This is a genomic window from Cupriavidus sp. C3SS-1 (assembly GCF_057073755.1).
In genome coordinates this window covers 1,131,507-1,357,095 of sequence record NZ_CP172699.1, presented here as the reverse complement: position 1 = coordinate 1,357,095, position 225,589 = coordinate 1,131,507, and the positions used below count along the sequence as shown (strand labels likewise).

Annotated in this window: 206 protein-coding genes and 5 tRNA genes (2 of these 211 only partly in view); 76 read left to right on the top strand and 135 right to left on the bottom strand. The window is 65.3% G+C overall.

The features are described 5' to 3' along the window. The 4 genes from lpdA to aceE all read right to left on the bottom strand — a co-directional run. Positions 1-1,532, bottom strand: partial view of a dihydrolipoyl dehydrogenase gene (gene lpdA / locus ACIGJC_RS06310; protein WP_483711156.1) — the 5' portion only. The gene continues 250 nt to the left of window position 1, outside the view; only the first 1,532 of its 1,782 coding nucleotides appear in the window; its start codon is at positions 1,530-1,532; its stop codon lies off the left edge, out of view. A 36-nt stretch (positions 1,533-1,568) separates the two neighbouring features. Continuing rightward, positions 1,569-2,186, bottom strand: coding sequence for an MFS transporter (locus ACIGJC_RS06305; protein WP_483711155.1), 618 nt, complete (start codon positions 2,184-2,186; stop codon positions 1,569-1,571). A 63-nt stretch (positions 2,187-2,249) separates the two neighbouring features. Continuing rightward, the gene (gene aceF / locus ACIGJC_RS06300) at positions 2,250-3,908 is read right to left on the bottom strand and encodes a dihydrolipoyllysine-residue acetyltransferase (RefSeq protein ID WP_483711154.1); all 1,659 of its coding nucleotides are present in this window, start codon (positions 3,906-3,908) and stop codon (positions 2,250-2,252) included. Positions 3,909-4,073: 165 nt separating this feature from the next. Next, on the bottom strand, positions 4,074-6,761 hold the full coding sequence (aceE, locus tag ACIGJC_RS06295) for a pyruvate dehydrogenase (acetyl-transferring), homodimeric type (protein WP_483711153.1): 2,688 nt from the start codon (positions 6,759-6,761) through the stop codon (positions 4,074-4,076). Between the two features lie 422 nt (positions 6,762-7,183). On the opposite strand from aceE, the gene ACIGJC_RS06290 reads away from it, so the two are divergent. Together ACIGJC_RS06290 and ACIGJC_RS06285 are read left to right on the top strand one after the other, a co-directional pair. Continuing rightward, positions 7,184-9,775 (top strand): PAS domain S-box protein, encoded by a 2,592-nt coding sequence (locus ACIGJC_RS06290; protein ID WP_483711152.1) that lies wholly within the window; start codon positions 7,184-7,186, stop codon positions 9,773-9,775. Between the two features lie 141 nt (positions 9,776-9,916). Then, on the top strand, positions 9,917-10,549 hold the full coding sequence (locus ACIGJC_RS06285) for a response regulator transcription factor (protein ID WP_483711151.1): 633 nt from the start codon (positions 9,917-9,919) through the stop codon (positions 10,547-10,549). Positions 10,550-10,631: 82 nt separating this feature from the next. Here ACIGJC_RS06285 and ACIGJC_RS06280 read toward each other — a convergent pair whose 3' ends face one another. Continuing rightward, on the bottom strand, positions 10,632-11,312 hold the full coding sequence (locus ACIGJC_RS06280) for an energy-coupling factor ABC transporter permease (protein WP_483711150.1): 681 nt from the start codon (positions 11,310-11,312) through the stop codon (positions 10,632-10,634). 178 nt (positions 11,313-11,490) lie between these two features. On the opposite strand from ACIGJC_RS06280, the gene folD reads away from it, so the two are divergent. The 4 genes from folD (at position 11,491) to ACIGJC_RS06260 (ending at position 17,353) form a co-directional block, all read left to right on the top strand. Further along, on the top strand, positions 11,491-12,342 hold the full coding sequence (gene folD, locus ACIGJC_RS06275; protein WP_483711149.1) for a bifunctional methylenetetrahydrofolate dehydrogenase/methenyltetrahydrofolate cyclohydrolase FolD: 852 nt from the start codon (positions 11,491-11,493) through the stop codon (positions 12,340-12,342). 106 nt (positions 12,343-12,448) lie between these two features. Next, positions 12,449-14,527 (top strand): M3 family metallopeptidase, encoded by a 2,079-nt coding sequence (locus ACIGJC_RS06270; RefSeq protein ID WP_483711148.1) that lies wholly within the window; start codon positions 12,449-12,451, stop codon positions 14,525-14,527. Between the two features lie 26 nt (positions 14,528-14,553). Next, positions 14,554-15,351 (top strand): exodeoxyribonuclease III, encoded by a 798-nt coding sequence (xth, locus tag ACIGJC_RS06265; RefSeq protein ID WP_483711475.1) that lies wholly within the window; start codon positions 14,554-14,556, stop codon positions 15,349-15,351. A gap of 202 nt (positions 15,352-15,553) precedes the next feature. Continuing rightward, complete coding sequence (locus ACIGJC_RS06260) at positions 15,554-17,353, top strand: SulP family inorganic anion transporter (RefSeq protein ID WP_483711147.1); 1,800 nt, start codon at positions 15,554-15,556, stop codon at positions 17,351-17,353. Positions 17,354-17,510: 157 nt separating this feature from the next. Here the strand turns inward: ACIGJC_RS06260 and ACIGJC_RS06255 are convergent, their stop codons facing one another. Next, positions 17,511-17,774, bottom strand: coding sequence for a DUF1488 family protein (locus ACIGJC_RS06255; RefSeq protein ID WP_211947938.1), 264 nt, complete (start codon positions 17,772-17,774; stop codon positions 17,511-17,513). A 238-nt stretch (positions 17,775-18,012) separates the two neighbouring features. Between ACIGJC_RS06255 and ACIGJC_RS06250 the strand changes: the two genes are divergently transcribed. Continuing rightward, positions 18,013-18,088: transfer RNA gene (locus tag ACIGJC_RS06250), tRNA-Lys, on the top strand. Positions 18,089-18,197: 109 nt separating this feature from the next. Here the strand turns inward: ACIGJC_RS06250 and ACIGJC_RS06245 are convergent. Further along, the gene (locus ACIGJC_RS06245; protein ID WP_483711146.1) at positions 18,198-19,589 is read right to left on the bottom strand and encodes an 8-oxoguanine deaminase; all 1,392 of its coding nucleotides are present in this window, start codon (positions 19,587-19,589) and stop codon (positions 18,198-18,200) included. Between the two features lie 126 nt (positions 19,590-19,715). Next, positions 19,716-20,624, bottom strand: a complete 909-nt coding sequence (locus tag ACIGJC_RS06240; protein WP_483711474.1) for a LysR family transcriptional regulator — start codon at positions 20,622-20,624, stop codon at positions 19,716-19,718. Positions 20,625-20,765: 141 nt separating this feature from the next. Between ACIGJC_RS06240 and ACIGJC_RS06235 the strand changes: the two genes are divergently transcribed. The 3 genes from ACIGJC_RS06235 to ACIGJC_RS06225 all read left to right on the top strand — a co-directional run bounded on the left by ACIGJC_RS06235 (position 20,766) and on the right by ACIGJC_RS06225 (position 22,812). Continuing rightward, positions 20,766-20,841 (top strand) — tRNA-Lys (locus tag ACIGJC_RS06235). Between the two features lie 364 nt (positions 20,842-21,205). Then, positions 21,206-22,183, top strand: coding sequence for a tripartite tricarboxylate transporter substrate binding protein BugE (locus ACIGJC_RS06230; protein ID WP_483711145.1), 978 nt, complete (start codon positions 21,206-21,208; stop codon positions 22,181-22,183). Positions 22,184-22,461: 278 nt separating this feature from the next. Beyond that, on the top strand, positions 22,462-22,812 hold the full coding sequence (locus tag ACIGJC_RS06225; RefSeq protein WP_483711144.1) for a hypothetical protein: 351 nt from the start codon (positions 22,462-22,464) through the stop codon (positions 22,810-22,812). An 84-nt stretch (positions 22,813-22,896) separates the two neighbouring features. On the opposite strand, the gene scpC is transcribed toward ACIGJC_RS06225, so the two are convergent. After that, a complete protein-coding gene (scpC, locus tag ACIGJC_RS06220) occupies positions 22,897-24,414 on the bottom strand; it encodes a succinyl-CoA:acetate CoA-transferase ScpC (RefSeq protein ID WP_483711143.1) in 1,518 nt (505 codons plus the stop codon). 365 nt (positions 24,415-24,779) lie between these two features. Here scpC and ACIGJC_RS06215 point away from each other — a divergent pair, with 365 nt between their 5' ends. Together ACIGJC_RS06215 and ACIGJC_RS06210 are read left to right on the top strand one after the other, a co-directional pair. Beyond that, positions 24,780-25,340 carry a MarR family transcriptional regulator gene (locus ACIGJC_RS06215; protein ID WP_483711142.1) on the top strand — a complete coding sequence of 187 codons (561 nt, stop codon included), beginning with the start codon at positions 24,780-24,782 and terminating at the stop codon, positions 25,338-25,340. A 207-nt stretch (positions 25,341-25,547) separates the two neighbouring features. Further along, on the top strand, positions 25,548-30,383 hold the full coding sequence (locus ACIGJC_RS06210; protein ID WP_483711141.1) for an NAD-glutamate dehydrogenase: 4,836 nt from the start codon (positions 25,548-25,550) through the stop codon (positions 30,381-30,383). Between the two features lie 35 nt (positions 30,384-30,418). Here ACIGJC_RS06210 and ACIGJC_RS06205 read toward each other — a convergent pair whose 3' ends face one another. Continuing rightward, complete coding sequence (locus tag ACIGJC_RS06205; protein ID WP_483711140.1) at positions 30,419-30,748, bottom strand: hypothetical protein; 330 nt, start codon at positions 30,746-30,748, stop codon at positions 30,419-30,421. Between the two features lie 129 nt (positions 30,749-30,877). Next, positions 30,878-31,138 (bottom strand): hypothetical protein, encoded by a 261-nt coding sequence (locus ACIGJC_RS06200; protein WP_483711139.1) that lies wholly within the window; start codon positions 31,136-31,138, stop codon positions 30,878-30,880. 325 nt (positions 31,139-31,463) lie between these two features. On the opposite strand from ACIGJC_RS06200, the gene ACIGJC_RS06195 reads away from it, so the two are divergent. Further along, positions 31,464-31,724 carry a hypothetical protein gene (locus tag ACIGJC_RS06195; RefSeq protein WP_483711138.1) on the top strand — a complete coding sequence of 87 codons (261 nt, stop codon included), beginning with the start codon at positions 31,464-31,466 and terminating at the stop codon, positions 31,722-31,724. Between the two features lie 81 nt (positions 31,725-31,805). Continuing rightward, complete coding sequence (locus ACIGJC_RS06190) at positions 31,806-32,066, top strand: hypothetical protein (RefSeq protein ID WP_483711137.1); 261 nt, start codon at positions 31,806-31,808, stop codon at positions 32,064-32,066. Between the two features lie 89 nt (positions 32,067-32,155). Here ACIGJC_RS06190 and ACIGJC_RS06185 read toward each other — a convergent pair whose 3' ends face one another. The 24 genes from ACIGJC_RS06185 to ACIGJC_RS06070 all read right to left on the bottom strand — a co-directional run bounded on the left by ACIGJC_RS06185 (position 32,156) and on the right by ACIGJC_RS06070 (position 58,889). Further along, positions 32,156-33,505, bottom strand: a complete 1,350-nt coding sequence (locus ACIGJC_RS06185; protein ID WP_483711136.1) for a capsule biosynthesis protein — start codon at positions 33,503-33,505, stop codon at positions 32,156-32,158. Between the two features lie 4 nt (positions 33,506-33,509). Further along, the gene (locus tag ACIGJC_RS06180) at positions 33,510-35,516 is read right to left on the bottom strand and encodes a capsular polysaccharide biosynthesis protein (RefSeq protein ID WP_483711135.1); all 2,007 of its coding nucleotides are present in this window, start codon (positions 35,514-35,516) and stop codon (positions 33,510-33,512) included. Further along, a complete protein-coding gene (locus ACIGJC_RS06175) occupies positions 35,500-36,462 on the bottom strand; it encodes a KpsF/GutQ family sugar-phosphate isomerase (protein WP_483711134.1) in 963 nt (320 codons plus the stop codon). Before ACIGJC_RS06175 ends, ACIGJC_RS06180 begins: the two co-directional genes overlap by 17 nt. A 25-nt stretch (positions 36,463-36,487) precedes the next feature. Beyond that, positions 36,488-38,722: a capsular polysaccharide export protein, LipB/KpsS family gene (locus tag ACIGJC_RS06170; RefSeq protein WP_483711133.1), complete on the bottom strand. Its 2,235-nt coding sequence runs from the start codon at positions 38,720-38,722 to the stop codon at positions 36,488-36,490. Between the two features lie 48 nt (positions 38,723-38,770). After that, positions 38,771-40,444: a polysaccharide biosynthesis/export family protein gene (locus ACIGJC_RS06165; RefSeq protein WP_483711132.1), complete on the bottom strand. Its 1,674-nt coding sequence runs from the start codon at positions 40,442-40,444 to the stop codon at positions 38,771-38,773. 77 nt (positions 40,445-40,521) lie between these two features. After that, positions 40,522-41,646 carry a KpsE/RkpR family capsule polysaccharide export protein gene (locus tag ACIGJC_RS06160; RefSeq protein ID WP_483711131.1) on the bottom strand — a complete coding sequence of 375 codons (1,125 nt, stop codon included), beginning with the start codon at positions 41,644-41,646 and terminating at the stop codon, positions 40,522-40,524. Continuing rightward, a complete protein-coding gene (locus tag ACIGJC_RS06155; protein WP_483711130.1) occupies positions 41,643-42,305 on the bottom strand; it encodes an ABC transporter ATP-binding protein in 663 nt (220 codons plus the stop codon). The genes ACIGJC_RS06160 and ACIGJC_RS06155 overlap by 4 nt, the downstream gene beginning before the upstream one ends. Beyond that, positions 42,302-43,093, bottom strand: a complete 792-nt coding sequence (locus ACIGJC_RS06150) for an ABC transporter permease (RefSeq protein ID WP_483711129.1) — start codon at positions 43,091-43,093, stop codon at positions 42,302-42,304. Before ACIGJC_RS06150 ends, ACIGJC_RS06155 begins: the two co-directional genes overlap by 4 nt. A gap of 881 nt (positions 43,094-43,974) precedes the next feature. After that, on the bottom strand, positions 43,975-44,262 hold the full coding sequence (locus ACIGJC_RS06145) for a hypothetical protein (protein ID WP_483711128.1): 288 nt from the start codon (positions 44,260-44,262) through the stop codon (positions 43,975-43,977). Positions 44,263-44,786: 524 nt separating this feature from the next. After that, positions 44,787-45,428 carry a LysE family translocator gene (locus ACIGJC_RS06140; protein ID WP_483711127.1) on the bottom strand — a complete coding sequence of 214 codons (642 nt, stop codon included), beginning with the start codon at positions 45,426-45,428 and terminating at the stop codon, positions 44,787-44,789. An 88-nt stretch (positions 45,429-45,516) separates the two neighbouring features. Next, positions 45,517-46,362 (bottom strand): helix-turn-helix transcriptional regulator, encoded by an 846-nt coding sequence (locus tag ACIGJC_RS06135; RefSeq protein ID WP_483711126.1) that lies wholly within the window; start codon positions 46,360-46,362, stop codon positions 45,517-45,519. Positions 46,363-46,687: 325 nt separating this feature from the next. Further along, positions 46,688-46,764 (bottom strand) — tRNA-Pro (locus tag ACIGJC_RS06130). Positions 46,765-46,819: 55 nt separating this feature from the next. After that, on the bottom strand, positions 46,820-47,251 hold the full coding sequence (locus ACIGJC_RS06125) for a MerR family transcriptional regulator (protein WP_483711125.1): 432 nt from the start codon (positions 47,249-47,251) through the stop codon (positions 46,820-46,822). Between the two features lie 123 nt (positions 47,252-47,374). Continuing rightward, on the bottom strand, positions 47,375-47,794 hold the full coding sequence (locus ACIGJC_RS06120; protein ID WP_483711124.1) for an integration host factor subunit alpha: 420 nt from the start codon (positions 47,792-47,794) through the stop codon (positions 47,375-47,377). An 88-nt stretch (positions 47,795-47,882) separates the two neighbouring features. Then, positions 47,883-50,330, bottom strand: coding sequence for a phenylalanine--tRNA ligase subunit beta (pheT, locus tag ACIGJC_RS06115; protein ID WP_483711123.1), 2,448 nt, complete (start codon positions 50,328-50,330; stop codon positions 47,883-47,885). Between the two features lie 63 nt (positions 50,331-50,393). Next, a complete protein-coding gene (gene pheS / locus ACIGJC_RS06110) occupies positions 50,394-51,425 on the bottom strand; it encodes a phenylalanine--tRNA ligase subunit alpha (RefSeq protein WP_211950268.1) in 1,032 nt (343 codons plus the stop codon). Positions 51,426-51,652: 227 nt separating this feature from the next. Then, the gene (rplT, locus tag ACIGJC_RS06105) at positions 51,653-52,009 is read right to left on the bottom strand and encodes a 50S ribosomal protein L20 (RefSeq protein WP_008650487.1); all 357 of its coding nucleotides are present in this window, start codon (positions 52,007-52,009) and stop codon (positions 51,653-51,655) included. Positions 52,010-52,037: 28 nt separating this feature from the next. Continuing rightward, complete coding sequence (gene rpmI, locus ACIGJC_RS06100) at positions 52,038-52,235, bottom strand: 50S ribosomal protein L35 (RefSeq protein WP_483711122.1); 198 nt, start codon at positions 52,233-52,235, stop codon at positions 52,038-52,040. A gap of 167 nt (positions 52,236-52,402) precedes the next feature. Beyond that, entirely contained in the window at positions 52,403-52,924 is a 522-nt protein-coding gene (infC, locus tag ACIGJC_RS06095) for a translation initiation factor IF-3 (protein WP_483711473.1), read from the bottom strand. 48 nt (positions 52,925-52,972) lie between these two features. Next, a complete protein-coding gene (gene thrS / locus ACIGJC_RS06090; protein ID WP_483711121.1) occupies positions 52,973-54,880 on the bottom strand; it encodes a threonine--tRNA ligase in 1,908 nt (635 codons plus the stop codon). Positions 54,881-55,247: 367 nt separating this feature from the next. Beyond that, positions 55,248-55,324: transfer RNA gene (locus ACIGJC_RS06085), tRNA-Val, on the bottom strand. A gap of 21 nt (positions 55,325-55,345) precedes the next feature. Beyond that, positions 55,346-57,565 (bottom strand): RelA/SpoT family protein, encoded by a 2,220-nt coding sequence (locus ACIGJC_RS06080; RefSeq protein WP_483711120.1) that lies wholly within the window; start codon positions 57,563-57,565, stop codon positions 55,346-55,348. 26 nt (positions 57,566-57,591) lie between these two features. Further along, entirely contained in the window at positions 57,592-57,954 is a 363-nt protein-coding gene (locus ACIGJC_RS06075) for a RidA family protein (RefSeq protein ID WP_483711119.1), read from the bottom strand. A 50-nt stretch (positions 57,955-58,004) separates the two neighbouring features. Beyond that, positions 58,005-58,889, bottom strand: a complete 885-nt coding sequence (locus ACIGJC_RS06070) for an alpha/beta fold hydrolase (RefSeq protein ID WP_483711118.1) — start codon at positions 58,887-58,889, stop codon at positions 58,005-58,007. A gap of 227 nt (positions 58,890-59,116) precedes the next feature. On the opposite strand from ACIGJC_RS06070, the gene ACIGJC_RS06065 reads away from it, so the two are divergent. Continuing rightward, a complete protein-coding gene (locus tag ACIGJC_RS06065; RefSeq protein WP_483711117.1) occupies positions 59,117-59,893 on the top strand; it encodes a 3-hydroxybutyrate dehydrogenase in 777 nt (258 codons plus the stop codon). Between the two features lie 66 nt (positions 59,894-59,959). Here ACIGJC_RS06065 and ACIGJC_RS06060 read toward each other — a convergent pair whose 3' ends face one another. Together ACIGJC_RS06060 and ACIGJC_RS06055 are read right to left on the bottom strand one after the other, a co-directional pair. Then, positions 59,960-60,598 (bottom strand): CoA transferase subunit B, encoded by a 639-nt coding sequence (locus tag ACIGJC_RS06060; protein WP_483711116.1) that lies wholly within the window; start codon positions 60,596-60,598, stop codon positions 59,960-59,962. A gap of 14 nt (positions 60,599-60,612) precedes the next feature. Beyond that, positions 60,613-61,314, bottom strand: coding sequence for a CoA transferase subunit A (locus ACIGJC_RS06055; protein WP_483711115.1), 702 nt, complete (start codon positions 61,312-61,314; stop codon positions 60,613-60,615). A gap of 172 nt (positions 61,315-61,486) precedes the next feature. On the opposite strand from ACIGJC_RS06055, the gene ACIGJC_RS06050 reads away from it, so the two are divergent. Then, the gene (locus tag ACIGJC_RS06050; RefSeq protein WP_483711114.1) at positions 61,487-62,032 is read left to right on the top strand and encodes a PAS domain-containing protein; all 546 of its coding nucleotides are present in this window, start codon (positions 61,487-61,489) and stop codon (positions 62,030-62,032) included. Positions 62,033-62,104: 72 nt separating this feature from the next. Here the strand turns inward: ACIGJC_RS06050 and ACIGJC_RS06045 are convergent, their stop codons facing one another. The 5 genes from ACIGJC_RS06045 to ACIGJC_RS06025 all read right to left on the bottom strand — a co-directional run bounded on the left by ACIGJC_RS06045 (position 62,105) and on the right by ACIGJC_RS06025 (position 66,607). Further along, a complete protein-coding gene (locus ACIGJC_RS06045) occupies positions 62,105-62,506 on the bottom strand; it encodes an acyl-CoA thioesterase (protein WP_483711113.1) in 402 nt (133 codons plus the stop codon). A gap of 52 nt (positions 62,507-62,558) precedes the next feature. Further along, positions 62,559-63,587: a DctP family TRAP transporter solute-binding subunit gene (locus tag ACIGJC_RS06040; RefSeq protein ID WP_483711112.1), complete on the bottom strand. Its 1,029-nt coding sequence runs from the start codon at positions 63,585-63,587 to the stop codon at positions 62,559-62,561. Positions 63,588-63,653: 66 nt separating this feature from the next. Then, positions 63,654-64,958: a TRAP transporter large permease gene (locus tag ACIGJC_RS06035; protein ID WP_483711111.1), complete on the bottom strand. Its 1,305-nt coding sequence runs from the start codon at positions 64,956-64,958 to the stop codon at positions 63,654-63,656. Continuing rightward, positions 64,955-65,554 (bottom strand): TRAP transporter small permease, encoded by a 600-nt coding sequence (locus ACIGJC_RS06030; protein ID WP_483711110.1) that lies wholly within the window; start codon positions 65,552-65,554, stop codon positions 64,955-64,957. The genes ACIGJC_RS06035 and ACIGJC_RS06030 overlap by 4 nt, the downstream gene beginning before the upstream one ends. A gap of 267 nt (positions 65,555-65,821) precedes the next feature. Beyond that, complete coding sequence (locus ACIGJC_RS06025) at positions 65,822-66,607, bottom strand: SDR family oxidoreductase (protein WP_483711109.1); 786 nt, start codon at positions 66,605-66,607, stop codon at positions 65,822-65,824. 285 nt (positions 66,608-66,892) lie between these two features. Between ACIGJC_RS06025 and ACIGJC_RS06020 the strand changes: the two genes are divergently transcribed. Beyond that, entirely contained in the window at positions 66,893-68,581 is a 1,689-nt protein-coding gene (locus tag ACIGJC_RS06020; RefSeq protein ID WP_483711108.1) for an electron transfer flavoprotein-ubiquinone oxidoreductase, read from the top strand. Positions 68,582-68,675: 94 nt separating this feature from the next. Here the strand turns inward: ACIGJC_RS06020 and ACIGJC_RS06015 are convergent, their stop codons facing one another. After that, on the bottom strand, positions 68,676-69,545 hold the full coding sequence (locus ACIGJC_RS06015) for a flagellar brake protein (RefSeq protein ID WP_483711107.1): 870 nt from the start codon (positions 69,543-69,545) through the stop codon (positions 68,676-68,678). Between the two features lie 196 nt (positions 69,546-69,741). On the opposite strand from ACIGJC_RS06015, the gene ACIGJC_RS06010 reads away from it, so the two are divergent. Continuing rightward, positions 69,742-70,449 carry a FadR/GntR family transcriptional regulator gene (locus ACIGJC_RS06010; protein WP_483711472.1) on the top strand — a complete coding sequence of 236 codons (708 nt, stop codon included), beginning with the start codon at positions 69,742-69,744 and terminating at the stop codon, positions 70,447-70,449. Between the two features lie 52 nt (positions 70,450-70,501). Continuing rightward, positions 70,502-71,608, top strand: a complete 1,107-nt coding sequence (locus ACIGJC_RS06005) for an NAD(P)/FAD-dependent oxidoreductase (protein WP_483711106.1) — start codon at positions 70,502-70,504, stop codon at positions 71,606-71,608. Here the strand turns inward: ACIGJC_RS06005 and ACIGJC_RS06000 are convergent. The 5 genes from ACIGJC_RS06000 to ACIGJC_RS05980 all read right to left on the bottom strand — a co-directional run bounded on the left by ACIGJC_RS06000 (position 71,530) and on the right by ACIGJC_RS05980 (position 77,230). Continuing rightward, positions 71,530-72,804 (bottom strand): MFS transporter, encoded by a 1,275-nt coding sequence (locus tag ACIGJC_RS06000; RefSeq protein WP_483711471.1) that lies wholly within the window; start codon positions 72,802-72,804, stop codon positions 71,530-71,532. The two genes, ACIGJC_RS06005 and ACIGJC_RS06000, sit on opposite strands and share 79 nt — an antisense overlap. Before the next feature lies 1 nt (position 72,805). Continuing rightward, on the bottom strand, positions 72,806-73,918 hold the full coding sequence (gene aroC, locus ACIGJC_RS05995; RefSeq protein WP_483711105.1) for a chorismate synthase: 1,113 nt from the start codon (positions 73,916-73,918) through the stop codon (positions 72,806-72,808). 76 nt (positions 73,919-73,994) lie between these two features. Then, a complete protein-coding gene (locus tag ACIGJC_RS05990; protein WP_483711104.1) occupies positions 73,995-74,735 on the bottom strand; it encodes a glutathione S-transferase C-terminal domain-containing protein in 741 nt (246 codons plus the stop codon). Between the two features lie 19 nt (positions 74,736-74,754). After that, on the bottom strand, positions 74,755-76,653 hold the full coding sequence (locus tag ACIGJC_RS05985) for an MFS transporter (RefSeq protein WP_483711103.1): 1,899 nt from the start codon (positions 76,651-76,653) through the stop codon (positions 74,755-74,757). Positions 76,654-76,777: 124 nt separating this feature from the next. Next, a complete protein-coding gene (locus tag ACIGJC_RS05980; RefSeq protein WP_483711102.1) occupies positions 76,778-77,230 on the bottom strand; it encodes a CBS domain-containing protein in 453 nt (150 codons plus the stop codon). Between the two features lie 228 nt (positions 77,231-77,458). Here ACIGJC_RS05980 and ACIGJC_RS05975 point away from each other — a divergent pair, with 228 nt between their 5' ends. The 4 genes from ACIGJC_RS05975 to ACIGJC_RS05960 all read left to right on the top strand — a co-directional run bounded on the left by ACIGJC_RS05975 (position 77,459) and on the right by ACIGJC_RS05960 (position 80,744). Then, complete coding sequence (locus ACIGJC_RS05975; RefSeq protein WP_483711101.1) at positions 77,459-78,769, top strand: O-acetylhomoserine aminocarboxypropyltransferase; 1,311 nt, start codon at positions 77,459-77,461, stop codon at positions 78,767-78,769. Further along, the gene (locus ACIGJC_RS05970; protein ID WP_483711100.1) at positions 78,769-79,593 is read left to right on the top strand and encodes an alpha/beta fold hydrolase; all 825 of its coding nucleotides are present in this window, start codon (positions 78,769-78,771) and stop codon (positions 79,591-79,593) included. The genes ACIGJC_RS05975 and ACIGJC_RS05970 overlap by 1 nt, the downstream gene beginning before the upstream one ends. A 260-nt stretch (positions 79,594-79,853) precedes the next feature. Further along, positions 79,854-80,282, top strand: a complete 429-nt coding sequence (locus tag ACIGJC_RS05965; RefSeq protein WP_483711099.1) for a hypothetical protein — start codon at positions 79,854-79,856, stop codon at positions 80,280-80,282. A gap of 144 nt (positions 80,283-80,426) precedes the next feature. After that, positions 80,427-80,744, top strand: coding sequence for an Mpo1-like protein (locus tag ACIGJC_RS05960; RefSeq protein ID WP_483711098.1), 318 nt, complete (start codon positions 80,427-80,429; stop codon positions 80,742-80,744). Between the two features lie 13 nt (positions 80,745-80,757). Here ACIGJC_RS05960 and ACIGJC_RS05955 read toward each other — a convergent pair whose 3' ends face one another. Then, positions 80,758-82,092, bottom strand: coding sequence for a YihY family inner membrane protein (locus ACIGJC_RS05955; RefSeq protein WP_483711097.1), 1,335 nt, complete (start codon positions 82,090-82,092; stop codon positions 80,758-80,760). Positions 82,093-82,252: 160 nt separating this feature from the next. Here ACIGJC_RS05955 and wrbA point away from each other — a divergent pair, with 160 nt between their 5' ends. From wrbA to ACIGJC_RS05940, 3 genes are read left to right on the top strand one after another with little or no spacing between them, the layout of a single operon-like run. Continuing rightward, positions 82,253-82,855: an NAD(P)H:quinone oxidoreductase gene (gene wrbA / locus ACIGJC_RS05950; RefSeq protein WP_483711096.1), complete on the top strand. Its 603-nt coding sequence runs from the start codon at positions 82,253-82,255 to the stop codon at positions 82,853-82,855. Next, positions 82,852-83,268, top strand: a complete 417-nt coding sequence (locus ACIGJC_RS05945) for a DUF2069 domain-containing protein (protein ID WP_483711095.1) — start codon at positions 82,852-82,854, stop codon at positions 83,266-83,268. The genes wrbA and ACIGJC_RS05945 overlap by 4 nt, the downstream gene beginning before the upstream one ends. Positions 83,269-83,287: 19 nt before the next feature. Further along, positions 83,288-84,706, top strand: coding sequence for an FAD-binding oxidoreductase (locus ACIGJC_RS05940; RefSeq protein WP_483711094.1), 1,419 nt, complete (start codon positions 83,288-83,290; stop codon positions 84,704-84,706). Here ACIGJC_RS05940 and ACIGJC_RS05935 read toward each other — a convergent pair. The 8 genes from ACIGJC_RS05935 to ACIGJC_RS05900 form a co-directional block, all read right to left on the bottom strand. Beyond that, on the bottom strand, positions 84,699-85,553 hold the full coding sequence (locus tag ACIGJC_RS05935; RefSeq protein ID WP_483711093.1) for an N-formylglutamate amidohydrolase: 855 nt from the start codon (positions 85,551-85,553) through the stop codon (positions 84,699-84,701). The genes ACIGJC_RS05940 and ACIGJC_RS05935 overlap by 8 nt on opposite strands. A gap of 46 nt (positions 85,554-85,599) precedes the next feature. After that, positions 85,600-86,628: a porin gene (locus ACIGJC_RS05930; RefSeq protein ID WP_483711092.1), complete on the bottom strand. Its 1,029-nt coding sequence runs from the start codon at positions 86,626-86,628 to the stop codon at positions 85,600-85,602. Positions 86,629-86,770: 142 nt separating this feature from the next. Continuing rightward, positions 86,771-87,760, bottom strand: coding sequence for an ABC transporter ATP-binding protein (locus ACIGJC_RS05925; RefSeq protein ID WP_483711091.1), 990 nt, complete (start codon positions 87,758-87,760; stop codon positions 86,771-86,773). Continuing rightward, positions 87,757-88,719, bottom strand: a complete 963-nt coding sequence (locus ACIGJC_RS05920; protein WP_483711090.1) for an ABC transporter ATP-binding protein — start codon at positions 88,717-88,719, stop codon at positions 87,757-87,759. The genes ACIGJC_RS05925 and ACIGJC_RS05920 overlap by 4 nt, the downstream gene beginning before the upstream one ends. 10 nt (positions 88,720-88,729) lie before the next feature. Further along, positions 88,730-89,683: an ABC transporter permease gene (locus ACIGJC_RS05915; protein WP_483711089.1), complete on the bottom strand. Its 954-nt coding sequence runs from the start codon at positions 89,681-89,683 to the stop codon at positions 88,730-88,732. A gap of 46 nt (positions 89,684-89,729) precedes the next feature. Next, positions 89,730-90,701 (bottom strand): ABC transporter permease, encoded by a 972-nt coding sequence (locus ACIGJC_RS05910; protein WP_483711088.1) that lies wholly within the window; start codon positions 90,699-90,701, stop codon positions 89,730-89,732. Positions 90,702-90,734: 33 nt separating this feature from the next. Then, positions 90,735-92,369, bottom strand: a complete 1,635-nt coding sequence (locus tag ACIGJC_RS05905) for an ABC transporter substrate-binding protein (RefSeq protein ID WP_483711087.1) — start codon at positions 92,367-92,369, stop codon at positions 90,735-90,737. A gap of 256 nt (positions 92,370-92,625) precedes the next feature. Further along, a complete protein-coding gene (locus ACIGJC_RS05900; protein WP_483711086.1) occupies positions 92,626-93,423 on the bottom strand; it encodes an IclR family transcriptional regulator in 798 nt (265 codons plus the stop codon). Between the two features lie 218 nt (positions 93,424-93,641). On the opposite strand from ACIGJC_RS05900, the gene ACIGJC_RS05895 reads away from it, so the two are divergent. Then, positions 93,642-95,438 (top strand): glycoside hydrolase family 15 protein, encoded by a 1,797-nt coding sequence (locus ACIGJC_RS05895; protein WP_483711085.1) that lies wholly within the window; start codon positions 93,642-93,644, stop codon positions 95,436-95,438. A 23-nt stretch (positions 95,439-95,461) separates the two neighbouring features. Here the strand turns inward: ACIGJC_RS05895 and ACIGJC_RS05890 are convergent, their stop codons facing one another. From ACIGJC_RS05890 to ACIGJC_RS05880, 3 genes are all read right to left on the bottom strand, one after another. Then, complete coding sequence (locus ACIGJC_RS05890) at positions 95,462-96,016, bottom strand: host attachment protein (protein WP_483711084.1); 555 nt, start codon at positions 96,014-96,016, stop codon at positions 95,462-95,464. Positions 96,017-96,180: 164 nt separating this feature from the next. Next, positions 96,181-96,693, bottom strand: coding sequence for a BON domain-containing protein (locus tag ACIGJC_RS05885; RefSeq protein WP_483711083.1), 513 nt, complete (start codon positions 96,691-96,693; stop codon positions 96,181-96,183). Between the two features lie 36 nt (positions 96,694-96,729). Continuing rightward, positions 96,730-96,933, bottom strand: a complete 204-nt coding sequence (locus ACIGJC_RS05880; RefSeq protein WP_483711082.1) for a hypothetical protein — start codon at positions 96,931-96,933, stop codon at positions 96,730-96,732. A 666-nt stretch (positions 96,934-97,599) separates the two neighbouring features. Between ACIGJC_RS05880 and ACIGJC_RS05875 the strand changes: the two genes are divergently transcribed. After that, entirely contained in the window at positions 97,600-98,664 is a 1,065-nt protein-coding gene (locus ACIGJC_RS05875; protein WP_483711081.1) for a tyrosine-type recombinase/integrase, read from the top strand. Positions 98,665-98,673: 9 nt separating this feature from the next. On the opposite strand, the gene ACIGJC_RS05870 is transcribed toward ACIGJC_RS05875, so the two are convergent. The 6 genes from ACIGJC_RS05870 to ACIGJC_RS05845 form a co-directional block, all read right to left on the bottom strand. Next, complete coding sequence (locus ACIGJC_RS05870) at positions 98,674-99,642, bottom strand: restriction endonuclease (RefSeq protein WP_483711080.1); 969 nt, start codon at positions 99,640-99,642, stop codon at positions 98,674-98,676. 226 nt (positions 99,643-99,868) lie between these two features. Further along, a complete protein-coding gene (locus ACIGJC_RS05865; RefSeq protein ID WP_483711079.1) occupies positions 99,869-100,453 on the bottom strand; it encodes a DUF429 domain-containing protein in 585 nt (194 codons plus the stop codon). A gap of 283 nt (positions 100,454-100,736) precedes the next feature. Then, positions 100,737-101,240 carry a hypothetical protein gene (locus ACIGJC_RS05860; protein ID WP_483711078.1) on the bottom strand — a complete coding sequence of 168 codons (504 nt, stop codon included), beginning with the start codon at positions 101,238-101,240 and terminating at the stop codon, positions 100,737-100,739. 135 nt (positions 101,241-101,375) lie between these two features. Further along, complete coding sequence (locus tag ACIGJC_RS05855; RefSeq protein WP_483711077.1) at positions 101,376-102,209, bottom strand: winged helix-turn-helix transcriptional regulator; 834 nt, start codon at positions 102,207-102,209, stop codon at positions 101,376-101,378. Between the two features lie 352 nt (positions 102,210-102,561). Continuing rightward, positions 102,562-103,059: a hypothetical protein gene (locus tag ACIGJC_RS05850; protein WP_483711076.1), complete on the bottom strand. Its 498-nt coding sequence runs from the start codon at positions 103,057-103,059 to the stop codon at positions 102,562-102,564. Positions 103,060-103,640: 581 nt separating this feature from the next. Next, complete coding sequence (locus ACIGJC_RS05845; protein ID WP_483711075.1) at positions 103,641-104,315, bottom strand: recombinase family protein; 675 nt, start codon at positions 104,313-104,315, stop codon at positions 103,641-103,643. Between the two features lie 1,387 nt (positions 104,316-105,702). Here ACIGJC_RS05845 and ACIGJC_RS05840 point away from each other — a divergent pair. Then, the gene (locus ACIGJC_RS05840; RefSeq protein WP_483711074.1) at positions 105,703-106,917 is read left to right on the top strand and encodes a YaaC family protein; all 1,215 of its coding nucleotides are present in this window, start codon (positions 105,703-105,705) and stop codon (positions 106,915-106,917) included. Between the two features lie 88 nt (positions 106,918-107,005). Here the strand turns inward: ACIGJC_RS05840 and ACIGJC_RS05835 are convergent, their stop codons facing one another. The 8 genes from ACIGJC_RS05835 to cysS form a co-directional block, all read right to left on the bottom strand. Continuing rightward, a complete protein-coding gene (locus ACIGJC_RS05835; protein ID WP_483711073.1) occupies positions 107,006-107,752 on the bottom strand; it encodes a hypothetical protein in 747 nt (248 codons plus the stop codon). A 162-nt stretch (positions 107,753-107,914) separates the two neighbouring features. Beyond that, on the bottom strand, positions 107,915-109,096 hold the full coding sequence (locus ACIGJC_RS05830; RefSeq protein WP_483711072.1) for a DUF6538 domain-containing protein: 1,182 nt from the start codon (positions 109,094-109,096) through the stop codon (positions 107,915-107,917). Positions 109,097-109,215: 119 nt separating this feature from the next. Further along, positions 109,216-109,309: transfer RNA gene (locus ACIGJC_RS05825), tRNA-Ser, on the bottom strand. 130 nt (positions 109,310-109,439) lie between these two features. Then, positions 109,440-110,690: an aspartate kinase gene (locus ACIGJC_RS05820; RefSeq protein WP_483711071.1), complete on the bottom strand. Its 1,251-nt coding sequence runs from the start codon at positions 110,688-110,690 to the stop codon at positions 109,440-109,442. A gap of 82 nt (positions 110,691-110,772) precedes the next feature. Further along, positions 110,773-112,263, bottom strand: coding sequence for a tRNA lysidine(34) synthetase TilS (gene tilS / locus ACIGJC_RS05815; protein ID WP_483711070.1), 1,491 nt, complete (start codon positions 112,261-112,263; stop codon positions 110,773-110,775). Beyond that, entirely contained in the window at positions 112,229-113,200 is a 972-nt protein-coding gene (locus ACIGJC_RS05810) for an acetyl-CoA carboxylase carboxyltransferase subunit alpha (RefSeq protein ID WP_483711069.1), read from the bottom strand. Before ACIGJC_RS05810 ends, tilS begins: the two co-directional genes overlap by 35 nt. A 115-nt stretch (positions 113,201-113,315) precedes the next feature. After that, positions 113,316-114,074: a DNA-3-methyladenine glycosylase family protein gene (locus ACIGJC_RS05805; protein ID WP_483711068.1), complete on the bottom strand. Its 759-nt coding sequence runs from the start codon at positions 114,072-114,074 to the stop codon at positions 113,316-113,318. Further along, on the bottom strand, positions 114,071-115,459 hold the full coding sequence (gene cysS / locus ACIGJC_RS05800) for a cysteine--tRNA ligase (protein ID WP_483711067.1): 1,389 nt from the start codon (positions 115,457-115,459) through the stop codon (positions 114,071-114,073). The genes ACIGJC_RS05805 and cysS overlap by 4 nt, the downstream gene beginning before the upstream one ends. Positions 115,460-115,704: 245 nt before the next feature. On the opposite strand from cysS, the gene ACIGJC_RS05795 reads away from it, so the two are divergent. From ACIGJC_RS05795 to ACIGJC_RS05780, 4 genes are all read left to right on the top strand, one after another. Continuing rightward, a complete protein-coding gene (locus ACIGJC_RS05795; protein WP_483711066.1) occupies positions 115,705-116,358 on the top strand; it encodes a tetratricopeptide repeat protein in 654 nt (217 codons plus the stop codon). Positions 116,359-116,438: 80 nt separating this feature from the next. Beyond that, positions 116,439-117,026: a peptidylprolyl isomerase gene (locus ACIGJC_RS05790; RefSeq protein ID WP_483711065.1), complete on the top strand. Its 588-nt coding sequence runs from the start codon at positions 116,439-116,441 to the stop codon at positions 117,024-117,026. Positions 117,027-117,050: 24 nt separating this feature from the next. Next, the gene (locus ACIGJC_RS05785; protein WP_483711064.1) at positions 117,051-117,551 is read left to right on the top strand and encodes a peptidylprolyl isomerase; all 501 of its coding nucleotides are present in this window, start codon (positions 117,051-117,053) and stop codon (positions 117,549-117,551) included. 76 nt (positions 117,552-117,627) lie between these two features. Then, positions 117,628-118,425, top strand: coding sequence for a UDP-2,3-diacylglucosamine diphosphatase (locus ACIGJC_RS05780; RefSeq protein ID WP_483711063.1), 798 nt, complete (start codon positions 117,628-117,630; stop codon positions 118,423-118,425). 67 nt (positions 118,426-118,492) lie between these two features. On the opposite strand, the gene cysE is transcribed toward ACIGJC_RS05780, so the two are convergent. Together cysE and ACIGJC_RS05770 are read right to left on the bottom strand one after the other, a co-directional pair. Then, positions 118,493-119,236 (bottom strand): serine O-acetyltransferase, encoded by a 744-nt coding sequence (gene cysE / locus ACIGJC_RS05775; RefSeq protein WP_483711062.1) that lies wholly within the window; start codon positions 119,234-119,236, stop codon positions 118,493-118,495. 261 nt (positions 119,237-119,497) lie between these two features. Continuing rightward, a complete protein-coding gene (locus ACIGJC_RS05770) occupies positions 119,498-120,376 on the bottom strand; it encodes an RNA methyltransferase (protein ID WP_483711061.1) in 879 nt (292 codons plus the stop codon). Between the two features lie 176 nt (positions 120,377-120,552). Between ACIGJC_RS05770 and ACIGJC_RS05765 the strand changes: the two genes are divergently transcribed. The 6 genes from ACIGJC_RS05765 to ACIGJC_RS05740 all read left to right on the top strand — a co-directional run bounded on the left by ACIGJC_RS05765 (position 120,553) and on the right by ACIGJC_RS05740 (position 127,315). Then, the gene (locus ACIGJC_RS05765; RefSeq protein WP_483711060.1) at positions 120,553-121,374 is read left to right on the top strand and encodes an inositol monophosphatase family protein; all 822 of its coding nucleotides are present in this window, start codon (positions 120,553-120,555) and stop codon (positions 121,372-121,374) included. A gap of 159 nt (positions 121,375-121,533) precedes the next feature. Then, positions 121,534-121,749 carry an HP1242/YdcH family protein gene (locus tag ACIGJC_RS05760; RefSeq protein ID WP_483711059.1) on the top strand — a complete coding sequence of 72 codons (216 nt, stop codon included), beginning with the start codon at positions 121,534-121,536 and terminating at the stop codon, positions 121,747-121,749. A 1-nt stretch (position 121,750) separates the two neighbouring features. Continuing rightward, entirely contained in the window at positions 121,751-122,845 is a 1,095-nt protein-coding gene (gene ppk2, locus ACIGJC_RS05755; RefSeq protein ID WP_483711058.1) for a polyphosphate kinase 2, read from the top strand. A 40-nt stretch (positions 122,846-122,885) separates the two neighbouring features. After that, a complete protein-coding gene (locus ACIGJC_RS05750) occupies positions 122,886-123,320 on the top strand; it encodes a universal stress protein (RefSeq protein ID WP_483711057.1) in 435 nt (144 codons plus the stop codon). A gap of 330 nt (positions 123,321-123,650) precedes the next feature. Beyond that, positions 123,651-126,275, top strand: coding sequence for a DNA mismatch repair protein MutS (mutS, locus tag ACIGJC_RS05745; protein WP_483711056.1), 2,625 nt, complete (start codon positions 123,651-123,653; stop codon positions 126,273-126,275). Further along, on the top strand, positions 126,272-127,315 hold the full coding sequence (locus ACIGJC_RS05740; RefSeq protein ID WP_483711055.1) for a hypothetical protein: 1,044 nt from the start codon (positions 126,272-126,274) through the stop codon (positions 127,313-127,315). Before mutS ends, ACIGJC_RS05740 begins: the two co-directional genes overlap by 4 nt. 68 nt (positions 127,316-127,383) lie before the next feature. Here ACIGJC_RS05740 and ACIGJC_RS05735 read toward each other — a convergent pair whose 3' ends face one another. Then, positions 127,384-127,908 (bottom strand): FKBP-type peptidyl-prolyl cis-trans isomerase, encoded by a 525-nt coding sequence (locus tag ACIGJC_RS05735; protein ID WP_483711054.1) that lies wholly within the window; start codon positions 127,906-127,908, stop codon positions 127,384-127,386. Between the two features lie 11 nt (positions 127,909-127,919). Here ACIGJC_RS05735 and ACIGJC_RS05730 point away from each other — a divergent pair, with 11 nt between their 5' ends. Continuing rightward, positions 127,920-129,128 carry a ribosomal protein uL16 3-hydroxylase gene (locus ACIGJC_RS05730; RefSeq protein ID WP_483711053.1) on the top strand — a complete coding sequence of 403 codons (1,209 nt, stop codon included), beginning with the start codon at positions 127,920-127,922 and terminating at the stop codon, positions 129,126-129,128. Between the two features lie 200 nt (positions 129,129-129,328). Next, complete coding sequence (locus tag ACIGJC_RS05725) at positions 129,329-129,571, top strand: hypothetical protein (RefSeq protein WP_011297289.1); 243 nt, start codon at positions 129,329-129,331, stop codon at positions 129,569-129,571. A 91-nt stretch (positions 129,572-129,662) separates the two neighbouring features. Here ACIGJC_RS05725 and ACIGJC_RS05720 read toward each other — a convergent pair whose 3' ends face one another. The 7 genes from ACIGJC_RS05720 to ACIGJC_RS05690 form a co-directional block, all read right to left on the bottom strand. Beyond that, positions 129,663-130,451, bottom strand: coding sequence for an MBL fold metallo-hydrolase (locus ACIGJC_RS05720; RefSeq protein WP_483711052.1), 789 nt, complete (start codon positions 130,449-130,451; stop codon positions 129,663-129,665). A 73-nt stretch (positions 130,452-130,524) separates the two neighbouring features. Further along, positions 130,525-131,757, bottom strand: a complete 1,233-nt coding sequence (gene bamC / locus ACIGJC_RS05715) for an outer membrane protein assembly factor BamC (protein WP_483711051.1) — start codon at positions 131,755-131,757, stop codon at positions 130,525-130,527. 45 nt (positions 131,758-131,802) lie between these two features. Continuing rightward, positions 131,803-132,687 (bottom strand): 4-hydroxy-tetrahydrodipicolinate synthase, encoded by an 885-nt coding sequence (gene dapA, locus ACIGJC_RS05710; RefSeq protein ID WP_483711050.1) that lies wholly within the window; start codon positions 132,685-132,687, stop codon positions 131,803-131,805. Positions 132,688-132,824: 137 nt separating this feature from the next. Continuing rightward, the gene (locus tag ACIGJC_RS05705; RefSeq protein WP_483711049.1) at positions 132,825-133,400 is read right to left on the bottom strand and encodes a class I SAM-dependent methyltransferase; all 576 of its coding nucleotides are present in this window, start codon (positions 133,398-133,400) and stop codon (positions 132,825-132,827) included. Positions 133,401-133,411: 11 nt separating this feature from the next. Continuing rightward, positions 133,412-134,077 (bottom strand): site-2 protease family protein, encoded by a 666-nt coding sequence (locus ACIGJC_RS05700; RefSeq protein ID WP_483711048.1) that lies wholly within the window; start codon positions 134,075-134,077, stop codon positions 133,412-133,414. 52 nt (positions 134,078-134,129) lie between these two features. Next, on the bottom strand, positions 134,130-134,753 hold the full coding sequence (locus ACIGJC_RS05695) for an L-threonylcarbamoyladenylate synthase (protein ID WP_483711047.1): 624 nt from the start codon (positions 134,751-134,753) through the stop codon (positions 134,130-134,132). A gap of 85 nt (positions 134,754-134,838) precedes the next feature. Further along, complete coding sequence (locus ACIGJC_RS05690; protein WP_483711046.1) at positions 134,839-135,684, bottom strand: 3',5'-nucleoside bisphosphate phosphatase; 846 nt, start codon at positions 135,682-135,684, stop codon at positions 134,839-134,841. A gap of 141 nt (positions 135,685-135,825) precedes the next feature. Between ACIGJC_RS05690 and ACIGJC_RS05685 the strand changes: the two genes are divergently transcribed. Continuing rightward, positions 135,826-136,917: an NAD(P)/FAD-dependent oxidoreductase gene (locus ACIGJC_RS05685; protein ID WP_483711045.1), complete on the top strand. Its 1,092-nt coding sequence runs from the start codon at positions 135,826-135,828 to the stop codon at positions 136,915-136,917. An 11-nt stretch (positions 136,918-136,928) separates the two neighbouring features. On the opposite strand, the gene ACIGJC_RS05680 is transcribed toward ACIGJC_RS05685, so the two are convergent. Beyond that, a complete protein-coding gene (locus ACIGJC_RS05680) occupies positions 136,929-137,822 on the bottom strand; it encodes an alpha/beta fold hydrolase (RefSeq protein WP_483711044.1) in 894 nt (297 codons plus the stop codon). 121 nt (positions 137,823-137,943) lie between these two features. On the opposite strand from ACIGJC_RS05680, the gene ACIGJC_RS05675 reads away from it, so the two are divergent. After that, a complete protein-coding gene (locus ACIGJC_RS05675; RefSeq protein ID WP_483711043.1) occupies positions 137,944-139,674 on the top strand; it encodes an acetate--CoA ligase in 1,731 nt (576 codons plus the stop codon). Here the strand turns inward: ACIGJC_RS05675 and ACIGJC_RS05670 are convergent. Further along, the gene (locus ACIGJC_RS05670; protein WP_483711042.1) at positions 139,671-140,525 is read right to left on the bottom strand and encodes a ferritin-like domain-containing protein; all 855 of its coding nucleotides are present in this window, start codon (positions 140,523-140,525) and stop codon (positions 139,671-139,673) included. The two genes, ACIGJC_RS05675 and ACIGJC_RS05670, sit on opposite strands and share 4 nt — an antisense overlap. 155 nt (positions 140,526-140,680) lie before the next feature. Here ACIGJC_RS05670 and ACIGJC_RS05665 point away from each other — a divergent pair, with 155 nt between their 5' ends. From ACIGJC_RS05665 to ACIGJC_RS05655, 3 genes are all read left to right on the top strand, one after another. Continuing rightward, positions 140,681-141,205, top strand: a complete 525-nt coding sequence (locus ACIGJC_RS05665; protein WP_483711041.1) for a gamma carbonic anhydrase family protein — start codon at positions 140,681-140,683, stop codon at positions 141,203-141,205. 50 nt (positions 141,206-141,255) lie between these two features. Next, positions 141,256-142,257, top strand: coding sequence for an Hsp33 family molecular chaperone HslO (gene hslO / locus ACIGJC_RS05660; protein ID WP_483711040.1), 1,002 nt, complete (start codon positions 141,256-141,258; stop codon positions 142,255-142,257). 148 nt (positions 142,258-142,405) lie between these two features. Next, positions 142,406-142,789 carry a hypothetical protein gene (locus ACIGJC_RS05655; protein WP_483711039.1) on the top strand — a complete coding sequence of 128 codons (384 nt, stop codon included), beginning with the start codon at positions 142,406-142,408 and terminating at the stop codon, positions 142,787-142,789. Positions 142,790-142,853: 64 nt separating this feature from the next. Here the strand turns inward: ACIGJC_RS05655 and ftsB are convergent, their stop codons facing one another. The 12 genes from ftsB to edd form a co-directional block, all read right to left on the bottom strand. After that, entirely contained in the window at positions 142,854-143,195 is a 342-nt protein-coding gene (ftsB, locus tag ACIGJC_RS05650; RefSeq protein WP_483711038.1) for a cell division protein FtsB, read from the bottom strand. 158 nt (positions 143,196-143,353) lie between these two features. Continuing rightward, the gene (gene eno, locus ACIGJC_RS05645) at positions 143,354-144,643 is read right to left on the bottom strand and encodes a phosphopyruvate hydratase (protein WP_483711037.1); all 1,290 of its coding nucleotides are present in this window, start codon (positions 144,641-144,643) and stop codon (positions 143,354-143,356) included. Between the two features lie 113 nt (positions 144,644-144,756). Further along, the gene (locus ACIGJC_RS05640) at positions 144,757-145,050 is read right to left on the bottom strand and encodes a DUF1330 domain-containing protein (RefSeq protein WP_483711036.1); all 294 of its coding nucleotides are present in this window, start codon (positions 145,048-145,050) and stop codon (positions 144,757-144,759) included. An 82-nt stretch (positions 145,051-145,132) separates the two neighbouring features. Beyond that, on the bottom strand, positions 145,133-146,002 hold the full coding sequence (kdsA, locus tag ACIGJC_RS05635; RefSeq protein WP_483711035.1) for a 3-deoxy-8-phosphooctulonate synthase: 870 nt from the start codon (positions 146,000-146,002) through the stop codon (positions 145,133-145,135). A gap of 26 nt (positions 146,003-146,028) precedes the next feature. Next, positions 146,029-147,681, bottom strand: a complete 1,653-nt coding sequence (locus ACIGJC_RS05630) for a CTP synthase (protein ID WP_483711034.1) — start codon at positions 147,679-147,681, stop codon at positions 146,029-146,031. A 116-nt stretch (positions 147,682-147,797) separates the two neighbouring features. After that, positions 147,798-148,604 (bottom strand): alpha/beta fold hydrolase, encoded by an 807-nt coding sequence (locus tag ACIGJC_RS05625; protein WP_483711033.1) that lies wholly within the window; start codon positions 148,602-148,604, stop codon positions 147,798-147,800. Between the two features lie 12 nt (positions 148,605-148,616). Continuing rightward, complete coding sequence (locus ACIGJC_RS05620) at positions 148,617-149,438, bottom strand: proteasome-type protease (RefSeq protein ID WP_483711032.1); 822 nt, start codon at positions 149,436-149,438, stop codon at positions 148,617-148,619. Positions 149,439-149,609: 171 nt separating this feature from the next. Next, entirely contained in the window at positions 149,610-150,449 is an 840-nt protein-coding gene (locus ACIGJC_RS05615; protein ID WP_483711470.1) for a transglutaminase family protein, read from the bottom strand. 78 nt (positions 150,450-150,527) lie between these two features. Beyond that, complete coding sequence (locus ACIGJC_RS05610) at positions 150,528-151,478, bottom strand: alpha-E domain-containing protein (protein ID WP_483711031.1); 951 nt, start codon at positions 151,476-151,478, stop codon at positions 150,528-150,530. Positions 151,479-151,532: 54 nt separating this feature from the next. Further along, the gene (locus ACIGJC_RS05605) at positions 151,533-153,008 is read right to left on the bottom strand and encodes a circularly permuted type 2 ATP-grasp protein (RefSeq protein WP_483711030.1); all 1,476 of its coding nucleotides are present in this window, start codon (positions 153,006-153,008) and stop codon (positions 151,533-151,535) included. Between the two features lie 227 nt (positions 153,009-153,235). Then, complete coding sequence (locus tag ACIGJC_RS05600) at positions 153,236-153,742, bottom strand: gluconokinase (RefSeq protein WP_483711029.1); 507 nt, start codon at positions 153,740-153,742, stop codon at positions 153,236-153,238. Positions 153,743-153,888: 146 nt separating this feature from the next. After that, a complete protein-coding gene (gene edd / locus ACIGJC_RS05595) occupies positions 153,889-155,784 on the bottom strand; it encodes a phosphogluconate dehydratase (RefSeq protein ID WP_483711028.1) in 1,896 nt (631 codons plus the stop codon). 209 nt (positions 155,785-155,993) lie between these two features. Between edd and ACIGJC_RS05590 the strand changes: the two genes are divergently transcribed. Next, complete coding sequence (locus ACIGJC_RS05590; protein WP_483711027.1) at positions 155,994-156,923, top strand: MurR/RpiR family transcriptional regulator; 930 nt, start codon at positions 155,994-155,996, stop codon at positions 156,921-156,923. A gap of 10 nt (positions 156,924-156,933) precedes the next feature. Here the strand turns inward: ACIGJC_RS05590 and ACIGJC_RS05585 are convergent, their stop codons facing one another. The 4 genes from ACIGJC_RS05585 to ACIGJC_RS05570 form a co-directional block, all read right to left on the bottom strand. After that, on the bottom strand, positions 156,934-159,345 hold the full coding sequence (locus ACIGJC_RS05585) for a DNA internalization-related competence protein ComEC/Rec2 (RefSeq protein WP_483711026.1): 2,412 nt from the start codon (positions 159,343-159,345) through the stop codon (positions 156,934-156,936). Positions 159,346-159,414: 69 nt separating this feature from the next. Continuing rightward, a complete protein-coding gene (locus ACIGJC_RS05580) occupies positions 159,415-160,281 on the bottom strand; it encodes a TatD family hydrolase (protein WP_483711025.1) in 867 nt (288 codons plus the stop codon). A gap of 14 nt (positions 160,282-160,295) precedes the next feature. After that, positions 160,296-161,033, bottom strand: coding sequence for an ABC transporter ATP-binding protein (locus ACIGJC_RS05575; protein WP_483711024.1), 738 nt, complete (start codon positions 161,031-161,033; stop codon positions 160,296-160,298). Then, positions 161,026-162,276 (bottom strand): lipoprotein-releasing ABC transporter permease subunit, encoded by a 1,251-nt coding sequence (locus tag ACIGJC_RS05570; protein WP_483711023.1) that lies wholly within the window; start codon positions 162,274-162,276, stop codon positions 161,026-161,028. Before ACIGJC_RS05570 ends, ACIGJC_RS05575 begins: the two co-directional genes overlap by 8 nt. A gap of 115 nt (positions 162,277-162,391) precedes the next feature. Here ACIGJC_RS05570 and ACIGJC_RS05565 point away from each other — a divergent pair, with 115 nt between their 5' ends. Together ACIGJC_RS05565 and recJ are read left to right on the top strand one after the other, a co-directional pair. Next, a complete protein-coding gene (locus ACIGJC_RS05565; protein ID WP_483711022.1) occupies positions 162,392-163,492 on the top strand; it encodes a hypothetical protein in 1,101 nt (366 codons plus the stop codon). A 29-nt stretch (positions 163,493-163,521) separates the two neighbouring features. Next, positions 163,522-165,219 carry a single-stranded-DNA-specific exonuclease RecJ gene (gene recJ, locus ACIGJC_RS05560; RefSeq protein ID WP_483711021.1) on the top strand — a complete coding sequence of 566 codons (1,698 nt, stop codon included), beginning with the start codon at positions 163,522-163,524 and terminating at the stop codon, positions 165,217-165,219. Positions 165,220-165,231: 12 nt separating this feature from the next. On the opposite strand, the gene ACIGJC_RS05555 is transcribed toward recJ, so the two are convergent. Next, a complete protein-coding gene (locus ACIGJC_RS05555; protein ID WP_483711020.1) occupies positions 165,232-165,954 on the bottom strand; it encodes a peptidoglycan DD-metalloendopeptidase family protein in 723 nt (240 codons plus the stop codon). Positions 165,955-166,157: 203 nt separating this feature from the next. On the opposite strand from ACIGJC_RS05555, the gene prfB reads away from it, so the two are divergent. From prfB to ACIGJC_RS05535, 4 genes are all read left to right on the top strand, one after another. Beyond that, positions 166,158-167,262 (top strand): peptide chain release factor 2 gene (gene prfB, locus ACIGJC_RS05550; protein WP_483711019.1). Its coding sequence is split into 2 segments (ribosomal slippage): positions 166,158-166,238 and positions 166,240-167,262, totalling 1,104 coding nucleotides; the frame shifts between segments, so codons are not numbered across the junction. Between the two features lie 93 nt (positions 167,263-167,355). After that, entirely contained in the window at positions 167,356-168,111 is a 756-nt protein-coding gene (locus ACIGJC_RS05545; RefSeq protein ID WP_483711018.1) for an SDR family oxidoreductase, read from the top strand. Positions 168,112-168,162: 51 nt separating this feature from the next. Then, positions 168,163-169,704, top strand: a complete 1,542-nt coding sequence (gene lysS / locus ACIGJC_RS05540) for a lysine--tRNA ligase (RefSeq protein ID WP_483711017.1) — start codon at positions 168,163-168,165, stop codon at positions 169,702-169,704. A gap of 281 nt (positions 169,705-169,985) precedes the next feature. Continuing rightward, the gene (locus ACIGJC_RS05535; RefSeq protein ID WP_483711016.1) at positions 169,986-171,011 is read left to right on the top strand and encodes a hypothetical protein; all 1,026 of its coding nucleotides are present in this window, start codon (positions 169,986-169,988) and stop codon (positions 171,009-171,011) included. Between the two features lie 32 nt (positions 171,012-171,043). On the opposite strand, the gene iscX is transcribed toward ACIGJC_RS05535, so the two are convergent. The 15 genes from iscX to uvrB form a co-directional block, all read right to left on the bottom strand. Further along, positions 171,044-171,238, bottom strand: a complete 195-nt coding sequence (iscX, locus tag ACIGJC_RS05530; RefSeq protein WP_483711015.1) for a Fe-S cluster assembly protein IscX — start codon at positions 171,236-171,238, stop codon at positions 171,044-171,046. Positions 171,239-171,253: 15 nt separating this feature from the next. Next, entirely contained in the window at positions 171,254-171,592 is a 339-nt protein-coding gene (gene fdx, locus ACIGJC_RS05525) for an ISC system 2Fe-2S type ferredoxin (RefSeq protein WP_483711014.1), read from the bottom strand. A gap of 43 nt (positions 171,593-171,635) precedes the next feature. Beyond that, positions 171,636-173,501 (bottom strand): Fe-S protein assembly chaperone HscA, encoded by a 1,866-nt coding sequence (gene hscA / locus ACIGJC_RS05520; RefSeq protein WP_483711013.1) that lies wholly within the window; start codon positions 173,499-173,501, stop codon positions 171,636-171,638. 97 nt (positions 173,502-173,598) lie between these two features. Beyond that, positions 173,599-174,117 carry a Fe-S protein assembly co-chaperone HscB gene (hscB, locus tag ACIGJC_RS05515; RefSeq protein ID WP_483711012.1) on the bottom strand — a complete coding sequence of 173 codons (519 nt, stop codon included), beginning with the start codon at positions 174,115-174,117 and terminating at the stop codon, positions 173,599-173,601. Positions 174,118-174,168: 51 nt separating this feature from the next. Then, complete coding sequence (locus ACIGJC_RS05510; RefSeq protein WP_483711011.1) at positions 174,169-174,411, bottom strand: DUF3565 domain-containing protein; 243 nt, start codon at positions 174,409-174,411, stop codon at positions 174,169-174,171. 21 nt (positions 174,412-174,432) lie between these two features. Further along, positions 174,433-174,753 carry an iron-sulfur cluster assembly protein IscA gene (iscA, locus tag ACIGJC_RS05505; protein ID WP_483711010.1) on the bottom strand — a complete coding sequence of 107 codons (321 nt, stop codon included), beginning with the start codon at positions 174,751-174,753 and terminating at the stop codon, positions 174,433-174,435. 37 nt (positions 174,754-174,790) lie between these two features. Continuing rightward, entirely contained in the window at positions 174,791-175,192 is a 402-nt protein-coding gene (iscU, locus tag ACIGJC_RS05500; protein ID WP_483711009.1) for a Fe-S cluster assembly scaffold IscU, read from the bottom strand. Positions 175,193-175,243: 51 nt separating this feature from the next. Then, positions 175,244-176,467, bottom strand: coding sequence for an IscS subfamily cysteine desulfurase (locus ACIGJC_RS05495; RefSeq protein ID WP_483711469.1), 1,224 nt, complete (start codon positions 176,465-176,467; stop codon positions 175,244-175,246). Positions 176,468-176,528: 61 nt separating this feature from the next. Beyond that, positions 176,529-177,089: a Fe-S cluster assembly transcriptional regulator IscR gene (gene iscR / locus ACIGJC_RS05490; RefSeq protein WP_483711008.1), complete on the bottom strand. Its 561-nt coding sequence runs from the start codon at positions 177,087-177,089 to the stop codon at positions 176,529-176,531. A gap of 93 nt (positions 177,090-177,182) precedes the next feature. Continuing rightward, positions 177,183-179,300 carry a site-specific recombinase gene (locus tag ACIGJC_RS05485; RefSeq protein ID WP_483711007.1) on the bottom strand — a complete coding sequence of 706 codons (2,118 nt, stop codon included), beginning with the start codon at positions 179,298-179,300 and terminating at the stop codon, positions 177,183-177,185. 28 nt (positions 179,301-179,328) lie between these two features. Further along, a complete protein-coding gene (locus tag ACIGJC_RS05480; protein WP_483711006.1) occupies positions 179,329-179,820 on the bottom strand; it encodes a low molecular weight protein-tyrosine-phosphatase in 492 nt (163 codons plus the stop codon). Positions 179,821-179,953: 133 nt separating this feature from the next. Beyond that, positions 179,954-180,193: a hypothetical protein gene (locus ACIGJC_RS05475; protein WP_483711005.1), complete on the bottom strand. Its 240-nt coding sequence runs from the start codon at positions 180,191-180,193 to the stop codon at positions 179,954-179,956. A 49-nt stretch (positions 180,194-180,242) separates the two neighbouring features. After that, the gene (locus ACIGJC_RS05470) at positions 180,243-180,464 is read right to left on the bottom strand and encodes a hypothetical protein (protein ID WP_483711004.1); all 222 of its coding nucleotides are present in this window, start codon (positions 180,462-180,464) and stop codon (positions 180,243-180,245) included. A 17-nt stretch (positions 180,465-180,481) separates the two neighbouring features. After that, the gene (locus ACIGJC_RS05465) at positions 180,482-180,781 is read right to left on the bottom strand and encodes a putative quinol monooxygenase (protein ID WP_483711003.1); all 300 of its coding nucleotides are present in this window, start codon (positions 180,779-180,781) and stop codon (positions 180,482-180,484) included. Positions 180,782-180,853: 72 nt separating this feature from the next. Then, complete coding sequence (gene uvrB, locus ACIGJC_RS05460) at positions 180,854-182,941, bottom strand: excinuclease ABC subunit UvrB (protein WP_483711002.1); 2,088 nt, start codon at positions 182,939-182,941, stop codon at positions 180,854-180,856. A gap of 174 nt (positions 182,942-183,115) precedes the next feature. Between uvrB and ACIGJC_RS05455 the strand changes: the two genes are divergently transcribed. Both ACIGJC_RS05455 and ACIGJC_RS05450 read left to right on the top strand, forming a co-directional pair. After that, positions 183,116-184,312 (top strand): amino acid aminotransferase, encoded by a 1,197-nt coding sequence (locus tag ACIGJC_RS05455; RefSeq protein ID WP_483711001.1) that lies wholly within the window; start codon positions 183,116-183,118, stop codon positions 184,310-184,312. A gap of 265 nt (positions 184,313-184,577) precedes the next feature. Further along, positions 184,578-185,819, top strand: coding sequence for a polyhydroxyalkanoate depolymerase (locus ACIGJC_RS05450; protein WP_483711000.1), 1,242 nt, complete (start codon positions 184,578-184,580; stop codon positions 185,817-185,819). A 67-nt stretch (positions 185,820-185,886) separates the two neighbouring features. Here ACIGJC_RS05450 and ACIGJC_RS05445 read toward each other — a convergent pair whose 3' ends face one another. Continuing rightward, positions 185,887-186,519 (bottom strand): TetR/AcrR family transcriptional regulator, encoded by a 633-nt coding sequence (locus tag ACIGJC_RS05445; protein WP_483710999.1) that lies wholly within the window; start codon positions 186,517-186,519, stop codon positions 185,887-185,889. A gap of 207 nt (positions 186,520-186,726) precedes the next feature. Between ACIGJC_RS05445 and rsxB the strand changes: the two genes are divergently transcribed. Continuing rightward, positions 186,727-187,458 carry an electron transport complex subunit RsxB gene (rsxB, locus tag ACIGJC_RS05440; RefSeq protein ID WP_483710998.1) on the top strand — a complete coding sequence of 244 codons (732 nt, stop codon included), beginning with the start codon at positions 186,727-186,729 and terminating at the stop codon, positions 187,456-187,458. Beyond that, on the top strand, positions 187,455-188,099 hold the full coding sequence (gene nth, locus ACIGJC_RS05435) for an endonuclease III (RefSeq protein ID WP_483710997.1): 645 nt from the start codon (positions 187,455-187,457) through the stop codon (positions 188,097-188,099). The genes rsxB and nth overlap by 4 nt, the downstream gene beginning before the upstream one ends. Positions 188,100-188,166: 67 nt before the next feature. On the opposite strand, the gene ACIGJC_RS05430 is transcribed toward nth, so the two are convergent. Next, on the bottom strand, positions 188,167-188,754 hold the full coding sequence (locus tag ACIGJC_RS05430) for a malonic semialdehyde reductase (protein ID WP_483710996.1): 588 nt from the start codon (positions 188,752-188,754) through the stop codon (positions 188,167-188,169). 89 nt (positions 188,755-188,843) lie between these two features. Beyond that, positions 188,844-189,770 carry a DMT family transporter gene (locus ACIGJC_RS05425; protein ID WP_483710995.1) on the bottom strand — a complete coding sequence of 309 codons (927 nt, stop codon included), beginning with the start codon at positions 189,768-189,770 and terminating at the stop codon, positions 188,844-188,846. Between the two features lie 101 nt (positions 189,771-189,871). Here ACIGJC_RS05425 and ACIGJC_RS05420 point away from each other — a divergent pair, with 101 nt between their 5' ends. Together ACIGJC_RS05420 and ACIGJC_RS05415 are read left to right on the top strand one after the other, a co-directional pair. After that, complete coding sequence (locus ACIGJC_RS05420; protein WP_483710994.1) at positions 189,872-190,303, top strand: DUF1841 family protein; 432 nt, start codon at positions 189,872-189,874, stop codon at positions 190,301-190,303. 138 nt (positions 190,304-190,441) lie between these two features. Continuing rightward, the gene (locus ACIGJC_RS05415) at positions 190,442-191,734 is read left to right on the top strand and encodes a phospholipase A (RefSeq protein ID WP_483710993.1); all 1,293 of its coding nucleotides are present in this window, start codon (positions 190,442-190,444) and stop codon (positions 191,732-191,734) included. On the opposite strand, the gene ACIGJC_RS05410 is transcribed toward ACIGJC_RS05415, so the two are convergent. Both ACIGJC_RS05410 and grpE read right to left on the bottom strand, forming a co-directional pair. After that, entirely contained in the window at positions 191,731-192,156 is a 426-nt protein-coding gene (locus ACIGJC_RS05410) for a thioredoxin family protein (protein ID WP_483710992.1), read from the bottom strand. The genes ACIGJC_RS05415 and ACIGJC_RS05410 overlap by 4 nt on opposite strands. Positions 192,157-192,261: 105 nt before the next feature. Continuing rightward, positions 192,262-192,816, bottom strand: a complete 555-nt coding sequence (gene grpE / locus ACIGJC_RS05405; RefSeq protein WP_483710991.1) for a nucleotide exchange factor GrpE — start codon at positions 192,814-192,816, stop codon at positions 192,262-192,264. 272 nt (positions 192,817-193,088) lie between these two features. Between grpE and ACIGJC_RS05400 the strand changes: the two genes are divergently transcribed. Beyond that, a complete protein-coding gene (locus ACIGJC_RS05400; RefSeq protein ID WP_483710990.1) occupies positions 193,089-193,253 on the top strand; it encodes a hypothetical protein in 165 nt (54 codons plus the stop codon). A gap of 72 nt (positions 193,254-193,325) precedes the next feature. On the opposite strand, the gene ACIGJC_RS05395 is transcribed toward ACIGJC_RS05400, so the two are convergent. The 3 genes from ACIGJC_RS05395 to hrcA form a co-directional block, all read right to left on the bottom strand. Further along, positions 193,326-193,721, bottom strand: a complete 396-nt coding sequence (locus ACIGJC_RS05395) for an RNA-binding S4 domain-containing protein (protein ID WP_483710989.1) — start codon at positions 193,719-193,721, stop codon at positions 193,326-193,328. Next, positions 193,718-194,833 carry a ferrochelatase gene (gene hemH / locus ACIGJC_RS05390; protein ID WP_483710988.1) on the bottom strand — a complete coding sequence of 372 codons (1,116 nt, stop codon included), beginning with the start codon at positions 194,831-194,833 and terminating at the stop codon, positions 193,718-193,720. The genes ACIGJC_RS05395 and hemH overlap by 4 nt, the downstream gene beginning before the upstream one ends. An 83-nt stretch (positions 194,834-194,916) precedes the next feature. Further along, positions 194,917-195,957 carry a heat-inducible transcriptional repressor HrcA gene (hrcA, locus tag ACIGJC_RS05385; protein ID WP_483710987.1) on the bottom strand — a complete coding sequence of 347 codons (1,041 nt, stop codon included), beginning with the start codon at positions 195,955-195,957 and terminating at the stop codon, positions 194,917-194,919. A gap of 112 nt (positions 195,958-196,069) precedes the next feature. On the opposite strand from hrcA, the gene ACIGJC_RS05380 reads away from it, so the two are divergent. The 4 genes from ACIGJC_RS05380 to mprA all read left to right on the top strand — a co-directional run bounded on the left by ACIGJC_RS05380 (position 196,070) and on the right by mprA (position 201,084). Continuing rightward, positions 196,070-196,987, top strand: coding sequence for an NAD kinase (locus ACIGJC_RS05380; protein ID WP_483710986.1), 918 nt, complete (start codon positions 196,070-196,072; stop codon positions 196,985-196,987). A gap of 94 nt (positions 196,988-197,081) precedes the next feature. After that, a complete protein-coding gene (gene recN / locus ACIGJC_RS05375) occupies positions 197,082-198,809 on the top strand; it encodes a DNA repair protein RecN (protein ID WP_483710985.1) in 1,728 nt (575 codons plus the stop codon). A gap of 68 nt (positions 198,810-198,877) precedes the next feature. After that, entirely contained in the window at positions 198,878-199,318 is a 441-nt protein-coding gene (locus tag ACIGJC_RS05370) for a hypothetical protein (RefSeq protein WP_483710984.1), read from the top strand. Between the two features lie 131 nt (positions 199,319-199,449). Next, positions 199,450-201,084, top strand: coding sequence for an MprA protease, GlyGly-CTERM protein-sorting domain-containing form (mprA, locus tag ACIGJC_RS05365; protein ID WP_483710983.1), 1,635 nt, complete (start codon positions 199,450-199,452; stop codon positions 201,082-201,084). A gap of 6 nt (positions 201,085-201,090) precedes the next feature. Here the strand turns inward: mprA and rrtA are convergent, their stop codons facing one another. Together rrtA and glnE are read right to left on the bottom strand one after the other, a co-directional pair. Next, complete coding sequence (rrtA, locus tag ACIGJC_RS05360; RefSeq protein ID WP_483710982.1) at positions 201,091-201,672, bottom strand: rhombosortase; 582 nt, start codon at positions 201,670-201,672, stop codon at positions 201,091-201,093. 31 nt (positions 201,673-201,703) lie between these two features. Then, on the bottom strand, positions 201,704-204,556 hold the full coding sequence (gene glnE, locus ACIGJC_RS05355; RefSeq protein WP_483711468.1) for a bifunctional [glutamate--ammonia ligase]-adenylyl-L-tyrosine phosphorylase/[glutamate--ammonia-ligase] adenylyltransferase: 2,853 nt from the start codon (positions 204,554-204,556) through the stop codon (positions 201,704-201,706). A 229-nt stretch (positions 204,557-204,785) separates the two neighbouring features. Between glnE and ACIGJC_RS05350 the strand changes: the two genes are divergently transcribed. The 4 genes from ACIGJC_RS05350 (at position 204,786) to aroG (ending at position 212,942) form a co-directional block, all read left to right on the top strand. After that, entirely contained in the window at positions 204,786-209,036 is a 4,251-nt protein-coding gene (locus tag ACIGJC_RS05350; RefSeq protein ID WP_483710981.1) for a YhdP family protein, read from the top strand. 50 nt (positions 209,037-209,086) lie between these two features. Beyond that, positions 209,087-209,908: a carbon-nitrogen hydrolase family protein gene (locus tag ACIGJC_RS05345; RefSeq protein WP_483710980.1), complete on the top strand. Its 822-nt coding sequence runs from the start codon at positions 209,087-209,089 to the stop codon at positions 209,906-209,908. Positions 209,909-209,990: 82 nt separating this feature from the next. After that, positions 209,991-211,451, top strand: coding sequence for a metalloprotease TldD (gene tldD / locus ACIGJC_RS05340; protein WP_483710979.1), 1,461 nt, complete (start codon positions 209,991-209,993; stop codon positions 211,449-211,451). A 411-nt stretch (positions 211,452-211,862) separates the two neighbouring features. Further along, a complete protein-coding gene (gene aroG / locus ACIGJC_RS05335; RefSeq protein WP_483710978.1) occupies positions 211,863-212,942 on the top strand; it encodes a 3-deoxy-7-phosphoheptulonate synthase AroG in 1,080 nt (359 codons plus the stop codon). 44 nt (positions 212,943-212,986) lie between these two features. Here aroG and ACIGJC_RS05330 read toward each other — a convergent pair whose 3' ends face one another. From ACIGJC_RS05330 to ACIGJC_RS05320, 3 genes are all read right to left on the bottom strand, one after another. After that, positions 212,987-213,421 carry a nitrous oxide reductase accessory protein NosL gene (locus tag ACIGJC_RS05330; protein WP_483710977.1) on the bottom strand — a complete coding sequence of 145 codons (435 nt, stop codon included), beginning with the start codon at positions 213,419-213,421 and terminating at the stop codon, positions 212,987-212,989. A gap of 125 nt (positions 213,422-213,546) precedes the next feature. Beyond that, entirely contained in the window at positions 213,547-213,945 is a 399-nt protein-coding gene (locus tag ACIGJC_RS05325; RefSeq protein ID WP_483710976.1) for a c-type cytochrome, read from the bottom strand. A gap of 14 nt (positions 213,946-213,959) precedes the next feature. Continuing rightward, positions 213,960-214,307: a c-type cytochrome gene (locus ACIGJC_RS05320; RefSeq protein ID WP_483710975.1), complete on the bottom strand. Its 348-nt coding sequence runs from the start codon at positions 214,305-214,307 to the stop codon at positions 213,960-213,962. A 543-nt stretch (positions 214,308-214,850) separates the two neighbouring features. On the opposite strand from ACIGJC_RS05320, the gene ACIGJC_RS05315 reads away from it, so the two are divergent. From ACIGJC_RS05315 to ACIGJC_RS05305, 3 genes are read left to right on the top strand one after another with little or no spacing between them, the layout of a single operon-like run. After that, complete coding sequence (locus ACIGJC_RS05315) at positions 214,851-215,741, top strand: AAA family ATPase (protein ID WP_483710974.1); 891 nt, start codon at positions 214,851-214,853, stop codon at positions 215,739-215,741. Then, on the top strand, positions 215,741-216,334 hold the full coding sequence (locus tag ACIGJC_RS05310) for a GNAT family N-acetyltransferase (protein ID WP_483710973.1): 594 nt from the start codon (positions 215,741-215,743) through the stop codon (positions 216,332-216,334). Before ACIGJC_RS05315 ends, ACIGJC_RS05310 begins: the two co-directional genes overlap by 1 nt. A gap of 35 nt (positions 216,335-216,369) precedes the next feature. Beyond that, positions 216,370-217,545 carry a vWA domain-containing protein gene (locus tag ACIGJC_RS05305; RefSeq protein ID WP_483710972.1) on the top strand — a complete coding sequence of 392 codons (1,176 nt, stop codon included), beginning with the start codon at positions 216,370-216,372 and terminating at the stop codon, positions 217,543-217,545. Positions 217,546-217,598: 53 nt separating this feature from the next. Here ACIGJC_RS05305 and ACIGJC_RS05300 read toward each other — a convergent pair whose 3' ends face one another. Then, positions 217,599-218,489 carry a LysR family transcriptional regulator gene (locus tag ACIGJC_RS05300; protein WP_483710971.1) on the bottom strand — a complete coding sequence of 297 codons (891 nt, stop codon included), beginning with the start codon at positions 218,487-218,489 and terminating at the stop codon, positions 217,599-217,601. 133 nt (positions 218,490-218,622) lie between these two features. On the opposite strand from ACIGJC_RS05300, the gene ACIGJC_RS05295 reads away from it, so the two are divergent. The 3 genes from ACIGJC_RS05295 to ACIGJC_RS05285 all read left to right on the top strand — a co-directional run bounded on the left by ACIGJC_RS05295 (position 218,623) and on the right by ACIGJC_RS05285 (position 221,518). Beyond that, a complete protein-coding gene (locus ACIGJC_RS05295) occupies positions 218,623-219,609 on the top strand; it encodes a tripartite tricarboxylate transporter substrate binding protein BugE (protein WP_483710970.1) in 987 nt (328 codons plus the stop codon). A gap of 13 nt (positions 219,610-219,622) precedes the next feature. Then, entirely contained in the window at positions 219,623-220,513 is an 891-nt protein-coding gene (locus tag ACIGJC_RS05290) for an N-formylglutamate amidohydrolase (RefSeq protein ID WP_483710969.1), read from the top strand. A 204-nt stretch (positions 220,514-220,717) separates the two neighbouring features. Continuing rightward, positions 220,718-221,518, top strand: a complete 801-nt coding sequence (locus ACIGJC_RS05285; RefSeq protein ID WP_483710968.1) for a BspC domain-containing protein — start codon at positions 220,718-220,720, stop codon at positions 221,516-221,518. A gap of 67 nt (positions 221,519-221,585) precedes the next feature. Here the strand turns inward: ACIGJC_RS05285 and ACIGJC_RS05280 are convergent, their stop codons facing one another. Continuing rightward, positions 221,586-222,728, bottom strand: a complete 1,143-nt coding sequence (locus tag ACIGJC_RS05280; RefSeq protein WP_483710967.1) for a M14 family metallopeptidase — start codon at positions 222,726-222,728, stop codon at positions 221,586-221,588. Between the two features lie 23 nt (positions 222,729-222,751). After that, on the bottom strand, positions 222,752-223,537 hold the full coding sequence (gene yaaA / locus ACIGJC_RS05275; protein WP_483710966.1) for a peroxide stress protein YaaA: 786 nt from the start codon (positions 223,535-223,537) through the stop codon (positions 222,752-222,754). 39 nt (positions 223,538-223,576) lie between these two features. Between yaaA and ACIGJC_RS05270 the strand changes: the two genes are divergently transcribed. Both ACIGJC_RS05270 and ACIGJC_RS05265 read left to right on the top strand, forming a co-directional pair. Then, complete coding sequence (locus ACIGJC_RS05270; protein ID WP_483710965.1) at positions 223,577-224,113, top strand: putative toxin-antitoxin system toxin component, PIN family; 537 nt, start codon at positions 223,577-223,579, stop codon at positions 224,111-224,113. 91 nt (positions 224,114-224,204) lie between these two features. Then, positions 224,205-225,377, top strand: a complete 1,173-nt coding sequence (locus tag ACIGJC_RS05265; RefSeq protein ID WP_483710964.1) for a pyridoxal phosphate-dependent aminotransferase — start codon at positions 224,205-224,207, stop codon at positions 225,375-225,377. Positions 225,378-225,446: 69 nt separating this feature from the next. On the opposite strand, the gene ACIGJC_RS05260 is transcribed toward ACIGJC_RS05265, so the two are convergent. Next, on the bottom strand, positions 225,447-225,589 hold the end of the coding sequence (locus ACIGJC_RS05260) for a glutathione S-transferase (protein WP_483710963.1). It continues 499 nt past the right edge of the window; the window shows 143 of its 642 coding nt (coding positions 500-642); its start codon lies off the right edge, out of view; it ends in the stop codon at positions 225,447-225,449.

Genomic DNA, 225,589 nt, shown 5'->3' with positions numbered 1-225,589 from the left:
TTCGCAATGGCACGGCCGGAAGCAGCCCACGGGAACACGCCCTTGCTGTACTTGATGCCCTGCTCCTTGCACTGGTCCTCGGTCAGGCCGGCCCAGGCCACTTCCGGATCGGTGAAGGCAACCGACGGAATCTGCTTGGCATCGAAGTAGGCCTTTTCGCCGTGCGCCGCTTCCGCGGCCACGTGGGCTTCATGCACCGCCTTGTGCGCCAACATCGGCTGGCCGACCACGTCGCCGATCGCGAAGATGTTCGGCACATTGGTGCGCATCTGCGAATCGACGTTGATGAAGCCGCGGTCGGTCACGGCCACGCCGGCCTTCTCGGCGCCGATGCGCTTGCCGTTGGGCGAACGGCCCACCGACACCAGCACCAGGTCGTAGCGCTGCGCCTCGGTCGGGGCCTGATCGCCTTCGAACTTCACGTAGATGCCGTCCGGCCTGGCTTCCACCGCGACGGTCTTCGTGTTCAGCATGACCTTGCCGAAACGGTCCTTGTTCTTCTTCTCCCAGACCTTGACCAGGTCGCGGTCGGCGCCGTTCATCAGGCCCGGCAGCATTTCGACGACGTCGATATCCGCACCCAGCGTGCTGTACACCGTCGCCATCTCCAGGCCAATGATGCCGCCGCCGATGACCAGCATCTTGTTGGGCACCTCGGGCAGTTCCAGCGCGCCGGTCGAATCGACGATGCGCGGGTCTTCCGGGATGAACGGCAGCTTCACCGCCTGGCTGCCGGCGGCGATGATCGCCTTCTCGAAGCGGATCACAGTTTTCTTGCCCGTGGCCTGCTTGCCGTCGCCTTCGGTGGCATCCACTTCCAGATGGTGCGGATCGAGGAAGGTGCCGATGCCACGCACCACCTGCACCTTGCGCGCCTTGGCCATGCCGGCCAGGCCGCCGGTCAGCTTGCCGACCACCTGGTTCTTGTAGTGGCGCAGGCCGTCCAGGTCGATCTTGGCTTCGCCGAACAGGATGCCGTGCGCAGCCAGCGCCTTGGCCTCGTCGATCACGGCTGCGTTGTGCAGCAATGCCTTCGACGGGATGCAGCCGACGTTCAGGCAAACGCCGCCGAGCGTGGCGTAGCGTTCCACCAGCACGGTATTCATACCCAGGTCAGCCGAACGGAAGGCAGCCGAGTAGCCGCCGGGACCGGCGCCCAGCACTAGCACGTCGCACTGGATATCGGCGCTACCCGCGTGGCTGGCGGCCACGGGAGCCGGAGCCGGGGCAGCCGATGGCGCCGGGGCCGCAGCGGCGGGCGCGGGCGCAGGAGCCGGCGCGGCCGCGGCTGCAGCTTGCGCTTCCACCGTGCAGATCACCGCGCCCTGGCCAATCTTGTCGCCCACCTTCACGCGCACGTCGACCACCTTGCCGGCTGCCGACGACGGCACTTCCATGCTGGCCTTGTCCGATTCCAGCACGATCAGCGACTGTTCCTGCTCGACCGTATCGCCCGGCTTGACCAGGACCTCGATCACTTCCACCGCGTCGAAATCGCCGATATCCGGCACCTTGACTTCGATCACACTCATGTTTGCTCCTCTTTGCGCGTCCGGGCCTGGGTGGCCTCAGGGCGCGCCGTCGTTGTTGGTTGCCGCTGCGCCGGGGGCGCCGGCCTCGTGCAGCCTTACGGTATGGACTTCAATCGGGCCTGCGGAACTCTTGTCGAACTCGATGCCGGCATCGACGCCGATGCGCGCGATGGCTGCTGCATCCAGTTCAGGCTTGTCGTAGACCGCATGCATGGCCCCGAGCGCGTAGTTGCGGCCTGAGCCAATGCCCCAGAAGCGGTCGAAGGAAAAGACCTCGCGATACGAATAGACGCCGAAAATCCCGGCCGGATTCGCGATCAGGCAGACGATCTGCGACGACTCGTACGGATCATCTTCGTCTTCCTTGGTGTTGATGAAATACTCCGACTTCAGCTTCTCATGCACCTTCAGGAAGGTCCGGAACACGTCATCGCGCGAGCCGAGCCGGCATTCCTCGCCCATTCCCGCCAGCAAGGCGCGCATGACCGGAAAATGCGCCGTGGTGCCGGCCAGCGCGACAAAGCTGTCGGCGATCGGAAACACCTTCTGGTTGCGCTCGTAGGCGCGCGACAGGCGCGTGTCACCGAACGTGACCAGGGCATCGGCCGCAATCGCCACATCGGCACCCTTCCTGACGACGACACAGGTAGTCATGGCTCGCCTCGCTCGGCTGCAAGCGCCAGGGCCATGCCCGTCACGGACATGGCCGCGGCCGCTTTAGAGAAGGATGCGGCGGAAGTCCGCCAGCAACTGCCCGAAGTACGTATTGAAGCGGGCGGCCTCGGCGCCGTCGATGACACGGTGGTCCCACGACAGCGACAGCGGCAGCGTCAGGCGCGGCGCGAACTGCTTGCCGTCCCAAACCGGCTTCATGTACGACTTGCACACGCCCATGATGGCCACTTCCGGCGCATTGATGATCGGCGTGAAGTACGTGCCGCCAATGCCCCCCAGTGACGAGATCGAGAAGCAGCCGCCCTGCATCTGGTCCGGCTTGAGCTTGCCGTCGCGCGCCAGCTTGGCCAGCTCGCTCATTTCCTGGCTGATCTCCAGCACGCCCTTCTTGTCGGCGTCCTTGATCACCGGCACGACCAGGCCGTTCGGCGTATCGGCCGCGAAACCGATGTTGAAATACTTCTTCAGCACCAGATTGTCGCCGTCCAGCGAGGCATTGAAGTTCGGGAACTTCTTCAGCGCCGCCACGGTGGCCTTGATCATGAACGCCAGCATCGTTACCTTGACGCCGGACTTCTCGTTTTCCTTGTTCAGCTGGACGCGGAAGGCCTCCAGGTCGGTGATGTCCGCTTCGTCATGGTTGGTGACGTGCGGGATCATGACCCAGTTGCGGTGCAGGTTGGCGCCCGAGATCTTCTTGATGCGCGAGAGGGCCTTGCTTTCGACCTCGCCGAAGCGCGTGAAATCGACCTTCGGCCACGGCAGCAGGCCGAGTTCGCCACCACCGGCGCCAGCCGCGGCGGCCTGTGCCGGCGTGGCGGCCTGGCCAGTCATCACGCCCTTGACGTAGCGCTGCACGTCTTCCTGCGTGATGCGATTCTTCGGGCCGGTGCCTGGCACGCGGGAAACATCCACACCCAGTTCGCGCGCGAACTTGCGCACCGACGGCGACGCGTGCGCGGCCTTGCCGGTCACGCCGACCGGGGCAGCCGCAGGCGCAGCCGGGGCCGGGGCCGCGGCAGCAGGCGCCGGGGCCTGGGCAGGCGCTGCGGCGGGAGCCGGCGCGGGTGCCGCAGCGGCCGGTGCCGGAACCGCTGCGCCAGCGGCGCCTTCCAGCAGGATCAGCAGCGTGCCCTGGGCCACGTTGTCGCCGACCTTGACCTTGACTTCCTTGACCACGCCGCCTTGCGGGGACGGCACGTCCATGGTGGCCTTGTCCGATTCCAGCGTGACGACGGCGTCTTCGGCGTTGATGGTGTCGCCCGGCTTGACATGGACTTCGATCACGGGGACCGCGTCGTAGTCGCCGATATCGGGCACCTTGACTTCGATGGTGCCGCCCGCGGCGGGCGCGGCCGCAGCTGCCGGAGCGGCGGCCGGGGCCGACGCGGGTGCCGCGGCCGGGGCCGGCGCGGGAGCCGGTGCAGCGGCAGCCTGGGCAGGGGCCGGCGCGGAGGCACCGGCGGCTTCCAGCATCACCAGCACGGAGCCTTCGGACACGTTGTCGCCGACCTTGATGCGGACTTCCTTGACCACGCCGGCTTGCGGCGAGGGCACGTCCATGGTGGCCTTGTCCGATTCCAGCGTGACCAGTGCATCTTCCGCATTGATGCTGTCGCCGGGTTTCACATGCACTTCAATGACGGGAACGGCGTCATAGTCGCCGATGTCCGGCACCTTGATTTCAATCGCTTGACTCATTCAGTGTCTCCTGGGCAGGCCGGCACGCGCGCGCTTCCGCAAGCGGCGAGATTACCCTCGCCGCCCGCTTCTGTCACGCCGCTGTGCCGCAAGGCGCCTACGAAGGTCTTCGGGGCGCCCGCGGCACGGCGTTGCCGTACTGCGGGGGTTGGTGCAGGAAGCCGGTCAGACCGACATCGGGTTCGGCTTGTTGGGGTCGAGGTTGTACTTCTTGATCGCTTCAGCCACCTTGTCGCGGCTGATGGCGCCTTCGTCGGCCAGCGCCTTCAGCGCGGCCAGCGTGACCCAGTGGCGATCCACCTCGAAGAAGTGGCGCAGCTTTTCGCGGGTGTCCGAGCGGCCGAAGCCGTCGGTGCCCAGCACCACGTAGCGGCGCGGCACGAACGGACGGATCTGTTCGGCAAACGCGCGCACATAGTCGGTCGAGGCAATGACCGGGCCGCGGGCCGACTTGAGCTTCTGCGCGACGAACGACTCGCGTTGGGGCTCTGCCGGGTGCAGCAGGTTGTAGCGCTCGGCGGCGGCGCCTTCGCGGGCCAGCTCGGTGAAGCTCGGGCAGCTCCACAGGTCCGATTCGACGCCCCAGTCCTTCTTCAGCAGCTCGGCGGCGGCGATCACCTCGCGGAAGATCGTGCCCGAGCCCAGCAGCTGCACGCGCGGCGCGTTGCTGTTCTCGACGCCCTTGCGGAACTGGTACATGCCCTTGACGATGTCCTGCTCTACGCCAGCCGGCATTTCCGGATGCTCGTAGTTCTCGTTCATCACCGTCAGGTAGTAGTAGACGTCTTCCTGCTCGGCATACATGCGGCGCAGGCCGTCGTGCATGATGACCGCCAGTTCGTACTGGAAGGTCGGGTCATACGAGATGCAGTTCGGGATCACCGCGTGGAACACGTGCGAGTGGCCGTCCTCGTGCTGCAGGCCTTCGCCGTTCAGCGTGGTGCGGCCGGCGGTGCCGCCCAGCAGGAAGCCGCGCGAACGCATGTCGGCAGCCGCCCAGCACAGGTCGCCGATACGCTGGATGCCGAACATCGAGTAGTAGATGTAGAACGGGATCATCTGCACGCCGTGCGTCGAGTACGACGTGGCGGCCGCGATCCAGTCGCACATGGCGCCGGCTTCGTTGATGCCTTCCTGCAGTACCTGGCCAGTCTGCGATTCCTTGTAGAACATCAGCTGGTCATGGTCTTCCGGCACGTACTTCTGGCCTTGCTGGTTCCAGATGCCGATCTGGCGGAACAGGCCTTCCATGCCGAAGGTGCGCGATTCGTCCGGGACGATAGGCACCACGTGCTTGCCGATCTGCTTGTCTTTCAGCAGCGTGTTCAGGATCCGCACGAAGGCCATGGTGGTGGACACTTCGCGGCCTTCGCCGGTAGCCTTGAGCAGCGCGTCGAACGCGGACAGCTGCGGCACCTGCAGCGCTTCGGCCTTCTGGCGGCGTGCCGGCAGGTAGCCACCCAGGTTCATGCGCGCCTGGCGCATGTATTCCAGTTCCTTCGAGCCTTCCTCGAAGGTCAGGTACGGCACTTCGGCGAGCTTGTCGTCGGGCACCGGGATGTTGAACTGGTCGCGGAACGTGCGGATCGCGTCCACCGGCATCTTCTTCTGCTGGTGGGCCACGTTCATGGCCTGGCCGGCATCGCCCATGCCATAGCCCTTGATGGTCTTGGCCAGGATCAGCGTCGGCTGGCCCTTGTGCTCGCTGGCGGCCTTGTAGGCGGCGTAGATCTTGTGCGGATCGTGGCCGCCGCGGTTCAGGCGCCAGATGTCGTCGTCGGACCAGTCGGCGACCATCGCCTTCAGTTCAGGCGTGTTGAAGAAGTGCTCGCGCACGTAGGCGCCGCCCTTGGACTTCATGGTCTGGTACTCGCCGTCCACGCAATCCATCATGCGCTTCATCAGCAGGCCCTTGGTGTCGCGCGCCAGCAGGGAATCCCACTTGCTGCCCCACACCACCTTGATCACGTTCCAGCCGGCACCGCGGAATTCGGACTCCAGTTCCTGGATGATCTTGCCGTTGCCGCGCACCGGGCCGTCCAGGCGCTGCAGGTTGCAGTTGATGACAAAGACCAGGTTGTCCAGCTTCTCGCGGCCGGCCATGCCGATCGCGCCCAGCGATTCCGGCTCGTCGGTCTCGCCGTCGCCCAGGAAGGCCCAGACCTTGCGGTCGCCGGCCTTGGCCAGGCCGCGGCTGTCCAGGTACTTCATGAAGCGGGCCTGGTAGATGGCCATGATCGGGCCCAGGCCCATCGACACCGTCGGGAACTGCCAGAAATCCGGCATCAGCCACGGGTGCGGGTAGGACGAGATGCCCTTGCCGTCCACTTCCTGGCGGAAGTTGTCGAGCTGCTCAGGCGTCAGGCGGCCCAGCAGGAACGCGCGCGAGTAGACGCCCGGCGCCGAGTGGCCCTGCACGAAGACCAAGTCGCCGCCGCTCTGCTCCGACGGGGCACGCCAGAAGTGGTTGTAGCCGACGTCATACAGCGTCGCGGCCGAGGCGAACGACGAGATGTGGCCGCCAACGTTGGTGTGCTTGTTGGCGCGCAGCACCATGGCCATGGCGTTCCAGCGCGTGTACGAGCGGATGCGATGCTCGATGTCCTGGTCGCCCGGGATGCGGGCCTGCTGCTCGACCGGAATCGTGTTGATGTACTGGGTTTCGGCGTGGAACGGCTGGGTAACGCCATTCACGCGTGCGTACTCGATCTGCTTGTCGATCAGGAACGCGGCGCGCTCCGGGCCTTCGGCACCCAGAACGCCCTGCAGGGCGTCCAGCCATTCATGGGTTTCCTGGGGATCGGCGTCGTTGGCGCTGGATGCGCCGAGAATCTGCTCGGGTACGGCGGACATGACTGTCTCCTGTGAATTCCTGCTCCGGAGCCCTCGCTTTTGGCATTTCGGGCCCCGGGGTGACGGGGTATCGGGGTATGACTTGCGGATGCGTCGCCGCAGCGCCTTGCATCGGAGCCGCCGCCGGGAGCCCTGTTCCGGACTCTCTCGCGCGGCAGGCGCATGGTTACCGCCCGCTTTTTGGTCGAACCGATTCTATGGAAGCAGAATGACCAGCACAAGTGAAATTTTCAAATTGCGATATCGTTTTTTATAATGTGGAATAATGACGCGGCGCACCAAACTCCACACGCACTGCGATCACCCGCACGGGTCATGCGCGGCCGCGTCGTCAACCTGGTCAGTGATTTCATTGGCGCTTTCCCCAAGCGACGCACTGCAATAATCCCGCTACACTGGCCGGTCAGCCGTCAATCCCCGTCATGCCGTTTTTCGATCGTTTCCTGTCCAGCCTGCGCGCAGCCATCCTCCCTCCCTCCGCCTCCGATACGGGCAGGGCAGCCGGGGGCGACGGCGCGCACGCCGCGCCCCCGGCCAGCACGCTGGGCGCCATCGACACAATGGCACAGGTCGATGACGGCGGCATCGTGGCCGCCCCGCCGCGCGGCCTGTGGTGGCTGCGCTGGCGCAACCTGGTCGCCACGAGCTGGTTCATGTTCATCCCGCTGGTGGCCATCGTGCTGTTCAGCGCGGCGATGGGCGTCATCCTCTGGTCACTGCACGAGACCGAGCGCCAGCAGCAGCGCGATGCCCTGTACCGCGACGCCGCCTGGGCGCAACAACGCGTGCGCCTGTCCCTGCTGAGCAACCAGGACCAGCTCGCCTCGCTGGCGCGCGACATTGCCGCGGCACAGCTCGAACAAGGTGCATACCGGACCGCCGCGCAGGAAATCCTGCGCGAGAACCCCGAGATCGTCTTTATCAACTGGCTCGACGCCACGCGCCGCGGGCGCTGGTCGCTGCCGTCGACTTCCGAGTTCGCGGGCAGGCTGCGCGAGAACCAGGACCAGCCGCTCGAGCCCGAGGTGCTCGACACCTTCGACGCCGCGCGCGAGACCCAGCGCGTGGTCTACTCGCGCCCGCTCACCAACGACCGCGGCGACAGCTTCATGCTGATGGAAGTGCCAATCGTGCGGGACAACGAGTTCCTCGGCACGATCGGCGCGCTCTACTCCATCAACGGCATCCTCACGCACCTGCTGCCGCCGGAACTGACCGAGCGCTACCGCTTCTCGCTGATCGACAAGAATAACCAGACGCGCGCCAGCACGTCGCTGCGGCCGGTGCCTGGCAATGCGCTGTCGTACGAGGTGCTGCTTGACCCGCCCGGCCACTCGCTGTCGCTGCGCGCCGACGCCTACCCGCCGCCGTCCAACCTGCCCAACAACATGCTGCTGTGGCTGGTGGTCGGGCTGTCCTGCTTCCTGTTGTGGAGCCTGTGGAGCATGTGGCGGCACACCAGCCGCCGCTCCGAAGCGCAGCGCGCGCTGCTGGCCGAGACCTCGTTCCGCCGCGCCATGGAAAACTCCATGCTCATCGGCCTGCGCGCGCTGGACCTGAACGGGCGCATCACCTACGTCAACCCGGCGTTCTGCCGCATGACCGGGTGGCAGGAGAACGACCTGGTCGGCCGCCTGCCGCCCTTCCCGTACTGGCCGCCAAACGACCAGCCGGAGATGCAGAAGCAAATCGACCTGACGCTGCAGGGCAAGTCGCCGGCGGGCGGCTATGAGATGCGCGTGATGCGCCGCGACGGCAGCAGCTTCTTCTCGCGCATGTACGTGTCGCCGCTGGTGGACAGCCGCGGCCGCCACACGGGCTGGATGAGCTCGATGACGGACATCACCGAGCCCAAGCGCGCCCGCGAGGAACTGGCGGCCGCGCATGACCGTTTCACGACCGTGCTGGAAAGCCTGGATGCCGCGGTGTCGGTGCTCGCCACCGACAAGGCCGAACTGCTGTTCGCCAACCGCTACTACCGCCAGCTGTTCGGCTGGGAAGCCGATGGCCACCTGAAGCTGGCCGGCGATGACGTCGACAAGGACCAGGTTTCGAGCGACAACACCGACTACGTCGATGCGTACGCCGGCCTGCCCGCCTCGGAACTGATGCCGTACGCCTCGGACGCGCGCGAAGTGTTCGTGCCCGACATGCAGAAGTGGTTCGAGGTGCGTCGCCGCTATATCCAGTGGGTGGACGGCCACCTGGCGCAGATGCAGATCGCCACCGACATCACCATGCGCAAGGCGGCCGAGGAAATGACGCGCCAGCACGAAGAGCGCCTGCAGTTCACCAGCCGCCTGACCACCATGGGCGAGATGGCGTCTTCGCTCGCGCATGAACTCAACCAGCCGCTGGCCGCCATCAACAACTACTGCATGGGCGCGGTGGCGCGGCTGCATTCGGGCCGCAGCACGCCCGAGGACCTGATCCCGGTACTGGAAAAGACCTCGGCGCAGGCGGTGCGGGCCGGCACCATCATCAGCCGTATACGCGGCTTCGTGAAGCGCAGCCAGCCGCAGCGGCGCGAAGCCTCGCTGCACGACATCGTCGCCGACGCCGTGGGCCTGGCCGACCTGGAGGCAACGCGCCGGCGCGTGACCATCCTGACGCGCCTGCCCGCGCCGCCCATGATGATCTACGTGGATCCGGTGCTGATCGAACAGGTGCTGGTGAACCTGCTCAAGAACGCCGTGGAAGCCATGTCCGGCATGCCGGCACCGCGCGCCGGCGGCGTCGTGCGCCTGCATGCGCGCGTGGAGCCGGGCGAATTCGGCAACAACGTGCATATCGACGTGATCGACCAGGGCCCCGGCGTCGACGAAGCCACCAAGGAACGGCTGTTCGAGCCGTTCTTCAGCACCAAGTCCGATGGCATGGGCATGGGGCTGAACATCTGCCGCTCGATCATCGAATCCCATCAGGGCAGGCTGTGGGTCGAGAACAATGTCGACGGCATTGGCTGTACGTTTAAAATCATGCTGCCGCTGCAGCCGGCCATGGCCGACCAATAACGACGCAAGGCGACGCGATATCGACGCGCACCCGATCACGGGACGACCGGCACCCCTCGCCGGTGGGGTGCCGGATCTGTTACATAGCGCCGCGGACGGTTACACTGCTGCCGCAAATGAATGGTTGTCCCAGGAGACTTCATGACCGCAACGCCAAACCCTGCCCCTCACCGCGGCGAGACCGTCTTTATCGTCGACGACGATGAAGCGATGCGCGACTCGCTGACCTGGCTGCTGGAGGGCAATGGTTACCAGGTGCGCAGCTACAACAGCGCCGAGCAGTTCCTGGCGGCCTATGACGCCAGCCAGGTTTCCTGCCTGATCCTCGACGTGCGCATGCCCGGCATGAGCGGCCCGGAACTGCAGGAACGCATGATTGCCGAGAACATCGACATTCCCATCGTCTTCATCACCGGCCATGGCGACGTGCCGATGGCGGTGTCGACGATGAAGCGCGGCGCCATCGACTTCATCGAAAAGCCGTTCGACGAATCGGAACTGCGCGCGCTGGTCGAGCGCATGCTGCAAAAGGCCCGCACGGACCACTCGGCCGCCCGCGAACAGCGTGCCGCCAAGGACCTGCTGGGCAAGCTGACCACGCGCGAGCAGCAGGTGCTGGAGCGCATCGTGGCCGGCCGCCTGAACAAGCAGATCGCCGACGACCTGGGCATTTCCATCAAGACCGTGGAGGCGCACCGCGCCAACATCATGGAAAAGCTCAACGTCAATACCGTGGCCGACCTGCTGCGCCTGGCGCTGTCGCGCAACAGCTGATCCGGCAAGATGCCCCGGCGCCTGCCGGGGCATGGCAGGTGCCCGTTCCCGCCCCCTCGCTCCCGGCCAGGCCCGCGCGGTTTTAGTCGCGCAGGTATTCTTCATCCCGGAACGTCACCACCCATTGCGGCCGGTAGACCACAAAGACGGCGACCAGCATGCCGGTCAGGAACGCCTCGCCAAATGCCAGGATGACGATGGCCGCCAACGTATCGGCGGCGCTGAAGGGAAGCCCCGGGGCCATCCAGTGGCGCCAGGCAGTCTCCGCCGCCCCCGCGCCCATGGCCGCCAGGCCCGCGCAGAAGTAGCCGTGACCGAGGATGAACACGAACGGATGGCGCGGCAGCATGCGGCGCATGAGCCCCTGTAACGCAGCCGAGATCAGCGCCGGCAACAGGGCCAGCCAGACATAGCGCATCCATAGGGACGGCCAGTCGAACAAGGCCCAGCTGTGACCTGCCAGGTATTCGAGGCCGAGCATCGAGACGACGTCGACCACGAACAGCGATACCAGCGCCAGCGGCAGCCCGAACAGTGTCACCATCAGCGTCGCGCCGAGGAGCTGGACCACCAGGCCGCCTACCAGCGTGGCGCGGACCGTCCACAACAGGGCCACGAACACCATGGCGCCCAGCCAGGCATGCTGCAGGGAACTGCGCCGCAACAGGTGCCAGGGACGACGGCTCAATGCCCACGCCAATCCGGCGACGGCCACGAAGATGAGCAGCGGATCGGACAGCAGGGATGGGAGCGCGGTATGCATGCATCGATGCTACCAGCGCCGCGGCGTGCCCCGGCTTGCCAGCCGTCAAATATCCAGGGGGCCATCGGGGGCGCGGAAGGGCTGCCCGCGACCCCGTATAATTCACCTTTGAGCTCTGCCGGCCGGGCGCCGCCCCGCGACGGCGCCTTCACTCCGGCCACAAACCCGCCCTCTCCCCATGTCTGCACAACTGATCGACGGCAACGCGCTTGCCAAACAAATCCGTTCCGAAGCCGCCGTCCGCGCCGCCCGCCTGACCGAACGCGGCCACCAGCCCGGCCTGGCCGTGGTCCTGGTCGGCGAGGACCCGGCCAGCCAGGTCTATGTGCGCAACAAGGTCAAGGCCTGCGAGGACAACGGCTTCCATTCGTCGCTGGACCGCTATCCGGCCGATCTGTCCGAAGCCGACCTGCTGGCCCGTATCGACGCGCTGAACCAGGATCCGAAGATCCACGGCATCCTGGTCCAGCTGCCGCTGCCCAAGCACATCGACAGCCACAAGGTGCTCGAGGCGATCGCTCCGGAAAAGGACGTCGACGGCTTCCACGTGGCCAATGCCGGCGCGCTGATGACCGGCGCCCCGCTGTTCCGCCCATGCACGCCGTATGGCTGCATGAAGATGCTGGAATCGATCGATTACCCGCTGCGCGGCGCGCGGGCGGTGGTGGTCGGCGCCTCGAACATCGTCGGCAAGCCGATGGCCATGCTGCTGCTGCAGGCCGGCGCCACGGTCACGATCTGCAACAGCAAGACGCGCGATATCGGCGCCCATACGCGCGAGGCCGATGTTGTCGTCGCCGCCGTGGGCAGGCGCAACCTGATCACCGCCGACATGGTCAAGCCGGGCGCCGTCGTGATCGACGTGGGCATGAACCGCGACGACAACGGCAAGCTGTGCGGCGACGTGGACTTCGCCGGCGTGCGCGAAGTGGCCGGCTATATCACGCCGGTACCGGGCGGCGTCGGCCCGATGACCATCACCATGCTGCTGATCAACACGCTCGAAGCCGCCGAGCGCGTCGCCGGCTAAGCTGGCGCTGTTGTTGCGGCAGACGCCGCAACAACACTGGAAATGCCGCGGGGCTGCCCCCATTTGCAAGCCATTGCCTCTTCAGGCCAGACAAACGAGAACCGCCATGGACCAAGCCATCAACAATCCACTGCTGGACTTCACCGACCTGCCGCGCTTCTCCGAGATCCGCCCCGAGCACATCAGCCCGGCGCTCGATGTGCTGCTCGAGCGCGCCCAGGCAGCCGTGGTGCGCGCCGAGGACCCGGCCACGCCGTCCGATTGGGCCAACGCCGTGGAAGCCCTGGAAGCCGTCACAGAGCCGCTTGGCCGCGCATGGGGCGTGGTCGGGCACCTGAGCGCGGTGGCCGATACGCCGGAACTGCGCAAGGCGCACGCCGACAACCTGCCGCGCATGACGGAGTTCTGGTCGTCGCTGGGACAGAGCCTGGCCCTCTATGAAAAGTACAAGGCGCTCGCGGCCAGCCCGGAATTTGGCGGCATGAGCGCCGCCCGCCATCAGCTCATCGAGAACGAACTGCGCGGCTTCCGTCTGGGCGGTGCCGAACTGCCCGAGGACCAGAAGCCCCGCTTTGCCGAAATCCAGGAACAGCAGGCGCAGCTGTCCAAAGCATTCTCCGACCACGTGCTGGACGCCACCAACGCTTACGCACTGTTCATCGAAGACCCGGCACGGCTGGCTGGCCTGCCCGAGGACGCGCAGGAAGCCGCCCGCCACGCGGCGGAGAAGGATGGCAAGCCCGGCTGGAAATTCACGCTGCACTTCCCGTCCTATTTCCCCGTGCTGCAGTACGCGGACGACCGCGCACTGCGCCAGACCCTGTACGAAGCCAACGTGACGCGTGCTTCGGAGCACGGCGCCCAATATGGCAGCGGCCAGGCCGACTGGGACAACACGGCCAATATGCGCGAACAGCTTGCGCTGCGCCGCGAAGAAGCGCGGATGCTCGGCTACCAATGCTACGGCGAAGTGTCGCTGGTGCCGAAGATGGCCGAATCGCCGGCCGAGGTGCTGAAGTTCCTGGACGAACTCGCGGTCAAGGCGCGCCCGTATGCCGAGCAGGACTGGACCGAACTCAAGGCCTTCGCCGCCGCCGAACTCGGACTGGCCGAACTGGCGCCGTGGGACGTGGCCTACGCCTCGGAAAAACTGCGCCAGCAGCGCTATGCGTTCTCGGAACACGAAGTGAAGCAGTACTTCCCCGAGCCCAAGGTGCTGCAAGGCCTGTTCGGCGCTGTCGAGCGGCTGTTCTCGGTGAAGATCCAGCCCGATACGTCACAGACCTGGCATAAGGACGTGCGCTTCTTCCGCGTCAGCGCGGCCGACGGCACGCTGCTGGCCCAGTTCTACATCGACCTCTACGCGCGCGAAGGCAAGCGCGGCGGCGCCTGGATGGACGATGCGCGCGGCCGCAAGGTGCTGGCCGGCGGCAAGGTGCAGACGCCGGTGGCCTACCTCACGTGCAATTTCTCGGCACCGGTTGGCGACAAGCCGGCACAGTTCACGCACGACGAAGTCATCACGCTGTTCCATGAGTTCGGCCACGGCCTGCACCACATGCTGACGCAGGTGGGCGAGCTGGGCGTATCCGGCATCAATGGCGTGGAATGGGACGCTGTCGAACTGCCGTCCCAGTTCATGGAAAACTTCTGCTGGGAGTATGAGGTGCTGACCGGCATGACGCAGCACGTCGACACCGGCGAGCCGCTGCCGCGCGCGCTGTTCGAGCGCATGCTGGCGGCCAAGAATTTCCAGAACGGCATGATGACGCTGCGCCAGATCGTGTTCTCGTCGTTCGACATGCACCTGCACACCGACTTCGATCCGCAGGGCGCGAAAACCGTGCTGGACCTGTCGCGCGAGATCAACGACCGCGTGCACGTGGTGCCGCAGTACCCGCTGTCGCGCTGGCCCAATACCTTCAGCCACATCTTCGCCGGCGGCTATGCGGCGGGCTACTACAGCTACAAGTGGGCCGAAGTGCTGTCGGCCGACGTGTACGCCGCGTTCGAAGAAGCCGCGCAGCTTTCGGGCACGGTGCTCGACAGCGAAACCGGCGCGCGCTACCAGCGCGAGATCCTGTCGGTCGGCGGCAGCCGCCCCGCCATGGATTCCTTCGTCGCGTTCCGCGGCCGCGCGCCGCAGATCGACGCGCTGCTGCGCCACGGAGGCATGGCAGCATGAGCGCGGCGCTGCCCACCGCCGGCCCGATGCGTATCGCAAGCTGGAACGTCAACTCGCTGAAGGTCCGGCTGCCTCAGGTACTGCAATGGCTGGCCGAGCAGGAGCAGGCCGGCGAGCCGATCGACGCGCTGTGCCTGCAGGAACTGAAGCTGCCGGACGACAAGTACCCGCTCGCGGAACTCGAGAATGCCGGTTTCCACAGCGTCTACACGGGCCAGAAGACTTACAACGGCGTTGCCATCCTCGCGCGCGATGCCAGCATGCCGGGCCCGACCGATGTGGTGCGCAATATCCCGGGTTTTGAAGATGCGCAGCAGCGCGTCGTGGCCGCCACGTACGGCGACGTGCGGCTGGTCTGCGCCTATTTCCCCAACGGGCAGGCACCGGACTCGGACAAGTTCGTCTACAAGCTGAAGTGGCTCGACGCCATGACGGCGTGGCTGCGCGAAGAGCTGGTCAAGTATCCGCGGCTCGCGCTGCTCGGCGACTTCAATATCGCCCCCGAAGACCGCGACGTGCACGACCCCGCAAAGTGGGAGGGCCAGAACCTGGTCTCGCCGCCGGAGCGCGCGGCCTTTGCCGCGCTGGTAGAACTGGGCCTGGCCGACGCCTTCCGCAAGTTCGAACAACCTGAGAAGGCCTTCTCCTGGTGGGATTACCGCATGTTCGCGTTCCGGCGCAACGCCGGCTTGCGCATCGACCATATCCTGCTGTCACCGGCGCTGGTCGACCATTGCTCCGCCTGCGTAATCGATCGCGTCCCGCGCACCTGGGAGCAGCCGTCCGACCACACGCCGGTCGTCGCCACGCTCCACTGCCGCTGACGCGCGCACCACGCGCACGCAAGTCCGGGCAAGCCCGGCTCGCGGCGCGTAGCGGGGGCGGCTACACTGCCGCCATGCCCTTGGCCCGCCCTCGCCATCCTCTCCATTCTTCGTTGCCGCGGCCGGCCCGCAACTTCGCACCGGCCGGCCTGCTCACGGCTCGGCACGCCGCCGTCGCGACCCAGTACTCCCGCCCCGACCGATGACTGCCTCCGCAACCCGCCCAGTCCACCGGCTGCAGCGCCTGCTTCCCTGGACGCAACGCGTGTCCCGCGCCACCTTGCGCGCGGACGTGGTCGCGGGACTGCTCGGCGCCGTGCTGGTGTTGCCGCAGGGCGTGGCCTTTGCCACGCTGGCGGGGCTGCCGCCCGAGTACGGCATCTATACCGCGGTCGTGCCGTGCATCATCGCCGCGCTGTTCGGATCGAGCTGGCACGTGATGTCCGGTCCGACCAACGCCAACTCGCTGGCACTGTTCGCCATGCTGAGTCCCGTGGCGTTCGCCGGCAGTCCGGCTTATATCGGCCTGGCGCTGTCGGTGACGATCCTGGTCGGACTGATGCAGCTCGCAGTCGGCACGCTGCGGCTGGGCACGCTGGCCAATTTCATCTCGCCGTCCGTGCTGCTCGGCTTCACGTGCGGCGCGGCCACGCTGATCGGCCTCTATGCGCTCAAGGACCTGTTTGGCCTGGCCGTGCCCACCGGCACCAACGCATTTGGCGTACTGTGCTTCCTGTTCGACAACGTGGACGCCATCAACTGGGGCGCGGCCACCGTGGGCGCCATCACGCTTGGCGCGACGCTGCTGTGCAAGCGGCTCGGCAAGCGGCTGCCCTTCATGCTAGTGGGTCTCATGGCCGGCTATGGCGTGGCCTGGCTGCTGAACCGGACCGGCTGGGGCGGTGGACACCATGTCAATGTGGTGGGATCGATTCCGTCGGCGATCCCAAGTTTTCATGTGCCGGACATCTCCTGGCGCGGCGTGCCGGACCTGCTCGGCATTGCTTCGGCGCTGACGATCGTCGCGCTGGGCCAGTCCATCTCGATTGCCAAGGCGGTGGCACTACGTTCCGGCCAGCATATCGACGCCAACCGCGAATTCATCGGGCAGGGACTCTCGAATATCGCGGGCGGCCTGTTCTCCGGCTACATCTCGTGCGGTTCGCTCAACCGTTCGGTGCCCAATTTCGAAGCCGGTGCGAAGACGCCGCTGGCGAGCGTGTTCTCCGCCTTGTGGCTGGTGGCACTGGTGGCCGTCAGCGCGCCGTTGCTGGCGCAGATTCCGCTGGCCGCGATCGCGGCCATGCTGCTGCTCGTGGCGTGGGGGCTGTTCGACTTTGCACGCCTGCGCCGCATCGCCGCGCTGAGCCGCACCGAGTTCGCCATCGCGGTGGGCACCTTCGCCGCCACGCTGGTGATCCGCCTGGAGATGGCGGTGCTGCTCGGCACCATTCTTTCGCTGGTCGCCTACCTGTACCGCACCTCACGGCCGGCAGTGCGCAGCCTCGTGCCCGACGCCGACGATCCGGGCCGCCGTTTCACACCGCTGGACGAGCTGCAGCGGCCGCAGCCGGAATGCCCGCAGCTCAAGCTGCTGCGCATGGAAGGCGCCATCTATTTCGGTGCCGTGCAGTACGTGACCGATCGGCTGCACTGGCTGCGCACGGTCAACGCCAGCCAGAAGCATCTGCTGGCCATGACCAAGAGCATGAACTTCATCGATCTCGCTGGCGCAGAGATGTGGGAAGCGGAACTGGCGGAGCGGCGGGCCACCGGCGGCGACCTGTACTTCCACCGTCCGCGCACGCAGGTGCTGCAGACCTGGGAACAAACGGGGTTCACCACCAAGCTGGGAACGGACCACGTCTTCCTGACCAAGCGACAGGCGCTGCACACCATCATCGCGCAACTGTCCCCCGACGTCTGCGCGCAGTGCCAGGTGCGGATCTTCGAGGAATGCGCGCAGCGCCCCGGCGCGCCAACGCACGCGGAAGCGCTGTGACGGCAGCGTCAAAATGACAAGTCGATGAATCGAGGCGGGAAGTTAAGGCTTGGGGTCAGGCGGATTGGCAGCGGCGGAGGATCGCGCTACCGGAATGAGGCTGATGCGGGATGGGCGCCCGCGGCTTGCCTGTGGCTGGCCGGGGCATCCATCCGGATCAGACCGGCGCCACGTGCGCGCGCTTGACAACGACCGGCTGCGGGACGCCCTGCTCGATCAGGACCACCGCTGCACGCTCGATCGTGTCGCGGCCAGCGCGGAAGGCTTCCTCCAGCGACAGGACCTGGTCCGCGCTGAATCCTTCCCACAGTGCTTCGCGTGTCACGACGCACGTTACCTTTTCGCCATTGACGATCGCGTGGAACAACAAGCCTTCGTTATTGATGTCGTAGCGCTCTTGCTCTTGGAACTTGATTTCCATCGGTGCAGCCCTCCATATGCAAGTGGAGAAACATCCTAACATGGCCGGAGCGATATCGTACGCGCCGACCTCCGCTGATCCACTCAATCCAGTGACCTCCGAACCGGTGCACCGGTTCCCTCCGCCTATGGAGCGATGCCGACGCCGCAAGCGGGTTCGCTTGCTCGCACCTGAACTTCCCTGATGCACGCAGGTGTTTGACAATTCCGGAAATCATGTTAGAATCTCGTTCTTCGTTGGGGCGTTAGCTCAGTTGGTAGAGCAGCGGACTCTTAATCCGTAGGTCGAGTGTTCGAGTCACTCACGCCCCACCAGCGAATACAAGGCAAAAGGCCGGAAGCATCTGCTTCCGGCCTTTTGTTTTTGCGGCGCGGCTTTTATGACCGCGCTTTGGTGCCTGCCGATAACAGGCGCCTCGCCCACTCAGGTGCCGCTGTCGCGTGCGCGCTCGAACAGTGTCCGCGCGAGCACGCGATGCTGCGACAGCACGACCGGCAGGTCGGTCGTCAGCAACTCGCCATCCCGAACCACCTCGCGCCCGTTGATGACGCTGCTAGCCACATTGGTCGGCGTGCAGAACACCAGCGCGGCAACCGGGTCATGCCCAGCCCCGGCAAAGCCGACAGTCGACATGTCAAAGGCCACGAAGTCGGCCGACATGCCCGGCGCCAACGCACCGATATCATCGCGATTGAGCACGCGCGCACCGCCAAGCGTGGCAATCTCCAAGGCCTCGCGCGCACTCATGGCCGCGGGACCAAACCCGACGCGCTGCAGCAGCATGGCCTGGCGCGTCTCGCCGAGCATATGGGCACCATCGTTCGAGGCACTGCCGTCCACGCCCAGGCCGACCTTGACGCCGGCATCGCGCATCGCGCGCACCGGCGCGATGCCTGATGCCAGCCGCATGTTGGAGCACGGGCAATGCGCGACACCCGTACCGGTGCGCGCGAACAGCGCAATCCCCTCGTCGTCGAGCTTCACGCAGTGAGCATGCCAGACATCGTGGCCGACCCAGCCGAGATCCTCGGCGTACTGCGCGGGCGTCAACCCGAACTTCTCGCGCGAATAGGCAATGTCATTGTCGTTTTCGGCCAGGTGCGTGTGCAGCGACACGCCGTAGTGGCGGGCCATGACCGCGGATTCGCGCATGAGGTCGCGCGACACCGAAAACGGCGAGCACGGTGCCAGCACCATGCGCAGCATCGCGTGACGCGAACCGTCGTGGTACTGCTCGACCAGGCGCTGGCTGTCGCGCAGGATGGCAGCCTCGTCTTCCACCACGACATCCGGCGGCAGGCCGCCCTTGCTGCGGCCGACGCTCATCGAGCCGCGCGCCGCATGGAAGCGCATGCCCATCTCCTGCGCGGCGGCAATGGAATCATCGAGGCGCGATCCGTTCGGATAGAGGTAGAGGTGATCGCTCGTGGTCGTGCAGCCCGACAGCATCAACTCGGCCATCGCGGTCTTGGTCGAGACGCGGATCATCTCCGGCGTCAGGTGCGACCACAGCATGTAGAGATTGGTCAGCCAGGAAAACAGTTCGGCATCCTGCGCCGCGGGCACGGCACGGGTCAGGCTCTGGTACATGTGATGGTGCGTATTGACCAGGCCGGGAACCACCACGCGGCCGCGCATATCGATGACCTGCGCGGTGCCGTCGTCGACCATGCGGCGATACTGCGGCGGCAAGTCCGCCGTGGCACCGACCCACTGCACGGCGGGGCCGTCGGCCACCAGCGCGCCATCGGGAATTTCTCGCCGTTGCGCGTCCATGGTGACGAGCACATCGGCATTCAGGGCAATCAGGGTCATGGCGGCAGGCGTCTGGCAGGTGGATATGGCGCGAGTCTAAGACTCGTGCCGCCGAACCGAAAGCGCAGAATTCCGCCAACCCTGTCCACAAAATGTGGACACCCCAGACCGCAACGTACGGACGCGTTAGCGCACCTGGGCGAACAGCGCCGCCAGCGTCGTGCCGATGCTCCCCGCCATCAGCTCGGCCGCCGGGCTCGGTACGCCGTGCGCGCGACCGACCAGCGCCAGTGTCTGGCGCCGCAGGTAGCGGTCTCGCAGCGGCACCAGCACCAGCGCACCGCGGGCTCGCTCCTCCATGATGTCCAGCGGGTTGAGCAAGGCAATGCCGCTGCCCAGCATGACCAGGCGCTGGATCAGCGCCATCGAGGTCGACTCGGCCGCCGGCGTCACGTCGATGGCATTGCGCGCGAACGCATCGTCGAGAATGGCGCGGATGGAGAGTGATGGCGCCGGCAGCACCAGGGGATAGCCGACGCATTCGCTGAGCAGCACGGACGGCTGTTCAGCCAGCGCATGGCCTGGCGGCACCACGGCACCGATCTGCCAGTCGCTCGTCGCCAGTACGCGCAAGGTTGGCGCGGCGGGCAGGTCGTAGCCGAGGCCAAGGTCGGCGTCGCCCCGCTCCACCGCCATGACGATCTCGGCGACAGGCAAGTCCACGACGCGCACGACGATGCCTGGGTACCGCTGGCGGAATTCATGCACCAGCGACGGCAGCAGTGCCCCGGCCAGCCCCGCGGTGGCCGCCACCGTTACCTCGCCGCGCCGCGCGCCCTTGAAGTCCTCGATCCGCTCGCGCAGCGCTTCGTGCTCGCGCAATGTCTGCCGCACGTGGGCGAGAATCATCTCTCCAAGCGGCGTGAGGCGCAGACGACGGTTGATGCGCTCGAAGACTGGCGCCCCCAACTCGGCTTCCAGGTCGAGGATCTGCCGGTTGATCGCCGTGGGCGCCACGTGCAGGTGCTCCGCCGCCTTGCGGATCGAGCCGCGACGTACGACCTCGTCTAGATATCGCAGAATCCGGGCATGCATGGCGGTGGTATGGGTCATCGCGCAAGGGCATGGCCCATGCGCATCAGGAAGCTCGGCATTGTAGCGGCGAGTGCGGGAAAAGAAAGTTCAACATCCCTATTGCGTCTTACTAGATACCTTGCTACAATCTTTTTCTTCGTTGGGGCGTTAGCTCAGTTGGTAGAGCAGCGGACTCTTAATCCGTAGGTCGAGTGTTCGAGTCACTCACGCCCCACCAGCGAATTCCCAAAAAGGTCAACCGCAAGGTTGGCCTTTTTGCTTTGGCATGTGTCCCTCCATATCCGGCCCCCTTCACGGCGACACGGCAGCCTGCGTCATTTCTTGATACGCGGGTTCTTCCCGATATCCCTTTCCGCCCTTTCCCTGTTGAATTGCGCACGGCGCACAACACGGAACGTAGTTCCGTATCGCGGAACCAAAAATCTTTCGCGACGTTTGGCTGGCTTCGCACAACGAGGACCCGCCCGCCAAGTCAGGGCCGGGAAATTCACCGACAAGCGCAGGCGATACATAATCGCCCCGAAGAACGCCCCAGATGCCCGGCCCGGCACCAATCAGTGAATGAAGAACGGAGGCACTCCTTGAAAGCAGTTCTCAAAGCAGGCGCAGCAGCCTGCATCGCGGCCATCGGCCTGATCCATTGCGGCGCGCAGGCGCAAAGCTACCCCACCAAGCCGATCCGCCTGATCGTGCCGTTCGCGGCAGGCGGCACCACCGACATCGTGGCCCGCGCCGTATCGGACGCGCTCGGCCGCGAATTGGGCCAGCCCGTCGTGGTGGAAAACCGCGGCGGCGGCGGCGGCGCCATTGGTGCCGATGCGCTGGCCAAGTCCACGCCGGACGGCTATACGCTGGGCATCGCCACCGTCAGCACGATGGCCACCAACCCGGCCACCAATGCCCGCAACCCGTATGACCCGATCAAGGATTTCGCGCCGATCACCAACCTCGTGAACGTGCCGAACGTGCTGACGGTCAACCCGAAGGTCCCGGCCAAGTCGCTGAAGGAGTTCATCGCGCTGCTGAAGTCCAACCCGGGCAAGTACAGCTACGCGTCGGCCGGCAAGGGCAGCATTTCGCACCTGGATGGCGAGCTGTTCAAGGACATCACCAAGACCGACATGGTCCATATCCCGTACCGTGGATCGGGTCCGGCGCTGAACGACACGCTGGCCGGCCAGGTCAATGCCCAGTTCGACAACCTGCCGTCCTCGATGCCGTTCATCCAGGCTGGCAAGCTGCGCGCGCTGGCCGTGGCCGCGCCCAAGCGCGTGGAGGGCCTGCCCGACGTGCCGACCTTCGCCGAAGCCGGCATGAAGGACATGAACAACATGGCATGGTATGGACTGGTCGCTCCGGCCAACACGCCGGCCGCCATCGTCACGCGCGTGCACGACGCCGCCGTCAAGGCGCTGCAGGACCCGGCCGTCAAGCGCCGCCTGGCGGACAGCGGCGCGTACACCGACGGCAATACGTCGGCACAGTACGCTGCCCAGATCAAGCGCGAACTGGACCTGCGCAAGAAGATCGCCCACGACCAGAACATCACGCTCGAATAAGGGTATCCCGACCCAGCAAAAAGCCGGCTGCGAACCAGCCGGCTTTTTTGCGCCTTGTTATTCACAATTGCCCGGTATCAAGGACATGCAATGGTTATTCTGAGTCAAGCTTGACCCTGCACAGGACGGGGCCGATCAAGAAGGCGTTCAATACCTTTAGAAGAAAGTTTCACTTTGCGGACCAGCGCCGACTCGGTACATTTGCCGGGATGATCCGCTAAACTCGGCCCCAACCGGATCGCGCAGGCGCTGCGCGACCGCCACTCGCGAGGATGAAGATGCTCAAGAAAACCGTTCCGACCCTGATCGTTGCCGCGCTTGCCACCCTGGGTGCAACCCAGTTCGCGTATGCGCAGAAAAACTACACGGAGGGCGGCGACATACACAGTGGCAGCCACACCAAGAAGAAGGCGAACCCGAACCAGAGCGCGGCCAAGTCGGGCAAGTTCGACCCGTACACGGACGGCGCCAAGCAATCGACTCAATCCGACCTGGCTGGCAAGAAATTCGACCCGAATACCGATGGCGCCAAGTCGGGCAAGTTCGATCCGTACACCGATGGCGCGAAAGCCGGCAAGTACGACCCATACACCGATGGTGCCAAGGCGCCCGCGGCGAAGTCGCAATAAGTTCGCTTCGCCGGCTCCGGAGCCGGCCCCAAACAAAAACAGCCCGCGTATGCGGGCTGTTTTTGTTTGGGGATACTCTGGCCTTCAAGCGGCCATCTCCTCCTGCTGCGCGGATTCGCGCATGGTGCGCTGGTCGCGGTAGCGCACATGCCAGGACAACGCCTCCTCCAGCAAATGCGGCGTTTGGCCGCCAAGTCGGCTGGCGCGCCGGAAGTAGTCGTTCAGCAAGTCGCGATAGAGCGGATCCGCGCAATTGTCGATCACCTGCCGCGCACGTTCGCGCGGCGCCAGGCCACGCAGGTCGGCCAGGCCATGCTCGGTCACGATGATGTCGACATCGTGCTCGGTATGGTCGACGTGCGACACCATCGGGACGATGCTGGAAATATCGCCCCCCTTTGCCACCGACTTGGTGACGAACACCGACAAATGCGCATTGCGCGCGAAATCGCCGGAGCCGCCGATGCCATTCATCATGTGCGTGCCACCGACGTGCGTCGAATTGACGTTGCCGTAGATATCGCACTCGAGCGCCGTGTTGATGGTGATGAGCCCAAGCCGGCGCAGGATTTCCGGATGATTGCTGATCTCCTGGGGCCGCAGCACCAGGCGCGACCGGTACCGCTCCAGGTTCGCAAGGAAATGCTGGTAGACCGGCTTCGACAGCGTCACCGACGATGCCGAAGCAAAGGTGAGCCGGCCCGAGTCGAGCAACTCGATGGTGCTGTCCTGCAGCACCTCTGAGTACATCTTGAGATCGTGGAACGGCGAATCGATCAGCCCATGCAGAACAGCGTTCGAAATCGTGCCGATGCCGGCCTGCAGCGGCTGCAGCGACGGCGACAGACGCCCCATGCGCACCTCGCGCCCGAGGAATTCGCTCAGGTGGCCGGCGATCTGGCGCGTGCCTTCGTCGGGTGGCAGCGCGCTGGACGGGCTGTCGTCCTTGCCGGTGATGACGATCGCCGCAATCTTCTCGGGATCGATCGGGATATACGGCACGCCGATGCGCTGCTCGGCAGAAATCAGTGGGATCGGCTGCCGGTACGGGCGCTGCACCGGGAAATAGATGTCGTGGAGGCCTTCGAGCTCCAGCGGCATGTTCAGGTTGATCTCGACGATCACCTTGCGCGCGAGCATCGCGAAGCTCGCCGAGTTGCCGACCGAGGTACTCGGCACGATACCGCCCTGCTCCGTAATCGCGACGGCTTCCACCACGGCCACGTCGACGGGAGCGATCTGGCCCGAGCGCAGTTGCTCGACCGTCTCGGACAGATGCTGGTCGATGAACATGACTTCGCCGGCGTTGATCTTGCGACGCAGCGTCTCATCGGACTGGAACGGCAAGCGACGTGCGATCACGTCGGCCTGTGCCAGCACCTTGTCGATGTCGTTGCCGAGCGACGCGCCGGTCATCAGCGTGATGCGCAGCGGCTCGGTGGCGGCGCGGCGCGCCAGCGCGAATGGCACTTCCTTGCAGTCGCCCGCACGGGTGAAACCGCTCATGCCCACCGTCATGCCATCGCGGATGAGTTCGGCTGCCGTATCGGCCGAGACCACCTTGTCCAGCAGCCTTGGCAGGCGAATGCGTTCCTTGTACATCTTCATCTCCAGTTGCCGGGCGGATCCGGTCCGTCCGTGCACCGCCGGTGCTCGTGGCACAGGGGTTGGAAAAGCAGTGTAGCCATGCCAATACATTCCCACCTCGATTTAAATTCATTAAAACCATTCGTTTTTTTCATAATCACGCCAAAGGTGGGCGTGGCACCTCATGCCCCTTCGCGAACCTGCCCGGAAAAGTGGTGCAACACCCGGCATAACAGGACAAACCCTATAGGACATACAAAAGACATTCGGTTCTGTTAGTGTCTGCGGCATCAGGAAAGACCGCCCCGAAACGACCCTGATTTCGAGGCGCGGCGCCTGTGCCGCCCGGGCCGGCCAAGCTCCGGCCCAAGAGCGTTGTAATGTCGGCGACAGACATCGGGAGACGCCAACTCATGCATACCAAGCCACTCGAACCCAACGAACCGGTGGTCCTTGCCCTGATAGAGGCGGTCATGGCCTGGCAAGGTGCTTTGGAACAGACCCTTTCGGCCTCGGGCCTTAACTACGGCAAATGGGTCCTGCTGCGGGCGATCTGGCAGAACGCGTTCGTGCGTCATGAACCGCTTGCCGGCGCCTTGCTGATCGATGTCGCGTCCAGCGAACGCATGCTGGGCGAATTGCATGACGACGGCTGGGTGGAATACTCGAGCACCGGCGCGCCGCGCATCCCCGCAGCGGCGGAGGCGCGAGTCGAACGCGTGTGGGGAGCGGTAAAAGCTCTGCACTCGGTGTCGGTATCGCCCTTCAATTCGCATGAACGCGTGGCGCTGGGCACGCTATTGCAGCGCATGAAGCTGACACTGAGCGATCATTCCGCCCGCCGCAGCCGCGGCACGGCTGCCGAGCCGATCGCGGTGCCCTCTGCGGCCGTTCGCGCGGCAGCGGTCAAAGCCCCCGCCATGCAGTCTGCTTCCGCATGATCCACTGCCACTGAAGGCAGCGGAGGCCATCTGGAGGCGCGGACCAGCGCCAGTCGGTGCCATGATCGCGGGCGAACACCCGTCCGCAGACTTTTCCCTCGCACCGTGCAGTTTTTTCCTAAAGTATGAGCATGCACCGGCACATGCACCGCTTGCGTCCAGACGCGCGGCATCGGCCGCCCGCGCCTGATACCGCAAGGAGGCACCATGCCGCAGGAGAACGAAGAAAAAGTCGCACACCTGCAGGAAGAAATGCTTGCGTTCGCGCGGGAACGGCTGCCCGCGGCGGGGTTCGAGCTGCTCGAACCGATTCTGCGGCACTACTACGACCAGACCGATTCCGATGACCTGATCCATCGGGAAGTTGCCGACATGTATGGCGCCGTGATGGCGCATTGGCAAACCGCGCAAAAGTTCGTCCCGGGTACTGCGCGTATCCGCGTGTACAACCCCAACCTCGAAGAGCATGGCTGGCACTCGGACCACACCGTGGTCGAGATCGTCAACGACGACATGCCGTTCCTGGTCGACTCCGTGACCATGGAGATCAACCGGTTGGGGCTGGTGCTGCACTCGGCGATTCACCCGGTGTTCCGCGTATGGCGCGGCGCCAAAGGCGGCATCGAGAAAGTCGAGCTCGGCGGCGCCAACAGCGATGGCGATTCACGCCTGGAATCCTTTATCCATTTCGAGGTGGACCGTACCGGCGAGCAAGCGCGGCTTGAAGCGCTGCGCACCGGCATTGCCCGCGTACTCGGCGACGTGCGCGCCGCAGTGGAAGACTGGCAGCGCATGCGCGACATCACCGAGGCCACCATCGGCACCATGGCGCAGACCTCGGACGCCAGCAGTGCCGATAGCACCGAAGGGCGGGCCTTCCTGCAATGGATGCTCGACAACCACTTCACGTTCCTGGGCCAGCGCGACTACCAGCTGATCTCGCAAGACCAGCGCTATTTCCTGCGCGGCGTGCCGGATACCGGATGCGGGATCCTGCGCGAAAGCCTGCGTCCGCCCGAAGCGGAAGACCTGACGCCGCTGCCGGCCGCGGCCAGCTCCATCATCCAGGGCAGCTCGCCGATTTTCCTGACCAAGGCCAATTCGCGCTCCACCGTGCACCGGCCGGGCTACCTCGACTACATCGGCGTGAAGCTGCTCGACGCCAACGGCAAGCTGTTCGGCGAACGCCGCTTCGTCGGCCTGTACACGTCCACCGCCTACACTTCGCCGATTGCCGAGATTCCGCAGGTGTGGCGCAAGTGCGCGAACATCCTGGCCCGCGCCGGGTTCCTGACCAAGGGCCACCTGTACAAGTCGCTGGTGACGATCCTCGAACAGTATCCGCGCGACGAGTTGTTCCAGATCGACGAAGACGATCTGTTCGATATCGCGATCGGCATCCTGCGCCTGCAGGAACATCAGCGCACGCGCCTGTTCGTGCGGCGCGACCGCTTCGACCGCTTTGTCTCGTGCCTGGTGTTCGTCCCGCGCGACAAGTACAACACCGACCTGCGCCAGAAGATCCAGAAGATCCTGATGAGCGCCTTCCATGGCAATGCCTGCGAATTCACGCCGCTGCTGTCGGAATCGCCGCTGGCGCGCATCCAGCTGACCGTGCGCGGCGATCCCGGCAGCATGCCGCAGGTCGACACGCAGGAACTGGAAGCGCGCATCGTCCAGGCGAGCCGCCGCTGGCAGGACGACCTGGCCGAAGCGCTGCACGAAAGCCGTGGCGAGGAACAGGGCAACACCCTGCTGCGCCAGTACGGCAGCTCCTTCCCGGCCGGCTATCGCGAAGACTACCCGGCCCGCACCGCGGTGCGCGACATCGAACTGATGGAGCAGGCCCTGCATGGCCAGGGCATCGCCATGAACCTGTACCGCCCGATCGAGGCCGTACCCGGCGCATTCCGCTTCAAGGTCTATCGTGCCGGCGAGCCGATCGCGCTGTCGCACAGCTTGCCAATGCTCGAACACCTTGGCGTGCGCGTGGACGAGGAACGGCCCTACCTGATCGAGCCCGACAGCGGCGCGCCGGTCTGGATCCATGACTTCGGACTGGAGATCGCAGACAGCGCCAGCGGCGCCGATTTCGATATCGAACGTATCAAGGCACTGTTCGAAAACGCATTCGCCCGCGCGTGGAACGGCGAGATCGAGAACGACGACCTCAATCGCCTGGTCTTGCGTGCCGAGCTGGCCGCACGCGATGTGACCGTCCTGCGTGCCTATGCAAAGTACCTGCGCCAGGTCGGCTCGACCTTCAGCGACGCCTACATCGTGGGCGCACTGACCGGCAATCCCGGCATCGCGGCCACGCTGGTGGCACTGTTCGTCGCACGCTTCGACCCGGCCGCGACCGCCACGCGCGAAGCGCGTTGCCAGCAGTTGCTGGCCGACATCGAGACCGCGCTGGACCAGGTCCCAAACCTCGACGAGGACCGCATCCTGCGCCTGTTCCTCGGGGTAGTCAACGCGACCGTGCGCACCAACTACTTTCACCGCGATACCAGCGGGCAGCCGCGTCCCTACGTTTCGTTCAAGTTCAATCCCTCGCTGGTCCCCGGCCTGCCCGAGCCGCGGCCGATGTGGGAAATCTGGGTCTATTCGCCGCGCGTCGAAGGCGTGCACCTGCGCGGCGGCCGTGTAGCCCGCGGCGGCTTGCGCTGGTCCGACCGGCGCGAGGATTTCCGTACCGAAGTGCTGGGCCTGATGAAGGCGCAGATGGTGAAGAACACCGTTATCGTGCCGGTCGGTTCCAAAGGCGGCTTCATCGTGAAGCGGCCGCCGCCACCAACGGATCGCGACGCGTTCCTGCAGGAAGGCATCGCGTGTTACCAGACCTTCCTGCGCGGCCTGCTCGACCTGACCGACAACCTGGTGGCCGGCGCGCTGGTGCCGCCGCCAGACGTGGTCCGTCTCGATGACAACGACCCCTACCTTGTCGTCGCCGCCGACAAGGGCACCGCCACCTTCTCCGATTTCGCCAACGCGATCTCGGCCCAGTACGGCTTCTGGCTTGGCGATGCGTTCGCATCCGGCGGCTCGGTCGGTTACGACCACAAGAAGATGGGCATCACCGCGCGCGGCGCGTGGGAATCGGTCAAGCGGCATTTCCGCGAGATGGGGATCGACACGCAGGCGACGGACTTCACCGTGGCCGGCGTCGGCGATATGTCGGGCGATGTGTTCGGCAACGGCATGCTGCTGTCACCGCATATCCGGCTAGTGGCGGCATTCGACCATCGCCATATCTTCCTCGACCCCGATCCCGATCCCGTATCCAGCCTGCAGGAACGCACGCGCATGTTCGATCTGCCGCGTTCGAGCTGGGCCGACTACGACACCAGGCTTATCTCCGCAGGCGGCGGCGTGTTCCCGCGCACGGCGAAGACCATCGCGCTGTCGCCGCAGGTGCAGGCCGTGCTCGGCATATCCGCGAGCACGCTGTCGCCAGCCGAACTGATCCACGCGATCCTGATGGCGCCCGTGGACCTGCTCTACAACGGCGGCATCGGCACCTATGTGAAATCCAGCCAGGAGACCCATCAGCAGGCTGGTGACCGCACCAACGACGCCGTGCGCGTCAATGGCGCCGAACTGCGCTGCAAGGTCGTCGGCGAAGGCGGCAATCTCGGCTTTACGCAACTCGGCCGCATCGAGTTCGCGCGCCGGGGTGGCCGCATCAATACCGATGCCATCGATAACTCGGCCGGCGTGGATTGCTCGGACCACGAGGTCAATATCAAGATTCTGCTCGGCCAGGTCGTAGCCGAAGGCGAGATGACCGAGAAGCAGCGCAACAAGCTGCTGGCCGAGATGACCGATGAAGTCGGCCTGCTGGTGCTGCAGGACAACTACTACCAGACCCAGGCCTTGTCGGTGGCCGGCCGCAGCAGCGGCGCACTGCTCGATGGCGAAGCCCGCCTGATCCGCTCGCTCGAACGCGCCGGCCGCCTCAATCGCGCGCTGGAATTCCTGCCAGGCGACGAAGAGATTGCCGAACGCAAGGCCGCAGGCGAAGGGCTGACTTCGCCCGAGCGCGCCGTTCTGCTCGCCTATAGCAAGATGTGGCTCTACGACGAACTGCTCGCCTCGGATGTCCCCGAAGACACGCTGGTCGCGGACCTGCTGGTTGACTACTTCCCGGTGCCGCTGCGCCAGCGCTATGGCGATGCCATGCAACGGCATCCGCTGCGCCGCGAGATCCTGGCCACGCACCTGACCAACCTGCTCGTCAACCGGATCGGCGCGACGTTCGTGCATCGGATGCGGGAGGAAACCGATGCCCTCCCCGCCGATATCGTGCGCGCCTGCCTGATCGCGCGCGACGTGTTCGGATTGACGGCCCTTTGGCAGGAGATCGATGCGCTGGATAACCGCGTCGCCGATGCCGAGCAGGCGCGGATGTTCAGCGCCGTCGGCCAGTTGCTCGAGCGGGCCTGCCTCTGGTTCATCCGCTACCTGCGTACCGGCGGCACCGCCCAGGCGGGCATGGCTCGTTTCACGCAAGCGGCCCAATGGCTCACGCCGCTATTGCCGACCGTGCTGCCGCAAGCGGATGCCGCGGCATTGGCCGAGCGTACGCAGGCCCTGACCGGTGCCGGCGTAGAGCCGGCGCTGGCCCAGCGGGTCGCCGGCCGTGATATCTCGGCGGCCGCGCTCGATATTGCGGAAGTGGCGGCTTCCTCCAACCGCTCGCTGGAACTGGTAGCGGGGGTCTATTTCGCGCTCGATACGCAACTGAGCTTCAACTGGCTGCGGGAGCGCGCGCAGGCCCTGCCCGCCGATACGCATTGGGACCTGCTGGCGCGCACCACCACGCTCGACGACTTGGGACGGCTCAAGCGCGCGCTGATGACCAGCGTGCTGGCGCAGTCGGGGGACTATGACACCGCTGAAGCGCTGATCGATGCCTGGCGCGCCAGCCGGCAAGGCGCGCTCGAACGCTTCACCCGCATGCTGACCGAGCAGCGTGCATCCGGCGCCACGGGATTGTCGATGCTGTCAGTCGCCATTCGCGAGATCGGCATGCTCGAATGAAGCGGAAGCGCAAGCGGCGCGGCGAGGCGCGCCGCTCAGTCTTCGTCCATACCCTGCATATCCGGCTCGCGCGGGCGGAACTCGATGCCGAGCAGCACGAGCAGTTCGAAGGCATCCGCGAGCAGGTGCTTCTGCCTGGGCAGGAGGCTGGCGTACGGCATGTCATAGATCGACTGGTGCGCCGCACGCTGGCCCTTCAGCCCCCGGTCCCGGGCGATGTCCGAAAGCAGCGCCGCAAAGCCCGACAAGTCCTGGGCTGAGAGCGCGGAATTCAGCACCCTGGCAATCACCTGGGGCGACGCGCCAGCCCAGCCGATCAGGTCGGCGTTCGAGGCTGAATTGGGAGGGTCATCGGAGATTTTCATGGGCTGTCTAACGGTCCGTGGCGCGGCTCCTTGAGCGCGAAGTGACGTAGCAATTACCCTACATGCGAGGGGTTCAACCAATTCACCGGCCATCAAGCGGCCTTACCGCCGGCATGACGGCGGCCCCGCTCAGCCATTGTGTTGCACCCATTGGCGCGCCCAGGCAATCATTGCCAGCCGCGCCTCCTCCGCCGTGGGATATGCGGCAGGCGGCCCACCACCTTCCAGCACAACGGCTCCCGCTTCCCAAATATCGCACACAGCCTTGAACCGGCCGGCACCCAGCGCGTGGCAAAACACGTGGACCATGAAGCCACGGTATTCGATGATATCGCTGGCCGCTTCAGGCAATGGCTCCGGGTCCAGCGCCGGCTCCTGCGCAGCGAGCACGGCTTCGGCCGCCCTTGCTCCCGCCTGCCGGCAGGCGCTTCTTGCCGCCCACGTAACGAGGCAAGCCAGCGCGGCGCCGGACAGCAAGCCCAGCCCAAACCAGCAAGCCCTGCTTTGACAATGCGCCATGGCAGCCCCCAGGGTAGGTAGAGCAACGCGCAGCGGCATTCCCGCCAGCATCTGGTTCAGGTTATACCAATGGCGGCAATACGGACGGCGCGATGGCATGTCAGCCACACCGGCACATTCTCGTCCGGACCGGATGACGCAGACACGCCGGACCTTTATACTGTACATCCATACAGTATCGCTAAGGGGCCCTGCCATGCCGCTCTATGAGTCCGACTCCGTCTTGCTGGAAGCGCACTATTTCGGTGACGATGCGGAGTTCATGCGCCTGAGTTGCGCGCAGATCAGCGTCGGCAACGGCGCCATCGTCGTGCAGGGCGTCGAGTTGCGGCACCTGCAAGGCTTGCGCTGGACGCCCGACTTCCTGTCGTTCGACGCCAGCGGCGATCACCACCGATACCCGGTCGGCCGCCCGGCCCTCATTGGTCCCGACCGCGCGCAGTTCGCGCTGCTCTGAAGGATCCGGCCGCTCAACGCTGGGCCGGTGGAAGCTGCGCGCTTGCATGCTACGATGCCTCGCAGACTCCGGGAGAGATCCATGGTCCAGAAGCGCTACCACGAACTGCCCGTCGTGGAACGGGACGCCTTTGAAGCCGCGTGTGGCCGGCACGGTTTTGTCGCTGAAGACTTTGAGGTGAGCGTGAAAGAAGATGCCGCCACTGCGCGCAGGATCATCAACGTAGGGCGTATTGTCGGCAGCCAGTTCGGGCAATACGCGACTGCGGATGGCATCGCATGGGTGGCCCTGTTCGAACGTGATCTAGCTGGCGATGCGTTTGGGTTTCCGTTGGCGGATTGAGCCGGGGCAGCGACTTCAACCGACACGCATCTGCCCCACGCAACTGACCTGAGCAACGTGGCGACGGTTGCGACAGATAAGCCGCCCAATCAAACCAGCATAGAGAAAAGCATATTCACCGCGGCGATCAGGTCCCACGAACGGCCGCTGTATGCGTCCGCGGCCAACAGGCCCACCACGCACACTGAGCGAGCCAGCGTCGTGTGATGCCCCAGCCAGCCCTGGCGCTCCGGGACGGGTACCAGCATATCGTCGGCATAAAACGACGAATTGACCTGCGACACCCGCACGAGATAGTTCCGGAACCGTTTAAAGGCGCCCATGTCGACCGCACCCGGGTCATTCCAGAAATCATCCAGAGGACCCTGGAAGGTCAAACCCGGTTTGGCATAGAAACAGCGCCCCAGCGCTATCACGGGGACGCGGTGAAACAGCGCCTGCAATCCGGTGGTAGAGTTGGCAGTCACCAGACCCATGCAGCGATGCAGAAGCGACGGCAGGTGCGCGTCATGGATGTAGAGCACCCGACCGGCGACGCCGAATCTTGCCGCGCAGGCGTCAATGGCAGCCGCGTAGTCCGTGTGCCCGCGATCCATCGGATGATGCTTGATCACCAGCAAGCTGTCCGCCGGCGCGCGCGCCGCAAAAGAGTGGATCGTCCACTCGATAAAGTCCCGCATGTGCCGCCACGGACTATGTACGCGGATCTGGCTATCGTTGTACACCTGCAGCGCGGCCAGAAAGAAATGCGGGTGATCGCTGCTCAGCAGGCGCTTGCGCAGGCCCTTCTCCTGCCAGTGATAACGCGTCTTCCGCCAAGCGGCCTTCACCCACTGGGACAGTTCGTGCCATCCGAAAGGTTTGTGATGCCGGTAGCACGGGTAGTGGCGAGCCCCTGCCATCCCTGCGGCAAAGTAGCCGAACGAGTACAAGGCCATGTTGCGGAAAGAGTGCGGAAACCTGCATGGCTTCGGCGGGCCGGGCACCCTGGGGATATCCGGGATCGCAAGCCGTCCCAGCGGCGAGTCTGCGTTGACGCCATCGCGCTCCAGCGTAATGTAGTCCGGACGGACATAGCCTTCCTCGAACGCCCAGAAAGCAATGCCCATCGACGCGGCCACCTGCGCGGCGCCGCGATGGTGGCGCCGGCACATGCCGAAGACCACCACTGCGTCGATGCGGCGATCGCCAAGCAGTTTGCGCAGGAAACTGCGCCAGGCCACCATTGGCTCGGCAAACCGGACGATGTCACCCTTGCGGTAGAACAAGTCGTCCCCGCCATTGAAGTTCACCTTGACGACCTGCCGCCCAGCTGCCAGCAGGTAATCACGCAGGCGCGCGAAAAACGGGCCGTTCGGACCCTGGAGAAGCAGGACGCGGCGATATTGCGCAATCTGCGCGAACGACGCCTCTGCAGGCAATGCTTCACTGCGCAACATATGGCTATCGGGCCCAATATCGCAACAATGGCTGCATGATTCGTCGCCACCAATTATTGCCGGCTGGTGGCCCTTCTGCCTTCCATGCCATGAGGTCGGCCACAGCCTGCTCCGCGCAAGCAAGGCCGGCTCCTTCATGGCGCGATATATAGCGGGGATACAAGATCAGTGTCCCCGCCACCAGCATGTCCAGCGATAGTGTTCGCTGCCGGCGTGGCGCGTGGCAGAGGTCTTCGGTCAGGCCCCAACCGGCATAGAAAGGCAAGCCATGCGTCGTCACGGGCTTGCCACGCAGCAAGGCCTCGAAACCAGCCAGCGAAGTCAGAACATGGACGCGGTCCACGGCTTCGATCAACTGGTGCATTGGGTAGCCGGGAACGATCTCATCGCACAAGGCGCGCAGCTCGGACTCCGTTGCCAGATTTCCCCGCAGGCCAGCCATCACATCCGGATGCGGCTTATAGAGAATGTAGGCATTGGGCTGGCGCTGGCGCACCGCCTCCAGCAACGCGCGATTGGTGGAAATGCGGACTGCACCGTAACGCAGCGAAGCGTCTGACTCGACCTGGCCCACGACCAGCACGACGTGGCTCGCCCCGGTTGGCCGTGCCCATGCGCCGCGCCCGACGTTGTACTTGGTGATTTCGGCGCGCACGATGGATTCACGCAACGCCGCAGCGCGCGCCAGCGTGTCGTGATCGAAACCGGCCTCGTTCAGCAGGGATTCGAGATCCGATGGCCGCGTCGCGTCGTAGTAAATGCCGCTTTGGTCAAACACCCATGACACGGGGCGAATCAATTGCGCCCCCAGACCCACGGAGCGCAGGAACCCGTCCTCGACTGTGATGACCGACAGGTCGGGCCTGTCAGCCGTGTCGATCGCCCTGCCCCAGCGCAAGATCGTTGCATGCCGCGGGACCTTTGCAAGCCTCCGATGGAAACGAATCTCGTGTCCTGCCAGGAACTGCCTCAGGAACGGGCGTTTCCAGCGCGAGAATCCGACCGCATGCAGCCGAGCGGCAAACTGCAGGCGCAAGCGCCGCTGCAACGCCAGGTGCGAGATGGCATCTTCCACCTCGCAGCGCTGGCCGGTATCCGGCAGCACGTAGCGGGTGTACCGGATCAAGGCCGCATAAACCAGCTGCTCGAGCGGCACGGCCGTTCGCCGCGATGGCGCCGGCATCTGGTCGCGGGTCAGGCCCCAGCCGGCATAGAACGGCATGCCGAAGGCGTAAACTGCCTTGCCATGCATCAGCGCCTCGAAGCCGACCTGCGAGGTCACGACGAACACCGCGCTGGCATCTCGAAGCAGCGGGACCACATGCACATCGTCGCGCAGCCGCAAGACTTGCGGATAGCCTCCGGCATCGAGAATCTGGCCGAGATATCCGCGCTTGCGCCCGAGGGCGACCTCGGGATGCTCCTTGACCACGACCTGGCACGCCGGATGGGCCTTCACCGCAGCGTCCAGCATGCGCCGGAAACTCGCGGCGCCCGCTTGCCCAAAGTGCACGGACGCATCGTCGACCGTCTGGTCGATGACAAGCAAATAGCCTTTCGCAGGCAATGCCTTTGGATCGGGAGCGTAGTTGTACTTGGACACGCCGGCGGCACGCCACTGCCCGATCAGGCGCTGCGCTCGTTCATGCTCGGCCGCGCCAAGCGGCATCGCAATCATTTCTTCGAGTCGTGACGGCCCTGAAGCATCGTAGTAGATGCCCAGGTCGTCCACCACCAGCGAGCAGCTTCGCGACTTTGCGCCGGGATGCACGGATCGCAGGAAGCCGTCTTCGAGGCACAAGTAGCGATCGATGCCGCGTGACTTCGCGTAGGCCTGCGCCCGGAGGGCGCTCGGCCGCCGTCCCCAGCCGGCAACGCCGTTCAGGCGGTGCGTCGCGCGCCTCAATGGATGCACCGCCACCACCTCTTCGCCGAGGAAGGTGGCAAGGTGTTCAATGCGGCGTATGCCTGCGGAAAGAATGCCTATGGCATTCTCAGACGGCTGGTTCATCGCTTCCCAGGTCGTGGATCTGCAGAATGCCGACCACGCGGCCTGCGTCATTGCGGACGACGAGCGCGCTGATGCGCTCGGCATGGATACGCGCTTCGGCGTCGGCGAAGCGTTCGTCGGGCGATGCCAGTTTCGGCTCCTTAGACATGATGTCGCGGGCCTGGATCGACTTGTAGTCGCAATCCGAATCGAAGGCGCGCCGGACGTCACCGTCCGTAATGACCCCGTGCAGCGATTCCCCATCCATCACCAGTGCCATGCCCAAACGCCCGCGGTTAATCACCTGCACAACATCGCGGAAGGAAGTGTCGAAGCCGCAAATCGGCAGGTTTTCCTTGTGCATCACGTCCGCGACGCGCGTCAGCAGGCGTCGGCCAAGGCTGCCACCGGGATGGAAGCGCGCGAAGTCTTCCGGCTGGAAGCCGCGATTTACCGACAGCACCACGGCGAGCGCATCACCCATGACCAAGGTTGCGGTGGTCGAGCTGGTCGGCGCAAGATTGTTGTTGCAGGCCTCACGGTCGACCGAAATATCGAGGACGACATCCGCGTGCCTTGCCAGGGTTGAACTGACCTTGCCCGTCATTGCGATGACGGGGTTCTTCTGGTGCTCCAGGAACGGCAGGATGCGAATCAGTTCCTCGGTTTCCCCGCTGTTGGAGATCATCAGCACCACGTCGATGGGCTTGATCATGCCGAGGTCGCCATGGAACGCCTCGCCCGGATGCACGGAAAATGCCGGCGTTCCGGTCGATGCCATGGTTGCGGCGATTTTCTTGCCCACCAGCCCGGACTTGCCCATGCCGACCAGCACGACGCGGCCACGCGCGTTCAGGATGATGTCGACCGCCTTGCCGAATCCGGCATCGATCCGGCCCGACATGCGGTCAAGCGCCTGGATTTCCTGCGCAACCACGTTACGAGCAAGTCTGATTGCATCTGTCATTTCTGCTCCCGTGTTCCGCACTGCCTTATCGTCCGAATCGGTTAGCTATGGCATCCACAAAAAACAAGCGCGGATGTCTAACAAGCTTTTTCAACTTTCTTGATACAACACCGCCCGTCTGTTTCGATTTCGATGAGGCATTCACCGAATTGCCGGCATTCGTGAGCCCACCAGATGTAGACTTCGGAGCAGCGGTATTTTCCGTCTTGGGAGCCACGATTCGCTTGACCGCACCAGCGCGTGCCTCCTTTCGATGAAGATAGTCCTCGAGCCTGTAGCGATCAAAGAGCAAACTGTTTTGAAGATCTACCGGCGATTTTCCGGCCACCGACGTCCACTCGAAGCCATCGACGCGAACAATGTCATACTTTATGTTCTCGGATATCGAAAGCTTGGCTTTATCGGTATGTGCGCGCTCCTTTCGTTCCCATTTGGCAAACGAATAGAAATCATTAATCAAATAAGAATATAATCTTATTACCTTATCCACATCTACAGGAAACAGCCCTTCCAGCTCCAACGCCAGATCCCCGCCCGATTTAACCAATCTGTTCAGGCCGTCGATTGCATAGAATGCCTTACCGAAATAGAAGACAGGCTTTCTGTAGGCCGCGGCCAACACCCCTACCCCACTATTTATCAATGTGACAGCGTCTGCCATCTCAAGAATGTCCCCGATATGATGTGCATCCACACACAGCGCCCCCTCGATCAGCGCCTTCTTGATTGTCAATGGATGGTTCTTGTAGATTACGCGCCAATCAGGTCCGAGAAGATACGGCAGCAACCTTATTTCGCTGACAAAATTCTCATATGACCCAATTTCTCCGCAAAAGAAATTTGTCGTAGTGTCACTGGGAGATTGAAAAGCCACAAAAAGAATCTTGATCTCTACCGACTCGCCGAACAATGTCCGCTTGAGATTCGCGCCGCCAATCAGTCCAGCCTGCGGTTCCAACGCAGCACCCGTCGTCTTGAGATTTTCAATGTATTCCACCGCAACCTGCCGATCTGATTCTTCCATCTCGACCGGCCACCTATCTTCTTGATATGACGCACTGTCCGCACAAAAACCACCATCGTCAATATAGATGGACCATGGCAATGCACCACGCTCAACCACAAATGTCCGAACTCCCAACTGCCTGCATCTTGCATAGATCGCGCGACGCATATCATTTGCATACGGATTATTAAATATCACACATTCGATAGTATATTTATCAATCAGCCTATCGAGATTTCTGACTTCTACATTCCTCTCCTCAATCAGCATTGGATTATCGAAATATTCGAATATTGATGCATTAAAAGAATGAGGATTCTTACTCAAAAACAGATGCGTCGGCCTTTTTGAACTCCACAACGGCGACGGCATAAATCGCCGATCCGAATACAGTTTTGAATTATGCTGAAATATCTTGTTGTTTCTCTCGCGAATGGTTGTCGACCTGTGCTCCGCAACGGGATGCCAGACATGAAATGCATAGATTCCCTTGTTAGCCAAAAGATCACCGAAGATTCGATACAGCGCACGCCACCCGCTCCATTGAACCTGATCGCGATAATTCCGCGTATCTAGTTTGTAAAAATCGCGCGGCTTGAACAACTCTGTTTTCCTAAGAAGCTTCAAAGCAAAATCAGAATCCTCAAAACCCCAACCCTCGAATGCCGGATCATGGCCTCCAACAAAAATTGCGTCACGACGACGGCATACAACATATGACGATGTGGGCGCGTGAAATTCGATATGCTCCGATTCCGGGTTATAGATCTCGGAAGTTAGATCCGCATAATCATCGTCCTCTAACGCAGCAACGCTTTTACGCTGCCGGACGCTTTCTTGCGTCAGATAGGAAACAGGGACGACAATGAATGGCCAGCCAGCCTTTTGAATCAACGACCTGATCTCGGTGTTTATCCAGACATAGAAATCAACATGGCTGACCAAGTCGACATCCTGGAAAACAAGATAGTCAGCCGAAGATTCAAGAGTCGCCACATTCCTGGCCTTCGAAGCGTTCCAGATCTCGCCGCGCGCATCCACAAAGATATACTTGAAGCCGTTCTCCCGGCATACACATTCAATCTCGATGCTTTCTGATTCCTTCGAACCGTAGTCAACGACGATGAACCCAAAATTCTTCGGAATATGGTATTCAGCACGCCAGCGCAGGCGTTCGATCACATCGTATTCTTCCCGCGATCGAACCGCGATGATGACGTCGACCGAGAAATCCCCTGCCGCTTCAACAACCATCTTGCTTCCCTTTTTTGTTTTTCACCCGATGGCCTTCAATGACTGTCGTCACAGACCAAGAACAACCTTCGCACTAATCGCAATCTGATAAAGAATCTGGAACACATCCTTCGCAAACTGCCGCGTCTTGAAGTCGATCTTCGGCAGAACCATGATCTCGTCGCCCGGGCGCACCGCATCATCCTTCTTGCCGTCCGAAAAGCTGCCGTCCCGATGAGCGATGATGACGCGGGAGGTATCGGCGTTTTGCGAGAACCCGCCGGCCTGCCTGATAAAGTCATCCAGGTCCATGCCCTTTTCATAGGCCACGGCGTTCGGAAAGAGCACTTCCCCGCTGATCAGCACCAGTCCGTCCTTAACCGGCACGCGCAGCACATCCCCATTCTCGAGAAGCAAGTCGTTGCGGACCGCGGATTTGGCGACGAGGGTCTGCCCGCTAGGCTCGATCTTCCTGGCGCGCTCCACCCACTGCAGTACCTGCGCCGCTTCTTCCTTGCGCAACTGGGCTTCCTCGACAGTGCCGGAACGCGCCGTCAGCACACTGGACTCCAGGCTTCTGAGCGTGGTCGCCAGCAACGTCTTCTGCCGCGCCTTGACGCTCTGACGGAACAACTGAATGCTCTCGGCGTCGGATTCCCGCGTGAACTCCACCTGGCTCAGCAGCTGGCCCATGCGGCTACCGTAGGGCAGCACATACTCCTGCGGCCCCGTATGCTCGCCTTCCACACGCACCGTGATCGTCCCTGGCCGCTTGTCAGCCGTGAATTCGATCTCGTCGCCGTCGCGCAGGTTGATCTGGTTGCCCTGCGAGATCGGGAAATACTCGATATTCCTGACCGTCCCGGTATTGCGCGTGACGCGCAAATTGGTCGCAGCGGGAAGCGGCTTCGCCAGACGCATGATCTGGTCAAGCCTGGCTTCTTCACCCGGGAACTCGAAGCGCCTGGCATTCTCCGCAAGCCCGCTGACCTTGATGGTTTTCTTGCGTGACTGAACGAAGATGACATCCCCGTTGTTCAATTGCCGTGACGTCAGGTCGCCCTTCAGCAGAAAATCGTAGAGATTCACGATATCCAGCGTCTGGTTGCCTCGCTTGATCGCAACATCAAGGAAGGAGCCGCGATCGGGATCAATGCCGCCGGCTTGATCCAGGTAACGCAGCACGCTATCGCCGGAATTTCCGGCGTACATGCCTGGCCGGCGCACCGCACCCGTCACGTAGACGCGCACGGGTTGCGCCGCCAGCAAGCTGGCATAGATCGACACCTTGCTGGCAAATACCCGGCGCAGTGCATCACCGATCGCCTTCTGCAAGTTTCCGTTGGTAGTGCCTTGCACGCGGAAGGGTCCTACCTCGGGCAGCAGGATGTTCCCGCCCGCATCGACGGTCAGTACCGTATCAACGTTGTATCCATTCCAGATGCGCAATTGAACGCGATCCCCAACGGAAATCACATGGCCAGGATTGAAGACCGACGCACTGTCGCGGCTGAACGCTCCCGTGAACAGTTGGGCGCCAAAGGCGTCGCTGTCCATGTTCGCCGAGTAATCATTATTCTGCGGCGCAGTGACCGGAAGCGGCTGATCCGTGTGCGCCGGCACGGCCGCCGCATTCGTATTGGCGGGAACCGACGAAATGTTGGTAGCTGGAAGGAAGTTCCCCTGGGCCGCCTGGACGGCAAAGTCCGGCTGGCTCATGGCCGCAAGCTGCGCGGTACGCATGCTGGACTGAGCCACGGCGCCATGATTGCACGAAAGGCCCATAAGAATGAATAGGGCAAGAAATCGGCGACACATGTTCAGTCTCGGTGATCGCGAATAATGGCGCTCAGCAGTTGCACGAGACCGGCCAGCATTGCGGTCACCAGCACGAACACCACGATGTTGTAGACGCGCCGCGGCTGGAGGGGATACTCCGGCAGAGTCGGGCTCTGCACCACCGCAACATTCTTGAGCTTGCGCGTCGCATCGATACGCGCCTTCTCCAGCGCGCCAAGCGCCGTTTTGTAGATGTCGAAGGCGAACTCGGCCGCCGCCTGCAGGCGGTCATGCTCTTCAACCACCTTGTTCAGCCCCTTACCCTTGCTGGAAACCATGCGCCCGCGCTGCGCTGCGATCTGCCGTTCCACGGCGGCGATCTGTGCGTCCAGTTGCTGGATCGCCGGAGATTGCGGCGTAAAGACGTCCATCAAGGCATTGCGCTTGACGTTCAGCTCGGTCAGCGTGCCCTCGGCATTAGCCACCACCGAAGAAAGGCTTTCCACCTCTGCACGCGGCGATACCAGTCCATTGGCATTCTCGAAGCCCAGTAGCGCCTGGCGTGCAGCCTTGAGACGCTCACCCTGCGCGCGCGCCTGCTTTTCAATGTAGACGACCTGCTCGCTTGCGATGCGATGCGTCACCTCGTTCATGAATCGCTCGCCCTCGCTGACCAGTTCGCATGCGATCGCGTGCGCCATCTCCGCCGTGTAGGCTTCGGCACGAATCTGCAGAACGTGCGAGAAGTCGTCGTACTCGACGCTGACGCGCCGCAGGTAATAGTCATGGAAGCGCTCCATCGAGGCATCCTTGAACCACAGCCTGGACAGCGGGTCCCTGTGAGAGTCGGCGTAATGCGACCGCAGAGGGAGCCTGGCCTCGAGCTTCCTGAGCATGTCGACGGACTGCAGGTAGTCCCTTAACAGCAACAGGTCCTGCGGCGCAGTATTGCCCAGCAGCAGTGACGAGAAATCACTGGCGTTGCTGCCCACACCATCACTGCGCTCCACTACCACGCGAGCTTCGGACACATAAAGATCAGAGGCAATCAAGCCCCAGTAGACAACGGCGGCCATGCATAGCCCCGCCGCGACCTGCCATACAAGGTTCAGCGCACGAAAGCGGCGGAGTCTTGCCGCGCTACCCAACTTCAACGTCTCGATCATGCTGCAATGCTTTCCCTGTATGCACGCAGGGCATCGTCAACCGAATCAAAGAAAGTTGCGTGTCCGCGGTGCAGCCATAGCGCCGACTGACAAAAATTTCGCAGCGTGGATTCACTGTGAGACACCATCACCAGCCCTGCCCTGCCGGCCAGATCTTCAAATGCCTTTTGGGACTTTCGCTTGAAGGCCGCATCACCGACTGCAGTCAGTTCGTCGACGAGATAGGTATCGAAATCGAATGCCATCGACATGGCGAAAGCGAGCCTGGAACGCATGCCGGATGAATAGGTTTTCACCGGTTCGTCGAAGGCGTCGTGCAAATCGGAGAACGCTTGCACAAACTCCACCTTTTCGGCCAGATCGCGATCGACGCCATGGATCCTGCAGACAAACTTGGTGTTCTGCCTGCCACTGAGCGAGCCCTGCAAACCACCGGACAGGCCGAGGGGCCACGACACACGGCAATTTCGGATAATGCGGCCGCTGCTGGGTTGATCGATGCCGCCCACCAGCCTCAGTAGCGTGGATTTTCCTGCGCCATTTGCACCAATCAAGGCGAGCCGGCTGCGCGCGGGAATATTGATCGTCACGCCATGCAGCACCCACTTCGAACCATGGCTGGTGCGATAGCGCTTATGGATATCGCGTATCTCGATCATTGCGAAGCCAATCTGGCCGAGAAGCGCAGATGCAGCGCCAGGCCCAGGAACGTTGCCGTCAGGGCACAAAAGCCCAGGTAGCCCAGGCTGACATGCTCATCGCCCCGATACGCGGCAAAGTAACCGGCCCTCATGGACTCCAGCCCATGCACGATCGGATTGGCTAGCACGGCATTACGCATGCCAACAGGCAAGCCGGAAACCGGGTACATGACGGCTGAAAGAAAATACAGGGGCGTAAAGGTAAGACGGATGAGCTTGCCCGCTTCCGGAAGCAGTGTTCCCACTACGGAGGAGCTGAGCCCGAGGCCCAACCCCAGCGCCCACAACAGGAAAACTGCGCAAGCGACGAGAAGGGGGTTGCTCGGCAGCACATCGATGTGGAACAGCGCCAGGGCCCCGAGCAGCACTGCACCGACAATCAAGCCGAGAAAAGCCTCCAGCGCGGAACGTACCAGCACAGTGTCCACGGGCCTGACCTGGCGATAGGCAAACAGCGCCTGATTCGCATTGATGGATTCCATGCAACGGCCCGCCACATTGCGCACCAGAAAGAACCCCCACACGCCAACCAGAATGAACACCTCCATGTTTGCATCCGGCCTGGACTGATGCCGGATGACACCCAGCACAACCATCAGGAAAACGATGTGTGTGGCAGGCTCGAGCAAGATCCATAACCAGGCAGCACGCCTTTCCGCAAGCCGGGCGCCCGCCTCCCGCAGGAACAGCGCTTCCCATACCGACACCGCGACGAAGAGGTCGGACCGGACGGTCGTCCGGGTCATTGCGTGTAGCCCGGGCCGTCGAATCCGAAGACGAACGCCCACCGGCTTGCGCCACAAACATTGCGCAGGAGAACTGCTCCGGGACTGCAACGGGCACACACAACGGAATTGCGAAATAGGGTCATGAAGGAAAGCAAACACGCAGTATTGAACAGAAAAGACTAGCGTCGGATCGGCTACGGATCCATGACACGAAGCAAAGATGCAGTGACTGGCAAAGATTAGCGGCGGATCGGTTGCTGCCAGATAGGAGGAATCCGAAACTCTGTGACGACGTGCTTACCGTATCAAATAGGTGCACGCCAACCGGTGTCAGCGCCGTGGATTCCCGGCGCGGAGCCGGGTGGACGACATTTCGTCAACCTTGGGCCGTCCCACTTGCCACGGCACGTGCGTGCGCTGGGCGCTGAATTCACCGAACAGATCGGGCCTAAAGGTTCGGCCATGGCAGCAGAGGAAAAGCGCAAGCTCGGCACCTTCATGGAAGACCTGGCTGCTGCATCCCGAACTCGGTTCAGACGGGCTCGAAGGGATCAGGTAGGCGCTGCGCCGCGCGAATGTAGTGGTGTGCAGCCACCCGTATTGCCCCGGACGCGCACCCGCGCTACAAGACGATCCAGAAAGTATTGCGGGCGCGTCGCGCACGCATGAAGTTTTCCGCTGCGCACTGAGCACGGGGGGGAGAATCAAAACCCGGCCGCTGGTTTTCTAATTGGAATGGCGTCGCACCACCCTGCGCCACAAACGAAAAACGAATTCAGATCGGGACCAAAAAGAGGCAAGCTCCCCGTTTTGCGTGCCCCTAGCGAGACGCGAACAAGCTCATGAAAGCTCCTTGAGCGAACCATTCCGATCGTCATAGCAAGCGGACAAACACTCACTCACGAGTGCTTGCATTCGACCTTCTCTTTGTAGTCACCGTTGCTTTTCCACCCGCGTTCGATCATGCAGGGGCCTTCGCGGTACTTCTGCTTCTGCTCATAGCCAGGAGGACCGCCCTTGCATTTGCGCTCCTCCTTGTACCCGCCATCTCGCTTTTGCTCGCGCTCGACCTTGCAGGGGCCGCTACGGAATTTTTCTTTGTAGTCGGCGCCGTCGGCGCGTGCAACTGGCGAGGCCAGTACGCAAGAGAGAACTAGCGACAGAGCGGCGATTGGGATTCGGGACATGAGGCAGTTGTGTTGCATTGAGAGGGCCAGAATAGCGACACCGACCTTGAACTTCTGTATCAAAGCGTTACGGCAACGCCCCTTCCTGGAACTCTCCCTGCGGCCCCTACCAAGCCACAACGCTGACCTCCACCTGGTCAAATCGTCGGGTACTCGCGGACTCCGACACCGGCCGCCCTCCGGGCGGGTTCGTGTAAGCTTTCGCCTGCATGACGCCCTCCCCGAATAGAGCGCGAGGCCAACGCGCCACCGAGCTGATGAAAACCACAACCCGCCCGAACGGCGGGCTGCCCCTCCCAACCATGAATAGCAGACAACGCCGCACGGCATGCCGCGCGAGCCTGTACAAGCCCGGCACCAGTTGGATATTTCGCGGCAAGCGCCTGACCGTTACCCGCGTCGTGAGTCCAACCGAGGTGCGCGTGGAATGGCCAGATGGGGCCCGCACCTACGTGTCCACCAGAGTGCTTGACGTAAGCGGCCGGCGCGCGTGACGGATTCAGGCAACCATCACAAGGGGCTCTTCAACGCAGCAAGAAAACCGTGATGACGCCGAGTGCGAGCAGGATTAAAGCGACCCCGGAGATGCGTTCGAGCCAGGGCAGAGTCCGTGCGAAGCGACGCGGCACTTCCTGGTGGCCGATCAAGACGGCAATCACCACGTCCCATAGCAGCACGACACTGAACATCCACGTGCCGTAGAGCGTCTTCCATCCTGCACTGGCGTGAGGGCCTGTCAGCATCGCCGCCAGGCTGGCATAGAACAAGGCATTTTTCGGGTTGAGGATACCAGAGAGAAAACCCATGCCGGCGGCCCGCCGCCAAGCGTCGAGTGGATGCGTGGGCAGATTGTCCCGGCCTCCGGATGCTGCCATATTGATGTCATTGCAGCCGGCATAGCGTACAAATAGCACGCCGAGATAGAGTAAATAGGCGCAACCAGCCAGTTGCACGACGACGAACAATGTCGTGTCCGGCCGCAACGCGGCGGTGCCAGCAAAGGCAGCGGCGATGAACAACCCATTGGCAATGGCGATGCCCAGGCAGGCGCCGCTGGCGACGCGCCAGCCGGCGGACAAGGACGTTCGGGCGATCAGAAAGAAATCCGGGCCGGGAGAAAGCAGCGCCAGGAAATGCGCTGCGGCGATCATCAGGAACTGCTGCATTTAAGGTACACACACGAGTTTTTTTCGCAGTGTGCCCGGCGCCGCGCGTTCTGTATTGAAGGAAATTGCAGTCGTACCGTTTCCGACGCTAAGCGCCGAAGCATCCCGGTGTGACGCCTGCATACGCCTTGAACACGCGCTGGAAATGCGCTTGATCGGCAAAGCCGAGGTGCTGGGCCACGTCCGAGATGCGGTCTCCACCCCGGATCCGCTCCCTGGCGAGGTTGATGCGCTGGTTCAGTTGCCAGGCATGCGGTGTCATGCCGGTGACAGCACGGAAAGCGCGGATCAACTGGTAGCGACTCATGCCAGCCAGCTGCGCCAGTTCGTCCAGAGCAATGCCGGAGGCAGGCGCGATGTGAAGGCAATCCAGAGCCGGCCGGATTTGCCCGGCCAGGTTCGACGGAACGCCAGGCGCCTCGATGCGCACGCCCTGCCTTGTGTCGCAGTCGCCGATGAACTCGATCAACGCTGCCTCCTTGTCGCACGGGCGGACCTCGGAGAACAGCAACGCGTTGAGCTGGCAGAAGCGCGCGTAGGCCGATGCGTCGGTCACAACCCGTATCGGCTCGGCATCCAACGGACTGGCCTGCGCATACTCCCTCCGGACGTCCAGGAACCAGGCCGCGTCCAGATGCAGCATCTGGTAGCTCCAGGCGGTGTCGGGAGACGGGTTGCAGGCATGCACGCGCGCCGCAGGCACGAATACGAGCATGCCGGGATGCAGCGCGACCGGACCGTCGGGGGTGCCGGTGAAAACGCTACTGCCTTCATCGACGGCGCCGATGGAAAAGGTCGGATGGTGGTGCGGCTTGTAGCAGGCTCGGCTATGACAGGCGCGGCGGCTCTCGACAAAGGGCAGGGCCGGGTCGCGCCAGAACGCTTGGGTTGGATCCCTGCGCAGCGCCGCACGAAAAGGCGAATGGGCTGACATTCAGTGCGCTTCGGCGTTGATTGAATCGCATTCCAGAAGATGCTCAATGTGCAGATGCTACTCTGCGCAGAAGCTTCACGGCAAGAATTGCGCCGGGTGCCAACGGCGCTTGATAGCGCCAAGGCCGGCAAGATAAAGGCAATGGCGCCGGTGATCTGCACGCATACCAGGAATCGGTACGTACAGCGGCGCAGAGACCGCTTGTAAGAGAGCCAGCGAGCGCGGCAGCGGTATGAGAAACATTGCGCGGAAGGCGACAAGAGACACTCGCCCTCAAATGAGACAAAAGGCCTGACAGGTAAAACCTGTCAGGCCTTTTATTTACTGGTCGGGGCGAGAGGATTTGAACCTCCGACCACCTGCACCCCATGCAGGTACGCTACCAGGCTGCGCTACGCCCCGAAGAAAAAGATTATAGCAGACGCATTTCGCGGATGACCAGCGGTTCCACTGAAATTTATGACCGCCGCGCGATCTGCTGAAGTTGCGCAAGCAGGTGCTGCACCTCGACGAGTTCACTACGCAAATTGGCAATATCCACCGATGGCACTGCGGTCTCGGCCGCAGCTTGCGCAGGCAATTCCTCCTGCTCCAGACTCGCCTGGTGATGAACGTGCCGGCCCTCGTCGAGACGATTGCGCGCACCGTTGATCGTGAAGCCCTGCTCGTACAGCAACTCGCGAATGCGCCGGATCAGCAGGACTTCGTGGTGCTGGTAGTAGCGTCGGTTGCCACGGCGCTTGACTGGCTTGAGCTGGGTGAATTCCTGCTCCCAGTAGCGCAGCACGTGCGGTTTGACCGCGCACAGTTCGCTGACCTCGCCAATGGTGAAGTAGCGCTTGGCTGGGATGGGCGGCAGCGCTACGCGCTCGCTGGATTTGTCCGACATGAGTGGTGGTGACAGGCGTCAGGCCATGCCGGCTAGTTTGAGGTTGGCACGCCGATCAGCGCGCCATGAAGCATACAGACGCCCGCTGCGGCAAGCAATCCGCCGTTCGGGTGGTGTCTCCGATTAACCGGGAACGCTCAAACCGGCGCGCTCTTCTACCTGGCTCTTGAGCTTCTGGCTGGCGTGGAACGTCACCACGCGACGTGCGGTGATGGGAATCACCTCGCCGGTCTTGGGATTGCGACCTGGTCGCTGCGGCTTGTCGCGCAACTGGAAGTTACCGAAACCGGACAGCTTGACGCTGTCGCCCTGCTCCAGCGCTTCACGAATAACGTCGAAGAAAGCTTCGACCATGTCCTTCGATTCGCGCTTGTTCAGGCCCACCTGGTCGAACAGCATCTCGGCAAGTTCGGCCTTGGTCAGTGTCGGCACTTCCGTGCCACGGATGTCCGGCATGGAATCGTCGTCGCGGGAGGAACCCTGCCGGTCGCTCATCTCGCCCAAAGCTGCTGCGGTCATGGAGTTCGCGTCTCGATCTGTCATGTCGATCGCTCAAGGAATGCTGTCTGGCGATCCGCCCGGGTGCATTGCCCGGGCGCCCTGTCTTGTATGCGTGGTGGCAGGCCGGTGGTCAGCCGCGCAGGCGAGCCTGGAAGGCTTCGCCCAGTGCGTCGACCATGCAGCGCACCGCGCTGTCGACGGTCTCGTCCTGCAGGGTCGACCCAGTATCTTGCAAGGTCACCCGGAACGCAAGGCTTTTCTCGTCGTCGCCAATCGAGGCCGACGCAGCCTTCGGACGGAACTCGTCGAACAGCACAAGGCTCTGGCAGAAGCGGCCATAGCCCTGCTTGTCGAGCGCTGCACGCATGGTGTCCAGCAGGTCCTGCACGCGCACCGACTGCTTCACCACCACGGCCAGGTCACGCACGACGGCCGGGAACTTCGAGATCTCGGTGTAGGCCGGCAGACCGGTTTCACGCAGCGCATCGAGCTGAAGCTCGAACACCACCGGAGCCTGCGTCAGCTCATACTCCTGCAGCCAACGCGGATGCAGTTCGCCGACCACGCCGACCGGCTTGCCATCGACCAGCACGCGCGCTGCACGGCCCGGATGCAAGGCCGGATGCGCGACCGGCTCGAAGCGCGCCACACGCGGGTGGAACAATGCTTCCACGTCGCCCTTGATATCGAAGAAATCGACATTGCGCGTGGCGATGCCCCACTGCTCTTCGAACGCCGGTCCATAGGCAATGCCGGCAGCTACCATCGGCTGATGATAACCGGCAACCGTCAGGCCACCATCCTTCACATCCGCGTCGCGATGGAACACGCGACCGACTTCAAACAGACGCACGCGCGCAGCCTTGCGGTTCAGGTTGTAGCGCACCTTGTCGAGCAGCCCGCCGATCAGCGAGGAACGCATCACCGCAAGCTGGCTGGCGATGGGGTTCAGCAGTCGGATCGGATTGTCGTTGGCCGCGAAGTCGCGCTCCCACTTCTCTTCGACGAAAGCGAAGTTGATGACTTCCTGGTAATCGCGCGCCGCGACCGCGTGACGAACAACATGCGTGGAGCGGCGGCCTTCGTTGGTCGGACGCATTTCGCTCTCCGCGACGGGCGGACGCGCAGGAATGCGCTCGAAGCCGTAGATACGCGCGACTTCCTCGATCAGGTCTTCCTCGATCTCGATGTCGAAGCGGTAGCTCGGCGGCGTCACCTCGAACACCTCGCCTTCTGCACCCTGCTTACGCGTGAACGGCAATTGCAGGCGCTGGAACACGTCGGCCACCACAGCCGACGACAGTTCGATGCCCAGCACGCGCTCCGCCCGCGCGAGACGCAGGCTCACGGGCTTGCGCTGCGGCAGGTTGACGACATGGTCATCGACCGGCCCGGCCTGGCCGCCGCAGATCTCGAGGATCAGCGCGGTGATGCGTTCGATATGCTCGACCGTCGTGGCATAGTCCACGCCGCGCTCGAAGCGATGCGCCGCATCGGTCGAGAAGTTGTAGCGGCGCGCGCGACCCTGAATGGCCGACGGCCACCAGAATGCAGCTTCCAGGTAGATGTTGGTCGTGTCCAGCGTCACGGCGGTGCTGTCGCCACCCATGATGCCAGCCAGGCTCTCGATCTCCTTGTCGTCAGCGATGACGCCGACCTGCTCGTCGACCTCGATGGTGTTGCCGTTCAGCAGCTTGATCTGCTCGCCCTTGCGGCCCCAGCGCACATCGAGTCCGCCGTGGATCTTGTCCAGGTCGAACACGTGCGACGGGCGGCCCAACTCCAGCATGACGAAGTTGGAGATATCCACCAGCGCCGAGATGCTGCGCTGGCCCGAGCGCTCCAGGCGTTGCACCATCCATGCCGGCGTGGCGGCGTGGGCGTTCACGCCGCGGATCACGCGGCCCGAGAAACGGCCGCACAGGTCAGGCGCCGACACCTTCACCGGCAACTTGTCGTCGATGGTCACCGCGACCGGCTTCATCTCCGGCAGCGTCAACGCCGCGCCGGTCAGCGCCGCGACTTCACGCGCCACGCCATGGATCGACAGGCAATCGGCCTTGTTCGGCGTCAGCTTGATCACGAAGACCTGGTCGTCCAGGTCGAGGTAGTCGCGGATGTTCTGGCCGACCGGCGCGTCTTCCGGCAGCACCAGCAGGCCGCCGTGTTCTTCCGACAGCTTGAGCTCGCGCGCCGAACAAAGCATGCCGTAGCTTTCCACGCCACGCAGCTTGCCCACCTTGATTTCGAACGGCTTGCCATCGGGCTCCGCCGGCGGCAGCACGGCGCCGACCATCGCGCACGGCACCTTGATGCCGGGCTTGACGTTGGGGGCGCCGCAAACGATCTGCAGCGTCTCGCCGGCACCGACATCGACCACGCATACGTTAAGGCGGTCTGCGTTGGGATGGCGCTCGGTCGACAGCACGTGCGCGACCACCACCTTGTTGAACGGCGGCGCGACCGGGCCGACCTCTTCCACTTCGAGCCCGGCCATGGTCAGGCTGTGCGACAGCGCGTCGGTGGAAATCTTTTCAGGGTTGGCGAAGGTGCGAAGCCAGGATTCCGAGAATTGCATGGCGCTTCTGATCCGGTAAGTATTCTGTGATGTCTTTGACGAAGGGCTGGGCGGCGCTGCGTGTCAGGCGAACTGGCGCAGGAAGCGCACGTCGCCTTCGAAGAACAGGCGCAGGTCGTTGATGCCATAGCGCAGCATCGTCAGGCGCTCCAGGCCCGAGCCAAAGGCGAAGCCGATATAGCGCTCCGGATCCAGGCCCATATTGCGCAGCACGTTCGGATGCACCTGGCCGGAGCCGGAGATCTCCAGCCATTTGCCGTTGCCGAATGCCATGTCGATCTCGGCCGACGGTTCGGTGAACGGGAAATAAGACGGGCGGAAACGCACCTGGATATCGTCGCGCTCGAAGAACTTGCGCAGGAAATCGGTGTACACGCCCTTCAGGTCCGCGAAGCTCACGTCCTCGCCAATCCACAGGCCTTCGACCTGGTTGAACATCGGCGAGTGCGTGGCATCGCTGTCGACGCGGTAGGTGCGGCCGGGGCAGATCACCTTGATCGGCGGCATCGGCTTGCCGGCGTACTTCTCCACGTGCATCTTCGCGTAGCGCACCTGCATCGGGCTGGTGTGCGTACGCAGCAGCAGGAGCTTGTCGTCGCTGTCGCGGCCGTCGATATAGAACGTGTCCTGCATCGAACGCGCCGGATGGTTGTCCGGGTTGTTCAGCGCGGTGAAGTTCATCCAGTCGGTTTCGATCTCCGGGCCGTCGGCCACGTCGAAGCCGATCGAGCCGAAGATCTGTTCCACGCGCTCCCACGTGCGCATGACCGGGTGCAGGCTGCCACGGCTGACGGCACGGCCTGGCAGCGTCACGTCAATGGCTTCGGCGGACAGTCGCGCGTTCATCAGCGCGTCGGCCAGGGCCTGGCGGCGCGCCGTCAGTGCGGCTTCGACTTGCTGCTTCACCTGGTTGATACGCGCGCCTTCGCTCTTGCGCGTTTCCGGGTCGAGCTTGCCCAGGCCCTTGAGCAGTTCGGTCAGCGCGCCGGTCTTGCCGAGGAACCTGGCTTTCTCGTTTTCGAGCGTGGCGTTGTCGTTGGCGGCGGCGAAAGCGGCCTGGGCGTCGGCGACGATTTGATCCAGATCCTGGGACATGGCGGTCGTGGAAATAGCTTGGCGCCGTGACACGACGTCTGTCGCGGCGCAGGTTGGAGATCGTTTCGAATGGCGTTTCGGCACTGCCCGTGCGGGGCGTTGGCACAATCGGGACAATCGCCGAAGCGGCATTCGAAAATGAAAACGGGGCCCCGTGAGAGCCCCGTTTCAGCAGACCTTGCGGTCGGTGCTTGCCCGGCAACCCTTACGGGTTGCCGCAGCCGGCATCAGGCAACGGTGGCTTTCACCTGGTTGACGATGGCAGCAAAGGCAGGCTTGTCATGAATAGCCATGTCCGACAGCACCTTGCGGTCCAGTTCAATCGAGGCCTTCTTCAGACCGTTCATGAACACGCTGTAGGTCATGCCATGCTCACGCGTCGCGGCATTGATACGCGCAATCCAGAGCGCGCGGAACACGCGCTTCTTGTTGCGGCGATCGCGGTACGCGTACTGGCCAGCACGCATGACCGCCTGCTTGGCGATACGGTAGACATTATTGCGACGGCCGCGGTAACCCTTGGCAGCGTCGATGACTTTCTTGTGGCGGGCCCGTGCAGTAACCCCACGCTTAACTCGAGGCATTGAATACTCCTTTCGCTGTCGTTAGAGGTTATGCGTACGGCATCATTGCGCGCACCGACTTGACGTCCGACTCGTGGACGTCCAGGGTGCCACGCAGGTGACGCTTGTTCTTGGTGGTCTTCTTGGTCAGGATGTGACGCTTGAAGGCCTGGCCGCGCTTGAACGAACCGTTCGGACGGGCAGTAAAGCGCTTGGACGCGCTTTTCTTCGTCTTCATCTTCGGCATGAAAAACTCCAGCTCTATGACATGCATGCAGGTGGACGGCTGTCGCCGACGCTTGCAAGACCCGCATCCACTTGTTTTTGCACGGTTCCCGGAAAGGGTTCCGCGCTACTTCCACGCGACACAACGCCGGAATGCCTTGGCATCCCGGCCGCCGCATCGCGCAAAAATTACTTCTTCTTCTTGGGGGCGAGCACCATCACCATCTGGCGCCCTTCCATCTTCGGCATCTGCTCGACCTGGCCGATTTCCTCCAGGTCCGCCTTCAGGCGTTCGAGCACGCGCGCGCCGATTTCCTGGTGCGCCATCTCACGGCCGCGGAAGCGCAGCGTGATCTTGGTCTTGTCGCCGTCTTCCAGGAAACGCTTCAGGTTGCGCAGCTTGACGTTGTAGTCGCCGTCATCCGTGCCAGGGCGGAACTTCACTTCCTTGACCTGGATGATCTTCTGCTTCAGCTTCGCCTCGTGCGCGCGCTTGGCTTCCTCGTACTTGAACTTCCCGTAATCCATGATCCGGGCGACGGGCGGAGTCGCGTTCGGGGCGATCTCCACCAAATCCAAGTCCTTATCCTCAGCCAGGCGAAGCGCGTCCATGAACTTGACGATGCCAAGCTGCTCGTTATCAACCCCTACCAGGCGCAGTTCGGGCGCGAGGATCTCACGGTTGATGCGGTGACCTTTGTCCGTAGCGATGTTCCGTTACCTCAAGAAGACAAAAAAACAAGCCGTGCTTCCGACCCATCAGGCTTTGCTGGCAACGTCCTGTTGCAGACGCTCCACAAACGCGGAGACGGGCATCACACCCAGATCCACGTTGCCACGGGCACGCACGGCCACTTGATTTCCATCTCGCTCCTTGTCGCCCACCACCAGCAGGTAGGGAATCTTTTGAAGCGAATGCTCGCGGATTTTATACGTAATTTTCTCGTTACGCAAATCGGCCTTCGCCCTAAACCCTTGTTTTAGCAGCGATTGCACGACGTTTTCAGCATATTCGGCCTGCGAATCCGCGATATTCATGACCACCACCTGCTCCGGCGCCAGCCAGGCGGGCAGCGCACCCGCATGGTTTTCGAGCAGGATGCCCAGGAAGCGCTCGAACGAACCCAGGATCGCCCGGTGCAGCATCACGGGACGCTTGCGCGAGTTATCCTCGGAAACGTACTCGGCATCCAGGCGCTCCGGGAGGACCAGGTCCAGCTGCAGCGTGCCGCACTGCCACGAACGGCCAATGGCGTCCTTGATGTGGTACTCGACCTTCGGGCCGTAAAAAGCGCCTTCGCCTGGCAGTTCTTCCCACTCCACGCCACAGGCGCGCAGCGCCAGGCGCAGGCCTTCTTCGGCGTGGTCCCAGACCTCGTCCGAGCCGGCGCGCTGATCCGGGCGCAAGGACAGCTTGACCGCCACATCCTTGAAGCCGAAATCGTCGTACACCGAGAACGCCAGTTCGTTGAAGGCCTTTGCCTCGGCCACGATTTGCTCTTCCGTGCAGAAGATATGCGCATCATCCTGCACAAAGCCCCGCACACGCATCAGGCCATGCAACGCGCCGGACGGCTCGTTGCGATGGCAGGCGCCGAATTCGGCCAGGCGCAGGGGCAGATCGCGATAGGAACGCAGGCCGTGGTTGAAGATCTGCACATGCCCCGGGCAGTTCATCGGCTTGATCGCGTAGTCGCGCTTCTCAGATTCCGTGACGAACATGTTCTCTTTGTAGTTCTGCCAGTGGCCGGATTTCTCCCAGAGCGAACGGTCCATCACTTGCGGCGTACGCACTTCGTCGTAGCCCGCTTCCGTCAGGCGGCCGCGCATGTATTGCTCGACTGCCTGCCAAACCTGCCAGCCTTTCGGATGCCAGAACACCATGCCCGGCGCCTCTTCTTGCAGATGGAACAGGTCGAGCGATTTGCCAAGCTTGCGGTGATCGCGCTTCTCGGCCTCTTCAAGCATGTGCAGGTAGGCTTCCTGGTCTTCCTTCTTCGCCCAGGCCGTGCCGTAGATGCGCTGGAGCATCTCGTTGTTGGCATCGCCGCGCCAGTAGGCGCCAGCCACCTTCATTAGCTTGAACACCTTCAGCTTGCCCGTCGACGGCACGTGCGGGCCGCGGCACAGGTCGACGAACTTGCCTTCGCGGTACAGCCCGATCTCCTGGTCCGCCGGAATCGAGGCGATGATCTCGGCCTTGTACTTTTCGCCCATCGACTCGAACAGCGCCACCGCTTCGTCGCGGTTCCACACCTCGCGCGTGACCTTCTCGTCCTTGCGCGACAACTCCGTCATCTTCTTTTCGATGGCGGCGAGATCTTCCGGCGTGAAGGGTCGCTTGTAGGCGAAGTCGTAGTAAAAGCCGTTTTCGATCACCGGCCCGATCGTCACCTGCGCTTCCGGGTAGAGTTCCTTGACCGCATAAGCCAGCAAGTGGGCCGTCGAGTGGCGGATGACATCGACGCCGTCGGCATCCTTGTCCGTGATGATGGCCAGCGTCACATCGCGATCGATCGAGTAGCTCGTATCGACCAGGTTGCCATCCACCTTGCCAGCCAGCGCGGCCTTGGCCAGGCCCGTACCGATGCTCTGCGCCACTTCGGCAACCGTTACCGGGCCGGGAAACTCGCGACGGGACCCATCCGGCAGCGTGATTGCGATCATTTCGACTCTCCAGGATTCCACCCCGGCGCCTGACGGTCGCGGGCGGATCAAACTGCATCTTTTGTAGCACCGACCCACCCCGAAACAGGCGGCGCGCCGGCAACGTTCTTGGTGCCGCCCACAGCAGGCGGCAAGCTTATCAGGCAGCTGGCAGGCGACAGACGAAAAAAAACGCGGCCAAGGCCGCGTTTCTCTTTGTCAAATCCGGATTCAACCGGGACGGAGGCGCACCTCGACTACTGTCGCTTGCCAGCGGTAGTAGTTCGCGGTGTCATGAACATGATGCCTTTCCGTTCCTTGCGAGGTTGAATCGGACTTGCCGCACTGTGTTGTTGTACTGCTGTGGTACTGCCGTACTGCAATTCGTTGGTAGGCTCGATTGGACTCGAACCAACGACCCCCACCATGTCAAGGTGGTGCTCTAACCAGCTGAGCTACGAGCCTAGCGAAGCAGCAATTATAGCCTTACTTTCTTCGCGCTTGCAATACCCCCTGCACATCTTCGATCAGGGACAGTGCGCGCTGCAGTTGCGTGGCCTCCGATACCTCAGCCGTGAACTGCATCCGCGCCACGCCCTTGCTCGACAGCGTCTTCACGCCCGTTACGTTTATCTTCTCGCGCGACAGGACTTCGGAGATATCGCGCAGCAGTCCCTGGCGGTCGACGGCCTCGACATGGATATCGACCGGATACACCGCATCGCTCTTCTTGCCCCATTCCGTCTGGATGACGCGCTCCGGCGCGCGCGCCGAAAGCTGCTGGAACGTGTGGCAGTTGCGCCGATGAATCGATACCCCTCGCCCGCGCGTGACAAATCCCACGATGTCGTCGGGCGGCGCCGGCTTGCAGCAGCGGGACATCTGCGTCATCAGCGAATCCACGCCGACCACGAGCACGCCGGTCTTGGCGCCGCGCGCCACGCTGGTGGCACGGCTCTTCTTGGTGACGGCGTCCTCTTCGCTGATCGGCGCCTGCACCTCGCCTTCCGGATGCCGCAGCGCGTGCTCCACATGTCGCAGGCTGAATTCTTCCTTCGCCACCGCGGCGAACAGATCGTCCGGCGACTTGAAGCCGAGCCGCGTCGCGAGGTCTTCGAGCTTGACCGCGGTCTTGCCTTCGCGCTGCAACGTCTTGTCGATCAGCACGCGCCCCTGCGCGATGGTCTCCTGCGAGTCCAGTGCGTTGAACCACGCGCGCACCTTGGCGCGCGCGCGGCTGCTCGCCAGGTAGCCAAGCTCCGGGTTGAGCCAGTCACGCGATGGCCCGCCCTGCTTCACTGCAATGATTTCGACGGTCTGGCCGTTCCTCAGCGGCGTATTGAGCGGCACCATGGTGCCGTCGACACGCGCGCCGCGGCAGCGATGGCCGAGGTCGCTGTGCAGGTAGTAGGCGAAGTCCAGCGGCGTGGCGCCCTGCGGCAGCGCAATCACGCGCGCCTGCGGCGTCAGCACGTAGATGTGGTCGTCGATGGCCGCGTGCTTGAGTTGCTCCCACGGCGATTCATCGTGGGTCACGCTATGGTCGGCATCGTCCTTCCACGCCAGCAGCTGCCGCAGCCACGCGATTTTCTCGTCGTAGCTGTCGCTTGCGGCGAACTGCCCGCTGTAGCCCTTGCTGCCCGCCTCCTTGTAGCGCCAGTGCGCGGCCACGCCGTACTCGGCGAAGTGGTGCATTTCCTGCGTGCGGATCTGCACCTCGAACGCGCGCCCGTCGTCGCCGATCACCACCGTGTGCAGCGACTTGTAGCCATTGGACTTGGGCCGCGAAATGTAATCGTCGAACTCGCGCGGAATCGGCTGCCAGATATGGTGGACAATACCGAGCACCGTATAGCAGTCCTTGATATCGTCCACGATCACGCGGAACGCGCGCACGTCATACAGGTCGGCAAAGTCGAGCTCCTTGCCGCGCATCTTCTTCCAGATGCTGTAGATATGCTTGGGCCGCCCGCTCACCTCGGCGCGGATGCCGGCCTCGGCCAGCTCCGCCTGCAGGCGCGCGATGGCGCTGGCGATATACCCTTCGCGCTCGATGCGCTTTTCGTCGAGCAGCTTGGCGATGCGCTTGTAGGTATCGGGCTGCTCGAAGCGGAAAGCCAGATCCTCCAGCTCCCACTTCATCTGCCAGATACCCAGCCGATTGGCGAGCGGCGCGTAGATGTCGAGCGTCTCGCGCGCCAGGCCCGGCAGCGGCTCGCGCTTGTGCTGCGCCAGCCAGCGCAGCGACTGCAGCCGCGACGCCAGGCGCACGAGTACCACGCGGATGTCCTGCGCGAATGCCAGCAGCATCTTGCGCAGCGCTTCCACCTGTTCGTGCCGTGCCTGCGCCACGTTGCGCGAAGCCTCCTGCACGTCATGGCCGCCGGCGATGGCGCCGATGCGCAGCAGCTGTCGCACGCCCTTCACCATTCTGCTCACGTCTTCGCCGAATCGCGCTTCGATGTCCGCTTCCGCCGCGGGCGCGAACTCGGCCAGCGGGAACAGGCAGCAGGCGGCGCGCGCCGCGTCGTCCACGCGCAGGCCGTCGAGGATGCGCAGCATCCCTTCCGCATGCGAAAGCACCGGCTCGCCGGTCGGCAGCAAGGCATCACCCGCCTGCTCGCGCACGTACGCCAGCGCACGCCCGACCATGTCGGCGTCCGGGACGCCGGCAACCTGGCCGGCCAGGTCGGTAGACGTCACCATAGGGTCACCATGTCACGACGCCGTCTTCAGTTGAGCGCAGCGGTCACCACCACTTCGATCAGGTAGTCGGGATTGGCCAGCTTCGCTTCGACGGTGGCGCGCGGCGGCGTGTTGCCCTGCGGCACCCACGCGTCCCACACCTCGTTCATCTTGCCGATCAGTTCGATGTCGGTCAGAAAGATCTGGCACGACAGGATGCGCGCCTTGTCGCTGCCGGCCTCTGCCAGCAGGCGATCGATGTGACCCAGCACTTCGCGGGTCTGGCCGTGGATGTCGGCCTTCGGGTCGACTTCGGGGACCTGACCGGCCAGATAGACCACGCCGTTGTACACCGCGTATTCGGACAGGCGCTTGCCCACGTGGGCGCGCTTCAGTTCATTGCTGCTCATGACAAATCAAACGCATTCAGGTTGATACGACCGATCCGGCTCGGCACCGCTCAGGCACTGCCCAGGAAAAACTGGCGGGCCACGGCGATCTGCGCCGGATCGACAAAAGTCGGTGCATGCCCCACATCGGGGATTTCCACCGAACTGACATGCTTGCCGCGCGCCACCATGTCCGCCACGGTGTCGCGCAGCAGCAGGTCCGATTGCGCGCCACGCACGACCAGCACCGGCGCCGTGATGGCTTCGAACATGTGCCACATGGTGGCCTCGCCCGCCGCCAGCTGCTCCGGCGTGGCACCGCGGAACGGCACGGCCAGCGCCGGATCGTAATGCAAGCCCCATTCCAGGCCTTGCGCGCCCTGGACGGGCTTGAGTATCGCGCCGTTCAGCTCGCGCCATTGTTCCGGCGTATGGCGTCCGAACGATGCGCTGATGGTTTGCAGGTAGGCCAGACCTTCCTCGAAGGTCTTGAAGCGCACCGGCAGCCCCAGGTAGGAACCGATCCGCTCCACGGCAGAGGCCGTGATGCGCGGCCCCACATCGTTGAGCAGCAGCTTGCGCACGGGCGAATTGGGCAACCCCGCCAGGCCCATGCCGATCAGGCCGCCCATCGAGGTGCCGAACCAGTCGACCTTCTCCACGTTCAGCCTGGCGATCAGCGTGACCATGTCCGCCATGTACTTCGGCACCACGTAGTTGCTCGGGTCGGGCAACCAGTCTGAGCGCCCGCGGCCGGCCACGTCGGGACACACCACGCGGTACTCGCCGCACAGCGACTGGGCCAGCATGTCGAAGTCGCGGCCCGTGCGCGTCAGGCCATGCACGCACATCAGCACGCGCGGATTGGCCGGGTCGCCCCATTCGTGATAGGCCATGCGGTGCAGGCCCGCCGGACTGATGCACTGGACGAAGCCAAGGCGCGGACTGGCAGACATCTGAACTCCCTGACGAACCGGCCGCCGCTGAGGCTTTGCCGGAGGTTGAGCAAAGCAGGATTGTACGCCGCAGCGGTTACAATGCCACAGCACTACGCGCGCTACGACGCACACGCCGCCCCGCCTGGCGCAGCCACCCGCGCAGCGTTGCAGGCACGGGCGAAGCGGTTCGGCCGGCCGTGTCCGGCCATCCATTCTCTCGACCCTCGATCTCGACGGAGGCTTACATGCTCAAAGGCAAGACGGCACTGGTGACTGGCTCGACCAGCGGCATCGGACTCGGCATCGCGCAGGCACTCGCGGCGCAAGGCGCCAACATCATCGCCAACGGCTTTGGTGACGTGGAGGACGCAAAGCGCGAAATCGCGCAGGCCGGCACCGGCATCAAGGTCGGCTACCACGGCGCGGACATGAGCAAGTCGGCCGAAATCGAGGACATGATGCGCTATGCCGAGTCCGAATTCGGCGGCGCCGACATCCTCGTCAACAATGCGGGCATCCAGTTCGTGGCGAACATCGAGGACTTCCCGACCGATCGCTGGGACGCGATCATCGCCATCAACCTGACCTCCGCCTTCCACACCACGCGCCTGGCATTGCCCGGCATGAAGCGGAAGAACTGGGGCCGCATCATCAATATCGCCTCGACCCACGGGCTGGTGGCATCGGCGCAGAAGTCCGCCTACGTGGCCGCCAAGCACGGCATCGTCGGCCTGACCAAGGTTACGGCGCTCGAAACCGCGCAGACCGGCGTGACCGCGAACGCGATCTGCCCGGGCTGGGTGCTGACGCCGCTGGTGCAGAAGCAGGTCGACGCGCGCGCGCAGAAGGAAGGCATCCCGGTCGAGCAGGCCAAGCGCGAGCTGGTGATCGAGAAGCAGCCGTCGGGCCAGTTCGTCACGCCCGAGGAACTCGGCGCGCTGGCGGTGTTCCTGGCTTCCGAGGCGGCGCGCCAGGTACGCGGCGCGATCTGGAACATGGACGGCGGCTGGGTCGCGCAGTAAACCTGCCCGCCGGAACGCAAAAAGCCCCGCTTCGCAGCGGGGCTTTTTGCATCCAGCCGGAGACGCTTACAGCAGCGGTGCGCCGGTTTTGCTCTGGATTTCCTCGCGGCTCACGCCGGGCGCGGTTTCCACGAGCTTCAGACCGTCCGCCGTCACGTCGATGACGCCGAGGTCGGTAATGATGCGGTTGACCACGCCCAGGCCGGTCAGCGGCAGGTTGCATTCCTTCAGGATCTTGATGTCCTCGGTGCCGTCCTTCTTCTTGGCGGTGTGTTCCATCAGCACCACCACGCGGCCCACGCCGGCGACCAGGTCCATCGCGCCGCCCATGCCCTTGACCATCTTGCCCGGAATCATCCAGTTGGCCAGGTCGCCCTTCTCGCTGACCTGCATCGCGCCCAGGATGGCCAGGTTGATATGGCCGCCGCGGATCATCGCGAAGGAATCGGCCGACGAGAAAATCGACGAGCCCGGCAGCGTCGTCACGGTCTGCTTGCCGGCGTTGATCATGTCGGCGTCCACTTCGTCCTCGGTCGGGAACGGGCCGATGCCAAGCAGGCCGTTTTCCGACTGCAGCCACACTTCCATGCCTTCCGGCACCCAGTTGGCCACCAGGGTCGGCAGTCCGATCCCCAGGTTCACGTAGAAGCCATCCTGCAATTCGGTCGCGGCGCGCGCGGCCATTTCGTCACGTGTCCATGCCATGATGTGTCTCCCTCTTACTTGGCGGCACGCACGGTGCGCTGCTCGATGCGTTTCTCTGGGTTGGTGTTCAGCACCAGGCGCTTGACGAAGATGCCAGCCAGGTGGATCTCATCCGGGTCCAGCTCGCCGGTTTCGACGATTTGCTCGACCTCGGCCACGGTGAATTTGCCGGCCATGGCGCACATCGGGTTGAAATTGCGCGCGGTACGGCGGAACACCAGGTTGCCGGCCTTGTCGGCCTTCCAGGCCTTGACCAGCGACACATCGGCGGTCAGCGAGCGCTCCATGACGTACTGTTCGCCATTGAATTCGCGGATTTCCTTGCCTTCGGCGACGATCGTGCCGACGCCGGTCTTGGTAAAGAAGGCCGGAATGCCCGAACCGCCGGCGCGCAGCTTCTCGGCCAGCGTGCCCTGCGGCGTGAATTCCAGCTCGAGTTCGCCGGCCAGGTACTGGCGCTCGAATTCCTTGTTCTCGCCCACGTAGGACGAGATCATCTTCTTGATCTGGCGCGTGGCCAGCAGCTGGCCCAGGCCGAAGCCGTCCACGCCGGCGTTGTTCGAGATGCAGGTCAGCTGCTTGACACCGGTGTCGCGCAGCGCGGCGATCAGTGCCTCGGGAATGCCGCACAGGCCGAAACCGCCCACGGCGATCGTCTGGCCGTCGCGGACGACGCCTGCAAGCGCCTCCGCGGCGCTGGCGTAGACCTTGTTCATGCTTCGCTCCTTCCTCGGTAGTCCCCTGTCGCCTGGCCCGCCGCCGGGTTGTGCGGCGGACGACGCAAGGAAATTGTAACGGTACAATCGGCGGCAGGCGCCGCGCTCTCGTCCGACCGAAAGGATACGCAACCCGCGCCACCTACGCCATTACGTAAAAATACATAAGTAGATGCCCGCCATCGATTACCAGACCGCTTTCCAGCTCGCCCCCGTGGGCCTGGTGCTGTCCCGCGAACGCATGATCGAGGACTGCAATGACGAAGTCTGCCGCATCTTCGGCACCACGCGGCAGGCATTGATCGGCGAATCGTTCCAGGTGCTATACCCCACCCCCGACGAATTCGAGCGCACCGGCGCACGCATCGTACCGATCATGAACAAGCGCGGTATGTACTCTGACGAACGGATCATGAAACGGGCCACTGGGGAACTGTTCTGGTGCCACGTCACGGGCCGGTCGCTGGACCGCTCGCAGCCGCTTGGCGCGGGAATCTGGACGTTCGAGGACTTGTCGCAGAAGCGGCAGGTAACCGCCGAGTTGACGGCGCGCGAACGTGATATTGCGGCGCAGCTCGTGGAAGGCAAGACCAGCAAGCAGATCGGCAAGCTGCTGGCGATCAGTCCGCGCACGGTCGATATCTATCGGGCGCGGCTGATGAAAAAATACGGAGCGAGTACGTCGGTGGATCTGGTGCAGCGGCTGGTAAACCATTGAGGCCCGATTCCAGACCTTTTCTCCCCTCGCCCGCTTGCGGCAGAGCAGAGCAAAGCAATCCAGCGACACGCGTTACGCTTCGACGATCGCCCGGATCTCCGCCGGCACCGGCACCGACTTCTCCGCCGCGTAGTCGCACCACACCACCTTCGCCCCGCCTTCGGCCCACACCACATCGGGCATATCGGTACGCACGATCTCCATGCGCGTCTCGAAGCTGGTGCGCCCGAGCTGCCCCGCATAAACGCGGCATTCGATCGTCCCCGGATAGCGCAGCTGCTTCAGGAACGTCATGTGCGCATTGATGATGACCGGCCCCTGTCCCTTCGGATCCTTGCCGCCGCGCCCGAGCGAGGCGAACCACTCGATGCGCGCCTGCTCCAGGTACTGGAAGTAGACGGTATTGTTGACATGGCCCATCGCGTCCATGTCGCCCCAGCGGATCGGCATGACCGCCGTATAGACGTGCTTCATCACGGCCTCCAAAGCAACAGGCCCACCATTGCTGGCGGGCCGGTCCGATGATTTAGCGCTTGGCGATCGAGGCTTCGGCCTTGGTCACGAGGTCGGCGCCGATCTGCTTCTTCCACTTGTCGTAGACCTTGGCGGTCGCCTTGCGGAAGGCATCGTGCTCGGCCGGCGTCAGGTGCGTGACCTTGACGCCGTGGCCTTCCATGTCCTTCCAGGCGGGCGCGCCCGGCTCGGACAGGCCCTTGCGGGCCAGCGCGATTTCCTGCTTGCCGGCGTCGATGGCGGCCTGCCTGACGATTTCGCGGTCGGCCGGCGTCCAGCTTTCCCAGATCTGCTTGTTGACAACGAAGATCAGCGGATCAGCCACATAGCCCCAGGTGGTCACGAACTTCTGGCCCACCGTGTACAGCTTGGCAGCGGCGAACACCGACTGCGGGTTCTCCTGGCCATCCACGGCGCCCGAGGCCATGGCCGGCTGCGCGTCGGCCCAGCTCATCTGGGTCGGGTTGGCGCCCAGCGCGTTGAAGGTCTCGATGTACAGCGGCGAACCCACCACGCGCAGCTTCATGCCCTTGAGGTCATCCGGCTTGCGGATTTCCTTCTTGGAGTTGGAAACTTCGCGGAAGCCATTCTCGCCCCAGGCCAGCGGCACCACGCCCGCCTTTTCCAGCGTCGTGAAGATCTGCTTGCCGACTTCGCCCTGCGTCAGTGAATCCAGCGCCTTGTAGTCGGGCATCAGGAACGGCAGCGAGAACAGGTTCAGTTCCTTGACTTGCGGCGACCAGTTGATGGTCGAGCCCACGGCCATGTCGATGACGCCCTGGCGGATCGCCGAGAACTCGCGCGTCTGGTCGCCGGCCACCAGCGAGGTGCCCGGGTACAGCTTGATGTTGATGCGGCCGTTGGTGCGCTGCTTGACCAGGTCGGCCCAGATCTCGCCGCCCTTGCCCCACGGGAAGGCCGGGCCGAGCACCAGCGACATCTTGTACTCGGGCTTGTAGGTCTGCGCCATGGAGGCGGCGGGCGCGAAGGCGGAAGCGGCGATCGTGGCAGCGATCGACAGCATCAGGGCACGGCGTTTCATCGGGTCTCTCCTCTTGGATCGTTGTTGCTTGCGTGTTGCTCGTTGTTTGTATTGGCTACGCTTGAATCAATAGCCCAGGTAGTTCGGCAGCCAGGTGGCCAGCGGCGGATAGGCCAGAACCATCAGCATGGCGACGAACATCGCCAGCAGCATCCAGATCACCCAGGGCACGGTCTCTTCCATGCGCACGCGGGCAATCCGGCACGACACCATCAGGTTCACGGCCAGCGGCGGCGTGAACTGGCCCAGTGCCACCTTCAGTGTCAGCACCACGCCAAACCACACCGGGTTCCAGTGGAAGGCGTTGGCGATCGGCAGCAGCAGCGGCACGAAGATCAGGAAGATCGAGATGCCGTCGAGGAACATGCCCACCGTCATCAGCAGCAGCACGATCAGCGCCAGCACGCCGTATTCGCCGAGCCCGGAGTTGGCGATGGCGTGCGCCAGCGGATCGATCACGCCCAGCGTGGACAGCGCATACGCGAAGATGCCCGCCAGCGCCACCACGAGCAGGATCACGGCCGAGGTTTCAGCCGCTTCCTGGAAGATCACGAACAGGTCCCTCATGCCGATGCTGCGGTAGATCACCATGCCCACGAACAGGCCATAGACCACCGCCACCACCGCGGCTTCGGTCGGCGTGAACCAGCCGGCGCGCATGCCGCCCAGGATCAGGAACGGCGCCACCAGCCCCCAGGCCGCCTCGCGCAGGCTCTTCCAGAACGGCGGTCGCGGCAGCGAGGCTTCGATCGCGCCCATGTTGTGCTTGCGCGCGAGCCACACCGCCGGCACGATCAGCGCCACGCCGGCCAGCACGCCCGGAACCATGCCCGCCGCAAACAGCGCCGGCACTGACGCGCCCGGGACCAGCACGCTGTAGATGATGAAGGCCACCGAGGGCGGGATCAGGATGTCGGTCGCCGCCGCGGCGCCGACCACCGCCGCGCTGTACGAACCCGGATAGCCGGCCCGCGACATCGCCGCGATCATCACGCCGCCGACCGCCGCCGCATTGGCGGGGCCGGAGCCCGAGATGCCGCCCAGGAACATGGCCACCAGGATGGCCACCAGCGGCAGCATGCCCGGCCCCCGCCCGACGATGGCGATGGCAAACGTCACCAGCCGCTGCGCGACGCCGGAACGGTCGAAGATCGAGCCGACCAGCACGAACATCGGAATGGCCAGCAGCGGATACTTGGCCAGGCCCGCGTAGAAATTCTGCGGCACGGCCAGCAGGCCGAACATCTGGGTATCGAGGTTGGACAGGCCGATGGCGATCAGGCCGCCCATCCCCAGCGATACGCCAATCGGCACGCCCAGCAGCATCAGGCCAATGAAGACCACGAACAGGATAATGGCGATCAGCGTCATGGCTTCCGCCCCTGTCCGTTGCGGCCAGCGTGCAGTGCCTTGAGCGCGCGCAGGTTGCGCGTCATCAGGCCGAATGCGCGCAGCGCAATGCCGGCCGACAGCACCGGCAGCCAGACCGAATACCACCAGCTTGGCACGCCAATGCCCGGCGAGGTCTCGCCGTAGGTGTATTCATCCCACGTAATGCGGGCGCCCAATATGGCCAGCGCGATAAACATCACGGCGACGACCAGCGCCGACAGGATCGCCAGCCGCTTCTGCCGCGCCTGGCTGCCGCGCTCGAAGAAGAACTCGATGCGGATATTGCGGTCGCGCGCCACCGCGGCGCTGCCGGCGACCAGCGCCAGCACGATCATCAGGAAAACCGAAAACTCCTCGGTCCAGGCAAATGACTCGTCGGTGAAATAGCGGACCACCACATTGGCGAAGGTGATGCAGACCAGCAGCACCATCACGACCACCCCGATCCAGTCCTCGATGCGGGGCGAAACCCGGAATTCGGCGTCTTGCGCCTCGTCTGCCGCCTGCGGGATCACCGCGGAATCGACGACGTGTTGCGGCACGGCGTCGCGCCGTGCCTGCTCTTGTTGCTCCATCTCCCCGGCCTCCGGTCCGGGCTGCTCGGGCCGGACGGCCACCACAGCTTATTTGTATGTAAAGACTTAATCTGAAAACATGGCGGATTATGCCAAGACTGGCGCGCCCTGTATCGGGTTTTATTGCCACCTGCGTGGAAGCCGCGCTCGAATATCGCCCGAGGGGACCGGATAAGCCCTGGGCGATGCAAAAACAAAGCGCTGCCCTTCGGCTTTTGGCCTTGGGCAGCGTATGCCGGCGCGGCGCCGGACAGCAGTCGATCCGGCTCAGACCATGCCGTCGTCGGCGGTAATGACTGCGCCGTTGATGAACTGCGACTGGTCCGAAGCCAGCAGCAACAGCAGGCCGTCGAGGTCTTCAGGCTTGCCCAGGCGCTTGCGCGGCAGCATCTGGATCAGCTTCTGGCCGGCATCGGTGTCCCAGTGATGGTGGTTGATGTCGGTGTCGATGTAACCGGGGCAGACCGCGTTGACGTTGATGCCATGGCGCGCCCATTCGAGCGCCATGGCCTTGGTCATATGCACCACGGCCGCCTTGCTCATGCAGTAGATGCCGATTTGCGACAGTACCTTCAGGCCCGCGACCGACGCGACATTGATAATGCGCGCCTGCGGCAGCGGGTTGCCGTTTTTCTCGGCCCCCTTGGCGCGCGCCATCATGCGCTTGGCGACTTCCTGTGCAACGAAGAAGGCGCCACGGGTATTGGTATCGAAGACGAAATCGAAATCTTCGGCAGTGACATCCGTCAGCTTCTGCGTCGTCGAGACGCCCGAATTGTTGACAAGAATATCGATGGCGCCCGCCTCGGTTTCCGCGTGCGCAACTGCCGCGCGAATGCTGACCGGGTCGGTCACGTCCAGGCGCACCACATGGGCGCTGCCGCCTTCAGCCTCGATCGACGCGCGCAGTTCCTTAAGGCGCTCCGTGCGGCGCGAAGCCAGCACAACCTTGGCGCCGGCGGCCGCGAGAACCGTTGCAAAACGCGAGCCGAGCCCGCTTGAAGCCCCGGTCACGAGCGCGACCTTGCCTTCCAGATTGATCGACAAACCCATATCTACCCCGCGTGCTGGCGTGACCGTGTGGCGCACCCTGCCCAATGAGAATCGGAAGGCAGAATACCAAAAAAAAGAACGACCGTTCCAAAAAAATCCTTGCCTGAGGGTGACGAGTCCCGGACAATGCCGGAGATTCTAAGAACTTGGCCCGTAAAGGGAAAGAGGGAAAACGCGCGGAACGGCGCGTCCTGGCGACCTTTCGATGCAAGCCGGTTCATTCGAACAAACAAGGCATTTCCCACAATTGCAGGCAAGGCGCCAAGAAACAGAGGGTTAGAGACAATGGATCAGCAGCAACTCCTGGAGCAGTTCGGGCCACGCGAGGCCATGGAATACGATGTGGTCATCGTCGGCGGCGGCCCTGGCGGCCTGGCTACGGCCATCCGCCTGAAGCAACTGGCACAGGAGAAAGGCAACGACGTCAATGTGTGCGTGCTTGAAAAAGGCTCGGAGCCCGGCGCGCATATCCTGTCGGGCGCCATCATGGACCCGCGCGCGCTCACCGAACTGTTCCCGAACTGGAAGGAACTGGGCGCGCCGCTGAACCAGCCGGTCACCGAGGACAAGTTCCTGTTCCTCAACGAAGGCGGTTCCAAGGGCACCCCGAACGCGCTGTTGCCGGAATGCTTCCACAACCACGGCAACTACATCGTCAGCCTGTCCAACGTCACGCGCTGGCTCGGCCAGCAGGCCGAAGCGCTGGGCGTGGAAATCTTCCCCGGCTTCCCGGCCGCCGAAGTGCTCTACAACGAAGACGGCTCGGTCAAGGGCGTGGCCACGGGCAATATGGGCATCGGCAAGGACGGCGAGCCCACTGACAATTTCCAGCTCGGCATGGAATTGCATGCCAAGTACACCATCTTCGCCGAGGGCGCTCGTGGCCACCTGGGCAAGCAGCTGATCGCGAAGTACAAGCTCGACGCCGGCAAGGATCCGCAGAGCTACGGCATCGGTATCAAGGAACTGTGGGAAATCGATCCGGCCAAGCACCAGCCCGGCCTGGTGGTCCACACGGCCGGCTGGCCGCTCGATCCGGCTACCTACGGCGGCTCCTTCCTGTACCACATGGAAGACAACAAGGTCGCGGTCGGCTTCGTCGTCGGCCTGGACTACACCAATCCGTGGCTGTCGCCGTTCGAGGAATTCCAGCGCTTCAAGACCCATCCGGAGATCCGCAAGTACTTCGAAGGCGGCAAGCGCCTCAGCTACGGCGCGCGCGCCATCACCGCCGGCGGCCTGCTGTCGCTGCCCAAGACGGTGTTCCCGGGCGGCGCGCTGGTCGGCTGCGACGCCGGCTACCTGAACGCCTCGCGCATCAAGGGCAGCCATGCCGCCATCAAGACCGGCATGATGGCCGCCGAAGCCGCCTATGACGCGCTGCAGGCCGGCCGCCAGGGCGACGAGCTGACCGCTTACCCGGCTGCGTTCGAGCAGAGCTGGCTGTACAAGGAACTGCTGCAGGCCAAGAACTTCAAGCAGTGGTTCAAGAAGGGCCGCACCACCGCCACGCTGATGACCGGCATCGAGCAGTGGCTGCTGCCGAAGCTGGGCATCCGCAACCCGCCCTGGACCATCCACCGCACCAAGCCCGACCACGTCTACCTGAAGCCGGCGGCGGAGTGCGAGAAGATCGTGTACCCGAAACCGGACGGCAAGCTGACCTTCGACCGCCTGAGCTCGGTGTTCATCAGCAACACCAACCACGAAGAAAACCAGCCGGCCCACCTGACGCTGAAAGACGCCAGCGTGCCGGTCAACGTCAACTGGGAAAAGTTCGCCGGCCCCGAAAGCCGCTACTGCCCGGCCGGCGTGTACGAGTTCGTGCAGGACGAGACCTCGGGCAAGGAACGCCTGCAGATCAATGCGCAGAACTGCGTGCACTGCAAGACCTGTGACATCAAGGACCCGACGCAGAATATCGTGTGGGTCACGCCGGAAGGCGGCGGCGGTCCGAACTACGTGAACATGTAAGACACCCGCCCGGGCCATGCGCCGGGCACCATGCAAAAGAGGCACCTTCGGGTGCCTCTTTTGTTTCGGCTTGTACGGGTAGAGCAGCGCCGCGCTAGACCGACAGGCCGCTGCCAAGCAGCAATTGCTCGTAGATATAGCACTGCAGCAGCGTCATCTCGCGTTCGGCGAGCACATCGAATGCAATGCCGAACGCCGGATAGTCGGTGTCCCCGTGACTCTCCGCCACGACCAGGGCATCGGCAAGGATCTCGCTGTCGATCGACGTGGTGCGCAAGCGAAAGCGCAACTGGACCCGGCTGCCGACCGCCGGCGCCGGCCCGGCTGCGTGGACCAGCGCGCCGCCGGTACTGAGATCCGACACGATCACCAGGCGCGCGGCGCCGTTCGCCAGATCGCCGGCGGCATCGTGGCCACCATCCTGCGACTGCGTCATGTAGGCCGCCAGCCGGGTCGGCACGCGGGCGGCCTTGCGCACCGGCATCTGGTCGAGCTGCGCCGGCGCTGACAGCACCAGGTAGCGAAACGGACTGCGGCACACCGCCGTGATGGTCGACGTAAAGCTATGGATGACACGCCCCGAGAAGCCGCGCAGCAGCAGCGTGTCGCCGGCCTGCACCATCAGGTCCCGCCCGCCCAGCTGTGGCCACGTCACGAACAAGCCTTGCTCGACGAAGCCGATCAGCCGGCTGGCCGCCGCGCGGCTGTTGTCCTCCGGCAGCTTGACGTGCAGCAGCGTCCCGACCTGCAGGCCCAGCGGCCCTGGCGGCGGCAGGTCGGCTGGCGGATGCTCGCCCGAGTCGGCATCCTGGCGGCATAGCTGGCCGTGGCGGAACACCAGTGCCAGGTCGCGCGAATCGGGGATCACATTGCCGATGCCCAGCACCAGATTGCCTTCGCCGTCCAGCAGCGACCAGGGCAACGGCGCCCCCACGGGGAGATCGTTGGGAGAGAGATGGATCATGATGGTTCCGGCATGGTATGCGGGCAAGGACTGGTCAATATGGTGTGCAGTTCACTGCTGGGCAGCATTCGCCATCTGATTCATATCGACGGATATCGGCAAACTTTGAGCGGCTTTTTTCAAGCCTTGACGCGCGTGCGGCCGAACGGCAAAATTCGCCAAAATCTGTCTGACAGCCTGACATCTCAATACCATGGTGGACGTCCTTCCACGCCCGGCCTCGCTGGCCAACCGGATCGCCCAGTCACTGCGCGAAGACATTGCCGCCGGCCGCTTCCTGGCCGGTGCACGGCTGCCGGCAGAATCCGCTCTCGCGGGCACGTTCGGCGTCAGCCGGCCGATCGTGCGCGAGGCCATCGCCCTGCTCAAGGCGGACGGCATTCTGGTGACGCGCAAGGGCGCCGGCGCCTACGTGTCCGAGACGCCGGGCGGGCAGGCGTGGCGTGTCGCGAGCGCGCCGGACGGCGGCCCCAGCCTGCCGCAGCTGTTCGAACTGCGCATGGTAGTGGAAACCGCCTGCGCCGAAATGGCGGCGGCGCGCCGCACCGACGCCGACCTGCGGCAGATCCGCGAGGCGCTCGCCGCCATGCAGGATCACGCGGAGGATTTCGCTGCCGCGGCCGCCGCCGATATCGCCTTCCACCACGCCATCGCCCAGGCCGCGCACAACCCCTGCTTTACCGGGCTGACCGACTTCGTCAGCCAGCAGATGCTGGCCGCGCGCCAGCGCGCCTGGGAAAACACGGCCCGGCTGCGGGCCGACAGCGGCACGGCGCGCGCCGCCGATGCCGAACATGCCGCCCTGGTGGAAGCGGTCGCCAGCGGCAGCCCGCCCGCGGCGCGGGAAGCCGCGCTTCATCACCTGAGTGCCGCCGCGCAGCGGCTGGGCCTGCCGCTGGCCTGATCGAGGCCGGGCGGCAACCGGATACAGCATCAACCAGAATCGAGGAGAGAACATGGAGAACGTGGATTGCGTGGTGATCGGCGCGGGTGTCGTCGGACTGGCCGTGGCCAGGGCACTGGCGGTGAGCGGACGCGAAGTCATCATCCTTGAGGCCGAGAACGCCTTTGGCACCATCACGAGCGCGCGCAACAGCGAGGTCATCCATGCCGGCATCTATTACCCGGCGGGCTCGCTCAAGGCCGGGCTATGCGTGCGCGGCAAGGAAATGCTGTACGAATACTGTGCCTCCCACCATGTCGAGCACCAGCGCTGCGGCAAGCTGATCGTGGCGACCAGCGAGGCACAGGTGGCCACGCTCGAAGGCATCCGCGCCAAGGCCGCGGCCAATGGCGTGCATGATCTGCGCTTCCTGACGCGCGCCGAAGCGCAGGCGCTGGAGCCGCAGCTGCAATGCCACGCCGCGCTGCTCTCGCCATCCACCGGCATCATCGACAGCCACGGGCTGATGACGGCGATGCTCGGCGACGCCGAAAACGCCGGCGCGATGCTGGCGGTGCAGTCACCCGTATTGCGCGGCGCGATCACGCCCGCGGGCATCGAACTGGAAGTCGGGAACGAGGACGGCGGCAGCACCACGCTGCTGGCCCGGACAGTCGTCAACGCCGCCGGCCTGACCGCGCCCGAACTGGCCCGCCGTATCGATGGCATGCCCGAGGCCCATATCCCGCCGCAGTACTACGCCAAGGGCTGCTATTTCACGCTGGCGGGACGCGCGCCGTTCTCGCGGCTGATCTATCCGGTGCCCGAAGCGGCCGGGCTCGGCGTGCACCTGACGCTCGACATGGGCGGCCAGGCGCGCTTCGGCCCCAATGTGCGCTGGATCGACGATATCGAATACAGCGTCGACCCCGCCGATGCCGAGAGCTTCTACGACGAAGTCCGCCGCTACTGGCCCGGACTGGCCGACGATGCGCTGCAGCCGGGTTATGCCGGCATCCGCCCCAAGATCAGCGGCCCGCATGAAACTGCCGCGGATTTCCGCATCGACGGCCCCGCCACGCACGGCGTGCCGGGACTGGTTCACCTGTTCGGCATCGAGTCGCCGGGGCTGACCTCGTCGCTGGCCATCGCCGAGCGCGTGGCCGCCGGACTGGCCTGAGCCGAGCCCGGCACGGCCGGGTTGCGGAAGCTCATCAGCGCGCAGACCGCGCCCGCTGCCGCGGCGGCCGCCGCCAGGCCGAAGGTGTGCGCGGGTGCCAACACCTTCCACGTCCAGCCCATCACCAGGCCGCCGAGCGTGCCACCGACGCCGTAGGAAATCCCCGTGTACAGCGCCTGCCCCCGCCCCTGCAGCGGCCCCGCGAACCAATGCTGCAGGCGCTTGAGGCTGGCGCTATGGTGCGCGGCGAAGGTGGCTGCGTGCAGCACCTGCACTGCGGCCATCAACCACAGGACTTCAGGGAAGTAGCCGGTCAGGCCGAATCGCACCGCGGCCAGCACGAACGTACCGGCCAGGATCGTCGCCAGCGGCACACGCGCGAACAGCCGGCCCTGGAAGTAGAAGAACACGATCTCCGCGACCACGCCGATGGTCCACATCACGCCGATCGCGAACTTGCTGTAGCCCAGCCGCTCCAGGTAGAGCGAATAGAACACGTACAGCGCCGCGTGCGCGAACATCATCAGGAAAGCGGAAGCGAAGAACCAGGCTACGTCCGGCCGGCGCAACAGCGGCAACGCGGGCGGCGGACGCACGCGCGGGCCTTCGTCGGGCGCATCGCGCATGCCGAACACCATCGCCATCAGGATCGCCAGCATGGCGCTGGCCACCCATGGAAAGGCCTGCATGCCGAGCTGCTGGAACAGCGCGCCGCCCGCCAGCACGGCGGCAATGAAGCCGACCGAACCGAACATGCGGATGCGGCCGTAGCGGTGGTCGAAGGCGCCGTAGCGGCGCAGCGTGGAAATGGTCAGGGCATCGCCAAGCGGCGACATCGCGCTGGTGATGAGGCTGATGGCGACCATCATCGCCATCATGCCGCCGTAGCTCTCCACGGCCGGCAGCATCAGGAATGCCGCGAGCGCGCCGACCGCCGTCACCCGCAGGATGCGCACGCGCGTGTGCATCGTGTCCGAGAGCCAGCCCCACAGGTAGGGGCCGAGGATGCGGCTGAACTGGAACGACGCCATCAGCACGCCGATCTGCACGGCCGTGAAGCCGCGCGCCGCGAAGAACAGGCTCACGAACGGCGAGATCACGCCGACGTAGCCGTAGTACCCGAGGTAGAAGAGACCGAAGCGGCCGTAGTCAGGCCGCGCCGGAACGGCGGTGACGGTCTCGGTCGTAGCGCCCAACTCAGTCAGGCTGACCGGGGGCCTGCGCGGCAATGCGCGGCGTATCCACCTTGACGTCGCCGCACTGGGCACGGTGGCGCAGCGCGTGGTCGACCAGCACCAGCGCCAGCAGCGCCTCGGCGATCGGCGTGGCGCGGATGCCCACGCACGGATCGTGGCGGCCGAAGGTCTCGACGGTCGCCGCATTGCCCGACTTGTCGATGGACTCGCGCGGCGTGCGGATGCTGGAAGTCGGCTTGATCGCCAGCGACACGGTGATGTCCTGGCCCGTGGAAATACCGCCCAGGATGCCGCCAGCGTTATTGCTGCGGAAGCCTTGCGCGGTAAGTTCGTCGCCATGCTCGCTACCGCGCTGCGACACGCTGTTGAAACCGGCGCCGATTTCCACGCCCTTGACCGCGTTGAGACCCATCATGGCATGCGCGATATCGGCGTCGAGCCGGTCGAACAGCGGCTCGCCCAGGCCAACAGGCACATTGCTGGCGACCACTTCGATGCGCGCGCCGACCGAATCGCCGTCGCGGCGCAGCGCGTCCATGTAGGTTTCCAGTTCCGGCACGATATCGGCATTCGCGGCGAAGAACGGGTTCTCCGGCACCTGCGACCAGTCGCTGAACGGCACCTCGATCTCGCCGAGTTGCGACATATAGCCCCGGATCTCCGTGCCGAAATGCTCGCGCAGCCATTTCTTTGCCACGGCGCCCGCGGCCACCACCGGCGCGGTGAGGCGCGCCGACGAACGGCCGCCGCCGCGATAGTCGCGGATGCCGTACTTCTGCCAGTAGGTGTAGTCGGCATGCCCGGGACGGAAGGTCTCGACGATATTGCCGTAGTCCTTGCTGCGCTGGTCGGTGTTGCGGATCAGCAGGCAGATCGGCGTGCCGGTGGTCTTGCCTTCGAACACGCCCGAAAGGATTTCGACCTGGTCCGGTTCCTTGCGCTGGGTGACATGGCGCGACGTGCCAGGCTTGCGGCGATCGAGATCGGCCTGGATATCGGCTTCAGTCAGCGCCATGCCCGGCGGGCAGCCGTCCACCACCGCGCCGATGGCCGGCCCGTGCGATTCGCCGAAGGTAGTAACTGTGAAGAGCAGGCCAAGGGTATTGCCGGACATGATGGAAACCGCACAGGAATTGGGGACGGCCTACATTGTAAGGCCAATGCCCGCCCTTCTGCGCCCGGCCTGGCGCTCAGCGGCGCGGCAGTTCGCCCTGCCGCGCGGCTTCCGGATCGAAATCCGGATAGAACTCCTCGCGCATGCGCGCCACGTAGGCCACCAGGTTGGCATGTCCTTCGGCGGCGGTGCGGATCGGCGTGTCGAACAGCGGGCACAGCAGGCTGCCGGCGAAGGCGAACAGGGTGGCATCGGCGCCGCACGGCCGATCGCCCATCAGGTACGGACGGTCGCCAAGAATGTCGGCAATCGACGTCACGCCCTTGCCGGCCAGGGCGACCAGCTCGGCTTCGCTATGCCGCCCCACGCCCTGGTTCCAAAGCGTGCGGCGCACCTTGTGGCGCACCAGGCGCTCGGCCAGGCCACGTACCGGTGCCGGCACGGCGCGGAAGAACTGCGCCGGGCCACGCTCGAAGTTGGCTTCGTCAAGCCAGCGTACGCGCGCCACGGCCCAGTACAGGTTGTCTTCCATAAGCTTTTCCGCCGCCCAGGCGATGCCGCAATCCGCAGGCGTCAGGCCGGCATCGAAGTCGATGTGGTAGGTCTTCTCGATATGCCAGCGGATCAGCGTGGAGTCCGCGACAATGCGGCCCATGTCGTCCAGGTACGGCAGCTTGCCCTTGGGCGCGCGCCGCAGGCTGCCGCGCCGGGTCTGGTAAGGCAGGCCGGCCAGCTTGAGCAGCATTTCGGCCTTGGTGACGAAGGGGCTGGCGTCGGGCAGGCCGAAAGCGGGACCAAAGGTGTAGAGCGTGAGCATGGCAGTACGCGAGCGCGGGCTAGCGCCATTCGCCGCGCAGGGCAGTGACCATCTGCTGCAGGCCTTCCGGCGTGGCCTGGTCCGGCGGCACCGGTTCGCCCACGACCAACTCCAGCCGGCTCAGGACGCCGCGCCGGAACGGTCGCGTCATGGCCGACCCGCCCTTGCGCGAGAAAAAGCTGCCCCACAGCCCGCGCAACGCCATCGGCACCACTGTCACCGGCGTGCGCTGGATGATCTGCTGCACGCCCTGCTTGAACGCGTTGATCTCGCCAGTAGCCGTGATCTTGCCCTCCGGGAAGATGCAGACCAGATCGCCGTCCCGCAACGCAATGGCCACGTCGTCATAAGCCTTCGCCAGCAGCGCGGGGTCTTCATGCGCGGGCGCGATCGGAATGGCGCGGGCCTGGCGGAAGAACCACGACATCAGCGGCACCTTGAAGATGCGATGGTCCATGACGAAGCGCACCGGGCGCGGGCTGGCGGCCATCAGGACCACGGCGTCGGCAAAGCTGACGTGGTTGCAGACCAGCACGGCCGGGCCATCGGCGGGAATCCGCTCGGCGTTCACGCGCCGCAGCCGGTAGACCGTGTGCACCAGGATCCAGGCAACGAAGCGCAGCAGGAATTCCGGCACCAGCGAGTAGATGTAGATCGCCACCAGCGCATTGAGCAGCCCCACCACCAGGAACAGCTCGGGAATGCTGAAGCCCGCCTGCGCCATTGCCACGCCCAGCAGCGAAGCGCCGATCATGAAGAAGCTGTTCAGGATGTTGTTGGCGGCAATGATGCGCGCGCGATGCGTGGGCGCACTGCGGCTCTGGATCAGCGCGTACAGCGGCACGCTGTAGAAGCCGCCGAACATCGCCAGCAGCAGCAGGTCAACCAGCACACGCCAGTGGCCCGGCCCGGCGAGGAAGCCGCCAACTCCGGTCAGCGTGCCGCTCGCCTGCCCGTGGCTGGCGAAGTACAGGTCCACCGCGAACACCGTCATGCCGATCGAGCCGAACGGCACCAGGCCGATCTCGACATGCCGGCCCGACAAGCGTTCGCACAGCAGCGAGCCGATGCCGATACCCACTGAGAACACCGCCAGCAATAGCGTCACCACGTTCTGGTCGCCGCCCAGCACGTCCTTGGCAAAGCTGAAGAACGAGGTCAGGAAGGTTGCGCCCAGGAACCACAACCACGAGATGCCCAGCAGGCTCAGGAAAACCGTGCGGTTCTCGCGCGCGAGCATCAGGTTGCGCCAGGTCTCCGTGAACGGGTTCCAGTTGATGCGCAGGTCGGGCTGCGGCGCAGGTGACACCGGCACGCCGCGCGACACCACGCGGCCAGCCACGGCAAGGCCGACGCAGGCCGCGCCGACATAGAGCGGCCCGATCAGCTTGCCGCCCTGCTCCAGCCCGGCCAGTTCGCCTCCGAGCAGCGTGCCAAGCAGGATCGCGACAAAGGTCCCCATCTCGACCAGCCCGTTGCCGCCGACCAGTTCGGATTCTTCGAGGTGCTGCGGCAGGTAGGCGAACTTGACCGGCCCGAACAGCGTGGAATGCAGGCCCATCAGGAACGTGCCCGTGTAGAGCAGCGTGGCGTTGTGCCAGGCGAATCCGGCGCAGCCGAGCGCCATGATGGCGATCTCGAGCGACTTCACTAGCCGGATCAGGCGCGATTTTTCGATCTTGTCGGCGATCTGCCCGCTGGTCGCGGAAAACAGCACGAACGGCGCGATGAAGATCGCCGAGATCAGGAATGCGGCGCTGCGGGCGTCCACGCCCTCGAACAGCGCCGTGTGATAGGTCACCAGCGAGGTGAAGGCGACCTTGAAGACGTTGTCATTCATCGCCCCCAGGAACTGGGTCCAGAAGAACGGGGCGAAACGGCGCGCGCCGAGCAGTCGAAACTGGCTGTTTTGGCTCATGTTGGCAGGCTTGGGGCCCGGATGGGTTGGCCCCGGGATTCTGCCGGGGCGGCGTTCCGGCCGCCATCATGCCATCACGATGGCCGGACTGCACCTGGCCGGGACACTCCCGGCCCGGCGTTGCTCAGTCTGCGCGTTCCTGCTCTTCGGGCCAGTCGCGGATATAGGCCTTGAGCATCTTGTTTTCGAAGCTCTGGTCTTCCACCACCGCCTTGGCCACGTCGTAGAACGAAATCACGCCCATCAGCGTGCGGTTGTCGAGGATCGGCAGGTAGCGGGTGTGACGCTCCAGCATCATGCGGCGCACCTCGTTGACGTCGGTCTCCATGGTGCAGGTGAGCGGCGCATCGTCCATTACCTTGCGGATGCTGGTGTTGCCCACGCTGCCGCCATTCCTGGCCAGCGTCTCGATGATCTCGCGGAAGGTCAGCATGCCGACCAGGTCGCCATACTCCATGACCACGAGCGAGCCGATGTCGTGCTCGGCCATGGTGTGGACGGCTACCAGCAAGGCGGTGTCAGGCGTCACGGTGTAGAGCGTATTGCCCTTGATCTGGAGGATGTCGCTGACTTTCATGGTTGTCTCCGCTACCGGGTGCCTGCGGCATGGCGCCCTGCCGGAACCGGGGGGGCCGAATGCCTTTTTATCTGTTCATGGGATGTCCGGGCAGGGGTTGCCCGTGCGCCGATGCTAGCCCAGATCGCCCGGATAAGTAAAGCACAGGCCGGTTTCCGGGCGGATGACCCCATCGCCGCACGGGCGATGCTACGATGCAGCCCGGAGACAACTCTCGCCCGAATCCTCATGTCCGGTACCCGCTTCGACACGCTGGCGCTGCACGCCGGCGCCGCGCCCGACCCCGCCACCGGGGCCCGCGCCACGCCCATCCACCTGACCACCTCGTTCGTGTTCAAGGACAGCGAGCATGCGGCTTCGCTGTTCAATATGGAACGCGCCGGCCACGTGTACTCGCGCATTTCCAACCCTACCGTGGCGGTGCTGGAAGAGCGCATCGCCGCGCTGGAGAACGGCGCGGGCGCCGTCGCCACCGCCTCGGGCCAGGCCGCGCTGCACCTGGCCGTGGCCACGCTGATGGGTGCCGGATCGCATATCGTTGCTTCCACCGCGCTGTACGGCGGCTCGCACAACCTGCTGCACTACACGCTGCGCCGCTTCGGCATCGAGACCACGTTCGTCAAGGCGCGCGATATCGACGCGTGGCGCGCCGCCATCCGCCCGAATACGCGCCTGCTGTTCGGCGAGTCGCTGGGCAACCCCGGCCTCGACGTGCTCGACATCCCGACCCTGGCGCAGCTCGGCCAGGACAACGGCATTCCGCTGCTGGTCGATTCCACCTTCACCACGCCCTACCTGCTGCGCCCGTTCGATCTTGGCGCAGGCCTGCTCTACCATTCGGCCACCAAGTTCCTGGGCGGTCACGGCACCACCATCGGCGGCGTGCTGGTGGAAGGCGGCACCTTCGATTTCGAGGCCTCCGGACGTTTCCCCGAGCTGTCGGAGCCGTATGAAGGCTTCCACAACATGGTCTTCACCGAGGAAAGCACGGTCGCCCCGTTCCTGCTGCGCGCGCGCCGCGAAGGCCTGCGCGACTTCGGCGCCTGCATGAATCCGATGGCCGCATGGCAATTGCTGCAGGGCGTGGAAACGCTGCCGCTGCGCATGGCGCGCCATGTCGAGAACACGCGGCGCGTGGTGCAGTTCCTGGCCTCGAACCCGATGGTCGAGTCCGTTGCCTACCCGGAGCTGGAGTCGCACCCCGACTACGAACTGGCCAAGCGCCTGCTGCCGCGCGGCTGCGGCGCCGTGTTCAGCTTCAACCTGAAGGGCAATCGCGAAGCCGGCAAGCGCTTTATCGAAAGCCTGTCGCTGTTCTCGCACCTGGCCAACGTCGGCGATGCGCGCTCGCTGGTGATCCACCCTGCCTCGACCACGCACTTCCGCATGGACGCGACGGCGCTGCAGTCGGCCGGCATCACCGAAGGCACGATCCGCCTGTCGATCGGCCTGGAAGACGCCGACGACCTGATCGAAGACCTCAAGCGCGGCCTGAAGTCGGCCGAAAAGGCCATGAGCGGCAAGGGAGGGCAAGCCTGATGGAACTGAAGATCGCAGGCCAGCCGGCCTACGCCTATACCGGCGGCAAGCCATTCGACCCCGCCCTGCCCTGCGCCGTGTTCGTGCATGGCGCGCAGAACGACCACAGCGTCTGGGGACTGCAGACGCGCTGGTTCGCCAACCACGGTTTTTCCGTGCTGGCGGTGGACCTGCCCGGCCACAACCGCAGCAAGGGCGCACCGCTGGCCACGGTCGAAGAGATGGCCGATTGGGTCATGTCGCTGGTGGCCGCTGCCGGCGTGACGGCGCCCGTACTGGTGTTCGGCCACAGCATGGGTTCGCTGATCGCGCTCGAATGCGCGGCGCGCCACGCGCAATCCGTGCGCGGCATTGCCATGCTGGCAACGGCTTATCCGATGAAGGTATCGGACGCGCTGCTCGACGCCGCGCTCAACCGCGAAGGCCAGGCCATCGCCATGGTCAATGCGTGGTCGCACTCGAGCCTGGCCAACAAGCCGTCATCCCCCGGGCCTGGCGCGTGGATGCAGGGCGGCAGCCAGCGGCTGATGGAACGCGTCGCGCGCAACAACCCGTCGGTCCATGTCTTCCATAACGACTTCACCGCCTGCAACACCTACGCGCATGGCAACGAAGCCGCGGCGGCACTGTCCTGCCCGGCGCTCTTCATCACGGGCAGCAAGGACATGATGACCTCGCCCAAGGCCGCACAGGCACTGGCCGCGAAAATGGCCCATGCCAGCATGGTTTCGGTACCGTGCGGCCACGCCATGATGGGCGAACGGCCGGACGAAGTCCTCGATGCACTGTCGGGCTTTGCGCGCAAGGTGGCCGCGGCTCGCTGAAGCACAGGCGGACGGCCTCCGTGGCGCCGTCCGCCCCTTTCCTGAAGCGTGACTTGTCTGAGAAAACGCTGGCACTGCGCCTCCCGATAGAAGTGATGCGATCGGGCGTGTCACACGGTGCCGGCCGTTGTGCAAGGCTTGCCGATCCGCCCGCTAATACTGTATATTTATACAGTATTAGCCGCATCCCGCAAGGCTGGCTACTGAAGTCAAGCCCATGGCGGCGCCTGCGCTTTCTCTCTCCACCTCGAAAGGTAATCATGTTCGTGGACCGCACCGAAATCATCAACGCCGCCAAGGCACTGCGCGCCAGCCAGGAAGAATCCAGGTACGGCAAGCTCGTCGCACTCGCGAACAAGCAACTCAAGGCAATGCAAACGGCTATCCAGAAGGGGAAGGAAGAATTCGAGACCAGCCTGGTCCTTGACATCAACGAGGACAATCCGCAAGCAGCGCTGGAAGCCCGCGCGCAACGGCTGGCCGACGACCTCAGGGCGCAGGGCTACACCGCAACGGTGACCACGTTTGCCGAGGCCAGCACCGACCGCAAGAACTGGACGCCGAATATCACGGTCGCCATCGGTCTGGGCGACATCGCTTCCGAAATCGACGGCGAGACTACCGAAAGCACGGTAACCGACGGGACGCAGGCCGCGCTGGCTGGCGAAGCTGTCAGCGAAATGGCCTGACGGCAGGCGGGCAATCCGAGATATGGCACGGCATCCACGGGGCTTCGCGGCTTCAGTGAGTGTTCGACGTTTGAGTTGAGATTCTCAAGTATTCTGGGAGCTCACAGCGACACAGGCTTGCCAGAACAACATTCGGAGACAGCCATGGCCCGGGCCCACGCGCGCGAATTCGAAAGTTTCGCGGCTTTCTATCCCTACTACCTGGGCGAACACCGCGACCGCACCTGCCGGCGGCTGCATTTCGCCGGCTCGACCGTAGCACTGCTTTGCCTGCTGATGATCGTCATCACCGGCAATGCATGGTGGCTGCTGGGTGCGGTGGTGTCAGGCTATGCGTTTGCCTGGGTCGGGCACTTCGGCTTCGAGAAGAACCGGCCCGCCACCTTTCGCCATCCGCTCTACAGCCTGATGGGTGACTGGGTCATGTACGCGGATATCGTGCGCGGGCGGATTCCGTTCTGAACAGCGGGCTGGCCTATCCATGCCGCCCGGGCGGCACCATCTCCAGCGCCGGCCTCGACGGTTCAGCTGTCTCTGCCGCCGTCGGATCGGCAGCACCCTGCTCCCTGAACACAACCTCCAGCGGCTGATCGAGCTGAGGATTAATCAGGATCGATTTCAGCGATTCCGCTCCTTGCAGTTGCTGCGCCAGCGCCGTGCGCGGCAAGCGCGGCAGGTTGAGCACCAGCCGGTCATACAGCGTGCGCAGCGTCACCTGCGACGGGTCGCACAGCAGCGCCCAGTGCGCCTGCCCGCGATCCTGCTGCAGCTTGCCGATCAGGTGCATGGCCTTGAGCTTGCCTAGCAGCACGGCAAGGTAGTCGGCTTCGACACGAAGCTTGCGCCCCAGGTCCAGCTCCCCGACGCTGCGCGGCACCTCGTCGCGCGCCTTGTACAGCAGCAGCAGCACGCCCAATGCATCGAAGAACTCGCTGCCTGCAAATGTGCGCCGGCGCCAGTGCCCTTGCCGCACGACCGGCAGGTTGGCCGCGATGGTGGCGCCCAGCAGCGTCACGAGCCAGCTCAGGTAGATCCACAGCAGGAAGATCGGCAGCGCCGCGAAGGTCCCATAGACCGCCGTGTAGGTCGGGATATGCGTGATGAAATACCCGAAGCCGCGCTTGGCGAATTCGAATGCGATGGCCGCCACAAGACCCGCGGCAATCGCGTCGCGCCATTCGACATACGCGTTCGGCACTGCGGTATAGAGAAACGCGAACGCCAGGGCCGACAGCGCGACCGGCGTCGCGCTCACGAGCAGCCCGAGCCCAATCGGCATATTGCCGACATAGCCCGCCGAGACCGAGATCAGGTAGGAACTGATCGACAGGCTGGCACCGATCAGCACCGGACCGAAGGTCAGCACGGCCCAGAACACCAGCACGCGTTGCGCCAGCGGCCGGCGCTGCTTGACGCGCCAGATCCCGTTGAGGGCGTCCTCCACGGTCAGCATGGTCAGCACCGACGTCAGCATCAGCCCGCCCAGGCCCATTGCCGTCAGGCCGCGCGCGCTCTTGGAAAACTGGCCGAGGTAGCGCGAGATCGATTCGCTGACGTTGCCCGGAATCAGGTTCTGGAACAGGAAGGCCTCGATGTCCGCGCGGAACTCCCGGAACACCGGGAACGCTGCCAGCAGCGCGAATGCCACCGTCAGCACCGGCACGACCGACAGGAAGGTGGTGAAGGTCAGGCTGGCGGCAACCTGGGGCAGGCGGCCCTCTCCCGCGCGGCGCAACGCATAGCGCGAGAGCGCGCGCAGTTTCTGCAGATTCCATTCCCTGCGCAGGCGGGCAAGGCGGGTTCCATACATGCTGCGGGGGACTCCTGTGATGGGATGTGGCGATCGGTCGGGGGCCGCTGAGGTGGCGGGGGCACAACTATAATACGCGGATTGTTCCGGCCCCATTGCCGGGCCCGACTGTTCCGGACCTCATGCCGCCCATCGCCGGCACGGGCCGCCATCTCGCCTCATGACCGACATCCTCGTCCTGTATTACAGCCGCCACGGCGGCACCCGCAAGCTGGCCGAACTGATTGCCACCGGCATCGACCGCGTCCCCGGCGCCCAGGCGCGCCTGCGCACGGTGCCGCCGGTCTCCACGGTATGCGAGGCCACCGCGCCCGATATCCCGGCCGACGGCCCGCCCTATGCCGAACTGCGCGACCTGGAGGAATGCGCCGGCCTGGCGCTGGGCAGCCCCACGCGCTTCGGCAATATGGCCGCGCCGATGAAGTACTTCCTCGACGGCACGGTAGCGCAGTGGCTGTCGGGCGCGCTTACCGGCAAGCCGGCGTGCGTGTTCACCGCCACCGGCAGCCTGCATGGCGGACAGGAAACGACGCTGCTGTCGATGATGCTGCCGCTGCTCCACCACGGCATGCTGATCATGGGCCTGCCCTATTCCGAGAAGGCGCTGATGACGACCACGGCCGGCGGCACGCCCTACGGCCCGAGCCACCACGCGCACGGCGACAACCGCGGCCCGGTCACCGACGAAGAAGCCGTCCTGGCCATCGCCATGGGCAAGCGGCTGGCAGAAGCCGCGTTGCGCCTGGCGGGAGACCGCGCATGAGCGCCGCGCCGGCCGACAGCAACAACAGCGACAGCGCCTTGCACAACACCACGCTATACCGCCTGAGCGTGGGCAGCCTGATCGCCCTGATGGTGCTTTGCATCGCGTGGGAATGGTTCCTGGCACCGCTGCGTCCCGGCGGGTCATGGCTCATCATCAAGTTCCTGCCGCTGCTGCTGCCGCTGCGCGGCGTGCTGACGCGCAACCGCTACACCCTTCAGTGGTCGTCGATGCTGATCCTGCTGTTCTTCACCGAAGGCATCGTGCGGGCCACCAGCGACCGCGCGCCGTCTTCGACGCTGGCCTGGGTCGAGGTGGCCCTGAGCCTGCTGTATTTCGTCAGCACCATCCTTTATCTGCGCCCGTACAAGCGCCGCGCCAGGGCGGCGAAGACCGCCTCACCCGGCAAGTAGCCGCACTCCAGGACCCGACATGCCCGCTTCGCACCACGACTCCTTCCTTGATCTCTGCCGCGCGGCACTCGGTCCCCAGCATGTGCTGACCGACGCTGCCGACAAGGCGCCCTACCTGACGGACTGGCGCAAGCGCTACACCGGCGAGGCCATCGCCGTGCTGCGCCCGGGCAATACCGAGGAAGTGGCGGCCGCCGTCCATGCCTGCCATGCGCACCAGATCGCCGTGGTGCCGCAGGGCGGCAATACCGGCCTGTGCGGCGGCGCAACACCGGCCACTTCGGATTGCGTGGTGATTTCGCTGCAGCGGCTGAACCGCGTGCGGCAAGTCGACCCGCTCAACAACACCATCACCGTCGACGCCGGCGTGGTGCTGCAACACCTGCAGGACGTGGCGCACGAACACGGCCGGCTGTTTCCGCTAAGCCTGGCGGCCGAAGGCAGCTGCACCATCGGCGGAAACCTGTCGACGAATGCGGGCGGCACTGCGGTGCTGCGCTATGGCAATACGCGCGAGCTATGCCTGGGGCTCGAAGTGGTGACGCCCAAGGGGGAGATCTGGCACGGCCTGCGCGGACTGCGCAAGGACAACACCGGCTACGACCTGCGCGACCTGTTCATCGGCGCGGAAGGCACGCTCGGCATCATCACGGCCGCGGTCATGAAGCTGTTCCCGCTGCCGCGCGCCAGCGTCACCGCGCTGGCGGCGGTGGCGAGCCCGCGCGCGGCGCTCGCACTGCTGGCCATCGCGCAGTCGCATGCAGGGGCCATGTTGACCGGCTTCGAACTGATGTCGGCATTGAGCATGCAGCTCGTCGCCACGCATTTCCCGCAGCTGCGCTATCCGTTTGCGGAGGTGCATCCGCAACTCGTGCTGATGGAACTGTCGGACAGTGAAGGTGAAGACCATGCGCGCGCCATCTTCGAAAAGCTGATGCAGGTTGCCTTCGACGCCGGCGTCGTCATCGACGCCGCAGTGGCGGAATCCGTGCAGCAGTCGAGCGATTTCTGGAACCTGCGCGAGCACATTCCGCTGGCACAGGTCGAGGAAGGCAAGAACATCAAGCACGACATTGCGGTGCCCGTGTCGCGCGTGGCGGATTTCATCGAGACCACCGACGCGCTGCTGCAGGTGTCGTTCCCCGGTGCGCGCATGGTGACGTTCGGCCATCTCGGCGACGGCAACCTGCACTACAACGTGTCGCCGCCGGCCGGCGTGGACCATGACGCGTTCCTGGTCAACCAGGACGCCGTCAACCGCGTCGTCCATGACAGCGTGCATTCGCATGGCGGCTCGATCTCCGCCGAGCATGGCCTGGGCCAGCTCAAGCGCGACGAGAACCGACTCTACAAGAGCGAGGTGGAACTGGCCATGATGCGCGCGATCAAGCAGGCCCTGGACCCGCAGGGCCTGATGAACCCCGCCAAGGTCATCTGAGCGCGTCCACCTCCGCGCGCACATACGCCGCCACGGCTTCCAGCATCTGGTCGAGGTGTCCGCGCAGCGCCGCAAACCCCGCGTTGCGCGCAAAGCGGTCCTCGTCCAGATAGAGCGCGCGGTTCACCTCGACCTGCAGGCTGTGCCGCCCGCGCGCCGGGTCGGAGTAGGCACGGATGAGTTCAGCACCCTTGTAAGGCCAGTTGACCGACACCGTGTAGCCCAGTTGGCGCAGGCTGCCCGCCACGACCTCGATGAACGCCGCCGAGCAGGTCTCGCCATCGCGGTTGCTGACCACAAAGTCGGGCCGCATGTTGCCGTTGTCGATATTCATCGCATTGCCGCGCGACTTCATCGAATGGCAGTCGATATGCCAGACCGCGCCGAAGCGCGCGTACTGCGCGTCGATCAGGCGCGCCATGGCAGCGTGGTAAGGATCGTAGTACCGCTGCAGCAGTTGTTCGGCGAAACTCGCCGGCAGCTTGCACGCATAGACCGGCACGCCCGGCAAAGCCAGCCGCCGCAGCACGCCCATGCCGCGCCGCGCCTTGTCGCTCGGCCGCAGCGGATACGGCAACAGCCCTTCCAGCAGATCCGGATCCAAATCGTCCCGTGCACGGTTGGCATCGACCAGCCAGCGCGGAAAACGCGCGTGCAGCAGCGTGCCGCCCACCCGGGGCGCATGGCCGAACAGTTCGTCGACATAGGCGTCCCAGCCGCTCAGCAACTCTTCTGGCGTGGCCGATATCGGCAGGATTTCGTCGTGATGGAGGCCACTGTGGGGAGAATCCACCACCAAAGGCAAGGCAACGGCGTCAGGTTCGATGAGGGTGTAAGGATCGGACATGGAACAGGCGGGCGGAAACGAAATTGGGGGCGCGGTGCGCGTCGGGTCAGAACTTGTGCTGGATGCCGATGCCGTAGGTGATCACGGTATCGCCCGATTTGCGGCTGTTGCCGTCCTCGTAGTCGAAAAAGACATAGGGCAGCGTGCGCTTGCTGAGCCGGTAGCCATAACCGGCCTGTGCCTTGCGCAGCTTGCCGCTGGTGCTGTTCTGGACGTCGCGCTCCATGTAGTTGACGGTCAGGCTGTGCGGTCCGTAGGGGACGGTCAGCCCCGTCAGCCAGTAGCGCACGTCGGTGCGGGTACTGGCCGTGCCGACGTAGCGGTCACGCCCGTACACGCCGTAGACGTTGACGACCTTGAAGTCATAGGCGGCGGTGGCCTGTACCTTGTCGCGGAAGTCGTTCGCGACCAGTCCGCCCGACTTGGCATCGCGCGAATAGCCGAGGCCTGCCGAGAAATTGCCCGAGGCATAGTTCAGTCCGGTGTCGTACTGCCGGAAGTCATCCTCCGCCTTCACCGGCGAATTGACATTGGGCGTGGCAGGGTCCGGCCCGGCCAGGTTGACCCGGGCGCGCAGCGAGAAGCCGCCGAAGTCCGGCGTCACGTAGCCCAGCGCGTTCGACACGCGGTTGCGCGCGTTCAGCACCTTGGTGCCGATGGCCGTGGCGCCGGCATCGTGGATGACGAAATCCACGTTCTGCGTGATCTGCGAGTAGATCGGCGAGCCGACCGGGGTGGCCGAGTCCAGCCGGCCCAGCGCAAAGGCACCGAAGACGCCGCTCAGACCCACAAAGGCATTGCGGAACTGCGGATTGGTGGCAACGCCGTTGTCGGCCTGGAAGCCCTGCTCCAGGCCGAAATCCGCACGCAGCGAACCCCCGAGATCCTCGTTGCCGCGCATGCCCCAGCGCGAGGCGTTGTCCACCATTTGCCCGGCGTTGCCGCGCGGACCACGCTGGTACTCGATGTCCGTGTCGAGGCGGCCATAGAGCGTCAAGGTGGCCTGCGCGCCGGCCGACGCCGCCAGCAGCGCGCCGCCGATACACGCTCGCCCGATAAGACTGAATGACTTCATGCTGTTCTCCTTCTCCTCTGCGAAACAACCCGCCGCCATGCGCCCGCGCGAAAAAAGTGCGAGCGCCGCCCTCCGCGCCGTGGACCGGAGCGGATGCCATGCGGCTATCCCGTGGTAAAGCGCCGCCCCTGGCGGCGCGCGATCAGGCCGCCGTCATCTGGCCTGTTTCATTGAGGTGGCACGCCGACAGGCGGCCGCCACCGATATCGCGCAACAGCGGCACCTCGGCCGCGCAACGCGCGCTCGCATGCGGGCAGCGCGGATGGAACGCGCAGCCGGATGGCGGCGCCAGCGGACTCGGCAGTTCGCCCTGGATCGGCTGGTGGCTCGCGGAACTGCCGTCGAGCCGCGGCGCATCGGCCAGCAACGCACGCGTGTAGGGATGGCCGGGCTCGGCGAAGATCGCGCGCGCATCGCCCATCTCGACCACGCGGCCCAGGTACATGATGACCACGCGGTCCGACATATGCTCCACCACCGCAAGGTTGTGGCTGATGAAGACGTAGGTCAGGTCCTGTTGCCGGCGCAGGTCCATGAACAGGTTGATGACCTGCGCCTGCACCGAGACGTCCAGCGCGGACACCGCCTCGTCGCAGACCACCAGGCGCGGCTGCAGCGCCAGGGCCCGTGCGATGGCCACGCGCTGGCGCTGGCCGCCGGAGAATTCATGCGGATAGCGTTCGGCATAGGAGGCATCAAGACCGACCATCGCGAGCATCTCGCGCGCGAACTCCGCAACCTGCGCGCGCCCGATCAGACCGTGATGCTGCGCGCCTTCCGTAATCGCCTGCCCGATGCGCAGGCGCGGATTGAGCGACGCATACGGGTTCTGGAACACCATCTGCACCGCAAGGTGATACGACGCGGCGGCTGTATCGGCACGTTCGCCTTCCCACAGCACGTCGCCGCTACTGGGGGCAAGCAGGCCAGCCAGCATGCGGCCCAGCGTGGATTTGCCGCAGCCGGATTCGCCCACCACGCCCAGCACTTCGCCTTTGCGGACTTGCAGCGAAACATCATTGACGGCATGCACCGCCTGACGCGTGCGCGGTTTGCGGGCCATGCGATCAAGCAGGCCCGGCTTCGGGGCGAATTGCTTCTGCAGATGGCGTGCTTCGAGCAGGACAGTCATGCCGCCTCCAGTGGGTGAATGCAACGCAGCAACCGGCCGCGCACGGAAACTTCAAGTGGCGCCTGCGCGCAACGGTCGCTGGCTCGCGCGCAGCGCGGCGCGAACGCGCAGCCCGGCGGCAAGGCCGACAACGCCGGCGCCGCACCGGGGATCGCCCGCAAGGTGCGCCCGCGCGTGTCATGCGCGGGCAGCGAATCGAGCAGCCCGCGCGTATAGGGATGCATCGGCTGGCGGATGACGTCCGCCACCGGCCCCTGCTCGACCACGCGGCCGGCGTACATCACGCAGACGCGGTCGACCAGGTCCTTGACCACAGCCAGGTCATGGCTGATCCAGATCACGGCCGCGCCGGTCTCGCGCACGAGCTGCTTCATCTCGAACAGGATCTGCGCCTGGATGGTCACGTCGAGCGCGGTGGTGGGCTCGTCGGCGATGATCAGGTCGGGCTGGTTGACCAGCGCATTGGCAATGGCCACGCGCTGGCGCATGCCGCCCGACAGTTCATGCGGATAGGCCTGCATGCGCTCCCGCGGCGCGGGAATGCCAACCTTCTTCAGCGCATCGACAGCGCGGTCATGCGCTTCCGTGTGCGAGCAGCGATGATGCACGCGCACCGTCTCGATCAGCTGCGCGCCAATCCGCATGACGGGGTTGAGCGACATCATCGGGTCCTGGAACACCATCGCGATGCGGTCGCCACGCAGTGCCTGCCACTGGCGCGGCGTACACGTGCGCAGGTCCTGTCCCTTGAAGCGGACTTCCCCATCGGTCACGCGGCCCGGCGGGTCGAGCAGGTTCATCAGCGAGAACGCCGTCACCGACTTGCCCGATCCGGACTCGCCCACGATGCCGAGGATCTCGCCCGCATCGAGCGAGAAGGAAACATTGTCGACGGCGGTGACCGCGCCGTGCTCCAGTGCGAAGCGCGTCGTCAGGCCATTTACTTCCAGCATTGCCATGGTTCTCTCCTCAGCCCTCGTTGCGCGGGTTGAGCACGCGGCGCAGCCGGTCGCCCACCAGGTTGATGGCGCCGATCAGCAGCACCAGGGCCACGCCCGGGAAGACGCTGATCCAGTATTTGTTCGACAGCATGTACTCGAAGCCATTGGCAATCAGCATGCCCAGCGACGGTTGCGTGCGCGGCAGGCCGATGCCGAGGAAGCTCATGGTGGCCTCCAGCGTGATGGCGTGCGCGATCTGCAGCGTGGCGGTGACCACCAGCGGCGCCATGCAGTTGGGCAGGATGTGCCGGAACATCACGCGCCACGCGGGCAGGCCCTGGCCCAGCGCGGCCTCGACATAGTCCTTGCGCCGCTCCACCTGCGCCGACCCGCGCACCGTGCGCGCGAAGTAGGCCCACTGCACGATCACCAGCGCCATCAGCGTCTTGTCCACGCCCTGCCCCAGCACCGCGAGCAGGATCAGCGCGACAAGGATCGCCGGCAAGCTCAGCTGCAGGTCGACGATGCGCATGATCACCGCGTCGACCGCGCCGCCGCAGTAGGCGGCGACCAGCCCGATGGCGGCGCCGACCAGCAACGCCACCACGGCGCTGATCACGCCGACGGCGACGCTGATGCGGATGCCGTAGAAGATGGCGCTGACGAGGTCGCGTCCGGCGCCATCGGTGCCGAGCCAGTAGTGCATCTGGCCCTCATAGCCAACCGCGCCGGGCGGCAGTTCGGAATCGATCACGGACACCGAGGCCAGGTCGTAGGGATCCTGCGGGCTGATCACGCCCGCGAATACGGCGACCAGCATGAGCACGAGCAAGAGCGCCAGCGCTGCCGCCGCCACGCGATTGCGCGCGAAACGTGCGAGGAAGGACGGACGTCGCGGCCGGCTCGGCGGCGCCGTGCCCTCCGGGGGCGCTGATGCCAGCGGTGCAGCCGTCGCGCGCGGTTCAGTAACGGGAAGGGACATCGGGAAACTTGGCGAAAGTCAGGTTCAGGATGAAAGACGGAAAAGTTCAGGCCGCCTTGTGTCGCAGGCGCGGATCGAGCACCACGTACAGCAGGTCGACGATCAGGTTGAGCACCACGAACAGCACCAGCGTGACCAGCAGGTAGGCCACCACGACTGGGCGGTCCAGCGCGAGCACCGAGTCGATGATGAGCTTGCCCATGCCGGGCCACGAGAACACGGATTCCGTCACCACCGAAAACGCGATGAGGTGGCCGAATTCAAGACCCACCACGGTCACGATCGGAATCAGCACATTGGGCACCACGTGGCGCAGCACCAGCCGCGCGCCGCCCACGCCCTTGGCGCGCGCGAACTTGATGTACTCCTGCCCGGCCACCTCGCGCGTGCCGGCCTCGGTCAGGCGCGCCACCAGCGAGATCTTGAACAGCGACAGCGTCAGCGCCGGCAGCAGCAGGAAGCGTATGCCCTCCCAGCTCGTCACGGACAGCGGCATGCCCAGCACCGTGCTGACCGGCCCGCGGCCGCCCGAGGGCAGCCAGCCCAGGTTCACAGAGAACACCAGGATGCCGATCATGCCGATCCAGAACGTCGGCATGATCACGCCGCCGAGCGAACACGCCATCAGCAGCCGCGACAGGCGGCTATTGGGCTTGAGCCCCGCGAAGATCCCCATCGGGATGCCGATCGCCAGCGACAAGAGCAACGCGGTCATCGCCAGTTCCAGCGTCGCCGGCACGCGGCTCACGATCAGCTCGATCGCGGGCCGGTTGTAGATGAAGGAGTCGCCGAGATCGCCGCGCAGCGCGCCCTGGATGAAATGCAGGTATTGCTGCTGGACCGGCTGGTCCAGTCCGAGCGAATGGCGCGCTTCGGCAATCTCCTGCTCGGTCGCGGTCGGGCTCACCAGCAGGTGCACCGGATCGCCGATCAGGTTGACGGCGCAGAAAGTCAGGACCGACATGATCCACAGCACCACAATGCTCTGCAGCAGCCGTTTGAGTAGGGTTTCCAGCATGGAGGCTTCCGGAATGGGAATAGCCGACGCGCGTCAGGGGCGTGCGGCCGGTCGAATATTGGTGGCGTAGGTAAAACCGTCGCTGCGCGGCTTCACCCGCAGCCCGTTGCGGTAGGCCCACGTGGCGCGCAGGTGGTGCAGCGGCACCACGCCGACGTCTTCGGCCAGGGCTATGGCAGCCTGGCGCTGCACTTGTTCGCGCGCCGGCGGATCCATGGTGCGCATGGCCTCGTCGACCAGGGCATCGATCTTGCGATTGGCATAGCCGCTGCGATTGTTGGCGCCCAGTCCAGCCTTCTTGTCCTGCGAATGCGCGGCGGCCACAAGCGGTTCGAGCGAATCGCCGCTGACCGCGCCGATGCCGAGCATGAACGCGCTGAACTCCGGCTTGCCGCCCTCCCCGCCCGAGGTGGCGCGCGTGATGTACACCGAATAGGGCAGCGTGCGCACCTCGGTCCGGATGCCCGCGCGGGTCAGCATCTGGCCGATGGCCTCGCAGGTCTTGGCATCGTTCAGGTAGCGGTCATTGGGGCAATGCAAGGTCAGGCGGAAGCCCGACGGATAGCCGGCTTGCGCCAGCAGCCGGCGCGCCTGCGCCGCGTCCCCCTGCGGCGGGGCCACGGCACGCGCAAAGCCGAAGAAGCCTGGCGGCACAAGCTGGCCGGCGGGCACGGAATCGCCCTTGGTGACGCGCCCGGCAATCAGGTCGCGGTCGATCGCCACGCTGATGGCCTCGCGCACTTTCACGTCGCGCAACGGATTGATGGCCAGCGGGCGGCCTTCGTTGTCGCTCACGTACGGCGACACCTGCCGCGCCTGGTCGAGCTGCAGGTAGTTCAGCATGTACGACGTGGCCGATACCGTGCGGATGCGCCCTTCGGTGCGGGCGAAGGCATCGGCGATGTTCGCCGATGAGGCGTCGATCACGTCCACCAGCCCCGACAGCAGCGCCGACGCGCGCGCGGGTTCCTTGGCGATGAACTGGAACACCACGTGGTCCCACGGCTCCGGTGCGCCCCAGTATGTCGTGTTGCGTGCAAAGGTCAGTTGCTGGCCGTGCTCCCACGAGATGAAGCGGTACGGCCCGGTACCGATGGCCGCGCGGCCCGCGGCAAAGTCCGCCTCCTTGACCTTGTCGCCGAGCGAGCGCGGCAGCATGGCCACCAGTCCCACGTTCTGCGGCAGCACCGGGTTCGGCGTGCGCGTCACCACGCGCAAAGTCAGCGGCCCGGTCACCTGCACCTCGGCAATCGATTTCAGGTAGGTACGGAAGGTCCGTGCGCCGGCAAGGTGGCGCGCGCGCTCGATCGAGTACCGGGCGTCTTCTGCCGTGAACGGCTCGCCATCGCTGAAGCGCACGCCGGCGCGCAACTGGAATTCCCACGTGCGGGGGTCGACCTGGCGCCAGCCGGTAGCGAGTTGCGCCACGGGGCGCAGGTCACTGTCGAGGCCGACCAGCGTCTCGTAGACGTGTCCCCAGAGATTGCGCCCCGCGGCGTCGAGCACATGCGGGTCGGCCGCGCTGATTTCAGCCTTGTAGCCGACGCGCAGGTCCGCCGCGCGCGCAGCGCCGGTGCCGGCCAGTGCCAGCACGGTGCCAAGAATGAGCGCGGCCGCCGGATGGCGGCGGCGTCTTGCAAAGGTCGTCGTTTTCGTTGGCTGAAACATTGTTTCGTTCAGTGATACTGTGTATCGAAGAATAAGACAAAGCCGCGTTACGGGTAAGCAGGGTTTACCCGCCATCCCGCATTGCGAAGGAACAAGAAGCGACGTCCGCGTTGTCACGGCGGAGGTCGGCCACAAGGCGTGACGGCACGCCTGCGGCGATCCGTTGCCGGCTCGGAAGGGAAATTTCGGGGGGACGCGGGGAAAGAAGTTGCCGCGGACGCGGCAACCAGGTGGCCTGGCGGCCGGAGTATCAGGCTCAGGCGCCCGTGTGGCCGAGCGCGCGCGACAACGCGGCCGCCTGTTCGACGACCATGGCCACGTGGCGGTCCAGCACTTCCTGCGTGGTACGGCTGGCCGGGCTGGCAATGCTCAGCGAGGCCACCGTGGCGCCGGTATGGTCGCGCAACGGCGCGGCCGCCGACACGGCATCGGCCTCGCGCTCGCCCAGCGAGATCGCATAGCCCGCGGCACGGATGCTGGCCAGTTCGTCGCGCAGCGCTTGTGGATCGACGATGGTCTTGTCGGTGAAACGCTGCGGCGACGTGGCCAGCACCGCGTTGACCAGCGTCTCGCCGCCGAAAGCGAGCAGCAGCTTGCCCGATGCGCCCACATGCAGCGGACGCCGGTTGCCGACCTCGGTATGCACGCGCACCGATTGCGAGGACTCGTGGCGCGCCACGCAGACCGATTCCAGCCCGTCGCGCACGCGCACGATCACGTTTTCGCCGCAGGCAGCGCCCAGCGCGGCCAGGCTCGGTGCCACCAGCTTGATCAGGTCGAGCTGCTCGCGCGCGGCATTGCCGACCAGCAAGGCGTTGTAGCTCAGCTTGTAGACCGCCGCCGGCGCCTCGCGCGCGATCATGCCGCGGTGTTCCAGCGTGCTCAGCAGCCGGAACGCGCGCGCCTTGGTCAGATCGGCGCGGCGCGCCAGCTCGGTGACGCCCAGCGACGGGTGCTCGGCGACCAGCATCAGCAGGCCTAGAGCCTCGTCTACGGCATCGACGATGTAGGTCGTCGGCTTGGTGTCTTGCACAGTTTCGGAAACGGAGTTCATAGCGAATTGTAGCGGCGTTGCTCGCGAAGGCGGGGACGCCGCACTCTGGGGCGCGCAATGTAACGCAATGCGCATGATCTCGCCAGTTTGCGGGCGTGGTTCGGGCCACCATCGCAAGGTGCCGGAACCATGACATCGCCCGAACCTCCAACAAGGTATGCGGCCCGGCCAGCGCATTGGCCAGGCCATGCTTCGCACCGACAAGATTCAGGACTGCCGTGGCTGCCTTGATCGAGGACTACGCACTGATCGGCGACTGCGAAACGGCTGCGCTCGTCTGCCGTGATGGCAGCATCGACTGGCTGTGTCTGCCGCGCTTCGACTCCGCCGCCTGCCTGGCCGCCCTGCTGGGCACGCGCGATCACGGACGCTGGCGCATCGCGCCGGCCGGTCACGGCGGCAGGAGCCGGCGCCACTACCGGCCCGGCAGCCTGGTGCTCGAAACCGTCTTTGTCCATCCGGACGGCGTCGCGTCCGTGATCGACTTCATGCCGATCCGCCAGGGCACACCGAACACCGGCGAACGTTCGGATCTTGTCCGGATCGTCTGCGGGCGTAGCGGCAAGGTCGACATGAAGATGGACCTGACGCTGCGCTTCGACTACGGCGCGACGGTGCCATGGGTCACCCGGCTCGAAGAAGGCAACGGCATCCGCGCCGTGGCGGGCCCCGACATGGCTGTGGTGCGCTCGCCTGAGCCGCTGCGCGGAAAGGATCTCGCCACGACTTGCGAGTTCACGGTGGAGGCCGGCGAGATGAAGCCATTCGTGCTGACCTACAGCCCTTCGCACCTTGCCGCGCCGGCCCCGGTCGATGCCCTGCAGGAACTCGAACGCACGGAGCACTGGTGGCGCGAATGGTCCGACCGCTGCCAGGCCGGCGGCGACTGGCGCGGGCCGGTCAGGCGTTCGCTGGTGACCCTCAAGGCCCTGACCTACTGGCCCACCGGCGGGCTGGTCGCCGCGCCGACCACATCCCTGCCCGAAGCACCGGGCGGCGTACGCAACTGGGACTACCGCTACTGCTGGCTGCGCGACGCGACCCGCACCCTGCTGGCGCTCATGGCCGCCGGCTACTACGAGGAAGCCCAGGCCTGGCGCGCCTGGCTCACGCGCGCGGTCGCCGGCAGTCCCGAGCAGGCCCAGATCATGTATGGCGTCGGCGGAGAGCGGCGCCTGTGGGAATGGGAGCTGGACTGGCTGCCCGGATACAAGGGCGCCAGGCCGGTACGCGTGGGCAACCTTGCCGCGACCCAGCTCCAGCTCGACGTCTACGGCGAAGTCATGGATGCGCTGTACCAGGCGCGCCTTGGCGGCCTGCCGCGCGACCCGGACTCATGGGCATTGCAGCGGTCGCTGGTCAACCACCTGGCCGCCATCTGGCAGCATCCGGACGAGGGCATCTGGGAAGTACGCGGCGGACGGCAGCCGTTCACCTTTTCGAAGGTCATGGCCTGGGTGGCGCTGGATCGGGCCGTCAAGACCGTGGAGATGCATGAATTGCCGTCCTGCGCATCGCGCTGGCGCAAGGTGCGCGACGCTATCCGTGACGACGTGCTGGCCAACGGCTTCAACAGCAAGCGCCACTGCTTCGCGCAGGTCTACGGCGGCAGCACGACCGACGCCAGCCTGCTCCTGCTGCCGATCGTCGGCTTCATCGACGGCAAGGACCCGCGCATGCTGGGCACCATCAAGGCCGTCGAAGAAGAATTGCTCGTCCACGGGCTGGTGCGCCGATACCTGCCATCCCGCACGGAGGATGGCCTGCCCGGCGACGAACCGACCTTCCTCGCCTGCAGCTTCTGGCTCGCGGACGCCTATGCCGCGGCAGGGCGCCGCGATGAGGCTTGCGAACTGTTCGAGCGGCTTCTGCTGCTGCGCAATGACGTCGGCCTGCTGTCCGAGGAATATGATCCGGCCACGCGCCGCATGGCCGGAAATTTTCCGCAGGCGCTGTCGCATATCGCCCTGGTCAATACGGCCTTGCTGCTCGACAAGGGCATCAAGCGGGCATGAGGCCAGCCAGCTCCGGTCACGGCCTAGCGTGTCGGCAAGCTGCCAATCTCGTTGCCCGGCCCCTTGCCCATCTCGATGCGCGGATCGCGCCGTGCCGGCACGATGCCGTCATCGGCAAGCCGTTGCTGCAGGTCGTTGTTGCCCAGCTGCCGATAGTCCTTGTCGAGTTCGTGCGTCACCACGTTGCAGACCGATTGCGGCAGCGCCTTGCGCAGCAAGCCAAGGAAGCGCGGCGGCGCGATGACAACCAGTTCGTCGAAGCGCTGCTTGTTGCGGGCGTCTTCGAGCATCTTCGCCACCCGGCGCGCAAACAGCTGCGCTTCCAGGTGGATTTCGTCCTCGCCCGCGGATGACGTGACGGTTGCGACGCGGCCCGCGTGTGCGCCCGGATGGCCAGCGTCGCCTTGCATGCTGGCCTGTGTCCGGCGTCCATAGGCATCGTGCCGCAGGTCGGCATTGTGCGCGTGCGCTGCGGCGTCCGTGATTTTCTCGACGTCTTCCAATGGCGTGGTGCCGCCTTGCGAGGCAAGCACCCTTGCAATCCCCTCATCCGCAACAAGGATCCAGATTGTCTTCATGAGCTCTCTCCGTTCGATGGCCCGGATACCGGATACCGGACCGCGTGGAGAAGACCTGCAAGCCGCACGCCATCGCGCCGGTTGATGTGCCGGCGCAGCGCCATGTGGCGCAGGGCATGCGTGATTGCAGCTTTGACGCGAAGCGCTGCAAGTATTGCAAGGCGTCAGCGCGGCGTACTGGCGTCCGGAGCGCCCCTGCCGGGCGACGTCGTGCCGCCATATGAATCGGCCCCACCGCCCGCGTTGCCCTGTCCGGTTTCCAGGCCGCCGGCATAGCTGCTAGCCGAAGATCCTGTGGCGCTACCGCTGCTGCCGAGGCCGCCCACGTGCCCGGCGCCGGCTACGTTCTGGCTCGCCGTTTGGCCGGCTTTGCCCAACTGTCCGGCCAGGCCCTGTGCTGTCGCCCGGGCATAGGGATCGTCCGGGCGGGACACGCGGATGCGATTTTCGACATTCGCCACACCGAGTACGTTGTCGGCGATCTCTTCGATGCAGTACTTCTGCCAGCGATCCTGCACGGTCCCGCTGAGCGCCACGACGCCCGCCGTCACGGTCACCTCGACGTCACGTACGTCGAGCCGATCGGAATAGGCCAGGCGGCCACAGATATCATCGCGAATGCGCTCGTCCGGGCGTACATAGCCCTTCGGACCGGCACGCCGCTGTTCGTATTCCATCGTGTTTCTCCGGTGCAAGTGGAAGTCCCGCTGCAATCAGCGCTGGCGCTTGCGCGGCGATTCCGCGTTGGCCTGGTGCTGTTTGCGCGGGTCCTCGTTGCGGAACCCGCCATAGCTGCTCTGGCCCGGATCAGCGCTGCGGCTGCGGATCTCGTCCGCTTTCCGGTCGGTGCGTGCGCCCGGGTTGTCTTGCACGGCCGTGCCGCGCTTTTCGTGCTTGCGGTTTTCCTTCGAAGTCATGGGTTTCTCCGCTGTTGGAACATTGACAGCAGAGGCAGCAAGGAGTGTGCCGGTGTATTGTGCGGGAGAGGTGCCGCTGATCGGCGGTGCAGGCTGGATGCTGCCTGGCGAGGCGAGGGAACCGGCCGGATGCGCGCGCTCCGGCGCCCGCACGGCTTCCAAGGATAAGCCGTTGTGAGCCCAGTGAATTGCCGCATCCACGGCGGTGTGATGCGCATCGCTGGCCGTCTCGGTCTGTGCAAGTTGCACACGGAACAGGCCACGATGTAAGGGGGGCCACAAAAAACAAAACCCCGGAAGACCGCGATCTTCCGGGGTTCGCCGCCAATACAGATGTAGTGGCGGAGACGGAGGGATTCGAACCCTCGATCCAGGTTTTGGCCCAGATGCTCCCTTAGCAGGGGAGTGCCTTCGACCTGTATGCCTTGCTGCGCAAGGCTTTGCGGCTCGTTGCACTCGCCACTCCCTCGGCCACGTCTCTTGCGAACCCTTACACCACGCAGTCCGCGTGGAAGGCTTTAGTGTAGCAGTTTCCCTGATTCCCGAGGCCGTATAGCACGGGCACAATCCGCCCACCCGCCACCCGCTGCGCGGGTTCACGATCTGCACCGAGGAACGGGGCTCAAAGCACCAAGTACCGTGCATCCACTCACAAGGATGACGTACATGGGCACCATTATCGAGCGCCGCTCGAAGCGCGGAAGAGTTGCGTTCCAAGCAAAGATTCGTTTTGCCGGCCTTCCCATCGTCTCGCGTACCTTCCCTAGCCGCGAAGAAGCGGAGGCTTGGTTCCGCGCCACCGAGCCAGAACTGAAAGCTCGCTCGCTGGAGGCAGCGAGGGAGCAGGCGCATGCGAGGCTGGTGGAGGAGTTCAAGGAGAGGCCAGGCATCGTGGCTGATCTGCTGCACCGAAACCTACGTGAGGAAACCGTCCGCAAGAAGGGAGCAGAAGCCGAGGCCCATCACACTCGCAGCATCCTCAAGTACCCTCTTGCCCGCATCCATCTTGAGAGTTTGAACCGGCGGGACATCAAGGAATGGGTGGAACAGCGGCTTCAGGACGTTGCGCCCAGCACAGTCAATCGAGAACTGAACATTCTGAACGCGGCGTTCAAGCTGGCTGCTAATGAGTGGGATGTCGCTTTCTGCAAGAGCGTTCTCATCACCGTGCGTCGTCCACAGAATCCTCCAGGGCGGGTGCGTAGACTCTCATCCGAGGAGGAAAGCGCCCTGCGCCGTGCGGGCGAGGAGACGCGGAACCCCTACATTCTCTCCATCTTGGACTTGGCTCTGGAAACGGCGATGCGGCGAGGCGAGATTCTCGGGCTGGAGTGGGAACGCATCAGCTTCGAGCATCGGTCGATTCAGCTTGTCGAGACGAAAAATGGCACGCCGCGTGGGGTCCCCTTGTCTAGGCGGGCAATGGAAGTATTGATGTCCCTGAGACAAGTCGCTGCCCGCGAACTCGGCTGCACCGGAGAACTCGACTCCGGCCCTGTCTTCCCCGGCCTCACTATCAACGCCTTCAAGCTGGCCTTCACGCGCATGGTGAAGCGAGCCGGGGTGGACAACTTCCGGTTCCATGACCTGCGGCACGAGGCAACCTCTCGCCTATTCGAGAAGGGCTTGTCCCAGATGGAAGTGACGACGATCACGGGCCACAAAGACCCGCGCATGCTGGCCCGGTACACGCACCTGCAAGTCAAGGACTTGGCAGCGAAGCTGGATTAGCGCGGCAGTTTAGGCGGCGCGGGCAAGTTTCACCTTGCAGGCTGGATAGTTCTTGCACCCCCAAAAGGGCCCGCCGCCCTTGCTTTCCCGCTCAACCATCTTGACCCCGCAAGCGGCACAGGTAGGCGTACGGTAGTCGCCCTTGAATGCCTGCGCCAACAGCGTCGCCTGCTTGTACTGGTCCAATGCGAGAATGCGTTCGACAATGGCTGGCCCGTCAAGTAATTGAATGCCAGCCCGCTCAGCCGACTCCTGCACCGGTCGCCCGACATAGCCCGACAGTGACCAGAAGACGCCACGACGCACCTTGTGTTCATGCATGACGCCGCCAAGTGCCCGTACCTGCTCCACCCTCACCGGCTTGTTCCATGCTTTGCACTGAACCACGGCCACGGGAGAATCAAGACCTGCCTTGTACAAGGTGGCATCGATTCCGCCATCCGGGCCGTGCGGGACAGTCTTGACTGTGAAGCCCATCGCCTCGTAGTAGTCGACGCATAGCAGCTCGAATCGCTTCCACTCCAGCAGCTTGAGTGCTTCAAGGGACCAATTATTGATTTCCGGGCGGATTGGCTTCACTACCGAATGTGCCGAATCATCGCTTCGCTGCCTCAACATGTCCCCCACGGTGTCGGCTGGCGAAGCATTTGACGCGGGCCTGGAAGCCGCTGGAGAGCTTCGTGCAGCCTGAGCACGCTGTGCCTTGGTCGATGGCTTTCGCTGCGTGCTCGTTCCTTGGCTCCCCCGTCGCTCGCGGATGTAAGACAGTAGACCAAGAAAGCCGAACATCGCTGCGGGAATCCAAGCGAGCGACCGGCTCATCATTGCGATGCCGGTCAGGAACGGATTCGACGCGAACGCAGAGGGCAAGACACCACGGAACACAATGTAGGCACCCGCTGCAAGTACAGCCGACACCCACCATGGCGCCTCCAGCAATACCTCGCTAAGCGACGGCTCTTTTCTCCTGCGACCCATTGAATCACCTCGTACTTGTTCTTTTCTATAAGGCACGTCGGGGCTAGGGATACCCGCCCCAAAGCGAATCTACCCTAGAACATTGGCCTGCTGCACGATGTGCTGCCGGGCACCCCACTTTTGCGGGGGAGGACCGAGGGGAATCCGGCGAGGACCAGACGCAGTTCTCCGGGGGCCCTCTTGCCTCTCACATGAACAACGCCCCCTCGCCCCACAATCGCAAGCTTTACTTCACTGGAAACCAGTAGCGCACCGGTGCACCGCCAGGAAAGAACGGGGCGCGCTCCAGCGCAGCGAGGTCATGCCAACCCGTAGCCCCCGTGGCAAGAGCGTGGGCAGCGAATGCAGCAAGCGCGGCGTCCCGCAAATGATCGCCGGTGCCAGCCAATTCCGGTCTCGCCCCGAAGTCGTGAGCAGCTTGGTTGACGAGGCGCAACGCTTTCGGATGGGCTTCAGTGATAGCCGCAGCAGGCCAGTTCTCGGCAGCCATTTTCGCAGTAAGGATGCCTTGGACTAGGCAAGCGCCCTTCAGAGAATTGACGTGGCCCACGGTCCCACTGTGGCCGCCTGCTGTGCGCACAAGCGCCCGCACGGCTCTATCCGCAGCGCGGTCTTCCCCGGCAGTCCAGAACAACGGCGCATCAATGCCAACGGCTGCTGGCGTCGTCTTCAGCGCGCTGCTCGCGGCTGCAAAGGCCTCGGCGGCACTACTCGCCACGCCACCGACACATACCGGCACCTTGCCCTCGAATGAGACGACACACCAGCCAAAGGCGTTCTTGCCGCCCGGGTCAAAACCTACGCATTCCATGGGATACACCTGGGCAATCGAAATGGGTACGCATTGTGACACGCGCCTTGGAGGCGCACAGATGGCATCAAAGCTGTCATGCCCGCGCCTTACTCTGCCGAGGGGCTCTATGCCTATTATCTGGCGGACTTGGACATCGAATACAGATGGCGCACGGATGCGCAGGCGCTCTGCCCGCTTGCCTTGACGTTCGCAGCGGCCCCTCGCATGCAGCATTGGCAGGGACGAGGGCCACGGGCAACGGCGATACCACAGCCGTCCCCGCACCACATGCCATACTCGCTTACGCAGCCTCTGCAAAGCGGCTCGCGTTCGCTGCGCACTGCGCGTCGTGGCTGAAGGCGTTACCCTTCATGCCGTTCTGTTCGGGCGTCATGTATTGGAGGTTCCATGAGACATGCAGGCCGGACACAAATTCACCGTTCAGTGGCACTACGTGGTCAACCTGCATCCCCTCGGGACATGCGGCGTAGAACGCCTCACAGGCTTCCCTGTCGTAGGCAGCGGGCAGCGGGCGGCCCATGCGAACAGTGATTCGATGGACGGTGGTGCGGTCGCGTTCGGCGCCGCGATTAACTTCACGATACTGCGCTGCCTTGTCCCTGTACTTGTCTGTGGCGTCGCGCATCCGCTTGCAGTCTACGCACGCCGCGCTGCTGGCAATGCGCTTGGAGACATGCCCCCGCTTGCATGGCCTCCCCGTGAAAAAATGCTTCAAGCCCCGCGCTTTCGCTTCGGCGCGGCTGATGAGGTCAGTCTGGTCTTTCTCAGCGATGGGCTGATTCATGTGACTACTCCTGTTTCATAGTGGGTGGTGCGGGACGTCGCTCATAGGCTTTCTCCTCAATCGCTTGACCAATCAGCGCGACGCAGCACATAGACAGACGAGGAGCCGCTGCGCTTGTCTTCTCCTCGGGTCATGTCAGGCGGCCAATTCGGCGGCGTACTTGCGGATAGAGCCTTCGCTCACGCCGCAGCGGCGGGCCAATTCGCGCTTGGAAATACCCGGCTCCGCCGCGAGGATGGCGCGTGCTTTCTCCTTCCAGTCCATACCGGCGTCCTTGATGTCAAGACGCGCCTCGGCCAGTGCAAGACGGGCTTCCAGTGCAGCAATTCGGGCATCCTGTACCGAGGCATGCGCCTCCAGTGCCTTCTGCTTACGAACGATCTGCGACCCCGCAAAAAGCGTGGCGGCCAGCGTGCTGTACGTGCCGTTCTTCAGGCATGCGCGGTGGGTTCTGGTCAGCATCCGTTCTCCATGTAGTTCCTGAATGACGGGGTGGCTGTGCGCTGCCTCCAGGGACCGCTGCATCCTCTTGGGCTGGGTTCTTGTGACGGCCTTATCCGCCCATGCCGGGTCATAGCCCTGCTTCTGGGCGTAGTCCCGCAGGAGCGGCTTTACGGCAGGCTTCTGGCCTGCGTCCACAGTGCCGAGAATGGTCCCGAAGACATAGTCATGGTCCGCCTGAGAGATGCGGTGGCCGTGGAAGCCCTCGGCACTGCGCTTCTGCCAGTACGCTCTGCGCTCCGCGTTCTGTCTCGCATGGAATCTCTGCGGGGTCATACCCGAGGGTGCGCCAGCGAGGATTGCCCTGACTGCGTCCCGGTCCCTGCCCTGCACGCCGTCAAGAGTCATGTGCCCAGCGCGGACCAGTGCGGCGAGACCGGCGAGGCGGGATTCCCGCTGTGCGGCCTGATCCGCCTCTCTTACAGTGCTGGGTACTGCTTGCATGGTGCTCTGGATGCTGTTCTGCATAACTTCTGTCATCATCTTGCCCGGTAGGGGCGGTTGTATGAGGGAAGTCAGAGGACGAAAACGAACTACCCTTAACTTCGGCTAACGTGCTCAGGGCGGTCATCCGGCAAAGCTGGGCCTCTCAGGCGCGCTGTATGATCCTTGGCGTGGGGCGAAGTGGAATTACGGAATGAGGGCGTGGCACGCAGTGCGTACCGGGTACGCAGTGAAAACAGGGGTGAAGTCCATAGGTACTTCGTACCTTATTGAATTGCTTCCAGTAGCCGCACAAGCAAAAAGGGCCAGCCCGAAGGCCAGCCCTTGAAGGTGCGGCGGCGCGCTGCGCCGCCATGATTCCTACGCAGTGGGAGGCTTAGACCGCGATGAAGTGCGAGGTGTGGTGCCAGCCTTCGGTGTCGCCGCTATCGTCTGTAATGACCAGAATCACGCACGCTCCGCGTTCTGTGTCCAGCGCACTATCCTCAACGGCATGCACCCGGTAGGCCTTGCCAAGCGTCAACCACTCCTCGGCATCCTCCACGTCGATGCACAGCACCGTGTCCCCTGCTGCGATGACACGGCGCGATTCGGCGGCCCTCTCGCTCAGTCCATAGCGGTCATCCGCCTCATCGTAGAACCCGGCCAGCAAGGACGGCAGCAAGCCATGACTCTCGGGGCTCATACTAGTGATGAAGTCCCGTGCGCATTGGTCGCGCCAGTCCCACAGCGTGCTGCCCTCAGGCATTGCCTTACGAGCGGCGGGCCAATACTTGACACCGAACTGGCCGAGGCCATAGGCGGCGTCGTGCTCGCCCTGGCTGTAGACGTTGGCATGGGATTGCTGGGCGGTGTGAGCTACTGCGTGGCACATGGTGCGGCCTCCTTTGGGATGGTTGGAGGTCCGCCGTGCATCGGCCAAGATACGGGCGGCGGACCGAAGGCGGGGTTGGCCGACCGGCCCCAAAGGATGCCGGCACACCCGAAGGTGTCCCCGCCCCGGCTCGCCATTGAAAGGGGCGTGCGGAGGCAGCGCACAGATGATAGCGCCACGCATGGTGGCCGTGCGTCTTTTGGTTCCAGGCGGCCAAGCCCGTTCGCGTTTGTCTACGCGAGGCCCGCATCCTAGGCGTCCCCCATCATCCCCATCAACAGCAATCGATGTACCCACGGCGGGCACACTTCAAGGCAGGTGACGCAGGTAAACCTGTTGGTTTTGGCGTTGTGTGTATTCAGGGAAAACAGAGAAAACGGCTCTACTACAAGGGTTTCCGGGCAGCGGAAGTGAGGGAAAATCTCAGGCATGACGACTGCCGGCATCCGCCCCTAGTGTCCCCTGCCGGTCTTTTTTGTAACAGCGCAGGGCTTTGGCGGGCTTGCAACAGTCTGTACGGGTGGGGCGCGGCTGTGCGCGCACCCGCTCGGGACCGCATGCGCTGCCAGCCTCAAGGCGAGCTATCCGCGCTCCGCCAGTCGGCCCAGCGTCCGCTGCAACTGCGTGAGGTGCCATGTCCCGCCTGTGCTGGTGCGAATGCCAAGCGTGTTCAACTCCTCGACCATCTGCCGTCGAGTCAGACCCCGGGCTTGCATCCCCTCCAGCGCGCCGCGCAGCTTCTCGGCAAAGGCGTCCGCCTGTTGCTGCCGTTCCTCCAGCTTGGGCTTCAGGTTGGCCGCGCCTGCCGTGCCCAGCTTCACACCGCGATCCTTGGCCGCTGCCAGGGCCGCCTTCGTCCGTGCGCTGATCTGGTCCCGCTCCCACTCGCTCATAACGGCGTGCATCTGGATCATGACTTTGTTCGCCTGCGGCATGTCCGCCGCCACGAAATCCACGCCCGTCTCCAGCAGACCTGAGATGAAGTGGACGTTGCGGGCCAGCCGGTCCAGCTTGGCGATTACCAGCGTAGCGCCCTGCTTCTTGCACTGGGCCAGCGCCTCCGCCAGCTTGGGCCGCTTCGCCAGCGCGTCCGCCCCTTTGCCCGTCTCCACCTCGGTGTACTCGCCCAACACCTCCCACGCGCCGCCGTTGAGATACGCCTGGACAAGATTGCGCTGTGCCTCGATGCCCAGCCCTGACTGCCCCTGCTTCTGCGTGCTCACCCGGTAGTACGTGACGAACTTGCCGTTTGTCATACCCGTTCACCTCACAAGTCGTTCGTTTAATGTGTGTACAAATGGAATTTGGCAGGCGCTCGGAGGCTTGTCAAGGAAGCAACCCCGCACTGTCCACCCCGTCGCGCCACCCCACTACGGCTAGGCGCGTTACGCGTTTCATGCATGCGTGGGTGCTACGCGTTTCATGCGCGTGCCCGCGTCGTTTCGCGGGCGGTTCGCCTGGGGTGGCTAACGGGGGGAATCGGCCTCGCGTGCGCGGTGCGAGTCCCCGCAAATAGCTAAATCAAAATTCGGCCCGAAGGGCTCAAATGCGCCCATGCACGCGGCCTTACAATCAACGGGCCAGCAACTCCACACTAAGAAGAAATGGAATCACAGTCCCTCGGCGGTTACGCAATGACCGCAGTTGGTAGCCTTATCGTCGGCTACGCGCTGAAGCTACTTGAGCCCGCATCAAAGCTAGTAATGTGGACGCCCCACAATTACCTGTTCACGATACCTCCCAGCGCTCAGGGGGCGCAGCCCTTCAGGCTTCAAACGAACACCCTGCTTGTCCAGAACCTTGGGCGCAAGCCTGCGGAGGACATCGAAATCGTCCATCGCGCCAAGCTGGACCACTTTCAGTTCGCCACGCCGACGCCATACACGGAAACGACGCTGGCAGACGGGTCGCATGTAATCACTGTGGCGTCCCTCGGGAAGAACGAAGTGTTGGCATTGCAGTTGCTTTCGCACACAGCACCTCCCTTCCTGCTGGGGGTGCGCTCCAAGGATGGACCGGCAAAGACGATCACCCCCAGCTTCCAGCGGCCCTATCCACGGTGGGCTCGATACGCAGCAGCCGGGATGATGTGGGTGGGTTGTGTATTTACCGCCTACGCAGTTGTAAAGGTCGGTGTCTTGGCCTGGACCGCCGTGCCCCCGGCGTTGGCCGGGACAGTCTTGGGCGATTCAAAGCTAGGCACGACCCAAGGCCAATCTAGTCCGCGCCCGTAGTCGCAGAGTCGCAATTAGCTAACGAATCGCTTCTGGTAAGCTTTGTCTCGCCGGGAAAGCGAAGCCCGGTTGCGGCCTCGCAAGCTGCTAAAGGTGAAGCGCCTGTATGAGTCAACTGGTGGATGCCCGTTGACGACCTTAAGGGCGCAAGCTGACCTGCGGATGCGCCCCCACTGCACGACTGCCGTGGGGCAAGCGTGGAAGCGGGAGCGGGACGCCATTCTAGACAGGCGGCCCGCAGCCGCCAGCTAGGGCGGGGTACAAATTCAACCAGGCTAACTGCCTGTGGCCACAGGCTTTCACCTGACTGCAAAGACATGGCGAAAGTAACTGTGAAGGTGGATGTGAAGGTGGATGTGGCCGCTTGCCTCCGGGCGGTGGCCCTGATCCTTATGACCATCGTGACCTGATGAGGCGGGCCGGCGAAAGCCGGCCTGCACCGTCGAAGCCCCGCCCACGCCGAAGCCCATCGATGATAATTACATCCTGCACCAAATTCAGGTCAACAGACACCGCCAAGTACGCTTGGGGTCGGCTCAAACACTTCCAGAACATTGACGCAGTGTCGCAGGAGATTATGCGACTGCACGGGCTGCCCGAGCGGCACCGAGCAAATGCAAAGCGTCAAGCGATACAGATCCGTCAATGTCTGATGCAGGCAAGCGAGTATTTCGAGGCGGCGAAAGTAGTCAGCCTCGCAACGCGTCCCGTGCTTCTCTACTACTCCATGATGTCTCTCGCGCTCTGCGAGGTTTTGTTTAAACAGAGCGGGGATAGTCGCCTCGAAAAACTGCGCGAACATCATAATTGCCACGGATTACAACTGACGCTTACGTCGCCTTTGGAGACCACCACTCCGCTCGATGAGGCAGCCAGCGCATTGCGAGCAAAACCCCAGACAGCATCGGACGGGTCAGCGCGAGGCACTTTCGAGGTGTGGAGGCGATCCAGTAGAGAAAGTCCTCTCTGCGGCGGTCATTCGCAGCCAACGCTGGATGGTAATGGCGCCGTGAGTTCATTCAGAGTTGTACTAGTAGGCGCAGACCATGAACCCGATGCCCTGCCGACGGCAGGGCATAGTCTTTGGGACGTACTGGTGGGCCTACCACAAATGGCAGAGTTCCTCTCCCACTCTGGCCGTCCTACGCATCTTGTTCGGGCCTCCTGCTCCGTGGAGGTGGACACGTCCCAGCAGAGCGCCACAGTCCAGTTACTCGTTCACCCAGCCCTCCCGAATCTACTTGACGACTTCTCGCACCTTATTACGTTCGCACCAAAAGGCGTGCATCGGGTAGCGGTACGAGAGTTCCCGTCAGGCTTTCTGCTCCAGTTTCCCTGGGGGCCGGACGCACCAGGATCGCTACCATGGTCCATCAGTACCAGCACCAACGAAGTGTGGTTCTCAACCAGACGTGAGCACCTGAATGAGTTCGGCTTACTCTATGTTGGCCTGCACATCGCGGGAACCTTCGCTCGCTACTACCCGGACAAGTGGCTTGCCCACATTGAATCGAGTTCACCGCTCGCTCTTGCGATCGATAAGCTGACGGAAATCGCGATTGACAGGGCACCGCTGCTGACACTCAGTGAACTTACTAGAAGCTACTTGGTGGCAGAAGCATAGATTGTGGTGTCAGCGCGTGCCGCCCGGCCGGCTGATGTATGCAGAACGACAAGTAGACAGCCCGTCGCAGTCAAACTGTGCCCCTGGCCTACCGAGCACGCGAGGGGGCCGTCAAGCCATCTGTAATCAACGTGAGAACCTCGATGATTCTCCTGTGCTCCAAGAACTCCAGCGTGCCAGCCGTTGCTGTTCCGAGAACCGCCATGCCCGCGAATGCAACATTGCTGTAACGGCTGCCATCGTGATTGATTTGGAACAAGGGAGACCCGCTGAGGCCATCAAAATCACCGATGCCCGAAGGCAGATTTACGCGTAGCCGGTGCAAACTCTTTCGAGAGGTTGGCCCCTCATAGCTTCCATCTCCGACCACAGATTGCGTCTCAATGTGCCGAAGCTCGTAGTCGGGTGTGCGTAGGTGCGTTGGGAATCCACGAAAGGCGTAGTTGGAACTGGGGCTGTAGATCGTGAGGGCGTCAAACGCCTGCAAGTCGTACGGCTCGTAGCCATTGAACATGGTGCGATCTAGAACTGCCTCATCAACTGCAAAGACAATCAGGTCATACTGGTTGGTGTCATCTTGATCAAAGCCGCGCAGCCTGTGCACGGCTTTCCAGACAACGAAGTCTGACGCGCTGGGGTGGTATTGAAAGCGGGCTTGGTGCGCTTCGAATCCGCTCAGAAGATGGGCCGCGCTAACTATGAAATGGCGGCCGCGAAACCGCACAATGAATGCGGTACCGTTGACGCAGTAAGGGTACTCATCGATGCCGGTCTCGAACAGAAAAGGCCGAGCGCATTTGAAGATACTTATCAGCGGCGTTCCGGCATTACTCATGGGTGCCTACTCAAGTTATTGGGCCGGAAGCTAGGCTGCCGAAGCGTCTGCTGGCTCGGATGATTGGCGACGTTCGGAGGGAGGCGCCTCCCCTGACCCTACCTGCAGCGCTGCTGCTAAGTATGCCTCAAGGCCATGCCCACATCGAGCGCAACCCATACTTCATCCTGCCGTAGTCAGCCTCTTGACAGCCTCGGCCAGCAAATGCGCGGGCAAGTCGCCGCTCCCGTAGGCCCCCGAAGTGCCCTGCTCCGCGTGCCCGAGGATGGCATGTCGCACCGCGTCGGCCACGCCTGCAACACGGAGCATGTCGGCCATCCCATGCCGAAACGAGTGAAAGGTCAGCCGGGAGTCCTTGATCTTCAGCGATCCTCGCAGCAGCTTCCCAAACCACTTGCTTGAGCTGTCCGAAACCACGCCGTACTTGTTCGGCTTCAGCCCGAAGACGGGGCCTGGCGGCAGGGTAGCAACCCACTCAGCAAACGGGGCTAGTGACGCGTGCAGAGGTACCCAGCGGCGCGAGGCAGCGTTTTTAAGCGTCATGGGCACAGCGGGCAGGTACTCGCCGTGATCAGTCAACTGGAGGCCGTAGAAGCCCTCCTTGGTCACGATGTCACATGTGCGAAGCTGGCATAGCTCGTTGAGCCGCGCCCCGGTCAGATAGCCCAATCGGGGAATCCAGAACTTCGCGGGGTCGGTGCCCCGGTAGTGCGCAGTAGCCGCAAGAATAGCTTCGACCTGCCCCACCGAAAACGGCTGCCGCAGTTCCACGGCACGAGCATCCGCCGGCAACGCCATCCCCTCGGCAGGATTGCTCTCGATGAGGCCTCGATTGCGGGCCACTGTCAGAAGCAGCCGGATGAAGCCGACCTTCTTGGTGACGGTGGCAGCGGTGTTACCTCGCTCCAGCCAGATGTCCCGCATGGCAGCTACGGTCACCCGTGTGATTGTTCGGATGTCGGGGTTGCCCACTTCGGATGCTGCGCGAGCCACCGCGTCCGCCGTCTTGTCAGTAGGGTTGTTCTCCCGCCGCCAGATGGGGATGAGGCAGTCCAGTGTGACCTTATTTGCCTTCGGCACAGGCTTCTCTGCCCCACCCCGCGTGCTCACAGATTCAGCCGGGTCCGGCGTTACAGCAACCTGCTGTGGAGCGACTGGTTCACCCCGCTTAAGGCTGAACTCGTCCTCAAGCTGGACGGCAGCACGAAGCGCGAGACGGGCCGCTACGGCGCGATCTTTAGTGCGCAGGCTGTAGATGATCTCCCGCTTGCCGTAGATGGCGATGAGGTCAGCAGGGACTCTCTTGCGGAAGTAGTAAGCGCCTTGGCGGCGTGTGATGTGCATCGCCGGCAGTCTCCGTCTGTGTAAGTTACACACGGAACAGACAGCGGCGTAAGGAGGCCAAAAAAACAAAACCCCGGAAGACCGCGATCTTCCGGGGTTCGCCGCCAATACAGATGTAGTGGCGGAGACGGAGGGATTCGAACCCTCGATCCAGGTTTTGGCCCAGATGCTCCCTTAGCAGGGGAGTGCCTTCGACCTCTCGGCCACGTCTCCCAAACTTGCGTTGTCCGAGGGAGCCGAACAACGAAGCGCAGATTCTAGCGGTGCATTCCTGATTGGTCAACGAAAAATCGATAACTCAACACAAAAAAATCAGTACCGCCAGAAAATCTTTACGAACGGATCAGGCCTGTTCCAGTTCGAATGCCTTGTGCAGCGCGCGCACGGCGAGTTCCATGTACTTCTCGTCGATCAGCACCGAGATCTTGATTTCCGAGGTGGAGATCATCTGGATGTTGATGCCCTCTTCCGACAGCGTGCGGAACATCTTGCTGGCGACGCCGACGTGCGAGCGCATGCCCACGCCGACCACCGAGACCTTCGACACCTTCGGGTCGCCCGAAACGCTGGCCGCGCCCACATGCGGCTTGACGCTGTCCGTCAGCAGCGTCAGCGTGCGCTGGTAATCGCCGCGCGGCACGGTGAAGGTGAAGTCGGTCTTGCCGTCCACCGACTGGTTCTGGATGATCATGTCGACGTCGATATTGGCGTCGGCGACCGGGCCCAGGATCTGGTACGCAATGCCCGGCTTGTCCGGCACGCCCAGAACGGTGATCTTGGCTTCATCGCGGGCAAACGCGATGCCGGAGATGACTGCGGCTTCCATGTTGGAATCTTCCTCAAAAGTGATCAGCGTGCCCGAGTTGATTTCGTTCTCGAGCGGCATGAGCGGGTCGGTCAGCGACGACAGCACGCGGGTCTTCACGCGGTACTTGCCTGCAAACTCCACCGAGCGGATCTGCAGCACCTTGGAGCCCAGGCTGGCCATTTCCAGCATTTCCTCGAAGGTGATCTTGTCCAGGCGGCGGGCGTCTTCGACCACGCGCGGATCGGTCGTGTACACGCCATCCACGTCGGTGTAGATCAGGCATTCGTCCGCCTCGATGGCGGCGGCAATGGCCACGGCCGAGGTGTCCGAGCCGCCACGGCCCAGCGTCGTGATGTTGCCGTTGTCGTCGATCCCCTGGAAACCGGTGATCACCACCACGCGGCCGGCATCCAGGTCGCCGAGGATGCGCTCGTCGTCGATGGATTCGATGCGCGCCTTGGTGTGCGACGAATCGGTCTTCACCGGCACCTGCCAGCCCGTGTAGCTGACCGCGTCGATGTTCTCGCCGTGCAGCGCAATGGCCAGCAGCGCGACGCTGGCCTGTTCGCCAGTCGAGGCGAGCATGTCCAGCTCGCGCGGATTCGGCTCGGCCGAAATCTCCTTGGCGAGTCCAAGCAGGCGATTGGTTTCGCCCGACATGGCCGAAGGCACCACGACTACGCGGTGACCGGCGCGGTGCCACTTGGCAACGCGCTTGGCGACATTCTTGATGCGTTCCGTGGAACCCATCGAAGTGCCGCCGTATTTGTGAACGATGAGAGCCATCTTCTTGTCGACGCCAGCGATTGTGCAAAGCTTTCGAAAATACACGAACCGAGCGCATCCGGCAAGGCGAAACGGCGTACGCTCAGGAAGGAAAGTGATGTGGGCGGCCAGCGTCGGGCTGCTCCCTGCCTCCGCCGACGGCCGACTGCACCCACTCGACCCGCCAGCGCGGCGCGTGCGGCGCTTCTCCCCAGCGGCGATGCATGCCAAGGCCCCCTGCCATGATCAGCACGTCGCCGGCCCACAGCAGCGGCAGCCAGCTCCGCCGCCAGCTTGGCACGCCAGCCTCCTGGTAGGCCTGCTTGAGCGCACGCGCGGGACCGCCGGGTCGAAGCACGATGCGCTCCCCGCCGTGGCGCGCGGCGAGCCGCAGGGGCTGCCACAGCACGCGTTCGGGCACGCCGAAGGTATCGTCGCGCGTAAAATGCAGTTCCCCGCGCCAGGCCGGCACCACGATCCGCGCCTCGCCAGACCATGAGAACGCCTGAGGCTGGGGCGGCGTCCCGGGCTCGGGCCTGCAGGCCAGGACCCTGCCCTGGAACCTGCGCAGCACCAGGCCATCATGCGCAATGGCCGGCTCGCCGCCACCGTGGTCGAGCAATTGCCCACGCATGGCGGCCAGCCTGGCGGTCGACGGCGCACGGGTGCCGAGATCGCGCAGCCAGAGACGCAGCACGGCATCGGCATGGGAAGCGGGCAAGGCGCGCAAGCCTTGCAGGTCCAGCTCGGCCAGCGTGTCGGCATCGCGCCCTGGCACCACCAGGCGCGCCAGCGCGGCGCCCGCCAGGTCGTCGAGCATGCTGGCGGCCTGCGCAAAATGCACGGCGGCCTGCGCGACGTTCGCGCGCAGCCCGGGGAATGCCTGCTCCAGCTGCGGCAATTGCGCCCGCAGCGCGTTGCGCGCATAGCGCGTGCTGCCGTTGGATGGATCGTCGATCCACGCCAGTTCGTGCGCGGCACAATAGCCATCGATGTCGGCGCGCGGCACGTCCAGCCATGGCCGCAGCAATACGATGTCAGCGTCTTCGTCCAGTCGCCGCATGGCGGGCATGCCGGCCATACCCGCCACGCCCGCACCGCGAAACAGCCGCAGCAGTACGGTCTCGACCTGGTCGTCGAGATGATGGGCAAACAGCAGCAGCCCCGCACCGCTGGCGCGGCACATCTCGCCGAGCGCCTGGTAGCGCGCGCGGCGCGCGGCGGCCTCGATGCCCTCGCCCGTGCCCGCCTGTACCGAGACACGCCGAACGAAATAGCCCAGTTGCCAGTTCGCGCACAGCTGCGCGCAGAAGTTATCCCAGTCGTCCGCCTGCGACTGCAGGCCGTGATGCACGTGCAAGGCCACCACACGGGCCGGGAGGCTCCATGCGGACACTGCGGCCCGCGCCGCATGGAGCAGCGCCACCGAATCGCGGCCGCCCGACAACGCCACGGCCACCACCATTTCGGCAGGACCGGACGCCGCGCCACCAGAAACAACAAAGGCCGCACTGGCCTGAAGGGCCTGTGCGACCTTGTCGGTCAGGCGGTCGGACAGGTCAGTCCTGGACGCCGGTTTCCTTGAACTTGCCATAGGCGAGCAGGCGTTCGTAGCGGCGCGCTTGCAGCTCCTTCACGCTCACGCCCTGGAACTGGCGCAGCGATTCGGCCAGCGAACGCTTGAGCATGGCGGCCATGCCCTTGACATCGCGGTGCGCGCCGCCCAGCGGCTCGCTGACGATCTTGTCGATCAGGCCCAGCGCCTTCAGGCGGTGGGCGGTCAGGCCCAGGGCTTCCGCGGCTTCCGGCGCCTTCTCTGCCGTCTTCCACAGGATCGAGGCGCAGCCTTCCGGCGAGATCACCGCGTAGGTCGCGAACTGCAGCATCTGCACGACATCGCCGACGGCAATGGCCAGCGCACCGCCCGAACCGCCTTCGCCGATGATCGTGGCGATCAGGGGCACCTTCAGGCCGGCCATGACGTAGAGATTATGGCCGATCGCTTCGGACTGACCGCGCTCTTCCGCGTCAATGCCCGGGAACGCGCCAGGCGTGTCCACGAACGTGAAAATCGGCAGGCCGAACTTGTCGGCCAGCTCCATCAGGCGCTTGGCCTTGCGATAACCCTCCGGCTTGGGCATGCCGAAATTGCGCAGCGCGCGCTCTTTCGTGTCACGCCCCTTCTGGTGGCCGATGACCATGCACGCCTGGCCATTGAAGCGGGCCAGGCCGCCAACGATGGAAAGATCGTCGGCAAAGGTGCGGTCGCCATGCAGCTCGTGGAAATCGGTGAAGATCTCACGCACGTAGTCGAGCGTGTACGGGCGCTGCGGATGGCGGGCGATCTGCGCAACCTGCCATGGAGTCAGGTTGGCGTAGATGTCCTTGGTGAGCTGCTGGCTCTTGCCGGCCAGCCGCGAAATCTCTTCGGAAATATCGACAGCCGAATCGTCCTGCACAAAGCGCAGTTCTTCGATCTTTGCCTCGAGTTCGGCAATGGGCTGCTCAAAATCCAGGAAGGTGGTTTTCATAAAATCACACGTACCTGTCTGTGAAGGGGCGCATTCTACCGGAATTTAGCCGCTATCTTTGCACCGGGCAGATAGCCTTTACTGCACCTGCAGCTACTTTTTCTTACAGCTATGCCTAATACGTCACCGGCAGCGGGTCGAGGCTACGCCACATGTACCAGGTAGCCACCGTCCGCCAGGGTTCCCAGTTTGCCGCGACTTCACGCGCCTCGCTACGGGTCACCGGCTCGCCGCTGAAGTAATTGGCCGAGATGGCGTTGATCAGCCCGACGTCATCGAGGGGCAGCACGTTGGGCCGCATCAGATTGAACATCAGGAACATCTCGGACGTCCAGCGGCCGATGCCGCGAATCTGGGTCAGCTCTGCAATGACGGCTTCGTCGTCCATCACCGCCCATTCGCTCACGTGGACGCGGCCAGCCTTGAAGTGGTCCGCCAGGTCGGTAATGTATTCGGCCTTGCGGCGCGACAGCCCGCATGCGGCCAGCTTTTCCGGCCCGGCACGCAGGAACTGCGCGGGCGTCAGCTTCGGACAGGCGGCGACCAGCCGCTCCCAGACCGATTGCGCCGCCTTGACGGAAATCTGCTGACCTACCACCGAGCGCGCCAGCGTGATGAACGGATCGCCGCGCGACACCAGGTGCGCCGGGCCGTACGTCGGGATCATCTTGCGCAGGATGCGGTCGCGCTTCATCAGGTCGGCACAGGCCTCATCCCAGTACGCCGGGCGCACGGCATCGACGACGGTCTCGACCGGCAACGGCAACGCCTCCGCCTCCGGCAGCACGACCTTGCCCTCCTTCGTGCTGCCCTTGGCGGCACGGGAAGTGGCGGTCCTGGCCGGCGTGGCGGGCTTGCGCGCGGCAGCGTTCAAGCACGCCTCCATTCGGTCGCACCGCCCGGCTTGTCTTCCAGCACGATGCCCGCGGCGAGCAGTTCCGCGCGGATGCGGTCGGCTTCGGCGAAGTCGCGTCCGACCTTTGCGGCCTTGCGCGCAGCGATCAGTGCCTCGATCTCGTCGGGCGCGGGGCCGTCGGCCTGATTGCCGCGCTGCAGGAAGGTGTGCGGGTCACGCTCGAGCAGGCCAAGCGTGCCGGCCAGTCCCTTGAGCTGGCGGGCCGCCACGGAGGAGCCGGTCCGGTTGATCTCGCTGGCCAGGTCGAACAGCACCGACACGGCGATCGGCGTGTTGAAGTCATCGCCCATGGCCTCGGCAAAGCGCTTCGCGTGCGGCTCGTCCCAGTCCACGGCATAGCCGCCGGGCTGGGTGTCCTTGAGCGCCGTGTAAAGGCGGGTCAGCGCGTGGCGGGCGTCGTCCAGATGGGCATCGCTGTAGTTTAGCGGGCTGCGGTAGTGGGCACGCAGGATGAAGAAACGCACGACTTCCGGGTCGTACTCTTTCAGCACCTCGCGGATGGTGAAGAAGTTGCCGAGCGATTTCGACATCTTCTCGTCATTCACGCGCACGAAGCCGTTGTGCATCCACACGTTGACGAACGGCTTGCCGCTCGCGCCTTCGGACTGGGCGATCTCGTTCTCGTGGTGCGGGAACTGCAGGTCGGCGCCGCCGCCGTGGATATCGAAATGCTCGCCCAGCAGCGTGCAGGCCATGGCCGAGCATTCGATATGCCAGCCCGGGCGGCCCATGCCCCACCGCGAGTCCCACTTGCTCTCGGGTGGCTCGCTGGCCTTGGCCGATTTCCACAGCACGAAGTCCAGCGGATCCTGCTTGGCATCGTTGGCCGTCACGCGTTCGCCGGCGCGCAGGTCTTCCAGCGACTTGCCGGACAGCTTGCCGTAGCCATCGAACTTGCGCACCGAATAGTTCACGTCGCCATCGGCCGCCTGATAGGCAAGGCCTTTCGCTTCGAGCTTGCCGATCAGGTCGAGCATTTGCGGCACATAGTCCGTCGCACGCGGCTCATGGTCCGGGCGGACAATGCCCAGTGCGTCGGCATCCTCGTGCATGTACTGGATAAAACGCGTCGTCAGCTGGCCGATCGTCTCGCCGTTCTCGGCCGCCCGGCGGATGATCTTGTCGTCGATATCCGTGATGTTCTGGACGAAAGTCACCTCGTAGCCCGCCGCGCGCAGCCAGCGGTGCACCATGTCGAACACCACCATCACGCGCGCGTGGCCGACGTGACAGTAGTCGTACACGGTCATGCCGCAGACATACATGCGGACCTTGCCGGGTTCGATGGGCACGAATGGCTGTTTTTCACGCGCGAGCGTGTTGTAGATGTTCAGAAGCTGCATGAAGCAATGAGTGTGATGTGGGGTGCCTGCCGGCACGCTTTCGTCCGGCCCTTGGACTGCGTCATCGGGGCCGGCGCGATGGTGCACGCGCAAACACCGGAGCCCCGTATCTTACCGGAAGCGCCATGCCGCCACGCACCGCGGACGCAGCCGCCGGCGCCGCCCCGGTGCGCCCGCATGCACGTGCTTCGTGCCAGCGGTGCCGCTTTGCTAGAATGCCGCGGAGTATAACGGACCCTCCTTCAATGAGCCTGACCCTGCCCACCGAGCGCCTCGCCCCAGCGCGCCGCGCCATGACTGCACTGGCCGTCCTTGCCGCGCTGGCGGGGGCCGCCCATGCGCAGAACGGCCCGCTGTCGCTGGCCGCCCCTACCGCGCCGCCATCGGGCCCGCGCTCGGCCGATCCCGGCATGGACAAGGCCGAACGCGCCGCCGCCAGCAAGCGCTACGACGAAGCCATTTCCGGCTACGACCGCGTGCTGGCCGCCAACCCGCGCAATGCGCAGGCCCGGTTCGAGCGTGCCTGGTCCATGGCGCAGGCAGGCCGCGAGGACGAGGCGATCCAGGCCTTCGCCGAAATGGCGCAGGACTTTCCCGAACTGCCCGAGCCGCACAACAACCTGGCGTTGCTCTACGCGAAGCGCGGCGACCTGAAGCGCGCGGAAGCGGAGTTGCTGCTCGCCACCGAAGTCAAACCGGCTTTTGCGATCGGCTATACGAACCTGGGCGACGTCTACCGCCGCCTGGCCGAACAGGCCTATGCCGAGGCCCTGCGCCGCAACCCCGGCGACGCGCGCGCCGGCACGGCGCTGCGTCAGTTGCGGCCGGCCGCAAACGCGGCAAGCCCGGCGTCTCCGGCCGTGATCCACGCGCCCGCGAGCGCTCCGGCCGCTCGCTGATCGCGCCACCATTCACTTTCTGTTCCGTCGCCGGGACGCCAATGCCCGGCGCAATCCTCAAGACTACCGGAGCCGCAGTCATGATCCGTTCCCGCCGCATCCTCCTGGCCGGCCTGAGCGCCGCCGCACTGGCCCTGTCCGCCCTGCCGTCAATGGCGCAGCAGACACAGAAGGCCGAACGTGTGCAGTTCGTCACCAGCCAGGGCAAGTTCACCGTCGAGGTCTATCCCGACGCGGCGCCCAAGACCGTCGCCAACTTCATGGAGTACGTAAAGAGCGGCTTCTACACCGGCACCATCTTCCACCGCGTGATCAACGGTTTCATGGTGCAGGGCGGCGGCTTCGACCGCGAGATGAAGCAGAAGCCGACGCGCGCGCCAATCCCGCTGGAAGCCCAGAACGGGCTGAAGAACAAGGCCGGCACGGTGGCCATGGCACGCACCGGCGACCCGAACTCGGCCACGGCCCAGTTCTTCGTCAATGTGGTAGATAATCCGAATCTCGACTACCCGCAGCCGGACGGCAACGGCTACGCAGTATTCGGCAAGGTGGTGGACGGCATGGATACGATCGAGAAGATCAAGAACGCGCCGACCACCGCCTACGGCCCCATGCGCAATGTACCGGCCACGCCCATCGTGATCGAATCGGCCAGCGTCATCCAATAAACACTACCGTACAGAGGAAAGCCCATGTCCAAGGTCCAGCTTCACACCAACCAAGGTGTCATCACTATCGAACTCGACGCCGAGAAGGCTCCGAAGTCGGTCGAGAACTTCCTGTCGTATGTCCGCAAGGGCCACTATGACAACACCGTCTTCCACCGCGTGATCAAGAACTTCATGATCCAGGGCGGCGGCTTCGAACCCGGCATGAAGCAAAAGGGCACCGACGCGCCGATCGAGAACGAAGCCGGCAACGGCCTGAAGAACGACAAGTACACCGTGGCCATGGCACGCACCAATGCGCCGCACTCGGCCACCGCCCAGTTCTTCATCAACGTGGTCGACAACGACTTCCTGAACTTCAGCTCGCCGACGCCGCAGGGCTTCGGCTATGCCGTGTTCGGCAAGGTCGTTGACGGCACCGACGTGGTCGAGAAGATCAAGGGCGTGCGCACCGGCAGCTCGGGCTTCCACCAGGACGTGCCGCTGGAAGACGTCGTGATCGAAAAAGCCGTGGTCGTCGAGTAAGCACGCGCACCATGCCTCACGATTGCGGCTTCATGCAACCTCTCCTGCCGGCAACCATACCCTTCAGGCCGCGCGCATGACCGCAATCCTCACCACGCCGGTGGCCGGTTCCCTCGAGGTACAGGCGCCGGCGTGGTTCATTTCCGACCTGCACCTGACGCCGGGCATGCCCCGCACGCTGGCCGCGTTCGAGCGCGTGCTGGAGCGCGCCGCCCAGGAGGCTCGCACCCTTTTTATCCTGGGCGACTTCTTCGAGTTCTGGGTCGGTGACGAAGAGACCAGCACGCCGTTTGCCACACACGTGGCGATGGCGCTGCGCACGCTGGCCAGGCGCGGCGTGCCGGTCTACCTGATGCACGGCAACCGCGACTTCCTGCTGGGCAAGCGCTTTGCCGACGCAGCGGGCGTCACCTTGCTGCCCGACCCCTCCGTCATTCTCTGCGCCGGCCAGCGCGTCGTGCTGAGCCACGGCGACATGCTGTGCACCGATGACGAGCGCTACAACCGCTTTCGACGCTGGACCCGCAAGCCCTGGGTGCAGCGCCTGTTCCTGGCCCTGCCGCAGTCGGCACGGCTGGCCGTGGCGCGGCGCCTGCGCGCCGACAGCGAGGCTGGACGCCTGCGCCAGCGCCAGCAGGGCCTGCCGACCCAGGTCGTGTACGGCGATGCGACGCCGGCCGCGGTCACGGCACTGCTGGAAGCCTGCAACGCACGGCTGCTCGTGCATGGCCACACGCACCGCCCCGCGCGGCACCAGGACGTCTCGGGCGTGCGCTGGGTGCTGACCGACTGGGATCTCGATGGCAGCCACCCACGCGCCGCGGTGCTGCAACTGGACGACGGCGGCTTTCATCTGCTCCCGCAGACGGCATAAGGGGCAGCCCCGGCTGCCCCTCTTCGTCTTCCCGTCTTCCCGTCTTCCCGTCTTCCCGATTCTTCGCTTACTTCATCAACCTGCGAAGTTCGCTCGCATCGAAGCGATCGTTCGGTGTGTTCTCCAGATGCTCTCCCAGGCGATCAAGCGCGGCCAGCACGGCCTCGATGCGATCGTTCTGCTTGGCCGCATTGTCGATCAGGCCCTTGAGCGCGAGCGAGACCGGATCATCCGCATTGGGCGTGATGCCATACGCGGAGAACTCCTGCTTCGCGCCTTGCTGCGATGACGGCGCATCGGCCAGGATGATGCGGGCCGGCACGCCCACGGCGGTCGCGCCGGGCGGCACTGGCTTGAGCACGACGGCATTGGAACCGACACGCGCGCCATCGCCCACCTCGAACCCGCCGAGCACCTTGGCACCGGCGCTGACCACGACATTGGCGCCCAGCGTCGGATGGCGCTTCTGTCCCTTGTACAACGATGTGCCGCCCAGGGTCACGCCCTGGTAGATCGTGCAGTCGTCGCCGATCTCCGCGGTTTCGCCGATCACTACGCCCATGCCGTGGTCGATGAAGACGCGCCGGCCGAGCTTGACCGCGGGGTGAATCTCGATGCCGGTGAGAAAGCGCGACCAGTGCGAAATCCAGCGTCCCAGCCAATGGAACCCGGCATGCCAGCAGGCGTGAGCGAAGCGGTGGAACACCACGGCGTGCAAGCCGGGATAGCAAGTCAGGACTTCCAGGCGGCTGCGCGCGGCGGGATCGCGCAGCATGATGGTGTCGATATCTTCCTTCAGGCGAGAGAACATCTTGGTCGTGTCGTGTTGCCGCGCCGTGCGCCAGCCACAACGGCATCTGCCGCGGGCTCGGTCGCCGGCATGGTCATTGGCCGGTGAAAACGGGATCAGGGAGTGTAAGAGATTTACTGCCCCGATGCCGTCAGGGTCATTGGCTTCGACGCGTGTTCAACATCGCCCGGGCAGGTGTGCGCGGCCGTCGCCCAGACAGTGCGCGCCATGGCGCATCGCTGCGGCGAAATGCGGGACTTGGGCCGGATTGTGCGCCACCGTTCAGTGCTCCTCGTGCCGGGACGGTGCGTCCGCCCGGGGTTTCTCTGGCTTGCTGGTACCACTTCGCACCGCTACGAGCATGTGCTTGGCGATGCCGCGCAGGATATTCACTTCCTCGCGCTCCAGCCCCGCACGGGCCAGCAGACGACGCAGGCGCGACATCAGCTTGCGCGGATTGCCGGGATCGAGGAAGCCGATCGCTTCCAGCCCCTGCTGCAGGTGTCCGAACATCGATTCGACCTGCTCCGCCGTGGCGGGCTCACCAGCATAGCCGATATTGCCACTGTCGTCCGGCGAGCCCGATGCGCGATCCAGCAACGCGAGGCGCATCTCGTATGCGATCAGCTGCACGGCCTGGGCCAGGTTAAGCGAGGTATAAGCCGGATTGGCCGGGATATGCGTCACCGCCGCGCAGCGCTCGACGACTTCATTGGGCAGGCCATAGCGCTCGTTGCCAAACACGAACGCGATCTCGTCTTCGGCACGCATGGACAGTGCGGCGGCGCCGCGCGCAGCGGCATCACGGGGCAGCACGCGCGGCGGGCCGAATTCGCGCTGTCGCGCGGTCATGGCCACGGTCTGCGTGGCACCGGCCAGCGCGGCCTCGATGCTGTGGACGATCAAGGCGCCGGCCAGCACGTCGTCGGCGCCGCTGGCCATGGCCACCGCGTCGGGATGTTCACGCACGGCCGGCTCGCGTGGTGAAACCAGCACCAGGCTGCCAAAGCCCATGGTCTTGATGGCGCGCGCCACCGAGCCCACATTGCCCGGGTGGCTGGTCTCCACCAGTACAAAGCGCACGCGGGCGAACATGGCGTCCGCGGTCGTGGTCGGTGCGGCCGTTCCGTCGGCCTGGCTCGTCCGGTTTGCCGGGTTCATATACAATTCAGCTTCTTCTTCGGCGCGGCGCCGATATTTTGCTTGCTCGCGAGACGCTTGCAGCACATATGGCGACGCCCCACGTTCTTCTACAATTCGTTGTGTTGTCAGCTGCCGGGCTCGGCGCGCGCATCCGTTCGCGCTGCCGCAAGGTTCCGGCCGGCCTGGAGAGATTCATGCATCCGATGCTCAATATCGCCATCAAGGCGGCCCGCAAGGCGGGTTCCATCATCAACCGCGCGTCGATCGACGTCGATCTGGTGCGCGTCTCGCGCAAGCAACACAACGATTTCGTGACCGAGGTCGACAAGGCTGCCGAAGCGGCCATCATCGAGATCATCCGCACGGCCTACCCCGAACACGCCATTCTAGCGGAAGAGTCCGGCCAGTCCTGGGCCGAGGGCGAAGACAGCCACGAATACACCTGGGTCATCGATCCGCTCGACGGCACCACCAACTTCATCCATGGTTTTCCGCAGTACGCGGTGTCGATTGCCCAGCTGCATCGCGGCGTGCCGTCGCAGGCAGTGGTTTATGACCCGACTCGCGACGAGCTGTTCACGGCCTCCAAGGGCGCCGGCGCATTCCTGAACAACCGCCGCATCCGCGTGACGCGCCGCGACAAGCTGGCCGACTGCCTGATCGGCACCGGCTTCCCGTTCCGCGACATGGAAGGCGTGGAACAATACCTGGAAATCTTCTCGCTCATGACGCGCAGCTGCGCCGGCCTGCGCCGCCCGGGTGCCGCGGCGCTGGACCTGGCCTACGTGGCCTGCGGCCGCCTGGATGGCTTCTTCGAAAGCGGCCTGAAGCCGTGGGACATGGCCGCCGGCATGCTGCTGATCTCGGAATCGGGCGGCCTGGTCGGCAACTATGCCGGCGAAGCGCGCCAGATGGAACAAGGCGAAGTGCTGGCCGGCAACCCGAAGGCGTTTGCCCAGATGGTCCGCCTGCTGTCCCCGTACTCGCTGGACAACGCCAAGCCCGCGACGATCTGACCCGTTTCGTTTGCGCGACAGACGCCCGCCAACCCGGCGGGCGTTGTCGTTTTTGCGCCCAGCCGGCAACGTCAGGGCCACGATGATCCAGATCAAGACCACCGCACCCGGGCTTACTCAGAATAGGTGATTCGATGCACCTGTTTGAGGAGGCCCCATATGTTTCCCGAGTACCGCGACCAGATTTCCTTGCTGAAGGCGCAGGACGCCCATTTCGCACGGCTGTTCAACCTGCACAATCAGCTGGACCACGAAATCAGCAACATGGAAGCCGGCATCGTGCACGGCACGCCGCTGGAGATCGAACGCCTCAAGAAAGAAAAACTCCAGCTCAAGGACCAGCTCTACGCCATCCTGCGCAAGGCGCAAGTCTGACATGGCAGGAACCCTCCGCGACGACACCTCGCCCGGCACGGTTCGCGCCGCCGCTCGCGGCGACGTGCTGCCCACCAATACAGCCCGCTCCGCCGAACGCAATGAAGTGAACGATGCCGTCGATGCGGCCGTCCAGCTCGCGGCCAGCAGCCTGCAAGACATCATGTCCCAGCAGGACAACGACGGCGTGCTCGACGCCATCCGCACGCTGATGGATGGCCTGTCGCCGGACGAGGCCGGACAGTTGCGCAGCCTGATCCTCGAAGGCGACCCGGGCGCCTGGCAAGCCGGCAGAAAGCGGCACCCCGACGAAGAACTGTCGGCCGGCTGGCGCGAAGGCGCCTATCCGTACCAGAACCTGATGTCGCGCCGCAATTACGAGAAGCAGAAGTACCGCCTGCAGGTGGAACTCCTGAAGCTGCAGGCCTGGGTGCGCGAGACCGGCCAGCGTGTGGTGATCCTGTTTGAAGGCCGCGACGCGGCCGGCAAGGGCGGCACCATCAAACGCTTCATGGAACACATGAATCCGCGCGGCGCGCGCGTGGTGGCCTTGGAGAAGCCCACCGAGTCGGAGCGCGGCCAGTGGTACTTCCAGCGCTATGTGCAGCACCTGCCCTCGGCCGGCGAAATCGTGCTGTTCGACCGCTCCTGGTACAACCGCGCCGGCGTCGAGCACGTGATGGGCTTCTGCACACCGCAGCAGTACCAGAACTTCCTGCAGCAGGCGCCCGAATTCGAGCGCCACCTGGTCCGCAGCGGCATCCACCTGTTCAAGTTCTGGTTCTCCGTCAGCCGGCAAGAGCAGCGGCGACGCTTCAAGGAGCGCGAAATCCATCCGCTCAAGCAATGGAAGCTCAGTCCGGTCGACATCGCCTCGCTCGACAAGTGGGAGGCCTACACCCGCGCCAAGGAGGCGATGTTCGCCCACACGGACACGGCCGACGCACCGTGGACCGTGATCCGCTCCGATTGCAAGAAGCGCGCGCGGCTGAACGCGTTGCGATTCATCCTGTCGCGCTTTCCCTATGCCAACCGCGACACCACCGCGATCGGACAGGCCGACCCGCTGATAGTCGGACGGGCGATCGCAAACTGATCTCCATCCTCTCACTCTTCCGTCATAAAAAAGGCAATCCATGTTCAAGCACGTCCTGCTCCCGGTTGATGGCTCTGATCTTTCGCACAAGGCTGTTTCCGCCGCCATCGAATTCGCACGCGCGACCGGCGCCCGGCTGACGCCCTATATGTGCGTGGAAGAATATCCCTACGTCCTGTCGACCGATTCCAGCCACGAAAAGCGGGACGTATTCAAGCAACGCGTGGAAGCGGCTGCCAGGCAGGAACTGTCGCGCATCGAGGCCGCGGCAGCACTGGCCGGCGTGCCGTGCACCGGCCACGTCTCCACGGCGGCCGCACCGTTCCGCGGGATCATCAACAGTGCGGAGGATCTCGGCTGCGACGTCATCTTCATGGCCTCGCATGGCCGCAGCGGCATCGCCGGACTGCTGCTCGGCAGCGAGACACAGAAGGTACTGACGCACAGTGCGGTCCCGGTGCTGGTGTTCCGCTGACAAGGTCGCTGCGCCCTTGACGCCACCAGCTTCCATGGGCGCGCCCGGCATAGCGGTTGCCATGCCGGGCCTCACCGCGATTTCCCGACCTCCTCCAATGCGGCCACAAGCCCGCCTGCGGTAAACTCCCTGCTTTGGCCGCCCGAACACAATTCGGGCCGCATCCGCACGCCGCGGAACCCCATGCCGACGAAGAGACGGCAACGACCCGCAACGCCGTACGCCACGCGTTGCCCGCGTTGCCGCGCGGCCATGCCAGACAAGGGAATGCAGGAGAAAATCGAATTGAATCAGGAAGTTGCAAAACCCCTTGCGGAGAAGCACACCCCCATGATGCAGCAGTACCTGCGCATCAAGGCGGACCATCCGGATACCCTCCTCTTCTACCGGATGGGCGATTTCTATGAGTTGTTCCACGACGACGCCGAAAAGGCCGCGCGGCTGCTCGACATCACGCTGACCGCGCGAGGCAGTTCCAACGGGGTGCCGATCCGCATGGCCGGCATTCCATTCCACTCCGCGGACCAGTACCTCGCCAAGCTGGTCAAGCTCGGCGAATCCGTGGCGATCTGCGAACAGATCGGCGACCCGGCCGCCAGCAAGGGGCCGGTGGAGCGCAAGGTAGTGCGCATCGTCACGCCTGGCACGCTGACCGATGCCGCGCTGCTGCCCGACAAGATCGATACCTTCCTGATGGCCGTGCACCAGCAGACCACGCGCCGCGGCGTCAGCAAGACGGGCCTGGCCTGGCTCAACCTGGCGAGCGGCGAATTGCGGCTGATGGAATGCGAAGCGGCGCAGCTGGCGCGCGAACTCGAACGCATCCGCCCCGCCGAACTGCTCTATGCGGACGGCATCGACCTGCCGGTCGTTGCGTGTGCGCGCACGCGCCTGCCGGAGTGGCACTTCGACCAGGATGCCGCCACACGCCGCCTGCTGGAGCAGCTTGGCGTGGCCAGCCTGGAACCGTTCGGCTGCGCCGGCCTTGGCGCCGCGATCGGCGCGGCTGGCGCGCTGCTGAACTATGCGGCCACCACGCAAGGCCAGTCACTGCGCCATGTACGCGAAATCAAGGTCGAGCGCGAATCGGAATTCGTCGGACTGGACTCCGCCACGCGCCGCAACCTGGAGTTGACCGAGACCCTGCGCGGCGGTGAATCGCCCACGCTGTTCTCGCTGCTCGATACCTGCGCCACCACCATGGGCAGCCGTGCGCTGCGCCACTGGCTGCATCATCCGCTGCGCGACCCCGCTCTGCCGCGGGCGCGCCAGCAAGCCATCGGCGCACTGATCGACCACGGTATCGAGGACCTGCGCAGCGGGCTGCGCAAGCTGGCCGACGTGGAGCGCATCACTTCGCGCCTGGCGCTGCTGAACGCGCGCCCGCGCGACCTGTCGTCGCTGCGCGATACGCTGCGCGCGCTGCCGCACGTGAGTGCCTGCCTCCCCGTCGAGCCCGACAGCTCGCTGCTGTCGCTAACGCTGGCCGAACTTGGCGTGCCCCGGGCCTGCCTGGACCTGCTCGTCGCCGGGGTCGCCGACGAGCCCGCCACGGTCATCCGCGACGGCGGCGTGATCGCGCGCGGCTACGACGCCGAACTGGACGAGTTGCGCGATATCTCGGAAAACTGCGGCCAGTTCCTGGTCGACCTGGAAGCCCGCGAGCGTTCGCGCACGGGCATCGCCAACCTGCGCGTGGAATACAACCGCGTGCATGGCTTCTACATCGAAGTCACCAACGGCCAGGCCGACAAGGTGCCGGACGACTACCGCCGCCGGCAGACGCTGAAGAATGCCGAGCGCTACATCACGCCCGAGCTGAAGGCCTTCGAGGACAAGGCGCTGTCGGCACAGGACCGTGCGCTGGCACGCGAAAAGCTGCTCTATGACGGCCTGCTCCAGGCGCTGCTGCCGCATATCGGCGAACTGCAGCGCGTGGCCGGCGCGCTGGCCCGGCTCGATGTCCTTGCGGCCCTGGCCGAGCGCGCCCAGACGCTGGACTGGTCCTGCCCCGAGCGCGTTTCCGAAAACGTGATAGATATCGTGCAGGGTCGCCACCCGGTCGTGGAAGGCCAGCTCGCCGCCGAATCGGTACCCTTTATCGCCAACGACTGCCAGCTCAACGAGGCGCGCAAGCTCCTGCTGATCACCGGTCCGAACATGGGCGGCAAGTCAACCTTCATGCGCCAGACCGCGCTGATCGTACTGCTCGCCTGCGTGGGTGCCTACGTGCCGGCGCGGCGTGCCGTGATCGGCCCGGTGGACCGGATCTTCACGCGCATCGGCGCGGCGGACGACCTGGCGGGCGGACGCTCCACGTTCATGGTCGAAATGACCGAGGCGGCGGGCATCCTGCACCACGCCACGCCTGCCAGCCTGGTGCTGATGGACGAGATCGGCCGCGGCACCTCGACCTTCGACGGACTCGCGCTGGCATGGGCCATCGCCCGCCACCTGCTGTCGCACAACCGCAGCCACACGCTGTTTGCCACCCACTATTTCGAGCTCACGCAGCTGCCGCAGGAATTTCCGCAGGCGGCCAACGTGCATCTCTCGGCCGTGGAACATGGCGACGGCATCGTCTTCCTGCATGCGGTGCAGGACGGCCCGGCCAGCCAGAGCTACGGCCTGCAGGTCGCGCAACTCGCCGGCGTGCCGCAGCCCGTGATCCGCGCGGCGCGCAAGCACCTGGCGTGGCTCGAGCAGCAATCTGCCGAAGCTACGCCCACGCCGCAACTGGACCTGTTTGCGCCGCCGCCGACCCCGGATCTCGACGATGAGGACGACTACGCCGAGGCTGCAAGCGCAGTGCGCGCTGGCACGCTGGCACCGGAGCGAGCCGCCGTGCTGGACGCACTCGCAGACCTCGATCCGGACAGCCTAACGCCACGGGCTGCCCTGGACGCGCTCTACCGGCTCAAGCTGCTGGCGGAAGAGGCTGTCGACGCCGCATGAACGCTTCGGGCAGCCGGCCTCGCGGCCGGTCTTTCCTGCTTGCCGCCTTGCTGCCTTTGCTGGCGGCGATGTCGGTGTCCGCCGCGCAACCGGCGCGCCGCGCGGCCAGGCCCGCGCCCCCGCCCGCGACCATCCGCATCGCATTGCTGTCGGACCTGCCGCAATGGCCGGCCGCCGAAGAGCGCGTCACCGCCCTGCTGGACCTGCTGGCCGAGCGCAAGCTCGACCTGGTGGTCCACGCGGGCGGCATCAAGGGTGATACGGAATCTTGCGGCGATTCGGTGCTGCAGGCCAGGCAACACCTGCTCGACCAGTCGCCGCTGCCGCTGGTGTATGTACCCGGCGAAACCGACTGGGCGGAATGCCACCAGCCGGTCAATGGCAACTTCGATGCCGTGGAACGGCTCAACCGCCTGCGCGAACTGTTCTTCCCCGAAGATGCCACGCTCGGCAAGCATCCACGCGCCGTGGTGCGGCAGTCGGACCAGGCCATGTTCCGCAGTTTCCGCGAAAACGTGCGGCTCAGCATTGACAACGTCCTGCTGGTCGGGCTGAACCTTCCCGGCGACAATAACCACTACCGCAACGAAGGCGGGCGCAACGGCGAATTCGAAGACAGGAGGGAAGCCAACCACCAGTGGCTCGCACGCGCGTTCTCGCTCGCACAGCAACGCGGCATGGCCGGCATCGTCATCATCGCGCATGCCGACCCGCAGTTCGGCAACGGCTGGGAAAAACGCGGCAAGCCGACGCTGCTGGACGGCTTCATGCGCCGCCGTCCACGCGACGGCTACCTGGAGTTCAAACGGCAATTGCGCGAACTCGCCGCGCGCTATCGCGGACCGGTGCTGCTCGTTCATGCCGGCAGCAATGGCTTCCACATCGACAAGCCGCTGCGCGATGCGGCAGGCAAGCCAATGCCGAACTTCACGCGTGTCGCATTGCCGCCCGGCTCGGCTGCGCAATGGACCGAGCTGATCGTGACGCCCCAGGCATCGTCGCCATTCACGGTGGTGCTGAAGGACGGGGTCAGCAACTAGCGGTAGCCGCTGAAACGCAAAAGAGCCGGAAGATCCGGCTCTTTTGCTGAGATCAAGACGGCTAAGCGTCAGTGCAGCGTGTGCGGCGTGTCGTCGTCATCTTCGTCGACCACCTCGACACCCGAGGCCCCGTGCGCGTGGCCGTGCTCGACTTCCTCGGCCGTGGCTTCACGCACTTCCGACACCTTCAGCCAGAAACGCAGCGCCATGCCGGCCAGCGGATGGTTGCCGTCGAGCACTACCTTGTCTTCGGCCACGTCAGTCACGGTGTAGATGACGGAGTCTTCTTCATCGCCATCTTCGGGCATGCCTTCGAACTGCATGCCGACTTCGAGCGGCTCGGGGAAACGGTCGCGCGGCTCGACCTTGACGAGGTCGGCGTCATAGTCGCCGAACGCGTCTTCGGGTTCCAGCTGCAACTGGGTTTCGAAGCCACTGTCGTGGCCGTCGAGTGCTTCCTCGATCTTGGGGAACGTGCCATCATAGCCGCCGTGCAAGTAGACCATGGCCTCATCCGATTCCTCGATCAGATTGCCTTGCGCATCCGACAGCTTGTACATCACGGACACCACCGTGTTCTTAGCGATTTTCAATTCTTGACTCCATGAACGATTCCGCATTATACGCGCACGCCCTGCCACCTGGCCCCGTCGATCCTGATGCACCGCTCGGCCTTCTCGGTGGCATGACGCCCGCTGCATTCATGCGTGATATCTGGCAACGCAAGCCACTTTTGATTCGACAGGCGTTCCCTGGAATCGTGCCACCTGTGTCGCGCGAAGCGCTTTTGTCACTGGCGGACAGGACCGAAGTCGAATCGCGCCTGGTGACGCACTTTCGCAACAGATGGAAGCTCGAACAAGGTCCCTTTGCCGCAGAAAACCTGCCATCCCTCAAGGCGAAACAGTGGACCCTGCTGGTGCAGGGTGTCAACCTCCACGACACGGCCGCGGCGGACCTGATGGGCCAGTTCCGGTTCGTGCCTGACGCCCGGCTGGACGACCTGATGATCAGCTACGCCACCGACGGCGGCGGCGTGGGTCCCCACTTTGACTCGTATGACGTGTTCCTCTTGCAGGTTTCGGGCCGGCGCCGCTGGCGCATCTCGTCGCAGACCAAGCTTGACCTGCTGCCCAACCTCCCGCTGAAAATCCTGGCGGACTTCAGCGCCGAAGAGGAATGGGTGCTGGAACCCGGCGACATGCTGTACCTGCCGCCGCAGTACGCCCACGATGGCATTGCCGAGGGCGAATGCATGACCTGCTCGATCGGCTTCCGCGCCCCCGCCTATCGCGAACTCGCAGGCCATTTCCTGGCGTGGCTTTCCGAAACGGTGGAAGACAACGAAGACCTGGGCGGCCGCTATGCGGACGCCGGCGAACGCGCGGCAAAGCATCCCGCCCAATTGCCCGCGGGCATGGCTAAGGCTGTCGCGCAGCGTCTGAAGGCCCTGCAATGGAACAGCGCGATGGTGTCGGAATTCATCGGCACCTACCTGTCCGAACCCAAGCCGACGGTCGAGTTCGCGGAAGTGCCCGATATCCCGATGCGCCAGTACGCAAAGCTCGCACGCACGCACGGGGTCGTATTGGCCCCCGGTTCGATTGCGCTCTATGACGGTACGCATTTCTTCCTGAACGGGGAAGCTTATGAGCCTCCGCCCGATCTGGCACGTTGGTTGCACAAGCTGGCCGATTATCGGCAGCTCACCGCTGCGGAAATCAAGGCATGCGCCGAGCTGCCGGACCTGCTCGACACATTCCACCACTGGACGCTGGAGGGCTGGTTGCAGTTGTCACCCCCCGCACTGTAATAATGCGTAACATTGCAATCCCGTAAATTTCGACGCTACACAAGCCGGGAAAACGCGGATATAATCGTCGGCTGGCTAGTACTGTGTACCACTGCATTTGTCGGCACCGGGAGAGCCTCTATTTTGCAGTTCAAGAGCGATAATTACCGGTAATTATTCATCGCCTGTTTTTTTGGTTATTACAAGTTAAAGGACGAACAATGAAGAAGTCTCTCCTGATCGCATCGCTGCTGGCCGCTGTTGCTCTCGCCGCTTGCGGCAAGAAGGAAGAAGCCGCCGCTCCGGCCGCTGACACCGCTGCTCCGGCTGCTGCTGCTCCCGCCGCTGAAGCTTCGGCTCCGGCTGCTGAAGCCCCGGCCGCTCCGGCTGCTGAAGCTTCGGCTCCGGCTGCTGACGCCTCGGCTCCGGCCGCTGATGCTTCGGCCCCGGCTGCCAAGCAGTAATTGGTTCGCACCAACGAAAAAACCGACCTTCGGGTCGGTTTTTTCGTTTCTGCGCCGCTCGCAGCGGCACCCTTAACTCATCACCCTCACCTCATCCGCGGACTGATTGCCAGTCCAGCCCGGAATCCTGGTCCGCCACCAGCACATCCGCCGGCAAGGCACCAAGTGCCGATGCCAATGCGGCCCTGGCCAGCTCCACCGTATTGTTCTGCTTGCTGAGATGCGCCGCGACTACGCGGTTCAGTCCGCCATGGACAACCTGCGCAAGAATGCTGGCCGCCACCTCGTTCGCCAGGTGACCGAAGTCGCCGCCAATGCGCCGCTTCAGTGAAGCCGGGTAGACCGAGTTGCGCAGCAGCTCGCGGTCGTGGTTGCATTCGAGCACCAGCGAATCGACGCCCGACAGGCGCGCCGTCACATAAGGCGTCTCCATGCCGATATCGGTCAGCACACCCAGACGCGCGTCCCCGTTGGAGAGCACGAACTGCAAGGGCTCGCGCGCATCGTGTGGCACGGTGTACGGCAACACCTGCAGGCTTCCGATGCTGAAGACATGATCGGCAGCGCAGACGCGCACGTCGGCCGCGTTGGCGCCCCGCAAATGGCAGGTCGCCAGCCATGTGCCGTGGCTGGTGTGTACCGTCAGGCCATGACGCGCCGCGAAGGCATAGGCCGAGCCGACATGATCGCCGTGCTCGTGCGTGACCAGCACGGCGTCGAGCTGATCCGGCGTGACGCCCAGGCGCTCCAGGCGCCTGGCGGTCTCGCGGATGCCGAAGCCGCAGTCCAGCAGGATGCGGGTGGTGGTGGTTCCTTCGCGGGATTCGACCAGCAGCGAGTTGCCCTCGCTGCCGCTGCCAAGAAAGGCAAAGCGCATCATGCTTGCGCCTGTCTCATTGCATGCCGTGCAAACCGGGCCGGGCGGCCCGTTCGATTTCTCTGCACGCCGACGATCAGTGGAGTTGCTCGTCGAGCAGCGAGAGGATGCGCTTTCCGACTTCGCCGTTTTCCGGCTGGCCAGCTTCGTTGAGCACCGTCACGAGCGTGCCCGACCCCGTGCCCTTGAGCGCCACGCGGTACTTCTTGGCGGTCTTCGGATCATCAGGCTTGGTGAACAGTTTGGAGAAGAAGCCGCGGCTGTCGACGCTGGTCCGCGGATCGACATAGCGCACGTAGTACAGGCCTTGCGCGCGGTCGCGGTCTTCCACGGTGAAGTTCACACGATCAAGCGACAGGCCGACCGAGCGCCAGGCGCGGTCGAACGGCTCGGGCAACTGCAGCGCCGGAGCGCCGTTGACTTGCGCCAGGTAGGACTTGCCTGCGGCCGAGGACGTATCGCCCGCGGTTGCCGCGGCACCGGTAGCCGCCGCTGCGGCACCGGCCGCCGCGCTGTTGCCAGCCGGCGTCGGGTTCTTGGCCATCTGGTCGGCCTGCTCCTTCTGCACGCCCAGGCGTTGTGCCAGGCGCGAGAGGAATTCGGCTTCCAGCTCCGGATCAGCCGGACGCGGCGTCCAGACCGTGGTCGACTTGTCGACACCGGTCAGCTGCTCCTGCGCGCCGCGATGGCTGATGAAGACTTCGAGCGTGCCATTCTGCGCGCGCTCGACGCGCGTGCGGAACTTGTCGCGCTCCGACGTCGAGTACAGGCCGTCGAACACCTTGCCGATGGTATTGCGGATAATGTCCTGCGGAATCTTGGCGCGGTTTTCCGCCCAGTCGGTTTCCATGATGCCGGTTTCAGGCGAATCCTGGACCAGCAGGAAACCGCTTTCCTGCCAGAAGCCACGCAGCGACTGCCACAGCTGATCGGCACGCATGCCGTTGCTGATCACCAGCCAGCGCTGGTTGCCATCACGCTCCATGCGCACGCCCTGCGCCGAAGGCAGGACATTTTCGGTCGGCGAGGCTTCGCGGGTCTTGGTCGACTGGCTGTAGTTCGACAGCGTCGACGTGCCGTTCTGGTCGGGCACCGAGTAGCGGCGATCGCCGTCCAGCTTGGTCAGGTCCGGCGGGATATCGAGCGACGGGGTCCGCTTGGAGGCCGACGACTTGTAGTCGATCTTGTCCGGCTGCATGGCATCGTTGATGCTGCTGCAGCCCGTAATGACGCCTGCGGCAAGCACGGGCACAACCAGTGCGGCGCGGCGGACTTGCATCGCGCCACGGCGGTTAAGCTTGAGTTTCATTGACACGCAATCCTAGTTGATAGAGCGGCACGGGTGCGCCGGAAATCAGCCCAGCAGGCCGGTGGCGGCCAGTGCCTTGCGCACGGTCTCGTGGTTGGACTCGGACAGCGGCGTGAGCGGGAGGCGAATGCCGCCTTCCATCTTGCCCATCTGCTGCAGGGCCCACTTGACCGGGATCGGGTTGGCCTCGATGAACATGGCCTTGTTCAGCTCGATCAGCTCCATGTGCAGGCGGCGCGCGGTGACGGCGTCGCCCTTGAGCGCGGCCGCGCACATCTCATGCATCTTGCGCGGCGCCACATTGGCCGTGACCGAGATATTGCCCTGGCCGCCCAGCAGGATCAGCGCCACGGCGGTCGGATCGTCGCCGCTGTAGATCGCAAAGCCTTCGGGCGCGTCCTTGATCAGCTGCGCGGCGCGATCGATGTTGCCGGTCGCTTCCTTCACCCCGACGATGCCAGGCACCTGCGCCAGGCGCAGGATGGTGTCGTTGTTCATGTCCGCAACGGTGCGGCCCGGCACGTTGTACAGCATCACGGGCAGGTCGACCGCCTCGGCGATGGTGCGGAAATGCCGGTACATGCCTTCCTGGGTCGGCTTGTTGTAGTACGGCACGACCTGCAGCGAGGCATCGGCACCGACCTTCTTGGCAAAGGCCGTCAGTTCGATGGCTTCATTGGTCGAGTTGCCGCCGGTACCGGCGATGATGGGAATCCGCTTGCCAGCCTGCTCCACCGCCACGCGAATCAGCTCGCAGTGCTCGTCCACCGTGACGGTGGGCGATTCGCCGGTGGTGCCAACGATCACGATGGCATCGGTGCCCTCGGCCACGTGCCAGTCGACGAGGGCCCGCAGTGCCGGATAGTCCAGGCTGCCGTCCTCATGCATCGGGGTGACGATGGCAACAATGCTGCCGGTAATCTGTGTCATAACGTTAGGGAATTCGGGATGCGAATAACAGGATTGTACCGGAACCGCCGGCCGCTCCGACCGATGTTCCGACAAGCGGTTACATCAAGCGTATCAACGTGTGAAGCCGCATTCTCGCGGACCGGCGAGGCGTCACTTCATGCCGGCAGCCGGTAGCGTGCCGGGGCGCTGCCAGCTGCCGTTACCGGCACCTCGCGCACGGCACACAGGCGTTGCACAAACGCTGTTTTGGGCACTTCAAGAAAGCCATCCTCATAGCCGATCACACGCAGCCCGCGCGTGCGGGCCACTTCAAGCAATTCGCCGGGTTGAAGCAGGAAATCCGGACGTGAAGGCTTGCCGACGGTCTCATTGCCGCTGGCAAAGGTTTCGTACAGCAGCACGCCGCCGGGCGCCAGCGCATCGACAAGAGCGGGCCATAACGGGCGGTGCAGGTAATTGGTGACGATGACCGCATCGAACGGTGCCTCGTCGGCGAGCGGCCAGGCGCCCTGTTCGAGGTCTTCCACGCGGCCGGCAACAGACGCAGGAAGCGCCGCAACCGCTTCGACATCGCGATCGACACCGACCACGGCATGGCCGCGTCCGGCAAACCAGCGCGCATGCCGGCCACTGCCACAGGCAAGGTCGAGCACCCGGCCGGCCGGGTGCACGAGATGGGCCCAGCGCGTGACCCATTCAGACGGAGCGCCGGTCGGCGCGTGAGCGAACATGGACCGCGATCCTATTGCAGCAGCATGATGATCGGCCGCAGCATCAGCTCCACTACCGAGCTGAGCAGGTTGATCACCGGCCGCATCCAGACCGAGGTGATCACGCCGGCCGCGACCAGGGCCATGACGACGAAAATGCCGTACGGCTCGATGCGCGACACCGAGTAGGCCACGCGCGGCGGCAGCAGCGCGGTCACCACGCGGCCGCCATCCAGCGGCGGAATCGGGAACAGGTTGAATGCGGCCACCACCAGGTTGACCAGCACGCCGGCGCGCGCCATTTCGCTGACGAACGGCTCGGACACGTGCGCCCACGCCAGCCCGATCGCGATCAGCGCCCACAGGAAGGCCTGCACCACATTGCTGGCCGGCCCGGCCAGCGCCACCCACATGCCGTGCCAGCGCGGATTGCGCAGCCGGCCGAAGTCGACCGGTACCGGCTTGGCATAGCCGAACACGAACTGTCCGTTGGTCAGCAGGTACAGCAGCAACGGCACGGCAATGGTGCCGATCGGATCGATGTGCCGCGCCGGGTTCAGGCTGACGCGGCCCAGCGCATAGGCCGTGGTATCGCCGAAGTGCTTGGCCACGTAGCCGTGCGACGCCTCGTGCAGCGTGATCGCGAACAGCACTGGCAGGGCGTAGACCGCAAAGGTCTGAATGAGGGAAGAATCCATGGGGCTTATTGTACCGGGCGGGCTGACCGGCAGATCACTCGGCGGCGGGAATTCAGAGTCCGAACCGTGCGATATCGCCCCTGCCTGCGCGCACCAGCTCCGGCTCCCCGCTGGTCAGGTCGATCACCGTCGTGGGCTGGGCCGGCGCCGGTCCACCGTCGACGACGAGGTCCACCATTTTTTCGAGCCGGGTCCGGATCTCCGACGGATCGTTCAGCGGCTCGTCGTCGCCAGGCAACTGCAGCGTCGCCGTCAGCAGCGGTTCGCCGGCTTCGGCCAGCAACGCGAGCGGAATGGCGTGATCGGGCACGCGCACGCCGATGGTCTTGCGGGCCGGGTGCGACAGCCGGCGCGGCACCTCCTTGGTCGCCTCGAGGATGAAGACGTACGGCCCTGGCGTGGCGCCCTTGATCCAGCGGTACTGCCGGTTGTCGACGCGTGCAAAGCTGCCCAGCTCGGACAGGTCGCTGCACATCAGCGTGAGGTGGTGCTTGTCGTCGATGCCGCGCAGCCGGCGCAGTCGCTCCACGGCTGCCTTGTCGTCAAGCTGGCAGCCCAGCGCATAGCTGGAATCGGTCGGCAACGCGATCAGGCCGCCCTGGCGGACGATCTGCACGGCCTGCTTGATGAGTCGCGGCTGCGGGTTAAGCGGGTGGATCTCGAAGTACTGTGACATGGCCGGGCTCAGGTGCGTGTTCGGACAGGATTCGCGGCCGGCGGCCAGGCATCTTCGCCCGCGCCAGCCCGGCGGACAGGGCCGGCTACCAGTCGTGCCATACCGGCGTGACCGTGGACGGCAAGGGCGGCAGCGTGCCTAGTTCCACGCGCCCTTCACCGGGGCCGTGGAAATCAGAGCCGCGCGATGCCAGCAAGCCGTAGTGCCGGGCCACCGTGGCGTAGCGCTGGTACTGGTCCGGCGTATGGCTGCCGGTCACCACTTCCACCGCGCCGCCGCCCAGCGCCGTGAACTCGTCGAACAGCGCGTCGTGCTGGGTGTCGGTGTAGTTGTAGCGGCCCGGGTGGGCCATCACGGCGATACCGCCAGCCGCGCGGATCCAGCCAACGGCCTCGGACAGGTTTGCCCAGCGGTGCCCCACGTAGCCAGGCCGCCCTTCGGACAGGTACTGGCTGAAGACGTCGCTGATCGTGGCACAGTAGCCCTGGTCCACGAGCCAGCGGGCGAAATGCGTGCGCGAGATCAGGTCCGGATTGCCGACATGCTTCAGCGCGCCCTGATAGGCACCTTCGATGCCGATCTTCGCCAGTGCGTCGCCGATATCGCGGGCCCGCCGCCCACGGCCGGAGCGCGTGTCGGCAAGGCCGTCGATCAGTTCCGGACAGAATGGGTCGATCTGCAGGCCTACGATATGCACGGTCTGCCCGGCCCATGTCACGGAAATCTCGACGCCCGGGACGTAGCACATGCCCAGGGACTCGGCCGCGGCACGCGCCTCGGCCTGGCCGCCGACTTCATCATGGTCCGTGAGCGACCACAACCGCACACCGCCGGCATGCGCGCGTTCGGCAACGGCGCGTGGCGGCAATGTGCCATCGGACACGGTGGAATGGCAGTGCAGGTCTGCGTTGAGTGTATGGGGGTCGGGCATGGACTTATTCTACTCCCGTATGTGCGTTCGGGCTGGCTCGATGCCCGCCGCGCAAAGCCCTTGCCAGCAACGCTGGCGTCGACGGCGTGGCGCCGGTGGCGCGGTATAGTCGGGTTTTGGATTCACCGCCGCACCAAGCCAATGTCCACCGACAACACCACTGCGCAGCCCGGCACCGCCGACACCACCATCACCACCGACGTGCTGATCGTCGGCGCAGGCCCGGTCGGCCTGTTCGCCGCATTCCAGGCCGGTGTGCTCGGCCTGAAATGCGAACTGATCGACGTCCTGGATCGCGCGGGCGGCCAATGCACCGAGCTGTACCCCGAAAAGCCGATCTACGACATCCCGGCCGTGCCGGGCTGCCTGGCCCAGGACCTGGTGGATCGCCTGCTGGAGCAGTGTGCGCCCTTTGCCTTCCCGATGCACTTCAACCAGCGTGCCGAAAGCGTGACCGAGGTGCTGCCCGTTCAGGGCGACGGCCATGCCCGCCTGCTGGTGACAACCGACGCCGGAAAACGCTTCGACGTTGCCGCCGTGCTGGTCTGCGCCGGCGCCGGCGCCTTTGCGCCGCAGCGCGTGTCGCTGCCGGAGGCGCCGGCGCTGGAAGACCGCCATGTGCACTACGCGGTGCGCGATGTATCGCGCTTCGCAGGCAAGCGCGTGGTTGTCGCAGGCGGCGGCGATTCCGCGCTGGATTGGGCGCTCGCGCTGCGCAAGGTGGCGGCTCGCGTCACCCTGCTGCACCGGCGCGAAGGCTTCCGCGCCGCCGACGGCACGGTGGCCGAGATGCGCGCCGCCGTGGCGGACGGCGAGATGGATTTCGTCGTCGGCATGCTTGGCGCCCTCAAGACGACTGGCGAAGGCAACGATGCCGCGCTCACGGAGATCGAGGTGCGCAGCCGCGACGGCGTCCAGACGCTGCCCGCGGACGAACTGGTGGCGCTCTATGGACTAGTCTCCGAGCCCGGCCCGATCGCGCAGTGGGACATGGACATGCGCGCCGGCCGCATCCTGGTGGATACCACCACCTATGAAAGCTCGCGGCGCGGCATCTTCGCCGCCGGCGACATCGCCTACTACGCCAACAAGCAGAAGCTGATCCTGTCCGGATTCCATGAGGCCGCGCTGGCCTTGCGCAAGGCCTATCACTACGCGTTCCCCGAGAAGTCGCTGGTGCACGTGCACACCAGCAACAACGCCGCGCTCAAGGAAAAGCTCACGCACGCCTGAGGGTTACGCGTTCAGGTGCAGAACGACTCGATCAGCGCCGCCACTGCGGCGGGCTGGTCATGGTGCAGCATGTGGCCCGCATCATCGATCACCGCCTCGCGGAAATCGCGGAACGCGCGGAAACGCTCGCGGAATTCCTCAAGCGACTGCTTGTGCGCGATATGGCGCAGCGTTTCCGAATCGCGGGCTTCCACGTGCAGCACCGGGGCGCTCACCTGCGCCCAGATCGCCATGATTTCCTCGAGCCGGTACAGCACCGGATTCACCAGCTTGTGCGCGGGATCGCCGAGGATTTCCCATTGCCCGGCTTCGTTGCGGCGCGACCAGTGCTCGGCCAGGAACGCGGCGCGATCGTCCGGGAGGCGCGGATTGGTCTTCTGCAGCCGCGCCGCCACGCCGGCGACATCTTCGTAGGCGCGCAACTCCGGCCGTTCGCGCAGTTCATCGAGCCAGCGCGCATAGCGTTTCGGCGCCTGCTCGGGGCGCGTCTGCGTCATGCCAAACCCTTCGAGATCGACCACCCGGCGCACGCGCTCGGGCCGAATGCCGGCGTACAGGCAAGCCACGTTGGCGCCCATGCTATGCCCCACCAGGTCCACCCGTCCTTCGGGCTGGTAGTGGTCGAGCAGCGCCTCCAGGTCGGCAAGGTAGTCGGCAAACCAGTAGGAATGCGTACCCGGATAGCGCGTCGGCCAGTCGCTTTCGCCAAAGCCCCGCCAGTCGGGCGCGATCACGTGCCAGTCGCGCTCCAGGCAGTCCACCAGAAACTGGAACGATGCCGCCACGTCCATCCAGCCATGCAGCATGAACAGCTTGGGCGCGCCAGGCGTTCCCCACTCGCGCACGTGGCAGCGCAGTCCACGCAACGTGATAAATTCAGAACGCGAGGTTTCCTTGATTGTCATTTGTCTCCCCTGGTTGCGGACTTTCCGAGCCTTGCCCGGAACCGGGAGCCGGAGCGGAAGCCCGCCTAAAATCGAACGATCGTTCGCAGAATTATAACGAGACTGACAAGGAGACAGCAGCATGGCAGCAGCGGCCCTGCCGGCAAGCCGGCGCGATGACTACCAGGCGCTCTACGACACCTTCCGGTGGGCGGTGCCCGCGCACTTCAACCTGGCCGAAGCGTGCTGTGGCCGCTGGGCACGGGACCCGGCCACCGCCGACCGCATCGCGGTCTATACCGAGCATGAAGACGGGCGTCGCGACGCGTTCAGCTTTGCGCATCTCCAGGCGGAAGCCAACCGGCTCTGCGCGGCATTGCGCGACCTTGGCGTGCAGCGCGGCGACCGCGTCGCAGTCGTGATGCCGCAGCGCATCGAGACGGCCATCGCCTATATGGCGATCTTTCAGCTCGGCGCCATCGCTACGCCGCTGTCGATGCTGTTCGGGCCGGAGGCACTGGCTTACCGCATCGGCCATAGCGAATCCGTGGTGGCGATCGCCGACGAGACCTCGATCGACAACGTGCTCGCGGCACGGCCGGAATGCCTGACACTCGCCACCGTGATCGCCGCTGGCGATGCGCGGGGGCGAGGCGACCACGACTGGGACGTCCTGCTGGCCGCGCAATCGCCGACGTTCACCGCTGAGCAAACCAAGGCGGACGAAGCTGCCGTGCTGATCTACACCAGCGGCACCACGGGTCCTCCCAAAGGCGCGCTGATCCCGCACCGGGCGCTGATCGGCAACCTCCCCGGCTTTGTCTGCTCGCAGAACTGGTATCCACAGGACGACGACGTGTTCTGGAGCCCTGCGGACTGGGCCTGGACCGGCGGACTCTGGGATGCGCTGATGCCGGCGCTGTACTTTGGCAAGCCGATCGTGGGCTACCAGGGCCGGTTCTCGGCCGAGCGCGCGTTCGAGCTGCTGGAACGCTACGGCGTCACCAACACCTTCCTGTTTCCCACTGCGTTGAAGCAGATGATGAAGGCCTGTCCCGAGCCGCGGCAGCGCTACACGCTGAAGTTGCGCGCGTTGATGAGCGCCGGCGAGGCCGTCGGCGAAACCGTGTTTAGCTGGTGCCGCGACGCCATGGGCGTGGTCGTCAACGAGATGTTCGGCCAGACCGAGATCAACTACATCGTCGGCAACTGCACGTCCCAGCATGACGACGCGTGCCTGGGCTGGCCGGCGCGGCCAGGTTCGATGGGCCGGCCCTACCCCGGCCATCGCGTACAGGTCATCGATGACGAAGGCCGGCCGTGCGCGCCCGGCGAGGACGGCGAGGTGGCGGTCTGCACTACGGACCTCCACGGCCATGCCGATCCGGTCTTTTTCCTCGGCTACTGGAAGAATGAAGCGGCCACGGCCGCGCGATATGTCGAGCGCGACGGCTTGCGCTGGTGCCGCACCGGCGACCTGGCCCGCATCGATGCCGACGGCTACCTCTGGTACCAGGGCCGGGCCGACGATGTGTTCAAGTCGTCCGGCTACCGCATCGGCCCGAGCGAGATCGAGAACTGCCTGCTCAAGCATCCCGCCGTGTCGAACTGCGCGGTGGTGCCTTCGCCGGACACCGAGCGAGGCGCCGTGGTCAAGGCCTTTATCGTGCTGACGCCTTCGGTGGCGCGCTCGTCCGACAGCGACGCTGCGCTGGTGACCGCGCTGCAGGAACACGTGCGCGGCCAGCTCGCGCCTTACGAGTATCCCAAGAAGATCGAGTTCATCGACCAGTTGCCGATGACGACTACCGGGAAGGTCCAGCGCCGGGTGCTCAGGCTGCTGGAGCAGGAGCGTGCGGCCGGCAAGGGCTAACCCGCCGAGGCCTCCAGCCACGCCAGCTCATCCTCGTCGAAACCCGCGGCGCGGCGCGCATCGAGGTTGAACGGACCGCGCAGTTTCGGCGCCCGGTGCTGCTGCGCCAGCGCGGCATAGGTCGATACGGGATCCAGCCCGCGCTGCGCGCACAGCCATCGGTACCAGTGGTTGCCGATGGCCACATGCCCGACTTCATCGCGCAGGATGATGTCGATGATGGCGGCGGCCGCGTGGTCGCCCACCCCGGCCAGCTTGGCGCGCACCGGCGGCGAGGCATCGAGCCCGCGCGCCTCGAGCGTGCGTGGCACCAGCGCCATACGTGCCAGCACGTCGCCGGCGGTGCGGTCGCACATCTCCCAGAGGCTGTTGTGGGCGGGGAAATCGCCGTAGCCAAATCCCAGCGTGCCGAGGTGGTCCGCCAGCAAGGTGAAATGCAGCGCCTCTTCGTCCGCCACGCGCAACCAGTCGCGGTAGTAGTCGGCCGGCATGCCGGGAAAGCGCCAGACCGCATCGAGCGCCAGGTTGATGGCGTTGAATTCGATGTGGCACAGCGCGTGGATCATGGCGGCGCGCCCTTCGTCGGTATGCAGCGAGCGGCGGCGCTGGACCTGTTGCGGGGGCACCAGTTCCGGTCGCGGCGGGCGGCCCGGAATGCCGAGCGTCGCGTCGGCGGTGATGTGATCTTCCGCCCCAAGCCGAGCGGCATCGGCCTGAGTGAAGTCCCGGAACAGCGCGCGGGCGGCATTGGCCTTGTCGTGCGCATCGGTCCGGCAGAGCACGCCGAGTGCCCGCCGGCGCAGCGTTTGTGCGGGGTCAGGCAGTCGGGCGGCGGGTGAAATCTCTGGCATAGGCGTAAAATCCGGTCTGCCGCCATTGTAGAGCCACGCCGGTCACCCCCGGCCGTTCATGCGGCGTGCCGGCACAAGGCCGGACGCGGCCATTCCCCTGGCTCTTTAAAGGCCGGCGGCAACCCCCAGATAACTACCTTCGTGCAGGAGACTCCATGGCGCTGTACCAGCTCGGCGAACTCGTTCCCAATATCGACCCGGACGCCTATGTGGCCCCCGAAGCCACCATCATCGGCAACGTGACCATGAAGTCGCGCGCCAGTGCCTGGCCGGGCGTCGTGATCCGGGGCGATAACGAACCGATCGTGGTCGGCGTGGACACCAACATCCAGGAAGGCTCGGTGCTGCACGTCGACCCGGGCTGCCCGCTGACGCTGGGCGACAAGGTCTCCATCGGCCACCAGGCCATGCTGCACGGCTGCACGGTCGGCGAAGGCTCGCTGATCGGCATCCAGGCCGTGGTGCTGAACCGCGCGGTGATTGGCAAGGAATGCCTGGTCGGCGCGGGTGCCGTGGTGACCGAAGGCAAGGTATTCCCGGACCGTTCGCTGATACTCGGCGCGCCCGCCAAGGTGGTGCGCGAACTGACCGATCAGGACGTGGCGAACCTGTACCGCAATGCCGAGACCTACGCCACGCGCCAGGCCATGTACAAGCAACAGCTCAAGCGGATCGACTGATCGACTGACAAGCGCCGCGACAGCTACAACCGATTGACAGACAGATTATTGTGACCGATACGACCACCCCCGACACCCTGCAGAAGTTCCTGTTCGACGCGGCCCCCGTGCGCGGCGAACTGGTCCGCATGGAAGCCACCTGGCGCGAAGTGCTGAGCCGCCACGCCTATCCCGCGCCCGTGCGGCGCGTGCTGGGCGAGATGATGGCTGCCGCCGCGCTGCTGTCGGCCAACCTCAAGTTCAACGGCGCGCTCGTCATGCAGCTGCATGGCGATGGCCCGGTGCGCATGCTGGTGGTGGAGTGCCTGTCCGACCTGTCGATGCGCGCCACGGCCAAGCTGGCCGAAGGCGCGCAGATCGCCGACGACGCCACGCTGACCGAGCTCGTCAATGCCCACGGCCACGGCCGCTTTGCCATCACGCTCGACCCGAAGGACAAGCTGCCGGGCCAGCAGCCGTATCAGGGCATCGTGCCGCTGGCGGACGCCCATGGCCCGCTGGCCAGCATGAGCGCCGTGCTCGAGCACTACATGCAGGCCTCCGAGCAGCTCGACACGCGCCTGTGGCTGGCCGCCGATGACCATGCCGCGGCCGGCATGCTGCTGCAGAAGCTGCCGTCGTACGGAGGCACGCAGGAAGTTGGCGAGACCGGCTCCGCGCTTGGCGAGCACGGCCGCGCACAAGATCTGGACACCTGGGACCGTGCCTGCCAGCTCGGCAACACTCTGAAGGCGGACGAGCTGCTGGCCGAAACGCCGGACACGCTGCTGCGCCGCCTGTTCTGGGAAGACCTGCAAGCGGCCGGGCTGCGCGTCTTCGAGCCGCTCACCCCGCACTTCCAGTGCTCGTGCTCGCGCGCCAAGGTGGCGGGCATGCTGCACTCGCTGGGCCAGGAAGAGATCGAAGGCATCGTCGCAGAGCGCGGCAATGTGGAAATCCACTGCGATTTCTGCGGCCAGCGCTACGAATTCGATGCGGTGGACTGCGCCCAACTGTTCACGCCATCGCACGTCGCCACCGGCGCCGGTGAGGGCGCGCATCACCATCATTGATTCGGAACCGGCCCGCCGGGCCGGACCTGCAGCGGGCATGTCGGCTGCGAACCACCCTGCAAGGCGCAAGTCCAACAGCTAAGCTGTTATCGATGGCGCCGTCTCCACCGAGCCGGCGCAACGTTCCGACCCGCCAGTCCTCGCCGCCATGCCCGCCACCCGCATTTCCTGCTCCCTGCCTGTCCTGCCAGCGTTGCTGGCTGCCGCGCTGCTGGCGGGCGGCTGTGCCGCGCCGGTGCCGCGCGATATCAACGGCACGCCCGCGACTGCCCGCCTGGCCCCGGATGCGGCTTCCGGCGCCCCGCTCAGCGTCGAACAGATGCAGCAGCTAGACGCCCTGAACCAGCAGATCCTGCACGACCAGGAGGCGGCTATCGGCCGCCAGCAGGCCGCCGAGGCGGCCTACCGCGCGTACGCCTATCCGACGACAAGCTGGAATCTTTTCTATGGAGGCTGGGGCGGCGGCCACTGGGGCGGTGGCGTGGGCATCAGCTCGCCCGGCTACTGGGGCGGCTACCCGTACGGGTGGTAATACTCGCGGGACACAGACACATGGCAAAACCGCCCGACGAGGCGGGCGGTCAACAGGCTCGCACTCAGTGGCGGCCTGTGGCGGCCGTCGAATTCGGCGGCGGCGGCAGTGGCGGCGTGGCGCTGACCTTTGGCGCCGGCGCAACGAACTGCACGAACACCTCGCCGTCCTTCACCATGCCCAGTTCATAGCGGGCACGCTCCTCGATGGCGCCGGTGCCGTCCTGCAGGTCCTTCACTTCCCCTTCCAGCTTGGCATTGCGCAGCTTCAGCGTCTGGTTCCGGGTGGCCTGCTCCTGCACCTGCCGGTTGAGTTCCCAGACCCGCAGCCAGCCACCCTTGCCGAGCCAGAGCGGATACTGGATGGCCAGCAGGAGTACGAACAACAGCAAAGAAATCAGGCGCATGAGGCGTGGCGGACGGAAATTTCCGCACAATGATGTGCGAACTCGGGCCGGAAGGCAATGCCGGCCAGATTTCGATACAAATCCGGATACAACAACGGCGGCGGCACGGGTGAATCCGTGCCGCCGCCGTCAGGGGCGCTTCAGGCGCCCGCCGGGGTTCAGCGCAGGTTGTAGAACGCGCTCTTGCCCGGGTAGCTGGCGATATCGCCGAGATCTTCCTCGATGCGCAGCAGCTGGTTGTACTTCGAGATACGGTCCGAACGCGACAGCGAACCGGTCTTGATCTGGCCGGCGTTGGTGCCCACGGCGATGTCGGCGATGGTGCTGTCTTCGGTTTCGCCCGAACGGTGCGAGATCACGGCGGTGTAACCGGCGCGCTTGGCCATCTCGATGGCGGCGAAGGTCTCGGTCAGGGTGCCGATCTGGTTGATCTTGATGAGGATCGAGTTGCCGATGCCCTTCTCGATGCCTTCCTTCAGGATCTTGGTGTTGGTCACGAACAGGTCGTCACCGACCAGCTGGACGCTCTTGCCCAGCTTGTCGGTCAGCGTCTTCCAGCCGTCCCAGTCGCCTTCGGCCATGCCGTCCTCGATCGACACGATCGGGAACTTGTCGCACAGGTTGGCCAGGTAGTCGGCGAACTGCGTCGACGACAGCTTCAGGCCTTCGCCTTCCAGCACGTAGACGTCTTCGGCTTCGTGGTAGAACTCGCTGGCGGCGCAGTCCAGCGCCAGCAGCACGTCTTCGCCCATGCGGTAGCCGGCCTTCTCGACGGCCTGGACGATGGTGTTCAGGCACTCCTCGTTCGACGAGAAGTTCGGGGCGAAGCCGCCCTCGTCGCCCACGGCAGTGGACATGCCCTTGTCGGACAGGATCTTCTTCAGCGCGTGGAAAACCTCGGCGCCGCAGCGCAGGGCTTCACGGAAGCTGGTCGCCGACACCGGCATGATCATGAATTCCTGGATGTCCAGGCTGTTGTTGGCGTGCGCGCCGCCGTTGACGATGTTCATCATCGGCACCGGCATCTGCATGGCGCCCGAGCCGCCGAAATAGCGGTACAGCGGCAGGCCGGCTTCTTCCGCGGCGGCCTTGGCAACAGCCATCGACACGGCCAGCATGGCGTTGGCGCCCAGGCGACCCTTGTTCTCGGTGCCGTCCAGGTCGATCAGGGTGCGGTCCAGGAAGGCCTGCTCGGAAGCATCCAGTCCCATGATGGCTTCGGAGATCTCGGTGTTGATGTGCTCGACGGCCTTCAGCACGCCCTTGCCCAGGTAGCGGCCCTTGTCGCCGTCACGCAGTTCGATGGCTTCGCGCGAACCGGTCGATGCGCCCGACGGCACGGCCGCACGGCCCATCACGCCGGATTCCAGCAGCACGTCGCACTCGACGGTGGGGTTGCCACGCGAGTCGAGAACCTCGCGACCGATGATATCTACGATTGCACTCATGAATTCCTCTCTGACTGTTGATTCTTGCTCTGCGGATTACTGCAACCTGCTTGTGTCCTGCTCGTGCCAGGGCGATGCAACCCGCCCGGAAAAGGCAAAAAGGGCTTGCCGGCTCAGGCCACGCCCTCGACCACGATCATATTCATGCGCGCCGCGTGCTCGCGTGCCTTGCGGGCCGCGAGGTAGGCCTCTCCGTCATGGAAGGCCTTGGCGGCTTCGACGCTCGGGAATTTCAGCACGACGACGCGGGTCGGCGCCCATTCCCCTTCAAGGTTTTCAGCCTTGCCGCCGCGCACCACCACTTCCGCACCATGGATCTGCATGGCCTTGCTGGAGAGCACCTTGTATTCCTCGTACTGCTGGGGATCGGTTACGTCGACGTACGCGATGATATAGCCCGCGGCCATGCTGTATCTCCGGATGTTTTGTATTGTCTTTCGATACGGCTTGTCACGGCCGGCCCAGCGGCGGTGACAAGCCGGGCCCTGCTCAGGCGCAGGCGGGCCAGCCGAAGTTGTCTTCCAGGAAGCCGGCGCGCTTGGTCAGCGCGTCGAGGTCCCTGAGCACGGCCAGCAGTTCCTTCATGCGCGACAGCGGCACCGCGTTCGGGCCATCGGACATGGCCTTGCTCGGGTCCGGGTGCGTCTCCATGAACAGCCCGGCGATACCCGTGGCCACGGCGGCACGCGACAGCACAGGCACGAACTCGCGCTGGCCGCCGGAACTCGTGCCCTGCCCGCCCGGCAACTGCACCGAATGGGTTGCGTCGAACACCACCGGGGCACCGGTCTCGCGCATGATCGCCAGCGAGCGCATGTCCGAGACCAGGTTGTTGTAGCCGAAGGACACGCCACGTTCGCAAGCCATGAAGACGTCGTCCGGCAAGCCGGCTTCGCGTGCGGCGTCGCGGGCCTTGTCGATCACGTTCTTCATGTCGTGCGGCGCCAGGAACTGGCCCTTCTTGATGTTCACCGGCTTGCCGCTCTGGGCGCAGGCGCGGATGAAATCAGTCTGCCGGCACAGGAAGGCCGGCGTCTGCAGCACGTCGACCACGGCCGCCACCGGCTTGATCTCGTCGATCTCGTGGATGTCGGTCAGCACCGGCACGCCGATCTCGCGCTTCACGGTCGCCAGGATCTCCAGGCCCTTCTCCATCCCCAGGCCGCGGAACGACTTGCCCGATGAACGGTTGGCCTTGTCGAACGACGACTTGTAGATGAACGGGATGCCCAGCTCGCCGGTGATCGCCTTGAGCGCGCCGGCGGTATCCAGCGCCATCTGCTCGGACTCGATCACGCACGGGCCGGCGATCAGGAAGAATGGTTTGTCGAGGCCAACCTCGAATCCACAGAGTTTCATGACAGTCTCCTGCTCGGCGCCCGGCTTCAGGCGTCCTTGCGCTGCTGGCCTGCCAGCGCGGCTTCGACGTAGGCCTTGAACAGCGGATGGCCGTCACGCGGCGTGGAGGTGAATTCCGGGTGGAACTGCACGCCGACGAACCACGGGTGCATCGACTCCGGCAGTTCCATCATCTCGGGCAGGTTCTCGGTCGGGGTGCGCGCGGAGATCACCATGCCGGCGTTTTCGAGCGTCGGCACGTAGTGGTTGTTGACCTCGTAGCGGTGGCGGTGACGCTCGTTGACCTCGGCACCGTAGATCGACGCCGCCTTGGTTCCTTCGTTGACCGGCACGCGCTGCGCGCCCAGGCGCATGGTGCCGCCCAGGTCGGAATCCGCCGAACGCTGTTCGACCTTGCCTTCGCGGTCGACCCATTCGGTGATCAGTGCGACCACCGGGTGTTCGGTTTCCAGGTTGAACTCGGTCGAGTTGGCGTCGGCCATATTCGCCACGTGGCGCGCAAACTCGATCACGGCCAGCTGCATGCCCAGGCAGATGCCCAGGTACGGCACCTTGTTCTCGCGGGCGTACTGGATCGCGCGGATCTTGCCTTCCGTGCCGCGCTTGCCGAAACCGCCCGGCACCAGGATGGCGTCCAGCGGGGCCAGCACTTCCAGGTGGCCCGATTCCAGTTCCTCGGAATCGATGTATTCGATGTTCACGCGCGTGGCGGTGTGCATGCCGGCGTGGCGCAGTGCTTCGATCAGCGACTTGTACGACTCGGTCAGGTCGACGTACTTGCCGACCATGCCGATGGTGATCTCGTGCTGCGGGTTTTCCTGCGCGTTCACCAGCTTCTGCCACATCGACAGGTCGGCCGGCTTCGGATCCAGGCGCAGCTCTTCGCAGATCAGGCGGTCGAGGCCCTGCTCGTTGAGCATCTGCGGGATCTTGTAGATGCTGTCGGCATCCCACACCGAAATCACGGCGTCCTGCGGGATGTTGGCGAACAGCGAAATCTTGGCGCGCTCGTCGTCCGGGATCGGGCGGTCGGCACGGCACAGCAGCGCCGTCGGCGAGATGCCGATTTCGCGCAGCTTCTGCACCGAGTGCTGGGTCGGCTTGGTCTTGAGCTCGCCGGCGCTGGCGATAAACGGCACCAGCGTCAGGTGCACGAACGCGCAGCGGTTGCGGCCCATGCGCAGGCTCATCTGGCGCGCGGCTTCCAGGAACGGCAGCGATTCGATGTCACCCACGGTACCGCCGATCTCCACCAGCGCCACGTCGGCCTTGCCGTCGTGCGAGGCCGCGGCGCCGCGCTCGATGAAGGCCTGGATCTCGTTGGTGATATGCGGGATCACCTGCACGGTCTTGCCCAGGTATTCGCCGCGGCGCTCCTTGCGGATCACCGATTCGTAGATCTGGCCCGTGGTGAAGTTGTTCGACTTGCGCATCTTGGCCGAGACGAAGCGCTCGTAGTGGCCGAGATCGAGGTCGGTTTCCGCACCGTCTTCCGTGACAAACACCTCGCCATGCTGGAAGGGGCTCATCGTGCCGGGATCGACGTTGATGTAGGGATCTAGCTTGAGGAGGGTGACTTTGAGGCCGCGCGACTCGAGAATGGCCGCGAGCGAAGCAGCAGCGATGCCCTTGCCGAGAGAAGAGACGACGCCACCGGTGACGAAGACGAATTTGGTCATAAACCGAGCTTGCCGGGGAAATTGGGATTATACATGAGACCCCGTTCCCCGCAGGCCCGGAAATTGTGACACCAGCGGGCCGGCAGCGCCTCTGCGGCGCATGCGCCGCTTCCGGTTCAGCGGCCTTCGCGCCGCATCCCGGCGATCAGTTCGCGGATCAGTTGCGCCGTTTCCCGGGGGCGCTCCATCGGGTAAAGATGGCCGCCCTCGATGAAGCGCAGATTCTCGCCAACCAGTTTTCGGGTAGCGGAAAGCCCGCATTGCCGCACCTCGCGCGAACGCGTGCCGGCCACGAATCCGACCGGCACCGGCGCGCCGCCCGCCACCCTGCGGCCCAGGCTGGTCGGCAGCGTGCGGTAGATCCAGTATTCCACCTCGCGGTTGAAGCGCAGTTGCCGCTCGTCGTCCTTGCCGGTGGGCTCGGTCCCATGCACCGCATAGTCACGCAGCATGTCCTGGTCCCAGATCGCGAAATTGGGCTTGGCGCGGAAATGCTCCCACACCGCCTCCGTATCCGGCCAGTGCGTGCGCCGGTTCCTGGTCACCGCGGCCGGGCCCGGCTTCTCGTCCATGCCCAGCAATTGCGCCGTCCTCAACAGCGATGCGCGCCAGCCCGCGATGATCGGCGAATCGAGCATCACCACGCCACGCACCCATTCGGGGCGGCGCAGCGCGGCCATCAGCGACAGGAAGCCGCCCAGCGAATGCCCGACCAGCCACACCGGCTCGCGGTACTGGCGCTGCAGCGAATCGAGCAGCTCGTCGACCAGGTGCGGCCAGCCGCGCGTCACCGGGAACTCCGGACGGTGGCCGTAGCGCTCCACGGCGCGGAATTCGAAATCCCCTTCCAGCTCGGCGAACAGCTTCCGGTACGTCGGCACCGGAAAGCCGTTGGCATGGGAAAAATGAATGATCTCGCGCATCGTCTGCCCCGCTCAGTCCTGCGTGCGCGAACGTTCTCGCGTGGCGCGCACGGGTTGCCCCCAAAGGTCCGCCTCGCCCGTGCGCGCAAGCGGGAATTCGGCCTTGCGCTCGGCATCCCATTCGGGGTCGCTGATCTCGCCGAACACCTGGCGCAGGCGCTGTCCCCAGGTGTCGCGGATCATACGGAAATACGCGTTGCGCTCGTCGATGTTGACGAAGTGCGTAACCCGCAGCGTATCGGCTTCGTACACCAGCAAATCAAGCGGCAGGCCAACCGAGATATTCGATTTCAGCGTCGAATCCATCGAAATCAGCGCGCACTTGGCGGCCTCGCCAAGCGGCAGCGACGGGTGCACCACGCGGTCGATAATCGGCTTGCCGTACTTGGCTTCACCGATCTGGAAATAGCAGTTCTCGGGCATCGCCTCGACGAAATTGCCGGCCGCGTAGACATTGAACAGCCGCACGCGCTCGCCGCCGATCTGGCCGCCAAAGATCAGGCTGACGTTGAAATCGATGCCGGCATCGCGCAACGCATGGGCATCGCGCTTATGCACCTGGCGCACGGCATCGCCGACGATGGACGCGGCCTCGAACATATCCCGCGCTGTCCACAGCGAGCGCTTCTCGTCGCGCGCCTCGGCCAGGCACTGGCGCACCGACTGGCTGATGGCCAGGTTGCCGGCAGTCAGCAGCACCATCACGCGGTCGCCGGGCTCTTCGAACACCGTCATCTTGCGGGCGGTGGATATCGCATCGACACCGGCATTAGTGCGCGAATCGGAAAGAAACACCAGGCCGGCGTCGAGCTGCATGGCAACACAATAAGTCATGGTCTTGTCGGGTTCTCACAGAACCGTGCGGGGTTGCAGCGGGAATTCTAGCGTCCGGCGCACACCCTGCGGGCCGGTCCCGGCGGATTGGAGACAGTGCTCGAATTTGGGGCGCACCGGCCGGCACGGCCTCGAGGCGGCCTCGAATCGGTGCGGCGGGCTGCGGGCCCTTCAGTCCGTCAGCGGCGTGATGGCAATATTCACCTGCAGGGTCTCGCCGCCGCCGCCCTCGAGAATGCCACGGACCGGTGCCGCAGACTGGTAGTCACGTCCGACCGCAAGCCGCACGTGCCGGTGATCCGTCACACAACGGTGCGTCACATCGATGCTGCACCACAGGTCCTGCCCCGCATCCAGGCAGACATCCGCCCAGGCGTGGCTGGCCAGTTCCGTGGCCGCCGGATCGTAGAAGTATCCGCTCACATAGCGCGCGGGAATGTTGAACGCGCGGCACGCGGCCACCATCACCTGCGCCTGGTCCTGGCAAACCCCGCTGCCAAGATGGAACGCCTCGGCCGCCGAGGTGCCAACGTGCGTGGTATTTGCCGCATAACGCACGTGATCGGCGATGCCGCCGGCGAGCGCCAGCAGCGCCGGCACCTCGTGTCCGGATGCAAGGAACGGCGCGGCGAATGCCTGCATCTCGGGCGGGGCGGCGGTCAGCGGCGTGCCGCCGACGAAGTACAGCGGCGAGACCCGCGCCTCGCCCGCGGCGGGCCCGTCGCGGAAGGCATGATGCCCGTCACGCCCTCCTTCATCGTGCGCAGTTTTGACCTCTACTTCACCGATCGCCGTGATGGCGATGGTATCGGCCGGGCCCTTGACGGTGAAGTGATGGACGATATTGCCGAAGCCATCGCGCGCTTGGGAAAGGTTGCCAGGTGCCTGCAGTTCCCAGCCCTGCACGGCCTGCAGCGGCCCCGAACGCGGCGCGAGCCGCAATTCGTGCACGCTGCGCCGCACCGGTTCCGCGTAGTGATAGACGGTCTGGTGATGAATCTTGTATTTCACGGTGTTCGGAAGGCCGCCGCGACGACTGCTGCACATGGGTGCTCTCCGCGGCATCCATCCGTTACTTGGCACTAGGCACTAAGCCGCCAGCGGCACCAGGAAATCACGGCTGATGCCGTTGCCGAGGTCGCCGATGCGCTCCAGGAAGCTGGTCAGGAAAGCGTGCAGCCCGACAGCAAAAATGTCGTCGATGCGGGCATATTTCAGGTCGGCATGGAGTTTACCAGCCTGGCGCTCGGTCTCTCCCGATTGCTGGTTGCAGACCACCGCAAGGATGGCCACCACCTCATCCATGCTCGACACCAGCGAACGCGGCATGTCCGGGCGCAGGATCAGCAGCTCGGCCACGCGCTGCGGCGTGATCACCGCGCGGTAGACCTTGCGGTAGACCTCGAAGCCCGACACCGAGCGCAGCACCGCGGCCCAGTGGTAGAAATCGTTCTGCTCGCGGTTGGGATCGGTGTCGTCGGAGCCCGACGCCTGGAACTTCACGTCGAGGATCCGCGCGGTGTTGTCGGCGCGCTCCAGGAACGTGCCGAGCCGCATGAAGTGGAAGGCGTCATCCTTCAGCATGGTGCCGAACTGCACCCCGCGCGCCAGGTGCGAGCGGAACTTGACCCACTCGAAGAAGCGCGACGGGTCTTCCTGCAACTCGCCGTCCGCGATGATGCGCTGCACATCGAGCCAGGTGGTGTTGACCGTTTCCCAGACCTCGGTCGTGAGCGAGCCGCGTACCGCGCGCGCGTTCTCGCGCGCCGCGCGCAGGCAGCTCATGATCGACGACGGATTGGTCATGTCGCGCACCATGAAGTCGATCACGTCGTCGCGCGTCAGCAGTCCGTACTTGTGGTCGAAAGCACGGGTCAGCTCCGAGATGTCGAGCATGGCCCACCAGCCCTGCTCCGCCACTTCCGCGGATTGCGGCAGCAGCGAGGTCTGGTAGTTGACGTCCAGCATGCGCGCGGTGTTCTCCGCGCGTTCGGTATAGCGGGCCATCCAGAAGAGATGGTCGGCGGTGCGGCTCAGCATGGGATTCTCCTCGCAATGCGGTCGTGGCGGCCTGGCGTCGTTGTGGCGGAGGGCTCAGCGCTCCAGCACCCAGGTGTCCTTGGTGCCCCCGCCCTGCGAGGAATTCACCACCAGCGATCCTTCGCGCAGCGCGACGCGCGTGAGCCCGCCCGGCACCATGCGCACCTCGCGCCCCGACAGCACGAACGGACGCAGGTCGATATGGCGCGGCGCGATACCCGCCTCGACATAGGTCGGGCACGTCGACAACGCCAGGGTCGGCTGGGCGATGTACTGCTCGGGCCGCGACTTCACCACCTCGCGGAAGGTATCGATCTCCGCGCGCGTGGCCGCAGGTCCCACCAGCATGCCGTAGCCGCCGGCGCCATGGGTTTCCTTGACCACCAGCTCCGCCATGTTGTCGAGCACGTACTGCAGATCGTCCGGGCGCCGGCACATATAGGTCGGCACATTGTTGAGGATGGCCTCCTCGCCAAGGTAGAAGCGGATCATGTCGGGCACGTACGGGTAGATTGATTTGTCGTCCGCCACACCGGTGCCGATGGCATTGCAGATGGTCACGTTGCCCGCGCGGTAGACCGACAGCAGCCCCGCCGCGCCGAGCGAGGAATCGTGCCGGAACACCAGCGGATCGAGGAAATCGTCATCCACGCGGCGGTAGATCACGTCGATGCGCTGCGGCCCCTGCGTGGTGCGCATGTAGAGATGGTCGTCCTCGACGAAGAGGTCGCTGCCTTCCACCAGTTCGACGCCCATCTGCTGCGCCAGGAAAGCGTGTTCGAAGTAAGCCGAGTTGTACATGCCCGGTGTCAGCACCACCACGGTGGGGTCAGCGATGGCCTGCGGCGAAACCCCGCGCAGCATGTCGAGCAGCAGGTCGGGATAGTGGGCCACCGGCGCGACGCGGTTGCGGGCGAACAGGTCCGGGAACAAGCGCATCATCATCTTGCGGTTTTCGAGCATGTACGACACGCCCGACGGTACGCGCAGGTTGTCCTCCAGCACGTAGAACTCGCCCTCGCCGGCCCGCACGACGTCGATGCCGGCCACATGCGCGTAGACGTCGTGCGGCACGTCCAGGCCCAGCATCTCGGGGCGGTACTGCGCGTTGTTGTAGATCTGGTCCGGCGGGATCACGCCGGCGCGAATGATGTCCTGCCCGTGATAAATGTCGTGGATGAAGCGGTTCAGCGCCGCCACACGCTGGCGCAGGCCCTTGTCCAGGATGGCCCATTCGCTGGCCGGGAAGATGCGCGGGATCACGTCGAACGGAATGGTCCGCTCGGTGCCGCTGTTGGATTCATCCTTGTCGCCGTAGACCGCGAAGGTAATGCCCACGCGCCGGAAGATCAGGTCCGCCTCGGCGCGCTTGTTGGCCATGGTGTTCTCGGACTGTCGCGCCAGCCAGTCCGAGAATTGCCTGTAGTGCGGCCGTACCAGGCCACCCGGCAGGGCCTGCCCCGCCTGGATGACGGTATTCCGCTCGTCATCCCGCCAATCCAGCATCTCGTCAAAAAAGCGCGCCGCCATGATGGCCCTTCCCTCCGTGAAATCGGGGGGCGTCCTGGTCGCCTGGCCTGCCGGTCTCCCACCGGAATCGCCGCCCCTTGTTTTTTGGCTCTACAGACTGTCGAGTGACTGGCCCTTTCAGCATACTTGTGCCAGCGAAAGCCGCAAGTCCCCGCGATGGCGCGGCACGGAAACGGGTGAAGCAAGATGCCTGCCAGGGGTACTGCAGACGCGCGCGCAGAAGTGGGTCAGCGCGCGGCGGTGGCGCGGTGGCGTTCGCCGTCGTCGAGGATGGCCTGCACCAGCGCCTGCGGCGTTTGCCGGATATCGAGCACAAGCGCGCCCTGGGGTTCTTCCAGCGTATCGAGTTGGCTCTGCAGCAGTGCCGGGTTGAAGAAGTGGTCCGTGCGCGCGGACAGGCGCGAGCCGATCACCGACGCGTCGCCTTTCATGTAGACGAAGGTCACGCCGCCGTCCGGCGGCGTCAGCCGGTCGCGATACACCTGGCGCAGCGCGGAGCAGGTGAACACGTGGGTCCGGCCCTCGGCCCGCGCGGCATCGATGGCCGCGCGCATGGCCGCCAGCCATGGCCAGCGGTCCTCGTCGGTAAGCGGAATGCCCGCGTGCATCTTGGCCTTGTTGGCGGCGCTGTGGAATTCGTCCGCGTCATGGAACGCGCAGCCCAGGCGTTGCGCCAGCATTTCGCCAACCGTGGATTTGCCGCTGCCGGAAACGCCCATCAGGATATAGATCATGTCTGCTCCATCGATCATGGTGTCGGATGGTTTGCCCCACCCTTGTCGGTAGCCTGGCGCCGGCAGGCGGCGCACAGGTGCCCGGCTGGCGGCTGGCACCGGCCGGGAGGAATCGAGTCAATCGGATGAAACGGGCCTTGGCCCGGCTATTGTGCGACGGAATGCGCTGCCGTGGCAGTTCCGGGCGCCGCGGCCGCCGGCATGGCGTCGGCCTCGGAGAGGTCGAGTGCGCTGCCGCCCTCTTCCGCCATGCGCGCGTGACGCCGGAACAGGCCGAACAGGCCGCGGCCCATGCTGAACCGGGCGAAATCATCGGCCGGCGCCGGCACGACGGGGCGCGCCGCGAACTCGGCCGGATCACCGAGCCAGGCAAGCGTGCCGGCAACGGCGTCCATGCGCACCAGGTCGCCATCGCGCACGCGCGCCAGCGGTCCGCCGGCCAGCGCCTCGGGGCCCATGTGGATCACCGCGGGGACCTTGCCGGAGGCGCCGGACATGCGGCCATCCGTCACCAGCGCCACGCGGTGCCCCGCATCCTGCAGCGCACCAAGCACGGGCGTCAGGCGATGCAGTTCCGGCATGCCGTTGGCATTGGGTCCCTGGAAACGCACCACCGCCACCAAGTCGCGGTTCAACTCGCCCGCTTCGAAGGCCGCTTGCAGGGCCTCCTGCGAATCGAACACGCGCGCCGGCGCCTCGACCACGCGGTGTTCGGGCGCCACGGCGGATACCTTGATCACGCCGCGGCCCAGGTTGCCCTGCATCAGGCGCAGGCCACCCTCGTCGGAGAACGGCTCGGCCGCCGTGGCGAGCACCTGTGCGTCGCCGCTGGTACTGGCGCCATCGCGCCACTGCAGGACGCCGTCGACCAGCACGGGCTCCTGCGTGTAGCGTGCCAGGCCAGGGCCGGCCACAGTCTGCACGTCCTCGTGCACCAGTCCGGCCTCCAGCAACTGGCGAATCACGTAGCCCACGCCGCCCGCGGCGTGGAAGTGGTTCACGTCCGCCGAGCCGTTCGGATAGACGCGCGCCAGCAGCGGCGTGATGCGGGACAGGCGGTCAAAGTCATCCCAGTCGATCAGCACACCCGCCGCGCGCGCCATGGCCACGAGATGGATGGTGTGGTTGGTGGAACCGCCGGTGGCCAGCAGGCCGACCATGGCGTTGACGATGGCGCGCTCGTCGACGATGCGCGCCATCGGCAGATACGCGCTGCCCCGCGCCGACAGCGCCAGCGCGCGCTGCGCCGCCGCCGCGGTCAGCGCGTCCCGCAGGCCGCTGTCCGGGTGGACGAAGGCTGCGCCGGGCAGGTGCAGGCCCATGATTTCCATCAGGAACTGGTTGCTGTTGGCGGTGCCGTAGAAGGTGCAGGTGCCGGCGCTGTGATAGGCCTCGCACTCGGCTTCGAGCAGCGCTTCGCGGCCGACCTGGCCGGTGGCGTAGAGCTGGCGCACGCGAGCCTTCTCCTTGTTCGGCAGGCCGCTTGCCATCGGCCCGGCCGGCACGAATACGACCGGCAGGTGGCCGAACTGCAGCGCCCCCATCACCAGGCCCGGGACGATCTTGTCGCAAACGCCCAGCATCACGGCGGCGTCGAACGTGTTGTGCGACAGCGCCACCGCCGTGCTCATGGCAATGGCATCGCGCGAAAACAGCGACAGCTCCATGCCGGGGTTGCCCTGCGTGATGCCGTCGCACATCGCCGGCACGCCGCCGGCCACCTGCGCCACGGCGCCAGCCGCGCGTGCCGCTTCACGGATCACGCCGGGATAGCGCTCGTATGGCTGGTGCGCCGACAGCATGTCGTTGTATGCCGTCACGATGCCCAGGTTGGCCGCATGTTCGACGCGCAGCTTGAGCTTGTCGTGCGCCGGCAGCGCGGCAAAGCCGTGGGCCAGGTTGGCGCACGACATGCCGCGCAGTGGACCCAGTTCCGCCTGCGCACGCTCGCAGCGCGCAAGGTAGGCCTGCCGGCTGGCGCGGCTGCGCTCGGCGATGCGCCGGGTCACGGCAAGGATTTCGGCATGGACGGCGTGGGGCATGGGTGGACGTTCCTGTGGGCCTGTAGATTTTCTACATTATAGCTATACAAAAATCACGCAAGCAGCCTCCTTGAGATCACAAACGTCATGAAATCCATGGAATACGGGAAATCCCTAGCGCAATTTCACGGCAACCCCTCGGCTCCGCAAAGCCACAGCACTGTAGAATATCTACATTCAGATCCTGCCAGCCACGCTCCGCCACCGTCATGCGCGACCGAATCCTTGCCGTCTACGACACGCTCCGCCCGTCCGAACGCCGCCTGGCCGACTATGTCGCCCGCCACGGCGCCAGCGTGATCCGGCTTTCCATGCCGGAGCTGGCCGAGCGCGCCGGCGTGTCGCAACCCACCATCGCGCGCTTTTGCGCGGCGCTGGGCTATGACGGATTCCGTGAATTCAAGCTGCAGTTCGCGCAAAATGTGGGCGGGGGCACGCCTTTCGTCCATCAGGACGTGAAGCCGGACGACGGCCCCGCCGACATTGCCGGCAAAGTATTCGACCGCACCATTGCCACGCTCATGAGCGTTCGCAATGCGCTGTCGGCGGACCAGGTCGAGCACGGCATCCGCCTGCTTGCCACCGCGCGCCGCATCGAGTTCTATGGCTGCGGCAACTCGGGCATCGTCGCGCTCGACATCCAGCACAAGTTCTTCCGCCTGGGCATGCCCACCACGGCTTACTCCGATCCGCACGTATTCAGCATGTCAGCCGCGCTGCTCGGGCCGGGCGATGTGGCCGTGCTGGTCTCGAACAGTGGCCGCACGTGGGACATGCTGACTGCCGCCACGCTGGCCCGTTCCAGCGGCGCAAGCGTGCTGGCCCTGACGCATAGCGGCTCGCCGCTGGCCAAGCTGGCCGACGTCTGCGTGTTTTCCGACGTGGAAGAGGACAGCGAGGTCTATACGCCCATGACGTCGCGCATTTGCCACCTCGTGCTCGGTGACGTGCTTGCGGCCGGCGTGGCACTGGAACGCGCCGATACTGTCGCGGCCGGACTGCAGCGTGCCAAGGCCCATCTGCGTGAGCGCCGCATCGGCGGCGCGGGACCCGCCCGCGCGCCACAGGAAGCGGATGCGCCATCGCCACCGGCCAGCCGCAAGACAGCCGCGCGGTCCCGCTCTCGCACCGCCCACTGACATACCCAGGCTATCGCGGCGCCTCCGGGGCGTCGCGCCAGTAGCGACGCTCCACCTGGCGGAACGCGGCCAGCGTATAGCCTTCGCCATGCGTGTCCATGGTGACCGCGCCGGTTTCGTCCGTGCGGTAGCGCTGGATGCCCGCATCGCCATAACGCGCCCACACCTCGCCACGTGGATGCTGATAGCGATTGCGATAGCCAAGCTGGAACACCGCCGCATCGGGCCTGACCGCCGCCAGCCACGCCGGACCCGACGATGTGCCGCTGCCGTGGTGCGGCACTACCAGGACATCGGCACGCAGCAACTCCGCGGGCAGCCGCTCGGCTAGCTCGCGTTCTTCTGCGCGTCCGATATCACCGGTCAGCAACAGGCTGCTGCGGCCATTGCCCACCCTCAGCACGCAGCTGCGCGCATTGCTGCCGATCGCCGCATCGCGCGACTGCTCGACGGCCGGATGCAACACCGTGAACTGCACGTCATCCCATTCCCAGCGCTGGCCCGCGTGGCACGGCGTCCATTCGGCCTCGCCAAGCAGCACGTGTCCCGCCGGGGCAGACGTTGATCTCGCATCGACCGTCACCGCTTCCATGATGTGCCGCGCGCCGCCTGCATGATCGATATCCTCGTGGCTGACCATCAGATAGTCGAGCTTGCGTACTCCAGCCGCGCGCAGGTAGGGCAGGATCACGTGCGTCCCCGCACTGGCGCCCGAGGCATAGGCTGGCCCGGCGTCATACAACAAGGCATGCGCGCGCGTGCGCACCAGTACGGCGGTGCCCTGCCCCACGTCCAGCATCACCGCGCGGAATTCTCCTGGCGCAATGTCATCGCCGGGTGCAAGCACCATGGGCAAGCTCAACAGCAGCCCATGCAGCCTTATGCGCAAACCAAACGCCGCCGGCGCCAGCAGCGCGAAGGTGCCCACAACGGCCAACGCTGTCTCCAGCACGCCGGCCTGCGCCGTTTCCCAGACCGCCCATTCGGGCGAGGCCAGCCACCGCAGCACCACCGCCAGCCATGCCAGCGCCTGATGCGCGATCGCCAGCAGTGGCCCGGCCAGGATCGGCGGCATCACCGCGCCCAGCAGCGCCAGCGGCGTGACCAGCATGCTGACCACCGGAATGGCGACGGCATTGGCCAGCGGGGAAATGACGGAAAACTGCCGGAACAGCAGCAGCGTGAGCGGCACCAGCCCCAGCGTGACGGCCCATTGCGTGCGTGCGGCGCCGGCCAGCGCGGCACGCACGCGTGGCCAGAAGCCGCTCACCGGCGTTTCGCGACGTGCCGCCGCCAGGAAGATCACGCCGACCGCGCCGAATGACAGCCAGAAGCCCGGCTGCAGCACCGCCCACGGGTCCAGCCACAGCGCGACGAACGCGGCCCACGCCAGCACCACCGACGCCGGCGGCGTACGCGCGCCCCAGGCGGCAAGCGCGGCAATCGACAGCATGGCCACGGTGCGCAGTGCGGGGATCTGCAGACCGGCAATCAGCCCGTAGCCCAATCCCGCCAGCACCGCCGCCACGAGCCCCGCCTGCCGCGCCGGGCACCGCAACGGCAGCGGCCTGCGCAAGCGGCGGCCCAGGCCAAAGGAATGGCGCCACGCCGAGTGAATCAGCCCCGCGGCCATGCCGGCGATCATGGTGATATGCAATCCGGAAATGCTGATCAGGTGACCAGTGCCGGTGCGGTTGAACAGCAGCCAGTCGTCGCTGTCGATACCGCGCTGGTCGCCGACGACCAGCGCCACCAGGACCGGCGCGAAGCGCGCGTCCGGCGGCAGTGCGGCACGGATGCGGTCGCGCAGCGACGCACGTTGCGCCTCGATGCGCCACGCCAGCCGCTCATGGGCCGCGTCCTGCGGACCCTTGCGCACGGTGCGCACGTATCCCGTCGCGCCATAGCCTTGCGCGAGCAGCCAGTACGCGTAGTCGAAACCGTACGGATTGGCCAGCCCGCGCGGACGGCGCAACCGCACCGTGAACAGATAGCGCTGGCCCGGGCGTAGTTCAGGGGGCGCCTCGCGCCAGTTCAGGATGACGCGGTCCGGCATGCGTTCGCCGCGTGCCGCAGCTTCGATCGTGAAGGCAAAGCGTGCGCCTGGCGCAAGTTTGGCAGGCAAACCGGACACCACGCCTGACACCTCGATGTCGCGCGCCTCGCGCTCCGTCGCGAGCCAGTCGTCCATGCGCCATTGCGCGCGCCACGCGGACCAGCAAAAGCCTACGGCGAACCCCAGCAGCACCGCTGCCCCGCGCGCCAGCCAGCTAGCGGAGCGGCGCGGGAGCCGGGCTACGGCCATCACGCTCAGGGCAGCCAGCAAAATCGCCGCCACGGCCAGCATGCCGGCCGCCGGCAAGGCGCCTTGCCGCTGCAAGGCCCAGCAGCCGGCCACGAAACCCAGCAGGATCAGGCGCACGAAGCTTTCCCGGCAAGTCAGAAGGTCTTCGTTGTACCGCCGCGTTGCCGGGAAAAGCTTGTCCGCGAGTCAGGAGTTGTTGTCGGCCGCGTTGTCGGCCAAACTGCCGCCCGCGGGCGCCATCGCGTCGGCAAACGCCGCCAGGCGCGGCAGCGCCGCCACCGAGTTGCGCCACATGGCCTGCGCCAGTGCAGTGGCTTCAAGTCCGCGCAATTCGCCCAGCACGCGGGCGACGCCAGCCACTTCGGCCGGCGTGTTGCGGGCCTTGTGCTGCTCGCCGAACTGGTCATCGGACAGCCATGCGGGCGCGATGTCCGGCGCATCGGTTTCCAGCACCAGCGCGTCGAGCGGCAACTCGGCGGCCAGCCGGCGGATCTGCCGCGCGCGGCTGAAGGTCACGTTGCCGCCAAAGCCGAGCCGGAGTCCCTGGTCGATAAAGCGGCGTGCCTGCTCGTGGCTGCCGTTGAAGGCATGGGCAATGCCCTGCCGCACGCCCAGCTTGCGCAGCTGCGCGCAGACCTGGTCCTGCGACTTGCGCACGTGCAGCAGCACCGGCAGGTCGAACTCGCGCGCAATCCTTAATTGCTCGATGTACAGCCAGGTCTGGTGTGCGGCATCGAGGCCGGCGACAAAGAAGTCGAGGCCGATCTCGCCGATGCCGACGAAACGCGGATCGTCGATCGACGCCGCGACCTCCCGGCGCAAGGCATCCACGTCTGCCTGCGCGGTACCCGTCGAACACAGCGGATGGATTCCCAGCGCATAGACACAGCGTGAATCGTCCCGCGCCAGCGCTCGCACCGCATCGAAGTTCGACACCGCCACGGCGGGCACGACAATGCCTTTCACGCCCGCTGCCGCAGCCGCGTCGGCCACCGCGCCGCGATCACGGTCGAATTCGCGGGCGTCGAGATGGCAATGGGTGTCGATCCACATGGCTGCCGGAGGTATCAGCGCTCCTGGTGCAGGTGCCCGTCGCGCAGGCGCAGCACGCGGTCGCAGCGGCTGGCAAGGTCCAGGTCGTGCGTGACGATCACGAAGCTCGTGCCCAGCGTGCGCGACAGTTCCAGCATCAGGTCGTACACGCCGCCCGCGGTGTGGTCGTCCAGGTTGCCGGTCGGCTCGTCGGCCAGCACGCAGGCGGGTTGCCCGACCAGCGCGCGCGCAATCGCCACGCGCTGGCGTTCGCCGCCGGAAAGCTCGCCGGGGCGGTGCTTCGCACGGCCGCCCAGGCCAACGCGATCGAGCATATTCTGCGCCGCGCCGCGCGCCGCGGACTGGTCCAGGCCACGGATGCGCATCGGCATGCCCACGTTGTCCAGCGCGGTGAATTCCGGCAGCAAGTGGTGGAACTGGTAGACGAATCCGAGCGACCGGTTACGCACGACATTGCGTTCGCGCTCGCGCAGCGCCGTGAAGGGCTTTCCGTGCAGCGCCACGCGGCCCGCGTCGGGGTTGTCCAATCCGCCCAGCACATGCAACAGCGTGCTCTTGCCCGAGCCCGAGGCGCCGACAATGGCCACCTTCTCGCCGGCGTCCACGCGCACGTCCACGCCCTTGAGGACTTCGACGTCGAGTCCGCCCTGCTGGAAACGCTTGAACAGGCCTTCGCCCATCAGCACCGGCGTGCCCGTGCGCGCCTGCGCGGTCACGGGGGAGGAATGCGATTGCAGCATGGCTTCATTCATAGCGCAGCGCCTCCGCCGGATTGACACGGGCGGCGCGCCAGCTTGGGTAGAGCGTGGCCAGCGTGGCCAGCACGAAGGAAATGATGCCGATGGTGGCGATATCGTTCACACGTGGGTCCGAAGGCAGTTCGCTGATGAAATAGATGTCGCGCGGCAGGAACTGCACGTGCAGCAGCCGCTCGATGAAAGGCACGATCACGTCGATATTGGTGGCGATCAGCGTCCCGCCGGCCACGCCCAGCAAGGTGCCGATAAAGCCGATGGCCACACCCTGCACGATGAAGATCTTCATGATCGATCCCGGCTGCGCGCCCATGGTGCGCAGGATGGCGATGTCGGCCTGCTTGTCGGTCACCGTCATCACCAGCGTCGAGACCAGGTTGAACGCGGCCACGGCGATGATCAATGTCAGGATGATGAACATCATGCGCTTCTCGGTCTGCACCGCGGCGAACCAGTTGCGGTTCTGCTTGGACCAGTCGCGCAAGTAGAGCTCGCCAGACAGCGTGCCGGCCAGTTCATTGGCCACCTGCGGGGCCCGCTGCATGTCCACCAGCTTCAGGCGCACACCGGTCGGGCCGCTCATGCGGAACAGGGTCTCGGCGTCGCGGATGTTCACCAGCGCCAGCGCGCTGTCGAATTCGAAATGGCCCGACGAGAACACGCCCACCACGGTGAACTGCTTCAGCCGGGGCAACACGCCGGCCGGCGTGATGGTGCCCTGCGGGGCCAGCAGCGTGATCTTGTCGCCGACCTGCACGCCCATCCCATTGGCCAGCTCATTGCCCAGCGCGATGCCGAACTCGCCTGGCTGCAGGCTTTCCATATGGCCAGCCTTGAACTGCTTGCCGATGTCGGAAACCTTCGGCTCCTCGGCCGGGTCCACGCCGCGCAGCAGCACGCCACGCACGGCGTCTTCGCGCGTCAGCATGGCCTGGGCCGCCACATAGGGGGCGGCGCCGATGACTTCCTTGTTCTGCATGGCCTCGGCCGCGGTGCGCTGCCAGTCAGGCAGCGCCGACGGGCCGATCACCTCGATATGCGACAGCACCGACAGCATGCGGTCGCGCACTTCCTTCTGGAAGCCGTTCATGACCGACAGCACCACGATCAGCGCGGCGACACCGAGTGCGATGCCCAGCATCGAGATCATCGAGATGAACGATATGAACGTATTGCGGCTGGCGCGCTTGCTTGCGCGGGTATATCGCCAGCCAATCTGCCACTCGTAGGGAAATTTCAAGAGGGTTCCTGTTGTTTCGGAAAGGCGCCTGTGCCCGGAGACTGCGCGTAGCCGGGAGCCCCGCACCACACTCGAGGCTGGCGCCGGCCAGCCGGAAGTTTACAATCTCGCCACCATGATGAGCCACCTGACCCTGATTGTGCCCTTTTCCGTCCCGCCCGGCGCCGGCGACGACGCCACGGACGATGTCGTGCCCGGCGCGCTGCTGCGGCAGTTGGAGTTGCCCGCGCTCGGAAAGTTGCTGACCCGGGCCACGCCCGGCCAGCGCGAGCGGCACGACGACCCGTGGCTGCGCAGCCTGCCGCACGAGCGCTGGCTGGCCGGCAAGGCCGGACTGGACACGGCCAGGGTGCCGATGGCGCCCTATATGCGGCTGGCCGACAGCGGCGGTGCCGCCCCGGCGGATCGCGAGGCCTGGACCTGCCTGGAACTGGTGCATATCCATGCCGCCCGCGACCATCTCGTGCTGGTCCACCCCGATCAGCTGCGCGTGCGTGATGCGGAAGCCGCGTCGCTGTACGCCGCCATCGAGCCTCTGCTGCGCGAAGCCGGCATCACACTGGAGGCGCGCTGCGCGGCACGCTGGTACTTGTCCGAAGCCGTGTTCGGCCCGCTGGACGCTACCACGCCGCTGCGCGCGACCGGCCGCAATATCGACATCTGGCTGCAGGACGGCGCACGCGCGCGCGACTGGCGGCGGCTGCAGAACGAAATCCAGATGACCTGGTTTGACCATCCCGTCAACCGGGCACGGGAGGCCGCCGGCGAACTGTCCATCAATTCCGTCTGGCTGTATGGCGGCGGCACGATGCAGCCGGTGCCCAGGCTGGCCGACACCATCCTGGCCAACGACCCCTTCCTGGCCGGCCTCGGGCTCGCCGGCGGCAGCCGCATCGCGGCTGTCCCTGCCGGATTTGCCGGCGTGCAGGCCGACGGCGCAGTCATGGCGATGCTGGACAGCGCCACGGAGGCGCATATCGCCGAAGACTGGGGCCTGTGGATCGAACGCATGCACGCGCTCGACGCCGACTGGTTCGCCCCCGCCTTGCAGGCGCTTGGCGAAGGCAGCATCGAGGCCATCACGCTGGTGCTCGGCGGCGAGAACCACTTCGCCGAATTCACCGTGCGCCGCGCCGACCTGCGCAAATTCTGGCGCGGCATGGGCCAGCGCGGTGACTGGCGCGCACTGCTGTCCGACCTCGCCTTCACCGCCTGACCCCCGAACAAAGAAAAAGCAGACCGCCCATGACCCGGATTGCCATCCGCCCTTACTCCACCGAGCACGCCAGCACCCTGGCGGCCGCCGGCCTGCACCCGACCCTCGCGCGCATCCTGTCCGCGCGCGGCGTGGCGCGGCCGTCCGAGCTCTCGACTGAACTGCCGGAGCTGGTCCCGCCCACGGCGATGAAGGGCATCGGCCATGCCGCCGAGTACCTGGCCGACGCCATCGCGGCAGGCAAGCGCCTGCTGATCGTGGCCGACTATGACTGCGATGGCGCGACCGCCTGCGCGGTTGGCGTGCGCGGCCTGCGCATGCTTGGCGCGCGCGTGGAATTCATCGTGCCCAACCGCTTCGAGTACGGCTACGGGCTGACGCCGGAGATCGTGGCACTGGCCGCGAAGCAACAGCCGGACGTGATCGTGACGGTCGATAATGGCATTGCCAGCGTCGACGGCGTGGCCGCCGCCAACGCGCTCGGCATCGATGTGGTGGTGACCGATCACCATCTCCCGGGCGCGGAGCTCCCCGACGCGGCGGTCATCGTCAACCCGAACCAGCCGGGCTGTGAGTTCCCCAGCAAGAACCTGGCCGGCGTGGGCGTGATGTTCTACGTGCTGCTGGCGCTGCGTGCCGAACTGCGCAAGCGCGGCGTCTACACGCAGCAAACCCAGCCGCCGCTGCAAACGCTGCTGGACCTGGTGGCGCTGGGCACGGTGGCCGACGTGGTCAAGCTCGACGCCAACAATCGTATCCTGGTGGCGCAGGGCCTGAAGCGCATGCGTGCCGGCCGCATGCAGCCGGGCGTGGCGGCGCTGTTCCGTGCCGCGGGCCGGGAAGCCGCGCGGGCCAATACGTTCGACCTTGGCTTTGGCGTCGGTCCGCGGCTGAATGCCGCTGGGCGCCTGGCCGACATGTCGCTCGGCATCGAATGCCTGCTGACCGACGATGCCAACCGCGCCTGGGAAATCGCCCAGGAGCTGGACAGCATGAACCGCGAGCGGCGCGACATCGAAGCCGGCATGCAGCAGGAAGCCTTGCAGATCCTGGAGCGGCCGCTGGCCGGCCTCGATCCTGCGGCACGCTTTACCGTCAGCGTGTTCAACGACACCTGGCACCAGGGCGTGATTGGCATCGTCGCTTCGCGGCTGAAGGACAGGTTCCATCGTCCGACCATTACCTTCGCGCCGGGCGACGAAGCCACAGTCAAGGGCTCGGGCCGCTCGATCCCCGGCTTCCACCTGCGCGACGCGCTCGACCTGGTCTCCAAGCGCTGCCCGGGCCTGATGGTCAAGTTCGGCGGCCACGCCATGGCGGCCGGCCTGACCGTGCGCGCCGAGCGCTTTGCCGAGTTCCAGGACGCCTTCGAGGCGGTCGGCCGCGAATGGCTGACCGACGACCAGCTCGCGCGCGTGATCGAAACCGACGGCGATATCGAGGAACAGTGCTTCAGCCCCGAGTTCGTCACGCTGCTGGAGCAGCAGGTCTGGGGCCAGGGCTTTCCGGCCCCGAGCTTCTGCGGCGAATTCGACGTGCTGCGCCAGAGCGTGCTCAAGGGCAAGCACCTCAAGCTGCAGCTAGGGCGCGGCCGGCAGCGCTTCGACGCGATCTGGTTCAACCACGCCGATGAACTCGGCGCCAGCGCGCAGGTCGCCTACCGGCTCGACAACAACACCTTCAACGGCGTCACGCGCGTCCAGCTCGTGATCGAGCATGCGCAGTAACCCGCGCCGCGGCTAGCCGCGTGCCGGCAGGTAGTTGGCCGGATCGACCGGCTTGCCGTTGCCGCGCACCTCGAAGTGCAGTTCGCTGCCGCTGCCGCCCATGCTGCCGACGTCCTGGCCGGCGCTGACGCGCGCGCCTTCGCTGACCAGCGGCTTGTCGAGATTGCCGTACACGGTCAGCCAGTCGTCGTTGTGCTTGACGATCACCAGCATGCCGTAGCCGCGCAGATTGCCCACGTGGATGGCCCAGCCCGATGCAGCAGCCTTCACGGTGCCGCCGGGCGGCACCGCGATGCTCAGTCCCTTGCTGGCGGGCGGCGAGAAGCGTGACGTGACCTTGCCGTCGGACGGCCATTGCAGCCGGATGGCGCTGGCAGGCACCTTCGATTGGCCGCCGCTGTCCGCGCGCGGCGTATCCGTCACAGTTTGCGGTGGCGTGCCGCCCGAAGAAGAAGCGGTCGTGCCGGATCCCGGCGGCTTGACGCGGATCAGCTGGCCGACTTCGATGCGGTCGGCGCTGGGCAGGTTGTTCCAGCGCACCAGGTCGCGCACATTGCGGCGCTGCTTGCGGGCGATGGAGTACAGCGTGTCGCCGCTCTCCACGCGGTAAAAGCCCTCGGGCGCGGGTTCCGAGGACATCGTGCCGCAACCGGCGGCCAGCGCGGCGCACGCCGCGGCGATCATCCATCCGAGCATCCGGCGTCGGCCGGCGGTTTCGTGTCTTGTTGGCGTCATTCGTCCCTGTTGAGTTGGTCTTCGGGGGGCGGCTGGCGAAGCCTGGAGCGGCTCTATTATCGCCGCCCGCGCCGCATGGCCCGCCGGGTAGACCCTCGGCAGGTGCTTCCGTTCATGGCGCAAAGGGCTGCCAGCGCCGCTCGCGGCACCGGAATACGTCCCGATTCCGCTATAATTCGAGGTTTTCGAAGCGCAGGATCATCATGGAAGCAGAACGCCTCAACGCCATCTCCGGTGCCATCTCCGATCTCCGTTCCCGGACGGAAGATCTACGGGGGTATCTTTGACTACGATGTCAAAGTAGGAAGGCTGGAAGAAGTCAACGGCTTGCTGGAAGACCCGGACGTCTGGAACAACCCCAAGCGCGCCCAGGATCTCGGCAAGGAAAAGAAAGCCATCGAGGGCGTCGTAAGTGTCCTCGGCAAGCTCACGGACGACCTGACCGGTGCCGATGAGCTTTTCGAACTCGCCAAGGAAGAAGGCGACGACGAAACGCTGGAATCGATCGAGGCCGACGTCAAGGGCTTCGAGGAAATCGTGGCCGGCATGGAATTCCGCCGCATGTTCTCGGGCGAGATGGACCAGGCCAATGCCTTCATCGACATCCAGGCCGGCGCGGGCGGCACCGAAGCGTGCGACTGGGCCTCGATGCTGCTGCGCCAGTACCTGAAGTACTGCGAGCGCAAGGGCTTCAAGGCCGAGGTGCTCGAAGAGTCCGAAGGCGACGTGGCCGGCATCAAGAGCGCGACGATCAAGATCGAGGGCGAATACGCCTTTGGCTACCTGCGCACGGAAACCGGCGTGCACCGCCTGGTGCGCAAGTCGCCGTTCGACTCTTCGGGCGGGCGCCATACCTCGTTCTCGTCGGTGTTCGTGTATCCGGAAGTCGACGACTCGTTCGAGGTCGAGGTCAACCCGGCCGATCTGCGCGTGGATACCTATCGCGCGTCGGGCGCCGGCGGCCAGCACATCAACAAGACCGATTCGGCCGTGCGGATCACGCACATGCCGACCGGCATCGTGGTGCAGTGCCAGAACGACCGTTCGCAGCACCGCAACCGTGCCGAGGCCATGTCGATGCTGAAGTCGCGCCTGTACGAGCACGAAATGCGCAAGCGCCAGGCCGAAGCCGACAAGCTCGAAGCCGGCAAGACCGACGTGGGCTGGGGCCACCAGATCCGCTCGTACGTGCTGGACCAGAGCCGCATCAAGGACCTGCGCACCAACGTGGAAATGTCCAACACCCAGAAGGTGCTGGACGGCGACCTGGACCCGTTCATCGAGGCCAGCCTCAAGCAGGGACTGTAAGGCCGGCGCCATGCCCGCCGCGCGGGCATGGCGCCGGACCGCATCCGCCAACCATGCACCGCCCGCCGCGGGTGGCGCTCCGAACCGGGCATCATGAGCGAAGCAGACCACCTCTACATCATCACCGGCGCCTCGCGCGGGCTCGGTGCGGCGTTGACCAATGCGCTGCTCGTGCCGGGCAACCGCCTGGTATGCGTGGCGCGCAGCCGCAACCTGGAACTCGAGCGCGTTGCCACCATGAGCGGCGTGCCGGTTGCCTGGCACCTGCAGGACCTGTCGCAGCCCGCGTCCGCCGCCGGCTGGCTGTCCAGCGTGCTGGAGAGCCAGGACCGGCCGGCCAGCGCCACGCTGATCCTCAATGCCGGCGTGGTCGAGCCGATCGGCCCGCTGTCGCGCCTGCAGGAAAGCACCCTGCTGCCGCACCTGCTGACCAACCTGGCCTCGCCGATGATCATGACCGGCGCGTTCCTGGAACGCACCGAGAAGTTCGACTGCCCGCGCAAGGTGCTCGCCATCTCGTCCGGCGCGGCACGCCGCCCGGTCGAAGGCTGGAGCGCCTATTGCGCCGGCAAGGCCGGGCTCGACATGTTCATCCGTTCGGTCAATGCCGAATACGCCGGCACCCCCGCACCGCGAACGGTTCGTGCCGTGGCGCTCGCACCGGGCGTGGTCGACACCGGCATGCAGGACACCATCCGCAATGCCGACTTTGCCCAGGTGCAGCGCTTCCGCGACCTGAAGGCGAACCAGCAGCTTGCCTCCGCCGAAGACACCGCCGGTCGCATCCTTGCCTACCTGCATCGTCCGGACTTCGGCAGCACCGAGCTGGACGACCTGCGCAATTACTGAAGCCATACTGAATCCGCGCGCGGCATGCCGCGCGCGACCCGACAAGACATCATGACCGAACCCACCCGCGCCCAGGGCGCCCCGACCGCAGAAGCACCGGCCGCCGACGAAAACAAGATCATCGCGGAGCGGCGCGAGAAACTGGCGGCCCTGCGCGAGCAAGGCGTGGCCTTCCCGAACGATTTCCGTCCGACGCACCAGGCCGCCGCGCTGCACACCCAGTACGGCGAGACCGACCAGCCCGCGCTGGAAGCCGCGCCGGTCGAAGTGGCCATCGCCGGCCGCATGATGCTCAAGCGCGTGATGGGCAAGGCCAGCTTCGCCACCGTGCAGGACGGCAGCGGCCAGATCCAGTTCTACATCACGCGCGACAAGGTCGGCGAAGACGTCTACGCCGCCTTCAAGCACTGGGACCTCGGCGACATCATCAGCGCGCGCGGCGTGCTGTTCCGCACCAACAAGGGCGAGCTGTCGGTGCAGGTGCAGGAACTGCGGCTGCTGTCCAAGTCGCTGCGCCCGCTGCCGGACAAGTTCCACGGCCTGGCCGACCAGGAAATGAAGTACCGCCAGCGCTATGTCGACCTGATCGTCTCGCCCGAGACCCGCAACACCTTCCGTGCGCGCACCAACGCGATGTCGTCGCTGCGCCGCCATATGGCCGACGCCGGCTTCATGGAAGTGGAAACGCCGATGCTGCACCCGATCCCGGGCGGCGCCGCGGCCAAGCCGTTCATCACGCACCACAATGCGCTGGACATGCAGATGTTCCTGCGCATCGCGCCCGAGCTGTACCTGAAGCGCCTGATCGTCGGCGGCTTCGAGCGCGTGTTCGAGATCAACCGCAACTTCCGCAACGAAGGGGTGAGCCCGCGCCACAACCCCGAGTTCACCATGATGGAGTTCTACGCTGCCTACACGGATTACCGCTGGCTGATGGACTTCACCGAGAACCTGATCCGCCAGGCCGCCATCGACGCCAGCGGCACCGCGGTGCTGAATTACCAGGGCCGCGAACTCGACCTGTCCAAGCCGTTCCATCGCCTGACCATCTGCCAGGCCATCCAGAAGTTCGCGCCGCAGTACACCGATGCGCAACTGGCCGATGTCGAGTTCCTGCGCACCGAACTGAAGAAGTTTGGCGTCAACACCAGCGCGCCGCAGTTCCTCAACGCGGGCATCGGCACGCTGCAACTGGTGCTGTTCGAGGAAACCGCCGAAAGCCAGCTGTGGGAGCCGACCTTCATCATCGACTACCCGGTGGAAGTCTCGCCGCTGGCGCGCGCCTCGGACACGGTGCCGGGCATCACGGAGCGCTTCGAGCTGTTCATCACCGGCCGCGAGATCGCCAATGGCTTCTCGGAGCTGAACGATGCCGAAGACCAGGCCGACCGCTTCCGCAAGCAGGTCGAGCAGAAGGACGCCGGCGATGAAGAGGCGATGTACTACGACGCGGACTATATCCGCGCCCTCGAATACGGCATGCCTCCGACGGGCGGCTGCGGCATCGGCATCGACCGCCTGGTGATGCTGCTCACCGACAGCCCGAACATCCGCGACGTCATCCTGTTCCCGCATCTGCGGCGCGAGGACTGAGTACGGTCGTACGGGCCAGCGCTGGTCAGTGAAGCCCCGCCCTTTTGGCGGGGTTTTTCATTGATGCGCCTGCCTCCCGCCCTTCTCGCCCTTCTCGCCCTTCTCGCCCTTCTCGCCCTTCTCGCCCTTCTCGCCCTTCTCGCCCTTCTCGCCCTTCTCGCCCTGCTGGCTGCACATCGCGCGAAGAATATTCCGTAATAAGGAGGACCCGCCTCACCCGGGCAACCGTCTGTGCGCTTTGCTATGATTTCCGAGCGCCCCCGCATATCGGAACCCCCAAGATGCAATGCGCCAACCGCAGGACCTTCCGGATCTGGCAACGAGTGATGCCGCTGGCTGGCGGCCTCCTGCTGGCCACGCTCCAGCATGCCGCGCATGGCCAGGAACTCCTGCTGATGGGCGGCGTGCACACCAATCCGCCGATCCACGGCGACGACGACCGCAGCGGTGTCTACGCCTACAGCTACCAGCTAAACCTCACAGACCGCTGGTATGCAAGCTACACCTACCTGAACGAAGGACACGTCAGCGGCCACCATCGCGACGGACATGCTGCCCAGCTGTGGTGGCGCTGGCTGACGCCGGGCCGCCAGTTCGCGGTGTCTTTCGGTGCCGGCCCTTACCTATATTCCGACACTGCCGACGAACAGCCGGACGGCAGCTACAGCAACCATCACGGCGTCGGGCTACTGGCCAGCGCGGCGGCTACCTGGTATGTGAGCGGCGGCCCCTGGATGATGCAGGCGCGATACAACCGCGCGCAAACCTGGTCGAGTTTCAACTCGAACACCGTGCTGCTGGGCGTGGGCTACCAGCTCGACCACGGCCGGCGCGATGGCCCCTTTGTCGCGGGCACGCGCACCGGCACGCTCACTGGCGATGAACTGACGATCTTCCTGGGCACCAGCATCGTCAACAGCTTTGCTTCGGAAACGGAATTCGCCGCGGCCGCGGAGTATCGGCACGGCTTCTGGCGCGGCATCGAAGGCACGCTCGGCTATCTGGCGGAGGGGAGTTCCGAACAAGTTCAGCGGCGCGGCGTGGCGGCGCAAGCGTGGCTGAGCGGCGGCTTCTTTGGGGACCGGCTGACGCTGGGCATCGGCGCTGGGCCGTACTACGCGACCACGCTGCAGGTCCGCGGGCCAGGTGCGGACAGCTCGCCCTCCCGCTGGGCCGCGCTGCTGACGCTGTCGGCCAGCTACCGGCTCAGCGAGCACTGGCTTGGCCGGCTGTCATGGAATCGCGTCATGACGGGCTACGACCGTGACGCCGATATCTTTGTGGCTGGCGTCGGATATCGTTTCTGAGGGCGGTCGGATCGACCGGCTGCTGAAGCCGCTCAGCTGGCTTCCTCGATCCACGCTGACTGGATCGCTTCAAGGATCTTCTCGCCCGAGCGCTCGGGCAGGTCGCTGAAGCCGTCCAGTTCCAGCACCCATTTGCGCAGGTCCGTGAAGCGGATCGTTACCGGATCCACGTCGGGAAACTTGTCATACAGGGCCGCGGCGATATCGTAGGTGTCGGTCCACTTCATGGGGTTCTCCGGGCCTCAGTGGCCTTCCTTTGCGTGGTTGATGGTGTACTTCGGGATCTCGACGGTCAGGTCTTCGTCGGCGACGATGGCCTGGCATGACAGGCGCGAGTTGGGCTCCAGGCCCCAGGCCTTGTCGAGCAGGTCTTCTTCCTTCTCTTCCGCTTCGTTGAGCGAGTCGAAGCCTTCCCGCACGATCACGTGGCAGGTCGTGCAGGCGCACGACTTCTCGCACGCGTGCTCGATGTCGATGTCGTTGGCCAGCAGCGCGTCGCAGACGCTGGTGCCGGTCTCGGCTTCGATCACCGCCCCTTCCGGGCAGTATTCGGCGTGGGGCAAAACGATGATCTGTGGCATGTCGTGTCCTGGTATTGATGCTTGGCGATGCGAGGGCCGGTGATCAGCCGAGTTCCTGCACCTTGCGCCCGGCCAGCGCGCTCTTGATCGAGCGGTCCATGCGGCGGGCGGCGAATTCGTCGGTGCCGCGCGACAGTGTCTCGACCGCGGCCTTGATGGCGTGGTGATCCTCGCCGGTGGCAATGTCGCGCACCGAGGCAATCAGCGCCTCGACCGCGGTACGTTCGTCGGCGGACAGCAGGTCGCCGTCGGTCTGCAGCGCGCGCGTGGTGGCTTCGACCAGGCGGTCGGCCTCGACGCGTTCCTCGGCCAGCGCGCGGCTCTTCATGTCGTGCTCCGCTTCGCGGAAGCCTTCCTGCAGCATGCGCGCAATGTCGTCGTCGGCCAGGCCATACGACGGCTTCACGGTGACCGACGACTCCACGCCCGAATGCGTTTCACGCGCGGTGACCGACAGCAGCCCGTCGGCGTCGACCTGGTAGGTCACGCGGATGCGCGCCGCACCGGCCACCATCGGCGGGATGCCGCGCAGTTCGAAGCGCGCCAGCGAACGGCAGTCGCTGGCCAGTTCGCGCTCGCCCTGCAGCACGTGGATCGCCATGGCGGTCTGGCCGTCCTTGAAGGTGGTGAACTCCTGCGCGCGCGCCACGGGGATGGTGCTGTTGCGCGGGATGATCTTCTCCACCAGGCCGCCCATGGTTTCCACGCCGAGCGACAGCGGAATCACGTCCAGCAGCAGCCAGTCCTCGCCCGGCGCATGGTTGCCCGCCAGCAGGTTGGCCTGCATGGCGGCGCCGAGCGCGACGACACGGTCCGGATCGAGATTGGTCAGCGGTGGCTGGCCAAAGAAGTCGCCCACCGCCTTGCGGATGGCCGGCATGCGCGTGGCCCCGCCAACCAGCACGACGCCCTGGACTTCGTCCGGCGCCACGCCCGCATCGCGCAGCGACTTGCGCACCGGCGCCAGCGTCTTCTGCACGAGGTGCGCGGTAATGGTGTTGAAGACCTCGTCGGTCAGCATCAGGTGCACGATCTCGCCGGAATCGAGCACGGCGTCGATCACCGTGCTGTCGCTCTCCGACAGGGCCTCCTTGGCCGCGCGAGCGCGCACCATCAGCAGGCGGGTGTCCTGCGCCGACAACGGCTGCAGGCCGGCCTGCTCGACGATCCAGCACAGCAGGCGCTGATCGAAATCGTCGCCCCCCAGCGCGGAATCGCCGCCGGTCGACAGGACTTCGAATACGCCCTTGGTCAGCTTCAGGATGGAGATATCGAAGGTGCCGCCGCCGAGGTCATAGACCGCGTAGATCCCTTCGGACGCGTTGTCCAGGCCGTAGGCGATCGCCGCCGCGGTGGGCTCGTTGAGCAGGCGCAGCACTTCCAGGCCGGCCAGGCGCGCGGCGTCCTTGGTGGCCTGGCGCTGGGCTTCGTCGAAGTAGGCCGGCACGGTGATGACGGCGCCGACCAGGTCGTCGCCGAGCGAGTCCTCGGCGCGCTGGCGCAGGGTCGCCAGGATCTCGGCCGAGACTTCCACGGGGCTCTTCACGCCGGCGACGGTCTTGATCTGCACCATGCCGGGCGCATCGACGAAATCGTAGGGGCTGTGCTCGTTGTGGGCCACGTCCTTCAGGCCACGGCCCATGAAGCGCTTGACCGAAACGACGGTGTTCTTCGGGTCGCGCACCGCCTCGTCCTGGGCGCGGTAGCCGATATGCGTGGTGCGGTCCGGCAGGTAGCGCACCACCGAGGGCAGCAGCGCGCGGCCGCGATCGTCGGCCAGGACTTCGGGGATGCTGTTGCGCACCGCCGCCACCAGCGAGTTGGTGGTACCAAGGTCGATGCCAACGGCCAGCCGGCGTTGGTGGGGCGCCGGCGACATGCCGGGTTCGGAAATCTGGAGCAGTGCCATGATGTTTCTTCGCTTTCTCGTGCGCGAGGGTGACTGCCGCGCAGGCGGCTTTCGCGACGGGCGCCATTGTCACATGGCCCCGCCAAACGTGCCGGGACTACTCTTCCAGCCGGTCGATCGCCTCGCTGGTGTCGTGTTCGATCTTCTCGATGAACATCAGCTGCCGTACCGCCGCGCCCGCCGCCTCGTTGTCGCCGGCGTCGAGCAGCGCGCCAAGCGCCGCATGCCGCTCGCGCTTTTCCTGGCGCAGCGCGCGCAGCAGGCCATCCAGGCGTTCGATACCACGAGACTCGACGGCGTCCTGCAAGTCCTCGCGCCATTCCATCTGCTGCATCAGGAACGCGGGCGACATGGCGGTGTTGTTCTCCGCCTGCACGTCCACGCCGCGCAGTCCCAGCAGGTAGATCGCGCGCTTGAGCGGCTGGCGCAGCGTGCGGTAGGCCTCGTTGGCGTGCGCGGCCCACTGCATCGCCACGCGCCGCTCGGCCTCGCCGGCATTGGCGAAGCGGTCCGGATGCGCCTGCGACTGCACGGTCCGGTATGCGGCATCGAGCGCCGCCTCATCCACGCCGAACTGCACCGGCAAGCCGAACAGCGCAAAAAAATCGTCTTTCAACAGCTTCCCCAACAAAAAGGAGCGGTCGCGCCGCCCCCTTGTGCATTCACGTCAACCGCCGCGCGTGCGGCCCTGTTCAGGTGCCCGCGCCCAGTCAGCCGGCGGTTCGTTGCGATCGCATTTCAGGCAGTTCACGGTTGCGCCAAGCCGGGCTGCCCTGCCCTGCTCCGTGGTCGTCCACGGCCGCAGTTGCCAGGGCGGATTGTGGCGCATGTGCTGCCCGTGCCCGCAATCGAGTTCGGCGACCCAGTCGCCTTCCTCGTCCCGGTGGAAGCCGACGATGCAGCGTTCCATCCGGTCCCGTCCGCGCCGCGCTCAGACCGTGAAGGACTCGCCGCAGCCGCACTCGTCCTTCACATTCGGGTTGTTGAAGCGGAAACCTTCGTTCAACCCTTCGCGCGCGTAGTCGAGTTCGGTGCCGTCGATGTACGGCAGGCTCTTGGCATCGACAATGATCTTGAGGCCATGGGTTTCGAACACCTGGTCTTCCGGGTGCAGCTCGTCCACGTATTCAAGCTTGTAGGCCAGGCCCGAGCAGCCCGTGGTCTTCACGCCAAGGCGCAGGCCCACGCCCTTGCCGCGGCGTTCCAGGTAACGGGCCACGTGCCTGGCGGCCTTCTCGGTCATCGTGATCATCGTTGCGTCTTCCTTCTGCGTTCGGAACTCAAGCCACTCAGGCGGCCTTCTGGTCGGCGCCCGGGTGCTTCTTCTTGTAGTCCTCGACGGCGGCCTTGATCGCGTCCTCGGCCAGGATCGAGCAGTGGATCTTCACCGGCGGCAGCGCCAGTTCTTCGGCGATCTGCGTGTTCTTGATCTCCAGCGCCTGGTCGACGGTCTTGCCCTTCACCCACTCGGTCACGAGCGAGGACGAGGCAATGGCCGAGCCGCAGCCGTAGGTCTTGAACTTCGCGTCTTCGATCACGCCGGACTCGTTCACCTTGATCTGTAGCTTCATCACGTCGCCGCAAGCCGGAGCGCCGACCATGCCGGTACCCACGGTGTCGTCGCCCTTATCGAAGGAACCGACGTTGCGGGGGTTTTCATAGTGGTCAAGAACCTTGGTGCTGTATGACATTTTGCTTACCTCGTGCTTAATCTTTTATGGGGTCGTGCTGGCGGGCGGCGCTCAGTGCGCGGCCCACTGGATCGAATTCAGGTCGACGCCGTCCTTGAACATTTCCCACAGCGGCGACAGGTCGCGCAGCTTGCCGATCTTGTTCTTGAGCAGTTCGACGGTGAAGTCGATTTCCTGCTCGGTGGTGAAGCGGCCCACCGTGAAGCGGATCGAGCTGTGCGCGAGTTCGTCGTTGCGGCCCAGCGCGCGCAGCACGTACGAGGGCTCCAGCGAGGCCGAGGTGCAGGCGGAGCCCGACGACACCGCAATCTCCTTGATCGCCATGATCAGCGACTCGCCTTCGACGAAGTTGAAGCTGACGTTCAGGTTGTGCGGCACGCGGTGTTCGAGGCTGCCGTTCAGGTAGACCTCTTCCATCCCCTTCAGGCCGTTCCACAGGCGGTCGCGCAGCATGCGGATACGCTCGTTCTCGGTCGCCATTTCCTCGCGCGCGATGCGGAAGGCTTCGCCCATGCCGACGATCTGGTGCGTGGCCAGCGTGCCCGAGCGCATGCCCCTCTCATGGCCGCCGCCGTGCATCTGCGCTTCGATGCGCACGCGCGGCTTGCGGCGCACGTACAGCGCGCCGATGCCCTTCGGGCCGTAGGTCTTGTGGGCCGAGAACGACATCAGGTCGCACTTCAGCGTGTTCAGGTCGATCTGCACCTTGCCTGTCGCCTGCGCGGCGTCGCAATGGAAAATGATGCCCTTCTCGCGGCAGATCGCGCCGATCTGCTCGACGTCCTGGATCACGCCGATCTCGTTGTTCACCAGCATCACCGACACCAGGATCGTGTCCGGGCGCAGCGCCTGCTTGAAAACTTCGATGTCGACCAGGCCGTCTTCCTTCACGTCGAGGTAGGTCACCTCGAAGCCCTGGCGCTCCAGTTCACGCGTGGTGTCGAGCACGGCCTTGTGCTCGGTCTTCACCGTGATGAGGTGCTTGCCCTTGCCCGAATAGAAATTCGCGGCGCCCTTGATCGCCAGGTTGTTCGATTCGGTCGCCCCGGACGTCCACACGATTTCGCGCGGATCCGCGCCGACCAGCGCGGCTACCTGTTCACGCGCCTCTTCCACCGCACGCTCCGCATCCCAGCCATAGGCGTGGCTGCGCGACGCGGGATTGCCGAACTGCTCGCGCAGGTACGGAATCATCTTGTCCGCCACGCGCGGGTCCACCGGCGTGGTGGCCGAGTAATCCATGTAGATGGGGAAATGTGGGGTGCTCATCGTTATGACTGCCTTTTGTTCAGGGGGACCGCTGATCTTTCGTTTCGCTGCTTGCCTGCCGGGCGCTTCAGGACTGCGCCAGGCTGAAAACCGAATTCACCACCCGGGCGCGGACCGGCTTCTCAGCTGCCTTGTCCGGCTTGCCGCGCGCGGCGGGTGCCGCCTGCTGCACGGCCGCATCTTCGCGCATGTCGTGCAGGACAGCCGGCTGCTTGGCGCGCTGCTGGTCCACGAGGTTTTTGAGGGAGACGGAGTCGAGGTATTCGACCATCTTCTGGTTCAGCGTCGCCCACAGTTCATGGGTCATGCAACGCCCGGAGCCGTCATCTCCGTTACAATTGCCCTTTCCACCGCACTGGGTGGCATCGAGCGGCTCGTCCACGGCGATGATGATGTCCGCCACGGTGACGTCTTCCGCCTTGCGCGCGAGGCTGTAGCCACCGCCCGGGCCGCGCACGCTTTCGACGATCTCATGCCGGCGCAGTTTGCCGAACAGCTGTTCCAGGTAGGACAGCGAGATCTTTTGCCGCTGGCTGATGCCCGCGAGCGTGACGGGTCCCTGGTCCTGGCGCATGGCCAGGTCGATCATCGCAGTGACCGCAAAGCGGCCTTTGGTGGTCAGTCTCATGATGCAGGGCTAATTGCAGGGCAAATACTTGATCGTTTCCGTCAAGTATAAAGGTACCCGACTAATTCAGTCAACTACCCCTACGGCACCGCATCATGCGCCACGGCTTCCGGCGACCGGCTCCGCGCCTGCCGTCCGGGGCGGCACGATCAGCGACATCGGGTGCCTCAGGATGCGGCGCCGCACGGCCGCGCTGAGGTCAGCCCGATCCACCCGCTTCAGGTGGCGCGACCGCAGCGCCATATTGAAGGCCAGCGCAAAGCTCACCGCCACGTTCAGCACGCCCATCAGCGCGATGCCCGCCACCGCGAGCCATAGCGAAGGCAGCCGCAGCGCATCAAGGCCCAACACGCCTAGCGCGGTGCCCACGGACCCCGTCGAAAGCGTTACGTGACGCACTTCCATATGGGGGCCGAAGAAGCTCAGGATTTCCGGGCCCAGCCCCAGCAGCAAACCCAGCGACACATTGGCGCTGATGCCTGACATATTGCGCTTCCAGAAATCCGCGAACCGCTGCGCCCCGCGCTCGCCCAGCACATAGCGCAGGCGGCGGTGATGGGCCATGACGTCGTGCACCTTGTGCAGCGCGAACCAGTTGTCGGCCCAACCCGCAATCAGGCTCGACAGCCACAGCAGCACGCCGGTGAAAACCGCATAAATGGGGGTCGGCCCCAGGATCGAGAACGATTCGATGGTGGCAATGGCCTTTGCCGGCGTAATCAGGTTGGCGCCGAGGATCTTGTTGGCCAGCCACTGGATCGCCAGCGCGACGGGAAACACCACCGCCAGATTGCCGAAGATCGCGGCCGCATTGGACCGGATCATCGCGATCGTATCATCGACGAATATCTCGCGCCCTTCCGGCCGCCCGGCTGCATCGAGCCGGTGTGCCAGCGCTGGCCCGGTCATGGCAGGCTGCTTCGTGGCCAGCGTGAAATGCGCGAAGTGGATGACAAGAAAGCTGCCCGCGTAATTGAGCGAGGCGAGCAGCCCTTCGATGAACTTGTCCAGGTGCAGGCCGTAGATCAGGAACTTCAGGTACACGGTGGCAACGGTGATCAGCCCGCCACCGGCCGCCGCGCGCATCAGTTCGCCATATTCCTTGCGGTCGCGCGTAATGTAGTGCTCGCCGGTCTCGGCCGAGCGCTCCACCACGCGGCGCGCCAGTTGCGCGAATGACGCGCCGGCCAGGTCGGACACGCTGCGGCGTGCCTGCGTGGAGCGGATCAGTTCCGCCACCAGGTGCGCATGCATGCCCGGACGCCACGGCTCGACCCATGCAGCGAGAAGCAACTCGATACGTGCGAGCTGGACCTTCATGCGCTCGATCTGGAACACGACCTCGACCGAAACCCCGTTCTCTTCCAGATCCGCATAGACCTGAAGCGCGGCGGCGTGGCAACCGTCCAGCAGCCCACGAAAATAATTGAGGCGCTGGCCGAAGGCCTCGTCAGCATGGGTCAGTCCAGGCTCGCACAATGCCTGGATGGCGCTGTCGAGCGGGTAGAACGGCGTGTCTTCCACCCTGCCGCGCAGCCGCGAGCGCACCGACTGGCTCAGGCCGGTGGCACGAACCTGGCTGACCAGCACGGCGATGCTGGTGATCAGCATGTGCTCGAGCGCTGCCCAGTAGCGGGCCATCGCCTGCGCACCGGCTGCGGGGTGCTTGTCGTCAGCCGGGTCCGCGCGCAGCACGCGCGCCAGTCTGGCGAGCAGTTCGTCATCCAGGGCTTCCACCCAATCGGCATCGTGCTGCCCGACAAACAGCAGCGCGAACAGCGCCGCCATATCGCTGCGGTTGGGCGGCGGCGGCAGGAAGCGCGCCTGCAGGCGGTGAACCATCTCGCTGACGAAGCCCGGGTGGGAAGCCACACCCGTGTCGCAGAACAGTGCCGTGGGATCGTTGTCGCGCACGATGCTGCGCACCGTGGCACCAAACCGTTCGGCCCAGCTGGCATGCCGCTCGAGCACCTGCAGCAGGTAGCGCATGCGCACATGTTCGCGAAAGCTGCCGGTGCCGCGCGCGGGGCCTTCGCCGCCATCGACCTCCACGCCTGCCATGCCGTCGCGACGGATCCAGAAGCCCAGTTCGATCAGCCATCGGTTGCGGTCCGCCAGCGGCGCATCAGGATCCGCCGCCGTCAGGATGGCGTCGAGTTGAAGGCTGGCATTGCGCGACTCGCGCCATTTCCGGAACAGGGTTCGAAGCATGAATTCTCACAGGGGATGGCGCAACGGCTCAAGCGGATGCGTCGCGCAGACGCTGGCGCAGCATGTCGACGATGCCATCGCAGGCATCTTCGACGTAGTCGAGCACGCGCTCGAAGCCGTCGCCCTCGCCGTAGTACGGGTCGGGCACCTCGTGCGCGTCGTGATGGGTGGCAAAGCTCATCAGCAGCCGCAATTGCTGCGCATCGGCCTGCGGGCACAAGGCTGACAGGCGTTCGAGATTGTCCTGGTCCATGGCCAGCACCAGGTCGAAACGCGAGAAGTCCGGCAAGACGACCTTGCGGGCCCGCAGCGCAGACAGGTCATAGCCGCGCCGCTGCGCGTGGCGCTGGGTTCGCGGGTCCGGCGCGCGGCCCAGGTGGTACTCATGGGTGCCGGCCGAATCGAGTTCGACCAGATCCGCAAGCCCTGCCGCGGCGAGTTTGGCGCGCAAGACGCCTTCCGCCGTGGGCGAACGGCAGATATTGCCCATGCAGCACATCAGGATGGCGAATTTCTTCATGGCATTCTGCCTCGGAATGGGCGAAGCGCCACGCACGCAGCACCAGCCGGCGCAAAGCACCGGCTCGTCGTACTACATGGAGGCCTTGACTGCGAAGGGCGCGATTTTAGCGCCACCGGCCAGCGGCAGGCGGCTAGAGCCGTTTGGCCAGCCGCTCTCCGTGCGCAAAGCCGGCGATTTCCGCGGCTTCGGCAGACTTGTAGTGGTCGGTGATCAGGGATTTTTCAACCAGCGTCGACGCGGCCCGGATATTGCAGCCAGCACGACAGGCGCGGACGGTGTATTCCCACTCGCTTTGCGAGCGCAGCCGTACCTGGACCTGCACTTCATGGGTTTCGTAGACCTTCTTCTTCCATTCGCCGATTTCGGCCATAACGGTCTCCAGGAATGATAGGCGTGCCGGCGGGCTGTGTCGTGCAGGGCTAGTTGACCTCGCCGGCGTCGATGGCGCGCATGGCGGCGGCTTCGGCCATGGCGACCGCGGCTTCGGGCGTCGGCGCCTTGCCGGCCAGCGCCTCGAAAGTCGGGCCCGAAGGTTCGCCGAATGCATCGGCAATCCTCAGCTGCGCGGCAAAGCCGCCACCCGCTTCCGGAACCGCGCTCGCGACCACCGTATAGCCACCATATTCGAACTGCCGTTCCATGTCGGACTCCAGCGCGTTCACGGCAGCTTGGCTGCCAGGACTTCGATCTTCTGAATCGGGGGCGCACCAACGAACAGTTCCGGCGCCCGGGCGATCAGCGCTGCCGCCACCTTGCCGGCCAGATGCGCATCGCGCGAAGCCTCGTCGGGAAAGGCATCGAAGATGCCAAACCGCGATGGCCCCAGCCGCAGCGCGAACCAGGCCGTGGTGCCAGCCTCCTGCTCGACCACCGGCAAGCCGGCTTTCAGGAACTGCTCCACTTCGGCTTCCTTCCCGGGCACGGCTTCGAGCGGCACCCACAGCGCTAGCTTGACCATGGCACATCTCCTAATCTGGCGAGACGCTTTTCACTATAGGCCAGCACGCAGCCCTGTCGCGCCGCGAAAGCGCTACACCGGCGGCTGCAGCGCCTCGTCGCCGCTGGCGCCGAACAGCTGCGCCTTGAGCTTGGCGAGCTGGTCGCGCACCTGCGCCGCCTTTTCGAATTCGAGATTCTTGGCGTGATCCATCATGAGCTTTTCAAGGCGCTTGATCTCCTTGGAAACCTGCTTCTCGCTCATGTCCTCGTAGCGGGCGCGCTCCTGCGCCGCCTGCAGTTCGGCCTTGACCTCGCCGGCATCGTAGACACCGTCGATGATGTCCTTGATCCGCTTGACCACGCCGCGCGGCGTAATGCCGTTGGCCTCGTTGAAGGCCATCTGCTTGGCGCGGCGGCGCTCAGTTTCATCGATGGCGCGCCGCATCGAATCCGTCATGCGATCGGCGTACAGGATCGCCGTGCCGTTCACGTTTCTCGCCGCGCGGCCAATGGTCTGGATCAGCGAACGCTCGGCACGCAGGAAACCTTCCTTGTCCGCGTCGAGGATGGCCACCAGCGACACCTCCGGGATATCCAGCCCTTCGCGCAGCAGGTTGATGCCCACCAGCACGTCGAAGGTGCCAAGGCGCAGGTCGCGAATGATTTCCACGCGCTCCACGGTGTCGATGTCCGAGTGCAGGTAACGCACCTTGACGCCGTTTTCCGACATGAACTCGGTCAGCTGCTCGGCCATGCGCTTGGTCAGCGTGGTCACCAGCACGCGCTCGCCGGCCTCCACGCGCAGGCGGATCTCGGACAGCAGGTCATCCACCTGCGTCCCCGCCGGGCGCACGATGATGGTCGGATCGACCAGCCCGGTCGGGCGCACCACCTGCTCCACCACCTGCCCCGCATGCTCTTGCTCGAACTGGGCCGGCGTGGCGGAAACGAACATCACCTGCCGCATCTTGCGCTCGAACTCGCCGAACTTGAGCGGCCGGTTGTCCAGCGCCGACGGCAGCCGGAAGCCGTACTCGACCAGCGTGGTCTTGCGCGCGCGGTCGCCGTTGTACATGCCGTTGAGCTGGCCGATCAGCACGTGGGATTCATCGAGGAACATCAGCGCGTCCGGCGGCAGGTAGTCGACCAGCGTCGGCGGCGGATCGCCCGGTTTCGCCCCCGACAGGTGGCGCGAGTAGTTCTCGATGCCCTTGCAGAAGCCCAGCTCGGACAGCATCTCCAGGTCAAAGCGCGTGCGCTGCTCCAGCCGCTGGGCCTCCACCAGCTTGCCTTCCTTGTGGAAGAACTCGAGCCGCTCCCGCAGCTCGGACTTGATGTTCTCGATCGCGCGCAGCACGGTTTCGCGCGGCGTCACATAGTGGCTGGACGGATAGACCGTGAAGCGCGGGATCTTCTGGCGCACGCGGCCGGTAAGCGGATCGAAGAACTGCAGGGACTCGACTTCGTCGTCGAACATCTCCAGCCGCACTGCCATCTCGGCGTGTTCCGCGGGGAAGATGTCGATGGTATCGCCACGCACGCGAAACGTGCCGCGCTGGAAATCGGTCTCGTTGCGCGTGTATTGCATGGCGATCAGCCGCGCGATCACGTCGCGCTGGCTGACCTTGTCGCCGGCGCGCAGCGTGAGGATCATCTGGTGGTATTCGCTCGGGTTGCCGATACCGTAGATGGCCGACACCGTCGCGACGATCACCGTGTCGCGGCGCTCCAGCAGGCTCTTGGTGGCCGACAGGCGCATCTGCTCGATGTGCTCGTTGATCGACGAATCCTTCTCGATAAACAGGTCGCGCTGCGGGACGTAGGCCTCGGGCTGGTAGTAGTCGTAGTAGCTGACGAAGTACTCGACGGCATTGCGTGGGAAGAACTCGCGGAACTCGGAATACAGCTGTGCCGCCAGCGTCTTGTTGGGCGCAAAAACGATGGCCGGACGCCCCATGCGGGCGATCACGTTGGCCATGGTGTAGGTCTTGCCCGAGCCTGTCACCCCAAGCAGCGTCTGGAACGACAAGCCATCGTCAACCCCCTCCACCAGTTGCCGGATCGCCTCGGGCTGGTCGCCGGCCGGCGGGAACGGCTGGTAGAGCTGGAACGGCGAGCCCGGAAAAGTAACGATCTTGTCTTCGTCCAGGGCCGGCGCAACTTCGGCAAGGTTTGACATAGGCGGCTAGGGGAAAAACCTGAGAAAAGGGGGCGGATACGCTAGAATCTTGGGGTTGCACAGCCCGCTTCAAGCCGTCAACGCCAGCAAGCAGGTCTGCCGCACGCCCCCCAGCGCAGTCCGAAGCATTCTACGCCTTCCCGTTTTCTTACATTGCCGACCACGAGAGTCCAAATGAGTTTGTTTTCTGCCGTCGAGATGGCCCCGCGCGACCCGATCCTGGGCCTGAATGAAGCTTTCAATGCCGATACCCGCGCCACCAAGGTGAATCTGGGCGTTGGCGTGTACTTCACCGACGAAGGGAAGATTCCCCTGCTGCGTGCCGTGCAGGAAGCGGAAAAGGCGCGCCTGACGACCGCCACGCCGCGCGGCTACCTGCCGATCGAAGGCATCGCCGCCTATGACCAGGCCGTGCAGTCGCTGCTGTTCGGCAAGGAATCGCCGCTGATCACCGAAGGCCGCGTTGTGACGGCCCAGGCACTGGGCGGCACCGGCGCACTGAAGATCGGCGCCGACTTCCTGAAGCGCCTGTACCCGGCCTCCAAGGTCGCCATCAGCGACCCGAGCTGGGAAAACCATCGTGCCCTGTTCGAATCGGCCGGCTTCGACGTGGTGAACTATGCCTACTACGACGCGCCCAGCCACGGCCTGAACTTCGCCGGCATGCTGGAATCGCTGAAGTCGTACGCGGCCAACACCATCGTCGTGCTGCACGCCTGCTGCCACAACCCGACCGGCGTCGACCTGTCGGCCGAGCAGTGGAAGCAAGTGGTCGCGGTGATCAAGGAACGCAACCTGATCCCGTTCCTGGACATGGCCTACCAAGGCTTTGCCGATGGCATCGACCCGGACGGCGCTGCCGTGCGCCTGTTTGCAGAGTCCGGCCTGCCCTTCTTCGTGTCGAGCTCGTTCTCGAAGAGCTTCTCGCTGTACGGCGAGCGCGTCGGCGCCCTGTCGATCGTCACCACCAGCAAGGAAGAAGCCCAGCGCGTGCTGTCGCAAGTCAAGCGCGTGATCCGCACCAACTACTCGAACCCGCCGACGCACGGCGGCACCGTGGTCGCCACCGTGCTGAACAGCCCCGAACTGCGCGCCATGTGGGAGCAGGAACTGGCCGAAATGCGCGACCGCATCAAGCTGATGCGCCACGCGCTGGTCGACAAGCTGGCCGCCAAGGGCGTGAAGACCGACTTCTCGTTCGTGAAGTCGCAGCGCGGCATGTTCTCGTACTCGGGCCTGACCTCGGCGCAAGTGGACCGCCTGCGCAACGAGCACGGCATCTACGCCGTCGGCACCGGCCGCATCTGCGTGGCCGCGCTGAACAGCCGTAATATCGACGCCGTGGTCGACGCGATCGCCGCAGTGCTGTAAACGCCGCAATGTCGGGTACTGTTGGCATGCCGACAGTCCTGGCACGGTGCGTGCAACAAAAAAAGGCAGCTACGGCTGCCTTTTTCTTTTGTCATGCCGTTTTGTCATGCGGAATTAAGGCCTTTGGGCTATTGTCTTTTCCCATTGCCGCCGTACCTTAGGGTATATGCTGCACGGCACGATCGTTTGGTTGCGTGCATAATCAGCACGCAAGTCCACGATAGTGCCCCTCCAGAAAGACGTCGTATTACCAGGCCAGACCGCCATGCTCTATCAACTGCATGAGTTCCAGCGTTCGATGCTGCACCCGCTGACCGCGTGGGCACAGGCGACCGCCAAGACTTTCACCAATCCCCTCAGCCCGTTGTCCCTGGTTCCCGGCGCACCCCGCCTGGCAGCCGGATATGAGCTCCTGTACAGGCTCGGCAAGGAATACGAGAAGCCAGCGTTTGACATCAGGTCGGTACGCTCGAATGGCCGCGACATCCCAATTGTCGAGCAGACCATTCTGGAAAAGCCGTTCTGCAAGCTGGTCCGCTTCAAGCGCTATGCCGACGATCCGGACACCATCAAGCTGCTGAAGGACGAGCCCGTGGTCCTGGTGGCCGCGCCGCTGTCGGGCCACCATGCCACGCTGCTGCGCGATACCGTGCGCACTTTGCTGCAGGACCACAAGGTCTATGTGACCGACTGGGTCGATGCCCGCATGGTGCCGGCTGAACATGGTCCGTTCCACCTGTCGGACTATATCCATTACATCCAGGAGTTCATCCGTCACATCGGCGCGGACAAGCTGCACGTCATTTCGGTGTGCCAGCCGACGGTACCCGTGCTGGCGGCGATCTCGCTGATGGCCTCGGCCGGCGAGAAGACGCCACGGACCATGACGATGATGGGTGGCCCGATCGATGCCCGCAAGAGCCCGACCGCGGTCAATTCGCTGGCGACCAACAAGTCGTACGAGTGGTTCGAGAACAATGTCATCTACACCGTTCCGGCCAACTACCCGGGCCATGGCCGCCGCGTCTATCCCGGCTTCCTGCAGCATGCCGGCTTCGTGGCGATGAATCCGGACCGTCACCTGTCGTCGCACTATGACTATTACCTGAGCCTGCTCCAGGGCGATGCCGACGACGCGGAAGCGCACGTGCGCTTCTACGATGAGTACAACGCCGTGCTCGACATGGCGGCCGAGTACTACCTCGACACGATCCGCGAAGTCTTCCAGGAATTCAGGCTGGCCAACGGCACCTGGGCCATCGACGGCGATCCGGTGCGCCCGCAGGACATCAAGGGCACCGCGCTGCTGACAGTGGAAGGCGAGCTCGACGACATCTCGGGCGCCGGCCAGACTGCCGCCGCGCACGATCTGTGTGCTGGCATCGCGGACGCGGACAAGCATCACCTGTCCGCGACCAAGTGCGGCCACTACGGGATTTTCTCCGGCCGCCGCTGGCGCGATGAGATCTATCCGCAGTTGCGCGACTTCATCCGCAAGTACCGGTAACCGGTACGCTGCCATGCAATAACGCCCGCAGTTGCGGGCGTTATTCATTTGAAGGCGCGCGGCGGACTCAGCGCCGCAGGTAGCTCAGCAGCATCTCCGTGTGCAGGTCGGCAAACCGCTCGTGCTCGTCCTGCGAGGCGACGTCACGGCCGATCACCGCGCTGATCGTGTAGCAGTTCGACAGCACGTAATAGCCCAGCGCCGAGATGGTCAGGTAGAACTGCGGGACATCGACGTTGTCGCGGAACAGCCCCTGCTGCTGGCCGCGACGGATGATGTCCGCCAGCACGTTGACGATCGGATTGACGAGTTGATGCAGGTGCGCCGACTTCTTCAGGTGGCGCGCCTCGTGCAGGTTTTCGCTGTTGACGAGCCGGATGAACTCGGGGTGCTGGTAGTACCAGTCCCAGACGAAGCGGGCCAGCGTGCGGACTGCCGCAACCGGGTCTTCGTCCGTGATGTGCAGCTGCTCCTCCGCAGCCCTGAACTCCGCGTACTGCTTCTCCAGCACGGCAAGGAAGAGCCCTTCCTTGCTGCCGTAGTAGTAATACAGCATGCGCTCGTTGGTCTCGGCGCGGCGCGCGATCTGGTCGACGCGGGCGCCGGCCAGGCCGCCCTTGGCAAATTCCTCCGTGGCCGCCGCCAGGATGCGGCGGCGCGTGCCCTCTGGGTCCCGTTTGGTTCTGGTCTCGTTTGACATGGGGTAAGGGTCGATGTTTGCGCGGATTATGGCACAGCCGTGCGCGCTTCTGGCCGGCTGGCCGTCGCGCATGATGGCCGGTTTTGCCCGATCGCGAAATCGGGGATAATCCGTGCGGCGCATGGCCCGCAGAGGCCGGCGCGCGATTCCGCCGGCAGCCCGCCGTCGCCGCGAACGTTTCCCCTTCCCGCCATTCTTGCTGTTGTCGTGAGTTCCTCCCACACCCTCGCAGACCGCCTCGAGGCGCTGCTGCCGCAAACCCAGTGCACCAAGTGCGGCTTCAACGGTTGCCGTCCGTACGCCGAAGCCATGGCCAGCGGCGAAGCCGCCAGCAACCGCTGCCCGCCCGGCGGCGCGGAGGGAATCCGCCGCCTGTCCGCGCTGCTCGGCACCGAGCCGCTGCCGCTCGACCCGGAACGCGGCGCCGAGCAGCCTCGCGCCGTGGCGCGCATCGACGAAAGCCTGTGCATCGGCTGCACGCTGTGCATCCAGGCCTGCCCGGTCGACGCCATCGCCGGCGCCGCCAAGCAGATGCACACCATCATTCCGGAACTCTGCACCGGTTGCGATCTCTGCGTGCCGCCCTGCCCGGTCGACTGCATCGACATGGTGCCCGTCACCGGCCAGCGCACCGGCTGGGACGCCTGGACGCAGGAACAGGCCGATGCCGCCCATGCACGCTACGTCGCGCGCAAGCAGCGGCTGGTGCGCGAGCGCGAGGAGAACGACGCCCGCCTCGCCGCCAAGGCCGCCGCCAAGCTGCAGGCATTGCAGGCCGAAGCTGCCCAGTCGGACACCGAGCGCGCGGCGCAGGAACGCAAGCGCGCCATCATCCAGGCGGCGATCGAACGGGCGCGCCAGAAGCAGCAGGCCGCCGCCCGGCCCGGCAAGGACATCGCCCCGGACAACGACAACAACACCAGTCCAGCAAAACCATGAACGCAGCCAAGTCCCGTGCGCTGTTCGAGACCCTGCGCGAGGTCAACCCGGCTCCGGCCACCGAGCTGGAATACAGTTCTCCGTTCGAGCTGCTGATCGCCGTGCTGCTGTCGGCGCAGGCCACGGATATCGGCGTCAACAAGGCCACCCGCAGGCTGTATCCGGTGGCGCATACCCCGCAGCAGATGCTCGACCTCGGCGAGGAAGGACTGATCGGGTATATCAAGACCATCGGCCTCTACAAGACCAAGGCGAAGCATGTGATCGAGACCTGCCGCATCCTGGTCGAGCGGCACGGCGGCAAGGTGCCGCAGGACCGCGCCGCACTGGAGGCGCTGCCCGGCGTCGGCCGCAAGACCGCCAACGTGGTGCTCAACACCGCGTTCGGCGAGCCGACCATTGCCGTCGACACGCATATCTTCCGCGTGGCCAACCGGACCGGGCTGGCCCCGGGCAAGAACGTGCAGATCGTCGAGGACAAGCTGCTCAAGGTGGTGCCCAGGGAGTTCCTGCACGATGCCCATCACTGGCTGATCCTGCATGGCCGCTACGTGTGCAAGGCGCGCAAGCCCGAGTGCTGGCACTGCGTGATCGAACCCTTGTGCGAGTTCCGCGACAAGACCGAGGCCCCGCGGGGCTAAGCGTCGCCGCCCAAAGCAAAAGACCCGCCAAGGCGGGTCTTATTCATGGCGGGCGAGGCGTACCGTCTTACACCACGCGGCAGGCTTCGTCGAACGACAGGCGCGGCAGGCGCGGGAACAGCTTGTCGCTTTCGCCGTAGCCCAGGTTGCACAGGAAGTTGACTTCCCACTTGCCGTCGGGGAAGAACGTAGCGTTGATCTTGTCGGCATCGAAGCCGCCCATCGGGCCGCAGTCCAGGCCCATGGCGCGCGCGGCCAGGATGAAGTAGCCGCCTTGCAGCGAGCTGTTCATGAGCGCATCGCGGGCGATCTTGGCGTCGTTGCCGGCATACCACGAGCGGGCATCGGCATGCGGGAACAGCTTGGGCAGCTGGTCGTGGAAGGCCTTGTCGAAAGCGATGATGGCCGTGACGGGCGCGGAACGGGTCTTGTCGACGTTGCCGGGGGACATGCACTCGACCAGGCGGGCCTTCTCGGCGGCGCTCTTGACGAAAACGATGCGCGCGGGGCAGGTGTTGGCCGCGGTCGGGCCGAACTTCATGGCTTCATAGACCTGGTGCAGCACGGCGTCATCCACGTGACGATCCTGCCACACGTTGTGCGTGCGGGCTTCGGTGAACAATTGGGCCAGGGCTGCCTGATCGATCTGGGACATGCGCTCGTTCCTGTACATTGTGTGAAAGAGAAGCGCGAATTGTACCCAAGCGCCGGACTACGCTAGTGCAGCCGCTTTGATCAGGGAATTCAATTCTCTTGCATCTTCGGCGCTGCGCTGGCACGACGGGTCAGCCACAGCACGCCGGCCAGGATAAGGCCGCCGCCCACCGCTTGCGCGCCACTGATATGTTCACCAAGCAACGCCGCGGCCAGCACCACCGTGACGACCGGCTCCAGCGTGGACAGCATCGACGCCTGCGCCGCGCCAAGGCGCTGGAGCCCGGCAAAGAAGGTGAGGATGGCCAGCACCGTGGACAGCAGGGCAATGCCGAGCATGGCCAGCCACCCCCCCGCCGTCGCGGGAAATTGCGGTGGCACGCCGGCGCCAAGGCGCAGCACGCTGATCGAGCCGTAGACCAGTGCCGCCGCGGTGCAGATCACCGTAGTGGTGGCGATCGCATTGACGCCTGCCGTCACGCGCGCGCCAACAATGATGTAGACCGAGTAGATCACGGCGGCGGCCAGCCCGAGCGCAATGCCAAGCGGACTGCCCTCCCCGCCCCCGACGGTGAGCCCCGCGCCAGCCGAGCACAATACCAGCGCGATGGCCGCGGCGGTCGTCAGGCGTTCCTTGAGGAAAATGGCCGCCAGGATCGTGACGAAGAGCGGATACAGGTACAGCAGCAATGCCACCAGGCTCGCCTGCGCATGGTTGAGTGCACTGAAAAAGCAGAAGGACTGGCCCACATAGCCGATGCCGCCCATGGCCGCCAGCGCCAGCACGCGCCGCCACGACGGCAGCCGGATGCCGCGCCCGCGCATCACGAACGCCAGCGCCACGGCGGCCAGCGTGAAGCGCACGGTCAGCAGGCCATAGACATCGGCACCCGCCTCGTAGGCGAACCGGGCGAAGATCGCCATCGCACCGAAGGCACTCGCGGACAGCGCGATCAGCAGCACGCCCACGAACTTTTCGCGGGCGCGTTCAGAGACAGCTGACGTGGAAACGGACATGGAGAACGTCGGACGGCGGCCCGATTGGCCAATCCCGCATTCTAATGGCGCCGGCGCCACCGGCAGCGCGGCCGCGAGTGCTCGTTTACAATGACGCCACCATGTTTAATCCCTCCCGTGAAGAAGTCCGCCGATTCTTCTGCGATGCCTGGCAGAAGCAGCTTTCCGGCGGCGTCCTGACCCCGCTGGAAGCCATTGCCGTCGACTGGATCGGCGAGCACCCGGAATACCAGGCGCTGCTGACCGATACCGAAGGCGCGCTGGCGCAGGACTTTACGCCCGAAAAGGGCCAGACCAACCCGTTCCTCCACCTGGCCATGCACCTGTCGATTTCGGAGCAGGTCTCCATCGACCAGCCTCCGGGCATCCGCCAGGCCTACGAAACGCTGACACAGCGCCTGGACTCGCCGCACGAAGCCCAGCACCAGGTCATGGAATGCCTGGGCGAGATGCTATGGCAGGCACAACGGACCGGCCTTCCGCCGGATGGTGTGCAATACGTCGAAAACGTTCGGCGCCGCGCGTCGCGCTGATCGACGCCGCTACGCCAGAAGACCGAGACGGCGCCCCTGCGTACAATTCGTCACAACCGCCAGCGGGTACCGTGGTAGGCTTGCCCGCATTGCCATCCGCCTGCGCCGAAGTCCGGCCGGACTCGGCGCTTCCCCGATATGCCCGAGACGTCTCAGCCCGCACAGGGCCAGCGCGCCCATGGAGCCGGCGCGAAGTGGAAATGGTTTTGCCTGCTGCTGGCTTCCACCCTGCCCCTGTCAGGCCACGCCGCGGTCTCGATGCTGCAGCCGCCCCGCGTCATCGACGGCGCCCGGCCGCTCGCACTGACGCTGCTGATCCGCGCCGAGACCGGAACGCGCCGGTACCAAATACCCGACACGCTTGAAGTCACCGCCTCCGGCGATCTCCAGGCGCCGGTGAAACTCATCCTGCGGCGAGAGCAACCGGGCCCTGCCATCGTTTCCCTGCGCAAGGGGGAAAACCGGACCATCCGCTATGCCGCCGACCTGCCGCCCGGCTTGCGCGGCACGATTCGCCTGGACGCCACAGGCATCGACGCCGCGCCGGTACTCGTCACGCTGAACCAGCAGGCAACGTCCGGCCAGCCGGCCGCGACGCCGCTGGCAGCCGCCGCCTCCGCGCCCGCGCATGAAGCCGGGGCCGCCGACAACACGCCGGCGCCGGTAGTACCCGTCGCCTCGGCCGCTCAGCCAGCCCCGGCTCCGGCCGACCTGCGTGACAGCGCGCGCCTGTCTTTCAATGACCCGATGTACTTCATCGCCGGCGCGCACGATGGCGGCAATGCCAAATTTCAGCTCAGCTTCAAGTACCGCATCCTGGAAGGCAAGGATCCGGCCTCGCGGCGCCTGATCGACAACCTCTACTTCGCCTACACGCAGTTCTCGTTGTGGGACCTGTCGCAGGATTCCAAGCCGTTCCGCGACACCAACTACCGGCCGAGCTTCTATTACTACCTGTCCGACACGGGCGTGCATAACCCGGCCATCAGCCGCCTGTCGCTGGCCACCGGGCTGGAGCACGAGTCCAACGGCCGCAACGGCGACGACTCGCGCAGCATCAATACCGTTTTCTTCAAGCCGACGTTCTATTTCGGCGACCAGAACAACTGGCACTGGCGCGTCGCGCCCAAGCTGTACGCCTACCTGGAGAAGAACGACAACCCCGACATCGCGCATTACCGCGGCTACATGGACCTGGATCTGGCCTATGGCAAGGCTGATTCGTGGGAGTTTGCCGCCACGGTGCGCAAAGGCACGCGCAGCTGGTACGGCAGCGTCGACGCGCGGGTGACCTATCCGCTGGCGCGGCTCATACCGGGCACCGCCGGATACCTGATGGCCGGCTATTTCGCCGGCTATGGCGAAAGCCTGCTCGACTACAACCAGAAGGTGCCCTGGCAGTTCCGGCTGGGCTACGCGCTGTCGCGCTAGCCGGCGAGCGGCTTGCCTTGCGCCTTCAGGCGCGCGTTGGCCACCGCCGCGGCGAACTGGCCATGGCCGTGCCAGCCGGTGGCGCGGCCGAGCTTCTTTCCGTTCCGGTAGAACATGAAGACCGGAATGCCATGCAGGCCGAAACGCCGGCCGAGCTCCGGGTGCGCATAGACATTGGCATGCAGCCAGTGCAGGTCCAGGGCGCGGATCGGCCCGGGGTTGGAGAGCATGGCCTGCTTCGCCATTTCGCAGTTGAAACAGTCCACGCCCCAGAAGAACACGCACACCAGCTTGTCGCCCGCCGCGGCGATGGCGGCATCGATCGAGGCCTCGTCCACCGCTTGCATGCCGAATGCATCAAAGGCGCGATGGTCCAGGTGCGCTTCGGATGATGGCGTGGTACCGGGTGCTGCGTCGCTCATGGCTTGCCTCCGTGAAGGGCAAGACGCCCCGGGGCCAGACTGGCGCCGGGGCGTCGAGGATGGTATCGGCGGGAGCGACCGCTCGGCCGCACCCGCGATCCCTGCCTACTTGGGTGCCGAAACCGTCACCAGCGCCGGACGGAGCACGCGGTCGGCAATCATATAGCCGCGTTGCAGCACCGTCACGACCGTGTTGGCATCCTGCTCGGACGGCACCATCGAGATAGCCTGGTGGCGGTGCGGGTCGAACTTGTCGCCGACCGGGTTCAGTTCCACGATCTTGCCGCGCTCGAAGGCAGCAGCCAGTTGGCGCGCGGTCAGTTCGACGCCCTCCCGCAACTTGGCGATATCGCCTGAACCGTCCGCCAGCGCAGCCTGCAGGCTGTCCATCACGGGCAGCAGGTTGTCGGCAAAATTCTCGATGGCGAACTTGTGCGCCTTGGACACGTCCTCCTGCGCGCGGCGGCGGATGTTCTCGCTTTCCGCCACGGAGCGCACATACATGTCGTAGTGCTCGCGCGCCTTGGCTTCCAGCGCGGCAAGCTGTGCCGCCACATCGTCCACGGCGGCAGTCTCCGGCGCGGCGGCCGCGGCGTTGATGACCTCTTCGGCGGCGGACTCAGGCGTCGGGGTGGATGGCGTCTGCTTCTGTTCTTCCATGTCGATCCGTATCAATGCATTGTCGCGGCCGTCCGGTGCAGGCCGCGGTGGGTAAATCGGCGTGTGTCCCGCTGATCTGGTGGCAACCCGACTTTTTTCAAGGGTGGTTGCAAAGAGACCCCGAAACACACCGTTACAAACGCCCCCCTTGTGCAATTGAACGCTTATTGCTTTGTTGCACTGCACTCACTAACATTCTTATCAAGAAAAATGACAAAAATAACGGGGGTCTGGAGTTGGATCACATTTGTGCCTCTCCCGAAAGGTTGGCCATGCACAAGCTTCCCGTCGTGACGCTCTGCCTGCTTGCCGCGCTGTCATTCATGACAGTCTTCATCTGCCTGTCCGGCGCGCTGACTCCGCGCGATACGGAGTATGGCAGCGGCAAGGCCGTGTTCAAGCATTACCTCGTCCACTACATCGGCGTCAATCCGTAACACGCCGCTGCCTGACGCTGATCCTTCAACGCGGCCGTACCGGCGCTTGCCGGAACGGCCGCGTTGTCGCGTTCAGCGCCTGAAATCATCAATGCGCCGCCGGTCCTTTTTGGTGGGACGGCCCTGCAACTGCGACGACGGTTCCGGCTGGAAACGCCGCTGCTCCGCTTCGGTTTGACGACGGGCCTGGCTGGCCTCGGTTTCCGCATAGAGCGTCTGTGCCACTGGCGCCGGGCCGCGCGCCTGCGCAATGCCCTTCACCATCACTTCCCAGCGCTGCTGATGGGCTTCGAGCACCACCATGTCGCCCGGCCGGACTTCGCGGGAATTCTTGCATGGCTGGCCGTTGACCGTGACCTTGCCCCGCTCGACGGCCTCTGCCGCAAGCGAGCGGGTCTTGAAGAAGCGTGCGCACCAGAGCCATTTGTCAATACGCAGGCGCGCGTCGGGCTCGAAACTGACGTTCATGCTGCCGCTCCACGGGTCTGCGCGCGACTGCGGCGGGCTTCCAGTTCATGCGGATGCGGCGCATTCAGCGGCCAGCCCTGCAGGTGCTGCAAGGCAATCTCCGCCAGCGCCGCGATCCAGGCCTGGGCATCGTTCATGCACGGGATAAAGTGGAATTGCTTGCCGCCCGCCACCATGAACTCGGTCTGGCCTTCCATGGCAATCTCTTCCAGCGTCTCGATGCAGTCGGCGGGAAAGCCCGGGCAGAAGACATCGACCCGCCCCGCGCCGACCTTGCCCAGTTCCGCCAGCGTCGGCGCCGTATAGGGCTGGAGCCATTCGGCCTTGCCAAAACGAGACTGGAACGTCACCTGATACTGACCCGGCTGGAGACCCAGCGCGTCGCCGAGAAGGCGCCCCGTCTTGAGGCATTCGCAGTGATAGGGATCGCCCAGTTCCAGCGTCCGGCGCGGCACGCCGTGGAAGGACAGGATCAGCTTGTCGCCGTGCGCGAAATCCGGCATGCCATGCTGGGCCCAGTACGCCCCGACCTGCTGGTGCAGCGCCGCAATATAGGCGGGATGGTCATGGAAATGCTTCACGAAGCGAAGTTCAGGCTGGTTGCGCCACTGGCCGAGCACCCGGAATACCTCGTCGAACGCGGTGGCCGTGGTGGTGCCGGAGTATTGCGGATACATCGGCAGCACCAGCACCTGCTCCGTGCCCTGGCGGCGCAGCGCCTCCAGCACGGATTCGACCGACGGATTGCCATAGCGCATCGCGCAGGCGACCGTGACCTCGTAGCCCTGCTGGTTGAGCAGGCGCTGCAGCGCGTGCGCCTGGCGTTCGCTGTATACGAGTAGCGGCGACCCGGTCATATGCGCCTCGCGCAGCCAGATCGACTCGTACTTGAGGGCCGAGGCGCGCGAGCGCAGCGGCACGATCACCCCATGCAGCAGCGGCAGCCAGGCCAGGCGCGGGATCTCGACCACGCGCGGATCGGAAAGGAACTCCTTCAGGTAGCGCCCCACCGCCTTGGGGGTCGGTGCGTCGGGCGTGCCCAGGTTGACCAGCAGGATGGCCGTGCGCGGCGCCTGGCCGTGCTGATAGACCGGTTCGGGAGAAAACGTCATGTCGCTTCCGATAGGGCCGGGCGGCAGGATGCCGCCGGGCTGTGGAAATGGGGACGCAGACTGTGTGACCCGCTGGACGGGTCCTAGTTCTGGCTCAGTGCGCTCGACAGCAGCCGTGCCGTGATGTCGACAATCGGGATGACCCGCTCATAGGCCATGCGGGTCGGGCCGATCACCCCCAGCGTGCCGACGATCTGGCCATCCACCTCGTATGGCGCGGTGATCACGGCCATGTCCTCGAGCGGCACCAGCTGGCTTTCGCCGCCGATGAAAATCTGCACGCCCTGCGCATGGCTTGACACGTCCAGCAGCTGGAGCAGGCTGGTCTTGTGCTCGAACACGTCGAACAGCCGGCGCAGCTTGTCCATGCTCGACGACAGGTCTTCCACCTCCAGCAGCTTGCGCTCGCCGCTGATGTAGACGTGGTCGTCCTCTTCTTCCATGGCGCTGCTGCCCGCCTCGACCGCCGCCTGCATCAGTTGCGACATGTCGCGCCGCAGGTCGCGCAGTTCCACGCGCAGGTGGTCGCGCACGGCGTCGAAGCTCATGCCCGCGTAATGCGCGTTGAAGAAATTCGCCGCTTCAATGAGCTGGGCGGGGGTGTACGGCAGTTCCGTCTGGATGATCCGGTTCTGCACGTCGCCCTCAGGGCTGACGATGATCAGCAGGATGCGCTTGTCCGACAGCCGCATGAATTCGATCTGCCGGAACGACTGCGCGCGCCGCGGTGTCATGATCACGCCGGCAAAGTGCGAGAGGTTTGACAAGGTTCGAGCGGCCGCCGTGATCACGCGCTGCGGGCCGAGCTGCTGCTGACCGCCGAGCTGGCCCTGGATCTGGCCGGCCAGCTCCGTCATCTCCATGCCGCCGCGCTCGATCGGCTTGACGGTCAGCATGGTATCGACGAACAGGCGATACCCGCGCGGCGTCGGGATCCGTCCCGCGGAAGTATGCGGGCTTGAGATAAAGCCCATTTCCTCCAGATCGGACATCACATTGCGGATGGTGGCCGGCGACAGGTCCAACCCGGAATACCTGGACAGGGTCCGGGAGCCGACCGGCTGCCCTTCGGCAATGTAGCGCTCAATCAGGGTCTTGAGCAGCGTTTTCGAACGTTCATCCATGATGCCCCGATTTTACGCAAGTTTTACCGCTTCGGGCGCCTGGCCGGCCCCCGCCACATGGCGCGTCCGCCCCATGCTGGCAACGGTCACGGCGGTATGGTCTAATCCCCGCATGTCTGCCCCCCCCAAAACCAGCGCCTTGCGCACCCCGTTCAAGACCGTGGCCCTCGTGGGCCGGTACTCGACTGCCGGCATCGAAGGCCCGCTGGAGGAGCTCGCGTCCTACATCCTGCGCAATGGCCAGGATGTGGTGTTCGAACGCGAGACCGCGCAGGCCACCGGGCTGACCGGCTATCCCGCACTGACCGCCGAGGAAATCGGCCGGGAGGCGGACGTCGCCGTGGTGCTGGGCGGCGACGGCACGCTGCTCGGGCTTGCCCGCCAGCTTGCCGGACACAACGTGCCGCTGATCGGCGTCAACCACGGCCGGCTCGGCTTCATGACGGATATCCCGCTCGAAGACGTGCAGACGGTGCTGCCGGACATGCTCGAAGGCCGCTACGAGGCCGAGACCCGGCTGCTGCTGGAATCCAGCGTCGTGCGCGACGACAGCCGCATCTTCTCCGCGCTGGCCCTGAACGACGTGGTGGTCAACCGTTCGGGCATTTCCGGCATGGTCGAACTGGCCGTGTCGGTGGACGGCTACTTCATGTACAACCAGCGGTCGGACGGCCTGATCGTGTCGACCGCCACCGGTTCGACCGCCTACGCGCTGTCCGCCGGCGGACCGATCCTCCACCCGACGCTGTCAGGCCTGGTGCTGGTGCCAATCGCCCCGCACTCGCTGTCCAACCGGCCCATCGTGCTGCCGCACGATGCCGAGGTGACCATCGAGGTGGCGACCGCGCGCGACGCCAGCGTCAACTTCGACATGCAGTCGCTCACGTCGCTGCTGCCGGGCGACCGCATCGTCGTGCGGCGCTCGAAGAAGACCATCCAGCTGCTGCACCCGGTGGGCTACAACTACTACGCCACGCTGCGCAAGAAGCTGCACTGGCACGAGTACCCGACCGAGGACAACCGCCTCTGAGCGACTGAATCCGGCTGAATCCGGCTGAATCCGGCTGAATCCGGCTAAATCCGGCTCAAACCGTCCGCACCGACCCAACCCTTTCACCGCCACGATGCTGCGCAGCCTGTCCATCCGCGATTTCGTCATCGTCGATACGCTCGACCTCGATTTCCAGTCCGGCTTCACGGTCTTCACCGGCGAAACCGGCGCCGGCAAATCGATCCTGATCGACGCGCTGGCGCTGGTGCTGGGCGAACGCGCCGATGCCGGCATCGTGCGCGAAGGCGCCACGCGCGCCAGCATCAGCGCCACCTTCTCGACGCACGTGGCCCTCGACGCCTGGCTCGACGAGCGAGAACTGGGCGGCGAGGACGACGGCGGCATGCGGACCGTGCTGCTGCGGCGCACGGTCGACGCCGGTGGTCGCAGCAAGGCCTTCATCAACGGCGCCGCCGCGACGCTGGCCCAGTTGCGCGAGGTCGGCGACCAGCTGGTCGATATCCATGGCCAGCATGCCCACCAGCTGCTGCTGCGCCCCGACGCCCAGCGCCTGCTGTTCGACGCCCATGCCGGGCTGACCCAGCAGGCCGGCGCGGTAGCCGAGTCCTGGCGCGCGTGGCGCGCCTGCGTGCGCCAGCGCGAGGCGGTCGAGCACCAGTCGCGCGAAATGCAGCTCGAACGCGAGCGGCTCGAATGGCAGGTCGGCGAACTCGACAAGCTCGCGCCGCAGCCCGGTGAATGGGAAGAGATCCAGGCGGAGTACAACCGCCTGTCCCACGCAGCGGGCCTGATCGATGGCAGCCGCGCCGCGCTCGATGCCCTGTCCGAAGCCGACGGCTCGGTCCTGTCGGCGCTCAATGCCATCGTGCACCGGGTTCAGCAGCTTGCCGACGTCGATCCGGCGCTGCGCGACGTGCTCGCCGCGCTGGAGCCCGCGCAGTTGCAGGCCGAGGAAGCGGCGCATTCGCTCATGCGCTATGTCGACCGCCTCGAACTCGACCCTGAACGGCTCGAAGCCGTCAGCGACCGCATGCAGGCGCTGCATGCCACGGCGCGCAAGTACCGCCTGCCGCCCGAGCAGCTGGCCGATGAACTGCTGGCGCGCCGCCAGCAGCTCGACGACCTGCAGTCGGCGCAGGACATCAACAAGGTGCTCGCGCGCGAGGCGGCCGCCAAGGCGGCCTACCTGACGCTGGCCCAGCACTTGAGCCTGGCCCGCAAGGAAGCGGCCAAGGCCCTGTCCACGGCCGTTACCGACGCCATGCAGGGCCTGTCGATGGCGGGCGGCAGCTTCGTCGCCGCACTTAATCCACTGGAGGAAGGCCAGAGCTATGGCCTGGAGCAGGTCGAATTCCTGGTCGCCGGCCACGCCGGCGTCAGCGCCCGGCCGCTGGCCCGCGTCGCCTCCGGCGGCGAACTGGCCCGCATCAGCCTCGCGATCTCGGTCATCACCAGCGAAGCATCGCCCACGCCCACGCTGATCTTCGACGAAGTCGACACCGGCATTGGCGGCGCGGTGGCCGAAGTGGTCGGCCGGCGCCTCCAGGAACTCGGGCGCGCGCGCCAGGTCCTGTGCGTAACGCACCTGCCGCAGGTCGCCGCGCAGGCCGGGCAGCATCTGCTGGTCAGCAAGGAAACCACGGGCGACGGGTCCGTGTCGATCACGCGCTCGCGCATCCGCGCGCTCGACGCCGCCGGCCGCGTGGTGGAAACCGCCCGCATGCTCGGTGGCGCGACGGTGACCGCCACCACGCTCCAGCACGCCGAGGAAATGCTCGCGCAAGGCGCGCGCGCGAGCAGCGGCAAGGAAGGGCGGCGCTCGCGGCGCAGCGCCGGCTGAACCAGCCAGCGCCCGAGGCTGCCGGCAATCGCCGTCGCCAACTATTCACGTATTCACAGGAGCAAACCATGACCCGCCCTCTGCCGTCCGCCGGTCGCCGGCGTGCCTTCGTGCCGGTGTTCGCCGCGGGGGCGGTCGCCATCGCGGCACTCTTGGCGCTGACCGGCTGCCAGGCCCAGCCCAAGGCATCGCAACCTCCGCGCGGCGCGATTTCGGCGGATCGGGTGGTCGGCGACATCATGGTCCGCTTCACGGCGCCCGACGTGAATGTCTCCGAGGAAGCCGGCAAGCTGCTCGACACCATCGAAGGGCCGATCCGCTTCGTGGTCAAGCGGCCCCTGTCCGGCGGCGTGTGGCTGGTGACGGCCATCAGTGCGTCGCCGGATGCCACCATGGACCAGGCCCTGGCGACGTTGCGTGCGGCACCGCGCATCGGCTCGGCCGAGCCTGACCGTATGCTCAAGCCCAACCACACCATGCCAGTCAGCCGCGACATGCCGGCGAGCTGAGCGGCCGAAGCATCGTCCGGGGCAAGCCTTCATCGAACTTGCAGAATCCGAACGGATCGTATTCGCTACATAGCACTGTCCCGGGCGCTGGCGGCCGTGCCGCCAGCGCCCGGGCGCACCGGGAGGCGTTCATGCCGCACCTGTCGCACCAGGTTTCCAGGCGCAGCCGCGCCGCTGCCCTCCGATGGCTCGCCGCAGCGCTCATGGCGCTGGGCTGGGCAATCCATGCTCCGGCCACGCTGGCGGCCGACGGCGTTCAGGCGTCTCCCGCCTATACCGGCAATGTCATCGTACGCTGGCGTGATACCAGTCTCACGCCGAGTGCGTCGGGCGCGATGGGCGATGCCAAGCATGGCACCGCGGCCGGCGAAGACCGCCTGCAGCAGTTGCGCAGCCACTCGGGCGTCAACCTCGCCGTGCGGCGAAGCATGGCAGGCAATACTGACCTGGTGGGCACGGCCGACGGCAGCCACCCCGATCCGGAGGCATTGGCAGCCACGTTGCGCCAGGATCCGCGCGTCGCCGACGCCGTGCCTGACCGCTGGCTGCACCTGCACGACACGATTCCCAACGATCCCGAATTCGCCTCGGCCCAGCCGTACATGATGGGCACCGGCACCGCCATCGGCGGCGCCAACCTGCCGCGCGCATGGGACCGCTCGCGCGGCAGCGCGGGCATCGTGGTCGCGGTGCTCGACACCGGCTATCTGCCCCACCCTGACCTGGCCGCCAAGCTGGTTGCCGGCTACGATTTCATCAGCAGCACCACGGTCTCCAATGACGGCGACGGCCGCGACAGCGATCCCACTGACGCTGGCGATAACGTGCCGTCAGGCTTTCTCTGTCCGGGCAGCTCCACACCGACTACCACGGCCACGTCCAACTCCTGGCATGGCACCCGCGTGGCAAGCGTGCTGGGCGCCCTGACCAACAATGGCCAGGGCATTGCCGGGGTCGACTGGAACACGCGCATCCTGCCGGTACGGGTTGCCGGACGCTGCGGCGCCCTGCTCTCCGACACGGTGGACGGCATGCGCTGGGCTGCCGGCATTAGCGTCCCCAATGTGCCGGACAACGTGAACCCCGCGCGCGTGATCAATATCAGCCTCGGCGGCGGCACCTGCACCAGCATCGAGCAGCAGGCCATCAACGATGTGGTCGGGCGCGGCGTGTCGGTGGTCGTGGCTGCCGGCAACAGCGGCGGGGCGGTGGAAGCGCCGGCTGACTGCAGCGGCGTGATTGCCGTGACCGCGCATGTCAATGACGGCGAGAACTCGAGCTTTGCCAGTGTCGGGCCGCAGGTCACGATCAGCGCGCCTGGCGGCGGCTGCGGCAATTCCAAGGTCGTGAACGGCATGTGCACGACGGCGGTGTCGGAGATCCGCACGCTCTCGAACGATGGCACTACCTCCCTCGGCGCCTACAAGACCATCAACTCGCAGGGCACCAGCTTCGCGGCGCCGATGGTATCGGGCGTGGTCTCGCTGATGCTGTCCGTCAATGGCACGCTTTCACCGGCACAGGTCACGGCCGCGTTAAAGAGTTCGGCACGGCCGCATCCGTCCGGCACCTACTGCACGACCAATCCGGGCGTGTGCGGCGCGGGCCTGCTCGATGCCGCTGGGGCGCTGACCGCGGCGGCCAACACCACGGCGGCACCGCCGGCCCCATCATCGGGGGGCGGCGGCGGCGCGATGGCGCCCTGGCAGGCGGCCCTGCTCGGCGTGGCCGGATTGCTGGCCTTCTCGCTGCGGCGCCGCGGCTGAGCGCCGTCAGCCTCGATCCGGGGCTGGCGCGCGCCGGCCCCGCCACCAGTCCTGCAGCAGCCAGCATGCCAGGCCCGCCACGGCGCCGGCCGCATGCGCGGCGCGGACCACGCCAAAGCCCCAGGACGGATCGAACACCACCGGCGCCAGCCACGATTGCTCCAACCACACCTTGGCCATCACGCCAAGGCTCAGCAGCACCCCTATCGCCCGCGGCAAGCCGGGCACGCGCATCACGCTCAGTGCCGCCCACAAGGCCAGCCCGTGCAGTGCGCCGGACAATCCGCCATACCAGACGATTGCCGGCACGCGCAGCAACGCCACCTGCACCGCGATGCCGCAGAGCACCAGTACCAGCAGGGCTTCACGTACACGCACCGCACGGCCGGCGACCAGCAGCAGGCCCGCGGCCGCGCAGGCATCGGCAAGCCAGTGGCGCCAGTCCAGGTGTACCCACATGGCCGTCAGGAGCCGCCACCACTCGCCGCCCCGCACGGCGTCGCGCAGGTAGAGGCCGTGCGCGTGCAGCCATGGCACGAAACTCATCAAGGCCGACAGCCCCCAGACCACGGCGATGGCGGCCAGCATGCCCGGCCATGCTGCGCCGGGCCGGGCCGGATCAGGCGGCACCGAACACGGCCTGCCAGAGCGCCGTGACGCGCGCGGTCAGTTCCGCCACCTGCGCGGCCGGCACGCGAGCCTGGTCCTGCCCGTCCAGCCGCAGCTGGTGCTGCAGCGCGCGGAACTGGCGGTAGGCGTCGCCGACCTGCACCGCCAGCGTGGCGTCGATCAAACCCAGCTCGCCGGCTTCGCGCAGCAGCGCGATATTGCCGGCATTGCGCGTGAGCTGCGGGTGGGTCCCGCTATGCAGCAGCACCAGGTACTGCACGGTGAATTCGATATCCACCATGCCGCCACGGTCATGCTTGAGGTCGAACAGAGGTGTCGGGTTCGGATGTCCTTCCGCCACCTTGCCGCGCATCTGCACGATCTCGTCGCGCAGCGCGGCGGCGTCGCGCGGCTGGCGCAGGATCTCGTCGCGCAGCGCCTCGAAGCGCGCGCCGATCGACGCATCGCCCGCACAGAAGCGCGCGCGCGTGAGCGCCTGGTGCTCCCAGACCCACGCGGTGTTATCGCCTTCGCGCAGCTGGTAGCGGCGGAACGCATCGAAGCTGGTGACCAGCAGGCCGGCCGCGCCGTTGGGGCGCAGCCGCATGTCGACGTCGAACAGCGAGCCGGCCGCCGTATGGCTGGTCAGCCAGGTGATGAGCCGCCGCGCATAGGCCGCGTACACGTCGGGCGCGCGTTCATGCCCGTCTTCATACAGGAAGATGATGTCCAGGTCCGAGGCATAGCCCAGTTCCTTGCCGCCCAGGCGGCCATAGGCGATCACGGCGAAGCGCGGGGTCTCGCAGTGGCGCGTGGCGAGCTGGCGCCAGACCGTTTCCAGCGTGACCTCCAGCATGGCGTCGGCCAGTTCGGACAGCCGGTCCGCGATCTGCTCGACCGTCAGCAACCCCTGCAGGTCCTGCAGCAGGATGCGGAAGGTCTCGACATGATGCTCGCGGCGCAGGACATCCATCTGCTGCTCGATCTGGCCGTCGGCGTCGAGCAGGCGCTCGGACAGGCGCCGGCGGAACGCGGGCCAGTCGGGGGCGCCGGCCAGCGCATCGCTGTCGAGCAGTTCATCGAGCAGTTGCGGATGGCGCGTCAGATACGTGGCCGCCCAGCGCGACGCGTGCAGCGTATGCGCGACGCGGTCCATGGCCTGCGGGTATTCCGACAGCAGCGAGAGGTACGAGGCGCGGCGGCTGATCGCCTCGAGGAAATCGATAAAGCGCGTGATGGTGCTGTCCGCGTCCTCCTGCCTGGCGGCAAGATCCAGCGCGCGGTTCACGAGCTGGTCGAAGCGCACGCGGCTCGATTCCGACAGCGCACGGTAGCGCAGCGACGTGGCAATGGCGCGCAGCCGGTCCAGCAGGCCCGGGCAATTGGTATAGCCGGCTTCCTGCAGGCGCTGGCACGGCGACACCTCGGTATCCGGGCCGCTCTGGTCCGGCGCCTCGCGCGTACTGCGCGCCTGCTGGTCTTCCAGCACGATGCCGGGCCACAGGGCCTCGCACGGCGAAGCGTCGGGATCGGAGAACGTGGCCTCGAACTGCTGCGCCACCGGCTCCTGCAGCGCGGCCAGCTTGCCCAGCAACTCGGGCCAGTCGGCGCAGCCCATCATCTGCGCCACGGCGAGCTGCTCTTCGGGCGCGGTCGGCAGGTGGTGAGTCTGGGCGTCGTCGCGATACTGCAGGCGGTGTTCGAGCTGGCGCAGGAAGCGGTAGGCATCGGCCAGCTGCGCAGCCTGGGCTGCGGGCAGCAGGCCCCGGTCGACCGCGACATTCAGCACTTCGAGCGTGGGCCGCACGCGCAGCGCCGGGTCCTGCCCGCCGCGAATGAGCTGGAACACCTGCGCCATGAACTCGATCTCGCGGATGCCGCCACGGCCGAGCTTGATATTGAACGAGCGCTGGTTGACGCCATGCCCGGGCAGGCCGCCGCTGCGCTTGGCGGCTTCGCTGCGGATCTGCGCGTGCAGCGAGCGGATCGCGGCGATCACGCCATAGTCCAGGTAGCGCCGGAACACGAAGGGCGTGGTCAGGCGCGCCAGCAGGTCCGCGGTGCGCTGCGCGTGCGCCGTGTCGAGCGCCGACACCACCCTGCCCTTGATCCACGCGTAGCGTTCCCACTCGCGGCCCTGCACCACCAGGTATTCCTCCAGCATGCCCAGGCTGCAAGCCAGCGGACCGGCATCGCCATTGGGCCGCAGGCGCATGTCCACGCGGAACACGTAGCCGTCGCCGGTCACGTCGGCCAGCAGGTTGATCAGGCGCCGGCCCAGCCGGATAAAGTATTCGTGGTTGGACAGGCTGCGCGAGCCGCCACGGGTCTCGCCGTCCTCGTCATACAGGAAGATCAGGTCGATGTCGGACGAGACATTGAGTTCGCGTCCGCCCAGCTTGCCCATGCCGACCACGACGAGTTCCTGCACTTCGCCGCTTTGCTCGCCGACCGGCCTGCCGAAGGTGGCGGCCAGGTCGTCGCCGAGCATCGCCAGGCCGTGCTGGATGCAAAGCTCGGCGAGATCCGTCATGGCCCCCGTGACCTCGGCCAGCGTCGCCTGGCCGCGCAGGTCGCGCTCGATCGCCACGCACATGACTTCGGCGCGCAGGCGCCGCAGCGCGCGCTTGACGGATTCCTCCACGTCGGCCGACGGCTCCTGCAACGCCTTCAGGCGCTCGCTCATCCAGGCCCGCGACAGCGGCCCGGTTGCGGACGCCGCCACGATGCCGGCCAACTCCGGCCGGGCCAGCAGCACGCGGCGCGCGTAATGCGAACTCGAGGCCGAGTACAATACGTGGCCCCCGAAATCGACCGGTTCCGGCCCGGTAGCAGCGGTAGTGGCGAATGCGCCGCAAGCCATGTCGCACAGCGGCTGGCCGGCCGTGGCGCCTACGTCATTCTGGCCGGGTTGGATTTCAGCGGCATTGCCCACGGCGGAACTCGTCGGATCAGAGGCAGTCATTCCAGTAGCTTGAAATGCGTGAACAGGTGCGGCGCGCCCGCTGCACCCATCGCGTGTCAGGTGTTTGCAACATACCAAGGCCGGGCGCCAGATTGGAGAGCGGCTAGTATTGTCGGATAATCTGCGCATGTCCAGCCGCGCCCCAAACCCTGCTGACGGCTCCACCCCCAACGCGGGCGCGGGTAGCCAGGAAGCCGTCGCCAGCCTGGCCGCTTCCATTGCCTCCCCGTCGAATGCTGCCCCGGTCTCGCCGGCGCGGCGCGCGCGCGCGTTTGCACGCGGCTGTGCCGCGTCGGTGCGCGCGGCCGTGCGCCATCCGGTGTGGCGCGGCCTGGGCCGCACCCTGCTGCGCCTGGCGCTGGTCCTGGCTGCGCTGGCGCTGGTGGCGGGCCTGATGATCCGCTTCGTGCTCTGGCCGCAGGCCTCGGCGGCGCGGCAATGGCTGCAAGACCGCGGCTCGCTCGCGCTGTCGGCAAAGCTGACCATCGACTCGCTGGATACCTACTGGAATGGCTGGCACCCGGCCTTCCGTGCTCACGGCCTGAAGGTGGTCGACCCCCAGCAGCGCACGCTGCTCTCGGCCGGCTCGCTGGATGGCCAGCTCGCGTGGCGCTCGCTGTTCAGCATGAACCTGCAGTTCGAGACACTCAGCGCAACGCAGACCGATGTGCTGGTGCGCCGCACGCCCGAGGGCAAGCTGCTGGTTGCCGGCATGGCGGTCGACACCACCGGCGGCAACACCGAAGACAACCGCTTCCTGGACTGGCTGATGGCCCAGAGCAACCTGGACCTGCGCGACGGCAAGCTGCGCTGGCTCGACGAAAAGGGCCACCTGCCGCAACTGGACGTGGCCCAGATCCATTTCAACGCGCGGCGCAGCGGCCAGCGCCACGAGATCAGCCTGGAAGCGCAGTCCGAGGCGCTGGCGCCGCGGCCGCTGGTGCTGCGCGCCAGCCTGCGCCACGACTACCTGCACAGCGCCGGCAACTGGCGCCATTGGTCCGGGCAGGCAAGCTGGGACATCACGCAACTGCAGCTTCCGGTCGTGCAGCGCTACCTGACCGTGTTCGAGCGCGTGACGGGCGGCAGCTTCAGCACGGACGGCTCGCTGGAGTTCCATGGCGGCCGCATTGTGCGCAGCCAGGCACGGCTGCGCGGCAGCGGCATCGACCTGCAGCTTGCGGGCGCCAGCGAAGCGCTGCAGCTTGCCAATGCCCAGGCCTTCCTCCTGCATCGCAGCGAGCGTGACGGCAGCAACCTGCTGACCATCGACACCCTGCTGTGGCAACCGCGGCCCGCAGACGGACCGCCTTCCGCCAACGACAACGCGTGGCGCGAAGGCATGCGCAAGGTCACGCTGGGCTGGGCCATGGACAACAAGGGCGAGCTGCGCAAGTTCTCGCTAAAGGCCCCAACGTTCGACCTGAACACCGTGCGTGCACTGGCCACGTCGATGCCGGTCGATACCGCGGTGCTGCGCCAGCTGCGCGCGCTGCAGCCGGCCGGCCATATCGACAACCTGAACGTGGCCTGGAGCCGCGACCGCGCGGGCATGCTCGAACGGCGTCCGGGCAAGGCCCACTACGCCGTGCAGGGCACGCTGCGCAACGTCTCGGTCAACGGCCAGCCGGCGGTACCCGCGGTCGGCGCCAACGGCAAGCCCAACCTGGGCACGCCGGGCTTTGCCAACCTGTCAGGCACGTTCAGTTTCGACGACCGGCAAGGCGCGGTCCATTTCGAAGGCGCCAGCGCCGCGCTGGTGCTGCCCGGCATGTTCGACGAGCCTCGCCTGCCCTTCGACGAGATTGCCGGCGACGTGCACTGGACCCGCCAGGACGGCAAGATGACGGTGAACGTGTCGAACATCCGCTTCGCCAATGCCGACACGGCCGGCACCGTGAGCGGCTCCTGGCGCACGGGCGGCGACAGTGAAGCGGGCATCGCCGACCTGAGCGGCGAACTCAGCCGGGCGCAGGTGGCACGCGTGCCGCGCTATCTGCCGCTGGGCATTCCCGCCGGGACACGCCACTACCTGGCCGGCGCGTTGGCCGGTGGCGAGGCGGCTGGCGTGCGCTTCGTGCTCAAGGGCGACCTCACGCATTTCCCGTTCCACGCTCCCCATGAGAAGGCCGGCGACTTTCGCGTCGAAGTACCGATCCGCCAAGTCAGGTACCAGATCGCGGCACACGAGGCCAACCCGGGTGGCGCGCCGCTGTGGCCGACCTTTGCCGATATCGAGGGACAGGTGCTGTTCGAGCGCGGCGGCATGACGTTCCTGGCGCGGCGGGCCACGGTCCAGGGCATCGCCGGCGTCACGCTGCAGGATGTCAACGGCCGCATCGACGATCTGAGCGACCACGGGCGCCTCGAAATCGACGGCGGCGCCAGCGGCGCGGTGCAAGGCTTCCTGCACTACATGGCGGCCTCGCCGGTGCGCGAGTGGACCGGACACGTGGCGGACAACTCGCGCGCGCAGGGAAACGGCGAACTCAGGCTCAAGCTCGACATGCCGCTGACCAACGCCAATGCCACGCGTGTCGACGGCACCTTCCGCTTCCCCGGCAACGATGTCGTGCTCAACGCGCAAACCCCGCAACTCGGCGGGGCCAGCGGCATCATCGCCTTCAACGAGCGCGGCTTCCAGCTCGTGAATATGCGAGCACGCTTCCTCGGCGGCGAAGTCCGCCTCGGCGGCGGCTCGCAGCCCGACGGTGGCGTGCGCGTCACCGCCAACGGCGATGCCACGGCGGCAGGCATGCGCGAAGCGGCCTCCGGCTCCGCCGTAGCGGCGCTGGCGGCCAGACTCGAAGGCAACACGGGCTACAGCGCGGTGTTCGGCGTGCGCGAACGCCAGATGCAGGTGCAGGTCAGCTCCGACCTGAACGGCATGGCCATCAGCCTGCCCGCGCCGCTGGCCAAGCCCGCCGCACAGGAAATGCCGCTGCGTTTCGATCTTCGCCCTGCGCCCGGACGCACCGGGCTGGACGAGATGGTGGTCCAGCTTGGCGGTGCGCTCAATGCCCGCTACCTGCTGCGCCCCGACCGCAATGGCGGCGACACCGAGGTGGTGGCCGGCGGCATCGGCCTGCAGCAGGCGGCGCCGCTGCCCGCCAGCGGCGTCACGGCAGCGGCCACGCTTGACCAGTTCGATTTCGATGGCTGGCGCGCCGCGCTCGCCAGCCTGGGCGGCATGCACGGCGACGGCAGCCGCCGCGCCAGTCCGCCCGCGTTCCTGCCCGAGCGCATCAACGCGCGCATGCGCACGCTCAGGGCCGCGGGCCGCACCATCGACGACGTCACGATCGAGGCCATGCGCGAGGCCGGCGGCTGGGACGTGAACCTGGACTCGCGCCAGATCGCCGGCAAGATGCAGTGGCGCGCCGAGGGCCCGGGCTCCGGCGCCATGCGCCTGCGCCTGAGCCGCCTGAACGTGCCCGACGCGAGCGACGAACACAATGTCGTCGACGCCATCGCCAGCAGCATCGACACGCTGCCGTCCATCGACCTGGTCGCCGAGCAGTTCGTGCTGCGCGGGCACGACTTCGGCAAGCTGGAGGTCGTGGCCCGCAGCAGCAAGAGCGGCGATGAACCGGTCTGGACACTCGAACGCCTGCTGATCGACCAGCCGGGCGCCACGCTGACCGGCAGCGGCACCTGGCGCGTGCCGCGCCGGCTGCGCGACGGTGACCCGGCCAACGCGCCGCGCCGCACGGCACTGACGTTCTCGATCGATATCCGCGACGCCGGCGCCACGCTGGAGCGCCTGGGCCTGCCGCACACGCTGCGCGACGGCAAGGGCAAGCTGGAGGGACGCGTGGCATGGCGCGGCTCGCCCATGTCGATCGACTACCCGACCCTGGCGGGGCGGCTGTCGCTGGACCTCGACAATGGCCAGATCCTGAGCGTCGAACCCGGTGCCGCCCGCCTGCTTGGCGTGCTGAGCCTGCAGGGCCTGTTGCGCTTTGCCTCGCTCGATTTCCGCACGCTGTCCGGGCGCGGGCTGCTGTTCGACCGTATCTCCGGCGCAGGCACGATCGAGAACGGCGTGGGATCGATCCAGGATTTCGAACTCAGGAGCCCGCAGATCATCGCGAACATGTCGGGTTCAGCCAACCTGCTGCGCGAAACCCAGGACCTGGATGTCCGGGTGATACCGCGCATCAACGCCACCACCACGTCGGTGGCGGCCGCCTTTATCAACCCGGTGCTGGGCATCGGCACGCTCGCCGCGCAATTGCTGTTCGCCGACGAGTTCTCCAAGGCGTTCACGCAGCACTACCGCATCACCGGCAGCTGGGCCAACCCGGAGATCGGCAAAGTGGGGGACAATAAGGCGCAACACCCGACGTACCAGAACCGCACCGAACCGGCCTTCTAGCCCTGAGCCCCGGCGGTGTCACGGCGTGCCCTCGTCCAAGGAAGCGATCCATGCAAGCCCCTGCCCCGTTTCGTGTTGCCGCCATCCAGACCGTGACCGGCACGTCGGTCGATGCCAACCTCGCGCGCGCGGAAACGCTGATTGCCGAAGCCGCGCGCGGCGGTGCGGAGCTGGTGCTGCTGCCCGAGTATTTCTGCATGATGGGCCAGCGCGAAGCCGACAAGATCGCCATCCGCGAGCAGGACGGCGACGGCCCGGTGCAGCAATTCCTGGCCGATGCCGCGCGACGCCACCGCATCTGGCTGGTAGGCGGCACCTTGCCGATGTGGTGCGGCGACGACGCACGCGTCTACAACACCTCGCTCGCATTCGACCCGCGCGGTGAACGCGTGGCCCGCTACGACAAGATCCACTTGTTCGGCTTTACGCGCGGCACCGAAAGCTATGACGAATCGCGCACCATCCTGGCAGGCAGCACGCCGGTCAGCTTCGACGCGCCGTGCGGACGCGTGGCAATGTCGGTGTGCTACGACCTGCGTTTTCCCGAACTCTACCGTGGCCTTGCAGGCGACGACGGCGCGAGCTTGATTCTGATGCCTGCCGCCTTCACTTACACCACGGGGCAGGCGCACTGGGAAATCCTGCTGCGCGCCCGCGCCATCGAAAACCAGTGCTATGTGCTCGCCGCCGCACAGGGTGGCAAGCACGAGAACGGCCGCCGCACCTGGGGCCATTCGATGCTGGTCGATCCGTGGGGCGAGTTGCTGGCCGTGCTGCCCGAGGGCGAAGGTGTCGTCACCGGCGTGATCGACCCCGCGCGGCTGGCCGAAGTCCGGCAGAACCTGCCCGCACTGCGACACCGGGTGCTGTAGCATTGGCGAAAGCCCCCGCCTCAACCTGACTATACGGCGCCGCTCCCATGCCGGCGCCCAGCAAGAAAGAAAAGGACTGTTCATGAACGCCGGCGATCTCGGAATCCGCAACCTTGCCACCGCGCAGCAACTGCTGCTGGCGCCGTATGGCCTGGACGAAGCCAGGCTGCAGCGCGTGCTGGCCGACATCTTCACGCACAAGGTCGACTACGCCGACCTGTATTTCCAGTACACCCGCAACGAGGCGTGGAGCCTGGAGGAAGGCATCGTCAAGTCGGGCAGCTTCAGCATCGACCAGGGCGTGGGCGTGCGCGCGGTCTCGGGCGACAAGACGGCCTTCGCCTACTCGGACGACATCAGCCTGCCGGCCCTGTCGCAGGCCGCGGCGGCCACGCGCACCATCGGCCGTTCCGGCAGCGGCCGCGTCAAGGTGGCCAGCGAACTGGCCTCGAAGACGGGCCGCAACCTGTACACGCCGAACGACCCGCTCGACTCGATGGCGGCCGCCGAGAAGGTGGCGCTGCTCGAACGCGTCGAGCGCATGGCGCGCGCCAAGGATCCGCGCGTGGTGCAGGTCATGGCCGGACTGGCGGGCGAATACGACGTGGTGCTGGTGGCGCGCAGCGACGGCGTGCTCGCCGCGGACGTGCGTCCGCTGGTGCGGGTGTCCGTCACCGTCATCGCCGAACAGGACGGCCGGCGCGAGATCGGTTCGTCCGGTGGCGGCGGCCGCTACGCCTACGGCTATTTCACCGATGCCCTGCTGCAGCAGTACGTGGACGAAGCCGTGGCTTCCGCTCTGGTCAACCTGGAAGCTCGCCCCGCCCCGGCCGGCGCGATGACCGTGGTGCTCGGTCCGGGCTGGCCCGGCGTGCTGCTGCACGAAGCGGTCGGCCACGGCCTGGAGGGCGACTTCAATCGCAAGGGCTCGTCGGCCTTCGCAGGCCGCATGGGCGAACGCGTGGCGGCCAAGGGCGTGACCGTGGTCGATGACGGCACGCTGGCCAATCGGCGCGGCTCGCTCAACCTGGACGACGAAGGCAACCCGACCCAGTGCACCACGCTGATCGAGGACGGCATCCTGCGCGGCTATATCCAGGACACGCTCAACGCCCGCCTGATGAAGATGCCCGTGACGGGCAACGCCCGCCGCGAAAGCTATGCCGCGCTGCCGATGCCGCGCATGACCAACACCTACATGCTCAATGGCGACAAGGACCCGCAGGAAATCATCGCCAGCGTGAAGAAGGGCCTGTATGCCGTGAACTTCGGCGGCGGCCAGGTCGATATCACCAACGGCAAGTTCGTGTTCTCGGCGAGCGAGGCCTACATGATCGAGGACGGCAAGATCACCTATCCGGTCAAGGGCGCCACGCTGGTCGGCAATGGCCCGGAATCGCTCAAGGACGTCACCATGATCGGCAACGACATGCGGCTGGACTCGGGCGTCGGCGTGTGCGGCAAGGAAGGCCAGAGCGTGCCCGTGGGCGTCGGCCAGCCGACGCTGCGCATCGAAAACATGACGGTGGGCGGCACGGCCTGAGCGTGGCGGCCGCGCCAAGGGCATCACGAAGCCCGGCGCGGCACTTGCCAACCCTTGCAAAAAGCGCTATAAAGATGCTTCGCGGTCGCGCAGGTGATCGCCGCGACCCGAAATTTTGACGGTGTTCGCGCAATTTCCTGCCTCTCTGTCACGCAGCGCAGCATAAAAGCCGCGCTTCGAAACAAAATCGAATTCACGCTGACCCCAGCCCTGCCCTTCTCCGCCATGTCCGCTAAGTTTTACTTTTACTTCTTTAGCGAACCCACACCGCTGGCGGATAGGGAGGGACGACTGTAAGCGCCCCGAACCGAAAAGAAAAAGCCGCCAGCGAGACTGGCGGCTTTTTTTATATCTGCTTTTTTCCCTGCTTCGCCCAGACAACTTCCACGACCTCACAAGACCGGACTCATCATGCTGAAGAACACCGACGACCTGCGCATCCGTGAACTCAAGGAACTGCTGCCGCCCGCGCACCTGATCCGCGAGTTCGCCTGCTCCGAAAAGGCTTCGGACGTGATCTACGCCGCGCGCCAGTCGATGCATCGCATCCTGCACGGCATGGATGACCGCCTGATCGTCATCATCGGCCCATGCTCGATCCACGACACCAAGGCCGCGCTCGAATACGCCAAGCTGCTCAAGGTGCAGCGCGAGCGCTTCGCCAATGAGCTGGAAGTCGTGATGCGCGTCTACTTCGAGAAGCCGCGCACCACGGTCGGCTGGAAGGGCCTGATCAACGACCCGTACATGGACGGCAGCTTCAAGATCAACGACGGCCTGCGCACCGCGCGCGAGTTGTTGCTGAACATCAGCGAGATGGGCGTGCCGACCGGCACCGAGTACCTGGACATGATCAGCCCGCAGTACATCGCCGACCTGGTCAGCTGGGGCGCGATCGGCGCGCGCACGACCGAATCGCAAGTGCACCGCGAACTCGCGTCGGGACTTTCGTGCCCGGTCGGGTTCAAGAACGGCACCGACGGCAACGTCAAGATCGCCGTCGATGCGATCAAGGCCGCGTCGCAGCCGCACCATTTCCTGTCCGTGACCAAGGGCGGCCACTCGGCGATCGTGTCGACCTCGGGCAACGAGGACTGCCACATCATCCTGCGCGGCGGCAAGGCGCCGAACTACGATGCCGCCAGCGTGCAGGAAGCCTGCGACGCCATCGCCAAATCCGGCCTGGCCGCGCGCCTGATGATCGATGCTTCGCACGCGAACAGCAGCAAGAAGCACGAGAACCAGATCCTGGTATGCGAGGACATCGGTCGCCAGCTCGCCGCCGGCGACGACCGCATCGTCGGCGTGATGGTCGAATCGCACCTGGTCGCGGGACGCCAGGACCACGTGCAGGGCACGCCGGTGGAAAGCCTGACCTACGGCCAGTCCGTGACAGACGCCTGCATCGGCTGGGACGATTCGGTCAAGGTGCTGGAAACGCTGGCCGAAGCCGTCAAGGCCCGCCGCCTGGCAGGCGGCAGCGGCAACTGATATCGCTCGCCTGATTGACGGCCGGTTGTGCGCCGCCTGTGGCGCTACATCCGGCCGTCGTTCGATGCGCCGCCGCAGATGTCGACCATGTCGGTCGTGACCTCTGCATAAGCCAGCATCTTCCCGCCGTAGCCATCCATGAACGCGCGGGCGCCCGCAGCATCGCGGAAGCTCGCGATCGCCGGGCCCATCGGCCCGCGGCGCTTGCTGCCGAACACGTACACGTCAGTGGTGGCGTCGAACCAGTGGCCGCGCGGACTCTCCCACTCCGCGAGCGCCATGTCCTGCACGAACACCGCGCGCACTGGCCTCGCCTGTTCGGGCTTAAGCAGCGTGTGGAACATCTCCACCGTGTCGCAGAACCAGTGCGGCCGGGCATCGCCGGCATAGAAAATCTGCGCTTTCGGGCCGGCATAGTCGGCGAGAAGCATGCCATCGAGGTCGCAGGTGCTGGCGGACTCGAGCTCGGCCGGTTGCACGGGCCCTTCCTTTACCTTGCTGCACGCGGCGGCATAGGGACCGCTGCCTCCAGACGCAAAAAAGCCGCCCCCTCACGGGAAGCGGCTTTTGGCGACTACAAGGCGACTAATCGCCGAGACGTCTTTTACTTCTTCAGCACCAGGTCGCCCGGCAGCGACTCGATGTAGGCAGCGATGTCCTTCAGTTCATTGCGCGTGAACGGGCGCGGCTTGCCAGCCTTGTCCGTAACGGCCGGGTTGGCATTGACCTGGCCAGCCATGATCGCGTTGGACCGGCCCACCTGCGGCACGCCCGACACCTGGTACGACATCAGCGCGTGATAGAGATAGTCGGCATGCTGGCCAGCCAGCTTGGGATAGTCCGGAGAAATCGGGGCATTCAGGCCAGCGCCGTGGCAGGCCACGCAATTGCCCTTCTCGACCAGCGCCTTGCCGGCGGAAAGGTCGGCTGCCGAAGCAGTGGCGGCGGAGGCACCCAGCACGAGTGCGCCAATCGCGAACGAAAGCGTCTGAAGCGTCTTCATGGTTGCGGTGTCTCTCACTTCAAGGTGTTGTTCTGCGAACCGGCCTTCTGCTGCGAGTAGTAGGCCGCCAGGTTGGCGATGTCCTGGTCGGTTAGCGACGCGGCAATGCTGCGCATGGTCGGATGCTTGCGATCGCCCTTCTGGTAGCCCTTCAGTGCGTTCTCGATGTACTTGGCGCTCTGGCCGCCCAGCATCGGGACTTCATAGACTTCCGGGAACGACGCACGGTAGCCCGGAATGCCGTGGCATCCGATGCACATTGCAACCTTGTCCTTGGCAGCGTCTCCATTGCCCTTGACTTCCTGTGCCAGCGCTGCTGTTGCAGCCGCGCCCAGCACCACCATCGTGAGGAGCTTTTTCATTGTCTTAGCGGATTGGAAGTTAAACCGTGCGTGACCTGCCCTGCCGGGCGGAGACGGTCTCAGAATGCTTCTGCGGGAAGCCTGGCAGCCCGTGGGTGCCTGCTGGCAATCCATCAGACTGTCGCATCCGGTTCGTTGCCGGGATGTGGAACACCATTCTGGGACCACCTCTCGCAATCACCGCGACCCGTCGGACCGCAGGGACTTCTGAACGCGGACTGCCGGATGCTGGAGAACTGGACGTGGGGGCGCGTCAAACCGCCGCATTGTACAGCAGGCGGCACCTGGCAGTCCAGCCGATGACCGGGGAGCAACCCTAATGTCAGCCGGCGCCAACAAGAACGGTAAAGGTCTTTTATACTGACCCATCCAGGAATTACGAACGACCGTTCGCGGATCTTGCCGCAGCGGCGCCACGGCACCGCTCAGGCTCGTCCGGGTTCCATAATGAAAGCGCGCGTGACAGCGCGAAGAGACTGCACTAATCACGCCGACCCTGGCCCTATCCGGCCAGCTACCCGGCCGTCCACTTCAGGTTGCCTCATGTCAAACACCGCCAACGCTTCCGCCCAAGCCACCTCCGCCCAGCAGGTCCGTTTCGAAGGTAGTGACCAGTATGTCGCCACGGACGACCTCAAGCTGGCCGTCAATGCCGCGCGAACGCTGCAGCGTCCGCTGCTGATCAAGGGTGAGCCGGGCACCGGCAAGACCATGCTGGCCGAGGAAGTGGCCGCGGCGCTGGGCATGCCGCTGCTGCAATGGCACATCAAGTCGACCACCAAGGCGCAGCAGGGCCTGTACGAGTACGACGCCGTATCGCGGCTGCGCGATTCGCAGCTTGGTGATGACCGCGTGCACGACATCCGCAACTACATCGTCAAGGGTGTGCTGTGGCAGGCCTTTGAAGCGGACGAACAGGTGGTGCTGCTGATCGACGAGATCGACAAGGCCGACATCGAATTCCCGAACGACCTGCTGCGCGAACTCGACCGCATGGAGTTCTACGTCTACGAGACGCGCGAACTCGTAAAGGCCAGGCATCGCCCGCTGGTGATCATCACCTCGAACAACGAGAAGGAACTGCCGGACGCGTTCCTGCGCCGCTGCTTCTTCCATTACATCAAGTTCCCGGATGCCGAGACGATGCAGCAGATCGTCGACGTCCACTACCCCGGCATCAAGCGCGAACTGGTGGCCGCCGCGCTGGAATCGTTCTACGAGATGCGCAACCTGCCGGGCCTGAAGAAGAAGCCGTCGACGTCGGAACTGATCGACTGGCTTAAGCTGCTGATGGCCGAGGACATTCCGGCCGAGGCGCTGCGCAGCCCGGACAAGAAGGCCGCGATCCCGCCGCTGCATGGCGCGCTGCTCAAGAACGAGCAGGATGTGCACCTGTTCGAGCGCCTGGTGTTCATGAACCGCGCCAACCGCTGATGAGCGACTTCATCCAACCCGTCACGCTGTCGGGCCGGCACGCCACGCTCGAGCCGCTCCGGGCCGAGCACGCGCAAGGCCTGCGCGCTGCCGCCGAAGACGGCGACCTGTGGAAGCTGTGGTACACCACCGTGCCCGCGCCCGATCGCATGGAGGCCGAGATCGCGCGGCGCCTGGGCCTGCAGCAGCAAGGCTCGATGCAGCCGTTCGCGGTGCGCGACGCCGATGGCGAGCTGGCCGGCATGACGACGTACATGAACATCGACGCGGCCAACCGGCGCGTGGAGATCGGCTCGACCTGGTACGCGCGCCGCGTGCAGCGCACGCCGCTGAACACCGAGTGCAAGCTGATGTTGCTGCGCCATGCGTTCGAACAGCTCGAGTGCATCGCCGTGGAGTTCCGCACGCACTGGATGAACCACCAGAGCCGCACGGCCATTGCGCGCCTGGGCGCGAAACAGGACGGCGTGCTGCGCAACCATATGCGCATGCCGGACGGTTCGCTGCGCGACACGGTGGTGTTCTCGATCATCGCCAGCGAATGGCCGGCGGTGCGCAATCACCTGCAATTCCAGCTCGAGCGGCCGCGCTGAGCGCGCCGCCCCGCTGCCACTGATCGCGAGGCACCATGCTGATCGATTTCTTCTTCTCGCTGCGCCACGCCAAGCTGCCGGTCTCGGTCAAGGAATACCTGACCATGCTGGAAGCCCTCAAGGCCCAGGTCATCTCGCCGTCGATCGACGAATTCTACTACCTGTCGCGCATGACGCTGGTCAAGGACGAGAAGCACTTCGACAAGTTCGACCAGACCTTCGGCGCCTATTTCAAGGGCGTGGAAAGCCTGGTCGACTGGAAGTCCGACATTCCGCTCGACTGGCTGCAGAAGACGCTAGAGCGCGAGCTTTCGGCCGAGGAAAAGGCCAAGATCGAGGCCATGGGCGGACTCGACAAGCTCATGGAGCGCCTGAAGCAACTGCTCGAAGAGCAGAAGGAAAAGCACGAGGGCGGCAACAAGTGGATCGGCACCGGAGGCACTTCGCCGTTCGGCCATGGCGGCTACAACCCGGAGGGCATCCGCATCGGCGGACCGTCCAAGGGCAACCGCACGGCCATCAAGGTATGGGAAGCGCGTACCTACAAGGACTATGACGACCAGGTCGAGCTGGGCACGCGCAACATCAAGGTGGCGCTGCGCCGCCTGCGGCGTTTCGCGCGCGAAGGCGCCGACACCGAACTGGACCTGGACGACACCATCCATGCCACGGCCGCCAATGCCGGACTGCTCGACATCAAGCTGCGGCCCGAGCGCCACAACAAGGTCAAGGTGCTGATGCTGATGGATGTGGGCGGCTCGATGGACGACCACATCAAGCGCGTGGAAGAGCTGTTCTCGGCCACCAAGACCGAGTTCAAGCACCTGGAGTACTACTACTTCCACAACTGCCTGTACGACCACGTGTGGAAGAACAACCGCCGCCGCCATGCGGAAAAGCTGGCGACGTGGGACCTTTTGCACAAGTACACGCCCGACTACAAGATCATCTTCGTCGGCGACGCCACCATGAGCCCGTACGAGATCCTGCAGCCCGGCGGCTCGGTCGAGTACAACAACGCCGAGGCCGGCTCGGTGTGGCTGAACCGCATGACGGAGCAGTTCCCTCACTTCGTCTGGCTCAACCCGGAACCGGAAGGCCTGTGGCAATACCGCCAGTCGATCACGGTCATCAACCAGCTGATGAAAGGCCGCATGTATCCCGTCACGCTGGCGGGACTGGAATCGGCGATGAAGGTGTTGTCGAAGTAAGGAAGCACAAAAGAGGCGCGGCACAGCGCCTTTTTTTTATTGTTGGCACGCAGTCAGGCGCGCGCGTCGGCGCCTTCCATCAGCCAGGCACGGAAGGTCTGCAGCGCCGGCAGATGCTGCTTGTGCTCGGGATAGCAAAGGTAGTAGCCCTTGTTGCTCAGCACGCGCGCCGGATGCGCGATCACCAGCGCACCGTTGGCCAGCTCTTCCTCGATCAGGCAACGCGGGATCAGGGCGATGCCAAGGCCCGACAACGCGGCCTGCGTCAGCAGCGAGAACTGATCGAAGCGCGCGCCGGCCCAGGCGTCGCGTGGGGGAACGCCAAGCTCCGCGAACCAGTCCGGCCAGGCTTCGGGCACCGTGGTGTGGTGCAACAGCGGGTACTGCAGCAATGCTTCCGGCGACCCCGCTGGTTCGCCAAGCAAGCGGGGCCGGCACACCGGCACGATCTCGCGCCCGATCATGTAGTCCGCCACGCTGCCCGGCCATACGCCTACGCCAAAGCGGATGGCCGCATCCAGTTCGGGCTCGTCAAAGACATAGCCCTGTGCGTGCGGAATAAACTCCAGCTGCACTTCAGGATGGTGCGCGAAGAATTGAGGCAGCCGCGGAATCAGCCACTTGGCACCGAGCGTGGGCATGCTTGCGATATGGAGGATGCCGCCCGGCTGCTCGCGGCCCGCGGCCTCGACCGTGGCGGCCTCGATCTCGTCCAGCGTCGGGCGGATGCGCTCCAGAAAGCGCGCTCCCGCCGGAGTCAGTTCCAGCCGCTGCCGGACCCGTTCGAACAACGCCACCCCGAGCCGCGATTCCAGACTGCGCACTTGCTTGCTGACGGCCCCCTGCGTCACGTGCAGGTCGCGGGCGGCTGCAGTAAAACTGTTGTGGCGGGCAGCCGCCTCAAACGCCTGCAACTCGGTCATCGACGGCATCATACGCCGCATACATCACCTCAACTTCACGACCAAATGGAATGACCGTGCGATTTTAATTCGTTTGCCGAGGCCTTGCTGGCGCGAGCAGAATCGGGGAAACCGCTTTTCTCCCCAATCCGCTTCCCTCTTCTTCCCAACCACCATGCAACGTCGACAAGTCTTCCGCGTTCTCGTCGCGGCCTCGGCCGCTTTTGCCGCCTGCGCCGCGCTGCCCGCCGCCGCCCAGAACAACTACCCGAACAAGCCGATCACGCTGGTGGTGCCCTTCCCGGCCGGCGGCACGACCGATATCGTGGCGCGCATCGTCGCCGACAAGCTGGGCCAGCAGCTCGGCCAGGCCGTCGTGGTGGACAACCGCGGCGGCGCGGGCGGTAGCATCGGCACCGCCTACCTGGCCAAGGCCGCGCCGGACGGTTACACGCTGGGCATCGCCACGGCCTCGACGCACGGCATCAACCCGGCGGTGTACCCGCGGCTGTCGTATGACGCCACCAAGGACTTCACGACCATCACGAACCTGGCCTCCGTGCCCAACGTGATGAGCATCCATCCGTCGGTGAAGGCCACCGACATGAAGTCGTTCATCGCGCTGGCGCACTCGCAGCCGAACAAGCTGGCCTATGGCTCGGCCGGCAATGGCAGCGTCTCGCACATGATGGGCGAGCTATTCAAGATGAGCAGCAAGAGCGAACTGCTGCACGTGCCTTACAAGGGCGTGGGCCCCGCGCTGAACGACGCGCTGGCCGGCCAGGTCCAGGTGCTGTTCGACAACCTGCCGTCGTCGCTGCCGTTTATCGAAGGCGGCAAGCTGCGCGCACTGGCCGTGGCCGCGCCCAAGCGCGTGGCGGCACTGCCGAATGTGCCGACCTTCGCCGAACTGGGCCTGCCCGAAGTGAACGACGCCGCGTGGTTCGGCCTGATCGCCCCGGCAAACCTGCCGGCCGAGCTGCAGGGCAAGCTGAACGCGGCAGCGATCAAGGTGCTGGCGTTGCCCGAGGTGAAGGCTAAACTGGAAAAGCTGGGCGCCACGCCAGTGGGCAACTCGCCTGCGCAGTTTGCCGCGCAGATCAAGAGCGAAGTGGCCAAGAACAAGCGCGTGGCCGCCGCGGCCAGGATCTCCCTCGACTGATTGCCGCCGCACCATGACCGAAGCAGACCGAAATACCGCGGACAGTCCGTACCAGCTTTACCAGCCGGAAGGCCCGGCGAGCGCGCTGTTCCTTGATTCGCCGCACAGCGCCACCGTCTATCCCACGGACTTCCGTCCCGATGCAAGCCTGCCCCTGCCGCTGCTGCGGCAGGCCGAAGACACCTTTGTCGACGAACTCTACGCGGGTGCCCCGGCTCGCGGCATTCCGCTGCTGTGCGCGGGCTTTCCGCGCAGCTACCTGGACGCCAACCGCGGACTCGAGGAAATCGACGAGGCCCTGCTCGACGCGCCGTGGCCCGGCGCGAAGCAGGTCACGGCCAAGACCCGTCTCGGCAAGGGCCTGGTCTGGCGCGTGCTCGACACCGGCGAAGCGATTTACGACCGCAAGCTGAGCGTGGAAGAAGTGCAGGCGCGCATCAACCGCTGCTACCTGCCGTACTACGCGCAACTGCAGAAGCTGGCTGATCATGCCGTGGCCGCGCACGGGGCTGCATGGCACATCAACTGCCATTCGATGCCGAGCCAGGCGGCGCAATACGCCACCGAGTTTCCAGGGCTGCAGCATCCCGACTTCGTGATCGGCGACCGTGACGGCACCACCTGCGACAAGCGCTTCACCGACCGTGTCGAAGGCATGCTCAAGGACCTGGGCTATGACGTCTGGCGCAACCACCCGTACAAGGGCGTGGAAATCGTGCGCGTGGTGGGCCAGCCGCAGACTGGCCGCCACAGCCTGCAGCTCGAGATCAACCGCAAGCTCTACATGGACGAAGCCGGGCTGACCCATACGGCCGGCTTTGCCAAGCTGCGGCACAACCTGAACGCCATGCTCGACGACCTGCTGAAGTTCACGCGGTCCATGCCTGCCCGCGCCCTGCCCTGAGCCGCGGCGCAAGATGCCCGGATGCAGCACGCTGCATCCGGGTTCATCTCAGTTGCACAACGTACGGGCTTTCTGATAAAGCCACGCAATGATTGGTGCATAACAAGAATGGGTAACAAAGTTTAGGAACTTCCCAAGATAGGTTTCCTCTATCATGGCAATCCTTTGCGAACCCATGCTTGCCGGAATGGCAAGACAGACACCGTGATCCGACGAATTTCCAAACTGATCGGCAGCCGCCTCAGCATGCTGGCCGCCGCAGTCACCGGTGCGTTGGTGCTGGCGGGCTGCGCCAATATGCCAGCTGATGGCACGGATGCCGCCAGCCAGTCCGCGGCCGCCGCGGCCCCCGCCCGCCCCGCCGTCGCGCCCGCTGCGCCGGCAACGCCCGCCACTGGCGCCGCCACCGAACCGACCAAGACCATCACCCTGCCCGACCGTGGCCGCGTCAGCCTTGCCGAATACCGCGCGAAGATGCGCGAGCAGCTGATGAAGACGGAGAGCGCCACGAGCGACGTCGCCGACTGCGCCGCGCACGCCAGCTGGGTCGTGCCGCGCTCGGCCACCTACGATGCGCTCAAGATCCCCACCGGCGCGCTCGCCAGCGGCCAGGCCACGGTGGAACCGTGGAACGGACGCTTCTCGCCAGGCAAGCAGGCCGTGCCGGTCAACTCCGTGGTGACATTCTCCGCCCTGGCCCACAAGCGCCGCGGCGAGGAGCCATGGCAGCAGGTCAAGGTCCGCTGCGGCTATGACGATGGCATGATGCTGGCCTATGAATTGCTGGACAGCAGCGGCGCCACGATCTCGGAACCCGCTGCGGCACCGGCCGTACAGGCCTCCCGCCATGCGTCGTCCAGCAAGAGCCACAAGGGCGCGAAGGGCAAGTCGAAGGCCTCGTCAACGGCATCGACCAAGAGCAGCGCGTCGGGCAAGTCTTCGGCGAAGGCATCTTCCTCTTCGTCGAATTCGTCCGGCAAGAGCACGAGCAAGAAGAAGCACTAGCCGACGGAAAAAGCCGATGCAAAAAAGCCCGCATGATGGCGGGCCTTTTGTGCTCGCTGCGGCAGTCTCAGCCCAGAAACTCCAGGACAGCCTCCAGCATCGCCGTGCCCAGCAGCGCGCTACGCGCGCCATTCCAGCCAACCGCGGCATCGGGCAGGTCGGCATTGTCCTTGAACGGCATTTCGAGCGTCAGCGACAGGCAGCCGAAGGTGTGGCCGATGTACTTGGACGCCAGCTTGAGCGCGTCGGCGTTGTACTTGCTGGCCGCATAGCCGTGCACGTCCTGGAAGTCGGGCGAGACGCGCTTGAAGGCTTCGATGAAACGTGCCTGCTCGTCGCGCTGCTTCTCGGTGAAGCTCGGCAGCATCTCGCTGCCGGCGACGAAGTTGTAGGGCAGGCCCTCGTCGCCGTGGATGTCGAAGAACAGATCGCAGCCGGTGGCCTCGATCGCCCGGCGCACGTGCCAGACCTCGGGGCTGGTGTCGGGGCTCGGCGTCATCCATTCGCGGTTCAGGTTGGCGCCGGCGGCATTGGTGCGCAGGTTGCCGCGCGCCGAGCCATCCGGGTTCATGTTCGGCACGATATGGAACACCGCGCGCTCGAGCAGCCGGCGCGCGACCGGGTCGTGCGCCCACATACCGCTGCCCGTCAGGCGCTGCAGCACGCCTTCGCAGAACCATTCGGCCATGCTTTCGCCCGGATGCTGGCGCGCGATCATCCAGATGGTCTTCTTGCCGGGGCCCGGCTGGCCCACGGTGACGCGGGTCAGGTCGCGGCCATCGACGGTGCTGCCGAGGTGCGACAGCTTCGCCAGCGGCGAGCGCTGGCACGTCGCCAGCAGCGACAGGTGCCGCTCTTCCGGATAGGGCTCGAAGTACGCCAGCCATACGCTGTCATGTTCGGGCGTGAATTCGACGGTGAGCACCTGGCCGTCGTAGCGCGTCGGCACGCGGAACCAGTTGGCGCGGTCATACGACGCCACCGCATGGTAATCGCGCCAGCCGTCCGGATAGGTACATTCGCCGGCATTCAGGAACTGCAGCCGGCACGGCTGCCCCGCCGCCCCCTGAAGGCGAAAGTGGAACCACTGGCGGAATTCCGCGTGGGAATCGGCGCGGATGCGCAGGCGGATATCGTCGGCATGATCGAGCGCTTCGACTTCGATCGCGCCGGAATCAAAGTGGGTCGAGATATGCAGGGCGGAAGGCATGACGGGCGGCTCCGTGGATAGGTTCAGTCTTCGATTCGGCGGCGGAACACCCAGCGGCCGTCGTCGGAAGCGGTGGCATCGAACGCATAGCCGTCTTCGGCAAAGCGCTTGAGCGCGGCCGGCTCCGTGACGCGATGCGTGACCGCATAGCGTGCCATGGTGCCGCGCGCGCGCTTGGCGTGGAACGAGATGATCTTGTAGCGGCCGCCCTTCCAGTCCTCGAACACCGGCGTGATGATGCGCGCATTCAGCACCTTCGGGCGCACCACCTTGAAATATTCTTCCGACGCCAGGTTGACCAGCGTGGGTGCGCCCTCGTGCTTGAGTGCGGCCATGTCGCCGTTGAGCAGCTGCGTGACAGCGTCGCCCCAGAACGCATAGAGGTCCTTGCCCGCGGCGTTATCGAGGCGCGTGCCCATCTCGAGGCGGTAAGGCTGCATCCGGTCCAGCGGACGCAGCACGCCGTACAGGCCGGAGAGGATCCGCACATGCTTCTGCGCGAAGCCGAGGTCATCGGCCGACAGGCTCTTCGCATCGAAGCCGTCGTAGACGTCGCCGTTGAACGCCAGCACCGCCTGCTTGCTGTTGGCGGCGGTGAACGACTCGGACCAGTCCGCGTAGCGCGTGACGTTGAGCACCGCGAGCTTGTCGGAGATGTCCATCAGCGCGCCGACATCCTGCGGCGCGAGCTTGCGCAGGCGCTCGATCAGCACGGCGGAACGGTCGATGAAACGGGGCAGCGTATGGGTCTCGATGCGCGCGGGTGTCTCGTAGTCCAGGGACTTCGCGGGAGACAGGACGATGAGCATGGCAAAATCGCGGGAAACACAAAGCCAAGATTGTAGCGAATGACCAACCCGACTTCCGGCGACGCTTCCGGCGACACCTCGTCGCCCAGCGACGCCGACATCACATCCACTGCCAGCCCTGCCCCGCGCGTGGTGCTGGATTCCAATATCTGGGTCGACCTGCTGGTGTTCGGCGACCCGCACTGCACGCCGATCCGCGCGGCACTGGAAGCCGGCACCATCGCCCCGGTGATCCGCGCCGACTGCCGCGAAGAACTGCGCCGTGTGCTGGCCTATCCGCAATTCGCGCGCTTTGCAGTCGATATCGACGCGGCGCTCGCGGTCGTGGACCGCTTCAGCACGCTGGAACCCCTGCCCGCTCAGGAAGACGCCGACGCCATCCGGCTGCCGCGCTGCAAGGACACCGACGACCAGAAGTTCGTCGAACTCGCGCACTTCTCGCGGGCCGCCTGCCTGGTGTCGAAGGACAAGGCCGTGCTCAAGCTGCGGAGCCGACTGCGCCGCTCCAGCGGCGTGGAAGTGATGACGCCGCCCGCGTTCGGCCAGTGGCTGGCCGCGCTGGGCGCTGCAGCCTGATCGCCCCGAATCCCTTTAGAATGGCCGCTGTTGCCGCTATAGCCCGGTCCGGCAAGCCGTTTTCAGCCATCGCACTCCAACGTTGCAGCCCATGTCCGCAGACTCCGCCCTCGCCCCACTGACGCCGCCCGCATCGCGCCTGCCCTCGGTCGGCACCACGATCTTCACCGTGATGTCGGCGCTGGCCGCCGAGAAGAACGCTGTCAACCTGGGGCAAGGATTTCCGGATTTCGATTGCGATCCGCGCATCGTCGATGCCGTGACCGACGCCATGCGCGCCGGCCACAACCAGTACCCGCCGATGGCGGGCGTGCCGCGCCTGCGCCAGGCCATTGCCGACAAGATCGCGACGCTGTACGGCCATCGCTACAGCTGGGAAAGCGAGATCACCGTCACGGCCGGCGCCACGCAGGGCATCCTCACGGCCATCCTGTGCGCGGTGCATCCTGGCGACGAGGTGATCGTGCTGGAGCCGTGCTACGACAGCTACCTGCCTGCCATCGAGCTGGCCGGGGCGACCGCCGTGCCCGTCACGCTGGAAGCACCGTCGTTCCGCGTGCCGTTCGACCGCCTGGCGGCAGCCATCACGCCGCGCACGCGGATGATCCTGATCAACACGCCGCACAACCCGACCGGGACGATCTGGCGCGCCGCCGACATGGAAAAGCTGGCGCAACTGCTGGCCGGCACCGACATCCTGCTGCTGTCGGACGAGGTCTACGAGCACATGGTCTATGACGGCCAGCCGCACGCCTCGGTCTCGCGTCATCCGGAACTGGCGCGGCGCAGCTTCGTGGTGTCGAGCTTCGGCAAGACCTATCACGTGACCGGCTGGAAGGTCGGCTACGTAGCCGCGCCGGCGGCGCTGTCGGCGGAATTCCGCAAGGTCCACCAGTTCAATGTGTTCACCGTGAATACGCCGGTGCAACATGGCCTGGCCGACTACATGGCCGACCCCGCGCCGTACCTGGAACTATCCGCCTTCTACCAGGCCAAGCGCGACTACTTCCGCGCGGGGCTGGCCAACACGCGCTTCAAGTTGCTGCCGTCCGAAGGCACCTATTTCCAGTGCGTGGATTACTCCGCGATCTCGGACTTGAGCGAAGCGGATTTCTCGATGTGGCTGACGCGCGAGATCGGCGTGGCGGCGATCCCGGTCTCGGCCTTCTACACGCAGCCGCGTGAATCGGGCGTGGTGCGCTTCTGCTATGCCAAGAAGGAAGAGACGCTGGCACTGGCGCTGGAGCGGCTGGCGAAGCTCTAGGGTCGAGATCAACGACACGTAAACGCCCGCGGCATGCCGCGGGCGTTTACGTTCGGCACCTTGGCCGTTTTACTTGTTCCGGCTCATCATCAGTTCGGTATTCGCCTTGCGGTCGGCATTGACCTTCTGCACCGAGGGGCGCTCCGACAGCGTCTTCAGGTAGTCCCTGACCGGCAGGTCGGCCAGCAGGTCCTTGCCATAGATGATCTTCG

Excerpts from the sequence above, each read along its gene's own strand:
- tldD (WP_483710979.1), top strand. The coding sequence starts at position 209,991 with ATGAACGCCGGCGATCTCGGAATCCGCAACCTTGCCACCGCGCAGCAA.
- aroC (WP_483711105.1), bottom strand. The coding sequence starts at position 73,918 with ATGTCCGGCAATACCCTTGGCCTGCTCTTCACAGTTACTACCTTCGGC.
- ACIGJC_RS05930 (WP_483711092.1), bottom strand. The coding sequence starts at position 86,628 with ATGAAGTCATTCAGTCTTATCGGGCGAGCGTGTATCGGCGGCGCGCTG.
- uvrB (WP_483711002.1), bottom strand. The coding sequence starts at position 182,941 with ATGTCAAACCTTGCCGAAGTTGCGCCGGCCCTGGACGAAGACAAGATC.
- ACIGJC_RS05485 (WP_483711007.1), bottom strand. The coding sequence starts at position 179,300 with ATGCTTCGAACCCTGTTCCGGAAATGGCGCGAGTCGCGCAATGCCAGC.
- tilS (WP_483711070.1), bottom strand. The coding sequence starts at position 112,263 with ATGGCAAGTTCAAGGAAACCGGCGTCCAGGACTGACCTGTCCGACCGC.
- ACIGJC_RS05720 (WP_483711052.1), bottom strand. The coding sequence starts at position 130,451 with ATGATGCGCTTTGCCTTTCTTGGCAGCGGCAGCGAGGGCAACTCGCTG.
- pheS (WP_211950268.1), bottom strand. The coding sequence starts at position 51,425 with ATGTCCCAGGATCTGGATCAAATCGTCGCCGACGCCCAGGCCGCTTTC.
- ACIGJC_RS06035 (WP_483711111.1), bottom strand. The coding sequence starts at position 64,958 with ATGACGCTGATCGCCATTATCCTGTTCGTGGTCTTCATTGGCCTGATG.
- ACIGJC_RS05415 (WP_483710993.1), top strand. The coding sequence starts at position 190,442 with ATGCCCGAGACGTCTCAGCCCGCACAGGGCCAGCGCGCCCATGGAGCC.
- ACIGJC_RS05655 (WP_483711039.1), top strand. The coding sequence starts at position 142,406 with ATGCCCGCCACCCGCATTTCCTGCTCCCTGCCTGTCCTGCCAGCGTTG.
- ACIGJC_RS05850 (WP_483711076.1), bottom strand. The coding sequence starts at position 103,059 with ATGTGCCACGCAGTAGCTCACACCGCCCAGCAATCCCATGCCAACGTC.
- ACIGJC_RS06285 (WP_483711151.1), top strand. The coding sequence starts at position 9,917 with ATGACCGCAACGCCAAACCCTGCCCCTCACCGCGGCGAGACCGTCTTT.
- ACIGJC_RS05580 (WP_483711025.1), bottom strand. The coding sequence starts at position 160,281 with ATGTGGATCGACACCCATTGCCATCTCGACGCCCGCGAATTCGACCGT.
- ACIGJC_RS05395 (WP_483710989.1), bottom strand. The coding sequence starts at position 193,721 with ATGAACGTCAGTTTCGAGCCCGACGCGCGCCTGCGTATTGACAAATGG.
- ACIGJC_RS05970 (WP_483711100.1), top strand. The coding sequence starts at position 78,769 with ATGGAACTGAAGATCGCAGGCCAGCCGGCCTACGCCTATACCGGCGGC.
- ACIGJC_RS05450 (WP_483711000.1), top strand. The coding sequence starts at position 184,578 with ATGCTCTATCAACTGCATGAGTTCCAGCGTTCGATGCTGCACCCGCTG.
- ACIGJC_RS05680 (WP_483711044.1), bottom strand. The coding sequence starts at position 137,822 with ATGACAATCAAGGAAACCTCGCGTTCTGAATTTATCACGTTGCGTGGA.
- ACIGJC_RS05425 (WP_483710995.1), bottom strand. The coding sequence starts at position 189,770 with ATGTCCGTTTCCACGTCAGCTGTCTCTGAACGCGCCCGCGAAAAGTTC.
- ACIGJC_RS05765 (WP_483711060.1), top strand. The coding sequence starts at position 120,553 with ATGCATCCGATGCTCAATATCGCCATCAAGGCGGCCCGCAAGGCGGGT.
- ACIGJC_RS05575 (WP_483711024.1), bottom strand. The coding sequence starts at position 161,033 with ATGAATGAAGCCATGCTGCAATCGCATTCCTCCCCCGTGACCGCGCAG.
- ACIGJC_RS05605 (WP_483711030.1), bottom strand. The coding sequence starts at position 153,008 with ATGGCGGCGCGCTTTTTTGACGAGATGCTGGATTGGCGGGATGACGAG.
- ACIGJC_RS06150 (WP_483711129.1), bottom strand. The coding sequence starts at position 43,093 with ATGACCCGGACGACCGTCCGGTCCGACCTCTTCGTCGCGGTGTCGGTA.
- ACIGJC_RS06195 (WP_483711138.1), top strand. The coding sequence starts at position 31,464 with ATGCCGCTCTATGAGTCCGACTCCGTCTTGCTGGAAGCGCACTATTTC.
- pheT (WP_483711123.1), bottom strand. The coding sequence starts at position 50,330 with ATGCAATTCTCGGAATCCTGGCTTCGCACCTTCGCCAACCCTGAAAAG.
- ACIGJC_RS06065 (WP_483711117.1), top strand. The coding sequence starts at position 59,117 with ATGCTCAAAGGCAAGACGGCACTGGTGACTGGCTCGACCAGCGGCATC.
- ACIGJC_RS06205 (WP_483711140.1), bottom strand. The coding sequence starts at position 30,748 with ATGAAAATCTCCGATGACCCTCCCAATTCAGCCTCGAACGCCGACCTG.
- ACIGJC_RS05695 (WP_483711047.1), bottom strand. The coding sequence starts at position 134,753 with ATGTCACAGTACTTCGAGATCCACCCGCTTAACCCGCAGCCGCGACTC.
- ACIGJC_RS05270 (WP_483710965.1), top strand. The coding sequence starts at position 223,577 with ATGACCAACCCGACTTCCGGCGACGCTTCCGGCGACACCTCGTCGCCC.
- ACIGJC_RS06005 (WP_483711106.1), top strand. The coding sequence starts at position 70,502 with ATGGAGAACGTGGATTGCGTGGTGATCGGCGCGGGTGTCGTCGGACTG.
- ACIGJC_RS06155 (WP_483711130.1), bottom strand. The coding sequence starts at position 42,305 with ATGATCGAGATACGCGATATCCATAAGCGCTATCGCACCAGCCATGGT.
- ACIGJC_RS06215 (WP_483711142.1), top strand. The coding sequence starts at position 24,780 with ATGTCGGCGACAGACATCGGGAGACGCCAACTCATGCATACCAAGCCA.
- ACIGJC_RS06120 (WP_483711124.1), bottom strand. The coding sequence starts at position 47,794 with ATGACAGATCGAGACGCGAACTCCATGACCGCAGCAGCTTTGGGCGAG.
- ACIGJC_RS05410 (WP_483710992.1), bottom strand. The coding sequence starts at position 192,156 with ATGAGCGACGCAGCACCCGGTACCACGCCATCATCCGAAGCGCACCTG.
- aceF (WP_483711154.1), bottom strand. The coding sequence starts at position 3,908 with ATGAGTCAAGCGATTGAAATCAAGGTGCCGGACATCGGCGACTATGAC.
- thrS (WP_483711121.1), bottom strand. The coding sequence starts at position 54,880 with ATGATCGCAATCACGCTGCCGGATGGGTCCCGTCGCGAGTTTCCCGGC.
- ACIGJC_RS05835 (WP_483711073.1), bottom strand. The coding sequence starts at position 107,752 with ATGAGTAATGCCGGAACGCCGCTGATAAGTATCTTCAAATGCGCTCGG.
- ACIGJC_RS05310 (WP_483710973.1), top strand. The coding sequence starts at position 215,741 with ATGAGCGACTTCATCCAACCCGTCACGCTGTCGGGCCGGCACGCCACG.
- eno (WP_483711037.1), bottom strand. The coding sequence starts at position 144,643 with ATGAGTGCAATCGTAGATATCATCGGTCGCGAGGTTCTCGACTCGCGT.
- ACIGJC_RS06255 (WP_211947938.1), bottom strand. The coding sequence starts at position 17,774 with ATGGAAATCAAGTTCCAAGAGCAAGAGCGCTACGACATCAATAACGAA.
- ACIGJC_RS06030 (WP_483711110.1), bottom strand. The coding sequence starts at position 65,554 with ATGGAGCAACAAGAGCAGGCACGGCGCGACGCCGTGCCGCAACACGTC.
- ACIGJC_RS06175 (WP_483711134.1), bottom strand. The coding sequence starts at position 36,462 with ATGACAGATGCAATCAGACTTGCTCGTAACGTGGTTGCGCAGGAAATC.
- ACIGJC_RS05770 (WP_483711061.1), bottom strand. The coding sequence starts at position 120,376 with ATGAACCCGGCAAACCGGACGAGCCAGGCCGACGGAACGGCCGCACCG.
- ACIGJC_RS05610 (WP_483711031.1), bottom strand. The coding sequence starts at position 151,478 with ATGCTGAGCCGCACCGCCGACCATCTCTTCTGGATGGCCCGCTATACC.
- ACIGJC_RS05455 (WP_483711001.1), top strand. The coding sequence starts at position 183,116 with ATGAGTTTGTTTTCTGCCGTCGAGATGGCCCCGCGCGACCCGATCCTG.
- ACIGJC_RS05480 (WP_483711006.1), bottom strand. The coding sequence starts at position 179,820 with ATGAAGAAATTCGCCATCCTGATGTGCTGCATGGGCAATATCTGCCGT.
- ACIGJC_RS05420 (WP_483710994.1), top strand. The coding sequence starts at position 189,872 with ATGTTTAATCCCTCCCGTGAAGAAGTCCGCCGATTCTTCTGCGATGCC.
- ACIGJC_RS06135 (WP_483711126.1), bottom strand. The coding sequence starts at position 46,362 with ATGTCAGCCCATTCGCCTTTTCGTGCGGCGCTGCGCAGGGATCCAACC.
- ACIGJC_RS05830 (WP_483711072.1), bottom strand. The coding sequence starts at position 109,096 with ATGCACATCACACGCCGCCAAGGCGCTTACTACTTCCGCAAGAGAGTC.
- ACIGJC_RS05875 (WP_483711081.1), top strand. The coding sequence starts at position 97,600 with ATGGGCACCATTATCGAGCGCCGCTCGAAGCGCGGAAGAGTTGCGTTC.
- ACIGJC_RS05885 (WP_483711083.1), bottom strand. The coding sequence starts at position 96,693 with ATGGAATACGAACAGCGGCGTGCCGGTCCGAAGGGCTATGTACGCCCG.
- ACIGJC_RS05325 (WP_483710976.1), bottom strand. The coding sequence starts at position 213,945 with ATGAAGACGCTTCAGACGCTTTCGTTCGCGATTGGCGCACTCGTGCTG.
- ACIGJC_RS06190 (WP_483711137.1), top strand. The coding sequence starts at position 31,806 with ATGGTCCAGAAGCGCTACCACGAACTGCCCGTCGTGGAACGGGACGCC.
- ACIGJC_RS05955 (WP_483711097.1), bottom strand. The coding sequence starts at position 82,092 with ATGTATGGAACCCGCCTTGCCCGCCTGCGCAGGGAATGGAATCTGCAG.
- cysS (WP_483711067.1), bottom strand. The coding sequence starts at position 115,459 with ATGCAGCTTCTGAACATCTACAACACGCTCGCGCGTGAAAAACAGCCA.
- ACIGJC_RS05685 (WP_483711045.1), top strand. The coding sequence starts at position 135,826 with ATGTCCACCGACAACACCACTGCGCAGCCCGGCACCGCCGACACCACC.
- rplT (WP_008650487.1), bottom strand. The coding sequence starts at position 52,009 with ATGCCTCGAGTTAAGCGTGGGGTTACTGCACGGGCCCGCCACAAGAAA.
- kdsA (WP_483711035.1), bottom strand. The coding sequence starts at position 146,002 with ATGAAACTCTGTGGATTCGAGGTTGGCCTCGACAAACCATTCTTCCTG.
- ACIGJC_RS05785 (WP_483711064.1), top strand. The coding sequence starts at position 117,051 with ATGTCCAAGGTCCAGCTTCACACCAACCAAGGTGTCATCACTATCGAA.
- ACIGJC_RS06290 (WP_483711152.1), top strand. The coding sequence starts at position 7,184 with ATGCCGTTTTTCGATCGTTTCCTGTCCAGCCTGCGCGCAGCCATCCTC.
- ACIGJC_RS05320 (WP_483710975.1), bottom strand. The coding sequence starts at position 214,307 with ATGAAAAAGCTCCTCACGATGGTGGTGCTGGGCGCGGCTGCAACAGCA.
- ACIGJC_RS05465 (WP_483711003.1), bottom strand. The coding sequence starts at position 180,781 with ATGGTCAAGCTAGCGCTGTGGGTGCCGCTCGAAGCCGTGCCCGGGAAG.
- ACIGJC_RS05345 (WP_483710980.1), top strand. The coding sequence starts at position 209,087 with ATGCAAGCCCCTGCCCCGTTTCGTGTTGCCGCCATCCAGACCGTGACC.
- fdx (WP_483711014.1), bottom strand. The coding sequence starts at position 171,592 with ATGCCACAGATCATCGTTTTGCCCCACGCCGAATACTGCCCGGAAGGG.
- ACIGJC_RS05670 (WP_483711042.1), bottom strand. The coding sequence starts at position 140,525 with ATGCCAGAGATTTCACCCGCCGCCCGACTGCCTGACCCCGCACAAACG.
- aceE (WP_483711153.1), bottom strand. The coding sequence starts at position 6,761 with ATGTCCGCCGTACCCGAGCAGATTCTCGGCGCATCCAGCGCCAACGAC.
- ACIGJC_RS05840 (WP_483711074.1), top strand. The coding sequence starts at position 105,703 with ATGAGGCGGGCCGGCGAAAGCCGGCCTGCACCGTCGAAGCCCCGCCCA.
- rpmI (WP_483711122.1), bottom strand. The coding sequence starts at position 52,235 with ATGCCGAAGATGAAGACGAAGAAAAGCGCGTCCAAGCGCTTTACTGCC.
- ACIGJC_RS05920 (WP_483711090.1), bottom strand. The coding sequence starts at position 88,719 with ATGGCAATGCTGGAAGTAAATGGCCTGACGACGCGCTTCGCACTGGAG.
- ACIGJC_RS05300 (WP_483710971.1), bottom strand. The coding sequence starts at position 218,489 with ATGCGGCGTATGATGCCGTCGATGACCGAGTTGCAGGCGTTTGAGGCG.
- rrtA (WP_483710982.1), bottom strand. The coding sequence starts at position 201,672 with ATGCTGGCCGCCATCGCCGTGGTCTGGGGGCTGTCGGCCTTGATGAGT.
- ACIGJC_RS05705 (WP_483711049.1), bottom strand. The coding sequence starts at position 133,400 with ATGTTCGCTCACGCGCCGACCGGCGCTCCGTCTGAATGGGTCACGCGC.
- ACIGJC_RS05535 (WP_483711016.1), top strand. The coding sequence starts at position 169,986 with ATGCAATGCGCCAACCGCAGGACCTTCCGGATCTGGCAACGAGTGATG.
- ACIGJC_RS05725 (WP_011297289.1), top strand. The coding sequence starts at position 129,329 with ATGAAGAAGTCTCTCCTGATCGCATCGCTGCTGGCCGCTGTTGCTCTC.
- ACIGJC_RS05750 (WP_483711057.1), top strand. The coding sequence starts at position 122,886 with ATGTTCAAGCACGTCCTGCTCCCGGTTGATGGCTCTGATCTTTCGCAC.
- ACIGJC_RS05640 (WP_483711036.1), bottom strand. The coding sequence starts at position 145,050 with ATGGCCGCGGGCTATATCATCGCGTACGTCGACGTAACCGATCCCCAG.
- ACIGJC_RS06015 (WP_483711107.1), bottom strand. The coding sequence starts at position 69,545 with ATGATCCATCTCTCTCCCAACGATCTCCCCGTGGGGGCGCCGTTGCCC.
- ACIGJC_RS06020 (WP_483711108.1), top strand. The coding sequence starts at position 66,893 with ATGGATCAGCAGCAACTCCTGGAGCAGTTCGGGCCACGCGAGGCCATG.
- ACIGJC_RS05780 (WP_483711063.1), top strand. The coding sequence starts at position 117,628 with ATGACCGCAATCCTCACCACGCCGGTGGCCGGTTCCCTCGAGGTACAG.
- ACIGJC_RS06260 (WP_483711147.1), top strand. The coding sequence starts at position 15,554 with ATGACTGCCTCCGCAACCCGCCCAGTCCACCGGCTGCAGCGCCTGCTT.
- ACIGJC_RS05545 (WP_483711018.1), top strand. The coding sequence starts at position 167,356 with ATGAGCGAAGCAGACCACCTCTACATCATCACCGGCGCCTCGCGCGGG.
- ACIGJC_RS06045 (WP_483711113.1), bottom strand. The coding sequence starts at position 62,506 with ATGAAGCACGTCTATACGGCGGTCATGCCGATCCGCTGGGGCGACATG.
- ACIGJC_RS05470 (WP_483711004.1), bottom strand. The coding sequence starts at position 180,464 with ATGGAACGGCAGTTCGAATATGGTGGCTATACGGTGGTCGCGAGCGCG.
- ACIGJC_RS05940 (WP_483711094.1), top strand. The coding sequence starts at position 83,288 with ATGCCCGCTTCGCACCACGACTCCTTCCTTGATCTCTGCCGCGCGGCA.
- ACIGJC_RS05870 (WP_483711080.1), bottom strand. The coding sequence starts at position 99,642 with ATGGGTCGCAGGAGAAAAGAGCCGTCGCTTAGCGAGGTATTGCTGGAG.
- ACIGJC_RS06305 (WP_483711155.1), bottom strand. The coding sequence starts at position 2,186 with ATGACTACCTGTGTCGTCGTCAGGAAGGGTGCCGATGTGGCGATTGCG.
- ppk2 (WP_483711058.1), top strand. The coding sequence starts at position 121,751 with ATGGCAGGAACCCTCCGCGACGACACCTCGCCCGGCACGGTTCGCGCC.
- ACIGJC_RS05630 (WP_483711034.1), bottom strand. The coding sequence starts at position 147,681 with ATGACCAAATTCGTCTTCGTCACCGGTGGCGTCGTCTCTTCTCTCGGC.
- scpC (WP_483711143.1), bottom strand. The coding sequence starts at position 24,414 with ATGTACAAGGAACGCATTCGCCTGCCAAGGCTGCTGGACAAGGTGGTC.
- ACIGJC_RS05790 (WP_483711065.1), top strand. The coding sequence starts at position 116,439 with ATGATCCGTTCCCGCCGCATCCTCCTGGCCGGCCTGAGCGCCGCCGCA.
- mutS (WP_483711056.1), top strand. The coding sequence starts at position 123,651 with ATGATGCAGCAGTACCTGCGCATCAAGGCGGACCATCCGGATACCCTC.
- ACIGJC_RS05760 (WP_483711059.1), top strand. The coding sequence starts at position 121,534 with ATGTTTCCCGAGTACCGCGACCAGATTTCCTTGCTGAAGGCGCAGGAC.
- ACIGJC_RS06160 (WP_483711131.1), bottom strand. The coding sequence starts at position 41,646 with ATGATCGAGACGTTGAAGTTGGGTAGCGCGGCAAGACTCCGCCGCTTT.
- ACIGJC_RS05900 (WP_483711086.1), bottom strand. The coding sequence starts at position 93,423 with ATGAACTCCGTTTCCGAAACTGTGCAAGACACCAAGCCGACGACCTAC.
- ACIGJC_RS05975 (WP_483711101.1), top strand. The coding sequence starts at position 77,459 with ATGTCCGGTACCCGCTTCGACACGCTGGCGCTGCACGCCGGCGCCGCG.
- ACIGJC_RS05430 (WP_483710996.1), bottom strand. The coding sequence starts at position 188,754 with ATGTCCCAGATCGATCAGGCAGCCCTGGCCCAATTGTTCACCGAAGCC.
- ACIGJC_RS05280 (WP_483710967.1), bottom strand. The coding sequence starts at position 222,728 with ATGCCTTCCGCCCTGCATATCTCGACCCACTTTGATTCCGGCGCGATC.
- hemH (WP_483710988.1), bottom strand. The coding sequence starts at position 194,833 with ATGACGTTTTCTCCCGAACCGGTCTATCAGCACGGCCAGGCGCCGCGC.
- ACIGJC_RS05475 (WP_483711005.1), bottom strand. The coding sequence starts at position 180,193 with ATGGCCGAAATCGGCGAATGGAAGAAGAAGGTCTACGAAACCCATGAA.
- ACIGJC_RS05600 (WP_483711029.1), bottom strand. The coding sequence starts at position 153,742 with ATGATCTATATCCTGATGGGCGTTTCCGGCAGCGGCAAATCCACGGTT.
- ACIGJC_RS05730 (WP_483711053.1), top strand. The coding sequence starts at position 127,920 with ATGAACGATTCCGCATTATACGCGCACGCCCTGCCACCTGGCCCCGTC.
- ACIGJC_RS05510 (WP_483711011.1), bottom strand. The coding sequence starts at position 174,411 with ATGGAACGCTGCATCGTCGGCTTCCACCGGGACGAGGAAGGCGACTGG.
- ACIGJC_RS06165 (WP_483711132.1), bottom strand. The coding sequence starts at position 40,444 with ATGCGTACCGCGCAGCTTGCGGCCATGAGCCAGCCGGACTTTGCCGTC.
- ftsB (WP_483711038.1), bottom strand. The coding sequence starts at position 143,195 with ATGCGCCTGATTTCTTTGCTGTTGTTCGTACTCCTGCTGGCCATCCAG.
- ACIGJC_RS05980 (WP_483711102.1), bottom strand. The coding sequence starts at position 77,230 with ATGAAAGTCAGCGACATCCTCCAGATCAAGGGCAATACGCTCTACACC.
- cysE (WP_483711062.1), bottom strand. The coding sequence starts at position 119,236 with ATGTTCTCTCGCCTGAAGGAAGATATCGACACCATCATGCTGCGCGAT.
- ACIGJC_RS05855 (WP_483711077.1), bottom strand. The coding sequence starts at position 102,209 with ATGCAGAACAGCATCCAGAGCACCATGCAAGCAGTACCCAGCACTGTA.
- ACIGJC_RS05350 (WP_483710981.1), top strand. The coding sequence starts at position 204,786 with ATGTCCAGCCGCGCCCCAAACCCTGCTGACGGCTCCACCCCCAACGCG.
- ACIGJC_RS06055 (WP_483711115.1), bottom strand. The coding sequence starts at position 61,314 with ATGAACAAGGTCTACGCCAGCGCCGCGGAGGCGCTTGCAGGCGTCGTC.
- ACIGJC_RS06145 (WP_483711128.1), bottom strand. The coding sequence starts at position 44,262 with ATGTCCCGAATCCCAATCGCCGCTCTGTCGCTAGTTCTCTCTTGCGTA.
- ACIGJC_RS05905 (WP_483711087.1), bottom strand. The coding sequence starts at position 92,369 with ATGTTTCAGCCAACGAAAACGACGACCTTTGCAAGACGCCGCCGCCAT.
- hrcA (WP_483710987.1), bottom strand. The coding sequence starts at position 195,957 with ATGGATGAACGTTCGAAAACGCTGCTCAAGACCCTGATTGAGCGCTAC.
- ACIGJC_RS05370 (WP_483710984.1), top strand. The coding sequence starts at position 198,878 with ATGACCCGCCCTCTGCCGTCCGCCGGTCGCCGGCGTGCCTTCGTGCCG.
- ACIGJC_RS05860 (WP_483711078.1), bottom strand. The coding sequence starts at position 101,240 with ATGAATCAGCCCATCGCTGAGAAAGACCAGACTGACCTCATCAGCCGC.
- ACIGJC_RS05845 (WP_483711075.1), bottom strand. The coding sequence starts at position 104,315 with ATGACAAACGGCAAGTTCGTCACGTACTACCGGGTGAGCACGCAGAAG.
- mprA (WP_483710983.1), top strand. The coding sequence starts at position 199,450 with ATGCCGCACCTGTCGCACCAGGTTTCCAGGCGCAGCCGCGCCGCTGCC.
- ACIGJC_RS05675 (WP_483711043.1), top strand. The coding sequence starts at position 137,944 with ATGGCAGCAGCGGCCCTGCCGGCAAGCCGGCGCGATGACTACCAGGCG.
- dapA (WP_483711050.1), bottom strand. The coding sequence starts at position 132,687 with ATGACACAGATTACCGGCAGCATTGTTGCCATCGTCACCCCGATGCAT.
- iscA (WP_483711010.1), bottom strand. The coding sequence starts at position 174,753 with ATGATCACGATGACCGAGAAGGCCGCCAGGCACGTGGCCCGTTACCTG.
- ACIGJC_RS06070 (WP_483711118.1), bottom strand. The coding sequence starts at position 58,889 with ATGTCTGCCAGTCCGCGCCTTGGCTTCGTCCAGTGCATCAGTCCGGCG.
- ACIGJC_RS06180 (WP_483711135.1), bottom strand. The coding sequence starts at position 35,516 with ATGAACCAGCCGTCTGAGAATGCCATAGGCATTCTTTCCGCAGGCATA.
- ACIGJC_RS06240 (WP_483711474.1), bottom strand. The coding sequence starts at position 20,624 with ATGCATGCCCGGATTCTGCGATATCTAGACGAGGTCGTACGTCGCGGC.
- wrbA (WP_483711096.1), top strand. The coding sequence starts at position 82,253 with ATGACCGACATCCTCGTCCTGTATTACAGCCGCCACGGCGGCACCCGC.
- aroG (WP_483710978.1), top strand. The coding sequence starts at position 211,863 with ATGCTGAAGAACACCGACGACCTGCGCATCCGTGAACTCAAGGAACTG.
- glnE (WP_483711468.1), bottom strand. The coding sequence starts at position 204,556 with ATGGCTTGCGGCGCATTCGCCACTACCGCTGCTACCGGGCCGGAACCG.
- ACIGJC_RS06025 (WP_483711109.1), bottom strand. The coding sequence starts at position 66,607 with ATGGGTTTGTCGATCAATCTGGAAGGCAAGGTCGCGCTCGTGACCGGG.
- ACIGJC_RS06185 (WP_483711136.1), bottom strand. The coding sequence starts at position 33,505 with ATGTTGCGCAGTGAAGCATTGCCTGCAGAGGCGTCGTTCGCGCAGATT.
- recJ (WP_483711021.1), top strand. The coding sequence starts at position 163,522 with ATGACCCGGATTGCCATCCGCCCTTACTCCACCGAGCACGCCAGCACC.
- folD (WP_483711149.1), top strand. The coding sequence starts at position 11,491 with ATGTCTGCACAACTGATCGACGGCAACGCGCTTGCCAAACAAATCCGT.
- ACIGJC_RS05690 (WP_483711046.1), bottom strand. The coding sequence starts at position 135,684 with ATGCCCGACCCCCATACACTCAACGCAGACCTGCACTGCCATTCCACC.
- nth (WP_483710997.1), top strand. The coding sequence starts at position 187,455 with ATGAACGCAGCCAAGTCCCGTGCGCTGTTCGAGACCCTGCGCGAGGTC.
- ACIGJC_RS05305 (WP_483710972.1), top strand. The coding sequence starts at position 216,370 with ATGCTGATCGATTTCTTCTTCTCGCTGCGCCACGCCAAGCTGCCGGTC.
- ACIGJC_RS05935 (WP_483711093.1), bottom strand. The coding sequence starts at position 85,553 with ATGTCCGATCCTTACACCCTCATCGAACCTGACGCCGTTGCCTTGCCT.
- iscR (WP_483711008.1), bottom strand. The coding sequence starts at position 177,089 with ATGAGACTGACCACCAAAGGCCGCTTTGCGGTCACTGCGATGATCGAC.
- lysS (WP_483711017.1), top strand. The coding sequence starts at position 168,163 with ATGACCGAACCCACCCGCGCCCAGGGCGCCCCGACCGCAGAAGCACCG.
- ACIGJC_RS05620 (WP_483711032.1), bottom strand. The coding sequence starts at position 149,438 with ATGACTTATTGTGTTGCCATGCAGCTCGACGCCGGCCTGGTGTTTCTT.
- hscA (WP_483711013.1), bottom strand. The coding sequence starts at position 173,501 with ATGGCACTGCTCCAGATTTCCGAACCCGGCATGTCGCCGGCGCCCCAC.
- ACIGJC_RS05565 (WP_483711022.1), top strand. The coding sequence starts at position 162,392 with ATGATGAGCCACCTGACCCTGATTGTGCCCTTTTCCGTCCCGCCCGGC.
- ACIGJC_RS06040 (WP_483711112.1), bottom strand. The coding sequence starts at position 63,587 with ATGAAACGCCGTGCCCTGATGCTGTCGATCGCTGCCACGATCGCCGCT.
- yaaA (WP_483710966.1), bottom strand. The coding sequence starts at position 223,537 with ATGCTCATCGTCCTGTCTCCCGCGAAGTCCCTGGACTACGAGACACCC.
- ACIGJC_RS05925 (WP_483711091.1), bottom strand. The coding sequence starts at position 87,760 with ATGACTGTCCTGCTCGAAGCACGCCATCTGCAGAAGCAATTCGCCCCG.
- ACIGJC_RS05985 (WP_483711103.1), bottom strand. The coding sequence starts at position 76,653 with ATGAGCCAAAACAGCCAGTTTCGACTGCTCGGCGCGCGCCGTTTCGCC.
- ACIGJC_RS05965 (WP_483711099.1), top strand. The coding sequence starts at position 79,854 with ATGTTCGTGGACCGCACCGAAATCATCAACGCCGCCAAGGCACTGCGC.
- ACIGJC_RS05880 (WP_483711082.1), bottom strand. The coding sequence starts at position 96,933 with ATGACTTCGAAGGAAAACCGCAAGCACGAAAAGCGCGGCACGGCCGTG.
- ACIGJC_RS05700 (WP_483711048.1), bottom strand. The coding sequence starts at position 134,077 with ATGGATTCTTCCCTCATTCAGACCTTTGCGGTCTACGCCCTGCCAGTG.
- grpE (WP_483710991.1), bottom strand. The coding sequence starts at position 192,816 with ATGGAAGAACAGAAGCAGACGCCATCCACCCCGACGCCTGAGTCCGCC.
- ACIGJC_RS05810 (WP_483711069.1), bottom strand. The coding sequence starts at position 113,200 with ATGAAAACCACCTTCCTGGATTTTGAGCAGCCCATTGCCGAACTCGAG.
- ACIGJC_RS05400 (WP_483710990.1), top strand. The coding sequence starts at position 193,089 with ATGCACAAGCTTCCCGTCGTGACGCTCTGCCTGCTTGCCGCGCTGTCA.
- ACIGJC_RS06060 (WP_483711116.1), bottom strand. The coding sequence starts at position 60,598 with ATGGCATGGACACGTGACGAAATGGCCGCGCGCGCCGCGACCGAATTG.
- ACIGJC_RS05665 (WP_483711041.1), top strand. The coding sequence starts at position 140,681 with ATGGCGCTGTACCAGCTCGGCGAACTCGTTCCCAATATCGACCCGGAC.
- recN (WP_483710985.1), top strand. The coding sequence starts at position 197,082 with ATGCTGCGCAGCCTGTCCATCCGCGATTTCGTCATCGTCGATACGCTC.
- ACIGJC_RS05590 (WP_483711027.1), top strand. The coding sequence starts at position 155,994 with ATGCGCGACCGAATCCTTGCCGTCTACGACACGCTCCGCCCGTCCGAA.
- ACIGJC_RS06210 (WP_483711141.1), top strand. The coding sequence starts at position 25,548 with ATGCCGCAGGAGAACGAAGAAAAAGTCGCACACCTGCAGGAAGAAATG.
- ACIGJC_RS06080 (WP_483711120.1), bottom strand. The coding sequence starts at position 57,565 with ATGGTGACGTCTACCGACCTGGCCGGCCAGGTTGCCGGCGTCCCGGAC.
- ACIGJC_RS06075 (WP_483711119.1), bottom strand. The coding sequence starts at position 57,954 with ATGAGCAGCAATGAACTGAAGCGCGCCCACGTGGGCAAGCGCCTGTCC.
- ACIGJC_RS06280 (WP_483711150.1), bottom strand. The coding sequence starts at position 11,312 with ATGCATACCGCGCTCCCATCCCTGCTGTCCGATCCGCTGCTCATCTTC.
- ACIGJC_RS06245 (WP_483711146.1), bottom strand. The coding sequence starts at position 19,589 with ATGACCCTGATTGCCCTGAATGCCGATGTGCTCGTCACCATGGACGCG.
- ACIGJC_RS05295 (WP_483710970.1), top strand. The coding sequence starts at position 218,623 with ATGCAACGTCGACAAGTCTTCCGCGTTCTCGTCGCGGCCTCGGCCGCT.
- ACIGJC_RS05740 (WP_483711055.1), top strand. The coding sequence starts at position 126,272 with ATGAACGCTTCGGGCAGCCGGCCTCGCGGCCGGTCTTTCCTGCTTGCC.
- ACIGJC_RS06170 (WP_483711133.1), bottom strand. The coding sequence starts at position 38,722 with ATGGTTGTTGAAGCGGCAGGGGATTTCTCGGTCGACGTCATCATCGCG.
- iscU (WP_483711009.1), bottom strand. The coding sequence starts at position 175,192 with ATGTCATACAGCACCAAGGTTCTTGACCACTATGAAAACCCCCGCAAC.
- ACIGJC_RS06225 (WP_483711144.1), top strand. The coding sequence starts at position 22,462 with ATGCTCAAGAAAACCGTTCCGACCCTGATCGTTGCCGCGCTTGCCACC.
- bamC (WP_483711051.1), bottom strand. The coding sequence starts at position 131,757 with ATGAAACTCAAGCTTAACCGCCGTGGCGCGATGCAAGTCCGCCGCGCC.
- ACIGJC_RS05960 (WP_483711098.1), top strand. The coding sequence starts at position 80,427 with ATGGCCCGGGCCCACGCGCGCGAATTCGAAAGTTTCGCGGCTTTCTAT.
- ACIGJC_RS05315 (WP_483710974.1), top strand. The coding sequence starts at position 214,851 with ATGTCAAACACCGCCAACGCTTCCGCCCAAGCCACCTCCGCCCAGCAG.
- edd (WP_483711028.1), bottom strand. The coding sequence starts at position 155,784 with ATGCCCCACGCCGTCCATGCCGAAATCCTTGCCGTGACCCGGCGCATC.
- ACIGJC_RS05910 (WP_483711088.1), bottom strand. The coding sequence starts at position 90,701 with ATGCTGGAAACCCTACTCAAACGGCTGCTGCAGAGCATTGTGGTGCTG.
- ACIGJC_RS05990 (WP_483711104.1), bottom strand. The coding sequence starts at position 74,735 with ATGCTCACGCTCTACACCTTTGGTCCCGCTTTCGGCCTGCCCGACGCC.
- ACIGJC_RS05265 (WP_483710964.1), top strand. The coding sequence starts at position 224,205 with ATGTCCGCAGACTCCGCCCTCGCCCCACTGACGCCGCCCGCATCGCGC.
- ACIGJC_RS06140 (WP_483711127.1), bottom strand. The coding sequence starts at position 45,428 with ATGCAGCAGTTCCTGATGATCGCCGCAGCGCATTTCCTGGCGCTGCTT.
- ACIGJC_RS05915 (WP_483711089.1), bottom strand. The coding sequence starts at position 89,683 with ATGTCCCTTCCCGTTACTGAACCGCGCGCGACGGCTGCACCGCTGGCA.
- ACIGJC_RS05445 (WP_483710999.1), bottom strand. The coding sequence starts at position 186,519 with ATGTCAAACGAGACCAGAACCAAACGGGACCCAGAGGGCACGCGCCGC.
- ACIGJC_RS05290 (WP_483710969.1), top strand. The coding sequence starts at position 219,623 with ATGACCGAAGCAGACCGAAATACCGCGGACAGTCCGTACCAGCTTTAC.
- ACIGJC_RS06125 (WP_483711125.1), bottom strand. The coding sequence starts at position 47,251 with ATGTCGGACAAATCCAGCGAGCGCGTAGCGCTGCCGCCCATCCCAGCC.
- ACIGJC_RS05625 (WP_483711033.1), bottom strand. The coding sequence starts at position 148,604 with ATGCGCGAGATCATTCATTTTTCCCATGCCAACGGCTTTCCGGTGCCG.
- ACIGJC_RS06050 (WP_483711114.1), top strand. The coding sequence starts at position 61,487 with ATGCCCGCCATCGATTACCAGACCGCTTTCCAGCTCGCCCCCGTGGGC.
- ACIGJC_RS05380 (WP_483710986.1), top strand. The coding sequence starts at position 196,070 with ATGTCTGCCCCCCCCAAAACCAGCGCCTTGCGCACCCCGTTCAAGACC.
- ACIGJC_RS05890 (WP_483711084.1), bottom strand. The coding sequence starts at position 96,016 with ATGAAGACAATCTGGATCCTTGTTGCGGATGAGGGGATTGCAAGGGTG.
- ACIGJC_RS05820 (WP_483711071.1), bottom strand. The coding sequence starts at position 110,690 with ATGGCTCTCATCGTTCACAAATACGGCGGCACTTCGATGGGTTCCACG.
- ACIGJC_RS05555 (WP_483711020.1), bottom strand. The coding sequence starts at position 165,954 with ATGACGCCAACAAGACACGAAACCGCCGGCCGACGCCGGATGCTCGGA.
- iscX (WP_483711015.1), bottom strand. The coding sequence starts at position 171,238 with ATGAAGTGGACCGACACCTACGATATCGCCGCGGCCCTGTATGACAAG.
- ACIGJC_RS05945 (WP_483711095.1), top strand. The coding sequence starts at position 82,852 with ATGAGCGCCGCGCCGGCCGACAGCAACAACAGCGACAGCGCCTTGCAC.
- ACIGJC_RS06270 (WP_483711148.1), top strand. The coding sequence starts at position 12,449 with ATGGACCAAGCCATCAACAATCCACTGCTGGACTTCACCGACCTGCCG.
- ACIGJC_RS05865 (WP_483711079.1), bottom strand. The coding sequence starts at position 100,453 with ATGGAATGCGTAGGTTTTGACCCGGGCGGCAAGAACGCCTTTGGCTGG.
- xth (WP_483711475.1), top strand. The coding sequence starts at position 14,554 with ATGCGTATCGCAAGCTGGAACGTCAACTCGCTGAAGGTCCGGCTGCCT.
- ACIGJC_RS05795 (WP_483711066.1), top strand. The coding sequence starts at position 115,705 with ATGAGCCTGACCCTGCCCACCGAGCGCCTCGCCCCAGCGCGCCGCGCC.